Genomic DNA, 225513 nt, shown 5'->3' with positions numbered 1-225513 from the left:
ACATTTGAAGCCGCTGCTGATGACTCGATACGCTTCAACGCCGCAAGCTGATGACAAGGTTGCTCGCATTTTGGACAGCTTCAACGCTTGGGTCAAAGAAGCTCATCCTTATCGACATGGCACGGCTGCTGGCGAAGAAGTGCACGAAGCTCCACTCGATATGGCTATCCTTTCCGCAAACACCGGCATGGGCTTTATACGGTTCTTGGCAGGGCTCTAAAATCCTGTTGTAGCCTATGACATTTCTGTAGCAGTGGGTATGACATTTCGCTTGACGACAACGTGAAATTACGTAATAAAAACAATGACTAAATTCACCCAGTGGCTCCCACCTCTTCCGCCATTTCAATTCCAATCTGGGCACCCCGATTCCCGCCGATTTCCCTCCGGAAACGGCGGTGAGCGTGCGGAGCAGCTCTCCCTTCGATCCCATGATGTGAACTTCGGCCTCCGCGACCTCGACCCGCTGGCCGAAGGCGCGCAGGTGCTCCTGCCGATAACCACCCCCGTCGAGCTTGATGCGCTGGCGCGCCACATCGGCGAACCGGCGCACGGTGGCCAGCGTCATCGCCCGGTTGCCGGTGCTTTCGAGCATGGCCTGCGCGCGCTCGGCATCGACCTGCGCCTGGTCGCGGAGCGACTTCAACCCGGCGATGCGGTGTTTGAGCGCGGGGTCTGAGATATCGGCCACGCCTGATTAGATCGCGTTGTAAAGGCGTTTGAGCCGAAGGTCGGTCTCGGCCGCCCCGCGGTTCAAGTCGCCGATATGCTCCTGCCTGAGTTCGGCCCGTTCATGCCGGCGGTCGAGGACCGAGGCCAGCACCGGCTCCTGACGGTCGGGCTGGAGTTGCCGATCCTCAATATGGCTGGCGACGATGGTATCGAGCTTCTCCATCGGGATCGAGCGGCCCGAATAACCGGCCTCGCCCTGGCGCTTCTGGTCGGAGATGGACACGTCATACTCGGCCTTGCGCGGTCAAGACACGAAGATAGAGGGCGGCGCGGGTAGCGATGCCCGGTGTTTCAGCGCTGTGGTGGAAGAGGCTTCCCGCGCGCAGGCGACAAGCATTTGCTGCACTCGATCCTGCCCATGCAATTGGCGTGATTTGTCTCATATTCGTCCGATCGAGGGATTTTTTTGCGAACTAGTTGAGCGTAAACTGTATCGAGATTGATTGTAGGAGATACATAAAATGTCCGCAGACACCGCTCTTCTCGTCATTGACGTACAGGAATCCTTTCGGCACAGACCCTATTTTCGCGACCAGGACGTGAAGGCCTATATCGAACGCCAGCAAGCGCTGATCGACGGCGCGAAAGCCGCTGGAATTCCGGTCGTCCAAATCCTTCACGTCGAAGAAACCGGCGTCTTCGCCGAAGCATCGGGGTTCGTCGTTCCGCTCGCGCCGCTTCGCATCGAGCCGGACGCGGTGTTTCGCAAGGGTCGCCACAGCGCACTTGTCGGCACTGGTCTCGACGTATGGCTGACGAAAAACGGCGTCCGCCGCATCATCGTCTCCGGCATCCGCACCGAACAATGCTGCGAGACGACGACGCGCCACGCTTCGGATCTCGGCTATGCGGTTGATTATGTTGGCGAGGCGACGCTGACCTTTCCGATGACGGATGCGACCGGCCTGGAATGGAGCGCGGCGGACATCCGCGCCCGGACCGAACTCGTGCTGGCCGGTCGCTTCGCGCGCATCGTTACCGTCGAAGAAGCATTGAAAGGCGCCTCGGAGAAGATCGCCGCATGACAGAACGCGAGCGGCAAAAGGTGATTTCGGTTTTTACGATCGTGCCTCCGCGCGCTCTGCTGCTCGACATCGCCGGTCCGATGGAGGTCTTGCGCAAGGCCAACCTCCAGCAGACCGACGTCAGCTTCACAGTCGATTATATCGGACCGTCTGCCGGCATTCATACGTCGGTCGGAATTGCTCTCGCGGGCATCGCACCCCTACCGCCAAGTATCCCAGACGATGCGCTGGTGGTCATCTCCGGTTCAGCGGACGAGCCGCTGGGTGGCATCTACGACGATCGCAGCGATGATGCGACGTTCGAGGAAGAGATCGTCGAATGGCTGCGGCGAACCATCCGTCCGGACACCCGGCTCGTGACGATCTGCTCGGGAGCGCTGCTCGCCGCCCGTGCCGGATTGCTCGACGGCTATGAATGCACCACCCATCACGCGACGATCGAAGCGCTTCGTAGGTCGGCGCCACGGGCGCGTGTGCTCGAGAACCGATTGTACGTGGAAGACCGTTACCGGCTGACCAGTGCGGGCATCACCGCCGGGATTGACCTGATGCTTGCCATCGTGGCGCGGGAGGTCGGCCATCCGACAGCGCTCGCGATCGCTCGATATCTCGTCGTGTACATGCGGCGCGGCCCGGCCGATCCACAGCTCTCGCCCTGGCTCGAAGGGCGGAACCATATCCATCCGTCCGTTCATCGGGCGCAGGACGCCATCGCGGCCGATCCCTCCCGGTCCTGGTCCGTGGAGATGCTCGCAACGGTCGCCGCGACGAGTCCGCGTAACCTCTCGCGGCTTTTCAACGAGCAGACGGGCATGAGCGTGATCGACTATGTGAACCGTATGCGCATCGCGCTCGCGAAGGAAATGGTCGTCGGATCGCGTCTCGATATGGAGAGCATCGCCGAACGGTCGGGATTTGCCTCGACCCGTCAGTTCCGCAGGGCCTGGGGCCGGCTGCATGACGCTCCGCCGGCGCGCATGCGCGCGGTTTCCGGTTCTGGAGGCGGCCAGCAAAGAAGTGGCCACCGCGCGGATGAATTGGGCATGGCGACGCCGGAACCCTAACTGTTTCCGCGCATCGAGTCGATGTCTCGCGAGAGTTCTCGCAGGAACCGCGATCGCCTCCTCGCAATCAATCAAGACGATTGCGGGATTAGAGCGCTATAGCGTAGACGTAGTGCTCATCATCGTCAGGCGCAGCCCGCCATGAACGCCGCTTATATATTTGATTTCATATCACAATCATTGCTGGATGACCGGCGCATCCACCCTTCCCCAAGCCGTCTTTCGCGACATAAAGCCTGCGAAAGGCAGCAACACCTCTATTCCGGATGTTCACAACAACCAGCGTGGCAAGAACCCGTCACCGGATCAGATGACGGGTTCTCGATGCCGTGCAAATGCAGATCGTTAAAAAAATCCCCAATACGTAGACCCAATAGGCAGAATTGAAAACGGCTTCGAAAATATGCTGTTCCGGTCTTCGCCAAGGTAACAGCCCAATTAAATTAGCTTTGCCTAATTTAATTGTCCATTCACCATTGTGCTAGGGATGAAAACTGCCGTGATGACGGAGCATGGCGGCCGGATCGTAAAACCGAAGTGGTCACTACGCTCCGCTTAAACCGCCCTCGTCCAAAGGCCGTATCCCGCGCGCCTTATGTCGGAATTGTCTCGTTTGGCGCCGGCGGCTACAAAAAAGCGTTGGCCTTGAACGCCATAGGGGCATGGCATTTTTGTTTATAGTGTCGTGCCATGCCCCGCCCAAGCCATGCTGACACTTAAGCTACCCTCTTCAACGTCCAAACTCTTGGTCCAACCTCTTAAGGAAACATAGCTGGCAATACCGTGCGGATTTTCTATGCCTATATTGCGATCTGCGCTGTTTTGAGTGGCCTTGCTCTCTGGACCCTCTTTTTGCTCGTCTCGCCGCCACAGCAGGCCGTGCGGCCGACCCCCGGATTTTCCAACGCGGATACAACCGGCAAGCCCTACAAGGGCGCACGAAGATCCTGCGCGATCGGCGGCATCTGTCCGTAAGGGTTTTGTACATTTTTCGCACACCGGCGCGTGTTTCGGCCTTATCAATGTGACAATAAAACCGCCTGATCCATCAGCGCTACGCGACGCGTCGAGCCGGCTTTGCTGCTCGATATTCGACCCTTCATCCGCTCAGACTGTTCAAGTGCGCGTGAAGTCGCCTGCTCAAACCAATTTTAACAATCTGTTCCAGACCGTTAGGCCCGCTTCGGACGCATCGGCGATAGTGCATGACCATCGGACTTAAATAGGCTTAGGCATATTTCACCACCTTCCGAAATATGCTATGTTGCCCTCCTACGCATTGAGTACCCACCCAGCAGTGAAACGCCCCCTGGCCAGCGTCTTTTGGCGTCTGTTCATCAGTTGAACTCAAGTGCTGCAAAGCGCGGTGAAGGAGAATGCCATGCATTACAGCGTGCAGTTTTTCACCTGGACCCCAAAACAGGGCGTCCATCAGGTCGGATCGACGATCGAAATCGATGCCATCAACCCCAAGCTCGCGGCCGTATCGCTGTTGGGACTAAGATTGGATGAGACCGGAACGGCCAAAAAACTCGCTGTGCGGGTCTGGACGGCACCGGATGATAGCAAAGCCGATTGCGCCTGTTTCTACTATCATTAACGGTGTACCGCTTGCATAAAAGCCAAAGGACAGAGTTATCAGCGATAGAGATTGCAAAGAATCCTGCTGAAAAATTGTCAGCTTAGGCGGCGATAAGGTGCCCGCACTGCTGACTGACTTTGGCTTCCCTTAAAAATGGTTTCAGCACATTCAGGGAAACGTCGAGTGGGCCGGCCGTCGATTGACTATCGAGCTGATGCGATTGCGACTCGTTCTGGCTTCATCGTAGGGATAAGCCCAAAAAACCCCGAAAAGCGAACAGACAAGCAGCCAACTGAAACCGCTCCGCCATTTTCTTGAAGCAATGACTGCAGTCACAAAGCCGCAAATGATCCAGATAATGATGCGTCCCATGAATACACCCTACCACACCCTATGAGAGCATATTGACACGATGTTCGCGTCGGCCAAGCCTATGAGGCAGGGTGTTTAAGCTGTTTGTGGAGAAGGGTAGCGAGATAATCCCGGCGCACATAAAGCAAATCGATTGCTAAGCAAGCTCACGAAATCCTCGTGCCGCTGACACCACGACGGTATTTTCAATCTGGGAAAATTTGGAGGCCTCGCCCGGAATTGAACCGGGGTGCAAGGATTTGCAGTCTTCAGTTTTGAGGTCTGGCTGTCTGATAATCCGATAGTAAGAGCGTCGTGGGAATTTCCCACTGCGTCCGGATTTGTGACGCAGTCAGCCCGCAGATTTGAAAAATGCATCTACCCAGATGCCGATCCCTGTGACGACAATGGTGAGCCCAACCGCAATCGCAGAGATCATCGTCCACCTTGCCGTCGAGACAGTGGCATCAGCAGCTTTCACAGTTGCACTTGCCGCCGCGATTTGCGCTTCAGCGGCTGTTTTCTCAAACTTGAAAACACGTCGCCGGATTTCGAGGTCGCGATCGTACGATCTTTGGGAGCCGGGTTGCTCCCCGCCGTGTTCAAACAACTGATCTTCAGAAACGGTAGACCAATCCATGTGATTTATCCCTCCTCGCGCGTCATTCCTCAGTTTTCATGGGTGTTCTGAACTTCCGAGAAGACCTATTCCGTCGTGCCGGCCAATCGGTGTTTTGATAGTCTGCAAAGCCCCTACCCCACGTAGAGAAATCATAATCTCCGTGCGGGACAGTCCCGAACCAGAATGCGTGCTCGGAAGCCTCCTGCGCCCAAGTCAGGATGGTGGCCACATCAATCTCAAGTGCGCTACGCTTGCCACGGCGATGCATTTGGACAACGAGCGAGCGATCTCCCACCATAATCGGGTTATGTAAGAGACGGTTGCGGACTTCGATGCTGTCCTGCACAAGCGGTATACGTTGCAAGAGCTTTTCCCGCCATTCGTCAGCCACCGACGTTTCGGGAAGTTGTAGCAGAAGACTTAGAATTTGAAGGTCTCTGCCGATGCTGCTCTCATATAAAATAGCAAGACCCATTTCCGATGTGAGCGGTAGAATCCGAATAATCGCATCCTGAATGGAATGCTCGAGGTGAGCACTGGCCTGGGCAAAACGACCTAGTGCAGAAGCCAAAGCGGGATTGGTGTCAGTGGCTGAAAAAACTTTCATTCGCTGCCTCCGCCTGGCACTCGCGCTTTCGCATCATTCCTCATGAGCTTACGCTGAAGATGCACTCCGCAATACGTGTTGTACCCTTTATCCCCTTGAATCCCGATGACCTTCGATTCGCATGTTGCATGGAGGCGCGGTCATCAGATTGAAACCCTTGAAAATTACGGGAAGTGCCTTGCAACATGGAGCGACAAGAAAATAAAGGGTGCCGTTGTCGGCACCCTGTATCATATTGAAATATGGAAAATTTGGAGGCCTCGCCCGGAATTGAACCGGGGTGCAAGGATTTGCAGTCCTCTGCGTCACCACTCCGCCACGAGGCCTCGTCAGCTCAAATCATCGAACTGTGGCGGCGGTTTAGAATGATCCCAAACAAATCGCAAGAGGATATTTCTGAAAAACGTCCGTGTTAATTTGCCAACGGACGTTCCCGAGCCAGTCTTCCACAGTCTGAAGCTGCGCACGTCCCTGCCCCATATCCTGGATCAGACCGTTGCGCACCTGCCATTTATGATCGGGCAATGCCAGCCGTTGGGATTGCCGCGTTTCCATCAAAAAACGATCGACGATGCAATCAATGATACCGGCGGATCAATCCGACCAGTTTCCCCTGAATCTTGACCCGGTCCGGCCCGAAGATGCGCGTCTCATACGCAGGATTGGCGGCTTCCAGCGCAATCGAAGCGCCCTTCCGGCGAAACCGCTTCAGCGTCGCTTCCTCGTCATCGACAAGCGCAACGATGATCTCGCCTGGGCTGGCGCTATTGGTATTGCGGATGATGACCGTGTCGCCATCCAGAATGCCGGCCTCGATCATCGAATCGCCGCGCACTTCAAGCGCATAGTGCTCGCCGGCACCGACCATTTCGAGAGGCACGGAAATATCATGAGTGTTATTCTGGATCGCGGAGATCGGCACGCCGGCCGCGATCCTGCCCATGACGGGAATGGAGACGGTGTCACTATTGGCTGCGGTCTTGACGGGTGCCGGAGGCGGCGCCGGCTGTGCGCCCAGGCTTCCCTGGATGACGCTGGGCGAAAAGCCGCGCTTGGGCTGCAGGCTGGTGGAATAGGCTTCCGGCAGCTTGATCACCTCAAGCGCTCTTGCCCGGTTGGGCAGGCGCCGGATGAAGCCGCGCTCTTCAAGTGCTGTAATCAACCGGTGGATGCCGGATTTCGACGCAAGGTCCAGTGCATCCTTCATTTCGTCAAAGGACGGCGGTACCCCCGATTCCTTCATTCTTTCGTGAATGAACAGAAGCAGTTCCTGTTGCTTGCGGGTCAGCATGAACGATCACTCCAGAATCGAGAAACAAATCAAGAACGAACACTATCTGTTCCATATGTGTTCCGCAAGTGCTTAAAATTCATTGAACGATTTCAAGGATGGAAGGCGATTTCGCAGGCCGGCTGTGGTGTGTCATGAGGCCGACTCGGTAAAATTGCGATCACGCGCATGCGTTTCGCGGATTGAGCGATTTTTTTGCGCGTGAGGTGCGCAACTGCAAATAGGAGTTGCCTGTCAAAAACGGTGCACTGACCGACGGAGGTCTCTCGCATCAAGCCGGTGCGCTTTGATCGTCAGCGCCTCGTCCTAGTTGGACGGCTGCCATTTGCGCGCCCACCAGACCGAAAGCTTACGCCGCCGGCGCCGCACGAAGGCGAGATCGTGGGACAGCACCAGCAAACCTAGAGGCACCATCCAGAACCCAAGGATAGGAAGGAATCCCAAAATGCCGCCAAAGATCAGAGCGACGCCGATGGTGATGCGCAACAAACGCGATTGCGGCAGCCGCATCCGCCATGAGCCGATAATCAGTTCATGGGTCCGGGCATCGATGCCGAATTTTTTCGTTTTTTGCGAGCCTGCCATTCATTTCACCTGTCTCAGAGTCAATTGCGCGCCCATCATAGCGCAATCCATTAGCGTCAAGGGGTTGGCTTGCGCACCATCTGGAAAGCGGTGCTCCCTTCAGATGGGAAGTTCTCCACAGTCTGACAAGATTGTGCGTTTTTTTTGAAAAACCGCTTGGCAAATCGGAAAAGCATTTGTATTAGCAGCCTCACTTCTGCAGCACACACCGCCGCAGATGATCCCTGGTAGCTCAGCGGTAGAGCATTCGACTGTTAATCGACAGGTCGCCGGTTCGAATCCGGCCCGGGGAGCCAAATTCATAAAGCCTTCGCAGCGATGCGAAGGCTTTTCGATTCAAGGCCAATCAGAAAGAGGTTTTGCCGCGTGGCGTGTCGGTTCAGGTTGGTCGGCGTACGGACGCCTCCCTGTCAGCAGCTATCGTCATTCCGCAGCCAAGCCCGACTGGTAGATCGACAGGTTGGCGAAGGCAGCGCTCAGAAGCGGCGTCGCAATCTGCGCCTCGCGGGCGCGCCGCACGAGATCGCCGACGATCTGCTCGGCTTCGATCCGCTTTGCCTGCTTCAGGTCGCGGTACATGGACGATGTCTGCGTCGATCCCTGCCGCGTGAGCTGGTCCCTGGCCGCAGCCACAAACGCATCGCTTGGCGCGGTCCCAACTGCGCGAACGGTCGCGACGGCCTCGTCGAGCAGGCTTGCGGCAAACTCAGCACCTCCGGGTGCTGCGGCGATATCACCGACAGCCCCGCGCATCAGGCAATTGATCGCCCCAAGCGAAGCCAGAAGAATCCACTTCTCCCACATTTCCCGTTCGATCGAGGACGACAGGCGCGCGTCGAAGCCCGCCCCTTTCATGAACGCGTCAATGGCCGCCATCCGGTCCGTTAGCGCCCCATCGCGCTCGCCATAAAACAGGTCATGGAACGGCGCCAGGTGAGCGATACGTCCCTCCTGGTCCAGCACCGTCGCAATCTTGCAGACGCATCCCGCCAGACGTTCCGCGCCAAACCGCGCGGAAAGCACATCCATGTGCTTCATGCCGTTCAAAACCGGCAAAATCAACGTGTTCGGTCCCACCGCCGGCGCAAAGTCCTCCACTGTCGCCGCCAGCGAGAACGCCTTGACCGCGAGCAGAACGATATCAAACGGTGCCGAAATCTCCCCTGCCGTGAGCAGCTGAGGCTTGATCGAGAGGTCCCCGGCCGGGCTGACGATCTGAAGGCCGGTCCTTCGCAACTGTTCGGCACGAGCAGGCCGGACGAGGAAGGTCACATCCTTGCCGGCCGCAGCCAACCTGCCCCCGAAATATCCGCCGGTCGAACCGGCTCCCACCACGAGCATGCGCATTGGCTCTGTCCTTATCGCCAGGGGTTGTGTTTACGGTTTCATGATACAACCTCTGTATCTTTATCCACAGGGTTTAAAAATACAACCGTGAACGCACGGTGATTTTCGAAAGGCGGATGCGAGATGCGGAGAAAGAGTTTTGGACATGCGCGTTGCCCCGTCGCCCGGTCTCTGGATACGGTCGGCGATTGGTGGACGCTGCTGCTCGTTCGCGATGCATTACGGGGCGCTTGCCGCTTCAGCGATTTTCAACAGAGCCTCGGCCTGGCGAAGAACGTCCTGAGCACACGGCTTCGAAAGCTGGTCGACGACGGCATCATGCGGCTGGAGCCATCGCGTTTGCGGCCCGACCGCAATGAATACCACCTGACAGACAAGGGCCGCCGGCTGCTGGTCGTGATCCTGGCGCTGCGTCAATGGGGACAAGAGCAGCTCTTTCAGGATGGCGAGGAGATGTCCGAGATGATCGACACGGTCACCGGTGCTCCGCCACAGCCCCTTCGTGTCCTCGCTGAGGACGGCCGCGCGCTCGTTCCCGAAGATATGTCCCTGCGAGTTGCCATAAGGTGAGCGCCAAACTCTCCGGGGAGACAGTTTACAAAGACCTTGCTAAGCGGCGAGGCCTGGGCTCGGCAGCGCTGCTTGCCAGACGCGACTTTTTGAAAATCCTGTTGTATAGGGTGCAAACCTAACCAGGAGCAGACAATGCCGCCGATCGAGTTGCTGATTGCCTTCATCGCGACCACCGCAGTCTTTGCCTATATTCCGGGGCCGGCGATGCTCTACGCTGCGGCACAAACCATTGCGCGCGGCCGCTGGTCGGGACTGATGGCGGCGCTCGGTATCCATATTGGCGGCTATGCCCATGTTCTTGCCGCAGCAGCGGGTCTTTCCATCCTGTTTCACGCCGTGCCGGCGCTGTATCTCATCGTGAAACTGGCCGGTGCTGCCTATCTTGTCTGGCTCGGTATCTCGCTGTTTTGCGCCAAGGTGGAGGGCGACGACGCCCTGCCCGGCATCGAGCCGAAATCGGGCCGCCGGGCATTTTTCGAGAGCGTCACGGTCGAGGTTCTCAATCCGAAAACCGCGATTTTCTTCGTGGCCTTCCTGCCGCAATTCGTCGATCCCTCCGCTGTCTTTCCGGTCTGGTTGCAGCTCGCAATCCTCGGAGCGATCGTCAACCTGATCTTTTCATCCGCCGATCTCGTCTGCGTCTTCCTTGCGGGGGCGGTGATGACACGGCTGCGGCGCTCGAGCGGCGCCCAGCGTCTGCTGCAGCGCGCCGGCGGTACCATGCTTATTGGCCTAGGCACGCATCTGGCACTCCAGAAGAGCTGATGCGGCAGAAGTTTGTTTTGAGGCGAGTGCGAGCAGCCTTTATCACGCTTCATTGGTGATCGCGTGCTGCGGCAGCGATGCCGGCATTTCCCGCAAAACAATGAAATAAATAGCTTTCTTCGCGAAACCTTTGATCCGCCGCATCCGTATCTGCGTAAGTAAAGACGTTGGATACGAAGCGCGGATAGTGATGAAAAACAACGGTAATTCCTCAGGCACTCCGATTATCGTCTGGTTTCGCAAGGACCTGCGGCTCGGCGATAACCATGCCTTGCATGCCGCTGCGCAGACCGGTCGCGATATCATTCCCGTTTATATCCGCGAACCGGCAGACAGTGAAAATGGGCCACTGGGTGCCGCGCAGGGCTGGTGGCTGCATCATTCTCTGAAAAGCCTTGAGGCGGATCTGGATAGCATCGGCAGCCGGCTCGTTCTGCGCAGCGGCAAACCTGATACGGCGCTCGCTGACCTGATTAATGAGACTGGTGCTTCGGACATCTATTGGAACCGCCGCTACGATCCGAAGGGGATCGCGGTCGATACGCCCCTGAAAGACCAGCTGTCTGATCAGGGCGTTACGGTGAAAAGCTTCGCCGGACAGCTTCTGCACGAGCCGCTGCGATTGAAGACGGGATCGGGAACGCCATACAAAGTCTACACCCCGTTCTGGCGGGCGCTCGAGGCAGCGGGAGAGCCGGACCATCCTCTCGACCGGCCGGAAAAGCTGGCAGCACCGGATCGGTGGCCCGCAAGCAATGATCTCGCCAGCTGGAAACTTCTGCCGCAAAAGCCGGATTGGGCAAAGAGTTTTTCCGAAGTCTGGACCCCTGGGGAAGCGGCAGCGCTGGAACGGCTGGAGGCCTTCGTCGATGATGGGATGTCCGGCTACAAGACCCGGCGCGACCTGCCGTCGGTCGATGGTACGTCCGGCCTCTCGCCCTATCTCGCCATGGGGGAAATTTCCCCTGCCCGCATCTGGCATGCGACGCGCAACCTGCACAATGTTCCCGCTGACGACGTGATCACCTTTCGCAAGGAACTCGCCTGGCGCGATTTTTCCTATCATCTGCTCTTTCATAACCCCGATCTGCCGCGCGAAAATCTCAACCGGAAATATGATGCCTTCGCCTGGTCGGGAACGTCGGATGCCTTTGATCGATGGACAAAGGGCGAGACCGGTTATCCCGTCGTCGATGCCGGGATGCGGCAGCTCTGGCGGCACGGCACGATGCACAATCGCGTCCGGATGATTGCGGCGTCCTTCCTGATCAAGGATCTTTTGATCGACTGGCGGCGCGGCGAAGCCTGGTTTCGCGACACGCTGGTGGATGCGGACCCGGCCTCCAATGCGGCAAGCTGGCAGTGGGTCGCGGGAAGCGGTGCCGATGCCTCGCCGTTTTTCCGGGTCTTCAATCCGATCCTGCAGGGCGAAAAGTTCGATCCCGACGGCATCTACGTCAAAACCTTCGTGCCGGAACTGCAGGACCTGCCTGCAAAATTCGTACACCGTCCGTTCGAGGCGCCCGAAGCGGTTTTGAAGACCGCCGGTGTGACGCTTGGACAAACCTATCCCCAGCCTCTCGTGGACCACGCAAAGGCGCGCGATCGCGCTCTTGCTGCCTATAACAAGATCAAGGACGCAGCATGAACGCCCCCTTTTCCCATGGTCCCCACCATTCTCCCGGCCGCCGTCTGTCGATCGCCGTGATCGGCTCCGGCGTTTCCGGCAGCTCCGCCGCATGGGCGCTCAATCCCGTCCATGATGTCACGCTTTACGAGAAGGACGAGCGGGCGGGCGGGCACACGGCCACGGTTGATATCGACTATGACGGTACGCCGCTGTCGGTCGATACCGGCTTCATCGTCTATAACGAGGCCAATTATCCCAATCTCACGGCCTTGTTTGCCGAGCTGGACGTGACGACGCACAAGAGCGACATGAGCTTTTCCGTCTCGCTGGATCATGGCCGGCTGGAATGGAGCGGCGACAATCTGGCAACCGTGTTTGCCCAGAAGCGCAATCTTGTCCGCCCGTCCTTTCTAATGATGCTGCGCGAAATCCTGCGCTTCAACCGCATTTGCCTGGAAGACCGCAGTGCCGGCCTGCTTCAGGCGATGTCGATCGGCGATTATCTCAACTGGCGCGGTTTTTCACCCGGTTTCACCAACAATTATCTTGCGCCGATGGCGGCGGCGATCTGGTCGTCGCCGACAGCGAAGATGCTGGAATTTCCGGCCGAAAATTTCATCCAGTTCTTCGACAACCATCGCCTGATCTATTCCAAGCCGCATCCTTGGCGCACGGTAACCGGCGGCAGCCGCAACTATCTGCACAAGCTTCTGCAGCCGCTGGGTGACCGCGTCCATCTCGGCTGCGGCGTGCGCTCGCTGCGGCGGGAAGACGGCCGGGTCATCATCACCGACACGCAGGGTGCAACGAAAGTCTTCGACAAGGTGATCATCGCCGCCCACAGCAACCAGGCGCTGGCGATGCTATCGGATCCGACACCAGCAGAGCGCGCGCTTCTGTCGGCAGTGCCCTATCATGCCAATCGCGTCATTCTCCACCGGGACACGGCATTGATGCCGAAACGCCCGAAGGTCTGGGCATCGTGGAACTATCTGCGCTCGACCAAACCCTGCGGATCGCAGGGTGTTGCCGTCAGCTACTGGATGAACCGCCTTCAGGGGATCGCGCCGCAGCACCCGCTGTTCGTCACCCTCAATCCGGAGCGTGAGCCGGCTGCGGACAAGGTCTTTGCCGAATTCTCCTATGATCATCCGCAGTTCGACGCCCGCTCGATGGCTGCCCAGCGCGATCTGAAATCCATTCAAGGCGACAACAACACCTTCTTTGCCGGTGCCTGGACAGGGTACGGTTTCCATGAGGACGGCCTGTCATCCGGCCTTGCCGCAGCCGAAGCCCTTGGCGGCATCATTCCATGGCGTGAGCAGGTTTCCTCAATCTTCAAGGAGGCGGCGGAGTAAATGCGTCCCGGCTCGCACATGGCAAAGAACGGAGCGCCACCCGCGCAAGCGGCGGTGCTCTTTTCCGGCCAGGTCATGCACCAGCGGATGAAGCCTGTCGGTCACAGGTTCAGCTATGACGTGTTTTCGCTGATGGTCGATCTCGACCGGCTGGACGAAGCGGACCGCTTGAGCGCAGTCTTTTCGGTCAACCGCCGCAATCTTCTCTCGTTCCATGAAAAGGACCATACCCGCAAGGATGGCCTTTCGCTGCGCAGCTATATCGACGATCTCCTGGCGCAGAATGGCCTGGCGGTGCGGCCGGCGCGTGTGCTTCTGGTGTGCTACCCGCGCATCCTCGGCCTCGTCTTCAATCCTCTCTCTGTCTACTATGCCTATGCGGACGATGGCACGCTGAGTGCCATGGTCTATGAGGTCCGCAACACGTTCGGCGAGCGCCATACCTATGTCTGCCCGATCGGACCCGGCGACGTTTCGGATGCCGGCATCCGCCAGCAATGCGACAAGCTGTTTCATGTCTCGCCGTTCATTCCGATGGCCATGCGCTATCAGTTTCGCATGCTCCCGCCCGGAGAGGAGATCCGCTGGCGTATTCTGGAAACCGACACCGAAGGGCCCTTGCTGGCGGCCACCTTTTCGGGTGTGCAGGTGCCGTTGAAAACAGGCAAGATTTTGCGTCTTGTTGCACGCATCCCGCATCTTACACTCAAGATCGTTGCAGGGATTCACTGGGAGGCGTTGAAGCTCTGGATCAAAGGCGTCCGCTATATCCCGCGGCCGCAAGCGCCCGAACCGACGAGCGCCTGGAAGCAGGGCCGAAGGACAAGCCATGGTTTTTCTCATGAATCCCAGGTTGGCGGTCCGGCGGAATGAGGTTATTTTGTGTCAAGAGCAATGATTGCGGAGGATCTGTCGAATGAGCCCAGCAGGCACCGGTTATTGTGACCCGAAGGACGGCGAGCGTCTTTCAGCTGAGAATTTATCACGCATTGTCAAAGGATTACCCGCAAAAGCTCAGATGGTGCTGCGCGGACTTGTGCATATGCAGGCGGGATGTCTGAAGCTGACATTGCCGGATAGCCGCACGGTGGTGATCAAAGGCAAGGCGCAGGGTCCCGTCGCGTCCATTACCTTGCACAACTGGAATTTACCACAGCGCGCGCTGACCGGCGGCACGATCGCCGTTGCTGAAAGCTATATGGACGGCGACTGGGATAGCCCGGATGTCGGGGCGTTTCTCGAACTCTTTCTCGTCAATACAGATGTCGGCCGTAATTTTTCCAATGGCGCGCGCGGCGTGCTGCGGCTTGTCGAAAAATTCCGCCACTGGATGAATGCCAACACGAAATCCGGATCGAAAAAGAACATTTCCGCCCATTACGATCTCGGCAACGCCTTCTACAAGGAATGGCTCGATCCGACGATGACCTATTCCTCCGCGCTCTATTCCACGGGTGCCAACGACCTGCAATCGGCCCAGCGCGCCAAATATAAGGCGCTGGCCGATGCCGCCGGCATCAAGGCCGGCCATCATGTGCTGGAGATCGGCTGCGGCTGGGGTGGGTTTGCCGAATATGCGGCCAGCGAAATCGGCTGCAAGGTGACGGGGCTGACGATCAGCCGCGAACAGCTGGCCTTCGCCAACGAGCGCATGAAAAACGCTGGTCTTTCCGATAAGGTCGATATCAAATTCCAGGATTATCGCGACGAGACGGGCGTATATGACCGGATCGTCTCCATCGAAATGTTCGAGGCCGTCGGCGAAAAATACTGGCCTGCTTATTTTTCGCAGTTGCAACGCTGCCTGAAGCCGGGTGGCAAGGCTGCCTTGCAGATCATCACCATCAAGCCGGAAGCTTACGAGGAATACCGCGCAAATCCCGATTTCATCCAGAAATACGTCTTTCCCGGCGGCATGCTGCCGACCCGCGAACATCTGATCGAACTCGGACGCAAGGTGGGTTTGAAGATCAGCGGCGATTTCGGCTTCGGGCTCGATTATGCCCGCACACTTGCCGAATGGCGCGAACGCTTCTGGAGCGTCTGGGACAAAGTCGAACCGCTCGGCTTCGATATCCGCTTCAAGCGGCTCTGGGAGTTCTACCTGTTCTATTGCGAAGCCGGTTTCAGGGCAAAGAACATCGACGTCCGACAGATCGTGTATGAATAATCCCGCAACCGGCGGCGGCGCCGGAACGCCGGTCAGCCGCCGGATGCTGTTTGCCTATGCCCTGCCCGCAGCGCCGCTCGCAGCGCTGGGCCTTCCGCTTTATTCTCTCGTTCCAACCTATTATAGCGAAACGCTGGGCCTGCCGATTGCCTCGGTCGGCTGGGCGCTTTTGCTGGTGCGCCTGTTCGATGCGATAACCGATCCATTGGCGGGCTATGCGGCCGACCGGATCAATCCGAGCTTCGGCCGCCGCCGGCTGCTTTTCCTGATATCCTTGCCTGTTGCCGCGCTCTCGGCGCTCATGCTCTATTGGCCTGCGGACGGCGCAGGAATTGCGTGGCTGACGGTGTGGGGCATGCTGACATCGCTGGGTTTCACGCTCGCCGTCGTGCCCTATTCCGCCTGGGGCGCCGAACTCGTCTCCGATTATCATGGCCGCACGCGGCTGACCTCGGCGCGGGAAGGCTTGACGCTCGCTGGCACTCTCATTGCGATCGTGCTTCCCTTCGCCATCGGGTTTAAACAGCGCGGATTTTCCGGCCTCGCGGTCCTTGGCATCACGGTCGCGGTGACGCTTCTCGCTTTCGGCGGTCTGACCATATGGATCGTTCCGGAACCCGCCAACCTGACGCGAAAGCCCCTGCCGCTGCGGCAGGCGCTTTCCTATCTCGGCCGCAACCGGCCGTTCCTGCGGCTGATTGCTGCCTTCTTTCTGAACGGTCTTGCTAACGGCATTCCGGCGACTTTGTTTCTCTATTTTGTCTCGGCACGGCTGCAACTGCCGGATATGCGCGGACCGCTGCTGTTTCTCTATTTCCTGAGCGCCGTCGCGGGCATCCCGCTTGCCGCGCTGATGGCGCGAAGGCTCGGCAAGCACCGGGCATGGGCAATCGCCATGATCGCCGCCTGCGTGATCTTTTCTGCCGCACCGCTGCTACCAGCGGGCGCACTTGTGTCCTTCGCGCTAATCTGTGCCCTCACCGGGCTACTGCTCGGTCTCGATCTGACACTCCCGGCATCGATCCAGGCTGACGTCATTGACGCCGATACCGCAGAGTCAGGCGATCAGCGCAGTGGCTTTTATTTCGCGGCCTGGGGACTTGCGACAAAGCTGTCGCTGGCGGTAGGCGTCGGCATCGTCTTTCCGCTGCTCAGCGTTTTCGGCTTTGATCCGGCTCCTGCGGCACAGAATACCGAAACCGCGCTGTTTGCGTTGGCCGCGATCTATGCCTGGGTTCCCATTGCGCTCAAACTCGCAGCGATCGCCCTGATGTGGAATTTTCCGCTGGACGAGGCGGCGCAGAAGACCCTGCAATCACGCATCCGCCAATGAGTGCGGCTGCGACCATCACACCGCCTGCGGATCCCGCTCCAGGATCTCGACGGGAGGAGCGCCTGTGACCAGCGGCCGCGTCCTCCATCCCGTGGCCCGGTTGACCAGCCAGAAATACAGGCCGTAGGGCAAGAGGTTGATGAGTTTCATCACATAGGTGAAACGCTTGGGAAAGGTAATCTCGAAGCCGCTGGATTTCAGGCCGTCCGCAATCCGGTCGGCAGCCACTTCGGCGCTGACAAGGGCCGGCATCGGGAACTCGTTCTTTGCCGTCGCGTCCGTTTCGACAAAGCCGGGATTGATGATCTGCAGGCGGACGCCGACCTTATCGAGATCGAACTTCAGGCTTTCCGCCATGTTGATCAACGCCGCCTTGGTCGCACCATAGGCCGCACTGGTCGGCAGGCCACCATAGCCGGTCACGGAAGAGACGATGGCGATCTGGCCATGCCCCCTCGCCTTCATATGCCGCACGGCCGGCAGCAGACAGTTGACGGTTCCATGCAGATTGACGGCGAACGTCTTTTCAAAATCCTCCCGATGCAGGTCCTCGCCGTGAACAGCCACATAGACGCCGGCATTCAAGACGGCGAGCGCCATAGGCCCGTGCTCATACTCGATCGCAGCCAGAATCCGTTCCATGTCCCGCGGATCGGTGACATCGCCATCAAGCACGATGATCTTGCCGGGACCAGGAGATTCATGCTGCAGCTTGACCAATTTTTCATGATCGCGCGCGGTAACGACCACATTGAAACCGTCCTTGACCAGCCGCAGCGCCAGGGCGCGGCCGATGCCGGAACTTGCTCCCGTGACCCAGGCCAGACCCATCTCGGGGTGTGCGACAAAATCGGTCATGGGATTTCCTTTCGCTGCTTCATTGCGGAGCCCGAAACTTTGGGATCACCAAACAATACGCATTGAAATTGAGTTTGTTCCCGCATTCGGGCCATTGTTCGGCAGAATGATCAACCGATCATGTCGCCCAGCAACTGCCGCCATGAACCGGTCAGTTTCAGCGGCGCCTGGGAGACGGCAAAACCGATGCAAGGGCATTCGGCCTCCGCCACGGGACGATGGTCGATGCTCTCGTCCGCCACCGAAATGTCACCCTTGACGAAGCGTCCGCGCGTATCGTTGAAGGCGCCGTCGAGAACCAGCGACAGCTCGTAGCCCTCATGCGTATGGGCTGGAACGGTTCGTCCGGGCTTCAGCCAGAAGAAGCTGACATCGCAACCGTCGATTTTTCCAAGACTGTATTCCTTGAACCCCGGAAGCTTTCTCTTCCAGGGAATGTCTGCTGCATCGAACCCGGCAAAATCGCGGATTGCCTTGGGGAAAAATGCGGTGACGGGCTGCTGCGGTGACGCATCCGCCAGGCGTAGAGGGGCAGCGGAAAATATGGCTCTCAGCGCCTCGTCCCGCGACGTCAGAGACACCGGCTCCATCTGCTCCAGAATATCACCGGCAACCGTTTCAAACTCGGCGACCTTGGGCCTGTTGGCGGCTTGCATTTCGAGATGTGCCTCGACGAGAACGCGTGCCGGTTCCGGCAGAATGCCGGCTGCATAGCGTGCCATCAGGGCGTCCACTGTATCCAGCTGAAAATCAGCCATAGATTGTCTTCACCTGTTTTGCCGTAACGGAAACGATTGCCCCATTACGCCAAGGGGCAACAAATGGATCACCGTGTCAACGAAACGCCCCTGGCTATTTTGGGTCAATTTTGCCCGCGACAGCGCCGGGTTGAAACGCTATTTCTTGCTTCAACGCGTGTGTAGGGCGAAAAGACGCTAGCATTACGGCATGTTGCGCTGCCCGCATTTATGTGGCTTAGGCAGTTCCTGCATGTCCCGTTAAAATTGTCACCGGCGCCAGGGTTCCCCTGCGCAACCATTCGCAGCCAAGAGGTTTTATCATGCCCGTTCTGCCTTCCGTTCTCGATGCCATCGGCAACACGCCGCTGATCCACCTCAAGGGCGCATCTGAGGCAACCGGATGCACCATTCTCGGCAAGGCGGAGTTTCTCAATCCGGGCCAGTCGATCAAGGATCGCGCAGCACTCTCGATCATCCGCCATGCCGAAAAGTCCGGAGCGTTGCGGCCGGGCGGCGTGATCGTCGAAGGCACGGCCGGCAATACCGGTATTGGTCTGGCGCTTGTCGCCCAGGCGCTCGGCTATCGCACGGTGATCGTCATCCCCGAGACACAGAGCGAGGAAAAGAAGGATGCGCTGCGGCTTCTCGGCGCCGAACTCATCGAGGTTCCCGCTGTCGCCTACAAGAACCCCAACAATTACGTGAAACTGTCCGGCCGTCTTGCCGCGGAGTTGGCTAAGACCGAGCCGAATGGCGCGATCTGGGCCAACCAGTTCGACAATGTCGCCAACCGCGATGCCCATGTGGAAACCACGGCGGCGGAAATCTGGCGCGATACCGATGGCAAGGTCGATGGCTTCATCTGCGCGGTCGGTTCCGGCGGCACGCTGGCGGGCGTCGCGCTCGGCCTGAAACAGAAGAACCCGGACATCAAGATCGGTATCGCCGATCCGGAAGGGGCAGCACTCTACAATTTCTACGCCCATGGCGAACTGAAGTCGGAGGGCTCGTCGATCACCGAGGGCATCGGACAGGGCCGCATCACCGCAAATCTGGAGGGGTTCACGCCGGATTTCGCCTATCAGATTCCGGATGCCGAAGCCGTTCAGCTGGTCTTCGATCTCGTTGAAAAAGAAGGTCTCTGCCTCGGCGGCTCGACGGGTATCAACATTGCCGGCGCCATTCGGCTGGCAAAAGATCTGGGACCGGGACATACCATCGTGACGATCCTCTGCGACTATGGTAACCGCTATCAGTCGAAACTGTTCAATCCGGCATTTCTGAAGTCCAAAGGCCTTCCCGTACCGGCCTGGCTGACGCGCAATTCCGGAATAACAGTCCCATACGAACCCGCCGGATAAGCATCTCATGACAACGACTGCCCTTTTTCGCGACGATTTCTACCTTTCAACCACGGAGGCGATCGTCACGGGAATTCGGGAAGACGGCGGCATCACACTCGATCAGACCTGTTTTTACGCAACGTCGGGCGGACAGCCCGGCGATAGCGGCTTTTTCGAGCGCGCCGACGGCAGCCGCATCGAAGTCGCCACCACCCGTCATGGCGATACCAAGGACATCATCATCCATGTTCCGGCAGCCGAACAACCGCCCGTGCTGGTTGGCGAAAAGCTGGTGCTGCATATCGACTGGCCGCGCCGCTACAAGCTGATGCGCATGCATACGGCCTGCCACCTGCTCTCCGTCGTCTGCCAGTTTCCGATCACCGGTGCGGCCGTTGGCGAGGACGAGAGCCGCGTCGATTTCGACATGAGCGAAACCATCGACAAGGACGCGGTGACTGCAGCGATGATGGCGCTTGTCGATGGCAACCACCCGATCTATCTGCAATGGATCACCGACGCGGAATTGGCTGCCAATCCCGATATCGTCAAATCGAAGAATGTCCGCCCGCCGATCGGTCTTGGCCGGGTCAGCTTGGTCTGCATCGGTGACAACGCGTCTGTTGACAGCCAGCCCTGCGGCGGCACGCATGTCTCCGAGACCCAGGAGGTCGGCGCTGTCTACATCGCCAAGATCGAAAAGAAGGGCAAGGAAAACCGGCGTTTCCGCATCCGATTCGGCACGCCGGACGCCACATCCACCGGAGAGTAAATCGATGACCGAACAGAAAAGCGCTTTCGTCGTTTCCGCCGACTGGCTTGAGCAGCGGCTCGCCGATTCGTCCGTCAAGATCCTCGATGCCGCCTGGTACCTGCCGGCACAGAAGCGGGATCCGAAAGCTGAATACGCTGCTGGCCATATTCCCGGCGCCGTCTTCTACGACCAGGACGCCATTGCCGACCTGACCAGCGGCCTGCCCCACACCATCCCCTCGCCCGAATCGTTTGCCGCGTCCGTCGGCGAACTTGGCATCAGCGAGACCGACACGATTGTGGTCTACGACGGCCCCGGCATCTTCACCGCACCGCGCGTCTGGTGGCTGCTGCGCACGATGGGCGCAAAGTCTGTCTTCGTGCTGGACGGCGGTTTCGACGGCTGGAAGGCCGAGGGCCGTCCTGTCACCACCGAGGTCCCGGTGCCTGCGCCGGCAACATTGCATCCGCAGTTCGATGCGGACGCCGTCACCTCGTTTGCGCAGATGCGCGACATCGTCGAATCTGGTTCCCGCCAGATTGCCGATGCCCGCGGTGCCGCGCGTTTTACCGGCGAGGAGGCCGAACCGAGAGCCGGCATGCGGTCCGGCCATATGCCCGGCGCCAAAAGCCTGCCTTCCGGTGTCTTCTCGACCGGCGGCAAGCTGAAACCGCTCGACGAATTGCGCGCAACGATCGAAGCTGCGGGTATCGATCTCGACAAGCCGGTCGTGACCTCCTGCGGTTCCGGCGTCACGGCTGCGATCATCATGCTGGCGCTGCAATCGCTGGGCCATACCGAAAATACGCTCTATGACGGCTCCTGGTCCGAATGGGGCAGCCGGGCAGACACGCCGGTCGCGACCGGGAAAGAATGATCAGCATGGCCGAGAACACAACAGTCGAACCGCTCGCCGTTCGCGTCACCGAACTGGAAATGACCGCGCCGCCCAAGCAAAGCCTTCCGGTCCCGGTCAATATCCAGACCGCGATCATGCGCGTGCCGGAAATTCCCTTGCCCTTCTATCGTTTCCTTTATCTGCAGGTGGGCAAGCGCTGGAACTGGGTCGACCGGTTGCGGATGAGCGATGCCGATCTGGCCGGCGTCCTGCATGACAAGCGCAATACCGTAACAGTCCTCTACGTCAACGGAGCGCCCGCCGGCTTTTTCGAACTGCTGCAGGTGGACGAGGACAATGTTGAGCTGTCGCATTTCGGCATGTTCGAACACGCGCTCGGGCTCGGGCTCGGCAAATGGTTCCTGCTGCAAACTTTGTACGCCGCCTGGAATTCCAATCCGACCACGGTGCGCGTCGCGACCAACACGCTCGATCATCCGCGAGCGCTGCAACTTTACCAGCGTTTCGGCTTTTCCCCGGTCTCCACGCATGACGCGTCGGTTCAACCGTTGAGTGATGACGAACTCCTGAAATTCGCTCTCAGCCTCTGATTGGAGCGCGGCAAGAATCGGGTGTCTGCGGTTTTGGGTGAGTGTTAGTTTCTCCTCGATCGAAACAAGGAGAAACCGATGATCAAGCTCAGATACAAGCCGATGCCGAGCGATCTTGCTGCACGCTACCGCCGCCGCGAGCCGGACGCCTATGGGCTCAGACCCGAACTGCATGTCTCCGACGGCCAGGGCATGCCGTGCCGCCATTGCCTTGCCAATATTGCCGAAGGCGATCCCTATCTGATCATTGCCTATCGTCCCTTCCCCGATCTCCAGCCCTATGCCGAGACCGGGCCTGTCTTTCTGCACGCGCAAGACTGCGAGGCTTATAACGGGGAAACTTCCGTGCCTGCGATCCTCACCACCAGCAAGGATTATCTCCTGCGTGGCTACAGTGCCGACGACCGCATTGTTTATGGTACCGGCGCCGTAACTCCGGTTGACGCCATCGATGCAAGAGCAGCCGAGCTGCTGGAGAGATCGGACATCGCCTATGTCCATGTCCGCTCGGCCCGCAACAATTGTTACCAGTGCCGGATCGAGCGTGCATGAAAATGGGGCCGGAATTCACCGGCCCCATGAAAGACAGCTTGTTCCGGTCAGGCGATCATCAGCACGGCCTCCGGGGTGTGGCTCTCATAGCCAAGCGCCTCGGCCACCGCCCTGTTGGTGACCCGGCCTCTATGAACATTAAGCCCGGCGCGCAGATGCCGGTCTTCGGCAATCGCCTTCAGGCCACGGTCGGCCAATTGCAGACCGTAATAGAGCGTCGCATTGTTCAATGCATGCGCAGACGTGATCGGAACCGCACCCGGCATATTGGCGACGCAATAATGCACGATGCCATCGACCTCATAGGTCGGATCGGAATGCGTCGTTGCATGCGAGGTCTCGAAGCAGCCACCCTGGTCGATGGCGACATCGACGATGACAGCGCCCCTCTTCATGCCCGACAGCATTTCCCGTGTTACCAGCTTTGGCGCGGCAGCACCGGGGATCAGCACGGCGCCAATCACCAGATCGGCAGCAAAGACTTCCTCCTCCAGCGCATCAATGGTCGAGAACCGGGTGTGGACGCGCCCGGCAAAGAGATCGTCGAGCTGGCGCAGCCGTGGAATGGAGCGGTCGAGAATGCTGACATCGGCGCCGAGACCGGCCGCCATGCGCGCCGCATGCAGACCGACGACGCCGCCGCCGATGACCGCGACCTTGGCGGGCAAGACGCCGGGAACGCCGCCGAGCAGGATGCCGCGGCCGCCATTCGCCTTTTGCAGCGAGGTAGCACCTGCCTGTATGGCCAAGCGCCCGGCAACTTCCGACATCGGCGCCAGAAGCGGCAGGCCGCCGCGATCGTCGGTGACCGTTTCATAGGCGATCGCCGTGACGCCGGAGCCAAGGAGGCCCTTGGTCTGCTCCGGATCGGGCGCAAGATGCAGATAGGTGTAGAGGATCTGACCGTCGCGAAGCTGCGCCCATTCGGAGGGCTGCGGCTCCTTAACCTTGACGATCATGTCGGATTTTTCAAAGACATCCCTGGCGGTGGCGACGATTTTTGCGCCGGCCGCCCGGTAGCTGTCGTCTTCGGCGCCAATGCCTGCGCCCGCCTTCGTTTCGATGATCACCTCGTGGCCATGCGCCACATATTCCCTCACCGAGCCGGGCGTCAGACCGACACGATATTCATGGTTTTTGATTTCCTTCGGGCAACCGACACGCATCTTCGCGTTCCTCTCATTTGCGGCTTTCGCCATCGTTATTTGACCCGCGTAGCGAAACAGAAAGATCGCCGCATGTCCTTGCGAAATGACGGGGAATTATCGTAATCTTCCGAAGATTATTGCGTTATGACAGAAAAATTCGAAGGATATTCGATTGTCGGCAATGGATACAATTGATGCTGCAATTCTGCGGATTCTGCAGCAGAACGGCCGGATCGCCAATGCGGAGCTTGCCGAAAAGATCGGCCTGTCAGCCTCCGCCTGCTCGCGGCGGGTCGATATTCTGGAAAAAACCGGCGTCATCAGCGGCTATCACGCCCGCCTGTCGCACAAGGCGCTTGATTACCGCATCATGGTGATCGTCCACATCTCGCTGTCAGGCCAGTTTGCGAAGACGCTGACCGAGTTCGAGGCGGCGGTAAAACTCTGTCCGAATGTGCTCGTCTGCTATCTGATGTCGGGAGAATACGACTATATCCTACGGGTCGCCGCCAAGGACCTTGAGGATTATGAGCGCATCCACCGGGATTGGCTGTCTGCCCTGCCCCATGTGGTCAAGATCAATTCCAGCTTTTCGCTGCGGGAAATCATCGACCGGCCGAATGTCGGTGTCTGACCGAATTCTCAGGCGTTTCCAACCACGCAATTGCGGCCCCGGCGCTTGGCCTCATAGAGCCGCAGGTCCGCTTTCGACAGCAGATCGCGCGTCGTCGTTCCGTCAACGGGCGTGGAGGCAACGCCGATGCTGACGGTGACGGCGGATTGGTCGGACGCTGTCACATCGCTGAACACACGCAGCCGCAATTGTTCGGCGCGGGACAAGGCGTTGCCGTGATCCAGGCCGTCGCAAAGCACAACGAATTCTTCCCCACCGTAGCGGAAAAGGTGATCGTTCGGGCGCAGGCCCGCCTGGATGGCGTCGGTAATGGATTTCAGCACCCGGTCGCCCTCGAGATGGCCAAAGCGGTCGTTGATGCTCTTGAAATGATCGGCATCGATCATGATCAGACTGATGACGCCGCCAGACGCCACCGCATGGCGGACCAGCCTTGGCGCCTCGAACTCGAAACGGCTGCGATCGAGCACGCCGGTCAGCATGTCGCGTCCCGACTTCGACAGCAGGTCCTCGTAGCGCTCCCGGAATGTCAGCGTGTTGAAGATGTCGCCGATCGGCTGGCGCAGGACGGAGAGTACCGAATGACTGGAAAAATGCAGGTAGGCACCGAGAATCAGCGAATAGACAACCGCCGCCCCCATTTTGGCAATCCAGCCGCCCCAGAACACCTCGGCCGGAGCATCGTTGAGCGCATGCAGCGCCAGATAGAAACCGGCCTGGTCGAAAGTCAGCACCACGACGCCGCAGATAAGAAAACGCAGCGTGAGAAACCCGCGCATCCAGCGGCCGATCCGCTCGTAAAGCAGGATGATCAGCAACGAATCGAGATAGAGCAGCAATGTCCCCCACAGCATCAGCCAGCCCATCTCGTCGATGAAGGCAAGGTCGGCGCTGCGATTGGGCACGGCTGAAACGGTCTGGTGCATCTGCAGGAGCAGGCCAAGCGCCACGGTGAGAAAATTGCCGGCCAGAAGGCCGTAGATCGGCTGGCGAACCGTTGCCGCATCCTCCTTCACGTAAAGGAGCAGGATCATCATCAACTTGCCGGCAAACAGCACGGCAGAGCCCGGCGAAATCACCCCGAACGGCAATTGCACGTAAAAAACAGCGGCCAGATAGGTTTCGATGAAATGCAGTACGCCAAGGGCTGCGATGAAGACACCAAGGCCCAGACGATGGCGCAGATGCAGCAATGTGACCATGACTGCGACGTAGACAAGGCCTTCGCAGAGAAACAGCATTACATTGGTCATCGCCGGATATTCACTCGAATTTCACTGTGCGAATCTATAGGCGGCAAATTTAAAGAAACGTTTAGGGTTTTGCTGCCGCTTTTCAGGAGGCAAGCTCAGGGCAAGCACCGCAAAGGTTGAATACTTGCCGATTTAGACGTCGCGGCACCATAGCCTGTCCCGATGACAGTCCGTGTAGCACCATCCCCGGATGAAGAGAATCAGACTTGGCGCGAAGCAACGTCGTCGGCAAACAGCGATGGGCCGTGCTGATCGATGATCTGGCGCGCCTTGCGCAAGGTCGCATCGATGACGTCCTGTTCCGATGTGAAAACGTCGGCGCGGATGAACGTGCGGACACGAACGCCGCCCTCGATTTCCTTTTCCACCGAACCGGCCAGCCGGAACTGGGAACCCTCGCGCATCGGCGTGGCGCGGATCAGGCAGTCGCCATAGGTCTCCGTCTTGCCGGAAGACGCAGCGGGTTCGGTGCCGGAGGCTTTGGAAAGACCAAACAGTTTTGACAGGAATGAAGCCATGCGAAAGACTTACCCATGGCAAACCGGGCTGTCAAAGACTAAAGTTCGCCGATCCGGAAACCACATGCGCGTTGGCGGAAAAATGAAATGATAGGGGCACTGTGGCCAGCATGACGCCGGATCTACCGGTCACCGGATCAACCGCGCCCGGATCGGCCGACGAGGTCGATGCCTATCTGACCGCGAGAGAATCGGCCTATCCCGATATCCGGCCGGGATTGGCGAAAGAGGTCGTCTGGGCCGATCCCGCTACAAGGCAGAAAACGCCGCTTGCCATCGTTTATATCCATGGATTTTCCGCATCCAAAGGCGAGGTTCGGCCCCTGCCCGATCTGGTGGCCAGGGCGCTCGGTGCCAACCTGTTCTACACGCGCTTGAATGGTCACGGCCGCAGCGGCGATACGATGGCGCAAGCCTCTGTGGCTCTATGGCAGGACGACATGCGCGAAGCACTGGATATCGCCGGCCTGATCGGCTCCAGCACGCTGATCATCGCAACCTCGACCGGCGCGACGCTGGCCACTCTCGCCCTGTCGCAACCGCATCTGGCCGCCCGCGTCAAAGCTGCCGTTTTCCTCGCTCCGAATTTCCGGATCAAGGGCCGTGCCGCGTTCCTGTTGACTGCCCCATTTGCCGGTCTCAGCGCCCGCCTCATCCTTGGCCGCCACCGGTCCTTCCTGCCCATGAACGCCCTTCACGCTGCCTATTGGACAACGGACTATCCGGTCTCATCGCTACTGCCGGTCGCGTCATTGGTGAAGCAAGCCCGCGCACTTCGCTTTGAAACGATAACAACACCGGCGCTGTTCATCCAATCACCCGTTGATAAGGTGGTCGATGCGCGGCATACGTCCACCATCGCCGCCCGCTGGGGCGGCCCCGCCACCATGCTGGACCCCGGCGCGATCGGCGATCCCCATGGTCACGTGGTTGCAGGCGACGCCCTGTCGCCGGAGACGACGGACAGGCTCGCAGCAGATATCATTGATTGGTTTAATAAAACCGATCAATGATATGATTTAAATCATAAAATCAGATCACCAGATTGGCCAGGATCTCATTATCGGTGATATCCTGATAGTGCAGCCCGGCGCGGTCGAATGCCGCTTTTAGCCGTGGAAAATTCTCCGGATGCTTGGTTTCGATGCCGATCAGGATCGAGCCGAAATTGCGCGCCGATTTCTTCAGATATTCGAAGCGGGCGATATCGTCCTCTTCACCGAGCAGACCGAGAAAATCCTTCAGCGCGCCGGGACGTTGCGGCATCCGCAGGATGAAGTACTTTTTCAGGCCCGCATGCCGCATCGCCCGTTCCTTGACATCCGGCAGGCGTTCGAAATCGAAATTGCCGCCCGAAACCACGGCAACGACGGTCTTGCCCTCCAGCGCCTCGCGGCCAAGCGTCTCCAGCGCGGTGATCGACAAAGCACCCGCCGGTTCCAGCACGACGCCTTCGACATTGAGCATGTCGGTGATCGTCACGCAGATTGCGTTTTCCGCCAGAAGCAGGACCTGACCGGTGGAGAAATGCTTGAGGGCTGCAAAATTCAGGTCACCAATGCGCCCGACGGCGGCGCCATCGACGAAATTATCGACCTGATCGAGCGTCACCACTTTGCCTGTCTCCAGGCTGCGGCGCAGGCTCGGCGCGCCCTCCGGCTCGCAGAAAATAAAGGCCTCCGGCCGGATACGGTCTTTAAGATAGCCGGTCATCCCGGCTGAGAGCCCACCGCCGCCGACGGGCATGATCACCAGGTCCGGGATCACGCCGTCCGGCAATTGTTCGATCATCTCGGCTGCCACCGTCGCCTGGCCTTCGATAATATCGGCGTGGTCGAAGGGCGGCACCATGACACCGTCGATCCGCTCCACATGATCGCGCGCCGCCTGATAGCATTGGTCGAAGAAATCGCCGACCAGCTTGATGGTGATAAACTCGCCGCCGAATATCCGGGTCTTGTCGATCTTCTGCTGCGGTGTCGTCACCGGCATGAAGACCACGCCGGGGACGCCGAAATGGCGGCAGACGAAGGCAAACCCTTGGGCGTGATTGCCGGCGGAAGCGCAGACAAAGGTCTTTCCGGTTCCACCGGCCTCGATGACCTTGCGGAAAAAGTTGAACGCGCCCCTGATCTTGTAGGACCGCACCGGTGACAGGTCTTCGCGCTTCAGATAGATCGCAGCCCCGTAACGGGCACTCAGGTGATCGTTGAGCTGCAGCGGCGTTGCCGGGAACAACGCACGCAAAGCCTCAACGGCATTATCAACATCCTGCTTCATGGACTGCGGTCTTTCGCTTTGGGTTCGTTTCGCCCTGCCTATGCCACAAGGCCGCCGGGGAAACTACATCTATTCATTGGTAAGTGGAGTGATGTAATCATCTTTTGGCGCAGATGCCCCGCTTGACTCCGGACGGCAAATACCGAACATCCGCACACGGGGTGTATTAGGGAGAGATCATGCGTACCGGCAATCGAAAAGGTGGTTTGACGGGCGTGATCAAAGCGCTCCCGCTCATGGTGCTGATGGCAGGTCCGGCAGGTGCCGGACCGCTGGCAGAGGCAGCCTCGAAAGCCGAGACGCTGGCAACCTCCGGCGACACAACCGGTGCCCATGACGCCCTGCGCGCGGCCGTCGGTACCTTTTCAGCGACATTGCCCTTCTCCATCGGCAAAGCGGTCTTCGTCGCCTCCGCGCCGGTTGGCTATGCCATGTATGAGCCCAAGCCGCAGCCGGTCTTCAAGCCGGGCGAGGCTCTCGTGTCCTATGTCGAGCCCATCGGCCTGACCTGGAAGCCGGCGGCGGCTGCGGGAAAGCTGGAGACCCATTTCACGGTCGATCTGGACATTCTCAGCGCTTCCGGCGAAGTGCTGGCCAACCAGAAGGCATTCGGCAATTTCACCTTCACGAGTTTCCTGCGCAACCAGGAAATCTATGCGACGCTGACCACGGATGTCAGCGGTGCTGCCGCCGGCGATTATGTCCTGCGCTTTCACTTCAACGATTTGAACAGCGGCAAGTCGGCAAGCGTCGATCAGAAATTTACCATCGCCGCAGCTTCCCCCGCGCCGTAATCACTCCGGTTTGTTCTTCGAGGCTGCGATCGCCTCGATCATCGCCTTCACATCGGCCTCTGCCGCATCGAGCAAAGCCTCGTCGCGGGCGCGGATGACAAGGTCGGTCGAAAACGACGTGCCGTCGAATTTCGGATAGGAGCCGATGCTGGTGAAGGGATGCGCCTTCTGCACGTCGCCGAGCGGCCCGCCAATATCGCCTTCGCCGAAGGGAGAACGGACCGTGCGCGACTTGACGACCGTACCGCTCTTTAGATTTGGCAGGAGCGCATCCAGCATGGCCTGGAAAACCTGCGGCACGCCGGCCATCACATGGACATTGCCGATGATGAAGCCGGGGGCTGTCGAAACGGCGTTCGGTATATGACGCGCGCCGTTCGGCATGCGGGCCATGCGCCGCCGCGCCTCGGTAAACTCCAGGCCGCGCCGCTCGTACATGGCGCCAAGCAATGTCATGGCTTCCGGATCATGGATGCATTCGACACCGAACGCTCGCGACACCGCATCGGCGGTGATGTCATCATGGGTTGGACCGATACCGCCGGAGGTGAAGACGTAATCGTATTCGCCCCGCAATCCGTTGAGCGCAGCCACGATCGCCGGTTCGTCGTCGGCGACGATGCGGACTTCCTTGAGATCGATGCCGGCGAGCGTCAGCACATCTGCCAGATGGCCGATATTCTTGTCCTTGGTCCGGCCGGAGAGCAGTTCGTCGCCAATGGCGAGCATGGCGGCGGTGACGATTTTTTCGCTGGTCATCGGAAAGTCCCGTGTAAACTGAGATCGTTCAGTCAAAAAACCGACTGTTTCTTATTCTCGAACAGTCTGTCGTCCGCTTCGTTTCGGACAACGGACAGCTAAACTGATAGATCCTATGTCCAGCGGCAATCAAGCGGAATTGCCAGTTCAAAGGAGAATACGATGGCTAAGGTATTGGTGCTCTACTATTCGGCATACGGACATATCGAAACCATGGCCTATGCCGTCGCCGAAGGCGCAAAGTCCGCCGGTGCCGACGTCACCGTCAAGCGCGTGCCGGAACTGGTGCCTGCCGATGTTGCCAAGGCCTCCCATTTCAAGGTCGATCAGGCTGCGGAAATTGCGACCCCGGACGAACTGGCCGATTACGACGCCATCATTTTTGGCGCAGGTACACGGTTTGGGACGGTCGCATCGCAGATGCGCAATTTCGTCGATCAGACCGGCGGTCTCTGGATGAAGGGCGCGCTGGTCGGCAAGGTCGGCTCGGTCTTCACCTCGTCCGCAACCCAGCATGGCGGCCAGGAATCCACCATTCTCGGCTTCATCCCCACCCTGATGCACCAGGGCATGGTCGTCGTCGGCCTGCCCTATGCCTTCCAGGGCCAGATGGGCCTGGAAGAAATCAAGGGCGGCTCGCCCTATGGCGCTTCGACGATCACCGGTGGCGACGGCGCGCGCCAGCCGTCGGAAATCGAACTGGAAGCCGCCCGCTACCAGGGCGCCCATGTCGCCAAGATCGCTGCCAAATTGTCTGCCTGAGATACAAACGGGTCCCTATGACGAACCTCAAGGGCGATCGAAAGGTCGCCCTTTTCGCGTCCGCGCGTTGTGAAGAATGCAGATGGACGATAACCGCAGGCCCGGGCTTTCCGGGAGTTAAGCGGAAAAGTGGAAAATTGACGGTCTTTTGTGTTAGTTTGCACCGCCGGAATGCAATGCGATCATCCGCACTGCAAGGTTAGGCAGCGGGAACGATTGCCAGCCTTTGGCCGTTCCTGTCCGGTCACGCCGATGCCATGCGATATGGAAGAGGCGCACTCCAGGGAGTACGAAATGACCAAAGTGGTTTACGCAATTGTCGAGCATGACGGCGGATGGGCCTATAAGCTTTCCGGCGTGTTTTCCGAAGCCTTCCCGACGCGCGAGACGGCTGTCGCAGCGGCAAAGGCCGCAGCGGCCGAACAGCAGGTCGGCGGCGAGGATGAGGAAATCAGCTTTCAGGACCAGAGCGGTGAATGGCATTATGAACATGCCGACGGCGGCGACCGGCCGGAGGCCGTGGTCGAGGACAAGTAAGGCGGGCCTGGCCAACATCTTGCACACTGACCGATAAGACCCAGATGCCCCTCTCCGGCGCCGAAGAGGGGCCTATGGTTTTGGTGCTGAAAATGCCGAGCTCCCTCCCTCGGCAGCACCGGTTAAAGCCTGTCTGATGCGGGGCATCAACCGTAACCTCTGATTAACCTTCACAGGTAGGGTTAATTTCGCCAGCCCCGGCCACCGGGTTCAGGCTGCCTGCACGTTTTTTGTTTTCGGGCTTTGCTGCGCTTCCAGGAGGGCCATGCAGATCAAATAGCTCAAAATCGTATTCTGATCGGCATCGGCTAGAAGTTTAGCGGCATAGAGAAGATCCGTGACATGCGTTTTATCTGGCATCGGAGACCTCATAGTTAGTGACGGGCACCGCAGCCATAATAATATTAGTTAATTATAATGCAATTATGAGTTCTTGCTATTGATCATTTCTGTTGATTTCAAACGGAATGCATGCCGGTACCGGAAAGCGGGAACTATGACGCGGCCTTGTTGAGCAGCCCTGCCACCCGGAACCACTCTTCTATACTGGCCTGAACTGCAGCTTTTGCCTCGTCGAGGGTTTCAGCCGACTGGAAATCGTACCGTATCGTGCCATTGCAGCCGGACACCATCCATTTCCAACTGGTCTGCCCGTCATGCTGCAGCACATAGGCCAATTCCTGCTGGCCGAGCATGCCGGCAAACGAGCGGTTGCGGATCGGTTTCCACGTCAATGGGATTTCTTCCAACATATCAAGCTCGCCCCAGCTTTTGATCACAAAGCAAATATAAGGCCTGACGATCTTCAACAAAACCCTGTGGTTTGAGGGGTTTTTGAGATTCCTCGATCCTTGCTTAACCGCAGTCAAATGGTGCGCGCACGCGTGTTTAAGAAAACAGCCTATTGACCTTAAAGCCGGAGTGTTTGAAAGGAAAAGCAGGCGGACGTGGCGAAACTGGTAGACGCAAGGGACTTAAAATCCCTCGGAGAAATCTGTACGGGTTCGACCCCCGTCGTCCGCACCAATCCCGAAACCGGATGCCTCGATCAACTGGAGCTTGAGCATGTCCCTTCCCGAAAAAGCATTTCCCGTTTCCTGGGACCAGTTCCACCGTGATGCGCGTGCGCTTGCCTGGCGTCTTGCCGACAATGGCGGTGAGTGGAAGGCGATCGTCTGTATTACCCGTGGCGGGCTTGTTCCGGCGGCCATCGTTTGCCGCGAGCTGAACATCCGGCTGATCGAGACCGTCTGCGTCGCCTCCTATCATGACTATGATGCCCAGGGGCAGATGTATGTGCTCAAGGGCATTTCGGAGGAATTGAAGGCGGATGGCGGCGAAGGCGTTCTGATCATCGACGACCTCACCGATACCGGCAAGACCGCAGCCGTGGTTCGCGCCATGCTGCCAAAGGCGCATTTCGCCGCCGTCTATGCCAAGCCCAAGGGCCGGCCGCAGGTCGATACATTCGTCACCGAGGTCAGCCAGGATACGTGGATCTACTTCCCCTGGGATATGGGCTTCACCTATCAGGAGCCGATCGCCAAGGGATCGCGCGGCTGAAGGATGGTTTTCCGGCAGGCTGCTCTGCCGCCGGCCACGTGAGGCATGCGGAATAGTTTTTGTTTAACAACACGCTGGCTTGTTCGATTGAACCAGCATGCGCAGATGCCAGAAGGCCCATATCAACGGGCCGCATAAGGCGACACGATCATCATGGGCAAGATCCTCTTTGCGAGTGCGCTTAGTGCAGCGCTCTTTCTGATACAGGCTGCGCCCTCAAGCGCCAGCGACGTTCACGTCGCCCCGGTGACAGCCTATGTCGAAGCCAATATCCGCGAGTGGGTCGAAGACCCATTGATCATCGACGCCTTGAAAAGCCAGAACCTGCGCCATTCCAACCTCAGCCAAACGGCGATCGATGCTCTCGATGCAACATGGCGTACCGAATTTGCAAGCGATGCCCGCCCGCTGATCGGCTCGGTCACCGGTAATCAATTGTCTCGCTTTCTCAAAGACAAGCAGATTGCCTCAGGCGGCGTCATCACCGAGATTCTGGTGATTGATGCCAAGGGGTTGTCCGCCGGCGAGAGCGAGGTGAGTTCAGATTATTGGCAAGGCGATGAACTGAAATGGCAAAAAACGTATCTTGCCGGGTCCCCTGTCCTTTTCGTCGATGCGGCGGAAAAAGACGAATCGACCCAGATGCTGCAATCGCAGGCGAGCCTGACCATTTCTGATCCCCAGACGGGAAAACCGCTCGGCGCCATTACCATCGGTATCAATCTCGACGCGCTTTAGTCCCGACGGCATAACGCCGCGAATCAATCCTGTCTTGGCGCCATATTTTGCCCCTCCTGGCTAGGACCGGAGGGTATCAGGGTAAATATACTATTGTTTCTTACCCATAAAATTTCGTGGAATTGCCTGCCGCTGCGAACGGCGCTGGAGCGAACCCGGCGAAGCGCCTGATTTTGCTGGATATGCCTGCTGTCCCCGTTTTCCACAGGCCACACACACAACATCTGGTGTTCGCAATTACGACACAAACCAGCCCTTGACGGACTCGGGTCGAATGCCGTTAATGGTTTCTACGTTGCGGCGGCGGCGGGACCGGAAAGTAACGAGGCCGGTTCATTTCAGAGGAAATCGTCTGTGTTTTCAAAACTGTCCGGTGGATGATCCACGGGGCGTGACGGTTATTTTTTGTGATCTCCCCAAGCGCCAAACACGTCACAAATCGCTGGCGTAAGTAAGTTGTTGATACTATATTTAGTGTTTGCAGCCACAATCAGCACAAGATACAGGGTTTCCCCGACACGGGTTTCCCATCACTGCGGAAAACGGAAACTGGCTGCGCAATCATCGTTGCGGCCGGATGCGGACAATTGCGCCCTGAGCCTAAGCGGTTCGGGCCTGCGGCAAACAAAGGACAGGGACAGATGCAGATCGAACGTCGTTTCACCAAGCCGGGCCAATCGGCCTATGCTGAAATTGAGTTCCGCAAGGCCGTCAGCGAGATCAAGAATCCCGATGGCTCGATCGTGTTCCGCCTGGCCGATATCGATGTGCCCGCGCAGTTCAGCCAGGTCGCAGCCGATATCCTGGCGCAGAAATATTTCCGCAAGGCCGGTGTGCCTGCGCGCCTGAAGAAGGTCGAGGAAAACGCTGTTCCCTCCTGGCTGTGGCGCTCCGAGGCGGACCTTGCCGCCATGAAGGATCTGCCGAAGGACGAGCAGTACGGTTCCGAAACTGACGCACGCCAGGTTTTCGATCGCCTGGCCGGCACCTGGACCTATTGGGGCTGGAAGGGCAATTACTTCGCATCGGAAGAATCGGCGCTCGCCTTCCGCGACGAGCTTGCCTACATGCTCGCCACCCAGCGCGTCGCTCCCAACAGCCCGCAATGGTTCAACACCGGCCTGCACTGGGCCTATGGCATCGACGGCCCGGGCCAGGGCCATTTCTATGTCGATCCCTTCACCAACAAGCTGGTGAAATCCAAGTCGTCCTACGAGCATCCGCAGCCGCATGCCTGCTTCATCCAGTCCGTCGGTGACGATCTCGTCAACGAAGGCGGCATCATGGATCTGTGGGTGCGCGAAGCCCGTCTGTTCAAATATGGCTCCGGCACCGGTTCGAACTTCTCCTACCTGCGCGGCGAAGGCGAAAAGCTCTCGGGCGGCGGCAAGTCGTCGGGCCTGATGTCGTTCCTGAAAATCGGCGACCGCGCCGCCGGCGCCATCAAGTCGGGCGGCACGACGCGCCGTGCGGCCAAGATGGTCGTCGTCGATATCGATCATCCCGATATCGAGGATTACATCAACTGGAAGGTCAAGGAAGAGCAGAAGGTCGCAGCCCTCGTCACCGGGTCCAAGATCGTCGCCAAGCACCTGAAGGCGATCATGAAGGCCTGCATCAATTGCTCGGCCGAAAACGACGCCTGCTACGACCCGAAGGAAAACCCGGCCCTCAAGCGCGAAATCAAGGCTGCCAAGCAGAGCCAGGTTCCGGAAAACTACGTCAAGCGCGTTATCCAGTTCGCCAAGCAGGGCTACAAGGATATCGAGTTCAAGACCTATGACACCGACTGGGATTCGGAAGCCTATCTGACGGTCTCCGGCCAGAATTCCAACAACTCCGTCTCCCTGAAGGACGACTTCCTGCGCGCTGTAGAAGCTGACGGAAACTGGAACCTTACCGCCCGCAAGGACGGCAAGGTAATGAAGACGCTGAAGGCCCGCGACCTTTGGGAACAGATTTCCCACGCCGCCTGGGCATCGGCCGATCCCGGCCTGCATTTCAACACGACCATGAACGACTGGCACACCTCGCCGGCCGCAGGTCCGATCCGTGCATCCAATCCCTGCTCGGAATATATGTTCCTTGACGACACCGCTTGCAACCTTGCCTCGCTGAACCTGCTTCAGTTCAAGGATGCCGCCACCAAGAATATCGACATCGCCGATTACGAACATGCCGTCCGGCTCTGGACGCTGGTTCTCGAAATCTCGGTCATGATGGCGCAGTTCCCGTCCAAGGAAATCGCCGAGCGCTCCTACGAGTACCGCACGCTGGGTCTCGGCTACGCCAATATCGGCGGCCTGCTGATGTCCTCCGGCATCCCCTATGATTCCACCGAAGGCCGCGCCATCGCCGGCAGCCTGACTGCCATCATGACCGGCGTTTCCTACGCCACATCGGCCGAAATCGCCGCCAAGCTCGGCCCGTTCCCGGGCTTCAAGCCGAACCGCGAATCGATGCTGCGTGTCATCCGCAACCATCGCCGCGCCGCCCATGGCGAAACGCAGGGCTATGAAGGCCTGTCGGTCGATCCGGTGGCGCTGATCCATTCCGAAAACCCGGACCAGAATCTGGTGGCCCATGCCAAGGCTGCCTGGGACAAGGCGCTGGAACTCGGCCAGACGCACGGCTACCGCAATGCCCAGGTCTCCGTCATCGCGCCGACAGGCACGATCGGCCTGGTGATGGATTGCGACACGACCGGCATCGAGCCCGATTTCGCCCTGGTGAAATTCAAGAAGCTCGCCGGCGGCGGCTACTTCAAGATTATCAACCGCGCCGTTCCGGAAGCCCTGCGCACGCTGGGCTATAGCGAAAGCCAGATCGCCGAGATCGAGGCCTACGCGGTCGGCCATGGCAATATCAACCAGGCACCGGCGGTCAATCCCGGCTCGCTGAAAGCCAAGGGCTTTACCGACGAGAAGATCGAAGCGATCAACGGCGCCACCAAGGCTGCCTTCGACATCAAGTTCGTCTTCAACCAGTGGACGCTCGGCCTCGACTTCCTGAAGGACACGCTGAAGGTCAGCGACGAACAGCTCGCCGACATGAGCTTCAACCTGCTGGAGCATATCGGTTTTTCCAAGAAGGAGATCGAAGCGGCCAACGTGCATGTCTGCGGTGCGATGACGCTGGAAGGCGCGCCGTTCCTGAAGGCCGAGCACCTGCCCGTCTTCGATTGCGCCAATCCCTGCGGCAAGATCGGCAAGCGGTATCTGTCGGTCGAAAGCCATATCCGCATGATGGCGGCGGCCCAGCCGTTCATCTCCGGCGCGATCTCCAAGACCATCAACATGCCGAACGAGGCGACGGTCGAAGATTGCAAGGCCGCCTACATGCTGTCCTGGAAGCTGGCGCTGAAGGCCAACGCGCTCTACCGCGATGGTTCGAAACTCTCCCAGCCGCTCAACGCCTCGCTGATCGAGGACGATGAGGACGAGGATGCGATGGAGGATTTCCTGGCTGCACCCGCTGCCGCCCAGGCCGTCACCGTCACCGAGAAGATCATCGAACGCGTCATCGAGCGGGTCACCCGCGAGCGCGAAAAGCTGCCGAACCGCCGCCAGGGCTATACCCAGAAGGCAATCGTCGGCGGCCACAAGGTCTATCTGCGCACCGGCGAATTCGGTGATGGCCGCATCGGCGAGATCTTCATCGACATGCACAAGGAAGGCGCTGCCTTCCGGGCGATGATGAACAATTTCGCCATCGCCATCTCGCTGGGTCTGCAATACGGCGTGCCGCTGGAAGAATATGTGGAGGCCTTCACCTTCACCAAGTTCGAACCGGCCGGCATGGTGCAGGGCAATGACGCGATCAAGAACGCCACGTCGATCCTCGACTATGTGTTCCGCGAACTCGCCGTCTCCTACCTGAATCGCCACGACCTTGCCCATGTCGATACGTCCGACTTCGGCAATACCGCACTCGGCAAGGGCATCCAGGAAGGCAAGACCAACCTGCTCTCCACCGGCTGGACCCGCGGCCACAAGCCGACGCTCGTCTCCGGCGGCCAGGTCGACCGCACGTCCGGCGAGCCGAAGGGCGCAGCAACCGCCGCTCCCGCCAAGGCATCGTCGGGCGGCACGGTCACTGCGTTCTCCGGCAGCGCTGCCCGCAAACTCGAAACGGTTGCCGCCGTTTCGATCTCCACCTCCGAAATCGTCGCCTTCAAGCGCGATTACGAGGAGCGCGCCGCCGAACAGCCCGAAGAGACTGCCGGCGAAACCGGCACCGAACCGGACGTCACCGCCCTCTTCTCCGACAAGGCAGCCGCCGAAGCCGCCGCCGCCAAGTCGGACGCCAAGAAACTGGAAGCCGAGCGCCGCATCCGCTCGATCGCACAGGGCTATACGGGCAACATGTGCAGCGAGTGCCAGAATTTCACGATGGTGCGCAATGGCACATGCGAGAAGTGCGACACATGTGGTGCGACGAGTGGGTGCAGCTGATCGCGTGTTGACAATTGACTGACTGACTATGGCCCGGGATATCCCCGGGCCATATTTTTTTGACTTTTCTCCCCCTCGGCGGGGGAGAAAGCAATTTCAACATCTTAGCTTCAGCTAAGTGTTAGAAATTGCAAGAGAGGGGGTAGGTTCGGGAAAGGAATTTGATCCCATTCAACAAAATCAACACCGCAGCTAAGATATTGTTTTGACCTCATATCCCGCAAATGAATATGCAAAAATCTTAAAATCATCTTAAAGTTGTATCTAATTGGTGGAGGCCCTTCCCCGAATCCCATACCTCTCGATTCGCACTTGAATTGGAGGAAAGAAATGGCGAGTTGCAAAGATAGAAATGGCGACACCTGGGAAATCTATCAGGGAGGCGACGGTTGGCGTTGGCGGCGCACGGCTGCAAACGGCCGCATCGTCGGCTCATCGACACAGGGCTACTCGAACCGCAGTGACTGTATCGACAATGCCAAGCGAAATGGCATGACCTGCACCCCGGCCTGACGCGAGGTCCGATATGTCGATAGACTTTTCTCCCCCATAGCGGGGAGAAAGCAATTTCAACATCTTAGCTTCAGCGAAGTGTTGGAAATTGCGAGAGAGTAGGCATGGGCGCAGGAAACAGACCCCCTCACCAACAAAATCTAACACTTAGCTGAAGCTAAGATGTTGATTTTGTGTCCTCTCCCGCAAGGGGAGAGGTAGGGCTCTCATTCGCCGGTGTTTTTCAGTTCGGCCAGGATTGCCAGGCAAACGGCGTCGAGGTTTTGTACGACCTCGTCGTTCCAGAAGCGCAGGATCCGAAATCCCTGGCCGCGAAAGAAAGCATTCCGCACAAGGTCGCGCGTGTTGTCCGCATGCTGAGATCCATCGACCTCGACGATCACCCGCGCTTCGAAGCAGACGAAATCGAGGATATAGCCGTCGAGCGGCACCTGCCGTTTGAATTTGAAACCTTCCAGCTGGCGGTTGCGGACCGCTTGCCACAAAAGGTTTTCCGCCACAGTCGCATCCGCGCGCATGGTTCTGGCGAAATGACGATGCGGATCGGGGACCTTGCGATGCATGCAGGTTTTCCGGAGGCGTGTGGAGGTGCAGCAAAGCTACCTCTCCCCTTGCGGGAGAGGAAGAAAAATCAGCATCTTAGCTTTAGCTAAGTGCTAGATTTTTCAGGTGAGAGGTTAGGCATGGGGGCACAAACAGAGCCCCTCACCAACAAAATCTAACACTTAGCTGAAGCTAAGATGTTGATTTTGTATCCTCTCCCGCAAGGGGAGAGGTACGTCCTTACCAATGTTTCTGCCATTTCGGCCCGGATGGCTGTGGCGAAACGACGGCATCTGGAACCTTGCGATACATGCAAGTTTTCCGGAGGCGTGTGGAGGTGCGGCAAGCATATCTCCCCCTCGGCGGGGGAGAAAGCAATTTCAACATCTTAGCTTTAGCTAAGTGTTAGAAATTGCAAGAGAGGGGGGAGGCATGGGCGCACAAACACCCCCTCACCTGAAAAATCTAGCACTTAGCTGAAGCTAAGATGCTGATTTTTCTTTCTCTCCCGCAAGGGGAGAGGCAACGCTCACTCCGCAACCGCCTGCGTGTGATCGTTGATCTCGATCCAATACCCATCCGGGTCCTGCAGATACGCCTGCCGGAACCCGTCGCGCCGCACGCCGATCTTCCCCAAATTCCCCGGCCAGTCATAAAACGTCACGCCTTTGGCGGCGATATCCGTAACGAAGGCGTCGAGATCATCGATGCGGAGTGCAAAATGCGTGTCCTTGGTGAGGTGCGTCGCGCCAAAATCGCCCTCGATCAGGTGGATCGTGTCGAGGCCGCCGATGGTCAGCCAGGCGACGTTGGCGCTGCCGGAGCGCTCGATCGGGGTAAAGCCGAGAATATCGGTGTAAAAGGCGACGCTGCGCTCAAGGTCACGAACCAAAAGTGCGAAATGATCGAGGCTGTAGATATGCCGCATTGAAAACTCCTCCCGTCATGCCGGATGAGGCGTGACGTCATAGTGCCGAGCAGTTAGCGCATGCCCTCAAGCTTCCTCACCACACTGCGGGCAACATCACCGTCCTGTTCGCGGACCGCATCGGTCAGCGCGTGCAGTTTAGAGCGCAGGCCGTGAACCTGATCGACCAGTGCCATGATGACGTCGATGCCGTCCTGATTGACGCCCATGCTCTGCGACAGATCAAGGATCAACAGGCCGCGCGCCAGATCGGCGTCGTGGAACGCCTCGTTCTGCCCGGTCAATTCCTGCCCGGTCAATTCCGGCCCGGTCACTTCCGGAATGATCCATTGCCGGTCGATCCATATTGTCAGCGTGGAGGAAACGATGCTGAGGCGCTCGCAAAACTCCAGATGGTCCATGTCTCAATCTCCCCAGGCTTTGCGAGGATTGTGGGCCTGCCCTGCCGTCCAGGTGGTGGCGAACGCGGTCAGGTCCGGATCGGCGGTCTCCGGCAGCATGATCTTCAGCGTGATATATTGATCGCCATTGCCGCCGCCGCGCTTGGCGGCGCCCTTGCCCTTGAGCCGCAGCGTCTTGCCGGTGTTGGAATGGGGCGGCAGGGTCAGCATGACGCTGCCGGATATGGTGGGAACATTGACCTTGCCGCCGAGGATCGCTTCGCGCAGCGAAATCGGCATGTCGATGCGGATATCGTCGCCGTCGCGGGTGAAGATGGGATGCGGCCGGACATGGATCTCGATCAGCGCATCGCCGGCCGGGCCGCCGCCTGCGCCAGGGTCACCCTTGCCGCGCAGCCGCAGCGTCTGGCCTTCCTGCGTGCCCGGCGGCACCTGCAGATCGAGCACGGCTCCATCCGGCAGCGTGATCTTTTCCTTCGAGCCGTTGACCGCATCGAGGAAATTCACCTCCATGGAGAATTGCAGATCCCTGCCCTTGGCGCGCATTGGCCCTCGCCGTGAAAAGAAGCTGGTTAAGATATCGTCGGTATCGGTGAAATCGGAAAATCCGCTGCTGTTCTGGTAACGCGCGTCGCCGCCGGGGGCGCCGGCATATTCGCGGTAATAGTTCCGCGGCGCCTGCTCGGTTCCCGCGCCATCGATTTCGCCCTTGTCGAAACGGGCCCGCTTGTCCTCGTCGCCGAGGATGGAATAGGCCTCGGAGACCGTCTTGAAACGATCCTCGGCACTCTTGTCACCGGGGTTAAGGTCGGGATGCAGCTTTTTGGCAAGCTTGCGATAGGCGCTCTGAATTTCTTTTTGCGTTGCGGTCTTCGCCACGCCGAGTGTCTTGTAGGGGTCGTTGGCCATGGGGCTCCCGCCGAAGCGTTGTCGTGACTGTGAAGATAGGCCATCTGCGTGCGAGAGCAAGCATTTGCAATGGACCTGATGGCAATGAAAAATGGAATAGCAGACGCTGGCGGCAGGCCGAAACAAAACAGCGCGAAAACGCGCGCGCCTGCCTTTATATCGCTTAAAAGTTTTATCGCCCGTCAAAAGGGTCCGCAAGCGCCGCTTCCGGGCGGCTGATCGGGTATTTGGTGCCCGAAATGCTGGCGGCCAGTTTTTTCGGACCCTGCGCCTTCAGGAGCGCACGAAAACTCGGATGCATGCCGCCGTCGGAATAGGCGCTAAGCGTCGAGCTTGCCGGAATGGAGCTTGTCACCGCCGTGTCGAGCTTGCGCTCTTCCGCCTGGATTTTTGCCATCGCCTGCGGCTCGAGCTGGTTGACGGCGGGTGGGCATGCCGCGAGCGGATCGGCTGGTTCGCCGCCCTCGAATTCCTTGTTGAAGACGTAACGGCGTTCGCAGACCGAAACCTTCGGCTGGCGGCGCGTCACCTCGAAGGCGTCGTAACCTTCCTTCATCGTGCGCCAGAACGGCATGTTCGGATCGCCGCGATGGCTGGTCATGTTCTGCGCCGTCATGCGGAACGGATAGGCCTGAACCTGGAATTTCTCCTGGCCGCCCGACAGCGCCTTCTGCACGATCGCATAGATTTCGCCCACACCCTGGTCGGTCATCGCATAGCAGCCCGACGATGAGCAGGCGCCATGCACCATCAGCGCCTCGCCGGTATAGCCAAGCGCCGATTCCAGCCGGTTGGGGTAGCCGAGGTTGAAGGAGACGTAGAATTGCGAGTTGGGGTTCAGCATACCGGCCGAGACATGATAAAAGCCTTCGGGCGCATGCCGGTCGCCCACTTTGGTCTTCGGCCCGAGTTCGCCCGACCAGCGGCAGATCGGATAGGTCTTCAAAAGCGCGTAAGCGCCGGATTTGTTGACCTTCCAGACTTCCAGCTCGCTTTCCTGCTTGAAGATCCGCACCAGGACCGGGCTTTCCGGTTTCATGCCCTTCTTCGACATCTCGGCGATCATCTTGCCCGAGAGTTTCGGCGGCGCCTCGGAGAGATCGTCGAGCGCCATGCAGCCTGACAGCGCAACGCCAAGCGCAAGCGCTGCCAATGTCCGCGACACGAATGTGCGGGCAGAGCGGATGCGCTTGGAGGCGCGATGAAGGGCAAGCCGAGAATTCATGAAAGCGTCTATCGCTGCAAATCGTGCCAAAGTTTTGTCGGACGTGTCAAATCAGGACGATCACTGATTTAATTATCGCAGAATCCGATATTGCGGTTAGCGTCCGGTTAATATCGGCGCTCCCGTTTCAGGAGGCAGGTGCGGTTGCACCCGCCTCCCAAGGGCTTACTGGTAGACGACGATCTTGGCTTTTGCAGGAACGCGCTGATAGAGGTCGATCACGTCCTGGTTCATCAGCCGCACGCAGCCCGACGATACCGCCTTGCCGATCGATTTCCATTCCGGATTGCCGTGCAGCCGGTAGAGCGTGTCTTCGCCGTTCTGGAAGATATAAAGCGCCCGGGCACCGAGCGGATTTTTCAGCCCCGGCTCCATGCCGCCATTGGCGATCGAATATTTGGCAAGGCTCGGCTGGCGCGCCACCATTTCGTTCGGCGGCTTCCAGCGCGGCCAGGCCTGGCGCCAGTGGATGATACCGTCACCCTGCCAGGCAAAGCCGTCACGGCCGATACCAACGCCGTAGCGCATGGCGGTGCCACCGGGCTCGATCACATAAAGCAGCCGCGACGGCGTATCGACGACGACGGTGCCGGGTGCTTCGCCTGTGCGGTCGGCCACGCGCTGGCGGTAGAATTGCGGATCGATCTGCTGATAGGGAATGGCCGGGATCAGATAGCCGCCGTCTTCGACCGGGCCGTACATGACCTGAAGTTCGGCATCGGACGGTGGCCCGATCGGGCGGGTGATCCGCGCAGGCATTGGCGCAGAGCCGCCCGGCATTGTTGTGGAACAGCCGGCAAGCGTGCCTGCCGCAAGAACGCCGAGAAAACCGCGGCGGGAAAAACTGTGATCGGTCGTCATGAGCCCCATCATTCGCTATTTCAGCAATATCGTCCGGCCCATCTGGAGGACGCAGACCGCAGAGGCACCAGACAAGCAGTGCGCCACGCGTCTTCATCGCTGAGGAATCGGATCAAATTCCTTATGCAACCAATCCTCTGCCTTTCCAACGGGACATGCCGCTTCCAGCACCAAGTTTGCCGTCTGGTCACCACATAGTGATCCGCCGTTGCGGGAAAGACGCAGCTTGGACGATCCGCCGTTCCTTCGTTCCCCTATGAAACCTTTATCTCTTGGCCCCTGTCCTGGGATGGATTTCCAATGCGGCAAGCCCCTAGTCTTCAGGCATCCGAAACAGGTCACTGCCACGATGCTTATGCCTCACCTTCATCCCACCCATCTTTCAGCGCTCAAAATCGGGCGGTCCAGCCGATCGCGGCCTGACGCTTCATCACCCTCCCGCAGGCAGCGCCGCGCCCGTCTGACGGCCTTCTTGAACGCGGCAGCGATCTTTCTCTCGCTTGCCGGTATTGGCGTCCTTCTGGTCATTGCCTGAGACATGGCCACGCTATCGGGACAGCCTGCCGCAACCACAGGTCTTTTCGAAGGAATGGCCGCGCAGGCAGCACTCGCGAGCCTGATGGACCGCGTTGGCGCAGCGCGGGTTCTGCGCGAACACCATGTCTGGGAAGCCGTGCGCATTCTACCTGAAACGGCTGGCCTGCCCGAGGATATCAAGCAATCGCCGGAGTTGCGCCGTCTGATGGAGAAGGAAGCCTTTACCGCCGCCCTTCGCCTTCTCGCACATGCCTGTACTCCCGCCCGCGACCTCAGCGATCTCGAGCCGCATGGCGATTGCTGGACGGCCACCGTGTCCGCCTACGGTGGCCTTGACCGCGCACGCCGGTGCAGGTTCACGCAAGCCGGCCATCGCGATCCCCCGGCCGCCGTCCTCATCGCGCTTTTGGGCAGCGCCATCCGCACATCCTCACGGTTTGTGCGCCAAAAGTGGAGCAAAGCCGCTGTGCAACAGGAACTTGGAAAATGAGTGGAAACGCGCGGCCCATGCCGCAAGGCGCAATCTGTGATCTCATCACACCCTTTCAGGGCGACCAGATCGACGAAGCCGCCTTCGCCGACCTCGCCGAATGGCAGATCAACAGCGGCATCTCCGGTCTTCTCGTCGCCGGACCCACCGGTGAACCCTGGGCTCTAAACGATGACGAGCGGACGCGGCTAATCAGGTTTGCCGTTGCCGTTGCCGACAACCGCGTCCCGGTTTTTGCCGGCACGGGCACCAACTGCACGGAAACGACGGTCGCGCGTACGGCAGAGGCGAAGAATATGGGAGCGGCGGCGGCCTATGTGGTGACGCCCTATTACAGCAAGCCGTCTCAGGAAGGCCTGTTTCGCCATTATCAGGCGATCGCCGATCGGGTCGACCTGCCGCTGATCATCGGCGTCGCACCGCAGCGCACGGCCATCGATCTGTCTTCCCGGACACTGGAGCGCCTGGCAGGCCTCGAACAGATCATCGGTATCGCCGATGAAACAGGAGATATTGCAAGGCTTGTACCTATGCCCGCCGCCCTGCGGCAGCGTTTCGCGCTCTATTCCGGCCATGATCTGACCGCCATGCCCTTCACGCTCATGGGTGGCCGTGGGGTGATTTCGTCCGCCGCCAATCTGGTGCCACGATTGACCGTTGCGCTGCATCAGGCGCTCGCCACCAGAAACCAGCGATCGGCACAGAGCCTGCAGGAGCGCCTCGCCCCGCTGTTTCAGGCGCTGGAACGTGAACCCGGAGCAGCGGGCATCAAATACGGTCTCAGCCTGCTCAGAGGCATCAGCGACGATGTCCGGTTGCCGCTGACGCCGGTGGTTGCGGAAACCACCGCAGCGATCCGCATGGCGCTCGCGCCTGTCCTGAGCAAACCCGCGCCCGCACAAAGGCAATTCCTATGAGATTTTAAGAACAAACCTGCCGGCCACGCATGGAACGGCAATGGCAAGGCACATATTTTATCATGGCAATCAAGAGCTTAACGAACCAACAGGAAGAACAGGTCATGCAGCCGCTGGGCGTTCGAAGTTCATCAGACACGCAGGCACCGCCAGATCGCAGTACGCTGTCAGGCGCCCTCGTCCGTCTGGTTGCCGTCTTTGCCTGTGCCGGCATCATTCAGCTTCTGGCCAGCGGGTTTCTGCCCTGAGGCGCAGAAAGCCAACAGCAACACCCGTTCAACAACACGAAGGTCAACAAGGATCATGGGCAGTCGATATCCCCTCACCAACACACAGTCTGCAACGCCGCGTTTCACCGTCGGCTGCGATCATCACGGCTGGTGGGTCGTGCACGACCGGCTGGGCCGGGTCGGCGGACTGTTTGCCAGCGAAGCCGCAGCCCTGCATTTTGCCGATGAGGAAAGCAATCACGACGTCTGCGCGGTGTGCCGCGCACCGGCCGGCAAATGCGTCGAACTCGACGGCATAACCGCCGTAGCGGTGCGCACTACGTCTTTGCGGCGTTACGCCTGAACCTTTGGGGCGCGCGCTTTCCCCGGCGGTCTGCGCCCCCTTTTTCCCTCAGCTAATCCATAGGATTTGCCTTAAATGCGGCCGCGCGATTTCACCGGGGTGAAACGCGGGCCGGGTTAAAACCGACGATCGATTGTCTATTCGAGGGAGCGCCCGCCAAGGGCAGATCGTTCATGACCCTGGTCGTCACCATGTCAGCCAACACGGCGGCTTATGCGGCGCAAGCGCTCAAGCCGTCCGCACGCGTGAGCGGCGATGGCCCGACCGACGAGGCGATCACCCTGCTTTCGGCCCGGCCGAAGGAGGATGCGGCCAATACCCACGCCGCCATCGCCGCCCTTCGCAGCCCGACATCGCTCTCCCTGATGCTGATGAGTTCCCACAGCCGCCTGCCCCAGGGCACGCGCGGCGAAGTGGTCCGCCGCTATATGGAATTCGGCCCGGACGAGCCGGAAACCGGGGAAAGCGACGAGACATTGGCCGCAGACGGCGAAACGGACGGCACTGAACAGGATTTCATCGCCAAACGGTAACGGCGCGGTGTCCCGCGCCGTCATTGGTCCGCTCGAAATCCCCTGGGTCTTACTGGGTCTTACTTGTGCTTGCGGGCACCACCGGCTTTGCCGGCTTGGAGCACGTAATCGACCTTGCCAGCCTTCTCGAAGGTCAGCGTCACGGGAATGTTGTCACCTTCGGCAAACGGCGTCTTCACCTCCATGAACATCAGGTGCAGGCCACCCGATTGAAGCGTCACGGTTTCGCCGGCCGGAATGGCAATGCCCTCTTCCAGCTTGCGCATCTTCATCACGTCGTTCTGCATGGTCATTTCATGCAGTTCGACGCGGCCCGCCGCCGGGCTTTCGACGGAAAGCAAGGTATCGTCTTCGCTGCCATCATTCTTGATGATGAAACCACCGCCGCCGACCTTGGCGCCCGGCAGCATCGCCTTGACCGCACCGCCGGAAATCTCCAGCGAACCGGCTTTGACCGGCACGCCATACGCGGTGGCCATGCCAGCCATCGCAGCCATGTCATCGTGATCGTGGCCCCCGGCCTTTGCGGGCGTAACAGTCACCGTTGGTGCCGGATGTTCCAGCGAATGGGCGCTCTGCCCTTCGGCGGGGATTTCATCCCAGACGACTTTACCTGACGTGCCGCAGAGCTGCGTCACCGGAAAAGCGAGCTGGGTTTCCTGCTCAAAGCCGGAAATCTTGCCGCTGATGACGAAGGTGTCGTAATAGTCGTCCGAGAGATTGCCGTTCTTCCAGCGGATTTCCAGCGGACCCGACGTCACCGCCGTGCCGTGATTGTCATAGCTCTTCTGGTAATCGCCTTTGATGATCTCCAGCTCCCAGCCGGCTTTTGGCTGCGGCTTGGCAAAAACGAAGCCTTCCGGAAGCTTGACCTGTACTTCGGTGGTCGCCTCGCCGTCGCATCCGTGCGGGATCTGCAGCACGGCCTTGAAGCTGCTTTCAGATGCCGCCTCATCGGTTTCGAAGGAAGCATGCGCCTGCGCTGAGGCCGCAGCACCGAGCGAAAAAGCAAGGGCAAGCAGGGTTGTTCTGGTCTGTCTCATCGATCTGTCTCCGGACCTGAGCCTGCCAATCCCGGCAGGACGGTCAATGCCGCAACGGCGGCTGAATGCTCTGGATACTATGGAATTTTTGGAAAGACGTCAGAGCAAGACCGGCGGTGCGCGCGATTGCGGCAGGAGGCGCGGGTTCGGCACGAAAACTGCCGCATACTCCACTGGGATCGAGACGTGAAAGGCCGTGCGGATAACGAGATAGCCCTCGCCCGCTGGTGCCGGCAAAAGGACCGAGGCAGACAGCCGGCAATAGTCGCAGACCGGTGCCAGTCCCTGATGCGAGGAACCGTGGTCCTTGCCATTGACACCATCCAGACTGAAGCAGATATCGCCGGTCGTTCCATCCGGCAGCATATACTGCGCCGCGATCGATGGCGTAATCTGACGGGCAAACGCCGGCTGGTGGGCAAAGGACAGGAACAGGAGCGCCAGTGCCGAAAGCACCCGCACCGCCACCCGTATCTGCCGCCCGGCTCTCGCCATTGATGATCTCCGTCTCCGCAAATTGCGTTATCCCCTGTCCGTAAAAAAAGCAAAGGCTGATTTTTCGCGCAGGTTCCTGCCAGTAAAACAGCCACGACAAAAATCTGTTCGGGCGCGACATTTTACACTTGCCAAGCCGCCGGCATCGCCGTTATCTGAACCCGATCTTGTTGGGAGAATCCGGTTTGCGCCGGTGCCGAAGGAGCAACCGCCCCGGAAACTCTCAGGCCAAAGGACCAGCAAGGTGCCGGTAGGACTCTGGAGAGAAGCATTTCCGCTCGCCGAAGGGATAACAATCTCAGGCAAAGGGACAGAGGGGGCTCGAGGATACGTCGCAGAAACATGCGCCGTGGAGATGAGCCGGCGCGTGGCGCCAGACCTGGAGGCCGGACTTGAACGAACATTCCCCTTTGAAACAGACACCCCTGCATGCGCTGCACGTGTCGCTGGGTGCCCGCATGGTGCCGTTTGCCGGCTACGACATGCCGGTGCAATATCCCGCCGGCGTCATGAAGGAGCATCTGCATACCCGCGCTGCCGCCGGACTTTTCGACGTTTCGCATATGGGACAGGTGATCCTGCGGCCAGAATCCGGCCGGATCGAGGACGCAGCACTGGCGCTGGAAAAGCTGGTGCCGGTCGATATTCTCGGTCTTGCGGAAGGGCGCCAGCGCTATGCGCTGTTGACCGGTGAGGACGGCACTATCCTCGACGACCTGATGGTCGCCAATCGCGGCGACCATCTGTTTCTCGTCGTCAACGCCTCCTGCAAAGAGGCCGATTTTTCCCATCTGCAAAAGCATCTCGGCGACACGTGCGAGCTCACCCTGCTTGACGACCGCGCGCTGATTGCGCTGCAGGGACCACGCGCCGAATGCGTGCTTGCCGAACTCTGGGCCGATATCGCCACCATGCGCTTCATGGATGTCGTTGAAGCAGATCTGCACGACGTGCCCTGCATCATTTCGCGCTCGGGCTATACCGGCGAGGACGGTTTTGAGATCTCGATCCCGGCCGCATCGGCAGAGGACGTGACCCGCCGCATCCTCGAACATCCCGATGTCATGCCGATCGGCCTTGGCGCCCGCGATTCGCTGCGTCTCGAGGCAGGCCTGTGTCTCTATGGCAATGATATCGACACCACGACGACGCCGGTCGAGGCTGGCCTCGAATGGGCGATGCAGAAGGCGCGCCGCACTGGCGGCGCCCGCGCGGGCGGCTTTCCGGGCGCCGGTGTCATCTTGCGCCAGTTTGCCGATGGCGCCACCCGCCGCCGCGTTGGCCTGAAGCCGGAGGGCAAGGCCCCGGTTCGCGGCGGCGCGCCACTCTTTGCCGACGCGGACGGCAAGACACCCATCGGCGCCGTCACATCCGGCGGCTTTGGCCCCAGCGCCGATCATCCCGTCGCCATGGGCTATGTCGATAGCGCCCATACCGCCAACGGCACCCAGGTTTTCGCGGAGGTGCGCGGCAAATACCTGCCTATCACCGTCGCCGCCCTTCCTTTCGTCACCCCGACCTACAAACGCTGATCAGGAGCTGAACCCATGCTGAAATTTACCGATGAACACGAATGGCTGAAAATCGAGGGTGATATCGCAACCGTCGGCATCACAGCGCATGCCGCCGAACAGCTCGGCGACCTCGTCTTCGTGGAACTGCCGGAAGCCGGCACCGCGCTCGACAAGGGTGCGACCGCCGCGACCGTCGAATCCGTCAAGGCAGCCTCCGATGTCTATTGTCCGCTTGATGGCGAGATCGTCGAGAGCAACCAGGCGATCGTCGACGACCCGGCGCTGGTCAACAGCGACCCGCAGGGTGCCGGATGGTTCTTCAAGCTGAAACTGTCCGATCCGTCTGCCGTGAACGCCCTGTTGGACGAAGCGGCCTATAAGGAGCTGATCGCCTGATGAGCATGCCGAAGGATTTCACCTTTACCGATTACAAGCCGTATGACTTTGCCAACCGGCGCCATATCGGCCCCTCGCCCGATGAAATGACCGAGATGCTCAAGGTCATCGGCTATCAGAGCCTCGATGCCATGATCGACGACACCGTTCCGCCGTCGATCCGTCAGAAAGCCCCGCTCGCCTGGGGGGCTGCCATGACCGAGCGCGAGGCGCTCGACAAGATGCGCGAAACGGCCAACCGCAACAGGAAACTGGTCTCCCTGATCGGTCAGGGATATTACGGCACGATCACGCCGCCGGTCATCCAGCGCAACATCCTGGAAAACCCGGCCTGGTACACGGCCTATACGCCCTACCAGCCCGAGATCAGCCAGGGCCGTCTCGAGGCGTTGCTAAATTATCAGACGATGGTCTGTGACCTCACCGGTCTCGACGTCGCCAATGCCTCGCTGCTCGATGAGGCAACCGCCGCGGCCGAAGCCATGGCCATGGCCGAGCGCGTGGCAAAGTCCAAGGCCAAATCCTTCTTTGTCGATGAGGGCTGCCATCCGCAGACCATCGCGCTTTTGAAAACGCGCGCCGAGCCGCTCGGCTGGTCGATCGTCATCGGTAACCCCTTCACCGATCTCGATCCGGTCGATGTTTTCGGCGCGGTCTTCCAATATCCCGGTACCTACGGCCATGTGCATGATTTCACCGGCCTGATCGCACGGCTGCACCAGACGGGTGCAATCGCAACCGTCGCCGCCGATCCGCTGGCGCTGGCGCTCCTGAAGTCGCCGGGCGAAATGGGCGCCGATATCGCGATCGGCTGCACGCAGCGCTTCGGCGTTCCCGTCGGCTATGGTGGTCCGCACGCCGCCTATATGGCCGTCAAGGACGCCTACAAGCGCTCGATGCCCGGCCGTCTCGTCGGCGTATCGGTCGATGCGCGCGGCAACCGTGCCTACCGCCTGTCGCTGCAGACCCGCGAACAGCATATCCGCCGCGAAAAGGCGACGTCAAACATCTGCACCGCACAGGTTCTCCTTGCCGTGATGGCCTCGATGTATGCCGTCTTCCATGGCCCCAAGGGCATCAAGGCGATCGCCCAGAGTGTCCACCAGAAGGCCGTGCTTCTGGCGCTTGGGCTTGAAAAGCTCGGCTATGCCGTCGAGCCCGACGTGTTCTTCGATACGGTTACGGTCGATGTCGGCAAGCTTCAGGGCATCATCCTGAAAACGGCTGTGACGGAAGAAGTCAACCTTCGCCGAATCGGTACCACCAAGATCGGCATCAGCCTGGACGAGCGCTCACGCCCGGTCACGCTGGAAGCCGTCTGGCGGGCGTTCGGCGGCGATTTCAAGGTCGAGGATTTCGAGGCCGGTTACCGCCTTCCCGAAACGCTGTTGCGCACCAGCGAATACCTGACCCATCCGATCTTCCATATGAACCGTGCGGAAAGCGAGATGACCCGCTACATCCGCCGGCTGTCGGACCGGGATCTGGCGCTCGACCGCTCGATGATCCCGCTCGGCTCCTGCACGATGAAGCTGAACGCCACAGCCGAAATGCTGCCCATCACCTGGCCGGAATTCGCCGAAATCCACCCCTTCGTGCCGGCAGATCAGGCCGAAGGCTACCGCCACATGATCACCGATCTCAGCCAGAAGCTCTGCGAGATCACCGGTTATGATGCGGTCTCCATGCAGCCCAATTCGGGCGCGCAAGGCGAATATGCCGGACTTTTGACGATCCGCGCCTATCATCTTGCCAATGGCGATGGCCACCGCGACGTCTGCCTGATCCCGACCTCCGCGCATGGCACCAATCCGGCGTCCGCGCAGATGGCCGGCATGAAGGTCGTCGTCGTCAAGGTCAGCGATAACGGCGATATCGACATGGATGATTTCCGTGCAAAAGCAGAGCAGTATGGGAAAAACCTCTCGTGCTGCATGATCACCTATCCATCGACGCACGGCGTGTTTGAGGAAAATGTCCGCGAAGTCTGCGACATCGTCCATACGCATGGCGGTCAGGTCTATCTCGATGGCGCCAACATGAACGCCATGGTCGGCCTTGCCCGGCCCGGCGACATCGGCTCCGATGTCAGCCATCTCAACCTGCACAAGACCTTCTGCATTCCCCATGGCGGCGGCGGTCCTGGCATGGGGCCGATCGGTGTCAAGGCGCATCTTGCCCCTTACCTGCCCGGCCATCCCGAAACCGATGGCGGTGAAGGTGCGGTATCGGCAGCGCCGTTCGGTTCGGCCTCCATTCTGCCGATCTCCTGGAGCTACTGCCTGATGATGGGCGGCGAAGGGCTGACGCAGGCAACCAAGGTGGCGATCCTCAACGCCAACTATATCGCGGCACGGCTGAAGGGCGCCTATGATGTGCTCTACAAGTCGGCCAAGGGGCGCGTGGCGCATGAGTGCATCGTCGATACCCGTCCGCTGGTCGAAAGCGCCGGGGTGACCGTCGATGATGTGGCCAAACGCCTGATCGACTGCGGCTTCCACGCGCCGACCATGAGCTGGCCGGTTGCCGGCACGCTGATGATCGAGCCGACGGAATCGGAAACGAAGGCCGAACTCGACCGCTTCTGCGATGCCATGCTCGCCATCCGCGCCGAGGCGCAGGCGATCGAGGATGGCAAGATGGACCGGGTGAACAACCCGCTGAAGAATGCACCGCACACGGTCGAAGACCTGGTCGGCGAGTGGGATCGCCCCTATTCGCGCGAACAGGCCTGCTATCCGCCGGGCGCCTTCCGTGTCGACAAATACTGGTCCCCGGTCAACCGCGTCGACAACGTGTTCGGCGACCGCAACCTGGTCTGCACCTGCCCGCCCCTGGAGGACTATGCCGAGGCGGCAGAGTAAGGATTGAACGGAGGGGTGCCCAGGCGCCCCTTCTTCAACGGTGCACCCCTCCGTTTGCTCACAGACGCTGAATACGATTATCTGGTGGGAGCGATACCCCATTCTCCGTCATCCTCGCCCTTGTGGCGGGGATCCAGCAACCCGACGTCCGTCGGGTTAAAAAACTATTTAATTTCAATAATTTGAGCTGAATTTATGTCTGTGCGAGCATAGGAACGACGGGGGATTGGGGTTCGCGTAGTGTCCCAAATGACCTACAAAAAGCCGGCAACTGATTTTGTCAGTCTCCTGATGGACGCTCGACGCGCCCCAATCGGGCATGTGCCGTTCAAACGCCCTCAGACTGGTCCGGAAGCAGCAGAACGAAGCGCGCCCCTTGCGTGAATGACGTGTCGAGCGCGATGGAGCCGCCGTGGCTCTCGGCGATCCGTTTGGCCAGCGCCAGTCCGATGCCTGTGCCCGGATAGACACTTTCATCCCGGTGGAGGCGCTGGAAGACGTCGAAAATTTTCTTAGCGAAGCGTGGATCGACGCCGATGCCATTGTCCTCGAAGATCACCCGGATCGTGCCTCCGTCCGTTTCCGCGTAAATCCGGATCACCGGTTTCACATCCTTGCGGCGGTACTTGATGGCATTGCCGATCAGGTTCTGGCAAAGACGCTTCAGCAGTTCCGTATCGCCTTTCAGCTGCGGCAATGCCTGAACATCGATCGTGGCGTCGGCCTCGCGAATGAAACTGTCGAGATTGAGGATGGTCTCTGAGATCACCTCGGTCATCGAGACCACCTGCCAGCTGCCGATTTCATCGGCGATCTGGGCGTAGTCGAGCAGGCTGTCGATCAGCTGGTACATCCGCCGCGCACCCTGGCGCAGATGGCCGGCATAGACCGGGATCTCCTCTAGATTGCCGCTGGCCACATCCTCGCTGATCATCTCGGAAAACATCGACATATGCCGCAGCGGCGCCTTCAGGTCGTGCGACACCGTACCGGTGAAATGGTTGAGAGCCGCGTTCTTGCGCTCCAGTTCGGCGCTCTGCCGGGCGATGCGCTGCTGCTGCAATTTCAACTCGGTGATATCGCGGCCGACAGTGACATATTCGATCAGCTCACCGCGTTCGTACAGCGCGATATTCGACCAGAACAGCCAGAGATCGGACCCATCGGGCAATTTCCGGTGCTGTTCGCGTGTGGACAGCGGCTCGTCTATCGAAAGGTTTTTGAGCAGCGCGGCCAGGTTTGCCCGGTCCTCTCCCGGAACAAAATCGAGCAGCTGCCGTCCGATCAGCGCATCGGCGGCCATGCCGGCGAGCTTCGCATAGCGGTCGTTGACAAACGTATAGGTAAGATCGGGAGCGACACGGCTGATGACATCGGGAATATTCTGCACCAGCGAATAATATTCGAGCCTTTGCCGCTCCAGTGCGATTTCAGCCCGTTTCAGATCGGTGACGTCGATGCGAAGCGCAACGGTGTAGCCGTCTTCCGTCTTGAAGTCCTCCACCCGCAGCCAGCGGCCGTCGCCATAGGGAAAGATCTGGTGATCGCCGCCCGGGTTGCGAAAAGCCCGCATCCGGTTCTCAAGCCAGGCTTTTGCCTTTGGCGACCCGACGGGCGCGCTGGGATAATATCCCACCTCGTAGACGGCGAGCACGATCTCTTCGGCCGTCATGCCGATTTTGAGCCTTGGTCCCGCTGCGCCGCAAATCTGTCGATAGGCATCGTTATAGATGATGATCCGCTCATCCCGGTCGAAGATCGCAAACCCCTCCGGAATAGCCTGCAGCGCGGTCTCGAGAATATCGCCGGCAGTGCGGTGCGCGCGGTGAGGTTCCAGATTGGCTGGGAGATCGCGGATGTCGTGGATAATAGCGGCAGACCCACGCCTGACGCCATCCGCATCGACGATGGGCGCGACACGCAGCCGGGCTTCGAACACCGTGCCGTCGCGGCGGCTGAAACGATGGACCGCTTCGGAAAACCGCGCCTTGTGAAGACCCTCCACGCTCTGGCAAAGGCAGGCTTCAACCTCATGTCCGCTCGCAAAGAGACGATGCGCCGGACCACCGGTCAGCGCCTCGGCGGCATAACCGAACTGCTCGATCGCCGCCGCATTCACCGACAGGATGGTGCTGCCGGCATCAACAAGGATGACGGGGGACGGAAAGATATCATAGATCGCTTGCAGGAAATCTGTCTGCGCCGCCGTCATCGGGTTACGCTCCGCCCAACACTGGGAGAAGCATAAAACAGAAAAAGAGACTGGCGCAAACCAGTCTCTTCCTGAATTCGAATCAAGCGCCGCAGGAGCGCAGCGATAGCCTCAGCTGGCGCGAACCACCGCGTCACCCTTGGCCGCCAGCGCAGCAAGATCGGCGGGCTTCAGTTCGACGGATTCACCGCAGCCGCAGGCCGATGTCTGGTTCGGGTTGTTGAAGGTGAAGCCGGAGCGCAGCGTCGTGACTTCGAAGTCCATCCGCGTTCCGAGCAGGTAAAGCACGGCTTCGGGAGCAACCCAGACCTTGGCGCCCTGATGTTCGACCAGATCGTCCTTCGGGTTCGCCGAGGTCACCATGTCGATGGCATATTCCATGCCGGCGCAGCCGCCCTTCTTGATCCCGACGCGAATACCCTGGGCATCACCGCCGGCATTTTCGACGATTGCCTTGACGCGGCCTGCCGCCGCATCGGTCAAACTCATGATTGCAAAGCCCATCGGCCGTTCTCCTTGTAGCCACCAGGTTCAAGGCCTGATGCTTTCCGAGTCCAGAATGTAATGCGCACCGGTTAAGGGATCAATACGCGATCAGTACCAGCCGACCGCAACTTGCGCCTCTTCCGACATGCGGTCCGGCGTCCACGGCGGATCGAAGGTCATCGACACTTCGACGCCCGATACGCCTTCGACGGAACTGACGGCATTTTCCACCCATCCCGGCATTTCGCCGGCAACGGGGCAGCCGGGGGCGGTCAACGTCATGGCGATCTTGACCATGCGGTCATCTTCGATATCGATCTTGTAGATCAGCCCCAGTTCGAAAATATCTGCGGGGATTTCCGGGTCATAGACCGTCTTCAGCGCAGAAATCACATCATCGCTCAGGCGCGCCAGTTCGTCTGCGGGAATAGCGGAGTGAACGAGGCCTTCACGGACATCGATCTTGTCTTCGGTCGTATCAAGGCTCATCGGCTTCATGTCCTTACGCAAAGAATTTGCGGGCTTGATCCAGCGCATCCACCAGAATGTCGACTTCGGCCCGCGTATTGTAGAGGCCAAAGGATGCACGGCATGTGGAGGTCACGCCGAAGCGTTTCAAGAGCGGCTGGGCACAATGCGTTCCCGCCCTCACCGCGACGCCGGCGCGATCGATCACCATCGACACGTCATGGGCGTGGATGCCTTCGAGTTCGAAGGAGAAGATACCACCTTTGCCCGGCGCCGTCCCGATCACCCGCAGCGAATTGACCGACGACAGGCGCTGATGCGCATAGGCGGCAAGATCGGCTTCGTGGGCCGCGATCGCCGCCCGCCCGATCGTATCCATATAATCCAGCGCATAGCCAAGGCCGATCGCCTGGACGATTGGCGGCGTACCAGCCTCGAACCGGTGCGGTGGCTCGTTGTATGTGACCGCGTCTTCGGTCACCTCGACGATCATCTCGCCGCCACCCATGAAGGGACGCATTTCCTTCAGCCGGTCCATCTTGCCGTAGAGCACGCCTATGCCCGAGGGACCGTAGAGCTTGTGCCCGGTCATCACGTACCAGTCGCAATCGATATCCTGCACATCCACCGGCATATGAACGGCGGCCTGGCTGCCGTCCACCAGCACCGGAATGCCGCGCTCGCGCGCGATCCGGCAGATTTCCTTGACGGGAACGACGGTGCCGAGCGCGTTCGACATATGGGTGATGGCAATCAGTTTGGTCTTGTCGGTCAGGCATTTGACGAAATCGTCGATATGAAACGCGCCCTGATCATCGACCGGCGCCCAGACCAGCTTGGCGCCCTGGCGTTCCCGGATGAAATGCCAGGGAACGATGTTGGAATGATGCTCCATGATCGAGATGACGATCTCGTCACCATCACCGATCTTCGGCATGCCGTAACCATAAGCGACCGTGTTGATCGCCTCGGTGGAGGATTTGGTGAAGATGATGTTATCGACTGACGGCGCGTTCAGAAAGCGGCGCACTTTTTCGCGCGCACCCTCATAGGCGTCGGTTGCCGCGTTCGACAGAAAATGCAGGCCGCGATGGACATTGGCATATTCATTGGAATAGGCATGGGAGATGGCGTCGATGACCACCTGCGGCTTCTGTGCCGAGGCGCCATTGTCGAGATAGACAAGCGGCTTGCCGTAAACGGTCCGCGAGAGGATCGGAAAATCCCTGCGGATCGCTTCGACGTCATAGGCCGGCACCGGCACCGAGTGTTCCATGTCCATGATCCAATCAGGCGTGCTTTTCGAGCCAGGCGGCGATGATCGTTTCCAGTGTCTCGATCAGTCCCTCGTCCTCAAGTTCCTCGACGATCTCATCGACAAACGCGTTGACCAGCATGGCGCGGGCCTTGTTTTCCGGAATGCCGCGCGCGCGCAGGTAATAGAGATGCGTCGGGTTGATATCGATGACGGTGGCGCCATGGCCGCATTGCACGTCGTCGGCAAAGATTTCCAGCTCCGGCTTGGCCGAGAAATCAGCGTCGTCGGACAGGAGCAGCGTGTTGCACGCCATCTTCGCGTCGGTCTTCTGCGCATCCGGAGCGACCCGGATCTGGCCCTGGAACACGCCCTTGGCACGATCAAACAGCACGTTGCGCAGGATTTCCGTCGATGTCGTGTTCGGCACGTCATGGCCGAGCGTGAACGTCACATCGGTATGGGTGTCGCCGCCGAGCAGGTTGATGCCGCGCAGCTTGAAATCGGCGCCTTCGCCCGTGGTGACGCCATGCACTTCCTGGCGAACCAGCTTGCCGCCGGCATTGATGATGAACAGGCGCAGTTTGGCATTGGTGCCGAGATCGAAGTTCACCTGAGCCAGATGGCTGTCGTTGGCGCCCTGCTGCTGCAGGATGATCCAGGTGATCTCGGCGCCCTCATCGAGGATCAGGTCGCTGACAACGGTCACCAGGCTTGCAGCATCATTGACCGAAAGATGGCGCTCGATGATCGTGGCCTTGGAATTGGCGCCAAACGTCACCGGAAAGCGGGAATGGCTCTGGCCGGCACTTTGTACCAGCTGGAACTCGATCGGCTGTTCAAGCTCGGTACCCTCAGGCACCTCGATCTCGAACCCGTCGCGCACGAAGCTGCCATTGATCCGCCCAACGGCGTCGTCCTCATCGCGTTCCACCAGATCGGCGGCGGCAACGCCATCGATCAGGCTTTCGGCATAGGAGCGCACGTTGATGCCGGCAGGCAGGTTCTTGGTATCCGCCTTGCCGTTCAAAACGGCAAGCACCGAAGAACCGGGAACCAGCGGATCGACCCTTTGCGCGAACGCGGTGGGATCGTAGGCCGGAACGGCGCGCAAGAGCGCGCGCAGGTCCGTATAATGCCAGGATTCGACCCGGCGCGTCGGCAGGCCCTGCTGGCGCAGGTTTGCCAGCAGCGTATCGCGCGCAGACAGCACGGCACCTTCGCCGGGCAGTTCACCGATCTGGGCAGTATAGGCATCGACGAGGGCCGTTTCGGCGGCTGTCATCGTGATGGCCGTTTGCATGTTCATGCCGTTACTCCTCAAGCCGCCGCATCGATGATGTCGGCATACCCATTGGCTTCGAGATCAAGCGCCAGCGACTTGTCGCCCGACTTGATGATCTGGCCCTTGTAGAGAACATGGACGCTATCGGGCACGATATATTCCAGGAGGCGCTGGTAATGGGTGATGACGATGACAGCGCGGTCCGGCGAACGCAGCGCGTTGACGCCGTCCGAAACGATCTTCAGCGCGTCGATGTCGAGGCCGCTGTCGGTTTCGTCGAGCACGCAAAGCTTCGGCTCCAGCAGCGCCATCTGCAGGATTTCCGCACGCTTCTTCTCGCCGCCGGAGAAACCGACATTGAGCGGGCGCTTCAGCATATCCGGGTTGATCTGCAGCTTGGCGGCGGCCTCCTTGACGCGGCGGATGAAATCCGGCGTCGAAAGCTCGTCTTCGCCGCGATACTTGCGCTGCTCGTTGAGCGCGACCTTGAGGAACTGCATGGTCGCGACACCCGGGATCTCGACCGGATACTGGAAGGCAAGGAAGATGCCCTTGGCGGCGCGCTCGGACGGATCGAGCTCAAGAATGCTCTCGCCATTATAGAGGATATCGCCTTCGGTCACTTCATAATCGCTGCGGCCCGACAGGATATAGGACAGCGTCGACTTGCCGGAGCCGTTCGGCCCCATGATGGCAGCAACTTCACCGGCCTTCACGGTCAGGTTCAGACCACGGATGATCTCGGTACCGTCTTCGGCGATGCGGGCATGGAGGTTTCTGATTTCAAGCATTTCAATCTTCCTAGAGTGGCCGGCTTGCATTGATCCATGCAAACCCATGTCCTAAGCGCTTCACTCAGACCGCCGTCATCCTCGGGCTTGTCCCGAGGATCTGACAGTCTATCAATTGTAATCGCTCCACATTTTAGTGCTCGGATGTGGGCGATAGGCATTGTCGATTTCTTCAATACGTTCGAACAGGTCCAACCACGTGGGGTTGAGCCCTTCGATCAATTCGATTTTCCAGTCCCGTCTATACCTCTTCAAAGATTTCTCACGCTGTATCGCAAGAACGATGGTCGGATGACGTTCGAACCAAACCAACTTCTCGACGCGATATTTTGCAGTAAATCCTTCATGGATGTGATTGCGGTGTTCCCAAATTCGCCCCGTGAGGTCTGAGGTCACGCCGATGTAGATAACGCCTCTTGGCTTGTCAGACATCATATAGACGAAACCGGTCAATCACGTCTCCAAGATCGGCTCCATCAGATCCTCGGGACAAGCCCGAGGATGACGGTGAGATTTCTAGCCCACGCTACCTTCCAGCGAAATCCCGATCAGCTTCTGCGCTTCAACCGCAAATTCCATCGGCAGTTCCTGGATGACTTCCTTGACGAAGCCGTTGACGATCAGCGCGATCGCCGCTTCCGTGGGAATGCCGCGCTGCAGGCAGTAGAACAGCTGGTCTTCGGAAATCTTCGAGGTCGTCGCCTCATGCTCGAACTGCGCCGAGGAATTGCGGGCCTCGATATAGGGCACCGTATGGGCGCCGCACTTGTCGCCGATCAGCAGGCTGTCGCACTGGGTGAAGTTGCGTGCGTTTTCCGCCTTGCGGTGGGTCGAGACCTGGCCGCGATAGGTGTTCTGGCTGACGCCTGCGGCAATGCCCTTGGAGACGATGCGGCTCGACGTGTTCTTGCCGAGATGGATCATCTTGGTGCCTGAATCGATCTGCTGGTGACCGTTGGAAACGGCGATCGAGTAGAACTCGCCGCGCGAGCCATCGCCACGCAGGATGCAGGACGGGTATTTCCAGGTGATCGCCGAGCCGGTTTCGACCTGCGTCCACGAAATCTTGGAGTTCTTGCCACGGCAATCGCCGCGCTTGGTGACGAAATTGTAGATGCCGCCCTTGCCGTCCTTGTCGCCCGGATACCAGTTCTGGACGGTGGAATACTTGATTTCGGCATCGTCGAGCGCAACCAGCTCGACAACAGCCGCATGCAGCTGGTTTTCGTCGCGCTGGGGTGCGGTGCAGCCCTCCAGATAGGAAACGTAGGCGCCCTCTTCCGCAATGATCAGCGTGCGCTCGAACTGGCCGGTGCCCTTCTCGTTGATGCGGAAATAGGTCGACAGTTCCATCGGGCAGCGAACGCCCTTGGGGACATAGACGAAGGATCCATCCGTGAACACGGCGCAGTTCAGCGTCGCATAATAATTGTCGGTCGTCGGAACGACGGTGCCGAGATATTTCTTCACCAGATCCGGATGTTCGCGGATGGCTTCCGAGATCGACATGAAGATCACGCCGGCCTTCTTCAGTTCTTCCTTGAACGTGGTCACGACCGAAACGGAATCGAACACGGCATCGACGGCGATGCGCGGCGTTTTCACGCCCGCCAGGATTTCCTGTTCGCGAAGCGGAATGCCGAGCTTTTCATAGACCCGCAAAAGCTCCGGATCGACGTCGTCGATCGAGGTCGGGCCGGGCGTGCTCTTCGGCGCTGCGTAGAAATAGATGTCGCTGAAATCGATCTTCGGATAGTTGACGCGCGCCCATGTCGGCTCTTCCAGCGTCAGCCAGCGCTGATACGCCTCCAGACGCCATTCGAGCATCCAGTCCGGTTCGTTCTTCTTTGCCGAAATGAAGCGGATGATGTCTTCGGACAGGCCCTTGGGCGCCTTGTCCATTTCGATCGTCGTCTCAAACCCGTATTTGTACTGGTCCACATCGATCAGGGCGACCTGATCGATTGTTTCCTGCACAGCAGCCATGTCGTTCTCCAATCTCGCCGGGTACAAGGTCCGGCAGCTTGTCAGTACGATACAATGTTCGTGTATCGCCTATGTAGTGGGCTTAAGGGGCATTTTCACCCCGTTTGCCAAGCGGAAAATTCAATTTCCGCAATTTAATTCAGAGTCAAGCTGCAGCCCCCGCGAGCCTGCGGCGCGCCGCAACTTTGGCAAAGACCGCAGCGCATCTGTCGATCTCATCCTCTGTCGTCGCCGGCCCGATCGAAATCCGCAGCGCACCATGCCGAGGATCATGGCCCATGGCCGACAGAACATAGCTCTGGCCGACCTTGCCGGACGAGCAGGCGGAACCCGCCGAAAGCGCGACACCCTCAAGATCGAAGGCGATCTGGCCGGTTTCCGATTTAAGCCCCGGCAGCGTGAAAAAGCATGTATTGCCAACGCGCGCGCCACCAAGGCCATGAATGATGACATCCGGTGCAGCCTCGATCATCGCAGCCTCCAGCCGGTCGCGCAGTGCAGACACGCCGCGCATGCGCCCGTCCAGGTCCGCAGCCGCACACCGCGCGGCCGCGCCAAATCCGGCAATAGCCGCCGGATTTTCAGTTCCGGAGCGATGCCCCTTCTCCTGGCCGCCGCCACGGATCAGCGCCGAAGGCATCAGGATCTCGCCACGCGAGACGAGCGCGCCAACACCTTTGGGGCCGCCGATCTTGTGCGAGGAGATGATCACGAAATCCGCTCCCAGCGCCTCGATCGAAACAGGCAGCCGTCCGGCAGCCTGAACCGCATCGACAACCAGAATGCCGCCCACCGCCTTGACCAGGCAGGACACGTCCTCGATGGGCTGGACGATGCCTGTCTCGTTGTTGACCAGCATCACCGCAACCATCGGCAGGCCGGATTGCCGGTCGTGTGCTGCAAGCGCGGCTTCCAGTGCTGCAAGATCGATCGTGCCATCAGGCGTCACGGCGATTTCCCTGATCGCATTGGCCCCAAACCGCCCGCCTTCGCGGACAGCCGGATGCTCGATGGCAGAAATATAGAGATGGCCGATGGTGAGCGGTGTCTTGCCCATGCGGAAATCGGGTGTCAGCACCCAATTGGCCGCCTCCGTCGCGCCGCTGGTAAAAGTCACATTGGCGGAGGCCGCATCGCAAAGGGCTGCGACCTCACGGCGGGCATTTTCGATCAGGGTGCGGATTTTGCGGCCCTCGCCATGCACCGAGGATGGGTTGCCGTTAAGATCAAGCGCGCAATGGCATGCCTCGCGCGCAGCCGGCAAGAGCGGCGCGGTGGCATTCCAGTCCATGTAGATGCGCTCTTGTCCCATATTCCCTTGCCAAAGATGGACCGGCTGCCATGTAAAGGCATGCGGCCGGTGCATTTTCCTTGAATTTTTTGCTTCGCTTGCCGTAAGAGACAGCACTCGCCACGGAAAGTCCGTGTCAAAGTTTTGAATGGTTCTAAACTGGTTTTAGAAAAGCTGACTGCTTTCGTCAAGACTGCATCGGCGCTGAAACGGTTTTTAGTCCCAGAATCAAGCCCGGAGAGCCAATGCCCGAAATCATCTTCAACGGACCGGCCGGTCGCCTCGAAGGCCGTTACCAGCCGTCCAAGCAGAAGAATGCCCCGATCGCCATCGTTTTGCACCCGCATCCGCAGTTTGGCGGCACGATGAACAACCAGATCGTCTACCAGCTGTTCTACATGTTCCAGAAGCGCGGCTTTACCACGCTCCGGTTCAATTTCCGCTCGATCGGCCGCAGCCAGGGCGAATTCGACCACGGCGCCGGCGAACTGTCGGATGCCGCCTCCGCGCTCGACTGGGTGCAGAGCATGCATCCTGATTCGAAGAGCTGCTGGGTCGCCGGCTATTCCTTCGGCGCCTGGATCGGCATGCAGCTCCTGATGCGCCGTCCGGAAATCGAAGGCTTCATGTCGATCGCGCCGCAGCCGAATACCTACGACTTCTCGTTCCTGGCGCCCTGCCCGTCCTCCGGCCTGATCATCAACGGCGATCTCGACAAGGTTGCCCCTGAAAAGGACGTCAACAATCTCGTCGACAAGCTGAAGGCCCAGAAGGGCATCCTGATCACCCACAAGACCGTGCCGGGAGCCAACCACTTCTTCAATGGCCAGGTCGATACGCTAATGGCCGAATGCGAGGACTATCTCGACCGGCGGCTGAACGGCGAACTGACGCCGGAACCGGCAGCAAAACGCATCCGCTGACGATTGGGGCGGTCGTCCGCCCCGTCATCACGACACGGGCACTCCGGGCATTGCCTGGCTTTCCATAGGTCCAAATGGCACTCCGCGCCTCAATCGTCGCCGGGTGCCATTTTTTGTTGAGACCTGATCACTTGTCCCAGCAGCCGGGTGATTTAGGAGTTGAAACGTGGATTTCAGGCCTGCGCCTGCCAGCCGTCCGGCTTTGCGGGTATCGTCTGACCTGCGCGGTTGACCCGGTTGCGGCCGCTCTTCTTGGCATCATAGAGTGCTGCATCGGCACCCTTGATCGTGTCGGAGATCTTGTCGCCGGGTGCCGCCAGCGCGCACACGCCAAAACTGGCCGACAGGCGCACCGTGTCCGGCAGACCGGCGATGGTGAGTGACGAAAAGCTGTTTCGCAGTCCCTGCGCGAAGAGATAGCCGGTTGTTTCGCCGGTCGATGGCAGGAAAATCGCAAATTCCTCGCCGCCAAACCGCGCGCAGATTGCGTCAGGCGGCGCATGTCCGGCAATCATGCGGCCAAAGGCCAGGATCACCTGGTCGCCCGCAGCATGGCCATAGGTATCGTTCACGACCTTGAAATGATCGAGATCGCACACGATCACGCAGTGCGGATAGGCAGACAAAGGGCGGGACAGGATCTGGCTTACTCGGGCGTCAAAACCGCGCCGGTTGAAAAGCCCCGACAAGGGATCGATTTCCGAGTTTGCCTTCGCATCGTCCATGATCTCCACAACGATCACCGCCAGAAGCGTGAGCCCCGTGGAGACCACCAGCACCGCGCTGAGGCTCTGGGAGACCAGCGCATAGGTGCTGCCGAGATAGGATTGCGCGGTACCGCCACTGCCGAATTTCACGGCGAAATAGACCTTGCCGGCAAAATTCGCAGCCGTGACCAAAAACAGCGCCATGAGGAGGCGGTCGGCGATCTCGCGCCGTCCCGAGCGATAGATCGCCAGCGCGCAGAGCAGCTCCGCGATCGCAAACGGCGTCTGATAGCCGAAGGAATGGGCAAATGTGCTGCGCGGCAGATCATAGATCATCAGGTTGAGCGGCAGGGCCGCTGCCAGAAGCGCCGTGATGGTCCAGATATTGGCAGGCACCGAATAAAGCCTGCCGATCCCGACGCGGATCATCAAAAGCGCAGTCAATACGGCGGTGAACGCACCAAAGCTCGCAAGCCTATCGAAATCGCCGTAGCGGATCGCGACTTCGAAAACCGCTGACAGGGACGCGACCGCAAAGGCAGCGGCGAACCAGCGTCCGGCAGAGGGAATGCGGCTGCGCCTGGAGATCACAAGGAAGAAGACGCAAAAAAGCTGCGCTATCAGGAAGTTGACCGTCAAAAGAAAAAGCGCGCCGTTCATCTCAGTGTCCGTTTCGAGAACCCACACGCCGTGTGCTCTCCTGCGCCCATGCCAAAGGCCAGCGCAGATTCGCGGGAATGGTAACGATGTCCGGCAAAAGAAACGTTAATCTGCGAACGGTGATTGCGCGGGAAGTACCGGATTGAAGACGCCGCCGGTGACCGGTTTCGTGACGCCCGTGGTGCCCGGAAAAGTCAGCGGCAATCCTTCCATCGACCGGACGGCGAGATAAGCCCACGCCTCCGCCTCCATGGCATCGCCATCAAGACCCGCCTCTTCCGCCACGATGACTGCGATATCCTCCTTTGCCCCTAGCCTGCGAAGGTCGTCCATGATGACCGGATTGAGCCGCCCGCCCCCGCATATGACCAGGGTCTGCGGCCGCTCGGGCAGATGCCTCGCCGATTTGAGAATGGCGGCAGCGGTCACATAGGCAAGCGTGCGCGCCCCATCCGCCAAGGCGGCATCGGCAACGGCTGGCGGTGAGAAGTCGTTGCGGTCAAGCGAGCGGCGCAGGTTGGATGAGAAAAACGCGTGATCGAGATACCTTTCCGCAAGCGAGGGAATGATGCGGCCAGCGCTGGCGATCGCGCCATCCTTATCGAATGTGCCGCCCGTATGGGTCTCCACCCATTGGTCGATCAGGGTATTTCCCGGCCCGCTGTCATAGGCGACGATATCGCCTTCGGTGCCGATAAACGTCAGATTGGAAATGCCGCCGATATTGACGAATACCAGCGGGGCTGTTTGGCCGGCGCTTTGGGCAAGCGCGGCATGATAGACCGGAATGAGCGGCGCGCCCTGCCCGCCAAATGTCATGTCATGAGCACGCATATCATGCACGACGGCAATGCCGGTCGATTGCGCCAGAAGCGCGCCATCGCCCAGTTGCACGGTCAGCGCCGCATCGGGGCAGTGAAGAATGGTCTGCCCGTGAAATCCGATCACGTCTATGTCTGTTGGCGACAGCCCGTTGCTGGCTAGAAAATCGTTGACCGCAACGGCATGCCGTAAGGTGAGGTTTCGCTCGATCGCCGAAAGGTCCCCCGGGCGCTGCGTTCTGTCCGTCAGCGCGCGCGCCTCATTCAATGCCGATTTCAGCCTGTTCCGGAAAGCCGGCTCATAGCCGACGCCCATGGACGGACCACGCTCGACACGGTCGCGGCCATCGGTTCGAATGAGCGCGATGTCGATGCCATCCATGCTGGTCCCGCTCATCAGCCCGATCGCCGTCTTCATCTGCGCCATTGAGCATTCACCCCCAAACAAACATTTGCGATGCAAACAGGTGCACTTTCTACCAAACAGTGCTAAACGCCGCGCAAATATCCAGCAAGCGTCCATTCCTTTAAAACAGCCTCCCGAAAGAGACAGGTCATGTCCGAATTCAAGTCCGATTTCCTTCACACCCTCCACGAACGCGGCTTCATCCACCAGACATCCGACAATGCCGGACTGGATGCGCTGTTCAACAAGGAAACCGTGACGGCCTATATCGGCTTTGATCCGACCGCGCCGAGCCTGCATGCCGGCGGCCTGATCCAGATCATGATGCTGCATTGGATGCAGGCGACCGGTCACCGGCCGATCTCGCTGATGGGCGGCGGCACCGGCATGGTCGGAGACCCGTCCTTCAAGGATGAGGCGCGCCAGTTGATGACGCCGGACACGATCGCGTCCAACATCGCCAGCATCAAATCGGTCTTTTCCAACTACCTGACCTATGGCGAGGGGCCGAAAGACGCCTTGATGATCAACAATGCCGATTGGCTGCTCGGCATCAACTACCTTGAATTCCTGCGCGATGTCGGCCGCCACTTCTCGGTCAATCGCATGCTGGCCTTCGACAGCGTCAAGACGCGGCTCGACCGCGAGCAGTCGCTGTCATTCCTCGAATTCAACTACATGATCCTGCAGGCCTACGATTTCGTCGAACTCTACAAGCGCACCGGCTGCCGTTTGCAGATGGGCGGCTCCGATCAATGGGGCAACATCATCAACGGCATCGATCTCGGTCACCGCATGGGAACGCCGCAGCTCTACGCGCTGACCTCTCCGCTCCTGACCACATCTTCGGGCGCAAAGATGGGCAAGTCCGTCAATGGTGCGATCTGGCTCAACCCCGACATGATGTCGGCCTACGATTTCTGGCAATATTGGCGCAACACGGAAGACGCCGACGTGTCGCGCTTCCTCAAGCTCTACACGACGCTGCCAATGGGCGAGATCGCCCGCCTCTCGCAGCTTGCCGGCACCGAGATCAACGAGGTCAAGAAGATCCTGGGGACCGAGATCACGGCAACCCTGCATGGCCGCGCCGCAGCCGAGGAAGCGGCCGAAACCGCCCGCAAGACCTTTGAAGAGGGAGCACTTGCTGCCAACCTGCCGTCCATCGACGTGCCCACGGCAGAGCTTGAGGCCGGCGTCGGTGTTCTCGCGCTGTTCGTGCGCGCCGGTCTGGCCGAATCGAACGGCAAAGTACGGCAGTTTCTCAAAGATGGTGCCGTGCGCCTCAACGATGCCGTGGTCAGCGACGATCGTCAGCTGATCGGCACCGGTGACGTCACGGCCGACGGCGTGATCAAGCTGTCGCTCGGCAAGAAGAAGCACATTCTCGTCCGCCCGTCCTGAGCGCTCGAGTCCATGGAATGACATGAAACCGGCGGCGATCCCGCCGGTTTTTTATTGGAATTCGAAGATGCTGCGGAACACGCCGGGCGCGATGATCGACAGGGGGTTGATCGTCAGGTTCGGCTTGGTGAATGGCCCGACCAGCTTGAAGGTGATGCCGAGCAGGCCGCGGTCGCGGCCATTGCCGAGAATGGCGCCGATGATCGGCAGTTCGCCGAACAGCCGGTTGAGCCCATAGGCCGGCATGAAGGTTCCGGTCATGTCCATATTGCCATTCTGGTCACGCACCGTTCCCTGGAACGTCGCGCCGATATCGACGCCGCGCACCACGCCGCCGTCAATGGCGATCGATCCATTGTCCAACGCCACATTGGCCGATCCGCGCTCGAAACGGGCCGAGCTGACATCGATATCCTTCTTCACGGCCTGGTTCAGGCTTCGGCCGTCAGCACCTGTCGGGGTCGAGACGATCGATTGCAGCCGTGTCTCGTTGACCAGCGAAAACTTGCGGATATCGATATTGCCGCGCCACGAACTGCCGCCGCGATCACGCAGCTTGAGGTTCAAAAGACCACCGCGCATGTTGTTGTAGATATTGGCAAACCGGACCAGCGAACCGGCATCGCCGGTGGTCAGTTCCAAAAAATTGTCGGCGCCGTTTTTCGTCAGCTTGGCGACAACGGCCTGACCGCTGTCCGTCACCGCCGACAGATCGACGGCATCGATCTGCTTGCCTCTGGCGGCATAGTCCAGATTGACGTTGGAAAGGGTTTCGGAATGGAACCCGGTGACCTGCTGGAGATTGGCATTGATGGCGATGCGTTTGCCATCACCACCGTCATCGCCGCTGGAAGGGCTGCGCAGGCTTTCGATGATCGGGCGTATATCGGCCGAACTGCCATTGACGCTCACCCCGAAACCGCTCTTTTGACGCTTGATGCTGACGGCGTAATTGTCGCCCCGCGACAGCTGGACCGACGAAAACGCGCCCGAACTCAGGCCTGCCTTGTCGAGCACCAGTGCGCCGCTCGCGCCAAAACCGTCACCGGTGAGCTTCAGGTCGTCGATATGCGTCATGTCATCGACGTTGGAGACCGAAAACGCGGCCTTGGCGCCAATCCCGGCTCCTTTCGACCAGCCGATCCATGGAAGCGAGATCGCCGCCCGGCCGAGATCGGCCGAGACGGTCTGCCGGTCGGTATCGTCGATCAGGATATCCAGTGCCACCGGCCCATTGACGATACCGGCAAGGCCCGGAGCAAGCTTGGCAAGTGCCTTGTCATCCAGCGTTCCGGACACCTCACGCTTTCTCTTGACGGTGCTGTTGGCCCCGACCGGTTCGACAAGCGAGATATCCATCGGTCCGCCGTCGATATCGGCTTTCGCGTCAAGCACCGCCTGCTGCGGATCGATCCGAAGGCTTCCCTTGATGTCGGAAATCGCGCGTCCGGCAATCGGTTTGTTGAGCGTCACGCCGTTGAGCAGCATTTCGGCCTGCCATTGCGGTGGCGGCGGTTGCTGGGCAACGACCAGACCAAAACGGGCGCCGACGCGTGCCGTCATGTCGCCGGAAAAATCCTCCGGCTTGAAAGGGGTCCGCTGCAGGGCGAGAATGGGCCGGTAGGTGACAAGCTCGGCAATCGCGTCCGCCTGCCCGGCCACATCGAGCTTCATTTCGGCAATCAAAGGCTTTTGGTAAGTGCTCGGAATGATAAAGTTGCCGCCGGTCAACGTGGCGGAGCGCCCCGACGGGAAATACGCGGTTCCGCGCTCGATCTCCACATCCATGCGCTCGCCCTTCAGCGTGAACGCGCCGGCAGCATCCCGCAGCGGCGGGATATCGCCGGCCAGATTGATCCGTGCGTCGGTGATGTTGAACTGAACGTTCAATTCCTCGGCATTCAGGTCGATCGGCCCGACGGTGCGGGTAATACGTCCCATCGGCAGGAAGACCTCGATCTTGCCATCCGTGACCGTGCCGCCGAAAATGTTGTTGACCACCCAGCGGCGTGCGTTCTTGCCGACCCACCAGGGCCAGAGCTGTTTGACGGCGGCCGACTGCAACCTGCTGGTCAAGAGCGCGAAGCTGATCTGCGGCGAGGTTTCCCCAAACGTCATCGACAGCGAACCGGCAGCTGTGCCAAGGCCGCTGGCAACCGTCAGTTCGTCAAAGACCAGCTGGTGACTTTCCGACAGATAGCGGCCTTGCGCCTTGGCGTCGAAGATCAGCGGCGCCTCGGAAACATCGATAGGCGAGGAGCTGGCAGCCTGCAGCAGAAGATCGATCGAAAAGCCCTTCTGTCCGGCAAACGCCGCCGGATCGAGATCGGCAATCGCACCGGTAAACGGAAAGGTTGAGCGGCCAACACGCGCCATCGACGGCAGGATTTCGATCCGGTTGCGCGCAAAATCATAGCTGACATTAAGTTCGGAAGGTTTGAGTTCCGATGTGAACCCGCCAGCATCGAAAGCACCGTCATTGGAACGCCCGTTCAATTGCAGCGCCGGAGGCGCGTTTTCTGACGCCCGAGTCGCCTTGATCGTCAGATCCGCGCTGCTTGTCACCCCGAAAGCGAGCTCCGTCGGGGTTTCGTTGCGATGCAGGAAGGCGGACAGCGGTAACCCCACGGCTGAGCCGTTGAGCGTCGTGATACGGCCGCTCTCACGATCGGCGCGCAGATGCAGTTGCGAGGATTGACCATCGATAGAAAACACACCGTCGATCTGCATGGAACCGTCAGCCGTGCGCTGGAAATCCAGCGTCTCCACCACGACGGGAACGATGCGCTGGCGCAGACCGGAAAACGACAGGCGCAGGTCGGCAATGCGCACCGTCTGCGTATTGCTGCGGCCAATCAGTTGCGAGAGACGGTCGATCTGGTTGAAGACGACCTCCAGACCCGCGCCGACATCGGCGATTCGGATCGTCGTCAGATCGATCGGTTTTCCCTGTGGAAGCAGCGCCGGATCCAGCGTCGCTCCCTCGGCCTCAAGCCGCGAAACGGCGATCCGCCCGGTCATCAGGGCCAAGGGGTTGAGTTCGATGAACACGCTGTTGGTCCCGACAAGCCGCTTGTTGGAGACGTTCTCCACCAGCGTCACGTTCTGGGCCTTCAGCGCCAGCGCCCCGTCAGACGTGACCCGCAGCACCGTGCTGCCCACTTCGGCATGATAGCCGCTGCCAAGCGCCGTGTTCAGGGCCGCCTGTGCCCTTGCATTGAGCGGCCCGTCAAGCACCCCGCCTTCAATGGCCGCAATCAGTGCTGCGCCCAGCAAAAGCACGATCGAGGCAACGACAACCGTTGTGGTAAAGATCAGACGGGTGATGCCGCGCTTGTTCGGCGCGTGAACGATGCAGGGGTCATGGGCCTGCGCGGACGGCAGGGAATGCAGAGCGACAATGTCTTCCTTGCGAAACGATACTTTTTCACCGCGGATTTCATTCATCAGCGCCGGCAGCCTCCGGATGTGTGAAAAAGAATCATGCGGTCATTTCCAATCTGCTGCGATGCCAATCGCGGCATCAACGGCTGCGTTCCGCAATGCCGAATCACGGATTACGTGGTTGATTCAAATCATTTTATCGCCCTGGCATATCAACGGCACACACACGCACCGCCTGACATTCGCATGCGTGACACAGTAGTTAAAGAACGACCCCGGAGCAAACGATGTCTGCCCTACAGCCCGTCTTCCTGTGCGCGAAAAAACCTCCACCATGACCGGCGGCGCTGGACGGGCCGGGTCACGATTGGATATGCCTGATGCGACAAACGTTTGGCGCACATGCCCCAAAATAAAGGAATAACCATGGCGAACCTGACCGAAGGCGCAATTGCACCGGATTTTACCCTGCCCCGCGAAGGCGGCGGAACCGTTTCCCTCGGTGATTTCAACGGAAAATCGGTCGTTCTCTTCTTCTACCCCAAGGATGACACCAGCGGCTGCACCACCGAATCAATCGCGTTCAGCGGACTTCTGAGCGAATTTTCGCAAGCCGGCACTGTGGTCATCGGCATGTCGCCCGATTCGGTGAAGAAGCACGACAAGTTCGCCAAGAAGTATGATCTGTCGGTGATTCTTGCTTCGGACGAGGATTTGTCCGTCCTCAACAGCTATGGCGTCTGGGTGGAAAAGAGCATGTATGGCCGCAAATATATGGGTGTTGAGCGTACGACCCTGCTGATCGGTCCCGATGGCGTCATCCGGCGCATCTGGCCGAAGGTGAAGGTCGCCGGTCATGCCGAAGAGGTGCTGGCAGCTGCCAAAAGCCTTGCCGGGGGAACGATCTGACAATGACGGACCTGCCGGAAATCCGCAGCCTTCGCGATGGCGCGGTCCGCGCCATCCGCGCTGATGATCTCGATATCAAGACGCTGCTGACCCAGGAGACAGCCCGCCGCTGGAACGAGCGCACCCTGTCGCTGCGCTCGCCGCTCGATATGGCCGTGCCTGAACGTCCCGGAAGGCCGCAAAAGCCCGAATTGATACCGCCGCGGCAGATGCCGAAGCGGGCGCTCACGACCGACAAAGGCCGGATCGCCCTTTTACATGCCATCGCCCATATCGAACTGAATGCCGTCGATCTGGCGCTCGATATCGTCGCCCGGTTCGCAACGGAGCCGGTGCCGAACTCGTTCTTCGACGGTTGGATGAAGGTGGCCTTCGAGGAGGCCAAGCATTTCCGCATGGTGCGCGATCGCCTGCGTGAGCTGGGTGCCGATTATGGCGACCTGCCGGCCCATGACGGACTGTGGCAGGCAGCGCATGACACGCGCAACGACCTGACGGCGCGGCTGGCGGTGGTACCGCTGATCCTTGAGGCGCGCGGCCTCGACGTGACGCCTGCGCTGCAGGCAAAGATGCGCGAAGCCGGCGATCTGGAAAGTGCTGCGGTGCTCGACGTGATCTACGAGGACGAAAAGGGCCATGTGGCGGTTGGTGCCAAATGGTTCCGGTTTCTCTGCGCGCGCCAGAAGAAGGACCCGGCCGCCGCATTTCAGGCCCTGGTCCGGGCCAATTTTCGCGGTCCGCTCAAGGCCCCGTTCAACGATATCGCCCGCGCCGAAGCCGGCCTGACCCCGTCGTTCTACCGCTCGATGACGGCCTCGGTAAACACCTGACAAATCGTCCGAAACGCTTGAGATCAAGGCTTTATTAACCTTAACAGTGTCTAATCAATCCCATCATGACGGGCAGGTAAGCACGCATTGGGGGTGAGTTGGTGTCTACGGAAAGCCAGGTTTTCGGCAAGCGCGCACAAAAGCACATCATCATTCTGGCCAGCGGCGACAAGGTTCGCCACATGACCATCCGCCCCTGGATGGCCGCAGTTTCCGTCTGTTTCGTCTCCGTATTTTCGATCGGCTACCTCGCCGCCACCTCCTATCTCGTACTGCGCGACGACCTGATCGGCGGCACGATGGCCCGCCAGGCGCGCATGCAGCATGAATATGAAGACCGGATCGCCGCCTTGCGCGCGCAGGTCGATCGCGTCACCAGCCGTCAGCTCCTCGATCAGCAGGTGTTGGAAGACAAGGTCGAAAAACTGCTGCAGCAGCAGATGGCGCTCTCCTCCCGCCACGGCCGTCTTGGCACATTGCTCGACCGCGCAGAAGAATCAGGCATTGCCGAAAAGGATATTCAGCCAGAGGCAGCGCCGGTCGAAAGCCAGAAGCGCGCCGATGCCGGCGGTGGCCTGAAGGCGATCGAGCGGTTGATGGGCATGGGCGGCAACACGCCGCAGCAGAAGATGGCGCTGGCCTATGCGCCCCAAGCCACGTCAAACGGCCAGGAAGCGATGTCGGACCGCGCCGACCGGCTGTTTTCGAAAGTGACGTTGTCGCTGAAGGATATTGAACAGCAGCAGAAAACCCGTATCGACAACCTGACGGCCGGCGCCTCGGAAGCCACCGATGCCATCATGACCATCCTTGCCCGCACCGGCGTCAAGCTTGATGCAGACGAGGTGGCCGTCACACCAGCCGTGACCGCAGACGACGACGCCATCGGCGGGCCGTTCGTGGAGCCAGAAACGACCGAGGCCTTCGATAACTCGCTGATCGGGCTCGATACAGCGCTTGGCCGCCTGGAGAGCGTCCGCAGCCAGGCGAAAAAGCTGCCGTTCAACAATCCATCGCCGGCCAGCGACATCACATCCACCTTCGGCAACCGGCTCGACCCGTTTCTGGGACGGCTGGCGCTGCATGCCGGCATCGATTTCCGGGCGCCGACGGGAACGCGGATCCTTGCGACCGCACCCGGCACGGTGATCACCGCCGGCAAGAATGGCGGTTACGGCAACATGGTCGAAATCGACCATGGCAATGGGATCACCACCCGCTACGCGCATCTCTCGACGATCCTGGTGAATGCCGGCGACAAGATCAGAACCGGCGAACCCATTGCCCGATCCGGCAGCACCGGCCGCTCCACGGGCCCGCACCTGCATTATGAAGTCCGTTTGAATGGCGAAGCGGTCGATCCTATGCGGTTCCTGACTGCTGGCATCAAGCTTAGCCACTACATCAACTGAGCTTGACGGCCTTGGCGCCGCTCTTGACGTAACAGCAGGCGTTTTTCAGCTATGTTGTTGTTGGCAGTCCATTCTTGGTTCTTTTCCCGATCAAACCACCGGTTTTCTTGACTTTGCTTGGCTATGGGACTAAGAGCCCCAGCGACGGCAGTTTACGCATGCGCCGATTGACCAGAGTTCGACCGAACCGGAACGGAAACAGATTTCCCTTTGACCACTTTTTCAGACCTTGGCCTGAGCCAAAAAGTTCTTACCGCAGTCACAGACGCGGGCTACACCATCCCCACACCGATCCAGGCAGGCGCCATTCCGCCAGCCCTGCAGCGGCGTGATATTCTGGGCATCGCCCAGACGGGCACGGGTAAGACGGCATCCTTCGTGCTGCCGATGCTGACGCTTCTGGAAAAGGGCCGTGCCCGCGCCCGTATGCCGCGCACGCTCATTCTTGAGCCGACGCGCGAACTGGCGGCCCAGGTTGCTGAAAACTTTGAGAAATACGGCAAGAACCACAAGCTCAATGTCGCCCTTCTGATCGGCGGCGTGTCCTTCGATGAGCAGGACCGCAAGCTCGAACGTGGCGCCGACGTGCTGATCTGCACGCCAGGCCGCCTGCTTGACCATTGCGAACGCGGCAAGCTCTTGATGACCGGCGTCGAAATCCTCGTCATCGACGAGGCCGACCGCATGCTCGACATGGGCTTCATTCCCGATATCGAGCGAATCGCCAAGCTGATCCCGTTCACGCGCCAGACCCTGTTCTTCTCGGCCACGATGCCGCCGGAAATCCAGAAGCTGGCCGACCGGTTCCTGCAGAACCCGGAACGTGTCGAAGTGTCCACGCGGTCTTCGACGGCCACCACGGTGACGCAGCGTCTGGTCGCGTCCCACGGCAAGGATTATGAAAAACGCGCGGTTCTGCGCGATCTGATCCAGAAGCAGGAAGAACTGAAGAACGCTATCATCTTCTGCAATCGCAAGCTCGATGTTGCCGAACTCTACCGCTCGCTGTCGCGTCACGGTTTCTCGGTCGGCGCGCTGCATGGCGACATGGATCAGAGCTCGCGCACGAAAATGCTGGCGGGCTTCAAGGACAACGCGATTACATTGCTGGTCGCATCCGACGTCGCCGCGCGCGGCCTCGACATTCCGGATGTCAGCCATGTCTTCAATTTTGACGTGCCGATCCATGCAGAAGACTATGTCCACCGCATCGGACGCACCGGCCGTGCCGGCCGTTCGGGTGCTGCGTTCACGCTGGTATCCAAGCGCGACACGAAATTCGTCGATGCCATCGAAAAGCTGATCGACAAGAAGATCGAATGGCTGAACGGCGATCTCTCTGCCCTGCCCGCTCCGATGGAAAGCCATGAGAGCAGCAAGCCCGAGCGCGGCGGCCGTGACGGCAAGCGCGGTGGCCGGCGCAACGACCGGGATCGCGAACACGCGCCCCGGCCCATCGCCAGTCACAAATCGGACATCAAATCAGACGATAGTCCGGCAGTCATAGCAGCCCCTCTCGAACCGGTAGTAACAAAGGCAGAACCTGTGAGATCAGAACGCAAGGCAGAAACGAAACCGCAGAATGCCGGCCGTAACAGCAACCGTCCTGCTCCCCAGCCGTATCCTGCCAATGACGACAATCGTGATCGCCGCAACCGCTACCGCCGCGACCATGATGACGGCCCGACACCGGTCGGCTTCGGCGACGATATCCCGGCATTCATGCTGATTGCCGGCAAAGCCTGAGCCTTACCGTTTGCATGGCAGTTCCAGGCATCGATTTTCCCGGCGTGGGATCAGGGCTTGCCGTCTTAAATGACGGCAAGCTTTTGCTTTGCAGGCGTTTGAAAGCACCAGAAGCCGGCCATTGGAGCATCGTCGGCGGCAAGGTCGATCATATGGAAGCGGTTGCTGACGCCGCGCGCCGCGAGGCCGAAGAAGAGAGCGGTCTGACGATCCATTCCGCCCGTTTTCTCTGCCTCAGCGAGCAGCGGATCGAGGCCGACCGGCAGCACTGGATTTCGCTGATCTACATGACCGATGATTTCTCCGGCGCGCCACAGCTGATGGAACCCGACAAACTCTCCGATATCGGCTGGTATGCGCTCGACGCCCTGCCGCAGCCGCTTTCCGTTTTCGCGCAGGATGCGGTGAAGGCATTGCGGGAACAGGCTATTTCTTAGCCCGCAACGCTGCCTCATAGGCAAGCCGCACCCAGCGCGCCATGTCGTCGGGATCATCGAAGGCCTCTTCCGGAACGGACCAGTAGGGCATCTTCACAAGCTTGCCCTTGCCGTCGTAGGTCCATTGCGAACTGCCGGCATCTTCGAACGCCCCGGTACTCTCGGCATCTGCCTTCAACAGGATATCGCCGCCGACTTCCAGCGCCAGGATCCGGCCCTCGAAATAGATCCCCTTGCCGCCAAACATGCGTTTGACCGTCACCGGGCCGAGCGCCGAAAACATCTCTTCGATTGCCACATTGTCCATGTCCCTCACCCTTTCAATGGGATGCCACCGCGACGCCGCATTCGGGCGTGTCAAAACCAAATGTCAGATAGCCGTCGCCGAGACATTGCGCGTCCGGAGCGAAAGGATGATATCGGCGAGAATGGAAACGGCGATTTCAGCGGGATTGGCCGCGCGGATATCAAGGCCGATCGGGCCATGAATGCGCGCAATCGCGGCATCGTCTACGCCAAGCCCGGCCAGCCGCTCGATCCGCTTGGCATGGCTCTTCTTGCCGCCGAGCGCGCCGACATAGAAACATTGCGCCGCAAGCGCCTTCGTCAAAGGCAGGTCATCGATCGACGGATCATGCGCGACCGCAGCCAGCGCCGTGAAAGCATCAAGAGGCCGCCGCTGGAACACGTCTTCGGGCTGTTCTGCAAAAAGTGCAGCCGTGCCGAATGTTGCGGGTGAGATCATGGAGCCGCGCGGATCGATGATCACCATGTCGAAACCCGCAATCGCGGCCATCCCGGCCAAAGCCTGCGCGATATGACCTGCGCCTATGGCAACAATACGCGGCGGCGGCTGGTGGACATTGATGAAGACGGACCGGCCGCCAATCCCAGCAAGACCTGCTTTTCCCGTGCGCAACGCCGATTCGACTGCCGACGCAGAGACGGGATCGGACAACTCCTCCGCGCGCAACAACCGGGTTTCCCCGGTGTCGAGGTCGGACACCACAACCATTGCCCGCCGTGCATCGCGCGCCGCATTGATCTCGTGCAAATGCGCTGGCAACATCGGCGCTATCTCAGTTTTTCGATAAGGACGCGAATACGCCCGCCACAGAACAGGCCGGCATTTTGGGCGGTATCGTCGGTAACAGCGAATTCTGCAATCCGCGCTTTGCCGGAAGCGATCACATCAGACGCCTCAGCAACCAGAGCCTCCTCGATACAGCCGCCGGACACAGAACCTTGAAAGTTACCCTGCGCATCGATCACCAAATGGCTTCCCGCCGGTCGCGGCGCGGAACTCCAAGTCTCGATCACCGTTGCGATCGCGACATCACGTCCGTCGGCATGCCACTCTGCGGCAAACGTCAGCGGATCGGTATCTGGCATTGCCTATCTCCTGTTGCGAAACGGCGGCAGGACCGATGCAGCACAATCTATAAGGTGCGGTAGTCCCGGTCGAGATAAACCAGCGCCGGCTTCTGCTGGCCGAGGGTGACAGCGACAACCTCGCCGAACAGAACGATATGCGTGGCAACCGTCTTGATATCGATCAACCGGCAATCGAAGGCCGCAACCGCCTCTTCCAGGATTGGCGCGCCGGTTTTCAAAGCATTCCAGGTTCCGTGGGAAAAGCGCTCCGAGGGATCGACGGGGTTCTTGCCGGAAAACACATGGGCAAGATCCATCTGGTCGGCGCCCAAAAGATTGAGGGCAAAACTGCCGCTCTCTGTAAAGATGTCGTTGCGCGGGTTGGCGCCGTTGAGGCAGACGAGCAGCGTCGCCGGATCGTCCGAGACCGAGCAGGCAGCCGTGATCGTCACGCCGCGCCGCACACCCGCATGCGCCGCCGTCACGATATGCACGTGACCGGCCAGCCGGCTCATGGCATCACGGTAGGTCAGCGGATCCAGTTGGGTCTTGTCCAACACGGCAGTCTCCAGATCGAGGTACGTTTTTAACACATAGAGATTGCAACGGAATATGAAACCCATGGTCTGGCTTTTCTTCGTCATTTGCGGCAATTGCCGCTCCCGCCGCGCATGTTCCGATCTTTTCCTTTGACCCGTGCTGCCACATCTTTAAAACATGGGCGTTCTCAACTGGATAAGCGCATGTTTCGTTGGATTTTTGCCAGCCTCGTGATTGCCGGATCGGTGCAGGCCGTCCCCGCGTTGGCCGCCGGGCTGAAGATCGCTGTCGTTGCGCCGGCCGAGGGGCCTTTTGCGTTGCTTGGCCAGCAGATGCTCGACGGCGCCCGCTTCCAGGCCGAGGATCGCGGCTCAGAAATCATCGCAATTCCCGAAACCTGCGAAGCCAATGATGCGGAAGCCCTGAAAAAGGCGCTGATCGCCAGCGGCGCCGAAGCGGCGATCGGTTTTCTGTGTACCGAAAGCCTGGAAGCCGCGCTCCCGGCGCTTGCCGAGGCCGGTATTCCCGCCCTGACGCTTAGCGTCCGTTCCGATATCCTGATGGAAGACGCGCTGAAAAAGAAATGGCCGTTCTTCCGGCTGGTGCCGAGCGCCAAGGCCGAAGCTGCCAAGGTGACGGAGATCATTCTGTCGCGCTGGAAGAACGAACCGCTGGGACTGATCGAGGACGGCACGATCCACGGACGCGAACTGGTGGAAACGGTGCGCAGCGCTTTGGCTGACATCGGCCTCACCCCGACATTCTCCGACACCTACCGCCCCGCCCAGGAACAGCAGGTCAGCCTTGTACGCCGCCTGGCAAAGAGCGGCGTGACGCACGTGTTCACCAGCGGCGACCGGGCCGATACCGCGATCATCGCGCGCGATGCGGCCTCCGAAAAACTTGCCCTGACGCTGATGGGCGGCGAGACGCTCGATGCGGCCAACGTTCCGGTTCCGCTGGCAAACGGGGTGCTGGCCGTGTCCCTGCCCGACTACGCCACGCTGCCCGGCGCCAAGGGCGCGGTCGATGCCATGACGGCGGCAAAACTGCTCCCCGAAGGCTATGTGCTTCCGGCCTTTGCAGCTGTCACGCTGTTGGAACAGGCCAAGGATCAGGCCGGCAAGGATGGCGGCCCGCTGCTGGATGCGCTTGCCAAAGGCCCCTACCCGACCGTCCTCGGCCCCATCCGCTTCAACGCCAGCCACGAGCTGGCAGACAACCCCTACCGCCTGCTGCAATGGCAAAACAACCGGTTCATCGCCGCACCAACGGTTCCGGGAAGCCCGTGATGCGGACCGGGCCGCGCAATACGATCACCGATGTCGGCGGCCTGAAAGTCGGCAATGCGCAGGACAATCGGTTAAAGTCCGGCGTCTCGGTGGTTGTCTGCGACCAGCCTGCGATTGCCGCCGTGCAGGTGCTGGGCGGCGCCCCCGGTACGCGGGAAACCGATCTCTTGGAACCGCACAATACGGTCCAGACGGTCGATGCCATCGTTTTATCCGGCGGTTCGGCCTTCGGGCTCGATGCAGCGTCGGGCGCGCAGGCCGCCCTACGGCAGATGGGACGCGGCTTTCCCGTCGGCAATCTGCATATCCCCATCGTCCCCGCCGCCATCCTGTTCGACCTCATCAATGGCGGCGACAAGGACTGGGGCCTCTATCCGCCCTATCGCGAACTTGGATATGCGGCCGTGCAGGCGGCAGCGCTGGAATTTGCGACGGGCACGTCAGGTGCCGGCACCGGGGCTTTGACCGCCACCTTCAAGGGCGGCCTTGGCACGGCCTCGACGGTGCTCGGCAACGGCATCACCATCGGCGCGCTGGTGGCGGTCAATGCGCTGGGATCGGCCACCATCGGTGATACCAGACATTTCTGGTCGGCACCTTTTGAAGAGAATGCAGAGTTCGGCGGTCTTGGCATGCTCCATCCTTTTCCAAAAGATGCCGGTGATCTGCGCATCAAGTTCCGCAGTCAGCAGAGCGAAACGAAAAACACCACGATCGCCGTCATCGCCACCGATGCGGTGTTGACAAAAGCCGAGGCGAAACGGCTGGCCATCGCAGCCCATGACGGATTTTCGCGCGCGTTGTGGCCCTCCCATACACCGCTCGACGGTGACCTCGTGTTTGCGCTGGCGACCGGAACGAGCGGTAAAACCATCGACCTGCAGAATTTCATCGATCTGAGCGCGGCTGCAGCGTCCACCATGGCCCGCGCCATAGCGCGCGGCGTTCATGATGCGGTGCCTGCCGAAAATGACATGCTTGTGGCCTGGAGCCAGCAGCCTTAGCCGGTGGAATGCGTGTGAAGCCGTAACATCGGTTGTTTGCGGTCAAAAGCGATGCTATTGCCCGCAAAACAGTTGGAGCCCCCGATCATGCCCCTGCCTATCCGCATCGCCCCCTCCATTCTCGCCGCCGACTATGCCAAACTCGGTCAGGAAGTGCGCGACGTCGTTGCCGCCGGTGCCGACTGGATCCATCTCGACATCATGGACGGCCATTTCGTCCCGAATATTTCCTTCGGTCCCGATGTGATCAAGGCGCTGAGGCCGCACACGCAAGCCTATTTCGACTGCCACCTGATGATCGCCCCGGCCGACCCCTATCTGGAGGCCTTTGCCAAGGCCGGCTGCGACAGCATCACCGTGCATGCCGAGGCAGGCCCGCATCTCGATCGTTCGGTCCAGGCCATCAAGGCGCTCGGCAAGAAGGCCGGCGTCTCGATCAATCCGGCAACGCCGGAGAGCGTTCTCGACTACCTGCTCGACAAGATCGACCTCGTTCTGGTGATGACCGTCAATCCCGGTTTCGGCGGCCAGAAATTCATTCCCGCCATGGAAGAGAAGATCCGCCGCGTCAAGGCGATGATCGGCGACCGGCCGATCGACATCCAGGTGGACGGCGGTATCGCGCTCGATACGATCGCGCTGCCCGCATCGGCCGGCGCAAACGTTTTCGTCGCAGGCTCGGCCATCTTCAGCGGCGGCCATGTTGACGCCTACCGGAAAACCATCGACACTCTGCGCGGCAATGCCGAGGGAGGCCGCGGGTGACATTAACGGGCGGGATCGCTGCCGCATTGCTGTCACTGGCGCTCACCACAACGGCTGCACGTGCCGGCGATTTCGCCTCGTTTCAGCCGATCGGCTTCTCGGCAGATGGTAGCGTCTTCGCATTCGAGGAATATGGCGTCCAGGACGGCTCCGGTTTTCCCTATTCGAACATCTTCGTGCTCGATACCCGCAAGGACACGTTCCTGCCGGGAACGCCGATCCGCCTGCGCATCGACAAGGAAAACACCAGCCTTGCCGAGGTCCGTGCGCAAACTGCTGCAAAAGCAGCACCCCTCGCCCGGAAATTCGATCTCGCCGCCAATCCCGGCCTGCTCGCGGCCTTCAATCCGATCACGGAAACCACAAGCGATCCCCATCGCCTGACATACCGGCAATATGCCGTCGATCCGCCGGTGGGTGGGGACTTCACACTGACGCTTGACGAAATACCGTTGTCCCCCTCTGCCCTCTGCAAGAATGTCACGCCGCAATCGGCCGGCTTTCGTCTTGCCTTCGAAACCGAGGACGGAAAGTCATCGGAACGCGTTGTCCACACCGACACAGCCGTTCCCGACAGCCGAAAATGCCCGACGGGTTACCGTATCGGCGGTGTCGTGACGTTTAACCCCATCGAGGGCGACCCCGTCCACATTGTCCTTGTTCAGGTCTTGAGCGTCGGTTTTGAGGGAAGCGACGGCCGCTGGATCGCCGTTCCCGCATCGATGAAGCCATGAGCGCATCCGGACAGGCCATTGCCACTGCTCCACGCAGCCTGACACACAAAGCGGCGCAGCGCCTGCGCCTGGCCCTGCCGGGCCTGTGGGAGCTCGTGCTCGGTGCGCCTTTATGGGGCCTGATGATGGCGGTGTCTGCACTGGCGGCCCTGTACCTGCGCAATGGCGCCGAGACGTTCCATCTGAAGAGCATTCTCATCCTGTTCTTCTGCGGTGGCGCCGTTTCCTGGCCGTTCGCGCTGCTGCTTGGCCGTTTCGCAGCGATCGGCAGGGGCCGGGAGACCCGCTTTGCGGCATTCTTCCTCTGCCTGACGCTCTGCACCATCGCCGTCACCGCCATTTTGTTTGCGCTCGACTACCGGAGTTTCTATACCCGCTGGCACGCGCCGTTCGGCACCGGCACCTGGGCCTATCAATTCACCTTCACCTCGGCCAGCGCCATTTACCAGTTCATCGTCATGGGCATCCGGCTCTATCTGCCGCTCGGATTTGCGGCACTTGCGCTGACCAGCCTGTGGCTCACCTGCCGGATGCCGAAACAGCAGCGTTGAGATTGCCGTCTATCTTTGCTAGAGGCACAGCCAACTCCCATCGTCACGAAAGCTGAAACCCATGATCCCCCGTTACTCCCGGCCGGAAATGGTGGCCATCTGGTCGCCGGAAACCAAATTTCGCATCTGGTTCGAAATCGAAGCCTATGCCTGCGACGCGCTGGCCGATCTCGGCGTCATCCCGAAGGACGCTGCCAGAACGATCTGGGAAAAGGGCGGCGCCGCCACGTTCGACGTCGCGCGCATCGACGAGATCGAAGCCGTCACCAAGCATGACGTCATCGCCTTCCTAACGCATCTGGCCGAATTCATCGGCCCCGACAGCCGTTTCGTCCACCAGGGCATGACCTCGTCCGACGTGCTCGACACGACGTTCAACATCCAGCTGGTGCGCGCCGCCGATCTGCTGCTGGCCGATCTCGATCGCGTACTGACAGCGCTGAAGACCCGTGCCTTCGAGCACAAAGACACGGTCCGCATCGGCCGCAGCCATGGCATCCATGCCGAGCCGACCACGATGGGCCTGACCTTTGCGCGGTTCTACGCCGAGATGGACCGCAACCGCGCCCGGCTGGTTGCTGCCCGCGCCGAAATCGCCACCGGCGCCATTTCCGGTGCTGTCGGCACTTTTGCCAATATCGATCCGCATGTGGAGGAATATGTCTGCGAAAAGCTTGGGCTGACCGCAGAACCGATCTCCACCCAGGTCATCCCGCGCGACCGGCATGCGATGTTCTTTGCGACGCTCGGTGTCATCGCTTCCTCGATCGAAAACGTCGCCACCGAAATCCGCCACATGCAGCGCACCGAGGTTCTGGAAGCGGAAGAATTCTTCTCGCCCGGCCAGAAGGGCTCGTCGGCCATGCCGCACAAGCGCAATCCGGTACTGACCGAAAACCTGACCGGCCTTGCCCGCCTCGTGCGCATGTCGGTGGTTCCGGCCATGGAAAATGTGGCGCTCTGGCATGAGCGCGATATCAGCCATTCCAGCGTCGAACGCGCCATCGGCCCGGATACCACGATCACCCTCGACTTCGCCCTCAACCGTCTGGCCGGCGTCGTCGAAAAGCTGGTGATCTATCCGGAAAACATGCTGAAAAACATGAACAAGTTCCGCGGCCTGGTCATGAGCCAGCGCGTCCTTCTGGCCCTCACCCAGGCTGGCGTGTCGCGCGAGGACAGCTACCGCCTTGTGCAGCGCAACGCCATGAAGGTCTGGGAAAAGGGCGCAGACTTCCTCGAAGAACTGCTGGGCGACGCGGAAGTGCGCGCGGCCCTGCCGGAAGCGGAAATCCGCGAAAAGTTCGACCTTGGCTACCACACCAAGCATGTCGATACGATCTTCCGCCGCGTCTTCGGCTGATCGATGCCTGCGGAGGGCATCACCGCTCTCCGCAGCCCATTTCTGTGCGATTTCGACCCAGTTCGTTCGATTGCAAGCGAATTTTTCAAGCCTTTCGTCAGTCTTGTATGGGAGACTGGCGCGGACATTGAGACGCAGATTTTGGGTGGATCATGCCGTATCAGCAGACAATCGAACGCAAGGCCGTACGCACGACGACGAAATTCACCGGCGAAGTGACCTGCAAGGGCGGATCAAGCCGGGGCATTGTCAAGGACCTGTCGCCCGCCGGCATTTGCTTCCAGCTTTATTTCGACATTAACGCCACCACGGGCCAGGAGGTCTCGATCCAGAGTGACGAGTTCGGTCATCTGACCGGCATCGTGCAATGGTACCGCGGCGACAGGATCGGTATCCGCCTTGATGCGTCCTCCAACACATCAGCGCAAATCTCGTCCTATTACAAATATTTCCGCTGAATGAGCAAATCCCAGCCGTGCTACCGTCCCGGCTGCACGGCTGAGATTATTGCGCTACTTTGCCTGCGGCGCCGCAACCATCTTGCGGTAGAGATGCCATGTCGCATGCCCAAGGATCGGCATCACGACGGCAAGCCCGACAAAAACCGGGATCGAGCCGATGACAAGGCCGGCCGCCACGATCAAACCCCAGACGGCCACGGGAACCGGATTGGCAAGCGTTGCCCGCACTGACGTCTCGATGGCAGCGATAGCGCCGACATCCCGCTCCAACAGCAATGGAAACGACACGACCACGGTCGAAAGCACAATCACGGCAAAGACGAAACCCACCGCATTGCCGACGAGAATCAGGGTCCAGCCCTGATCGGTGCCGGTGACCTGCTGATAGAGCGCCGGAAGCGATGCCGCCGGGATCTCGCCGAACAGCTGGGCGTAGAGCGATTGCGCCACCAGCAGCCAGACGACGAACAGAACCAGAAGCATGAAGGCAAGCCCCAGGATCGACGCCAATGCCGGCGACCGCCGGACGTCAAAGGCATGCCGCCATGACGTGTCCATGCCGAGTTCGCGCCGTCTGCTGATCTCATAAAGACCGATCGCGGCAACCGGGCCCAAGAGAGCAAAACCTGACGCCAGCGGATAGAGCAGCGGCAGCATGTTCACGCCTGAACTCCAGGTGGCGAGCACGACGCCGGCGATCGGATAGATCAGGCACAGAAAAACATAGTGGGACGGCTTTGCATTGAAATCCTGCCAACCCAAGCGCAGCGCGTCGAAGACGTCGGCAACACTGATCCTGCGAATATCCGGATGCGCGAGCCCGGCGCCGGATCCTGCCATTACGTGAAAGGCTGTCATGACCAATTCTCCTCCTGAAATACGCGGCGTCACGTCATTCGAGAACAATCAGCAGTGCAGATAGGAAAGGCAGTCCGGTGAGATAGACCGAAATGCGATGCTCCCGGTATTGGCGTCATTTTCCGCCACGGAGCGTCGTGACCAACCGCGCCGTGCAACGAGCATATACCAGATCTGCCGATCTGACACTTGACTTCCACTCTCCTCGACCTCAAATCGGCGTTATCATGAAAGCATCCGAAGCAGATATCCTGATCGTACCCGGTTACACCAATTCCGGACCGGACCATTGGCAGAGCCGGTGGCAGAGCAAACTTGCCTCGGCGCGGCGCGTCGAACAGGCCGAATGGGCAAAGCCGGTCCGCGAGGACTGGGTCAAGCGTCTGATCGACGACGTCAATGCCGCGACCAAGCCCGTGGTCATCGTTGCCCACTCGCTGGGCGTCGCAACCGCTTTGCATGCCCTGCCCCATGTCGAAAAGAAGATCGCCGGCGCCTTTCTGGTGGCGCCGCCGGAAGTGACCAATCCGAAGATCCGTCCCAAGCACCTGATGACGTTCGGCCCCTATCCGCGCGAACCGCTGCCGTTTCCAAGCCTGGTCGTGGCCAGCCGCAATGATCCGTTCGGCACTTATGAGCATGCCGGAGACGTGGCCAACGCCTGGGGATCGCTCCTCGTGGATGCCGGCGAATCCGGCCATATCAACGCCGAATCCGGGCATGGTCCCTGGCCGGAAGGCACGATGGTCTTTGCCCAGTTCCTCAACCGGCTTCAGCCCTGATCGCGCAGCAGCACAGAGGACGTGGTCGCGGGTCCCGCCATTAATGGGACTTTCATGGTCGTCGGTCATGATGCCGGAAATCATTCGGGAATGACCGGCACGTGACAAACGCCAGTGACAGCAGAAATCCGCAGCCAAAGCCGGCAGCGACCGGCGCCATGCCGGACGCTGCTGCCGTTCTTGATTGCGCGCCGCTCGGCTATTGCCTCCTGGAACCGCATGGCAGCATCCGCCACGTCAATGCGGCCTTCGCGAATGCGATCGGTTTGCCCCCCGCTGCGATCCTCGGCCAGCCTATCCTGCGCTTCGTTCATGATGGTGACGCAGGTCCGCTCGGCACCATCATCGCAGAACTGGCGGTAGACGCAGCCCTTCCACGCCAATGTGAACTTCGCCTTGTCCAGCCGGACGGCTCGGCGGGATGGGTGATGGCGGCGCTGTCGAAGATGCCGGGGGTTTCGCCGTGGATCATCCTGCAGACACAATCGATCGACGATCTCAAACAGGCTGCCGCCAGCCTGCAAAAGAGCGAGACCCGCTGGAAATATGCGCTGGAAAGCGCCCATCAAGGCGTCTGGGATCATGATTTCCGCACCAACGACCTGTTCTACTCCATCCCCTGGAAACGCCTTCGCGGCATGGCAGCGGACGCACCTGTCGATGGCTCGCTGGACGTGTGGATCGAAAGCGTGCATCCGGCAGACAGGGCGCATGTGCTGGAATGTATCCGCCGCCAGGATGAGGGCGACGTCGAGTTCAATACTTTCCAATATCGCGAACGCCATGCCGACGGTCACTGGATCTGGATCGAAAGCCGCGGCGCATCGATCGAGTGGACACCGGAGGGCAAGCCGAGCCGTATCATCGGCACGGATACCGATATATCCGAGCGCAAGAAGGCCGAGGCTCAACTTGAGGAAATATCGCGCCGGCTGAGACTTGCTCTCGACGTTTCGAAGGTCGGCGTCTTTGAAGCCAATCTCGATACGGGCAGCATCATCCGCGATCCGCAATTGCTGTCCATCTATGGCCTGGATCAGCACGACCCCGGCGTTCCAGCCTTCGAGGAACGGCTGCATCCGCAAGACCGGGACGCGGCGCTGGCAAGGGTCGCAGCCGGGATCGCGTCGAATATTCCCTTCATGAACGCCTTTCGCATCATCCGTCCGGACGGTGAAATTCGCCATATCCGCTCGACGTCGGTAACCTTCACCGATAGCGAAGGCGCACATAAGCTGATCGGCGCCAATTGGGACGTAACCGAAGACGTCACCTTGCGCGAGGATCTGGAAAGAGCCCGGCAACTGGCCGAGACACGCAATATCGAACTGGAGGCTGCACGCTCGCGGATCGAATATAACGCGCTGCACGATCATCTGACCGGCCTGCCAAACCGCCGGTTCCTCGACCAGCGCCTCGATGAATGGATCGCCGACAAGGTCGATTATTGCGCCATCCTGCATATCGATCTCGACCGGTTCAAGCAGATCAACGACACGCTCGGCCATCAGGCGGGTGATGCCATGCTCGTCCATACGGCCAAGGTGCTTTCGGCGATCATAAAAGAGCACGATTTCGTGGCGCGAATCGGTGGCGATGAATTCCTGGTACTGTGCGATGCACGCCAGTCGCAGGCCGACGTCATCTCGCTCACCGACCGGATCATCGAGGCCCTGCGCCAGCCGGTGCCCTATGAAGCGCATCTGTGCCGTTTCGGGGCCAGCGTCGGTATTGCCTGGACCGCCGATGGCACGGCGGACGCCAAACAATCGCTGATGAACGCCGACATCGCCCTCTACCGGGCCAAGGGTCTTGGCCGCAACCGCTACGAATTCTTCACCCAGCAACTGCAGACCCAGATCCACCATGCCAAGCGGACCGCCGATGAAATCATCAAAGGGCTGGAAGACGGTGAATTCGTCCCCTTCTATCAGCCGCAGTTTGACGCCCGCACGCTCGATATTACCGGCGTCGAGACGCTGGCGCGCTGGAGACACCCCAAGCACGGACTGTTGGCGCCGGATTATTTCCTGAAGATCGCCGAGGATATCAACGCGCTGACGCCAATAGACCGCTGCATCGCCGAGCAGGCATTGCACGATTTCAGCCGCTGGGAGACGCAGGATCTCGGCGTGCCGCGCATTTCCGTCAACGTCTCCTCGCCAAGGCTGCGCGAGCCCGGCCTGATCGAAAGTCTGCGCCAGCTGAACATACCGCGCGGAAGACTGTCGTTCGAACTGCTGGAATCGATCTTTCTTGACGATCTCGACGCGGATTCATCGCAAATCCTGAAAGACATCGGTGCCCTCGGCATCGATATCGAGATCGACGATTTCGGCACGGGCCATGCGTCGATCGTCGGCCTGATGAAGCTCAATCCAAGCCGGCTTAAGATCGATCGCGCTCTCGTCAAACCGATCATCGAGGCGGCCGAGCAGCGAAAGCTGGTCGGTTCGATCATCGATATCGGCCATTCGCTCAATATCGAGGTTGTCGCCGAAGGCGTGGAAACGATCGATCACGCCCATATTCTGCGTGATCTCGGCTGCGATACGTTGCAGGGCTATGCCTTTGCCAGACCAATGGCCAGAGCCGACCTTGAGGCCTTCATCCACTCCGGCAGCTGGCGGCCGCCGGAAGCGACTGTTGAGCCGGCACGCCGCACGGTACTGTCAGACCTGAAGGCATAAAAAAACCGCCCGGACAGCCGGACGGTTCAAACGTGGCGGCTATGCCGGTATCAGTTATTCTGGATCTGCGTGACGGCTTCGGAAAGAAGCTCGAGCATCTTCAGGCGAATCTCGTCGTCGGTAAGGGTGATGCCGGCGGCATCGAAATCAGTGCGGATCTTGCGCACGACATCCTCATGGCCAACCTCTTCGAAATCGGCGGCAACGACTTCCTTTGCGTAGGCAGCCGCGTCGCTCTTTCCCAGAAGCTCGGCAGCCCAAAGACCGAGAAGCTTGTTGCGGCGCGCTTCAGCCTTGAACTTCAACTCTTCATCGAGAGCAAATTTCGATTCGAACGCCTTTTCGCGATCCTGCATGTTGGTCATCTCTAGTCTCCCAAAAAACCGTTTTGCGTTGAGCTTTTCGCCCATAAACCAAAAGGCCGCCGAAAGTGCAATGCGAAGTTTTCCGGCACGATGACTTTCGTGTTACCCTGGATGGCAGCCGGGCGAGCTAATTCAGGGGATCGGATCAGTCGCCGATTGTGAAATGGTTTCATTTCAGTTATGGACCGCCTTAGAAAATACCGAGTGCGCAGCCCAAGAGCGCCTTTAAAGATAGAGACATCATTCATGAACCGTCGCCGCCGTATCTACGAGGGCAAGGCCAAGATCCTTTACGAAGGTCCTGAGCCGGGCACTCTGATCCAGTTCTTCAAAGATGATGCCACGGCCTTCAACGCCAAGAAGCACGAGATCATCGACGGCAAGGGCGTGCTCAACAACCGGATTTCGGAATATATCTTTACCCATCTGAACCGGATCGGCATCCCCACGCATTTCATCCGCCGCCTCAACATGCGCGAGCAGCTGATCAAGGAAGTGGAAATCATTCCGCTTGAGATCGTCGTGCGCAACGTGGCGGCCGGTTCGCTGGCAAAGCGCCTTGGCATCGAGGAAGGCGTCGTCCTGCCCCGCTCGATCATCGAGTTCTATTACAAGGCCGATGCGCTTGACGATCCGATGGTCTCTGAAGAGCACATCACCGCGTTCGGCTGGGCAAGCCCGCAGGAACTCGACGACATCATGGCGCTCGCCATCCGCATCAACGACTTCCTCACCGGCCTCTTCCTCGGCGTCGGCATTCAGCTGGTCGATTTCAAGATCGAATGCGGCCGCCTGTTCGAAGGCGACATGATGCGCATCATCCTGGCCGACGAAATTTCGCCGGACAGCTGCCGTCTGTGGGATGTCGAAACCAAGGAAAAGATGGACAAGGACCGGTTCCGCCGCGATATGGGAGGCCTTGTCGAGGCTTACCAGGAAGTCGCCCGCCGCCTTGGCATCATGAACGAGAACGAACCGCCCCGCGGCTCCGGCCCGGTATTGGTAAAATAAGCAGGAATAGACGACAGTGATCAACGCACGCGTAACAGTGACGCTGAAAAACGGCGTTCTCGACCCCCAGGGCAAGGCAATCGAGGGCGCGCTCGGCGCTCTCGGCTTCGGCGGCATTGGCCAGATCCGCCAGGGCAAGGTCTTCGATCTGCAGATCGACACCGCCGACAAGGCAAAGGCTGAAACCGATGTCAAAGCCATGTGTGAAAAACTTCTCGCCAACACGGTGATTGAGAATTACACTATCTCATTCCCGTAAAGGTTGAATGAGGTCGGGCAGTGAACGATGTATCCAGTGAGTTGATGTATGAATTGCTGAAGCGCATCCAAAACGATCTTTCCAGCCTGAAAGACGGCCAGAAGGATATGCGGCAGGACATGCTGAGCTTGAGAAATCAGTTCCATCTGCTCCAGGGTGACGTCAACACCATGCGTGGTTCGATCGTCCACATTGACGACCGCCTCGAACGTATCGAAAACCGCCTCGAATTGCGCGAGCTTGCCGAGGCCCAATCCAGGTTTGAACCGCACCCATGAAATCCGCCGTCGTTCAGCTTCCAGGCCTCAACCGTGACCGCGACATGATCGCAGCCCTGACCAAGATATCCGGCAAGGCGCCGGTGACCATCTGGCAGACCGAAACGGACATTCCGGATGTCGATCTGATCGTCATTCCCGGTGGCTTTTCCTATGGCGACTATCTGCGCTGCGGTGCGATTGCCGCGCGCATGCCGGTAATGCAGGCGATCAAGGCCAAGGCCGAGGCCGGCGTCAAGGTGCTGGGCGTTTGCAACGGCTTCCAGATCCTGGTCGAGGCAGGCCTCCTGCCCGGCGCCCTGATGCGCAACGCTTCGCTGAAATTCGTCTGCCGGGAAATCAAGCTCGAAGTCGTCAACGCCAATACCGATTTCAGCCGCGCCTATGAACAGGGCCAGATCATCCGCTGCCCGGTTGCCCATCACGACGGCAATTATTTTGCAGATTCTGAAACGCTTGAGACCATCGAGGATAACGGACAGGTGGTGTTCCGGTATGCCGCAGGCACCAATCCCAATGGCTCGGTCAACGATATCGCCGGGATCGTCAATGCCGGAGGCAATGTTCTCGGCATGATGCCGCATCCGGAAAACCTGATCGAGGCCGCCCATGGCGGTTCGGACGGACGCGGACTGTTCGCTTCTGCTCTCGACGTAATCGCTGCTTAACATTCGAGCTGATAGAAGGCACCCTAGAGACCGAATCAGAAGGGGCCTTCATGCGCGCTGCAGCTTTCATCCGTTCCGTGGCCATTGCCGGCTCTATCGCCGTTCTCGGGCTTGTTGCCGGCTGCCAGACAAAGGCGCCGCCAGCGCCGGCCCGCGATACCGCCGCCTTGGCGACCATGGAGCGGGTGGCGCTTGGCGCCAACGCCTGCTGGTTCAAGTCGGGTGATGCCGCCTTCAAATCCTATCGTCTTGCGCCGGAACTGAATTCCTTTTCCGGGCGCCCCCGCATCCTGATCGTCAAGCGAAACTCCCCGGAATCACGGCCTCTGGCGGTGGTTCAGGCGGAGGGACACCCTGCCCGCCTGCAGGCCTTCGGCCCGCTGTTCAGCGAGAGCGTGGGAACGCGGATGACCACGGATATCAAGCGCTGGGCCGCCGGCGGTGAAGGCTGCCGCTAAGCGGTTGCCTTCGCTGTTGCGAGGTTGGACCATCAGAACCTTGCACAGCAGGATGAATTCTCCAGCGCCGCGATTGTATCGCCGACGGGTTTGCGCCGGTAGCAGCAGCCAGCCGCTGCATCTCCATGTCCCAGCAATATCCTGTCAGTTCCAGAACGGCCGCGTGGCCTCCCGGCGCGCCTCAGCAGGCGTGACGCCGATATCGGCGAGCTGATCATCGGTCAGCTCTGAGAGAGCAATACGGCTGAGCCGCTTGTCTTCCCTGTCGACAATCCAGGCGATCACCACGAAACACAGATCCTTCAATCGCGAGACGAAGCCGCGCGACTGAATTGTACCCTTTAGCTGAGCACGCTCATCGCCAATATCCGCACAAATTGTACCCATTGTCATCATTCCTATCGATTGCAACGGTTTTATTCCGGTATTGCATTGTCATAATTGACAGGAAAACCGATGCAATGTAGAAATTGTCACCATGACAACATGGATGCCAGACCCAACCCAAGGCCAAGGGCCGCTTTACGCGCGCATTGCCGATCAGATCGAGCAGGCCATTGCGGGCGGCGTCCTCGCTGTGGGCACAAAATTACCACCGCAGCGCAACCTCGCCTTTGATATCGGCGTCACAATCGGCACAATTGGCCGCGCCTATCATCTGGTGCGCGAACGCGGGCTTGTCAGCGGCGAAGTGGGACGCGGCACCTATGTGCTCGATAATGCCGAATTGCGCCCGGCCGAACAGCCTGACCCAATGAGCGTGGCGCTGGCCGGCACGCGAGCGCAAAAAGCTCCACCGGAAAAACTCCGGTTTGACAGCACGGCCGCTCCCGATATCGGTCAGGGCACCTCGCTGGAAAAGGTGCTGGGCGAGATCAGCCGCGTCCATCACGCCGATATTGCCAGCTATGCCCGCGATTTCCCGGCACATTGGTTTACCGCGGGAAGCCTGTGGCTTGCCAAGGGCGCGTTTCGTCCGCAGCCCGATCGCATCGTTCCGACACTCGGCGCCCATGCCGGCGCTGTCGCCGTGATTGCCGCCGTCACGGCACCGGGCGACAAGATCGCCTTTGAGAACATCACCTACTCCCAGATCAGCCGCAGCGCCGGCCTGATCGGCCGCCGGACGATCCTCCTGCGCACCGATGATTACGGCCTCGATCCCGATGATTTCGAGCGGGTCTGCGCCCAGCAGCATCCCAAGCTTGCCTTCCTCATGCCGACGGCGCAAAACCCGACCGTGGTCACTCTGTCGCTGGAGCGGCGCCAGGCGATCGCCGACATCGCCCGCCGCTATGGCGTCTGGCTGCTCGAAGACGATCTCTATGGCGCCATGACCGGCGACGTGATGCCGCTTCTGGCGGAGCTGGCGCCGGAGCGGACGTTCCTGGTCGGCGGTCTGTCGAAATCGGTGGCGGCGGGCGTGCGCGGCGGCTGGGTCGCCTGCCCTCCGCATTTCAGCCAGCGCATCCGCATCGCCCATAAGATGGTGAGCGGCGGCATGCCGTTTCTGTTGGCGGAACTCTGCGCCCGGCTGGTCATGAGTGGCGAGGCCGCAAGCCTGCGGACGCGCTGCATCGACGAAATCCGGGCCCGCGAACAGATGGCGCGCGAAATCTTTGCGGGCATCGATTTCAACTCGCACCCGCATGTGCCGTTCCTGTGGCTGAAACTGTCCGAACCCTGGTTTTCCGGCACGTTCAAGCATGCGGCCTATGAGGAGGGCGTACTGATCGATGACGAGGACGAATTCAAGGCCGGCCGCACGGACAGCGTCTTCCACCGGGTGCGGATCGGCTTTTCCTCGCCCGCCGACCGAAGCGAAGTCCGCCGCGGCTTCCTGACCCTGCGCCGGCTTCTGGACAGCGGCCGCACCGGCTATGACAGCTTTGCCTGAGCGATCCCTGGCATAATTCTCAAAAAGCGCGCGATCACCTGTGCTTTTCGGGCATTTTCCTATCGCATCCCGTGGGCGCTTCGGTTAAAGAAACCCCGACGTGATCTCTTTGTTTTGACGCATCCTAAACAGGCTGACGAACCGTCGCCGTGCAGGATGCTCCAACGGACCGAATGGACCCCGATGACCATTTCCAATACCCGCCCCATCACTCCCGAGTTGATTGCCTCGCACGGCCTGAAGCCGGATGAGTATCAGCGCATCCTGGGTCTGATCGGCCGCGAGCCGACCTTCACCGAGCTTGGCATCTTCTCGGCGATGTGGAACGAGCACTGCTCCTACAAGTCCTCCAAGAAATGGCTGCGCACCCTGCCGACCACCGGCCCGCGCGTCATCCAGGGCCCGGGCGAAAATGCCGGCGTGGTCGATATCGATGATGGCGATTGCGTCGTCTTCAAGATGGAGAGCCATAATCATCCGTCCTATATCGAGCCCTATCAGGGCGCTGCCACCGGCGTCGGCGGCATCCTGCGCGACGTTTTCACCATGGGTGCGCGGCCGATCGCGGCCATGAACGCGCTTCGTTTCGGCGCGCCGGATCATCCAAAGACCCGTCATCTCGTCTCCGGCGTCGTTGCCGGTGTCGGCGGTTACGGCAATTCCTTCGGCGTGCCGACGGTCGGCGGCGAGGTCGAGTTCGACGCTCGTTACAACGGCAATATCCTTGTCAACGCTTTCGCTGCAGGACTTGCCAAGTCTGACGCGATTTTCCTGTCGGAAGCCAAGGGTGTTGGCCTGCCGGTCGTCTATCTCGGCGCAAAGACCGGCCGTGACGGCGTCGGCGGCGCAACGATGGCATCGGCCGAATTCGACGAATCGATCGAGGAAAAGCGTCCGACCGTGCAGGTTGGCGACCCCTTCACCGAAAAATGCCTGCTTGAAGCCTGCCTTGAGCTGATGAAGACCGGTGCTGTCATCGCCATCCAGGACATGGGTGCTGCCGGCCTCACCTGCTCGGCCGTCGAAATGGGCGCTAAGGGCGACCTCGGCATCGAGCTGGAACTGGACAAGGTGCCGGTGCGCGAAGAGCGCATGACGGCCTATGAGATGATGCTGTCGGAAAGCCAGGAGCGCATGCTCATGGTTCTGGAGCCCGCCAAGGAAGAGGTCGCCAAGGCGATCTTCGTCAAATGGGGTCTCGATTTCGCCATCGTCGGCAAGACCACCGATGACCTGCGGTTCCGCGTTCTTCACCAGGGCGAGGAAGTCGCCAACCTGCCGATCAAGGAACTGGGCGACGAAGCCCCGGAATATGACCGTCCCTGGACCCCGGCCAAGGTAGCAGCACCGCTTGCAGCCGGCGATGTTCCGCAGGCCGACATTGCCGATGCCGTGCTGTCGCTGGTGGGCTCAGCCAACAATTCCTCGCGCCGCTGGGTCTACGAGCAATATGACACGCTGATCCAGGGCAATTCGCTGCAGCTGCCCGGCGGCGACGCCGGTGTCGTGCGCGTCGAAGGTCATCCAACCAAGGCGCTGGCCTTTTCCTCCGACGTGACACCGCGTTATGTCGAGGCCGATGCTTTCGAAGGCGGCAAGCAGGCGGTGGCCGAATGCTGGCGCAACATCACGGCAACCGGCGCCCTGCCGCTGGCTGCGACCGACAATCTCAACTTCGGCAATCCGGAGCGTCCGGAAATCATGAGCCAGCTCGTCCATGCCATCAAGGGCATCGGCGAAGCCTGCCGTGCACTCGATTTTCCGATCGTCTCCGGCAATGTCTCGCTCTACAACGAGACCAACGGCCAGGGCATTTTGCCCACCCCGACCATTGGCGGCGTCGGCCTGCTGGGTGACTGGTCGCAGATGGCCCGGATCCGCTTTGCTGCCGAAGGCGAAACCATCCTCCTCGTCGGCGCGCCCGAAGGGCTTGGAACGCATCTCGGCCAGTCGGTCTATCTGCGCGATATCCATGGCCGTACGGACGGCCCTGCCCCGCATGTCGATCTCGCCCATGAGCGCAAGACCGGTGATTTCGTCCGCAGCCTGATCACCGATGGCTTGACGACGGCAGTGCATGACTGCTCGTCCGGCGGCTTGGCGCTCGCCGTTGCCGAAATGGCGATGGCATCTGGCATCGGCGCCAAGGTTTCGACCGTTTCCGGCCACGACCCGGTCGCCGTGTTCTTCGGTGAAGACCAGGGACGTTATGCCGTGACCGTCAAGCAGGAACATGCAGCCGTGGTTGCAGAGCGCGCAAAGGCTGCCGGCGTGGCAGCACCGGTCATCGGCAGCACCGGCGGCACGGAAGTTGTGCTGGGTTCGGCCAGGCCGCTTGCAATTCTGCAATTGCGTTCGGTGCATGAATCATGGTTCCCTGACTTCATGGACGGCGAAACACTGATAGCCGCCGAGTAATTCAGGGAGTACAGACTATGCCGATGGCACCTGGCGATATTGAAGACATGATCAAGTCGGGCATTCCCGGCGCAAAGGTGACAATTCGGGACCTCGCCGGCGATGGCGACCATTATGCAGCCGAAGTTGTCGCGGAAGCCTTCCGCGGCAAGAGCCGGGTGCAACAGCACCAGATGGTCTACAATGCGCTGAAGGGCAATATGGGTGGCGTGTTGCACGCCTTGGCGCTCCAGACATCCGCGCCGGAGTAACATTATCCGATGGCCAATCTTATGAAAGAGCTGGTCAGCGGCGTGGTCGAGAGCGTTCTGAAGGAAATCCTGAAGAAGGCCGGCGGCACCACGGCAACGAAACGGCAAAAGCGGCAGACGCGTTCGGCCACCACCGGCCGGTTCAAGAAGGCGCCGGCTGCCAAGGCCAAACCGGCGAAGAAACAGGTCAGCCGCCGCAAAACGGCGGCATCGCGCAGCAAGACCAGCTGAAACACGCGGGTCACCTGTTGCCGTCGTGCAAGCCATCAATTTTTGTTGTATTGGGGTGATGAAAATCACCGGCATGCATGTTATCTAACAGACATCGACACCCGGCCCTTGAAGCGGGATGAGGAAGGATTACGACATGAGCGGTATCAACGATTTCATCGCCAACGAAGTGAAGAGCAACGATGTCGTTCTTTTCATGAAGGGCACCCCGCAGTTCCCGCAATGTGGGTTCTCCGGTCAGGTTGTTCAGATGCTTGATTATATCGGCGTCGATTACAAGGGCATCAATGTGCTCGCCGACGCTGATCTTCGTCAGGGCATCAAGGACTATTCCAGCTGGCCGACCATTCCGCAGCTCTACATCAAGGGCGAATTCATCGGCGGTTGCGACATCGTGCGCGAAATGTTCCAGGCTGGCGAACTCCAGTCGCATTTCGAAGAACAGGGTATCGCGGTCAAGGGCGCAGCCTGACACCGGCTTGAAGCCACAGTGACACCTGAAAAAGGCGGGTCACCGCCTTTTTTGATTCTAGGTAGCCGTGACGACACTCTAATGTTGCGCGTACTTTTTTAGCCGAACCAAACATGGCCCGCTGTCACAAGCCGGTCGCGATCCTTGGTATAAGCACGCCCGGTGCAGATATCTGCGCTGTCGAACGAGGCCAGATCTGACCTCCCCGCCTGTCTTCGTGATTCGCCGGCTCGCTTTGCCGGCTTTGCCTCAACGCCGGTGATCCGGTTGCCGTTTTGAAAGCGCTTCGGAGCCGCGCTTTTGGTTCGATCTTTTCCGCTGGCTCCAGCATTTTCATCTGCGCCGGAAACATGTCCGTTTCCGTTCAGGCGCCCGGCACCATCGCCAGGAATATCCCATGACCACACCATCCGAAGCGCCGGGCCTGCCGGCTCTGTCCAAACCACAATTCATTGCCCTGATGGCCATGCTGATGGCGATCAACGCGATCTCGATCGACATCATGCTGCCGGGTCTTCAGGAAATCGGCGCTAGCCTTGGCGTCGCCGATGAAAACACCCGCCAATATGTCATTACCGCCTATCTGCTGGGTATGGGCTGTGCGCAGCTCGTCTTCGGCCCGCTGTCGGACCGGTTTGGCCGCAAGCTGCCGCTTCTCGGCGGCCTTGGCCTCTATGCGCTCTGCGCGCTCGCCATCGTCTTCATTCCGTCCTTTACCGGGCTTTTGGCATTGCGCTTCATTCAGGGCATCGGGGCCGCCGCCACCCGCGTCATCACGATTTCCATCGTCCGCGACGTCTATGGCGGCCGGATGATGGCCGAAGTCATGTCGCTGGTGCTGATGGTCTTCATGATCGTCCCGGTGATCGCACCCAGCGTCGGCCAGCTGATCATGATCTTTGCCGAATGGCACATGATCTTCGTCGTCATCTGCCTGTTTGCGCTTCTCGTGGCCTCGCTGGTCATGCTGCGGCTTCCCGAAACGCTGTCTCCCGAACACCGCCGGCCGTTCACGGTCACCTCCATCCTGGCCGGTTTCCGCATCGTGCTGACCAACCGCGTCTCGCTCTGTTATTCGCTGGCAGCGTCCTTTCTCTTCGGCTCGCTGTTCGGCTTCATCAATTCGGCGCAACAGATCCTGGTCGGCATCTACGGGCTTGGACACTGGTTCCCGCTGGTCTTTGCCGGCTTTGCCAGCATGATGGCGCTTGCCTCCTTCACCAATTCGCGGCTGGTCAAGCGCTATGGCATGCGCCGCCTGTCGCATGGAGCGCTGATCGGCTTCGTGATCTCCAGCCTGATCTGGGTCGTGGCCTCGGTCTCCGGCGTGCTGCCCTTCTGGCTGTTCGCCGTCCTCTATGCCTGCGCCATGTTCCAGTTCGGCCTGATCGGCTCGAACTTCAACGCCATGGCGATGGAGCCGCTCGGCCATGTCGCCGGAACGGCGTCGTCGGTTCTCGGCTTCACCCAGACGATCGGCGGCGCCACCATCGGAGCGCTGATCGGCCAGGAGTTCAACGGCACGGTGACGCCGCTGGCCATCGGCTTCCTGTCGGTCTCCGTCATCGGCCTTGGTTTTGTTCTGACCGCCGAAAAAGGCAAGCTTTTCAGCCCCCACAATCCCGCAGTTTAAACGTCCTGTCTCTTTCAAAAGACATTCATAGGTTTCCCCATGTCCGCCACCACCACCACTGAACATGTCGAAAATATCGGCTCGTCCCGGATTGGCCTCGGCTTCTTCGAATTCGTTATCACCATCGCCCTCATGACGGCAAGCGTGGCCATGGCGATCGACATCATGCTGCCGGCGCTGCCCAATATCGGCCAGTCGCTCGGCGTTGAGAATGCCAATGATAGCCAGTGGGTGATCGGCGTCTTCATGCTGGGCTTCGGCTGCTCGCAGATCATCTTCGGCAGTCTGTCGGATGCGTTCGGCCGCCGCCGGGTGCTGCTGTGCGGCCTCGCCTTCTATGCCATCTGCATGTTTGCGGCTGCGCTCTCCGGCAGCTTCGAGATGCTGCTCGTCATGCGCTTCATTCAAGGCATCGGCGCTGCCGCCGTGCGCATCACCACGATGGCGATCGTGCGCGACTGCTTCGGCGGCCGCGAAATGGCGCGCGTCATGTCCTATGTCATGATCGTCTTCATGATCATCCCGATCGTCGCGCCGTCCGTCGGCCAGGCAATCATCATCTATGCCAACTGGCATTGGATCTTCATCCTGCTCGGCATCGCCGGAGCGGTACTGTTCGTCTGGGCCTTGGCCCGCATGCGCGAATCGCTGCCGGTCGCAGAGCGCCTGCCGCTGTCGGTATCGGCCGTTCTCTCCGGCTTTGGCACGGTGCTGACCAACCGCATTACCTGCGGCTACATGATCGGCATGACGCTGTTTACCGCCGTCATCTGCGCCTACATCATGAGCGTGCAGCAGATGTTCGGCGAGGTCTATGGCCTCGGCGACTGGCTGCCGCTGGCCTTTGCCGCCACAGCCGGCGGCATCGCCGTCGCCAATTTCGCCAACGGCTTCTTCGTACGCCGCTTCGGCATGCGGCGGATCTCGCATACCTCGATGATCCTGTTCACGCTGCTATCGCTTGCTGGTCTTGCCGTCGCACTGGCAGGCACGCCGAGCTTTCTGTTCAGCTATGTGCTCTTTTCGGTGCTCCTGATGTTCTTCGCTGTCATCGCCACCAACTTCACCGCCATCAGCCTGGAGCCGATGGGGCACCTTGCCGGCACTGCAACCGCCATTACCGGCTTCGTCTCGACAACCGGCGGCGCGCTGCTCGGCGGCCTCGTCGGCCAGATGTTCAATGGCACCGTGCAGCCGCTCTTTGCCGGCTTCGCCGTCTTTGGCGCGCTGACGATCGCCGCCACGTTCTGGGCGGAAAACGGCAAGCTCTTCACCCATCCGGGCGACGATCACACGACGCTGGAAGGTGCTGGCGGGCATATGTAAACCGCTGAGCAAAAACAAAAAAAGGCCCGCCCGGACAACGCCCGGCGGGCCTTTTTCATATTGAACTGTGTTGCCTCAGACCGTGAACACTTCACGCCGCAGCATCTCCCAGCAATCCTTGTCGGACGCCAGAAGCAGGCCGCCATCGACATGATGCGGCAGATAGGGCGACCCATCGAACCGGGCGGCATAGGCACCGGCTTCCTGCGCAATCAAGGTCCCGGCAAGATGATCCCAGGGCATCAGCTTCTGGTACATCAGGAAATGGAAGTGACCGCCGGCAAAACCGCGATATTCATGGGCCGCACAGCGATAGCTGGTGGCGATACGGACCTTGGCCATATTGCCCATGACGATGCGCCGGTTTTCCGGTGCGTAGAAACCGGTCGAGGCGCAGCCGACCAGGCTTTCCAGCGGCACGGCCGGAACCGTCGATAGCTGCTCCTGCGAACCGTCAGCCTTGCACAGCCAGGCACCCGACCCCTTTTCGGCGATCACCCAGTCATTGCCCATTGGATCATAGATCAGACCGGCGACCGTCTCGCCCTTGGAGACGACGGCGGCCATGACGCCGAACAACGGCAAACCCGCCGCATAGTTGAACGTGCCGTCGATGGGATCGACGACAACGGCGAGATCGGCCCCCGCCAGGCTTTCCAAGAGCGCCGGGTTGGCCGCGACCGATTCCTCGCCGATGAACAGGGCGTCCGGCGCGATCTCCACCATCCGTGCCTTGATCAAGCGCTCAGCCGCCTCATCCGCCTCGGTCACCAGGTCGATCGCCTCCGACTTCATGCGAACGTCGCCAGCGCCGAGATTGCGGAATTTTGGCAGGATTTCCTTGAAGGCCGCTTCCTGCAGGATGTTGGCGATGGCAGCGATATCGATGGCAGACGTCATGCTTTGGGCTCCGCAAAGAGAGATTGGAAATCGAACAGTTTGGGATCGAGCAAGTGTGACGGGTTCACATGGCCGAGTGCGCGCAGCATCGTGTCCTTGCGGCCGGGCATGCGCCGCTCGATATCCGACAGCATCGCCTTCATGGCGTTGCGCTCCAGACCGTCCTGCGAGCCGCAGAGATCGCAAGGGATGATCGGAAATTCCATGGCTGCGGCAAATTTGGCGAGATCATCCTCGGCCGCATAGGCCAGCGGACGCATGACCATCAGGTCGCCATCGTCGTTCAACAGCTTGGCCGGCATCGTCGCCAGCCTGCCGCCATGAAAGAAGTTCATGAAGAACGTCTCGAGAATATCCTCGCGGTGATGGCCGAGCACCAGCGCATCGCAACCTTCCTCGCGCGCGATCCGGTAAAGATTGCCACGGCGCAGGCGCGAACAGAGCGCGCAATAGGTGCCGCCAGCCGGGACCTTTTCCTTCACGATCGAATAGGTATCGCGATATTCGATCCGGTGCTTGACGCCGATCGACGACAGATAGTCCGGCAGGATATGTTTTGGAAAATTCGGCTGGCCCTGGTCGAGATTGCAGGCGACGAGTTCGACCGGCAAAAGGCCGCGCCACTGCAGGTCCATCAGCAGCGCCAAGAGGCTGTAGCTGTCCTTGCCGCCGGAGACGCCGATCAGCCAGCGCTTCTGGCCGTTCAGCATGCCGAAATCGTCGATCGCCTGGCGCACTTGGCGCAGCAAGCGCTTGCGCAGCTTGTTGAACGACACTGAATCCGGCATCTTTGCAAAGATCGGATGCATCGCCTCGCTGCCGGAATGATCCGGGCTGGACGAAAAATCCTCAAGGTCGACGGCCGGCGGCTGAACGGCAATATCCATGACAAAGTCCCGGATGAAAGGGCGCGCAAACAAAAAAACGGCGCGCGAAAACGATGTCCTGCACTTGCCCGTCTAAAGCAGCAAGATCAAGGAAAATGCACAAAAAACGATATGAAACTTCCGTAACGGTGGCTTAGGCGCCGAAAACAGACCATCCGGTGCGGCTTGCCAGCATTTCCAGCGCCAGCGACCCCAGCAGCGAATTGCCATTGTGATTGAGCCCCGGCGACCAGACGGCGACGGACGCCTTGCCCGGCGCGACGCAGAGAATGCCGCCGCCGACGCCGCTCTTGCCCGGCAAACCGACGCGATAGGCAAAATCGCCAGAACCATCATAGTGGCCGCAGGTCAGCATCAGCGCATTGATCCGCCGCGCCCGCTGTTTGGAAACAACGGAATGCTTGGTCAGCGGATTGGTGCCGGAGGCTGCGAGAAACAAACCGGCTTTGGCCAGCTGCACGCAGCTCATCGCCAGCGCGCATTGATGGAAATAGACGCCGAGCACATGATCGACGGGGTGATCGAGCTTGCCGAAGGAGCGCATGAAATTGGCGAGCGCAAAATTGCGGTAGCCGGTCGCAGCCTCCGAGCGGGCAACCTCGGGATCGATGACGATATCGTCCTCGTCGGCGAGATAGCGCACGAACCGGACGACCTCGCCGATCGCTTCCTTCGGCGTATGACCGGCAAGCACCAGGTCTGTGATCGCGATCGCACCGGCATTGATGAACGGATTGCGTGGGATGCCATGCTCTTGCTCGAGCTGGACGATCGAATTGAAGGCCGAACCGGAGGGTTCGCGGCCGACGCGCTTCCAGATGTTTTCACCGTGTTTGCCAAGTGCCAAAGTCAGCGTGAAAACCTTGGAAATACTCTGGATGGAGAATGGCAGCTCCGCATCCCCGGCTTTGTGCACGTCCCCATCGACGGTGACGATTGCCATGCCGAAACGCTTGGGATCGACGCGGGCGAGCTGCGGGATATAGTCGGCCACCTTGCCTTCGCCGAGCCGTGGGGTGAGCTCCCGGTGGATATCATCGACGATCGACTGCAGGTCCAACGGGCCGGGCATCCATCATTCTCCGCAATGAGATCGGTTAAAAAATCGGGCAACAAAAAAGCCACCCATCTCTGAGTGGCTTTTCTGAATTTCACAAGGCCGGGGCCGTAAGAAATTATCGCGAATAGAATTCGACGACGAGGTTCGGTTCCATGATGACCGGGTACGGAACATCGGTCAGGGCAGGAACGCGGGCGAAAGTCGCAACCATCTTGTTGTGATCGACTTCGATGTAATCCGGAACGTCGCGTTCAGCGAGCGAAACGGCTTCGAGAACCGAAACGAGCTGCTTGGACTTTTCGCGAACTTCGATCACGTCGCCAGCCTTGCAGCGGTACGAGCCGATGTTGACGCGGATGCCGTTGACCTTGACGTGGCCATGGTTGACGAACTGACGGGCAGCAAAGACCGTCGGAACGAACTTGGCGCGGTACACGATCGCGTCGAGGCGCGATTCGAGCAGGCCGATCAGGTTTTCAGAGGTGTCACCCTTGCGGCGGTCAGCTTCGGCGAAGATCGCACGGAACTGCTTTTCGCGGATGTCGCCGTAATAGCCCTTGAGCTTCTGCTTGGCACGCAGCTGCACGCCGAAGTCGGAAAGCTTGGACTTGCGGCGCTGGCCGTGCTGGCCAGGACCGTATTCGCGGCGGTTTACCGGGGACTTCGGACGGCCCCAGATATTTTCGCCCATACGGCGGTCAATTTTGTACTTGGACGATTCGCGCTTGCTCATCGTATTTCCCTTCAAAAGGTTACACCGGTCTGTTTCCAAACCGGATCAAGGAAACACGCCCTCCTCTGAACTTCTTTTGAAAGCTCTGACAGGTTTCTCACGATCACGCTGACGGAGAATCCACGGGACATGTCGTTTCGCGCATTTCCCTTTCCGGCGAACCGGAAAGATGAGGCTTATGCGCACTAAAAGTAACACCGGGCATTTCGGCCCGGCGCTGAGCGGGTCTTTAGGGGCAAGCAGCGGAAATGTCAACAAGCAGTTGAGGCGCGGTTCACGAGACGGTATAAACGACAGGAAAGGATACACGATGCAAACAACGTTGAAGATCGATGATGACGTGCTGCTTGCTGCGCAGCAGCTTGCCGATCGCAATGGTCTTGCAATCGATCAGATCATTTCGGATATGGCGCGCCGCGGCATGGGGATGTCTGCTTACATCTCGCAACGCAACGGTATTCCCGTCTTGATTCGTCCTGGGGCTCAAATCGTCACGGTGGAAATGGTCGATGCTCTGCGTGATGAAGATTATGACTATTTCTCAAGCGACGCTGGCGACAAATGACGTTTCTGCTGGACGTCAACGTGCTCATCGCTTTGGCAGACAGTAGCCACAGTCATTATTCCGTTGCCACAAGCTGGTTTGAAAAAATCGGCCAAAAGGATTGGGCCACCTGCCCGATAACCGAAAATGGTATGATCCGTATCCTTTCGGATCCTCGTTATGGCAGCCCCGTGCCAGATGCCGCAATGGCGACCGAACTTCTCCAGCTATTCCGGCTTACCGGCAAACATTCGTTCTGGCATGACGACATCAGTCTCACCGACCCCGGCATTTTTATCCGGGATAAAGTCACCTCGAAACATACCACAGATATCTATCTGCTTGGACTTGCGAAAGCGCACGGCGGACGGCTTGCCACCTTCGACCGCCGCCTCGCCACACAGGCTGTCATCGGTGGCTCAGACATCCTTTGCCTGCTCGCCTAGCTTATTCCGCAGCGTTCCGGCTTCCCGCCTCATCGTAAACAGCATCGGCGGCCCCCGGCGCTGTCTCCACCTGCAAATCCGGAAAGGCCACGATCCGTTTGCCGGAAAGATCGCTGTGAACCACGATCAGCCCCTGCTCTTCAAAATAGCCGAGCAGACGGCGGGCGCGGCGGGCTGAGTGGGTGCCATAGGCCCGCGCGATCATCGCGTCAGACGGACATGGCAGATTGCGGACGGCCGATTGTGCCACCAGCAGGAAGACGCCCTGCAGATCGTCGGTGACATTGCGCGACAGAGTGAGCGCCGAAGCCCAGATTTCGCCTGCAGCCGTCTCTGCATCGACACCGGAGCGGGCAACCGCCATCTTGCGCCGGAAAGCGCTGAGCGACAAAGGAGCGCCCGGCACGCGGCGGATACGGCAGCGCACGAGGAAGTCCTGGAACAGCTCGGCATCGGCGCGAAACGCCGCATCGGGATTTTCGAGAATTTCGGACAGCAATCCGTCCAGCAGCGCCTCGCGCTCCAGAACCGGCATTTCCGGTACCGGCGCCTTGGGCTCTGCAAGACCGGCCGGTTCCGGGCGCGGCCGGGACAGTTCGGCGAGAATATCCGTGGCGGGCCGAGGCTGGGCGCTTGCACGGCGCACGATCGGCCGGATCAGTTCATCCGGGTCCGGCGTGAAGATCAGGTCTTCGACATCGGGAACCGCTTGCGGCAAAGGCGTCAGTTTCGGGCTGGTGGAGCGGGCCGACGTCTCGACATTGCCGATCGTCACCGGCAGCGGACGCCGCGACAGAGCCGGGCCGAGCGCCACGAACGAGCCGCGCTTCAGATCGCGGAACATCTCGGCGGTGCGGCGGTCCATGCCGAGCAGATCGGCGGCGCGCGCCATGTCGATATCGAGAAAGGTGCGGCCCATCAGGAAATTCGAGGCTTCAGCGGCAACGTTCTTGGCAAGCTTGGCCAGACGCTGCGTGGCGATGACGCCAGCCAGGCCGCGTTTACGGCCCCGGCACATCAAGTTGGTCATGGCACCCAGCGAAATCTTGCGCGCCTCTTCCGAAACGTCGCCGGCAACCGATGGCGCAAACATCTGGGCTTCATCGACAACGACGAGCACCGGATACCAGTAATCGCGATCGGCATCGAACATGGCGTTGAGGAAGATGCCGGCGCTGCGCATCTGCTGCTCGATATCCAGCCCCTCCAGCGACAGGACGCAGGATACCCGGTGCTGACGGATACGGCTGGCAATGCCGATCAGCTCGGCCTCCGTGCGCTCGCCCTCGATGACCACATGGCCGAACTTGTCGGCCAGTGTCACGAAATCGCCTTCCGGATCGATGATGCATTGTTGCACCCAGGGCGCGGACTGTTCCAGCAAACGGCGCAGCAGATGCGACTTTCCAGAACCGGAATTGCCCTGCACCAGAAGACGCGTCGCCAGAAGCTCCTCGATATCGAGCGGAACGGATGCGCCATTAGACGCCGTCCCCATATCGATGCCGACTTTCATATCCACCTCGTTCAAACTGCCATGCCGGATGCGCCGCCACGAACCCGCAAGCCAAAGGGCTTAGCACCATCTCCGCTGTTTTGCGCGCCAGCGCAACAGAAACCCACAGCTAAGACGGATGTCGTGCCGTCTCGCTGCCCGGCGTAAGGCAAAAGCGCTCATTGTATCGTTCAATCCCCGGCGTAACAGACAGCCTGCAGCTTGTTTCCATCGGGGTCGCGGATATACGCCGCATAATAGTTGGGTCCATAAGACATGCGCGGCCCAGGGGCGCCTTCGTTTATGCCTCCCAATGTCAGCGCCAACGCGTGAAACGCATGAACCTGTGCTCTGGTCTCGGCAACAAATGCAACATGCGTCCCGTTTCCCCATGTCGCGGGACGGCCGTCTTCCGGGGTGTAGATGTAGATAATCGGCATCTGACCATTTTTCTCATAGGCCAATGGTTTTTCCGCAGGCTTGGGCAACCGAGAAAAGCCTATTGCACCTAGAACTGCATCATAGAATTTTGCGGACCGCGCCTTATCGTTCGTTCCAAACGTGATGTGGCTGATTGCTGACATATAGACTTTCCACTCGCCGATAAACACGAAAAGACCATACCAGAAGTTGCACGGCGAAAAGAGAGATAGTGGCAAATTTCTATGTTCAAGACCGTGGAAATCTTCGATTTCAAAATAAGCGATCGAAAGATTCTCAGGGGCTTTGCACAGTCAGCCCAAACCCCTGCAGCAACCGGCGCGTGGTAAAATCCGGACGCCCGGATGTGAAGATCGCCGGATCGATGCCGTTCAGCGGCTCAAATCCATCCGGCAGCGGTACGAGGCTGCGGGCGCGCCGGGCAATCGCCTCGGCCGGGTCGAGCCAGTCCACCGGCCAGGGTGCCAGGCGGCGAAAGACATTGGCCATGAATGGATAATGCGTGCAGGCCAAAACGACGATATCGGTCTTGCGGCCATCCTTTTCGACGAAACATTGCGCGATCTCGGAAAGCACCGCCGCATCGTCGATCGCTTCGCCGCGAATATAGGCTTCCGCCATGCGCGCCAGATTTTCCGAGCCGACGAGGCGGACATGGCATTGGGTGGCGAAGGACTGGATGAGATCGCGCGTGTAGGCCCGCTTGACGGTGCCGGGTGTTGCCAGAACCGAAACGAGACCCGAGCGCGTGCGCTCCGCCGCCGGCTTGATCGCTGGCACTGTGCCGACGAAACGCATGTCCGGGAAAGCGGCGCGCAGATCGGCACCAACCAGCGTGAAGGCAGTGTTGCAGGCGATGATGCAGATTTCCGGATCATGCCGGGTCAGCAAAGTCGCAAACAGCGAGATGACGCGCGCCTTCAGCGCCTCCTCTTCCCAGCCGCCATAGGGAAACCCGGCATCATCGGCGACATAGATGAAATGCCGCTCCGGCATCAGCACGCGCGCTTCGCGCAGCACGGTCAGCCCGCCGATGCCGCTGTCGAAAACGAGGATGGGCTTCAGCTCAGCTGTCGTCACCGGTATCGTCAACCTTGTTTGCGCGCGAGTTTTCCGGCGCTCCGGCACCCCGCGGCGCCTCGCGGGTGAAACGATCGAGCGATGAGACGATGCCGCGCACCAGCCGGATTTCGGATTCGGTAAAGCCGGGGCGGGTCAGGACTGCGCGCAAATTGTCGATCAATTTCGGCTTTTTGGCGACCGGCCGGAAGTAGCCACGCGCATCCAGCGCCTCCTCCACATGGTCGAACAGGCCCTGCAGCTGGTCCTTGGTCGCCGGGTTCTGCGGCAAGGCCTGGAAGGAGGTTTGCTCGCGTGATTCCATCGATGTCTTCAGCCATTCATAGGACATCAACAGCACCGCCTGCGCCAGATTCAGCGAGGCAAAAGCCGGGTTGACCGGAAAGGTGACGATCTCGTCGGCCAGCGCCACCTCTTCGTTGGTCAGCCCCGTGCGCTCGCGCCCGAACAGGATGCCGGTCGCCTCCCCCAACGTGAAGCGCTGGCGCAACGTTTCGGCGGCCACCAGCGGCGAACGCACCGGCTTGTAGCCATAGCGGTCACGCGCCGTCGTCGCATAGACGAAGTTGAGGTCGGCAATCGCTTCCGGCACCGTCTCGTAGACCTTGACGGCATCGATGACGTGATCGGCGCGGCTTGCGGCAGAGCGGGCCTTTTCGCTCGGCCAGCCATCGCGCGGGCTGACCAGCCGCAGCTCGGACAGGCCGAAATTGGCCATGGCCCGCGCCACCATGCCGATATTCTCGCCAAGCTGCGGATGCACCAGAATGATCGCCGGGCCTTCGGTGAGAAGCACGCGCTCGCTATTGGTTCCTGCCATGCCGGTACTTTCGTCTCTGTTCTCTATGTCTCGGTTTCGCCGCTTCCTCGCACAGATGCGCTTATTTTGAAAGCCGCAGACCGCAATGCACTATTGTGGATCGCTGGCACCCTGGCTGGCAATCGCCTGCAACTCGCTTTTGAGCGAGCCCGCATCCCCCGCGCGCACGATATCGTCGATGACAGGCTTGCCGCCTTCCTCGATCACGATGAAATGCAGTTCGCTCGGTTTCCAGTCCGCAGGGCGCTCGCCAAAACAATGGGTATTGTCGAAGGTGACGGTCACATCGCTCTTGCCGTCGGCGGGCGCACCTGGTGTCACGGATAGATCCTTGATCGAGCAGCTGTCCTGACCGCTGACGATCACATCATAATCGAAGGGCGAACCGCCTTCCTCATAGGCTGGAAATTTGGCCGCCTCGCGGTAGGCCTTGGCGAAATCCTCGCTGTAAATGCGGCCAAGCCGTGCAGGCGAAAAATAGTCTTCGCCCGCCTGCGCCTCCTCCGCCCAGCCCTTCACCGCCTCCTGCATGATCTCGTTGACGGGGGCTGACGGATCGGCGGCCTGCGCGGTCGAAAAAGCCGCACAGGCAAGAACAACAAGCATGAACCGTTTCATCGACCATCCCCGGTTTCAAAGGCGCGGCCGGTCAGCCACCGCCAAACAATGCGGCTGCTCATAACCATTTTCAATGCGTGAAGCGAGGCCGGATCGCGTTTGTGTGTAAGGACAAACGCTCAGCATAGGCATCTGCGGCGGATTTCCCGCGCGTTGTGCGGGGTCATTGAACGCCGGTTCTGCAATCAGCAGGAAACACCTGCCAAATCGCGCGTGTATACCTTTGCCTGTGGTGAACTGGATGCTATAGGGGCGCAAACCCTTCTCCATCCACCCCCCAAGCAGAGGTTTGCAACATGACAAAGATCAAGGTCGCCAATCCGGTCGTCGAGCTCGACGGCGATGAGATGACCCGCATCATCTGGCAGTTCATCAAGGAAAAGCTGATCCATCCCTATCTGGATATCGATCTGGAATATTATGACCTTGGCATGGAAAACCGCGATGCGACCAACGATCAGGTGACGATCGATAGCGCCAACGCGATCAAGAAGCACGGCGTCGGCGTCAAATGCGCCACCATCACGCCAGACGAGCAGCGCGTCGAGGAATTCGGCCTGAAGAAGATGTGGAAATCGCCGAACGGCACGATCCGCAACATCCTGGGCGGCGTCATCTTCCGCGAGCCGATCATCTGCAAGAACGTGCCGCGCCTCGTTCCCGGCTGGACCAAGCCGATCATCGTCGGCCGTCATGCCTTCGGCGACCAGTACCGCGCCACCGATTTCAAGTTCCCCGGCAAGGGCAAGCTGTCGATGAAGTTCGTCGGCGAGGATGGCACCGAAATCGAGCATGAAGTCTATGACGCACCGGCCGCCGGCGTTGCCATGGGCATGTACAATCTCGACGAATCCATCACCGATTTCGCCCGCGCCTCGCTGAACTACGGCCTGCAGCGCGGCGTTCCCGTCTATCTGTCGACCAAGAACACCATCCTCAAGATCTATGACGGCCGCTTCAAGGATATCTTCCAGCAGGTCTTCGACGCCGAATTTGCCGACAAGTTCAAGGAAGCCAAGATCTGGTACGAACACCGCCTGATCGACGACATGGTCGCCTCGGCGCTGAAATGGTCGGGCGGTTATGTCTGGGCCTGCAAGAACTATGACGGCGACGTCCAGTCCGATATCGTCGCGCAAGGGTTTGGGTCGCTTGGCCTGATGACCTCCGTCCTTATGACGCCGGATGGCCAGACGGTCGAAGCCGAAGCCGCCCACGGCACGGTGACGCGTCACTACCGCCAGCACCAGAAGGGCGAGGAAACCTCGACCAACTCGATCGCCTCGATCTTCGCCTGGACCCGTGGCCTTGCCCACCGCGCCAAGCTCGACAGCAATGCCGAGCTGGCACGCTTTGCCGACACGCTGGAAAAGGTCTGCGTCGATACCGTCGAGGCCGGCTTCATGACCAAGGACCTGGCGCTGCTGATCGGCCCCGACCAGCCCTGGCTCTCCACCACCGGCTTCCTCGACAAGATCGACGAGAACCTGAAGAAGGCAATGGCTGCTTAATTCAGCCTTTGTGACTGATATGAAGACCCGGCCACAGCGCCGGGTCTTTTTTTATGGCTGCCCGGGACGGGCTGTGACGGCAGGCTGAGCCCGCAGCGCCCATTCGGCGATCATCTCGATGAGTGTGTCCGGCGGGATATCCAATTCGGCCGCGTTCAGGCAAACACCTTGAAAACCCAGCCCGCGATTGCTCTCGCGCGTAAACCGCACCGTTTTGGTAAACGGCAGTGTTTGCTCGGCCAGCGGCGACAGCATCAGTTCGATAACGGGTCGCTGGCGATAGGTGAGCAGCCGCGCCGCTTCGATATCCTCCCAGCGGATCGGAGTGGCGGAGATATCGCGGGCAAGAAGACCTTCGTTTAAAAACTCTAGCGCCGGCCGCTTGTCGAGAAGTTTGACCAGCCCGGCAATGGCGAACACACCGAAGAACAGCATGGTGAAAAGGCCGATGAAGACGCGGAAAGCGCCGGCGCCCTGTTCGTCATAAATGACTTTCGTAATGAGAGCGCCCAGCGCAACGAATACCAGCGCGCCGAGAAACAGGCGGATCATTTTTGACTTCGATCGGTGAACCACGATTGCAGTCTGCGTCATCGCATTCTCCCTTAAATACATGTCAGGCCCTTCACCTAAACCCGCAATTGAATTTCCAAAGGATGAAGGCCTATCTCGTCCGGATTTTCAAGTGTGGAACACGGCGCAAAACACAATCCTGGGCAGAATTATTGGAACCTTTCCGGCGCCCGACCGTTCGCGAAGTGAACCCTTTCGCATGCTGCACTGCACGCACCCTCCTTCCAAAAGAATTGTGATCGCATGACCAGTTCCCCCGATAAGAGCCACCTTCCCCGCATCGCGCTGGTGTCGACGCATGGATATGTTGCGGCCGAACCACCGCTCGGTGCCGCCGATACCGGTGGCCAGGTCGTTTACGTCATCGAACTTGCCCGCAAGCTCGCCCTTCTCGGCCATCAGGTCGATATCTATACACGGCGGTTCGAGGATCAGCCGGAGTTCGACGAAGTCGATGACCGCGTCCGCGTCATCCGCATCCCCTGTGGCGGCGATGACTTCATTCCCAAGGAATATCTCTACAAGCATCTGATGGAATGGTGCGAAAACGCTGTGCGCTTCATCCGCAAGAACAATTTCACCTATACGCTGATCAACAGCCACTACTGGGATGCCGGTATTGCCGGACAGCGCCTGTCGGAAGCCCTGGCCGTCACCCATATCCACACGCCGCATTCGCTGGGCATGTGGAAGAAGAGCCAGATGGAAACGGATTATCCGGACAAGGCCGCCGAATTCGACAAGGAGTTCAACTTTTCCGAACGCATCAAGCATGAACTGATCATCTACCGCTCCTGCAGCATGGTCATTGCCACGACGCCGATCCAGGTGGAAATGCTCGTCAACGACTACAATCTGCCGCGCGACCGGGTGCACATGATCCCGCCCGGCTATGACGACAACCGCTTCTTCCCGGTATCGCGGGCAACGCGCGAAATGGCCCGCCAGCGCTTCGGTTTCGAGGGCAAGGTGGTGATGGCGATGGGCCGGCTTGCCACCAACAAGGGCTATGATCTGCTGATCGACGGTTTTTCGGTTCTGGCCGAGCGCGAGCCGGAGGCGCGGCTGCATCTGGCAGTCGGCGGCGAAAACATGGACCCGCAGGAAGCGGGCATTCTCGATGAGCTGAAACAGCGCGTTGAGGCCCTCGGGCTGAACGGCAAGGTGATATTTTCCGGCTTCGTGGCCGACGACGATCTGCCCGACTTCTACCGCGCCGCCGATATTTTCGTACTGTCCAGCCGCTATGAGCCGTTCGGCATGACCGCTATTGAGGCCATGGCCAGCGGCACCCCAACCATCATCACGGTTCATGGCGGCCTTTTCCGTGCCGTCAGCTATGGCCGCCACGCGCTGTTTGCCGATCCCTTCGACAAATATGATCTCGGCATCACCATGATGAAGCCGCTGAAACACGAGCGGCTCTATGGCCGCCTGTCGCGCATGGGCGCGCACAAGGCGCGCAGCCTTTTCACCTGGACCGGCATCGCGCAGCAACTCATCGGCGTTGTTGAAGGACGGCCGATGCCGCAGGCGATGGATGACAACGAATGGGCCGAACCATGGACGGACGGAGATTGAGGCGCGTCCGGCTGTTCTGCAGCGATATCGATGGCACGCTGGCAGGACACAGAGACGCGGAGGCGCGGTTTAGCGCGGCTTGGCAAAGCCTACGCCCGGACGTACGCCCACTTCTGGTCCTCAACAGCGGCCGCCTGATCGAGGACCAGAAGGCCTTTATCGCGACCACGGCTCTCCCGAGACCAGATATCTATATCGGCGGCGTCGGCACCATGCTCGACAATGAAAAAGAACCCTCCCACGGCGCCGCCTATTCCAGCTCCATCGGCGCCGGTTTCGACCGCAGTAGAATTGCCAAGGCCCTGGCCGGCATTCCCGGCCTCGCCGTCCAACCGGACGTCTACCAGCATGCGCAGAAATCCAGCTGGTATCTGCGCGATGCCGACACGGTCACCCTGGCCGGGATAGAGGAACGGCTGGCAAGCGCGGGTATTGCCGCACGCCTTGTCTATTCCAGCAACCGCGATCTCGACATCCTCCCAGACGGTGTCGACAAGGGGGCAGCCCTGACATGGCTCTGCCGCCAGCTCGGCCTGTCCCATGACGATGTCGTGGTGGCTGGCGATACCAACAATGATCGCAGCATGTTCGAACTGCCGGGCGTGCGCGGCATTGTTGTTGCCAATGCTCTTCCCGAATTGAAGGCGATTGCCGAGGACCGGCCGGACATCTACGGCGCTCAAGGCCTGATCGCCGATGGTGTGTTGGAGGGGCTGGTGTATTGGGGCGTGCTGGAAAACTAGTCTCGGCGCCGCGTCCGTTAAAACTTCCTTAGCCAGCTCATAACAACAACGAACCCGGCGTCGCGATTGCACTGCGGGGTCCGTTCAGCCGCTATTTCAACGGCAGATAAATGTCCGTCAACAGCTCTGTCGGCGCGGCCTCGCGCGGGTTATTGATATATTCCTCGAACATCACGCTATCGCGCACGTCCCGGCCCGACTTCGGCAGCCATTCGCCATAGAGCCATTGATAGGCTTTGTGCATATCGGCGTAAGGCCCCTTGTGACGCAGGACCGCATATTCTCCGCCATCCAGATGCTGATGGACCAGCGGCGCGTCTGCCGACACATGCTGGCCCTCCGTCACACAGGCGAACGACCGCAGCTTGTCCTCCGGCACCAGATCCGGATCATCCAGATAGAGGCCGACCATCCTCATCTCTGGCCTATAGAGCCCGCGCGCCTGCAGCGTGCCGCCAAGCGTTTCGAAAGCCAGGCCTATGCCCATATAGGAGCCGGTATGGCTGACCCCGGCCAGCGCGCGCGGGGCAATCGTTTTCGTCGTAACAGAATACATGGCGTCAAATCCTTTGCCATTTGGCGATTGAAAGACCGTATGGCTCCCCTCTCTCCGGTAACGGGCCGGCGGCATGCCGAACACCGATTTGAAAATCCTGGTAAAGGATTGGAGATTGGGATAACCGGCCCGCCTTGCGATTACATCGACAGAAAGAGTGGTGCGCACCAGATCACCCGCCGCCCGGTGCAGCCGCAACCGCTTGACGGTCGCCGCCAGCGTCTCGCCGTGCACGGCCCGGTAAATCCGGTGCCAGTGATGCGGCGACAGACAGGCAATGTCCGCAAGCCGGTCAAGATCGAGCTCTTCATCCAGATGATCGTAGATATAGGCCGATACGCGCTGCAGACGCTGCTCATACGCGGCCCAGATGCTTGCCTCCTTCATGCCGTACCTCTCGCAATCCGAACAACCAGACAGAACCACATCCGGATTTGACAAATCCTGCGGACTTGGCCGCGCCGATTTCAACACGGGAAAAAGCTATCGAACACAAAAAAACCGGACATTTCAGCCCGGTTTTCAAAGATCACATTGCGATGCCAGCCGGAATCAACCGGCCAGTGCTGCACCGACGGCTTCGATGGCTTGCGCGGCCTTTGCGCCATCCGGACCGCCGGCCTGCGCCATGTCGGCACGGCCGCCGCCGCCCTTGCCGCCGAGAGCGGCTGACGCAATGCGCACCAGATCGACAGCGCTGAACCGCGCGGTCAGGTCGTCGGTCACCGCAACCACGGCGCTCGCCTTGCCGTCTTCGGAAACGCCGACGAAGGTGACGACGCCGGAGCCGAGGCTGGTCTTGCCGTCATCAGCCAAACTCTTCAAGTCCTTCGGCTCGACGCCGGTGACCACCTTGCCGAGGAATTTCACGCCGCCGATTTCCTGGACCTGATCGGCCGCACCACCGGCATCGCCGCCACCGAGCGCCAGCTTTTTCTTGGCCTCATTCAACTCGCGCTCCAGCTTGCGGCGCTCGTCCACAAGCGCCTCGACACGGGTCAAAACCTCGGCCGGCTGAACCTTCAAGGTCGTGGCCAGCGTCTTGACCCGCTCGTCCTGCTCGTTGAGATAGGCAAGCGCCGAAACGCCGGTCAGCGCTTCCAAACGGCGGACGCCGGCACCAACGGCACTTTCGCCGACAATGCGCACGAGGCCGATCTCGCCGGTTGCGCCGACATGGGTGCCGCCGCACAGCTCGACCGAATAGGGCCGGTTGGCCTTGGCGCCATGGATGCCCTGCCCCATCGACACGACGCGCACCTCATCGCCATATTTCTCGCCGAACAGCGCCATCGCGCCCTCGGCAATCGCGTCATCGACGCTCATCAGCCGCGTCGTCACCGGGCTGTTCTGAACGATGATCTCATTGGCCATGTCCTCGACGATCTTCAACTCCTCAGCCGACATGGGCTTGGGATGCGACACGTCGAACCGCAGGCGCTCGGGCGCAACCAGCGAACCCTTCTGGGCCACATGGGTTCCGAGCACCTCACGCAGCGCCTCATGCAGCAGATGGGTGGCGGAATGGTTGGCGCGCAGGCGCGAGCGGCGGGCGTGATCGACGGTGAGTGCGGCCGTATCGCCGAGCTTGACCGTGCCATCGTCAACGATGCAGGAATGCACGAACAACCCCTCGCCGCGCTTTTGCACGTCGGTCACCGTCAGCTTGGCATGATCGGTGGAGATGACGCCGGTATCGCCCATCTGGCCGCCGGATTCGCCGTAAAACGGCGTCTGGTTCAGCACCAGCTGCACGGTCTCGCCCTTCGATGCGCTTTCCAGCGCCTTGCCGTCGCGCACGATCGCCTGCACGACGCCTTCGGCGGTCTCCGTGTCGTAGCCGAGGAATTCGGTGGCACCGAGCTTGTCCTTGAGCTCGTACCAGATGGTTTCCGTCGCCTTGTCGCCGGAACCGGACCAGGACGCGCGGGCTTCCGCCTTCTGGCGCTGCATGGCGGCCGAAAACGCGTCGGTATCGACGCCGATGCCGCGGGCACGCAACGCGTCCTGCGTTAGGTCGAGCGGAAAACCAAACGTATCATAGAGCTTGAACGCGGTGTCGCCGTTCAGCTGATCGCCCTCGACGAGATCGGTCGTTGCGTCCGACAGGAGGCCGAGGCCACGTTCCAGCGTCTTGCGGAAACGGGTTTCTTCCAGCTTCAGGGTTTCCGAAATCAGCGATTCCGCCCGGATGAGTTCCGGATAGGCGCGGCCCATCTGGCCAATCAGGGCCGGCAACAGCCGCCACATCAGCGGATCGCGAGCGCCGAGCAGCTGCGCGTGGCGCATGGCACGGCGCATGATGCGGCGCAGCACATAGCCGCGGCCTTCGTTCGACGGCAGGACGCCATCAGCGATTAGAAAGGCGGATGCGCGCAGATGGTCGGCAATGACGCGGTGGCTGGCGCGGCGGTCGCCTTCGGCCTTGACGCCGGTTGCCTCTTCCGAGGCTGCGATTAGGGCGCGAAACAGGTCGATATCATAATTGTCATGCTTGCCCTGCAGCAGAGCCGCGACGCGCTCGAGGCCCATGCCGGTATCGATCGAAGGACGCGGCAGGTCGACGCGTTCTTCCTTGGTGATCTGCTCATACTGCATGAAGACGAGGTTCCAGATCTCGATGAACCGGTCACCGTCTTCGTCCTTGGAGCCGGGAGGTCCGCCCCAGATGTGATCGCCGTGATCGTAGAAGATTTCCGAGCAAGGACCGCACGGGCCGGTATCGCCCATCGCCCAGAAATTGTCAGAGGTCGGGATGCGGATGATCCGGTCGTCAGACAGGCCGGCGATCTTCTTCCACAGGCCAAAGGCCTCGTCATCGGTGTGATAGACGGTGACCAGCAGGCGCTTGGCATCGATGCCGAAATCCTTGGTGATCAGGTTCCAGGCAAGCTCGATCGCCCGCTCCTTGAAATAGTCGCCAAAGGAGAAATTGCCGAGCATTTCGAAGAAGGTATGATGGCGCGCGGTGTAACCGACATTATCGAGGTCATTGTGCTTGCCGCCGGCGCGCACACATTTCTGCGCGGTCGCAGCCGTCGAATAAGGCCGCTGCTCAAGGCCTGTAAAAACATTCTTGAACTGCACCATGCCGGCATTGGTGAACATCAGGGTCGGGTCGTTGCGCGGAACCAGCGGGCTCGACGACACAACCTCATGGCCGTTCTTCTTGAAGTAGTCGAGGAACGTCGACCGGATTTCATTCACGCCGCTCATATTGCGCCCTTATCTCTTGCATCGGACCGTCCGCAGCCTGCTTGGCTAAACCGCGAACCGGAAAACTTTTGAAAATCGCGGACCACCGGACATCCGCCGATCCTTCGCCGCCCCATTGGAACACAGGCTTTTATCGTCCGGGCCAATCCCTGTCCAGACGGCAAAAGAAAACCGGCCGCTCTGGTGGGAGCGGCCGGCAGACATCAGGTCGAAAATCAGAGGATCTTACGCCAAAGCGGCATCGTCTTCGTCATCCTGGGCTTCCGGGCCGCCGTTTTCCAGGAACTTTTCAGCAATCAGGCCGGCATTCTGGCGCAGCGACAGTTCGATTTCCTTGGCCGTATCGGGATTATCGCGCAGGAATGACTTGGCATTCTCGCGGCCCTGGCCAAGGCGCTGGCTGTTATAGGAGAACCAGGCGCCCGACTTCTCGACAATCCCGGCCTTGACGCCGAGATCGACCAGTTCGCCGGTCTTGGAGACGCCCTCGCCATACATGATGTCGAACTCGACCTGCTTGAAGGGCGGTGCCATCTTGTTCTTGACGACCTTGACGCGCGTCTGGTTGCCAATGACCTCTTCGCGTTCCTTGACGGCACCGATGCGGCGGATGTCGAGGCGGACGGAGGCGTAGAATTTCAGGGCGTTGCCGCCTGTCGTCGTTTCCGGCGAACCGAACATGACGCCGATCTTCATGCGGATCTGGTTGATGAAGATGACCATGCAGTTCGACTTGGAGATCGACGCGGTCAGCTTGCGCAGCGCCTGGCTCATCAGGCGGGCCTGGAGGCCGGGAAGGCTGTCGCCCATTTCGCCCTCGATTTCAGCGCGTGGCACCAGGGCTGCGACCGAATCGATGACGAGAACGTCGATGGCGCCGGAGCGCACCAGCGTATCGGTGATTTCCAGAGCCTGCTCGCCGGTGTCCGGCTGCGAGATCAGGAGATTTTCAAGATCGACGCCGAGCTTGCGGGCATAGACCGGATCCAGCGCATGTTCCGCATCGACGAAGGCGCAGATGCCACCCTTCTTCTGGGCTTCGGCAATGGTCTGCAACGCCAGCGTCGTCTTGCCGGAGCTTTCCGGTCCATAGATTTCGATCACGCGCCCCTTGGGCAATCCACCGATTCCCAGCGCGATATCGAGGCTGAGCGATCCCGTCGAAACGGTTTCGATTTCGACAATGCTGTCTTTTCCACCGAGCTTCATGATCGATCCCTTGCCGAACGAGCGTTCGATCTGGGAGAGTGCCGCTTCAAGTGCCTTGCTTTTATCCACCGATTTGTCCTCTACAAGCCGCAAAGAGTTTTGTGCCATGTGATCCACCTTTAGGTTATGGAGCCTGCCGAGGCAATGAAGCTGCCGTTGAAAGCTATGTACACTTTTTGTTCTCATTTCGCAAGACCTATCTATCGACTTGAATCATCAACAGAAACGGAGGCGTGTTCCTTTCTTGTTCCACGGTTTTTGTGATGGTGGAAATGACTGAAACAAAAAGCATATCAGCATCAGGGCGGTGCGAATCGCCCTCGACTGGCACATGGACCGGCACACAGGAAAACGCATGACAGGCAGACAGGTTTCCATTTTCGGCGGCGCGCATATCGACCGCCGGGCCAGAATCTTCGGCACCACCGTTCCCGGATCGAGCAATCCCGGCAGCTGGTTCGAAGAGGCCGGCGGCGGCGGGTTTAATGCAGCCCGCAACCTGGCGCGGCTTAGCCTCAACGTTCGCATGATCAGCCCGCGCGGCGGCGATGCCGCAGGCGAAACGGTCGCACTTGCCGCGATCGAGGCCGGCGTGATCGATTGCCCCTTCATTTTCCTTGATCGCAAGACGCCGAGCTACACGGCCATTCTGGAAAACGACGGCAATCTGGTCATCGCGCTCGCCGATATGGAGCTTTACCGGCTGTTTTCCCCAAGACGATTGCAACAAAGGGCCATGCGCGAGATCATTTCCGCAAGCGACCTGATCGTCACGGACGCCAACTTGCCGGAAGAGACGCTGGCGGCGCTGGTCAGCCGCGCTGCCGACGAATCAAAACCGGTCGCGGCCATCGCCATTTCGCCGGCAAAAGTCGGACGGCTGGTGAAAAGCCTCTCCGGCCTCACCTTTCTGTTCATGAACGAAGCGGAAGCGCGCGCATTGACGGGCCGCGACAGCGCGGACGCTGTTGAATGGCCTGCCCTTTTACAGGATGTGGGCCTTTCCGGCGGCGTCATCACCCGTGGCGGCCAGCCGGCGATTGCCTTTCACAACGGTAAAATCGTCACGGTGGCGCCGCCGCAACTGGATGCCCTCAGCGACGTCACCGGTGCAGGCGATTCGCTTGCGGCGGGGTTTCTGGCGGCGTTTGTGGCGGGCGAATCGCTTGATCTCTGCCTCCGCTCCGGCGTCGCGGCTGCCGGGATCACCGTGCGTTCACCGCTCGCCGTCTCGGAAAAAATGTCGCGGGCCGCGCTCGACGAAGCAATTCGACTTGTGCCACCAGCCGAAATCCTGTCATGAACGCGCCTTAAAAAGCCAAAAAGGATCCGCGATGACCAAGCCCTTCTCCCCCCTTCTGCCGATGGAATATTCCAGCGAAGTCGCGGCCGCCAAGGCCCGCGGCGCGGCAGTCGTCGCGCTGGAATCGACCATCATCACCCATGGCATGCCCTTCCCCGGCAATCTCAACATGGCGCGTAGCGTCGAGGCGATCATCCGCGAGGAAGGTGCTGTCCCGGCCACCATCGCCGTCATCGACGGCGTCCTGCATATCGGTCTTGAAGATGCCCAGCTGGAAGCGCTGGCGCAAACGCAAGGCGCCATGAAGCTGTCGCGTGCCGATCTCGCCTTTGCCATCGCCGAGCGCCGCACCGGCGCCACCACGGTTGCCGCGACCATGATCGCCGCCTCCCGCGCCGGTATCCGCGTGTTTGCCACCGGCGGTATCGGCGGTGTGCACCGCAAGGCCGAGGAGAGCTTTGATATCTCCGCCGATCTCGACGAACTGGCACGCACCGGCGTCATCGTCGTCTGCGCCGGCGCAAAGGCCATCCTCGACATTCCCAAGACTTTGGAAGTGCTGGAAACACGTGGCGTCCCGGTCGTCACCTATGACAGCGACATCTTCCCGGCCTTCTGGTCGCGCGACAGCGGCCTGAAGAGCCCGCTTATGCTCAACAGCCCGGCGGCCATCGCCAATTTCCAGCGGATGCGCGATCTGCTGGGCGTCGATGGCGGCATGCTGATTGCCAATCCGGTCCCGCAGGCCAACGAAATCCCGCGCGACGAAATGGAAATCTACATCACCCGGGCGCTCGACAATGCCGAGCGCGACGAAATTTCCGGCAAGAAAGTCACGCCCTACCTGCTCGACAGCATTTTCGGCCTGACCGATGGCCGAAGCCTGGAGACCAATATCGCGCTGGTCGAAAACAATGCCCGGCTCGCCGCCGAGATTGCGGTTGCGCTGGTCTGAAGAACCGTCGCGACAACACGGGGGCTGACTTCCAGCCCCCGTCCGGTCAACCCTGCCGCTCGGCGCGCGCGAGCCCATGCGCGATCAGCCGATCGATGATATCGGCATAGGCAATGCCGCTGGCCGCAAGCGCTTTGGCATACATGCTGATATCGGTAAAACCGGGGATCGTGTTGACCTCGTTAATAACGGCGCTCATGTCAGGGCGCACAAAAAAATCGATGCGCGCCATGCCGTCACAGCCGAGAGCCCGGAACGCCTTTTGCGCCATGGTGCGCAGGTTTTCAGCGACCTCTTCAGGCAGTTGCGCGGGAATGCTGAGAACGGCGCCGTCCGGGTCGATATATTTGGCATCATAGCTGTAAAAGCCGTGGCTGCCGGCGGGTATGATCTCTCCGGGAAGCGAGGTGATCAGCGTACCGTCTGCCTCTTCCAGAATGCTGCACTCGATCTCCCGACCGTTGATGAATTCTTCGACAAGGATTTTCCGGTCGTGGCGGAAGCCTTCAGCGACTGCGGCATCAAACTCGCCTGCCGTCCGCGCCTTGCTGACGCCAACCGACGACCCCTGCCGGGCCGGCTTGACGAACACCGTTTTTCCTAGCGCCGCCACGGCATCGTCGAAGGATGAAGTGTCCCCCTGATGGAAGGTCAGCGAACGTGCCACCGGCAATCCGGCTTCGTTGAGCAGGCGTTTGGCAACATCCTTGTCGATGGCGGTGGCAGAACCCAGGATGCCGCAGCCGGCAAATGGCACCATCGCGGTTTCGGCAAGCCCCTGCACCGAGCCATCCTCGCCGTGCGGACCGTGCAAGACGGGAAACACGATATCGACCGGCGGCAATTCGCGGATCGTTGCGTCCTCGGGAATAGCCAGAAGGCGGCCACGCCCACCCGGCAACAGGCAAGCGGTCGTCTTCACCGTATTCAGCAGCTCCGGCAAGGCGCCATCCTGCAATTCCTGCAGCAGCCATGTGCCCTGGCGGTCGATTAGGATGGGTACGGCATCGTATTTTTCAGGGTCAAGCGCCTTGAAGACATTACGCGCCGACAGAACGGACACATCATGTTCGGCGGAACGGCCGCCAAAAAGAACTGCAACCCTTAGCTTTGACGTCATTCGTGCGCTCGCCTGGTTTGGAGATGGAGCGCTGCACCCAATCAAGAGAAACCTCCCAAACGGACAGACAGCGCTGACCTGCGCAAATGCAATCGCGAAACGGACCTTTTTACGACGGCTGGCATCCAGCGAAAACTATCGTTGCGAACGGTTAATGCGCGGGCCGCAACAGGTTAACGGACGCGCTTGGACCCGGCTGCGAACGGTGATTTCCGGTCAACTATCGAGCATTTCGCGAACGGCAACGGCCAGTTGCTTCAACGAGAACGGCTTGGGCAGGAAGCCGAACTTCGCGTCGGCCGGCAGGTTTCGCGCAAAAGCATCCTCGGCATAGCCGGAGACGAAGATGAATTTCAGGTCCGGATAGCTCTTGCGGATTTCCTTGAGCAGGGTCGGACCATCCATTTCCGGCATGACGACGTCGGACACGACGATATCGACGGCGCCGTTCAGTTCCTTCATGACCTCAAGGGCTTCGACGCCGGAACCGGCCTCGTGCACCGTGTAGCCACGGGTTTCCAGCATGCGCTTGCCGCCCCGGCGCACGGCCTCCTCGTCTTCCACCAGAAGAACCACGGCCGAATTTCCAGTCAGATCCGTCGGTTCCGGCTTGACCGGAACCTTTGCAGCGAGCGCCGCCGCAGCCTGCGCCTCGCCGGCCTCGCCCGGCAAAGGCGCCTCCTCGATATAGCGCGGCAGAAGGATGCGGAATGTCGTGCCCTTGCCGACTTCGGATTCGGGATAGATATAGCCGCCGGACTGCTTGATGATGCCATAGACCATCGACAGGCCAAGGCCGGTTCCCTTGCCGACTTCCTTGGTGGTGAAGAAAGGCTCGAAAATCTTGTCGAGAATTTCAGGCGGTATGCCCGTCCCCTGATCGGCGACCTCGACCACCACATAGTCTTCTTCGGGAAGCTCGCGCAGGTTAAAGGCTGCGACTTCGGCGGCCGGCAGATTGCGGGTGCGCAGCGTGATCACGCCGCCATTCGGCATGGCGTCGCGCGCATTGACGGCCAGATTGAGCACGACCTGCTCGAACTGGCCAAGATCCGTGCGCACCGGCCAGAGATCGCGGCCGTAATCGACCTCGAGCTTCACATTGGTTCCAGTCATCCGGTCGACCAGCATGCGCAGGTCTCCGACCACATCGGTCATCGACAGAACGGTCGGCCGCATCGTCTGCTTGCGCGAGAAAGCGAGAAGCTGGCGCACCAATACGGCTGCGCGATTGGCGTTGCGCTTGATTTCCATCAGGTCGGCAAAGCTCGCATCCGACGGACGTGCCGACAACAGCAGGTGGTCCGAGGAAAGCAGGATTGCCGTCAGCACATTGTTGAAGTCATGCGCGATGCCACCCGCGAGCGTGCCGACGGCATTCATCTTCTGCGTCTGCGCCATCTGGGTTTCGAGCGCCTTTTGCTCGGTAATTTCAACGGCATAGACGATCGCGGCCTCTTCCGGTGCTTGGTCGCTCTGGTCGATGACCGCATTCACGTAGAAGCGGAAATGCCGGGCCTCGTCGGTCGGGTGCAGCGAATCGATCGGGGCAATATCACCCTGCCGGTCCTTGGCCGCATCGAGAGCCGCGCGCAGCCGCGCCTGGTCGGTCGCGTGCACGAAGGCTTCCAGCAATGCGCCATGTTCCATGTCATCCTGCGAGACGACGGCGGAAAAGAGCTTGAGAAACGGTGCGTTGGTGCGCAAGATCCGGCCATCGCCATCGACGGAGGCAATCGCCATCGGCGTATTGTTGAAGAAGCGGGTAAAGCGCATAGCAGCGATCGATGCCGACTGGTCGCTTTCATCGTCGTTGGAGCGGGCAAGGACAATCGTGCGGCTTTCGCCAGGCGCGCCATCGCGGGCGGAAGATACCCGATGCACCATGCGCACGGCAAAACTCTGGCCATTGGCCTTGCGCAGGTCGAGATCGAGCGTCTTGGTCTTTTTCAATCCCGGCTCGGCCTGCACCGACTGGACGAGCGCCAGCCCCTCGCCGGCCACCAGATCGGCGATCGTCATCGATCCCGGCTGGAACTTGGTGAGATCCAGCCCCAGCCAGTCGGCCAATGTGGCGTTGACATAGAAAATCTCGCCCTTCTTTCCGGCCGAAAAGAAGCCGGCCGGGGCGTGGTCGAGATAGTCGATAGCGTTCTGCAATTCCTTGAAAAAGCGCTCCTGGTCGTCACGCTCCGAGGTGATGTCGGAAATCTGCCAGATATAATAGGGATTGCGTTCGCCATCCTCGAGCGGCAGCACGCGCGCCTTCAGACGAAACCAGTGCGCGCCGGACCCGGCCGAGCCGCCGCCCGAGCGCAGCGGCTTCAAAAGCCTGAATTCCTCATGACCGGCCTTGCCTTCGTGCAGACCGTTTGTCAGCCGGTAGATCGCTTCCGTGGCTTCGCGGTTGCGCGACAGGATGGTTTCGAGCGACTGGATTTCCGTCGCCTTGGTGGCGCCGGTCAGCGCACCATAGGCAGCATTGGCGTAGATGATCCGGCCCTTGCGATCGGTGACCAGCGTGCCGTCCTGATGGCCGTCGAGGAAGGCGCGCGCCAGCTCGTCCGGACGCGATTGCGGCATGACCTCGATGAAGCCGATGACCGAGGACACCAGAAAGAAAATCCCGACCATGGCCAGCACGCCGAGAATGCCCAGCACGATCTGGTTTCCCAGCTGGTTCTTGAAAATGACGAAGGCGACGGCTGACGCAGTTAAAACGAGCGCGAGCAGAATGATCCGCAGCACCGTTCCGGGCCGCGTTCCACGGTCTACAATCGGCATGTGATAGTCACCTGCCTGCCGCAATTTCGTCATAAGGCCCTCGTTTTTCGACCCTGCCATGCGCGTCCGGCCTGCCATGCGCGCCCGGAATGAACGCGCGGGTTGGGTCTTCATGCTCAGCTCAGCGGCACCCGGCGGCGAATCTTGCGCCCGCGCCGGCGGACCGCGAAACACCAAGCAAGAATCATCTTTAACAGCCGCAGGGAAGAGCAGAAAGCATCTGTTTGAGCGCCATTGCCCTGAATTCACAGAGAATGTCCCGCAAGGTCTCGCCGATGGTGGAAACCGCACTAGATTGGCGATAGGACAAACACAATTGGACAAAACCGTCACGATACTCATCACAGCTTGTATCAGTCTGAAAAAAGCCGTCAAATGAGCACAGGACACGCGTTCACGAAGGAGTATCGCATATGATCGAAGATATCGTTGGCAACAACGGTAGCCGTTTCATCATTGCCGCAGGTGCCGTTGCCCTCGGCTTGCTGTGCCTTGTGGCCGTGTTCTGGTTCATCCGCAACCGTCCGTCCTCGCCCTTTATCCGCGGCGGCAAGAACCGCCAACCGCGGCTTGCCGTGCTGGATGCCGCCGCGATCGATACGCGCAGGCGGCTCGTCCTGGTGCGGCGCGACGATGTCGAACATCTGATCATGATCGGCGGACCGACAGATGTCGTCATCGAAAGCCGGATTGCCTCGGCTGCCCAGCCGCCGGTGCAGGCGATCGTTACCGAGCCCCGGTCCGATACCGCCCTTGCCGCACGCCCAAGCGCTGAGCGGTCCCTTCCGGAGCGACCGGCCGCAGACCGTCAACTCATCGAACGCCAGGCGGCAGACCGCCGTATCGCTCCACAGCCGGACGCCAGACAGCTTGATGTCAGACAGCCTGATTTCAGGCAGCCAGATGTCAGGCAGGCGCCCGTATCCGCGATGGGGCAGGTCTTCTATGGCGAAAGCACCGAGGCTTCCACGCCCCCGGCGCGGGCCGTCCAGCCGGTGCAGCAGCCTAGACTCGATACCGCCACACCGCGCCAGGCCGTCCCCGAGCGGATCATTCCGGCGCAGGCGCAGGTTCGCCCGCAACCGGCAGCGTTAAGCACGCCGCCAGCCGTGACTGTCGAAACAGCAAGATCGCCGGAGGATATTCTCGATGCTGCCCGCTCGCGGGTGCTGACAGGAAATCAGACCGTTGCCGCAGAGCGGCCCCTGCCCCAGATCCCCGCCGCTGCCGCCACCGTGGCAGCGCAGGTGCAGCCCGTTCAAAGCGAGCCGGTTCCACAGGCCCAGCCAACGCCTCCAGCCCAGAAGGACGCGAGCGCCCTTGAATTCGAGCGCATCCTGGATGCCCAGATCACCGGCGACCTCGGCAAGCTGAGCGCCGACCCCGTCCGTGTCGATGGCGAAACGCGCGCAGTCCAGGCCGTGCCCACGCCGGCGATCCGCCAGGAGCCCCGCCTCGGCCCCGCCCAGGGCGGCCGCACGGAACCGTCCCTGGAAGACGAAATGAACCGCATGCTGAACGAGATCAGCGCAAACCGGAAAAACTGAACCTGTTGCCGCCGTCAGTCTGGATGCGGCAACAACAGCACTCTGAACGCAAAAACGGCGCAATCATCTCGCGCCGTTTTTTTATGCGTGTGACTGACAAAGATTATTCGTCGCGGTAGACTTTTTCCCGGCGTTCGTGACGCTCCTGCGCCTCGATCGACAGGGTGGCGATCGGTCTTGCGTCGAGACGCTTGAGCCCGATCGGTTCACCGGTTTCTTCGCAGTATCCGTATGTGCCCTCGTCAATTCTCTGAAGGGCCGCATCGATCTTGGAGATCAGCTTGCGCTGCCGGTCCCTTGCCCGGAGCTCGATCGCCCGGTCGGTTTCCGACGATGCTCTGTCTGCAAGATCAGGGTGGTTTGCACTTTCCTCGGCCAGATGTCCGAGGGTTTCCCGGGCCTCGCGGAGGATGTCATTTTTCCAGGCGTTCAGCTTTGCTCTAAAATATGCACGCTGGTTGGTATTCATGAATTCCTCGGTCTCAGACAAGACAAAGGAACTAAGATCGATCTTCTCACTCAACGCGATTCTCCTGAAGAACATCTCATGTGCGGCGGTGTATAGACCCATGCACGCGCCGTTTCAAGTCTTTGAAAAACAGCCCACCGTTTTTTAAGCCTTGCTTACTTGGGAGGCTAACAGGCTAATATTTCATCAAAATTACAGATTTGGAATTTTTCTTGAAATTGTCTTGCTGCCATCCTTCGACATCCATCGTCAAACATGTGGGTCAACGACAGTAAAGTTCGGCTAACGCTTTTTTTCGCGTTCTGCGCCGCACAGCAAATAGGCAGAACTTTTTTCATGCTCTTTCGAACTGGCCACATGGCCAGTCCAACCGATGCTTCAATGCCGTCAATCTTCAGATAATCCCTGCGGCACATCCGTTTGAAAAGAGCCCCTCCCGGCTTGATCTTTCCCCGTTCCCGGCGGACAAAGCAGTACCCATATCGACGCCTCGTCTGGAACAGATAGCAAATCAGGCGGCAATGTCATTTCCAGGAAATCTCCCATGCCCGCAGTGTCCGCTCCGGTTTTTCGCCTTTATCTTCTCCGGCATGCCAAGGCCGCCTGGGCTCTGCCGGGCCAGAAGGATTTCGACCGGACGCTCGATGACACCGGCTATGCCGATGCCGAGATCGTCGCCGATATGGCGGCGGACAAGGGGTTGCGGCCCGATCTCGTCCTCTGCTCGACCGCCGTTCGCTGCCGCCAGACGGCCGATGCGTTGCGCCGGTCCATGACGGAGGAACTCGATATCCGCTATGTCGATGAACTCTATAGCGGCAGCGCCAATGTTTACCACGATATCATCGGCAGCCAGGACCCTGCCCTCTCAGCCATCATGGTGGTCGGCCATAATCCGGTGATCGAAGACATACTGCGCGACGTCATCGGCGAGGACGCGGCAAACAAGGTTGCCGCAGCAGGATATCCTCCAGGCGCGCTCGCCGCGATCGACTTTAAGACACGCCCCGGCGACGGCATCCTGCCACAGGGAATTCTGGCCGCATGGCTCGATCCGGACAGCCGCAGCCGTTGATCCCCACCAACAGCCGTGGGGTGCGTCACCTTTATTCGGCGGCGTGGCACACTATATGGCAAACGATACACATGGCCGCGAGGCCATGTTCCACGCATAGCTAGGGCCGCACCTCTTGCCACCATTCATGACACGCTTCACCGATGACGCACGCCTTGCGCTGGACACGCTGACCGACCGCGCATCGGGTTTCGTCAACCCGACCTTGCGCCTTGGCGTCACCGGGCTTTCCCGCGCCGGCAAGACCGTGTTCATCTCGTCGCTGGTCCACAATCTCCTGAATGGCGGCCGTCTGCCGGTGTTTGAGGCCGTGCGCTCCGGGCGGGTCTCGAAAATCCGGCTGGAACCGCAGCCCGATGACGCCGTGCCGCGCTTCCAGTATGAGGATCATATTGCCGCGCTGGTGCGCGACCGGCTCTGGCCGGATTCGACACGCGCGATCTCGCAATTGCGCATCACCCTCGACTATGAAAGCGCCAGCGGCTGGAACCGGATGTTTTCGCCCGGACGGCTGTCGATCGATATTGTCGATTATCCCGGCGAATGGCTGCTCGACCTGCCGCTTCTCACCCAGGATTTTCGCACCTTCAGCACTCGCACCGCAGATCGCGCCGAGACCGGTATTCGTGCGGAATTGTCGGCCGCCTGGCTGGCGCTGGCCGCATCACTGGATGTGACAGCGCCCGCGTCCGAGGCGGATGCCCGCGCGCTGGCCGAGGTCTTCACCGGCTATCTGCGTGCCTGCAAATCCGACGAGCGGTCGCTCTCGACGCTGCCGCCCGGCCGCTTCCTGATGCCGGGCGACCTTGAGGGTTCACCGGCTCTGACCTTTTCGCCATTGCCGGATCTGCCTGAAGGCCGGGCGCCAAAAGGCTCGCTCTGGGCAATGATGGAGCGGCGCTACGAAGCCTACAAGACCTATGTGGTCAAACCGTTTTTCCGCGAACACTTCGCCCGGCTCGACCGGCAGATCGTGCTGATCGACGCGCTGCAGGCCATCAACCGTGGGCCGGAATCACTGCTGGACCTGGAGAGCGCATTGGCCGACGTGTTGGCGAGCTTCCAGCCCGGCACCAATTCGTTCCTGTCCTCCTTTCTCACCAAGCGGATCGATAAGGTGTTGATCGCGGCCACCAAGGCCGACCATCTGCATCATGAGAGCCACGACCGGCTGGAGCGGATCACCGAGCGGCTGGTGCGGCGCGCCGTCGAACGCATCGGCATGAGTGGCGCCGGCCTCGAAGTCATGGCCATAGCCTCGGTCAGGGCCACCCGCGAGGCGACCGTCGAGCACGGCGGCCATACCTTGCCGGTGATCGTCGGAACGCCGATCGCAGGCGAAACCATCAATGGCGAGACCTTCGACGGCGAACGGAAAACAGCCATATTTACCGGTGACTTACCGAGGAATCCTGATGAGCTTTTTCAAGGCCTTGAGTCAAAGCCGGAAGAAAGCCTGGTGCCCGATCTGAGTTTCGTCCGCTTCCGGCCGCCGCCGATCGAGGAAACCGGCGGCGGCCTGAAATTGTCCGTCCCGCATATCCGGCTGGACCGGGCCATGCAATTCCTGTTCGGAGACCGGTTGGCATGAGCGACACGCCCAAGATTCCGCAGCGCAAACCCGCCGTGTTCACGATCGGCGATACCCCATCTGCGCCTGCCGAAAGGCCGGCGCCGGTCAAACGCCCACCGGCCAGTTTCGACGACAGGATCGTCATGACGGCGGATGCCGACGATCCCTTTGCGGCGACCACGACGGCTTTGCCCGACATGCCCGAGGCCGCGCCGCGCAAACGGCGCTTCTCCTTTGCCAAGCTTGCCGCCGGCGCGCTCAGCGTCCTGATATCCCTGGCTGCCGGCCTGTGGATCGATAGCCTCGTGCGCGATCTCTTCACGCGCGCGGACTGGCTCGGCTATCTCGCCATCGGCGCCGTCGCCATCGCCCTCATCGCCTTCCTGGTCATTATCGCCCGTGAACTGTCGGGGCTGATGCGATTGAATGCCGTGCAGGCCCTGAAGCAGGAGGCTGTCGATGCCAGCCTGTCGCAGACGGCAAAACCGGCGCGCAAGGTGATGGACCATCTCGTCCACCTTCTGGCCGCCAAGCCGCAGACGGCGCGCGGCCGCCTGCGGTTGAAGGAAACCGAGACGGAGATCATCGACGGCCCTCACCTGCTCGACCTCACCGAGCGCGAACTCCTGACGCCGCTCGACCGGGAAGCCAGAGGCCTGATCCTAAACGCATCCAAACGCGTGTCGATCGTCACGGCCGTCAGCCCGCGCGCGCTGGTCGATCTCGGTTATGTCATCTACGAATCGGCGCGGCTGATCCGGGCGATGGCCGACCTCTACGGCGGCCGGCCGGGCACGTTGGGACTGTTGCGCCTGATGCGCGACGTCATTGCCCATCTGGCGGTCACCGGCTCGATTGCCGCCGGCGACAGCCTGATCCAGCAGGTGCTGGGCCATGGCCTGGCCTCGAAACTGTCGGCACGGCTGGGCGAAGGCGTCATCAACGGCCTGATGACGGCGCGCATCGGCATTGCGGCGATGGACCTATGCCGGCCGATGCCGTTTCGGGCGCTGAAACGCCCCGGCATCGGCGATTTCATCGGCGACCTGACACCGGGATCCTCCAAGGCAAGAGCGCAGGAAGAAAACGGCTAGCGCGGCTTATCCTTGAAGGCTCGCCCTTAAATCCCGCCATACCAATCGTAGCCGAGATCCTCCCAGAAGCCGCCCTTGCCACCGCCAAAGGGGGCCAGCGACGAGACAAGCTCGATGCCCTTGATATATTTCGCCATCTTGTAGCCGAGCTGCCGCTCGACACGCACCCTCAGCGGTGCCCCGTTGGCGACCGCCAGCGGTTTGTCATTGTTGCCATAGGCAAGAATCGTCTGGGGATGGCGTGCATCGATGAGATCGATTGATTCGTAATAGGGCACGGCGCCCTGCAGCCCGAGATTCATCGTGTCGTAACATTGAAACACCACGAAACGGGCCTCTGGTTTTACCTTGGCCTCATCGAGAATCTGGCGCAGCGGCACGCCGGTCCATTTGGCGATGCAGCTCCAGCCCTCGACACAGTCATGGCGAGTAATCTGCGTGCGCGCCGGCATGTTGCGCAACTCGTCGAGACTGAAGCTGACCGGCTTCTCTACCAGCCCGCCAACCGTCAGCCAGTAATTGGCAAATGCCGCATCCTTCAGCGCAAGATAATCGGTATCGGTTGGATCGGTGGAGCCGTTCGGCCGCTGGCCCTGACGGATTTCGCTGGCGGCAAATTCCGGCACCAGCGTGTCGGCGCCGATCAGCGCGCGGTGCGCCCGGTATGTCAGGCCATTTGCCGAGGCGAGAAACTCGCGCACCCGGCTTTGTCCCGACAGCATGCTGTCAAAGGCATCGCAGCCGGAGAGCGGGATCGCAGAGGCCGCAACGCCTGCCATGGTCAGGAACTTTCGCCGATTGATGATAAACCGGGTCATGCCGAATGCTCCTCGTTCTTCTGCTTGTCGGTTCGATACCAGCCGGTGACAATCGAGCGCATTTCGTTGAGCGGCCCTGCAGCAAGAACCATGACGATGTGAATGACGAAGAATATCACCAACGCCGCCATGCAGAGAAAATGGATGGTGCGCGCCGTCTGCCGGCCGCCGAAAATATCAAGCAGCCACGGCCAGGCGGCGTTCATGCCCGGCGACATGGTGAGGCCGGTGGCGATGATCAGCGGAAAGATGACCAGCAGAACCCCCGCATAGGCGAGTTTCTGCAAACCGTTGTAACGGCCGTCATGGTGGAAGCGGAAGCGCAGGTGATCGGCGATGCTGCGCGGCAAAGTCTTGATATCGGCCATGGAGGGAAGGATATCGCGCCTCAAATGTCCGCTGATCAGGCTGCTGACAAACCAGATCAGGAAGGCCGCGGAAAAGAACCAGGCAAAGAAGAAATGCACGACGCGTCCCGTCGCCAGATCCTGGTAGGACGGCAATGTCGCCCAGGCCGGAAAGCCACGATAGGCGGGGTCGCCGGCCGGACCGCTCATCCCGAGCACGCCGGTCGTATCGAATGTATGGCCACGCACCGTCGTATAGCCACCAACCGTCCCGTCGGCCGCCTGCAGCGCGCGCATCGACAGCACGCTGTTGTCGAACTCGAAGCCGGATTGCTGGCCGATATAGAGTGTAGGATGGGCATTGAAGATCTGCAGCCCGCTCAACAGCAGAAAGAACAGCGCAATCGCCCAGGTCCAATGGGTGACGCGCGTCGCGATCCGGTGCCGATAGATGACGGCGCCGTCATCGTGCTTTGGTGGCGAGCGCGACTCGATATCATCAGTGATGGTCATCTCGTAACTCCCTTATATGCGCAACTACGTATCAAGCAGCATGACAGTTTCCAAAGCACATCCTGTCACCGCTTAACACGTCCTGGTGATGGACCCGTGAAAATGCTGGATTTCCAAGGGTTTCAACGCTTCGCACCCTCGTTAGTGAAACATTTCGTGAGCGTTCAGGACCACGATCAGGCGAGCCAGCGAAACGCTCCATTAACCATTTAAGTGCAAATGTAGCCTCACATTCCTGACATCGACCATCAAGGATCGTTCATGTTCTCGCGCCCTTCTTTGATCGCTCGCGGCGTCGCCGCAGCCTCGCTTACCGCCCTGACCTGCGCAGCATCGCCTGCTTTTTCGAGCGATGACAAGGCGTTTTTCGAACAGGTGTCCGGCCAGTGGAAAGGTCCGGGCGAAATCGTTGCGGGCAAGTACAAGGGCACGAAATTCACCTGCGACCTGACGGGCGAACCGGCTGACGGTGCCGCCGCAGGCATCAAGCTCGACGGCACCTGCCGCGTCGGCGTCTTCAAGCAGCCCATGTCGGCTTTGATCACGCAGAAGGGCAAGACCTATACCGGCAAGTTCCTGGATGGCGCCAACGGCAAGGGTCTCGACATCGTCTCGGGCAATGTCGCCAAGGACAAGGTCGTGGTCGGCATCAATCGCAAGAAACTGAACGGCGCCATGATCGCCCGCCTGCAGGATCCGTCCACGCTGAACATCACCATTTCGGTCAAGGTCGAAGACGCGATGGTGCCGGTGATCGGCGTCAGCTTGAGCCGCCAGGTCGACACCATGGCCGTCGGTTCGATCGAGTAAAACGCAGAGACATCGCTACTCGAAGAGCCGGCTTGTCCGGCTCTTTTGCGTTCAGGATGAAGATATCTGCGAAATCTGCCGCCACCAGTCGCTGCGCGCATCGGCTGTTTCGATGCCAGCCACATCGGCATCTTTAAGCCAGCTGGTAACTGTGCGGCCGGAAATGACAAGATCCGGCGCGAAATCCGCCAGCGGCTTCAAGACGAACCCACGCTCGGTCATCCGCGGATGCGGTATTTCCAGCGTCTGCGAATGCTGCGTGCGGTCGTCATAGGTCAAAACGTCGATATCGATCGTGCGCGGCCCCCAGCGTTCCAGCCGTTCCCGCTTCATTTGCCGTTCGATCGACAGGCAGGCCTCCAGCAGATCATCCGGAGCCAGCGTCGTGCGCACCGCAGCGCAGGCATTGAAGAACCAGGCCTGATCTAACTTCCCCCAGGGCGGCGTACGGTAGAGTTTCGAGACATGCTCCACCGCGCAATCCGGCCGGGTGTCGAGAAGAACGAGCGCGCGCGCCATCGAGGCGGTGGGATCGCCGATATTGCCGCCAAGGCCAAGCGTCGCCAGATGTCCGTCCATCTCAGGCAAAATGCTCGACTGTCACTTCCACATAATCGAGCACGCCGGGAACGGGCGCGTTCGGCTTGCGAATCGATATTTTCGCCCGGCGGATCTGCGGAAAAACCGAACAGAGCGTCGTTGCCACTTCCAGCGCCAGCGCCTCGATCAGGTAGCGACGGCGGCCGGTGATGATCTTCTCGATCTCGGTGAAGGCAATGCCGTAATGGACGGTATCATTGATCGAATCCTCAAGCAGCGCCGTGCCCTGCTCGACATCCAGTTCCGCATCGACGAAGAACCGCTGCCCCAAGAACTCCTCCTCGTCATGAACGCCGTGGCGCGCGAAAAAGGCGCAGTTCTTCAGGGTGATCGTGTAGATCGCTGTCATGGTCGATTTTCCTTCCCAGGCCGTTCCGGCATATTTCTTTTTGCGGCGAGCATAGCATCCGCCACCAGAAGCGCATCCCTGTTGATTGCGACATCATGTACCCGGAAAACCGCAGCACCCGCTATTCTGAGCAGCGCCGTCGTTGCAGCCGTGGCCGCATCCCGCTCCTGCGCCTCGCGGCCGGTCATGGCCCCCAGAAAGCGTTTTCGCGACGTGCCGGCCAGAAGCGGCAGCCCGAAACCCACAAGTTCCTCAAACCGCGCCATCAGCGCGATGTTTTCATCGGTATCCTTGGCAAAGCCGAAGCCGGGATCGAGCGCGATGCGGCGGCGCTCGACACCGGCAGCAGCGGCGATTTCCAGCGACCGTTCCAGGAACAGATATTGGTCGCGCACCACATCCGTCAGTTTTTCGCGGTCACGGCCGGTATGCATGATGCAAAGCCCTGCCCCGGTCGCAGCCGCGACAGCGGCCAGATCGGGCTCGCGTTGCAAGCCGTGCACGTCGTTGATGATGTGGGCACCGGCGGCAATGGCGAGGCGTGCGGTCCCGGCCCGGTAGGTATCCACAGAAATGATCGCATCGGTCCGGCTGGCAAGTGCCGATATCACCGGCAACACCCGGTCCTGTTCCTGCGCTGCCGTCACGGCGGCGGCTCCCGGGCGGGTCGATTCACCGCCGATATCGAGGATATCAGCGCCGTTTTCCAGGCAGCGCAAGGCCTGCGCTACTGCGGCTTGCGTATCGGTATAGCTGCCGCCATCGGAAAACGAATCCGGCGTGACGTTGATGATCGCCATCAACCGCCCGGCCGGGCCAAGCGTCAACGTCCGGCCATGCGCCAGGGCCCATTCGAAGGGGAGAAAAGGATCGATCATGATGGTTTCATTCCCTTTCTAGCACGGGACGGCCGGCTGGCCCTCACCTGCAGGCACACGCAAACCGGGTCGCAGCAAATATCCGAATTTCATTGGCTTTTCCGGATTGCCGGGGGCTGTTGCCTATTTGCTGTTGCGCTTGCGCTGGCTATGCCCCAAGCTCATGGGAAGTTCAACTGCCGAGACCTGTAAACATATGCCGACTGGCCGCATTTCCTTCGCCGCGCTTCTGATCGCCAGTATCGTGGCAAGCCCCTCCGCGATTGCCCATGCCGAAACTGTCGTGAACAAGAGCATCACCTATTTCTCGATCGGCGGGCGTACGGCAGAAGAGCTGGACAAGGCGCTGTCGGAAAACGGCCCGATGATGAAAAGCAGCGGCTCGCGCCATCCCGGCGCCACCAAGATCAAGTTCGGCGGCACGGTCACCTATGTGAGGCACGGCAGCCGCTGCGCCGTCGGCAGCGCCAAGGTCACGCTCAGCACCCGGCTGATCCTGCCGCGCTGGACAAACCGGCGCAAGGCAAGCCGCGACCTCGGCCTCGTCTGGGATACGCTGTCGAGCGATATCAAGCGTCACGAGGAACGCCATGCCGAAATTGCCCGCAACCATGCGCGCAAGCTGGAAAAGGACTTCCTGTCGCTGAGACCCGAGGCCGATTGCGAGCGGATGCAGGCCCGCGTTGCCCGGCTCAGCGAAACCGCCATTCAGGCCCATGACCGCGATCAGGCCCGCTTCGACAGGACCGAAGCCGCCAATTTCGACCGGCGGATGATCCGGCTCTTGCAGTACCGGCTGGACACGCTCACCAAGCGCTAGAGCCTCGCACAATCAAACGTCCGGTGGAGAATCACGTGGCTTGCGCAAAGCATGCGCGTCAACAGTATATCATTGGTGATTTCTAGCGATACAACAACGCTGCAGGATGATGTACAGTGCAAGCATAGAGTGAAGGACAGGAAACGATCCAGCTTCATTTCAGTCCGGACTACTGGATGCGCGCCCATAGAGCTGCGCCGAACCGGAACTATTGCTTCGTGCCTGACGGTCTCTCCGGATTGATGCTTAACCGGCCGGAGCGATCCTGCCGACTATGTTTTCGCAGATCGTGTTCTCCTGGCGTATCCTGATGCAGCAGATGTTCCCTCCCTCATCTGCATGCGATGCGCCCTCCTGGCCCTGCTCGCCGATCGCGGCAAGCGGGGCTTTTTTTGCATATCTCAGGGGAAATCAGGCTTGCGGAAAACTCAGGCCTGGCGCTCGGGAACATGAACAACCAGCCCATCCAAGGCGTCGCTCATCTTGATCTGACAGGACAGCCGCGAGGTCGGCTTCACGTCATAGGCAAAGTCGAGCATGTCCTCTTCCATCGCCTCAGGCGCGCCGACCCTCGCCGACCACTCCTCGTCCACATAGACATGACAGGTGGCACAGGCACAGGCACCGCCGCATTCGGCCTCGATGCCGGGCACCGAGTTGCGGACAGCGTTTTCCATGACGGTGGATCCAGCTTGAACGTCCAGTTCGTGACGCGTGCCGTCAAAGGCAATGATACTCAGTTTTGGCATTGTTTCTTCCGGATGCTTGGCGTTGTTTCGGCGTGCCGCAAGAACAAACACGCCGCCCCGAAACAGAGGCGGCGGCGGAACGCGGCGAATTCACCCGATTTCTTCCAACAAATCCCGTCACCAGTCAACTCAGCCGGTCAACTCGGCCATGTCGCGCCTATGGGATTTGGCACGGTCCGGCATCTCCACAACCCTTTGATGCCGAGAACTTCCCGTGACGGTTGCCGGCGTCATCACCGGCAACGTTCAGTTACCGGCAGAGTTTCAGGATAAACAATTCGGCTTCAAGCACGGCTGCACCGAGCGCCGCAAGGTTTCCGGCGTCCTGCGGCGCCGCTTCGACCGCGGCCGCCGTCTCTGCCACGTTAAAAGCGCCGATGGCGAGAGCCGCGCCCCGCAGGCGGTGGGCGGTAGCAAGGCGGGCATCCGAGCTGTCGGACGACAGTTCCTTCATCAGCTGCCGGGTCTGGCGGGCAAACATCTGCAGCACTTCGATTTCGAGAAGCTTGTCCCCCATCGTCTGCGTCGCCAGATGCACGAGATCGATGGGCCGCGCCGTGGAAGGGCAAGCGCCCCCAAAATTATCGGGTGCTTCGAATGCGATCTTGAGAGCCGCCATGTGCCAATGTCCTTGTTGTGTTTTTTTCTGACGCACCGGCTCGCAACCGGACGTCCCGTTTTAAAAATCCGGTCTTCACCGTCATGACGCTCCGGAATGCCCGGATGTGTCTGGAAGTGCCTGACCCGTCTACCTATTATAAGGCTTCAAGATGGCGGGGACCTTTTGGCGTCCTGCCCTGCAAAGCCGCTATTTGCATCAACTCTGGCGCTGATTAAGCCGGAGTGGCGCTGCTATCTGATTAAAACGCGGCACAAAGAGGGCAGCTTTCGCTTGGCATGGTTAACGGTCATTAAACCGCCTGATTACAAGGGTTTTTGGCCTAAACGCCTCCAATTTTCATTAAGAACTTGTTAGGATTTTAACGAATGCCCAAGGGGCTTAATTGTAAGAAACCGGTGAATGTGTCACTACGGTACGTTGAGGGATTTGTTCATATCTTCTGATAGGAACGGTCCTGGCGGAAAACTGTATTGAATGAAGCACCTAAGGGTCTCAATGCGTTATCCGCCGGTGCGTGGTTGAAATGGGTGCATGTCAGGGTTCTGCGTAGATGGTATGCGCGTATCCTCATGTCACCGTCCGAGTTTCGGAGGTGTTCCCAATGCAGGCGGTGTTGCGGCGGATCCTTCCGAAAGGACAGTTTAGTAACGAGGCGTATCCGCATGGCGACAAATAAAAGCAATGAGTCGATCGACGACAAGGCATTTCAGGCGTTGGAAGACGCTCTGAAAATCGATTTTGACGAGCTTAAGTCTGCCCTCAACGACAAGGCCTCCCCGGATCATCCGGAGGACACTGTGTCCGGCGCGGCCAAACAGGCTTCAGCGCCCAGTGCGGCGAAGAGCCAGAAGGCGCAGCAGGAGCAGGCCGCCAAGGCCGCCCGCGCCGCCGAAACCCAGAGAGCCCTGTCTCCGGAGCCCGCCCCCAAGGCCCCCTCCTTCGCGCCCGCAAACGACGACGGCCGCAAGACGCCTGCTGCGATCCTGCGATCGCTGGACGTCCGCTCCAGCCGCTCGGCCATGCGCATTGCCGCCGCCGTCTCAGCCCTTTGGATTGTCGGCGGCCTCGGTGTCGCCAATCTGCTCTACGGCCCGGAAATCTGGCAGATCCGTTCGCTGGCCGATCTTTCGGCCATGCCGGGCGCCATCGGCGTGGCGATCTTCATCGTCCTGCCGGTCATGCTGTTCTTCTCCTTTGCCATCATGATTTCGCGCGCACAGGAATTGCGCAGTGCCGCCCGCTCCATGGCCGAAGTTGCGCTGCGCCTTGCAGAGCCCGAAACGGCGGCCTCCGAACGCATCATGACGGTCGGCCAGGCCGTTCGCCGCGAAGTATCGGCGATGAACGAAGGCATCGAGCGCACGATCGCGCGCGCCACCGAGCTTGAGACGCTGGTTCATTCCGAAGTCAACGCGCTGGAGCGTAGCTACAGCGACAACGAACTGCGTGTCCGCACGCTTGTGCAGGAACTGGGTCTTGAGCGCGAGTCGATCGTCGGCCATGCCGAACGCATCCGCTCGTCGATCTCCGGTGCCCATACCCAGCTGAAGGACGAGCTGGCGATTGCCGGCGACGACATTTCAAACCGCATCGCCACCTCTGGCGAGGCCTTTGCCTCGATGATCGAAACCCGTGCCGCCGCCCTGATGGAGCGTTCCGATAACGCCACCCAGACGATCGGCGCCATGCTGTCGACCCGCACCGACGCCCTGCTTTCGGGCCTGACCACCGCCGGCGTCTCCCTCAGCAACGAATTCGATACACGGCTGGACAATCTCAGCCAAACGCTGGCAAAGCGCGGACAGCAGCTTCTCGGCCAGTTCGAGACCCGCGCCTCCTCGCTCGATGCCAATACGGAAAAGCTGAATGCCGCGCTCAATGAGCGCGCCCGCCAGCTCAACGAGACGCTGATTGCCCGTACGCGCGATCTCAACGAGAGCCTCAATATCGGCCAGCAGGCCATTACCGGCGGTCTCGACGATATCCTGAATACGTTGAATGCGACGCTGGACGAAAAGGGTGCGAATTTCCGCCAGAGCCTCAAGTCCAGTGCCGATGACATGATCATGGATATCGACCTGCGCACCGGTTTCTTTGATGAGAAACTGCAGACGACCGTCGGTCACCTGGCCACCGCCTTCGACAGCCGTTTCCATGAATTTGCCACCGCCTTCGACAAGCGCGCCAGCCTGCTCGATTCCAAGCTGATGGAAAGCCTTGCCCGGATCAACCAGTCGGTGACCGGCGGTGCCGATTCCATCGGCGGCATTCTGGACGGCGGCATCGACCGCTTCGAAACCGCCCTGCAGGATCAGTCGCTGACATTGGCGACGACGCTCGGCACCACGCAGGATTTCATCGAGCAGACCATCAGCGGCAAGACGGCCGAACTCAGCGACGCCATCGGCAACGCCCATGTCCGCATCGACGATGTTCTGTCGGAACGCTCCGGCAGCCTGATGGGCGCATTGACGGCGGCCCAGGACCGGCTTGAAAACGGCTTTGCGCAGCGCGCAATCTCGCTTGAAACGGCACTCACCGAGAGCCAGCAGCGGCTTGCCGACACGCTGGATGCCCGCGCCAGCGCGATCAATGCCAGCAACCAGCAGCTCGCTCAAAATCTGGACACGCACACAACCGGCTTTATCGACGGCCTGCAGGCCATCCACGGCCGCATCGAGGAAACGCTGACCAACCGCGCCGACGAGATCACCACGTCGATTGCCGCCAGCCAGCTGCGCCTCGACAATACATTGTCGGAACGAACCGTCGAACTCTCCAGCCTGCTCGCCGCAAGCTCGGAATCCATCGACAGCGCCTTTGAAGGTACGGCGGAACGGATCGATACGATCCTGGCACAGCGTACCGGCGCCCTATCCAACGTCCTGTCCTCTTCGACAGCCGCTATCGACGGCGCTTTTGATGGCACCGCCGAGCGGATCGACACGATCCTGGCGCAACGCACTGGCGCCCTTGCCGAGGTGCTGTCCACCTCGACGGCAACGATCGACGGCGCATTTGACGGCACGGCAGAGCGGATCGACACCATCTTGTCGCAGCGCACCGGCGCGCTTGCCGAGGTGCTGTCCACCTCGACCGCAGCGATCGATGGTGCATTCGACGGTACGGCCGAGCGGATCGACACGATCCTGGCACAACGCACTGGCGCTCTCGCCAATGTCCTGTCCACATCGACGGCCGCGATCGACGGTGCATTCGACGGTACGGCCGAGCGGATCGACACGATCCTCTCGCAGCGCACCGGCGCCCTTGCCAATGTCCTGTCCACGTCGACCGCCGCCATCGACGGCGCGTTTGACGGCACGGCAGAGCGGATCGACACCATCCTGTCGGAACGCACCGGCGCGCTCGCCAATGTCCTCTCCTCATCGACCGCAGCCATTGATGGCGCGTTCGATGGCACGGCCGAACGTCTCGACACCATCCTGTCGCACCGCACGGGCGCACTGGCCAACGTCTTGACCTCCTCGGCCGGTGCTATCGAACAGGCCATCGGCGGCACTGCCGATCGCCTGGAGAGCGTCATGACCGAACGCAGCCGCGCGCTTGGCGACACGCTCTTGACCCAGACCACCACGCTCGACATGCTTTTGTCGGAACGCTCCGCCGAAATCTCCGGCACCATGGCTGCCCGCGCCACCGAAATGACGGAAACGCTCAGCACCCAGACCGAGGAAATTGCCGACAGCCTGTCCTACCGCGCCAGCGCCATTGCCGAAACAATGGCCGACCGCGTCAGCGACATCGAAAAGGAACTCTCCGGCCGCGTTGCTGCGATTGCCGACGATCTCTCGGGCCGCGTCAGCGATATTGCCGGCACGATGACCAGCACCTCGGCGGAAATTGCCAGCGCCCTGTCCGGTCATGCCTCCGAGCTGGCTCTCGCCATGACCGGCCGCGCAGCCGATATCGAGCAGACCCTTGCCGGCCGCGCCGACCAGCTATCGACATCGCTGTCTTCCACCCACGACCAGATCCGCGCAACGCTCGACGACCGGATCAACGCGATCAATGTCGCCGTGGTGCAAGGCACCGGCCAGCTGTCCGATGTTCTGGCCGAACAGTCCATGTCGATCGCCACGACGCTTGCCACCTCCGCCAGCATGCTGGAAATGTCGCTGGACGAACGCCAGGCCGAACTGGGAAGCACGATCGACAGAAGCGCGCTTGCGCTTGAGCAGCGCATGCTCGCCAGCACCAGCCACGTGGCCACCCAGCTTGGCGAAACGGCTGACCAGATCAGCCGCGCTGCCGACACGCTGACGCACCGTATGGATACGTCGCTCACCGCGATCAACAGCAGCGTCGATGAGACCGGCGCCCGCATCGAAACCAGCCTTGGCGCCCTTGAGGGCCGCATCCGCGAAAGTGTCGGTGGTGTCAGCGAATTCGTTGATAATGCCGGTCAGCGGATCGCCGATACGCTCTCTGCCAAAGTCTCCGAACTGGATGAAGTCAGCGACCGCGCCGCTGCGCGCATTGCCGGCAGCCTGTCCGGCCACACCGGCGAGATCGACCGCATCGGCAGCGTTGCCGCCGCGCGGATTGCCGATGCGCTCTCCAGCCATACGGCCGAATTCGACCAGATCAGCACGGCAGCTGCCGCCATGATCACCGACAGCCTGGCTGGCCGGACCGAAGAGATCGACCGTGTCGGTAATGCTGCCGCAGCGCGCATCGCCTCGACCCTGTCCGACCACACGGCCGAACTTGACCGCGCCGGCACGCTCGCCGCCGACCGGATCGCGGTCAGCCTTTCCGGCCGCGCCGACGAGATCGGCCGCATCAGCGGCGAAGCCGCGACCCGTATCACCGAGACGCTCACCACCCATACCGCCGAACTCGACCGCGTCACGGCCGCTGCCGCAACCCGCATCGAAGCCAGCATCGAAGGCGGCACGGGCCGTATCGAAGAACGCCTCGGCACCATGGACCGCGCGCTGTCGATTGGCCTCGACAATGTCAGCCGCACGATCGAAGGCAAGGCCGCCGGCCTTGTCACCAACCTGCGCGGCGCCGTCGGCGAAGCGGCCCAGGGCATCGACGCCGAAGCCCAGCGCTCGGCCGAACTGCTCGCCAAGGCCGGCGACGATTTCGCCCAGGCGATGGCGGCACGCCAGGCCGACTTCCAGTCGGCGGTGGAGCAGACGGCAGCGACCGCCGCGATGCGCAGCGCCGAGCTTGCCCGTTCCGTCGGCGAAGCATCCGATGGCGCTGCCGCCCGGATCGCCCAGACCCAGTCGCGCGTTGCCGAACAGGCATCCTCGCTCAACCAGAGCCTCAGCGACGTTGAGAAGGCGCTGGAGACCCGTGGTAACTCGATCCGCACCACGCTTGACGACAGCACCCGCGAACTCAACTCGATGCTCGCTGGCCGTTCCGCCGAGCTGACACGTATCATCGACGAGCAGGCCCGCCCGATCATCGACCAGTATGCCGCCACCGGCAAGGAAGCGGCCGACCGGATCAGCGAAGTGGCACAGCAGAGTGCGCAGCGTCTGCGCGCCGAAAATGCCAGCCTACTCGACAGCCTGACCGAGCGCACCGGCGAGACGCTGAATGCGATCTCCAGCCGTGCCGAAGAAACGGCCAAGGCCATGAAGATGGTCGAAAACCGTCTGCAATCGACGGCCATGGGCCTGATCGACCAGCTGGCTGCCAGCAACAGCTCGATCGCCGGCGTCATCGAACAGGCCAGCACCAATCTCGGCGCCATGGACGAGCAGCTGGAATCCACCACCGCGCGCTTCTCCGAATCCGCCACCCGCGCCTCCGACATGCTGTCCACCTCGACCCGCCTTCTCGAAGGCAAGGTCGACAAGCTGGCCGATATTTCCGGCTCCACCCTGTCGCAGATCGGCGGCATTGTCGGCCGCTTTGAAGACCATTCCAAGGTTCTCAGCCAAGCGTCCGATCTGCTTGCCGCCGCCCAATCCAATCTGGTCAGCACGCTCGAAGAGCGCCAGGATGCGCTGCGGACCTTGTCCGTCGGTCTCGTCAGCCGGTCCGAAGAGATCGAAAAGACCATGCATGCGCTTGAAGGCTTCGTCGATGGCGCCTTCCAGCGCGCGGAAGACCGCTCGGCCCAGGTCGCAGGAAACCTGCGCTCCGGCATCCAATCGTCCTTTAGCGATGTCGGCCGCATTCTGAGCGAAGCCGAACAGCGCGCCGCTTCGGCCGCCGAGGCCATGCGCAATGCGGTGGTCAAGGCCGGCGACGAAGCCAGCCTATCGGTCGAATCGGTCTTCGTGCGGGCAGAGGAACGCTCCAACGAGATCGCCAGCAACCTGCGTGCCGGTGTCCAGTCGTCCTTCGCCAATGTCAGCAAGACGCTTTCGGAAGCCGAAGCCCGCGCCGCATCCGCCAGCGAAGCCATGCGCGCCGCCGTCACCAAGGCCGGCGAAGATGCAAGCCTCTCGGTCGAAGGCGCCTTCGTGCGTGCCGAGGAACGGTCAAAGGAAGTTGCCTCCCGTCTGCGCGGCAGCGTTGGTGCATCGCTCTCGGACATCGATCGCCTGATGACCGAAACCAGCAAGAAATCCGATGGCACAGCCGAGCATATGGGCACGGCCATCCGCCAGGCCGTCGAAGAGGCGGTCAGCCGCTTCAGCGGCGCCACCGACGAAATCCGCCGCTCGGCCCACGAGATCCGCAAGGAACTCGACATGACCCGCGAGGAGCTGAAGCGCGGCGCCTTTGACCTGCCGGAAGAAGCCAAGGAAAATGCCTCGGTCATGCGCCGTGCGGTCGCCGAACAGATCAAGGCGCTGCAGGAACTGTCCGACATCATCGGCAAATCCTCCGGCCAGCTCGAGATCGCCCAGCCGTCCGTTCGCCAGCAGACTGCGGCACAGCAGGCCATCCAGCAGGCCGTAGCGCCCGCCCCGGTCCGCGCCGTAACCCAGCAGCCCGCGCCTGAGCAACGCCGCCCTGAGCCCGCCCTTCGCGGCAGCCTCGGTATCGAGCAGCCGCGTCCTGCAACGCCGCAGCCCGTTGCCCAGCAGCCGGCCGTCCAGCAGCCTGCTCTTCAACAGCCCGTTGCCCGTCAGCCGGAGCCACAGGCAGCAGGCAGCCAGCGGACGGAAGAAGGAAGCGGCTGGATGCGCGATCTCCTGCGCGGCGCCTCGCGTGACGAAGACGCCGCAACCACCGCAGCACCGGTCCAGCGCACTGCGGAACCCCAGCCGGCGGCGCCTGCGGCCCGCTCCGGCGATACCCGCAACCCGCGCCATGTGATGGAATCTCTGAACTCGCTGTCGGTCGATATCGCCCGCGCCATCGATCATGATGCGTCGGTCGATCTCTGGCGCCGCTACCAGCGCGGCGAACGCGACGTGTTCACGCGCCGCCTCTATACGCTCAAGGGCCAGCAGACCTTCGACGAGATCAAGCGCAAGTATGACCGCGAACCGGAATTCCGCACCGCCGTCGATCGCTATATCGCCGACTTCGAAAAACTGCTCGGCGACGTTGCCCGCAACGACCGCGACAAGGTGATGACGCAGACCTACCTGACGTCGGACACGGGCAAGGTCTACACCATGCTCGCCCATGCCGCCGGACGGTTCAGCTGAAAGCGTTGAGCGCAGTCTGAGACATCAAGGCCCCGGAGGAAACTCCGGGGCTTTTTTATTATCGACAAGGCCTCCCAGGATGCCCTCTTTGACCGCAGGATGGAGATGTTGACAGGGGTCGATGTTCGGCTACCATACCCCGCCTAGACCCCTCCGGCGCAAGCGAGCCAGCATGGTTCCCCAGGTGAAAATTTCCGATATCGCCATTTGGATCAAGCATGTCGAAAACCCACAACTCCGTGCGCGGTTGAAGGCTTTGCCGGACGAGGAATTCATTAATCTGGAAACGGATGGAGTTATCGGCCGGTGGGTGCGCATGAAAAGCGGAAAAGACGGCCGTCCGACAGAAGGCATCTGGCCAGACGGGAATATGAAAAAAGTCTGGAATGATTGGTATAAAACCAGAAGAGGCGAACTCGTCTCGATCCGCGAGGTGCAGTTCGCAGACGATTATCTGGTCAATGTTTCCAAGCTATTTGTCGAATGGGACAGCCCGGAGGATGAGGAAGCATTTCGTGATCTGTGAAAGATACGAAACCATTGTCGTCCCCTTTCCCTTCTCAGACATTCCCATTTTAAAGCGGCGCCCGGCAGTGGTCCTTTCAGGAGCAGCATTTAATGATGCCAACCAATCGACCGTAGTCGCGATGATCACTACGGCGAAGGCGACATCGTGGCCAAGCGACGTCGTGCTTAAAGACCTGTTGTTCGCAAATCTCCCGCAGCCTTGCCTCGTCCGGTGGCGACTGGCCACGATCCCCAACGCTCTTATTCTCAGAAGCTCGGCGCATTGGCTGTTATTGATCGGCTGGCGTGTGAGCGCGAGTTCGCCAACATTTTGATTTAGAGCCTCGGACGGCCCCAAATAATGGGCACAAAAAAAGGCGGCCACACGGACCGCCTCTTGTCGTTCGAAGCCTTGAAAAGCCTCAATGTTCCTTGTTGGCGTAAACCGACTTCTTCGTCAGGTAGATCAGGCCCGTAAAGATCAACAGGAAGATCATGACCATGAAGCCGGTGCGCTTGCGCGCTTCCAGATGCGGCTCTGCAGCCCACATCAGGAAGGCGGAGACGTCGCGCGAATATTGCTCGACTGTCTGCGGCGAACCATCGTCATACGTGACCTGATCGTCGGAGATCGGCTTTGCCATCGCAAGTGCCGCCGCATTGGCGAAATACGGGTTGTAATGGGTGCCCGGCGAAATCTCGACACCTTCCGGCGCGTCCTGGTAGCCGGTCAGCAGCGCGTGGATATAGTCCGGGCCGCCTTCCTGATACTGGGTGAACATGTCGAAGATGAAGGTCGGGAAGCCGCGCTCGATACCGCGCGCCTTGGCGATCAGCGAGAAGTCCGGCGGTGCTGCACCATTGTTGGCAGCAGCGGCGGCCTCGGCATTCGGGAATGGCGAGGGGAAATGATCCGAAGCCACGGCCTTGCGGGTATACATTTCGCCGTCGGCGTTCGGGCCGTCCTGGACTTCGTAATTGGCCGCAAAGGTCTTTACCTGGGCCGGCGAGTAGCCAAGGCCTTCCAGCGTGCGGAAGGACACAAGGTTCATCGAGTGGCAGGCGGAACAGACCTCGGTGTAGATCTTCAGGCCGCGCTGCAGCTGGCCCTTGTCATAGTGGCCGAACGGTCCGGCAAAGGACCATTCTTCCTGCTCCGGCTTGTGGATCGGGTAATGCGGCGTGCCGCCACCATGCTCTTCCTCAGCGGCAGCACCGGCAGGCTTGGCTTCACCGGTCTCAGCGGCGAACACCATGCCTGCACCAAGTCCGGCGACGACTGCGAGCGAAAGAATGCCTGTAACAAGCTTTTTCATTGTTTTGGGTTCCTTGATCTTCGCAGACATCACGCAGCAACTGGCTTTTTCTTCGCAGCCTGTTTTTCCAGAACCGCTTCGGTAATGGAATTCGGGATGCGCTTCGGCGTCTCGACCAGGCCGAGAACCGGCATGATGACGAGGAAGAAACCGAAGTAATAGAGAGTGCCAAGCTGCGACATCACGACGTAGAGGCCTTCAGCAGGACGCGAGCCCAGCCAGCCGAGCAGGATGGCGTTGATCACGAAGAGCCAGAAGAACAGCTTGTACCAGGGGCGGTAGACGGCGGAGCGAACCTTCGACGTATCGAGCCATGGCAGGAAGAACAGGATGATGATCGCACCGAACATCACCAGAACGCCACCGAGCTTGGAATCGATCGGGCCGACATTGAAGGTGATGGCGCGCAGCATCGCGTAGAACGGCAGGTAGTACCATTCCGGAACGATGTGGGCCGGTGTCTTCAGCGCATTGGCCGGGATGTAGTTGTCGGGATGGCCAAGGAAGTTCGGCATGTAGAAGACGAACCATGCGTAGAACAACAGGAAGACCGATACGCCGAGCGCGTCCTTGAGGGTCGCGTAAGGGGTGAAGGCAACCGTGTCCGTCTTGGTCTTGACCTCGACGCCGGTCGGGTTGGTCTGGCCGACCACATGCAGGGCCCAGATGTGAAGGACGACGACGCCGGCGATCATGAAGGGCAAAAGGTAATGCAGCGCGAAGAAGCGGTTGAGCGTCGGATTGTCAACGGCAAAGCCACCGAGCAGGAACTGCTGGATCCATTCGCCGACCAGCGGGAAGGCCGAGAAGAAGCCGGTGATAACCGTGGCGCCCCAGAACGACATCTGACCCCAGGGCAGAACGTAGCCCATGAAGCCGGCAGCCATCATCAGAAGGTAGATGACAACGCCGAGGATCCAGAGGATTTCGCGCGGCGCCTTGTACGAGCCGTAGTAGAGCCCGCGGCCGATATGCAGGTAGACGGCGATGAAGAAGAACGACGCACCGTTGGCATGCATGTAGCGCAGCAGCCAGCCCTGGTTGACGTCGCGCATGATCTTTTCGACGGAATTGAACGCAACCGTCGTTTCGGCGGCGTAATGCATGGCCAGAACGACACCGGTCAGGATCTGGATGATCAGCATCACCGAGAGCATGGCGCCAAATGTGTAGGCGTAGTTCAGATTGCGCGGAACCGGATAGGAAACGAAGCTGTCATGCACGAGCCGCGGCAGCGGCAGGCGCGAATCCACCCATTTCTCGATACCGGACGTCGGCGTATAGGTTGAATGATCACCACTCATAATCAGTATTCCCCTCAACCGATCTTGATGACTGTGTCGGTAGCGAACGCAAATGTCGGTACGGCGAGGTTCTGCGGTGCCGGGCCCTTACGGATACGGCCGGCCGTATCGTAGTGAGAGCCGTGGCACGGACAGAACCAGCCGCCAAAATCGCCGGCCTGGCCAAGCGGTACGCACCCCAGATGCGTGCAGGAGCCGACCATGACGATCCAGTTTTCTTTTTCCTTGCCGGCGGAGCGGTCAAGGTCCGTCGCCGTCGCATCAGCTGGCAGGTTGGCGTTGCGCGCAACCGGGTCCTTCAGGTCGGCCAGCGCAACGGCATTGGCTTCCTCGACTTCCTTGTCTGTCCGGTTGCGGATGAAGATCGGCTTGCCGCGCCATTTCACCGTCAGCGACATGCCCGGCTGCAGGCTTGCAACATCGACCTCGATCGAGGCCAGCGCCAGCGTCGAGGCGTCGGGCCGCATCTGGTCGATGAACGGCCATGCAACGGCGGCGGCACCAACCGCACCGGCCATGCCGGTGGTCAAATACAGGAAATCGCGGCGAGTGGGCTCGCCCGAGGTTTCGCTTGATATCTCGTGTTCGCTCACGGCTAAACCATCCTCTCACGCAATGTTTTGCGGAAACCGCACTGTCCCCGGCGTCGATCCGCGCCCCGTGCTGACACTTGAGCGAAAGAACAGCGCCAAATCAATAAGCCTCTATGCACGATTCGAAGAAAACTTTCGCCTTCTCCGCTCATGCACCAAAACCGGGCAAACCTCGCCCATCAAAAAAACGGCAGATTCCCCCGGCATTCCGGCGCGTTCTATGCTTGATCGCTGGGGATGTCTAGCCTTGGGTGCAAGGGGTGAGCCACATTGTCGCGGGAAAACCGAAGCCGATGTTCGCAAACCGCTTTTTGCCGCCCGGTGCGATCGAAACGCGGCATTGCAGGGCCGCTTGACGCCACTCCGGTGCGTTATTCGGCCGCAGCCTCGCGGGCCAGAAAACCGCCGGACTGGCGCAGCCACAGATCGGCGTAGAGACCGCCGGCTGCGATCAGCTGGTCATGGGTCCCATCTTCGACGATCCGGCCCTGATCCATGACGATCAGACGGTCGAGCGCTGCGATGGTGGACAGGCGATGCGCAATGGCAAGCACGGTCTTTCCATGCATCAGCCGGTCGAGATTGGACTGGATGGCGGCCTCGACTTCCGAATCAAGCGCCGAAGTCGCCTCGTCGAGCACGAGGATCGGCGCGTCCTTCAGCATCACGCGTGCTATCGCCACCCGCTGGCGCTGCCCGCCGGAGAGCTTCACTCCGCGCTCGCCCACATGCGCGTCAAATCCCCTGCGGCCCCTTTGGTCCTGCAGATTCTCGATAAACTCCAGAGCCTCTGCCTTTTCGGCGGCCTCGCGCAGGCCGTTTTCGTCGGCATCGGGACGGCCAAACAGGATATTGTCGCGGATCGAGCGGTGCAGCAGCGAGGTATCCTGGCTGACGACGCCGATCTGCATGCGCAGCGATTCCTGCCGCACTGTGGAAATGTCCTGTCCGTCGATCAGGATGCGGCCGGATTCCAGATCGTAAAAGCGCAGCAGCAGATTGACGAGCGTGGTCTTGCCAGCGCCTGAGCGGCCGACAATGCCGATTTTCTCACCCGGCCGGACCACGAGAGACAGGTTATCGATAACGCCCTGCCCCTTGCCGTAATGGAAATGAATATTCTCGAAACGGATCGCGGGGCTTTTGACGACAAGGGCCGGCGCATCCGGCTGATCGACCAGCTGAACAGGCTGCGAAATCATTTCGGCGGCGTTCTGGATCGTGCCGATATTGCGCATGATGCCGTTAAATTGAACCATCATCCGGCTAAGGAGAAAATTCAGCCGCAGGATCAGCGCCATGGTAAATGCCACGGCGCCTGAGCTGATTGCCCCGGACAGCCAGAGATCGACGCTCAAGCCTGCCATGGTGACGATCATGATCCCCGACAGAAACGCCATGGAGGCGCGCACGCCGGTGATGAACCGGGTGAAGCGCAGGATCGTATCCTGGTAGATATCGAAGCCCTTCCGCATGTAGCGGTCGTTTTCCTCGTCGCGCGCAAACAGTTTCAGCGTCTGCATGTTGCTGTAGGCATCGACCATGCGGCCGCTCAGCATGGACGACGCTTCGGCTGTTTCCTTGGAATGTTTGCGGATGCGCGGCACGAAATAGCGCGCCAGGAAGGCAAAGCCGATCAGCCAGAGCAGAACGACGACGGCAAGCGACAGATCGAGCTGTCCGACCAGCACCAGCGTCGAGACCGAATAGATGCCGACGAACCAGACGCTTTCCATCAGCGACGTCACGACATCGCCGACCGCCTGCCCGCCCGACCAGACCTTGGTGACGATGCGGCCGGAAAAATCGTTCTGGAAGAATGACAGGGATTGCCGCGAGACATGCAGGTAGGATTGCCAGCGCACCAGATTGTAGAACCCGGGCGTGATCACCTGCTGATCGACCAGCGCCATCACCAGCGACACCACGAAACGGACGATGCCGATCAGGACGAGCATGCCGAACAGCTCGGCGCCGTGCGCGGCCAGGAGCCCGCTCCAGCCGTCGGCCGGCTTGACCGTTGCGAGGATATCGACGACGCGGCCGACAAACCAGAACAGCGTCGCCTCGATCGCCGCCGTCAATCCGCCGAGAATAAGCATGGCGATGAATGGCGCCTTGGCCTGGCGGATGTAGAACCAGATATAGGGGATCAGCCGTTCCGGCGGCTGCAAGCCGTCGCGAACAGCGAAAGGCTGTATCCAGTTCTCGAAATAGGCAAACAGGGCGCGCAGCAGCATCTCTCCGATATAGGCAGATTCGCGCGCGCGGCAATCCGGAATCGGCCGCAACCGCCGATGATCTCGATTACAAATCCGTCATGTTCAAAAGCGGTGCTTTCAGCCCCAATTTTTCAGTCGTCATCATGGCCGGCGAACGGATAGACGCAAAACTCGAGTTCATAGCCGAGCGCCGAAACCAGAGCCATGGTCGAGGGCTTGAGGCCAAGGCTGAAACCCGCCGTCGTCGCGCTATCGAAATAGACGGCAATGCGAATGCAATGGCCATGCCCAAGATTTCTAAGCGACGACAGCTGCGCCGCATAGGCATCGAGATGCAGCGCCACGAAACGGCTGGCATCCGTTTCATCCAGGGTCAGCTGAGGCGGCTCACTGAGGAAGCCGCCATTCTTTCCGTAGCGGCAGGTCCAGTCCGGATTTCCAGCGGTGAAGACATCGAATGCCGCCGTGCGCTCACCCTTTATCAGGACGTCGAATTCAAAACCGATATCGTTCACGCCGATCGCCCTAGAAGTTGACATGCAAGGCTTGGAGGCGGCCTATTCGGCCGCCTCCTCCTTTTGTTTGTCCGTGCCATCGCCATCATCGGCGATGAACCCGCCGGATTGCCGCGACCAGAGATCGGAATAGAGACCGCTGCGGCTGATCAGCTCGGCATGGCTACCGGTCTCGACGATCTTGCCGGCTTCGAGAATGACCAGCCGGTCCATCTCCGTCAGCGTCGACAGGCGGTGGGCGATCGCGATCACCGTCTTGCCCTTCATCAGCGCAAACAGGTTTTCCTGAATGGCCGCTTCCACTTCCGAATCGAGCGCCGAGGTTGCCTCGTCAAGGATCAGGATCGGTGCATCCTTCAGAAAGACCCGGGCAATGGCGATCCGCTGGCGCTGGCCGCCGGACAGCTTGACGCCGCGTTCGCCGACCTGGGCATCCAGTCCCCTGCGACCCTGGTTATCCTCGAGCTGTTCGATGAAATCCCAGGCATTGGCCCGCTTGGCGGCGGCGATAATGTCGGCATCACCGGCTTCCGGGTGACCATAGGCGATGTTGTCTCGGATCGAGCGGTGCAACAGCGACGTATCCTGCGTTACCACGCCAATCTGGGCGCGCAGGCTGTCCTGCGTCGCCGCAGCGATATCCTGCCCGTCGATCCGGATCGTACCCGATTCCAGATCGTAGAAGCGCAGCAACACGTTCATAAGCGTCGTCTTGCCAGCGCCCGAGCGTCCGACCAGGCCGATCTTCTCGCCCGGCTTGATCGCGAGCGAGAGGTTTTCGATCACGCCCTTGTTCTTGCCGTAGTGGAAGCCGATATTTTCGAACGCGATGGCCCCCTGCGGTGCCTTCAGCACCTTGGCATTGTCGTTATCGACAATGTCATGCGCCTTGGTCATCATGCTCATGCCGTCATAGACCGTGCCGATATTCTCAAACAGCGCCGAGACTTCCCACATGATCCACTGCGACATGCCGTTGATGCGCATGGCGAGCGATACGGCAATGGCGATCGAACCGACCGACATGCCGCTGGTCATCCAGAAATAGATGCCGAGCGCCGAGATCGCAAACAGCGCGATGCAGTTGTTGGTGTAGACGAGCACATGGAACAGCGTCACCTTGCGCATCTGCCGGTGCACGGTCTGCAGAAACGCATCCATGCTTTCCTTAGCGTAGAACTCCTCGCGGCCGGCATGCGAAAACAGCTTGACGGTGGCGATATTGGTATAGCTGTCCACCACGCGGCCGGTCATCATCGAGCGTGCATCAGCCTGATCCTTGGAGATTTTGCGGAGCCGCGGCACGAAATGCGTCACGATGCAGATATAGATGATGATCCAGACGATCAGCGGCGCCAGAAGCCGCCAGTCGGCGGCGGCCACCACGACGAGCATCGAGATGAAATAGGCAACGACATAGACGAAGACGTCGAGGATCTTCATCACCGTTTCGCGCACGGCAAGCGAGGTCTGCATCACCTTGGTGGCGACGCGGCCGGCAAACTCGTTGGCGAAAAAGGTCATGCCCTGGCGCAGCAGATACCGGTGCATCTGCCAGCGCGCGATCATCGGATAATTGCCAAGAAGCACCTGATGCATGATGATCGAATCGATCGCGACGACCGTTGGCAGGCCGATCAGGATGAGCGCGCCCATCCAGATCAATTTGGTGCCTTCGCTTTGCAGGAACGTGTCCTGCTTGGCGGACGACAGCCAATCCACGACATTGCCGAGAAACTGGAACAGCGCCACCTCGCCGATCGCGATCAGCATGGTGCAGACCGACATGGTCAACAGCCAGGGGGCCGCCGGCTTGGTATAGTGCCAGCAGAACGCGAACAGACCCTGCGGCGGAACCGTGGGCTCCTCGACGGGATAGGGATTGAGGCGGGATTCAAACCAGCCGAACATGCTAAGCTCCTTCAGGAAGCCAATGAAGGAAGGCGGGACATCCCGCATTCATCGATCAGAAACATAAAAACCCGGAAAACAGCTCAATCGTGAACGCGAGACGTGTTCGTCCGGAATGCGGGCGGTCGAGCGCAAGGATGCCGTAAAAGGAAAAGCGCGAAACCGGTCAGCCGAAAAGGACTGGAGGCACAGCCTGGAGGCTGGTGGTCATTCGAATATCCATGCATGCCTCCTATGGTTCGCGTTGAAGATGAAGCATGACTAGAATGATTTGCGCCGGTACGCCAGATTGTCCATGGCGTTTTTTTCATCATTTTTGTCTCTGTCAGGATTCTGTTGCCATTACGGCACAGATTGATTACGGCCATTGATGAAGCCCATAAGACTTGTTGATATGTCGCCACATTTACTGCGCATCGCCCTCTACCAGCCCGATATTCCCGGCAATACCGGCACGATCTTGCGCCTTGCCGCGTGTCTGGGTCTTGCCGTCGATATTATCGATCCCGCCGGGTTCGATTTGTCCGACAAGAACCTGAAGCGCGCCGGCATGGATTACATCGCCTCTGTCACGCTGACCCGCCACGTCAACTGGGAGTGCTTCGAGGCGGTGCGCCGGCATGAGGGCCGCCGCCTGGTGCTGGCCTCCACCAAGGCGGCAGAGCCCTATACGCGGTTCTCCTTCCAGCCCAACGACACGCTGCTCTTTGGCCGCGAGAGCGCCGGGGTTCCCGATCACGTCCATGACAGGGCAGACAGCCGCATCATCGTCCCGATGGTCGAGGGCCAGCGATCGCTGAACGTGGCCATGTCGGTGGCGATGATCGCGGGCGAAGCGCTCCGGCAGGTCGCCGGCTGAGAGCGACGCTTCCGCGTCACGCCGCAACGCCCGCATAGGCGTTTTCTGCCCGGGCCGCTTTCAGGGCGCTGGCCCACCATTTCAGGCGCCGCAGCATCACCATCAGCCCGGCCTTGGCTTCCGCCGCCTTGAACGGATTGCCGGCGGCATCGAACTGGCCCCAGACATTGGAAAAGCTGACGGTGTCGCGGATGGTGACGGTGTGCAGTTCGGCAAAGACCTGGCGCAACTGCTCGACGGCCCGCAAGCCGCCCGAAATGCCGCCATAGGAGATGAAACCGACCGGCTTTGCGTGCCAAGGCTCGTAGCAGCTGTCGATCAGTTCCTTCAGGCAGGCCGGATAACCATGGTTATATTCCGGCGTCACGATGATGAAGGCGTCGGCGGCAGCGATCTTGTCTTCAAGCGCCTCACCGTCAAGAACCCCGTCCCCGGCGCCACCCTTCAGCTCCAGAGGATCGATCAGCGTGATGCGGAAACCGCATTCGGCCCACAGCTCCGTCAAGGCCCAGTTGACGACGGTGTCGCAGAAGCGCCCTTGGCGTGCGCTGCCATAGACGACGGCGATGGTCATTTTCTCGTTCATGTCTGCAAAAGCTCCGTTGCCGATAGAATGGAGCTCATGGTATAAAACCTCAACTAAAGTTGAGGTCAATAGAGATGCCGGAAAAAAACCAGGGCCAACTGCCACGCCGCGAACTGACTGTCGGAGAAGTCGCTGCCCGTAGCGGCGTCGCGGTCTCGACGCTGCACTTCTACGAGACCAAAGGCCTGATCCGGAGCATGCGCAGCCGTGGCAACCAGCGCCGCTATCCCCGCAGCGTCCTGCGCCGCATCGCCGTCATCAAGATTGCCCAGCGCACGGGCATTCCGCTCGCCGATATTCAAAAGGAGCTTTCCGCCCTGCCGAACGACCGGCAATTGCTGGTCAGCGACTGGGAGCGTCTGTCGGAACACTGGAAGGCCGATCTGAACGAACGGATCGCCAAGCTCACCGCGCTGCGCGACCAACTGACGTCCTGCATCGGCTGCGGCTGCCTCTCCATGCGCGATTGTCCGCTGCGCAACCCGGATGACACATTGTCGGAAAAGGGCGCCGGCGCCTATCTGATCGAACATGCAGGCGAAGAACAGGGTTGATGCTGGGAATGGAGAATGTTATCGGCCGTCAATCGGCGCTGGGCAAACGCCGCATGGTGAATTCGATCTGGTCACCGTCCAACAGCCGCCAGCTTTCCACCTCGGTCCAATAGGCGGCTTTTGGCCAGGCATCGAACCATTCCTGCGCTTTTTGCCGCGCATCGCTCCGCTCGAGCCGGAACGTCTCGCGCACGAACAATCCGTCATTGCGCTGCGGATTGTCCTTGCGGTGCCGGTCGATCTGACGTTTCAACCCGTCGAGCGGCGGTGCTGCCGGAAGTCTTGCCATGAGCTCCTCCCTTTCGCCAGTCGAACTCGTCTGTTGAAGATAGGGAAATATTCAGGGTTTTGCGAGTCCGAATCAAAGGGGCGGCCCCTGCGGCACACTGACCGGTTCGCGCCCTGCGCCGTTGCCAGCTGTGGCAAAAATATGAACTGTCGGCCAAGATGCGAATCGGCGCGCTTTGTTGCCGCTTCAGGCCACGCCAAACAGGATTACTTTCATGGAACGACCCAACCTGCCGCAGGGATTGCCTGCGGATATCGAAGACAAGAAGGCGAGAGCAACGGCCTGGTTCCAGTCCCTGCGCGACAGCATCTGCGCCGCGTTCGAGACCATCGAGGACGAACTGGCAGGCCCTTTGTCCGACCGCGAGCCGGGGCGCTTCATCGGCAAGGACTGGCTGCGTGACAACGGGGCCGGTGGCGGTGGCCGCATGTCGATGATGGACGGCCGGGTTTTTGAAAAGGTCGGCGTTCACACATCCACCGTCCACGGCGAATTCTCGCCGGAATTCCGCAGCCAGATCCCCGGCGCCGAGGAAGACCCGACCTTCTGGGCGTCCGGCATTTCGCTGATTGCCCATCCGGTCAATCCGAACGTGCCCGCCGTGCACATGAACACCCGCATGGTCGTCACCACCAGCCACTGGTTTGGCGGCGGCGCCGATCTCACGCCGGTTCTCGACAGCCGCCGCACGCAGACCGATCCGGATACGATGCTGTTTCATCGCGGCATGGAGATCGCCTGCCGGCGCCACGCCGTTGCCGATTACCCGCGCTTCAAGGATTGGTGCGACGAGTATTTCTTCCTGAAACACCGCAACGAATCCCGCGGCATCGGCGGCATCTTTTTCGACTGGCTGCATTCCGGCGAGGAAAAAGGCGGCTGGGAGGCCGACTTCGCCTTCACCCAGGATGTCGGCAAGGCCTTCAGCCTGATCTATCCCAAGATCGTGCGCGCCAATTTCAACAGACCCTGGACCGAGGAAGATCGCGACGAGCAGCTGGTGCGCCGTGGCCGCTATGTCGAATTCAACCTGCTCTACGATCGCGGCACGATCTTCGGCCTGAAAACCGGCGGCAATGTCGATTCGATCCTGTCCTCGCTGCCGCCCGTGGTTCGCTGGCCCTGAGAGGAATGCCTGGAATGCCAAAATCCGGCCGCTGTCAACGGCCGGATTTTTGTTGCCTGAAGAGTGCGTGTCAGTCGCAGATCTTGATGCGGCGGATATGCAGGTTACCCCAGCGGTCCCAGCGCTTCACTTTTTTGGTGTAGCAGGACGGCTCATAATAGCCGCCGCCATAATAGCCATCGCCATAATAGCCCGTGTTGTAGAAGCCGATGGAGAATCCGCCATGGTGACGGCCGTGATGGTGATGTCCGCCGGCCTGCGACGGTGCGGCAAACGAGACGGCGGCAATGACTGCGACGGCGGCGGAAAGAATGAACTTGCGCATGCTGAAATCTCCTCTGTTGGTTCCTGATGAGTTCGTCTCATCCAGTGATCCAACAGTCTCACGCGCCGCTTATCTGTGCTGTTTCGAATGGAACAGGGCTGAACAAAAGGCTCAATGCCGCGTTATCCGCGCATAACCGCATCGGAGCACAAAGCCATGGTTTTCAAAGAGCGCACATTCTACGGCAAAACGCCCGAAGAGTTGATCGAGGGCGATGAGGCGGATCTCGAAACGCGGGTCGCCAATTGCCTGGCCACCGTAGACGGACTGGACGCATCGGATATTTCGGTGATCTCGAAGGGAAACACGATCGTGCTCAGCGGCACGGTAGCGACCATCGAAGAGGTGGAGCGGGCAGAAGAAGCCGCAAACTCAGTCGAAGGCGTTGCGGAAACCGTCAACCGGATCGTGGTGGCCTGATCCCGGTTGCCTGATCGGGATCTTGCCCGATCAGATCGCTTTCAGCGTCCAGCGGACGATCTCGCCGGCCACCTGTGCAAATGCAACGTCAAGACCCGCGACGAATGCCGGCGCTCCGCTTCCGCGCACCGGAACGGTGGCGCGAAATGCCTTTTGTGCCCCGACAGTGCCGGTGCGATCATTGAGGATCTTGGCGAAAATTTCCACGACGGCGGTATCGGAGCCAGCCGTCGATATTTCGAACGAGCGGATTTCGGTGATCACCTGATAGTCGATGGCGAGCCCCTCGCCCGGCTTGCCGACGCCACCGATCTTGCCGGTATTCTCAAAGGCCTGCACCAGCTTTGCCTGCACCATTTTCGGCAGGCGGTCGCTCCACTGCGATTTGGCCAGATACTGGATTTCCGAACCCGACAGCCGGATCACCACCTGATCGCTATCCAGTGCCTTCAGCGCCGTCGGCTCGGGAACGAGGATCTGCTTTTTGCTCGACGACGGCCCCTCGACGACGGGCGAAGCGGACAGGCTATAGGTATCGTTATTGGCCTTGCCGGCACAGGCGGAAAGCGTGGCGGCAAGAAGGAGTGCAGAACAGGCCCGGATCAAACCTGCCTTACGACCAAACGACATACCGGGAAAATTCATTGCAAACACTATCCTTCGCCAATCAGCAGCAACGTAGAGGCTGATCCGGTCAAAACAAGCCAAAAAAGCAGTTAAACCGCTGCGGATAGGTTAAAAAACCGCCAAGGCGTGCAGCCTTGCCACGCAAACGTCACGTCGATGGAAGCAAAGCGCTGTTCGCTGGTGGTCTCAGCGCCAATTCCCGTCCCGATGATTGCCGTTATGCTCGAATCAGCGGCGCGTGCGTCCGTCATATTGCTTGACCGTTTCGCCTCCGAACAGCAGCCGCTGCGGATTCTTGTCGAAGGTCGAAATCGTCGTATCGAGCGAATTGACGGTCCGGCGGGTATCGCTGACCAGTGCTTCGATATCGCGCAGGCCAGACCCCGAGAAACGCTTGAGGTTTTCCGCGATCGGACCGATCTGCGCATTCAGATTGTCGGCAACCTTGCGGAAGGACTGAAGCGTGGCGCGGGCGTCCGCAGACAGCGACGGCGCATCCGCATCGCCCAGGAAACCGTCGAGCTTGACCAGGATGCCATCGACGCGGCTCGACGCGGCATTCAGCTTGTTGGCCATTTGCGTGACGTCGGTGATCGTCTGGTCGATATCATTCTGGCGGCCCTTGATGCTCTCGGCAAAATCCGCAACCGACGCAACCGCCTTGCGGGCATCGGCGCTGGCCGCCGAGACGTCGTTGACGACGCCGGAGACCTTCTGCGTGTCGATGGAGGCAATCAGCAGATCGACACGATCGAGCGATGCCGTCGCCTTTTCGCCAAACCGTTCATAGGTATCGGCCGTCTTCTTGAACGAGGCGATGGTATCGGCCACGCCGGAGGACGCAGCGCTCAGGTCGTTGCTCATCTTCTCAACATTGGCGACGATATTGTCGATCTTCCTTGGATCAACCGATTTGACCAGCGTATCGGCGGCAGACAGGGTGGAATCGAGCTTGCTCGCCGCTGACGTGATCGAGGTCGACAGCGCGCTGACGCTTTCCAGGAATTTGTCGATGCCTTCCGAATTGTCGGCCAGCGACCGGGTGAAACGGTCGGCATTGGAGATCGTATTGGTCAACGGCCCGCGCACATCCTTGACGAAGCCCTGGATGTCGCCGATCGCGTCATTGGCGCGGTCGAGAATCTTGTCGGCGGTGGCCAGAAGGCTGGTGACGCTGGACTGGTCGGCGGTCAGCTGTGCGGATGTGCCGGTATCCAGCGCCTTGCGCAGGATATTCTCGTCACCCTTGTTGCCGCCGCTGAGCTCGATATAGGCAGCCCCCGTCAGACCCTGGATTTCCAGGGTTGCCGTGGTCGATTTCAGCACCGGCGCATCGGCCGACACCTCGGTCACGGCAACGGAATAGCGCGGATCGTTGGAATTGATGGCAAGGCTGCGCACCGAACCGACGGGGATACCGTTGAAGCGCACAGGCGATCCGACGCTCAAGCCGTTGGCCGAGCCAGGGATGCTGATGACAAGCTCAGCCATTTCGCCGCTTCTGCCATATTGGGACATCCAGTAGACAAAGCCGAAGGCCGCGAAGATGACCGCGACGGTGAAAAATCCGACGATGGCGTAATTGGCTTTTGTTTCCATTGCTACCGGTACCCTTGGGGGACGCCGCCAACGCGGCTCCTTGCTTCAATTAATCAGTCGGCTTCAATTCGTCGTTCCTGTCATGCAGCGCTGTCAGGAGGCTTTCGTGTCATCGTCGCGCACGATCGAACGCGCGCGCTTGCCCTGGAAGTAGGAGGTCACCCACTCGTCGTCGCAGGCCAGCATGTCCTCGATCGTGCCTTCGACCAGAACCTTCTTCTTGCCGAGCACCGCAATCCGGTCGCAGACCGAAAACAGGCTGTCGAGGTCGTGAGTCACCATATACACGGTCAATCCCAGGGTGTCGCGCAGTTTGGCGATCAGATTATCGAACTCCGCCGCCCCGATCGGGTCAAGCCCGGAGGTCGGTTCATCGAGGAAGACAAGGTCGGGATCGAGCGCCAAAGCGCGTGCCAGAGCCGCGCGCTTGATCATGCCGCCGGAGAGTTCGGACGGAAACTTGTCGGCCGCTTCCGGCGCGAGACCCACCATATCGATCTTCAACCGGGCCAGCTCGTCCATCAGCTCCTGCGGCAGGTTGAGATATTCCCGCATCGGCACCTGAATGTTCTCCTTGACCGTCAGGGAGGAAAACAGCGCGCCGTGCTGGAATAGCACGCCCAGGCGCATGTCGAGCTCCATGCGTTCCTCTTCGCTGACGGCATCATATTCGACGCCGAGAATCTTGATCGAGCCGGAGCGGCGCGGCAAAAGCCGCAGAACCGTGCGCATCAGCACCGATTTGCCGGTGCCCGACGCCCCGACGAAACCGAGAATTTCGCCGCGATAGATGTCCAGGTTCAGCTTGTCGAGAACGATATTGGAGCCGAAACCGACGGTCAGGTCCTTTACCGACAGGATGACTTCCGTGCCGTCTTCACCCGGCTGTTTCACCGCGTCGTCTGTCATCTCGTCCTCTACATCCACCGGCAAAACCTCTCCCATCAGAAATTGATCGCCGCATAGAAGATCGCAAACAGGCCATCGACGAGAATGACCACGAAGATCGACTTCACCACCGACTGGGTCACGTGCTTGCCAAGCGATTCGGCGCTGCCGCCGACCTTCAAGCCTTCAACGGCGGCAACCACACCGATGATCAGCGCCATGAAGGGCGCCTTGATCATGCCGGCCAGGACAGAGGAAAAATCGACTGCTTCCTGAAGGCGCGCCAAAAAGGTGGAGAATGTGATGCCGGAATAGCTCCAGGTCACCACGGCAGCACCCGTGAGCGCAGAAAAATTGGCGATGATCGTCAACAGCGGCAGCGCCACGGTCAGCGCCACCAGCCTTGGAAATACCAGGACGCCGATCGGGCTCAGTCCCATGACTTTCAGCGCATCGATTTCCTCGCGCATCTTCATAGAGCCGATTTCGGCCGTGATCGCGCTGCCGGAACGGCCGGCGATCATGATGGCGGTGAGCAAAACGCCGATTTCACGCAGTTGCAGGATGCCGACGAGATCGACGACGAAGAGTTCGGCGCCGAAATAGCGCAGCTGGAACGCTCCCTGCTGGGCAATGATCGCGCCGATCAGAAACGACATCAACAGGATGATCGGCACCGCCTGGACACCCATGCGATCGATCTGGTTGATAATGGCCGCCGGCGACACACCGCTCTGGCGGCCAAGCTTCAATTGCGCACCGCGCACCGCCGACCCGAGAATGAACATCGCGGCAACGGTGTCTTCCCAGGCGGAGACGACCGAATTGCCAACCGGGGTAAAGATGCGGACAAACAGCGATCTGGCGCTCTTGCCGTCTTCGGCCGGCTCGGGCAGCGCCTCCGGCAAGGCGCTCAGGAGTTCAATATAGCGCGGCTTGTCGCTGGTCAGCTTCACGTCGCCGATCTGCGTCATGAAACGGCGGATGACCCAGGCGCCGGCCGTGTCCATCGCAGTGACGCCGCTCAGATCCACCTCGCCTGCCTCGCCGCCCTTGGCCGCAAACGCATCCAGCTTCGGCGTTGCCAGGTGAATGGAGACGCTGCGCCAATCGCCGCTAAACCGATAGGCCCGGGTGCTGCCATCGTCAGCTTCTGCGAGCTCGACGTCGGTATCGGTTTTCAGTTGGGAACGCGTCACGTGTGTTAGGTCTTCCGGAGATGGCTGCATTTGATAAAACGTCAGCGACTCATAGCCGCTAGAACCCGGTCTGTCACCGATTGAAACGTTTCCGTACCAAACGGTTGCCAGCTGCGCCATGGAAGACACAGGAGAACGCCATGACCCGCCAGATGAAAACCATTGCCGAACACTTTCCGATCTCAGGCAGTTTCACGATTTCGCGCGGCAGCAAGACCACCGCCTCCGTGGTGACCTGCCATGTTTCCGAAGGCGGATTTTCTGGCATCGGCGAATGCGTGCCCTATGGGCGCTACGGTGAAACCATCGACAGCGTTCTGGCGGCAATCGAAACGATGCGCCCGCAGATCGAGGCTGGCATCGGCCGCGAGGAGTTGCGGCAGACCATGCAAGGCGGCGCGGCGCGCAATGCTGTCGATTGCGCGCTTTGGGATCTGGAAGCGAAAAAAGCCGGCATTCCCGCCTTCACGCTGGCCGGTCTTGCTGAGCCCCGCCCGCTGACCACCGCCTATACGATTTCGCTCGGTGAGCCCGAGGCCATGGCGGCGCAAACCGCACGTTATGCGCACCGGGCGCTTTTGAAGGTCAAGGTCGGAACGGCCGACGATGCCTCGCGGATCCGCGCCGTGCGGGCGGCGGCCCCAGATAGCGCCATTATTCTCGATGCCAATGAAGGCTGGACGGAAAACAACCTCGCCTATCATTTCGCCGTCTGCGCCGAATCGGGAGTATCCTTGATCGAGCAGCCGCTTCCCGCAGGACACGATGCGCCGCTCGCCTCCATCAGCCGCCCCGTTCCGGTCTGCGCCGATGAAAGCGTCCACAAGACCGAGGACCTGCCGAAACTTGCGGGGCTTTATGACGCCGTCAATATCAAGCTCGACAAGACCGGCGGCCTGACAGAGGCGCTGCGCATGCGCGATGCGGCGCGGGCACTCAACCTGAAAATCATGGTCGGCTGCATGGTCGGCACGTCGCTCGGCATGGCGCCGGCGGTGCTTTTGGCTGAGGGCGCCGAGTTCGTCGATCTTGACGGACCGCTGCTTCTCGCCCGTGACCGCGAGCCCGGCCTGCACTACGAGGGATCGCTGGTCTACCCGCCTCGTCCCGCCCTTTGGGGCTGAAGAACCCAGGCGGCAAAGGCAGAACAGCAGCCGATAAAGGCAACGACCGACATCGAGTAGAAGCCGTGCACACCAAACCAGGTATAGAAATAGCCGGAAGTGAACGTGAAGATCGCCGTGAAGATGCCGGTATAAAAGAAGTACAGCCCCTGCGCCGAGGATTCCTGTTCCTCCGGAACGCGCTGCACCAGGATATTCTGCATCCCCGTATGCATGATCGCATAGGTGAAGGCGTGGAAGCACTGAAGGGCGAAATAGCCCCAGAAGCCGAGATCCATCGGAAAGATGATCCAGCGTACGACGGCAAGGAGGCAGCCTGAAAAGATCATCGTCCACAGGCTGAACCGCCGGATGATCATTCTCGCGCAGAAAAACATCGCGACTTCAGCGGCAACCCCCGCACTCCAGAGAAGACCGATCTCGGTGCCGGTAAAGCCGATATGCTGCCAATAGATCGCCGAAAAGGCAAACAGCATCGCATGGCTGCCGTTGACCAGCGTCACGCCGATCAAAAGCAGCTGCAGATCCAGTTTGCGCAGCGCCTTGGGTGGCGGCTCCGTGAGCGTCGTCAGGGTGGACGGACGGCGCGGCTTGCCGACGCGTGGCGCAATGAAGGTCAGCGCAATCATCAGCAGAAAACCGCCGGCCATGGCAGGCAGCACCATCGCGCCGCCGTAGAGCCCGATCATCACCCCGCCCAGCATGGTCGCGCCGATGAAGGCGACGGAGCCCCAGACGCGCATCGTCGCATAATCGAAACCCCAGCGCCGCACGCCGGTCAGCGCAATCGCCTCGACGATCGGCACATAGGGCGCATACACGCCGCCCTGGACGGCATAGATGATCAGCACGAACCAGAAACTATGGGAGACGAAGAGCGCGAGCGCCGTCAGCAGGGACAGCACGGCCGACCAGATCAGCACTTGCGCCCGCTCGCCGATTTTGTCGGCCAGAAGCCCGACCAGCGGCGCCGTGACGACGCGCACGAACATCGGCACGGCAAGGATGATGCCGATCTCGAAATCGCTCAGCGACAACGTGCTCAGCCAAACCGGAAAATACGGCATGGCAAAACCATTGACGACCAGCGGCGCGCAAAAGAGCAAGGCGATCCGCACCACGAAAAAACGCGGCGCTTCCTCGCGAACGGGAGGCGGAGACAAGGGAATCATGGAAGGACCTGACAGTAACGTGCAGGATTTATCACGCGAGCTGAGAACAGCGCCAGCCGCTAGTTTTCCCTACAGCGCCTGCCAGCCGCAGTTTTAGGCCGCCTGTTGCGAAAGAGCCCGCGCCATCATGATTTCGACCTCGGTCGTGTCTTCGCGCGTAACCGGCACGCTGCTCAGCTCCCGCCAGGTAATCAGCTCCATGGTTCCGTCCTGGTGCTCGGCGATCGCCGTGCAGCTCTCCACCCAGTCGCCGGTATTGATATAGCGGATGCCGCCAATGTCTTCCATCACGGCATGATGGATATGGCCGCAGATGACGCCATCGGCATTTTCGCGGCGGGCCTCGTCGGCCACCACGCGCTGGAATTCGCCGATGAAGTTGACGGCATGCTTGACCTGCAGCTTCGCCCAGGCGGAAAACGACCAGTAGGGCATTCCAAGACGGCGGCGGATGGCAGCCAGGCCGATATTGATGACGATCGCCGTGTCATAGGCCCAGTCGCCGAGATAGGCGAGCAGGCGGGCATTGCGCACGACCACATCGAATTCGTCCCCGTGCAGCACCAGATATTTGCGGCCGTCGGCAGCCTCGTGCATGTGGCGCTGGGCCACCTCGATGCCGCCGAAATGCACGCCTGGAAAATCGCGCATAAACTCGTCGTGATTGCCGGGAATGTAGACGATGCGGGTGCCCTTGCGCGCCTTGCGCAGCAGTTTCTGGACGACGTCGTTGCACGATTGCGGCCAGTACCAGCTCCGCTTCAGCCGCCATCCATCGACAATATCGCCGACAAGGATGATCGTCTCGGCCTCGGTCACACGCAGGAAATCGAGGAGATAATCGGTCTTGGCGGCCTTTGAACCCAGATGAACGTCGGAAATGAACAGGGTCCTGAAACGCTGGGGTTCTTGCTCTTTCTCGGTCATGCTGCCTCGCAACGGTCTGTCGTGCCTCTCTTGTAAGCCTTCAAAAACAGACTCTTGTTTCAGGATAATGACAGCCTGTGGAACCAGCGGCATGCCCGGAGAAACACCTGTTCCTTAAAACCGGGGATAAACGCCCGTTTCGAAACTGTACGGAGCCGATTTTTCATGCAAAAAGAGCCGCGACGAATAGGTAGGGAATGACGATATGAGCACCGGCGACAAGGCCAAGACCCCAGCGGCCCCAGCAAGCGGCGACCTCGACGAGCAGGCGCTGTTTTTCCACCGCTATCCGCGCCCAGGAAAGCTCGAGATCCAGCCGACCAAGCCGCTCGGCAACCAGCGCGACCTAGCGCTTGCCTATTCCCCCGGCGTTGCAGCCCCCTGCCTTGCCATCCGCGACGATCCGGCAACCGCTGCCGACTATACCGCGCGCGCCAATCTGGTCGCCGTCGTCTCGAACGGCACGGCGGTCCTCGGCCTTGGCAATATCGGCCCGCTCGCCTCCAAGCCGGTCATGGAGGGCAAGGCCGTCCTGTTCAAGAAATTCGCCGGTATCGATGTCTTCGATATCGAGATCGATGCGCCTGAAATCGACCAGATGGTCAATGTCATCTCGGCCCTGGAGCCGACCTTCGGCGGCATCAACCTGGAAGACATCAAGGCGCCGGAATGTTTCGAGGTCGAACGCCGCCTGCGCGAAAAGATGGATATTCCGGTTTTCCACGACGACCAGCACGGAACCGCAATCATCGTTGCCGCCGCCATCCTCAACGGCCTGGAGCTGGCCGGCAAGGACATCGCCAAGGCCAAGATCGTCACCTCCGGCGCCGGTGCCGCAGCCCTCGCCTGCCTCAATCTTCTGGTCACACTCGGCGCAGAGCGTCAAAATATCTGGGTCCATGATCTCGAAGGCCTCGTCTATACCGGCCGCGAAGTGCTGATGGACGAGTGGAAGTCGATCTACGCGCAGGACAGCGACAACCGTGTGCTGGCCGACAGCATTGCCGGTGCCGACGTCTTTCTCGGCCTCTCTGCCGCAGGCGTTCTGAAGCCGGAACTTCTGGTCCAGATGGCGGAAAAGCCGCTGATCATGGCGCTCGCCAACCCCAATCCCGAAATCATGCCGGAGGTTGCGCGGGCAGCCCGCCCCGACGCCATGATCTGCACCGGCCGCTCGGACTTTCCCAACCAGGTCAACAACGTCCTCTGCTTCCCCTATATCTTCCGCGGCGCGCTCGATTGCGGTGCCCGCACGATCAACGAGGAAATGAAGATGGCGGCGGTGCGCGCCATCGCAGCCCTTGCCCGCGAAGAGCCCTCCGATGTCGCCGCCCGCGCCTATTCCGGCGAAACCCCGGTCTTCGGCCCGGATTATCTGATCCCCTCGCCGTTCGACCAGCGCCTGATCCTGCGCATTGCGCCGGCTGTCGCCAGGGCCGCTGCCGATAGCGGCGTCGCCAACCGGCCGATTACCGATTTCGACGCCTATCTCGATCAGCTCAACCGTTTCGTCTTCCGCTCCGGCTTCATCATGAAGCCGATCTTTGCCGCCGCCAAGAATGCTCAGAAGAACCGGGTGATCTTTTCGGAAGGCGAAGATGAGCGCGTGCTGCGCGCCGCCCAGGTGCTGTTGGAAGACGGCACGGCCCGCCCGATCCTGATCGGCCGCCCGCAGATCATCGAAACCCGCCTGAAACGCTATGGCCTGCGCATCCGCCCGGACGTGGATTTCGAAGTGGTCAATCCGGAAGGCGATCCCCGGTTCCGCGACTATGTCGATGACTATTTCGCGCTGGTCGGCCGCCTCGGCGTCATTCCGGAAGCAGCCCGCACCATCGTTCGAACCAACCAGACCGTCATCGGCGCGCTCGCTGTACGGCGCGGCGAAGCCGATGCCCTCATCTGCGGCGTCGAAGGACGCTACAGCGCCCATCTGCGCGCCGTCTCGCAGATCATCGGCAAGCGTGAGGGCGTGCTGGACTATTCGGCGCTCAGCCTGCTGATCTCGCAGCGCGGCGCCACGTTCCTCACCGATACCTATGTGACCTTCAATCCGACGGCCGAGGAAATCGCCCAGAAGACGGTCATGGCTGCCCAGGAAATCCGCCGCTTCGGCATCACCCCGCGCGCAGCCCTGGTCTCCCATTCGAATTTCGGGTCGCGGGATTCGGAAAGCGCCTTCAAGATGCGCAAGGCCATGCAGATCGTGCGGGAACTGGCGCCCGATCTTGAAGCCGACGGTGAGATGCACGGCGATTCCGCCATTTCGGAAGCCCTGCGCCGCCGCGTCATGCCCAACAGCACGCTGGCCGGAGAAGCCAATCTGCTGGTCTTCCCCAATCTCGACGCAGCCAATATCACGCTCGGCGTCGTCAAGACCATGACCGATAGCCTGCATGTCGGACCGATCCTTCTGGGTACGGCCCTGCCCGCGCATATCCTCTCGCCATCGGTCACATCGCGCGGCGTCGTCAACATGGCCGCACTGGCGGTGGTGGAAGCCTCCTACCCCGCCTAGTAAAAAACGGATCAAACCGGCGTAAAAACCGGTTTGATCAAAATATATCCACAGTCTAAACTGCAATTTATAGTTTAGTGTATCAAAAATACACAGTTAACCAAAGATTGCACTGGACAAAGACTGAAACGGTTATCATGCTGAAACCCACAAAATAACAGGGTATCGTAGCATGGCTGACCAACAGGCATTCTTTGACCTGCTGGACATTATGGAAAACGAGGAACTCGTTGAGCCGACACGGTTTTTCGACCTGATGTGCAGCACTTTCAGCATTGCAAACCTGCTTTACCTCGACGTCGGCATTCTGACGGCCGGTGTGGTTATCCACAGGCTGCACCATACGTTCAGCGCCCGCAGCCTCTCAACCTATATCGACAAGCAGTACCAGCGTATCGATCCGATCCTGCGCATGACCATGGGTGGGTTGCGGCCTGTGGATTGGGCAACGGCGCGCAAGCTTCATCCCGAAAGCGAGCCTCTTTTCTCCTCGGCCACGCAGCTCGGCCATGGGCTCGACGGCGTCACGCTGCCGCTTGCCACACCGCCGCGACGGCTGGCCTTCCTGGCAATCCAGGCCGATGTCCCCGCCGACGAATGGCCGGCCTACCGGCGTCTGCACCTGCGCGATTTCCAATTGCTGGCCAATCTTTTCCACGCAGCCCTGCTGGAAAGCGACGAGGAGTGTCAGCCGGCCGAAGAATGCGCCAAGGCGTTAACCCACCGGGAAACCGAAGTGCTCGGTTGGGCCGCCGCCGGCAAGAGCTACTGGGAAATCGCCACCATCCTTGGCATTTCGGAGCGCACCGTCCGCTTCTTCATGACCAATGCCCGGCGAAAGCTGAACGTCGTCTCCAACAGCCAGGCCGTCGCCCAGGCCGTCCGGCGCGATCTCATCCCCACTTTCTGACATCGTCTGCAAGGGTTCGTCGTTCGCCCGAAGCCCTTTCATCCCCCTGTTGTCCTTGTTCTCCTGATCGGAGGTCCTTTCGGACCTCCGATCAGGAGAAACGCATTGGCGTGCATTGGAAACCTGTCACTACCGACAGTTATGCCAACCCATAAAATTTGACAGCATTTGCTCCTGAACCATCAACACAGGAGCAAAAAATGATCAGGATTTTCAACCGCAACACCGGCAAGCAGAATCCCGGCGATCTCGACGCCATGTTCCGGCTGCGCAAGCGCGTCTTTCACGACCTGCTGAAATGGGACGTTTCGCTGCGTGGCGATTGGGAAATCGATCACTACGACGACGCCAATCCGCTCTATGTCATGTCCTATTCCGACCAGACGGGCCGTCTGCGCGGCGCGTTGCGGCTGCTGCCGACGCTCGGGCCGAACATGCTGGATGATACGTTTCCGATCCTGCTCGGCGACAATCCGCAGGTGCGCAGCGCCTCCATCTGGGAATCCAGCCGCTTCTGCATCGATCCGGCCATCTCGCAGGATCGCGGCTCTAACCAGGTGACGATCGCAGCGGCGGAACTGATGTGCGGCGTCGGAGAGCTCGGCCTGTCCTCCGGCCTCAGCCATATCGTCACCGTCACCGATGTCTTCCTGGAGCGCATGTTCCGGCGCATGGGCTGCCCCGGCGAGCGCATCGGCGAACCGCAGCGGATCGGCTCTGTATTTGCCGTTGCCGTTGCCTGGGAGGTCACAACCGGCCTTCTGGAGCAGATGAAAACTGTCGCCGAAATCGGCGGTTCGGTGCTGGAGCGGCCGATGTCGCTTGAAACCGCCCGGGCGGCATGACCAGATATCCGGGAGAGCCGCCGATTGTGGCTCTCCCGCCTCGCCCCGCATTTATCTCCCGCTTCCCGTTAACGCTGGCAACGAGACTGCGTTGCAGCAGCGCCGATTGACGCTATGATGGGCAAAAAGTCAGAGTGCGAGGATGTTCCTTCGCACCCGGCAGGGAGCCGGTATGCTCAGGCGAGAGAAACACGTGATTTTCCGTTCGATATCCACTGCGGCGCTGATCGCTCCGCTTCTTCTGGTCATGACGGCAAGCGCCAGCGCCTCGGCGGTCTGCGAACGGCTGAATGCCCGTCTTGCCAGCCTGCCGAGGATCGCCGCCTCCAATGCCAATGTGCGCGACTATACCGGCGCAATCTCCCGCCAGAATCTCGACCTGCGTCAGGCGCGCAGCGATCTCAGGCGGATGGGCTGCAGTTCGGGCAGCGTCATCATTGTCGGCGGTCCGAATGAAGACGCCTGCGATAGCCTGAGCGCTGAAATCTCGCAGATGGAAATGGATCTTCAAACGCTGAAGGCCCGCCGTCAAAGCCTGGTGACGGGAAGCGACAGCGATGTCATCCGCCGCCGCATCGAGGCCGCCCTTGCCGTCAATCGCTGCTTTGACGATCAGGACGATGTTCTGGAAGCCGCCATTGAAGAGCCGGAAGCCCACCGCAATATCCTAAACGGCCTGCCGCCGATCAGCGACGGTTACGATGACATGCGCGGCAGCGATACCGATTTCACCACGCCGCATGACAACTTCGGCCCCGGCGCCACCGGCAGCTTTAGGACGCTCTGCGTGCGCACCTGCGACGGCTCGTTCTTCCCGATTTCGTCCGATGCCTCACCCGCCGATTTCCAGCGCGATGCGGAAACCTGCCGGCAGCGGTGCCCGGGCGCAGAGACGGCGCTGTATTATCACGCGCTGACGACCGAAGAGACCGACCAGATGGTGTCGGCCGCCACCGGCGAGCCCTATGCCGACCTGCCCTCGGCATTTGCCTACAAGACCCGCGACCGCAGCCAGAACGGCCAGTGCGGCTGCCGTCCGCTGGGTCAAACCGCCATCCAGCAGAGCACGCCCGACAACGGCAAGGGCGTCGTCGATCTGCGCGCCACCAAGAAGACGCAGGACACTGAGGCAACGCAGGTGAAAAACACCGTTGCGGATCGGCCCTACAATCCGCAGGACAACAAGGTCCGCGTCGTCGGCCCCAGCTTCCTGCCATCGCAGGAAACCTCGATCGACCTCAGGCATCCCGCCGGCCCCGGCTACCAGCAGCAGCAGACCAACTGATCAGGTGCTGCGTGTGACGCCCCAGGCGTCCTGAAACACCAGATCCTCGAGCGGCAACCGCTGGCGCCAGCCTTTGACGGCCAGTTCCGGCTCGGCGTAAAGCGTATCGACATAGCCGAGGCACAGCCAGGCGATGATCTCGATGGAATCGGGAATGCCGAGCACGTCCTTGATATCGCGCTCGTGGAAGATGCTGACCCAGCCGACCCCAACACCTTCCGCCCGCGCAGCCAGCCATAGGTTCTGGACGGCGCAGACGGTCGAAAACGCATCCATGCGCGGATTGTGCGTGCGCCCCAGAACCACCTTTCCTGCCCGGGATGGATCACAGGTCACGCAGATGCTGACCGGCGCCTTGCGGATGCCTTCGAGCTTCAACGACCGGTATGTGTCACGCGCCGCACCCTCAAACATCAGCGCCGCTTCCTCGTTGGCCCGCTGGAAAGCGTCGAACACCCGTTCGCGGCGGCCCTCGTCGCGCACCACGATGAAGTTCCAGGGCTGCATGAAGCCGACGGATGGTGCGCTATGGGCAGCGGCCAGCAGCCGCGCGATCACCTCATCCGGCAAAGGCTGCGGCAGGAACTGGTCGCGCACGTCGCGGCGGGTTTCGATGGCGCGGTAGACGGCGGCGCGCTCGTCCTGTGAAAAAGCATCCGCCTTCACAAGGCGGTCTTGCGGTTCAGTTTCCATCGTTTGATCCCCAACAATGCGAAACCTCCCGCCGTCCGCGCGGGGCTGGTCTATCTCGTCAGGCCGGTCTTCTGACTGCGGATCAACCGGCTTTGCAACCTTCCCGGATCGCTTGAAGATCCAGTGGCAGAACGCTGAAATGATTCAGACATTCATGAAATACAAAACCGTCCCCATCACAGCGTTGGGCACGTCCCGGATTTTCACCGGCTTCCCGATTCTCCCGCTTGCGCGGGCACCTGAGCAAGACCGATATGGGCATGGCGGGCCGCCAAATGCAAGACGGCCCACCCTGATCCCGTCAGATGGCGGCAACCGGATGCGGCGAGCCGTCATAGGCACCCCAGATCGACTGGTCAAAGCAGATCACCGAGCCGGTCATCAGGCCGGATTCACCAGATGACAGATAGGCGCAGGCCCGCGCCACCTCGGCCGGATCGACCAGACGGCCAAACGGCTGGCTTGCCGCAGCCTTGTCCAGCCAGTCGCTGGCCGCGCCATGATATTCCCGCTGGATGCGATCCTCGCCTTCAGAGGCCATCCAGCCGATATTGAGGCCATTGACGCGGATCCGGTTGCGCAACACGGCATAGGCGGTGTTCTTGGTCAGCGTTTCCAAGGCGCCCTTGGAGGCGCAATAGGCTGCGATGAACGGCTGGCCGGCCTTGGCCGACATCGAGCCGATATTGACGATGGTGCCCTCGATCTTTTCCCGGCGCATCACGTTGATCGCCTCCTGCATCAGGAAGAACGGCGCGCGCACATTGACAGCAAACATCCGGTCGAACAGGTCCGGGCTTGTATCGAGGATCGTGCCGCGATCGGTGATCGCCGCCGCATTGACCAGCGCATCGACGCGGCCAAACGCACTGTCGCAGGCAGCCACAACCTTGCGCGCATCCTCCACCTGTTCGAGATCGGCCTGCACGTAGACGACCTTGGTACCGGTCGCCTTGCCGATCTCTTCGGCCTTGGCCTCGCCCTTCACGGCATTGCGGCCGCAGATGACGATGCCAGCCGCACCGCGCTCGGCAAACAGCGTCGCGATCGTCGCCCCCAGCCCTTGCGTCCCCCCGGTCACGATCGCGATCTTGCCGTCCAGACGGCCATGGTCATTGCTCATCCTATTTCCTCCGTTTCGATGTCGCTGATGTCAAAAAACTCCCGCCCGGCATCCGGGCAGGAGTTCAAATTGCAAGATGTGGTGGCGCTAACTGAGCTTCTTCTCCGACTGCGCCGCAAGTGCGGCCGTAAACTGAGCCTCCTCCCAGTTGCTTGACAGCGCCTCATGCATCAACTGCGCCTGCGTCTTCGGCGCAAGCCCGCCGACCGGCGGATCGCGGTCGAGATTGGTCGGGAAGGAATAGCCCTCGGCGCAGGAGGCAATGGCGCACGCCGCTTGCGCTGCGGACAGCCGGCCGTCCGCAAGCATTGCCTTCAAGGCAGGATAAAGAACGCCGCTCATGCGCTCCCGGTTGACCGTCTCCATCGCCCGGCCAAAGGCGGAGGAAACCTGCAGGAGGTTCGCCACCCGCTTGATGCCCTCGGAGCGGTTGGTGCCTGCGGCGTGAAACAGCGCCGGATTGAAGAATACCAGATCACCCTTTTCCAAGGGCAGTTGAACATGGTGCTCATCGAAATACGCGCGGAACTCCGGACGTTTCAGCGCCAGATAGCCGGGCACATAGGTCTGGCTGAACGGCAGGAACAAGGTTGGTCCGCTTTCCAGCGGCATGTCGCAATGGGCAACGGCGCCCTGCAGCGTCAGGACTGGCGACAGCCGGTGGACATGTGCCGGAAACTGCTCGATCACTGCGGAGGACTGAAAACCGAGATGGTAATCCCGGTGCGCCGATTGCGCCGCACCGCCCGGATTGACCCGGTTGACCTGCGCGGTCATTTGGTAGCTCGGCCCAAGCCAGGCCTCGCTGACCAAGGCGATCAGCGCATTGCCGTAGTAGGCGGCAAAATTCTCTGGCGCACGCAGGCAATGCTTTTCCAGCGAATTCCAAATGCGGTCATTGGCCCCCGGCTTGGCAAAATGATCGCCGCCACCGCTATTGGTGCGGTGCTGTTCGTTGATAATATCGTCGAAAATGCCGCTGGCCGCATCGATCACGTCCGTGTCCTCGAAAGCTTGCTTCAAGACGATGACGCCCGGCCCGGTCGCGAAGGCCTCGCAGATCTCAGCCAGCACTGCCCGGCGCCCGTCGGGGGTGGCGGCCGCCTTCAGCACGCTGGCGCCATTGTAGATCAGAACGTTCTTCTCGGCGCGCTCGGCATGCGGATAGTCGGCAAGCGACACCGTCCGCTCCACCTCGGTCCGGAAATCCTCCAGATCGCAGCTGGCCTCCGTCAGCCAGACGCGGTCGGCGCGCTGCTTGATATTATTGTCGGTCTTCATCCCGTTTTCCTCCCACCGGATCTCTGTCGTTGCCAGCACTATACGCGGGGACAAAAGCTGATATAGAGCAGAAACCCATCAAAAAACCATCAGAACGGAGCCGCGATGGCGCACGAGTTTCTGGTCAAGGACATCGCGTTTCAGGCCGGATTGAGCGCTGCCACGGTCGATCGCGTCCTCAACGAACGTCCGGGCGTACGGAAACAGACGGAACTGCGCGTGCGCGCCGCCATCCGCGAGCTGGAAAAACAGCAGGCGGGCGTCGAAATCCAGGGACGCAAGTTTGGCATTGATATCGTCATGGAAGCCCCCGACCGGTTCACCGACACGGTGCGCGATGCGTTCGAGAGCGAAAGCCTGACATTCCTGCCGACGATGTTCCGCTCCCGCTTCCATTTCGCCGAAATGATGCGGCCGGGCGACATTGTCCAGTTGCTCGACCGGATACGCCTGCGCGGCACCGATGGTGTGGTGCTGAAAGCGCCGGATGTGCCCGAGATCAGCGCCGCCGTCGCGCGGCTCGAACAATCCGGTATCCCCGTGGTCACACTGGTCACCGATCTGCCCAACGCGCCGCGCACCGCCTATGCAGGCGCGGACAACAGGGCAGCGGGCGAAACCGCCGCCTATCTGATCGGCGAACGTTTCTCCGGCCAGCCGGCGACGGTGCTGGCAACCCTGTCGAGCAGCCGGTTCCGGGGCGAAGAAGAACGCGAAATCGGCTTTCGCCGCACCTTGCGCGACCGCTATCCGTCGATCGGCATCGTCGAAATCAGCGAGGGTCTCGGGCGCGACGATGCGACGGGCGCTCTGGTAACGGCAGCGCTTTCAGCCCATCCCGGCATCAACGCCGTCTATTCGATCGGCGGCGGCAATCGCGCAGTGCTTTCTGCCTTTGCGCAAGCGAACCGGACATGCGCCGTGTTCGTGGCCCATGATCTCGACAGCGGAAATCTCGACCTGCTGCGCAGTGGAAAAATCCATTTCGTCCTGCATCACGACCTGAAAGCCGACGTGCGCACCGTCTTCCGGGCCATCATCGGCCGCCGCAGCGCGGTTACGGCACCCGGCGTCGCCCGTCTCTCCGCCGTCGAGGTCATCACGCCCTACAATATTCCGCTATCGCTGCGGTGATGCCGTGAATGCGTCCAAAAGCACGCGCGCCAAAACCTCATTGGAACAAACGGGCCTGAGGACCGCTATTGGTTCGCAGCCGGCTCGTAGCGCACGAAAGCGAACGCAGTGCCATCGGGCGACCAGTTGGGAACGTTGATCGTGCCCTGCCCGCCAAACAGGCTGAACAGCACGCGCGCATTGCCGCCATCCGGATCCATCAGCCGCAGCCGCACGTCGAGATCGCGCGGGTGATCAAACACGTCGCCGTCATAGGAGAGGACCAGCAGGTGTTTGCCGTCGGGAGACGGATGCGGGAACCAGTCGCCATATTCGCTGTCGGTCACGCGCGTCACATCCGAGCCATCGGCGCGCACCCGCCAGATCTGCATCCGGCCGCTGCGGCTGGAGTTGAAATAGATCCACGCACCGTCATGACCGTAGTCGGGACCGTCATTGCGCCCCTCGCCGAAGGTCAGCCGGGTCTCCTCGCCGCCCTCGACGGGAATGGTGTAGATATCGAAGACCTGATCGCGAATGCCGCAATAGGCCAGCGTCTTGCCGTCAGGCGACCAGCCATGCCAGTAGGACGGCCGGTTTAGCGTCACCTGCTGCGGCACACCGCCTCCGGCCGGCAACGTATAAATCGTCGATGCGCCGAATTCCGTCTTGTCGCTGATAACGATCGTCGTTCCATCCGGCGAAATGCCGTGATCGTTGTTGCAGGTGCGGGCAAAGCCGGTATCGATCAGCTGCGGTTCGCCACCTGTAACGGCCAGGCGATAGAGCAATCCATCGCCGTTGATGACAAGCGACTGCCCGTCCGGCGACCAGTTCGGAGCCTCGACCAGCTGCTGGGTCTTCCAGACGATGCGGGTTTCGCCCGTGGCAATCGTGTAGATTTCGACCGAACTGCGCATCGCCTCGTCTCCAGGTCTACCGGTCGCGAAACCGGTTGGTGATCGGATAGCGCCGGTCGCGGCCAAAGTTCTTCTTGGTGATCTTCACGCCCGGTGCCGACTGGCGGCGCTTGTATTCAGCGATATAAAGCAGATGCTCGATCCGGTGCACGGTCGCCTCGTCATGGCCGCGCGCGACGATCTCTTCCGTGCCCATTTCCTTTTCGACCAGGCATTCGAGGATATCGTCGAGCACCGGATAAGGCGGCAGCGAATCCTGGTCCGTCTGGTTGGGACGAAGCTCGGCCGAGGGCGCCTTGTCGATGATGTTCTTCGGGATCACCTCGCCCGATGGCCCGAGCGCGCCTGGCGGCACGGTCGTGTTGCGCCAGCGCGACAGGCCATAGACCTGCATCTTATAGAGGTCCTTGATCGGATTGAAGCCGCCATTCATGTCGCCATAAAGCGTCGCGTAGCCGACCGACATTTCCGACTTGTTGCCGGTGGTCACCACCATCGAGCCAAACTTGTTGGACAGCGCCATCAGGATGGTGCCGCGCGTACGGCTCTGCAGGTTTTCCTCGGTAATGCCCGATTCTGTTCCCTCGAACATTTCCGACAAAGCGCTCAAAAAGCCCTTTACCGGCTCTTCGATCGGAACGATATCGTATCGGCAGCCGAGCGCCTTGGCGCAGTCCTCGGCATCCTTGAAGGAATCAGCTGAGGTATAGCGGTAGGGCAGCATCACCGTGCGCACGCGCTCCTCGCCCAGCGCATCGACGGCAAGGGCCGCACAGATCGCCGAATCGATGCCGCCGGACAGGCCAAGCACGACATTCTTGAAGCCGTTCTTGTTGACGTAATCGCGAAAGCCCAGCATGCAGGCGCGGTAGTCGGCCTCCTCCTGCTGCGACAGCCTCGACATCATGCCGCGCTGGCAGACCCAGCCATCGCCGTTTCTGTGCCATTCGGAAATGGAAATGCTCTCTTCGAACTGGCTCATCTGGAATGCGAGCTGCCGGTCGGCATTGAAGGCAAAGCTTGCGCCGTCAAACACGAGTTCATCCTGGCCACATACCTGATTGGCATAGATAATCGGCAGACCCGTCTCGATCACCTGGCGAAGCACCACCTGATAGCGCACGTCGATCTTGCCGCGATAATAGGGCGAGCCGTTCGGCACCAGCAGGATTTCAGCACCGCTCTCCGCCAGCGTCTCGCAGACGCCCAAATCGTTCCAGATTTCCTCGCAGATTGGAACGCCGAGCCGTACGCCGCGAAAATTGACCGGTCCCGGCATTGCGCCTTCTGTAAAGACACGCTTTTCGTCGAACTCGCCGTAATTGGGCAGATCGAGCTTGTCGCGAACGACGAGCACCTCACCACCGTCGAGAACCGCAACGGAATTGTGGCGCCCCGCTTCCCCCTGCCGTGGATAGCCGACGATGACACCCGGGCCACCATCCGCCGTGTCGGCTGCCAGCGCATCGACGGCCTTCTGGCAGGCTTTGAGAAACGCCGGCTTCAGCACCAGATCTTCCGGCGGATAGCCGGAGATAAACAATTCGGTCAGCAGAAGCAGGTCGGCGCCGCTGCGCGCCGCATCAGCGCGGGCTTCGCGCGCCTTGGCGAGATTGCCGGCGACATCGCCAACCGTTGGGTTGAGCTGGGCAACAGCGATGCGGAACGTCGTGGAAATGGTCTTTTGCGCGGTCATGAACAGGCCTGTGCTTGATCTTGCTATCGCGGATACCGGGGCATCCAGAAAGCTGTTTATCGCATTCCACAGCAAAATACCGCGTGCTTGCCATGAAGTCAGAAAAAAATCCGCTCTTCGTTGCCGATGACCGCCTCTGTGCGGCGCAGACCCCGCGTTCCCGCAAATGTCCGATGCCATCACGCGCCGAAAAAGCAGTGGAGAACGCCACTTGAATTATTCATCCTCCGTTCAAGATGACAACTGTATGACATTAGAACGACAGTTTTATGAAATTGGAGACGGCCTTGGCCAGTTTTGAATCGGCAGCAATCGCTGCCACTGCTTCCAGGGCATATGGTCCGCACATCAGTTTTGGCGCCCGCCATGCCAAGACGCTGTCGATTGCACGGCATCTCTCGCTGTCTCTGCTTTTGTCTATCGCGTTGATTTTCTGTGTGGAATGGATCGCCCGCAATTCCGCAATGGAGGCGGTGCGGTTTTTCCTCGACCCGGCGCGCCCGGCCTGGACGACAATCGGCGTATTCTTTCTGCTCTTTCTCGCCGTCGATGCCATTTTCGCGCGCGAAAATTTTGGCGTCATTCTGCTTTCGCCGCTGGCGCTCGTCCCGGCACTTGTGAGCCGCCAGAAGCAGATCTTTCTGTCTGACCCGCTCTACCCCACGGATTTCCTGTTCGGCCGCCAGATCATGGAGTTGATGCCGGTTCTGGTGCGCGACCGTCCGTGGACGGCTGTCGGTATCGTTGTCGGCCTCGTGGTCGCGCTGGTTGCCCTTGCCTGGCTCATCCGTTTTGCCTGGCGCCGTTTTCCGAATCTGTCCCGGCGCCAGCGCCTGGCGCGCTTTGCCGTGGCCTTGCCTCTGCTTGGCGCATTCTATCATCTGATGGACTACAACACGTTCTCCTGGGTGCGCGATCGCCTGCAGGTCATTCCGATCATGTGGGACCAGACCGAAAACTATCGCCACAACGGCTTCACCATGGCCTTTGCACTGAACCTGCCGATGGCCAACGTCACCGCACCGCAGGGCTACATGGCGGATGCGATCGACAAGATCCTGACCAAGCCGATGCCGGCCGGCACGTCGCATCGCGGCAAGCCAGACGTGATCGTGCTGATGAGCGAATCCTTCTGGGATCCGACCCGCCTGCCGAACGTCAAACTGTCGCCCGATCCGATGCCGACGATCCGCGAGATGCAGTCGGGCAATGTCTTTTCGCCGGAATTCGGAGGGATGACCGCCAATGTCGAGTTCGAGGCGCTGACCGGTTTTTCGAATGCCTTCCTTCCCTATGGCAGCATTCCCTATCAGCAATATATCCGCAACCCGATCCCGTCGCTCGCCACCTTCTTCCGGGGCGAAGGCTATGTGGCGCGCGCCGTGCATCCGTTCCAGAAATGGTTCTGGAACCGCAGTGCCGTCTACAAGGCGTTCGGGTTTGATCAGTTCAAGTCGGAAGAGAATATGCCGGTCATGCAGAAGCGCGGCATTTTCGCATCGGACGAATCGCTGACCAAGGAAATCATCCGCCAGGCCGATCAGCTGCGTGACCCGTTCTTCTTCTTCACGGTCACCCTGCAGGGCCATGGCCCGTATGAGGCCAACCGCTATGCCAAGAACACCATCAAGGTCGAAGGCAACCTTCCCGCTGCCGACAAGCAGGTGCTCGAAACCTATGCGCAGGGCATCAAGGAAGCCGATGACAGCCTGAAGATGCTGATGGACTGGGCGAACGAGCGCGACCGCGAAACCATCATCGTGCTGTTTGGCGATCACCTGCCGCCGCTCAACACGGTCTATCCGAACAGCGGCTTCATGAACGACGTCACCGCATCGCGCAAAGGCTCGCTCGAACAGATGAAGGCGCAGCACGAAACGCCGCTCGTGGTCTGGTCGAACAAGACAGGCCCGGTCAAGGATATCGGCTCGATCAGCCCGGCCTTCCTGTCCTACCAGATCCTCAAGCAGGGCGGCTTCGAGCATCCCTACTATACCGGCTTTCTCGGCAATATCTTTGAAAAGTACCCCATCATCGACCGCTACATGCTTGTCGATGCCGCAGGCAAGGAGACCGCAGGTTGGGGCCGCAAGAAGACCATCCCGCCGCTCATCCGCGACTATCGCTTCCTGCAGCATGACATGATGTTTGGCCAGCGCTATGCGACAGACCGGTTCTTCCAGTCGCACGCCGATCTGTTTGCAAACGCGCTGTAAAAAAGAAGCGGGGACGCCAACTTCCGGCGTTTCCGCAATTCAACGGCATAGGCTAAAACAGGGCAACGTTTTCTCAACGGAGCACGCCCATGCCGCATCTTGACGAAATCTCCCGCACTCTCTTCGGCAAAGCCAGCAGCGAACTCGGAGCCATCGAGCGCCGCGTTCTGCACCACGCCAAAGAACGCAAGATCGTCTCCGAGGACACCAATGCCAGCTTCATTGCCGGACAAGGGTTTGGCGACCGGATGGCCGACAGCATTGCCCGGATCGGCGGTTCCTGGGGTTTCATCATCGCCTTCCTGATTTTCCTGGTTGTCTGGGCATTCGCCAACACGGTCTTGCTGACGCGCGATGCTTTCGACCCCTACCCCTTCATCTTCCTCAATCTGCTCTTGTCGATGATCGCCGCCATCCAGGCGCCGATCATCATGATGTCGCAAAACCGCCAGGCGATGAAGGATCGCTTCGATGCCTCCAAGGATTACGAGGTTAACTTAAAGTCTGAAGTGGAGCTGATTTCGCTGCACAACAAGATCGATACGGTGCTGCTGCGCGAGATATCCGAACTTCGCGCAGATGTCGCCCGGTTGCAAATTCAACTCGCGCAGTACAGGGACAAGGACAACCTGTAGGTGTGAATAGGGTTGCACAATTTACATGCACTTGATGCATCCGTCATCACACTCAACCAAAAATGTCGCAACTTAAAATCGAAATTCAGTAATTTTTTGGGGTCTAAACCTAAAAACCGATCTTTAGAGCGGGGAAAAAATTAAGGAATACAGCACACGATATAGGTGTAGAGGCCCTGGCATAACGGCTTCCTACAAACCTGGGAGTGTGTTTGATGTCTCTGATATCGCGGATGCGCGGCGATACCAAAGGTGCGGCGGCGCTGGAATTTGCCCTGGTCGCCCCTCTGTTCTTCCTGACGATTTTCAGCATGATCGGCTATGGCATTTATCTGAGTGCCGCGCATGCCGTGCAGCAGATCGCCGCTGATGCGGCCCGTACCGCAGTCGCCGGCCTGTCATTGACGGAGCGAAAAAGTCTCGCGCAAAGCTTCATCCAGTCATCGACGCTGAAGTACCCCTTCATCACCCCGGCAAAGCTGAAGGTTGATGTCGCAGATGACGCAAAGAACCTCAACCAATTCACCGTGACCATCGTCTACGACGCGAGCGACCTGCCGATCTGGAAGCTGTTTTCCTTCGCGCTGCCCGACGAAAACATCAGACGTTACGCAACCGTAAGGCTGGGAGGCATTTGATATGATCCGCGATACGCTGAAACGCTCCAATATTCTGACCAACACATCCGGCAATATCGGAATGTCCGCAGCCCTCGTTCTGCCCCTCGTCGTTCTGTCCCTCGGGCTTGGCGTCGATTTCGGCTATCTGACGCTGCAAAAGCAGGAACTGCAGGGCGTCGCGGACCTCACCGCCATCGTCGCTGCCTCCGATCTCCCCAATCTGGAAACTGCGGCGCGCAATCACTTCAAGACCAACGGCCTTTCCATGGCGATCGCAACCAAGAACGGGCTGATCAACCCGGACGGCAAGGTCATCCCGAAGGATCAGTTCGCAGCGAAAAACGGCATCGCCACGATCGTCACGGGGCGCTACGTGCCCGACCCGTCGCTGCCAACCGGACAGCGCTTCATCGCCAATGCCACGCCGGCGGATGCAGCCCAGGTCACGATCGAGAAGGAAGGCACGATCCACCTCGCGGCCATGTTCAGCAAACCGCCGACGATGAGCGCGACCGGCACGGCAGCCAGCACCAAGCTTGCCTCCTTCTCCGTCGGCTCAAGGCTCGCCAGCCTCAATGACGGCATTCTCAACCAACTCCTTGGCCAGATGCTCGGCACCACCATTTCCCTGAAGCTGATGGACTATCAGGCTCTGGTGAATGCGGATATCAACATCCAGCCCTTCCTCAAAAACGTCTCCACTCGTCTGAATCTGACGGCGGCGAGCTATGACGATGTGCTGAAGGCCAATATCACCATGCCACAGCTGCTTGCCTCCATGCAGGCGGTGCAAGGGGTCTCCGCTGCCGCGAACTCCGCGCTCAAGGCGCTGGAAACCGCGACAAAACTCAACAAGAAGACCTTTACTCTTTCGCAGATCCTCAACATCGATCCCAAGAAGGCGATCAGCGTCAATGCCGGCTCGAACTGGGCCATGAAGGTCAGCGCGCTCGATATCGTTTCAACGGCCGCAGCCCTTGCCAATGGCAACAAGCAGATATCGCTCGCCGCCATCGCCGGCCTGCCCGGCATTGCCTCCGCCAGCGTCAATCTTGCCATCGGCGAACCGCCGGTTACCACGCCCAGTCACAGGCTCGGCGCACCGGGTTCGGCCGTGCGCACTGCACAGACGCGGCTGATGATAGAGGTCAATATCGACGGTCTGGCGCTGCTGGCCGGTTTAAAGATCAAGCTGCCGATCTATGTTGAAGTGGCTTATGCCGAGGCCAAGCTTGCCGATATCCGCTGCTATGGCGGATCGGCCACCAATGCCAGCGTTTCGATCGATGCCGTTCCCGGCGTCGCCGAGATCGCGATCGGCACGGTCAATCCAACCGTATTGTCAAACTTCAGCAGCGACGCAAGGGTGGAAAAAGCGCGCATCCTCGATTCCCTGCTGGTGAGGATCGACGGCATTGCCCATGTCGAGGCCACGAACCTGAAGCCCCAGAGACTGACCTTCAGCCCGTCCGAAGTTGCGGCCAACTCTCTCAAGACGGTTTCGACCAAGGATATCCTGACCTCGGCGACGCAGACGCTGCTCAACAATCTCGATGTCGATATCCAGGTGCTGTTCCTGACGCTTGGCAGCCCCAAGCTCGTTCAGGCAGCGCTCGCCCAGACCTTGGGCGCCGTGACCCCGGCGATCGACACGCTGATCTACAATCTGCTGCTGGCGGTCGGTGTCCGGGTCGGCGAGGCCGATGTGCGCGTCACCGGCGTCAACTGCCTGCAGCCGGTTCTGGTTCAATAAACGTAGAAACGCGCTTTTCTCCTCTGACCGGATGGCAATATCGCTATCCGGTCTTTTTATTTGAATAGATCGCCCCTTGAAACCGTCTCTTATTTACACGCTTTGGTGAAACAATTGATGGACTTAAACCGTTTTGCAAGAGACATACCTTCACAATAGGATCTCAGCCGATTCCCGGCGCGACGCAGCACCCGTAGGAACTTTCGCCAACATCATGACCGGCAAGCCGTCATCCGCGATCGATACTGACGAAACCGGCCTCGCCTCAGAGGTTGATCTGTTTGCGGCCAATCCTGCCCTGTTCCCCATCCTGCAGCAGGGTGCGCGGCACATGATCGAGCTTTACGATCACTTTCCGCGGGTCGCCCGCCTGGTCGCCGCCCAGCAGAAATGGCTGCTGACGCAAGCTGCGTATTCCTTGCATCTCGAGCGCGATCCCTCAGATCCCCTTTCCGGCATCACGGCAGCACGATTGCTCGACCTCATCGCCCAGACCAGCCTTGCCAGCCGCAACACGGCGACTGCGTTTCTCGCCGAATTGCGGGCCTATAAGCTGGTGCGTGACGTTCCCGGATCGCCCAGCAAACGTAGCCGCCCGCTGGAACCAACGGAGATCAGCCATGAGGCGATGAGTTTGTGGTTTCGGGCCCAGATGCGCAGCCTCGACCTGATCGACCAGGGCGGCCGCGTGGCGCGGCTGGAGGCGGATCCTGATGTCTTCCGTTATGCCCAGCCGATCGCCGCCAAACGGCTGATCGCCGATCCCGCATGGCGCGAACCGCCGCTCAGCATCTCCTGCTTCGTCTGGACGGAATATGGCGGCTTGATTCTCGATGATTTCATCACCCGCATTGCCAATGCCGAAGCGGAGGACGGGCGCCACTGGGTCGAGGACCTGCGCTTTTCCGAGCTTTCCAGCCATTATTCGCTCTCACGCACGCATGTGCGCCGTCTCTTTGCGCGCGCGGAAGCGCAGGGCTGGATCGGCTGGCTGGATCGGAACGGCAACCGCAACCGGATCTGGGTGACAGCCGATTTCGTGGAGGACTACAAACGCTGGCAGTCGATCAAATTCTGCGCGCTGGACCGGGCTTACAAGGAAGCCGTGCGCCTGGTCGACGCCGGCGCGCGCTAGAACGCCCACCTCCCCCTTGAGGGGGGAGGTCGCAGCAACGCTGCGGGTGGGGGTGACGGTCAGGGGGACGCACAAGTCACCCCACCCCGGCACTGCGTGCCGACCCTCCCCCTCAAGGGGAGGGTAAAGATCAGGCATCCGACTGCGCAAATTTGGGCAGGTCATCATCAATTTCGTAGAAATCACCCTTATCGGCACAGAAGATGTGGATGCCGAATGCCAGGCCGGTCGGGGTGTCGAAGGCTCCGGCCATGATCGATGAATAATCGTCGCCGTCCCGCTTCCAGATGAGCGCCGAGCCGCATGTCCGGCAGAACCCCCGCCTGGCTTGCGGGCTGGAGCGATACCAGGTGATGTTCTCCGCGCCATCAATCTCCAGGTGGCTGTCCGCAACATTGGTGGCGGCGTAGTAAAGCCCGGTCTGCTTGCGGCACTGGGAACAATGGCAGGCGGTCACGGCGCGCAGTGGCCCATGTGTGCGCAGCCGCACCGCGCCGCAATTGCAAGATCCCGTATGGACATCCGTCATGCTCATCCCTCTCGACAGTCTGCGCCCCGCAACCGGGCATGAAAAAACCGGGCCAGCTTCGCCAGCCAGCCCAGTTCTGTCAAATTCAATACGCAAAAAGCTGTTATCAGCCGCGCTGATCAGCCGTTGACGACCATCCGCTTTTCGTCGCGGCCGCCCTTCATGCGCTCGGCAAGAAGGAAGGCCAGTTCCAGCGCCTGGTCGGCATTGAGGCGCGGATCGCAATGGGTGTGGTAGCGATCGGCGAGATCGGCACCCGACAGCGCGCGCGCGCCACCGGTGCATTCCGTGACGTCATTGCCAGTCATCTCGATATGGATGCCGCCCGGATGCGTGCCCTCTGCGCGGTGGATCTGGAAGAAGCTTTCGACTTCCGACAAAATCCGCTCGAACGGACGCGTCTTGTAGTTGTTGAGCGTGATCGTGTTGCCATGCATCGGATCGCAGGACCAGACAACCTTGCGGCCTTCCTTCTCGACCGCACGAATGAGGCGCGGCAGGTTTTCGGCAACCTTGTCATGGCCAAAACGGCAGATCAGCGTCAGACGGCCGGCTTCGTTCTGCGGGTTGAGCAGGTCGATCAGCTCGATCAGGCCATCGGCCGTCAGCGACGGACCGCATTTGAGGCCAAGCGGGTTCTTGATACCACGGCAATATTCGATATGCGCGTGATCGGCCTGGCGCGTCCGGTCGCCGATCCAGATCATGTGGCCGGATGTGGCATACCAGTCGCCCGAGGTCGAATCGACACGGGTCAGCGCCTGCTCGTAGCCAAGCAGCAGCGCCTCATGGCTGGTGAAGAAATCGGTCTCGCGCAGGTTCGGATTGGTTTCCGGCGTAATGCCAATCGCCTTCATGAAATCCATGGTTTCGGAAATGCGGTCAGCGAGCTTGCGGTAGCGCTCGGCCTGCGGGCTTTCCTTGACGAAACCGAGCATCCACTGGTGCACGTTGTCGAGATTGGCATAGCCGCCCATCGCGAAGGCGCGCAGAAGGTTGAGCGTCGCCGCCGACTGGCGGTAAGCCATGATCTGGCGCTCGGGGTCCGGAATTCGGGCCTTTTCGGTGAATTCGATACCGTTGATGATGTCACCACGATAGCTCGGCAGCTCGATATCGCCCTGCTTCTCGATATTGGAGGAGCGCGGCTTGGCGAACTGGCCGGCAATGCGGCCGACCTTGACCACAGGCTGCTGCGCGCCGAAGGTCAGCACGACAGCCATCTGCAGGAAAGCGCGGAAGAAGTCGCGGATCGTGTCCGCGCCATGCTCGGCAAAGCTCTCGGCGCAATCGCCGCCCTGCAGGAGAAAACCCTTGCCTTCCGAAACATTGGCGAGCTGGCTCTTGAGGCGGCGTGCCTCACCGGCAAAAACCAGCGGCGGATAGGTCGCGAGCTGCGCTTCTGCGGCTGCAAGCGCTGCCATATCCGGAAAATCCGGCACCTGCTGGATGGGCTTCTGCCGCCAGCTGTTCGGGGTCCAATTCTGTACCATGTCGATCACCTGTTCTCTTGCGCAAGGTCCGCCGCAGCAGCAGTCGCATCACCGGATCCCCTCCGGGCAATGCCGCCTGAAACCGGTTTTGAACCGCGTATCAACGGCACAATTCCTGAACCGCAGCCTTTCCTTTCCGGAAAGCGGCGATTTTGCGGATGCGGGCTTATAAACGTTAACATGGGGATTGCAAAGCCATTGTGCCAGCAAAGTGCGCCGAGCCTCCAACGCACACTGCCCCCTATAGTGCCATGCGTATGGCGGAAGAGGCCGCCGCCCTAGCCGATCCGCTCGCCGTTCTTGATCCGGTAGCTCGGATTGTACATGGTTACAAGCTCTTCCGACGCCGTCGGGTGCACCGCCATGGTCCGGTCGAAATCGTCCTTTGTGCAACCGGCTTTCAGCGTAATTCCAAGCAATTGCGCCATTTCGCCGGCCTCGTGGCCCAGAATATGCGCACCCAGAACCTTACGGTCTGCAGCGTTGACGATCAGCTTCATGATGGTTTTTTCGCCGCGTCCCGAAAGGGTCGCCTTCATCGGCCGGAATTCGGCGCGGTACACTTCGAGGTCCTCGAATTTCTTTGAGGCATCCTCTTCCGACAGGCCCACCGTGCCGATTTCCGGCTGCGAGAAGACGGCGGTGGCGATCAGATCATGATCGGGAGACGTCGGGTTGCCCTTGTACTCGGTCTCGATGAAGCACATCGCCTCGTGGATCGCCACCGGCGTCAGCTGCACGCGGTCGGTCACGTCACCCAGCGCATAGATGCCGGGCGCGCTGGTGCGCGAAAATGCGTCGATGACGATTGCGCCGCGTTCGTTGACGGTCACACCGGCCGCCTCAAGGCCAAGCCCCGTGGTGTTCGGCACGCGCCCAAGCGCCAGCATCACCTGGTCTGCGGTCAAGGCACCATGTTTCATCGTCTCGGCCACCAGCCTGCCCTCGGCATTTTTGGTGACGGACTGAATCAGGTCCTCGCAAAGGATGCGGATACCCTTCTGTTCCATTGCCACATGCAGGCCGCGCCGCATGTCCTGGTCGAAGCGCGACAGGATTTCCTTGCCGCGATAGATCAGCGTCGTCTCGACGCCGAGGCCATGGAAGATATTGGCGAATTCGACGGCGATATAACCGCCGCCGGCAATCACGATCGATTTCGGCAGTTCCGGCAGATCGAAAGCTTCGTTGGAGCTGATGCAAAGCTCATGGCCCGGCAGCGCCTCATGTGGTGTCGGATGACCGCCAACGGCAATGACGATACGCTCGGCCGTGACGGTTTTGCCGCTGTCGAGCAGCTTGATCGTGTTCGGTCCGGTCAGTTCTGCCCTGGTGTGCAGGATTTCAGCGCCGGCATTGGCCAGCCCCTTCTGGTAGAGACCCTCCAGCCGGGTGATTTCCTTGTCTTTCGCCGCAACCAGTTTCTTCCAGTCGAACGTGCTTTCACCGACGGTCCAGCCAAACCCTGCGGCATCCTCGAAATGCTCGGCAAATTGCGAGGCGTAGACATAGAGCTTCTTCGGCACGCAGCCGCGGATCACGCAGGTGCCGCCATAGCGGAACTCTTCGGCGATCGCCACCTTCTTGCCCATGGACGCGGCAAGCCGGCCGCTGCGCACACCGCCGGAACCGCCGCCAATAACGAAGAGGTCATAATCGAAAGAAGCCATGATGAGATACTCCCGGCCGGGTCATATGCGAAGGAAGGCGGAGCGCGGGGCAAGACCGGCGATTCCACCGTGTGATGTGTGAAGGTGATATAGGGTGGCAGCCACCAAAATGAAAAGCCCGGAATGACCCGGGCTTCAGCAAATCGTCGTGACAATCACTGCCGGGAACCGGCGGCGGCGTCTTATTGGGCAGGCGTCGCCGGCGCTGCGCCATCGGCCGGCTGCTGGCCGGCGCCGAGCGTCGCGCTCAGTTCCTTGGTTGCAGCCGCGTTCAGATCGCGGGAAATGCCGGCCCCCCAGATATTGGCGGCCTTGACCAGTTCGCGCGAGGCGATCGGGCCGTCGTTCAGAAGCTTCTTGCCGGCATCGGACGTGTAGAATGCGGTGATTGCGTTCAACTGTTCGACGGAAAAGGTCTTGGCGTAGATGGTCGCCGCTTCGCGCTCCAGATCGCCACGCCGGGCAGCCAGTTCGAGCGCCTTGGCATCAACCGTCTTGGAGATCAGGTCCTCATAGTTCGGCGAGGACTGGATGAGCGTCGTCTTCAGGCGTTCGGCGAGACCCGGCAGGATATTGTCGAAACCGCTGGTGGCGTTGATGGCGGCGATAGCGGCGCGTGCGGCCTTGATCTGGTCGTCCGTCACGTCCTGCGCCCGCAGCGTGGGGACCATAACGGCGGAAAGGATAATGGCCGTTGCAGCCACTGTACGGCCGAGACCTGCGAAATTCATCATGTCTGTAACGCTCCTGTCAGTTGATGCCGGGTTGCGCCCGCCTTGTATCTGCGAACCCTTGCATAATTCAAATTTAAAGCGGCCGCCACTGCACCGGACAAGTCCGGCCGGCGGCCCGCTGCAACAATCCTGCACGGCCACGGCCGCAAGTCTCACGCGGCCACAGCCACAAGCCTCACGCGGCCCGGCCGCAGCTGGTCAAACCGTCATCACCCTCGCCCCCGCCGGACCGGCGATGATGGCCAGAGATGCGATGCCGATGAAAAGTCCGTGTTCGACAACGCCGGGAATGGCGTTCAATTCGCGTGCCAGCGCATCTGCATCAGGAATGCGGCCAAAAGATGCGTCCAGAATGAGATGTCCGCCGTCGGTCATGAACGGCCCGTCGCCGGACGCGCGCACGCTGATCTCGCCGGAAAGTCCGTGCCGCGCGGCCAGCTTTTCAACGGCGATACGCGTGGCGCCCAGGCCGAACGAGTTGACCTCGATCGGCAGCTTGAACGCGCCGAGTGTTTCGACCACCTTCGTTTCATCGGCGATGACGATCATCCGCGCCGACGCGCAGGCGACAATCTTTTCCCGCAAAAGCGCACCGCCGCCGCCCTTGATCAGACGCAGCTGCGGATCCACTTCGTCGGCGCCGTCGATCGTCAGGTCAAGTTCGGGAAGGTCCTCGAGCGATTTCAGCGGCACGCCCAGTTCCAGGCAAAGCCGAGCCGTGCGCTCCGATGTCGGCACACCCTCGACCCTGAAGCCGGACGCCACCTTTTCGGCGAGCAGACGGACGAATTCTTCCGCCGTCGAGCCGGTGCCGATCCCAAGCCGCATGCCGTCTTCGACATAGTCGAGCGCTGCCGCAGCAGCCTTGATCTTCATTTCACGGGCGTCCATGCGCCGCAATCTCCCCAAAAACGCACCGGTGGGCGACGGTAAAACCTGCCGCCGCTTCGTTCCGTTGAGACGTTTACACGGCTGCAACACCAAACAAAAGCCCCCATGGCGGCCAGAATGCAAAAGCAAACCGGCGCCACCGCAGAAAGTTGCGATTGCTTTTCCCGCCCGCTTCGCCTACCCGGATGGCAAGATTTTTCCCCAATTTCAAGAGGTTCCAGTGTCCGCATCCGTTGTCGTCTTTGATCTTGATGGAACCCTCGTCGATACAGCACCCGATCTGGTCGCAAGCCTCAACCATGCCGTCACGCAAGCCGGGCTCGCGCCAGTGACCTATGACGACCTCACCCATCTCGTCGGCCACGGCGCCAAGGCGATGATCGAGCGCACGTTCACATTGCGCGGCCAGACACTCTCCAGCACGGATCTGGACTGGCAGATGAAAGAATTCATCGATTTCTATCATGGTTCGATGCCGGGCGATTCGTTCCCCTATCCGGGCGTCGTGACCGCCATGGACCGTCTCACCGACGCGGGCTATACGCTCGCCGTCTGCACCAACAAGCTGGAAATGCTGGCAAAAAGCCTGCTCGAGGGCCTGGGCCTGGCGTCCCGCTTCGCCGCCATCACCGGCGGCGATACCTTTCCGGTTCGCAAGCCCGATGCCGAACATCTGCTATCGACCATCCGCCTTGCCGGTGGATCACCGGAAAAGTCCGTCATGATCGGCGATAGCCTCAACGATATTCTCGTCGCCAGGAACGCCTCCATCCGCTCGATCGGCGTTCCCTTCGGCTATTCCGACGTGCCCATCGAAAGTCTTCAGCCCGATATCATTATCCGCCATTTCGACGAACTGACCCCGGCTTTGATCGAACGCCTGATCGCACGGACGTGATGTTGATCTGAAGCCGGCTCAACACCGGCTTCAGGAACGGATCAAACGTCTCACCCCTCGGCGCGGCGGGCCAGGCGAGTGGCCTCAAGGGCGCGGTCCATATACATGTCGCGATCATAGACATCGTGGAAATATTCGACCGTACCGTCCTTGTTCGGCCATGCGGTAAAATAGGCCACGTAGACAGGGATTTTCTCCGGAACCGACACGCCCTTGTTGCGGCCACCGGCAATCTGCTTGCCGACATCCTCGACCGTCGTTCCAAGCACGGCTGCCGCCATCTTGCGCGGATCGGCCAGACGTACGCAGCCATGGCTCAGCGCCCGGTCGTCCTTCTTGAAGAAGCTCTTTGACGGTGTGTCGTGCATGTAGATGGCATGCGCATTCGGGAACAGGATCTTCAACTCGCCCAGCGCATTGTCGCTGCTTGGCGGCTGGCGCACGGCGACACCGGCGGTCGAGCCGTTCCAGTTGACGTCGTAGGATGAAACCGGCCGTCCCTTCACTTCCACCTGGTAGCCGAGGCGGTCGAGATAACCGGGATCGTTGCGCAGCTTGGGTAGCATCTCATTGATGATGATCGACTGCGGTACGCCCCAATAGGGATTGAATTCGACGGTCTGGATCTCGTCCTGGAAGAAGAATGTCTGGTGCGCCTTGGAGCCGACGACCACGCGCATGGCAAACTGCTCGGCACCCTGATCGTGGTAATAGACCATGAAGGCGGGCTGATTGATGAACACATAGCGGCTACCGAGATCGCCCGGAAGCCAGCGGGCCTGCTCCATGGCGATCCGCACCTTGGCGGCCTTGCTTTCCGTCGTGTCGCCACCCGTGAGCAGGCGGATCGACGCCTTGCCGACGACACCGTCAGGCGTCAGGCCATGTTCCTTCTGAAAACCTTCGACCAGCGCCACCAGGTCCGGCGTATAGTCCGGGGTGCCCTGATAGGCCGACAGCGTCAGCGCGTGTTCGACCTTCAGCGCATCCGAGCCCTTGGCGCGGATGGCAGCGACCACATTGGCCAGTTCCGGATTGCTGATCCCTGGCTTCAACAAGGTGCCCGGCGCAATCGCAATCCGAGGTGCATCGCCGCTCTCGGCCTGAAGGGCCGCCAGTTCGCGCTTCAGCGCCTGAAATTCGACACCGGTCGGCGTCTGCGAATTCAGATAGGCGGCCACATCATGGCTTCTGGCGATATTCTCCATCTTGCCGGTGAGGTTGACGTCCTTGCGCTTGAAATCGTGATAGCCGGAAATCTTGTTCGGATCGATGCGGCCCCGCACCGTGTCGGCAATATAGGTGAGCGTTGCGGCAGACAGCTGGATTTCGAACTCGACCAGCGCCTTTTCGCGCGCGGGCATGTCGTTGCGGTCGAACATATCGGATGGAACCGTGACGGCATAGTCCTGCGGATCAAGACCGACGCTTGCCGCCTGCCCCAAAACAGTCAGCGCCGCTTTGGCGGCTGCATTCGGCGCTTCGCCGTCGATCCAGACGAAGCCGTCGCGGCCCGTGTAAAAAGCCTCGACCGCCTTGGCGATATCGGCCGGAGCATAAGCGGTGACGTCTGGAAGAAACTGGCGCGCACCGGCTGGCGCGTCCACCGGCGCCGTTGCCGAAACGTCGGTACTGACGGAACCGGTCACTACGGGATCGACGAGCTTTGCCGTGGCGATCCGGCGCAGCGGCTCGGCCTTATAGGTATAATATTGCGGCGACGTCACCTTGGGCAGCGGCCGTGCCGCCTGTTTCTGCACGGGCTGTGCCTGCTCGACACCCGGCAATGGCTGGTATTCCTCGGCAACCGGCCTCTTCTTGCGGAAAAGATCCATGAGGGTCAGCGCTTCGGCATTGTGCACACCGAGAGAGGCAAACGCGCACCCGGTCATCAGTGTCACGATCGCAGCAGTCTTCATCAACTTCATTGGCTCACTCGTCCCCGTATCGCATTGCCGCCACCAGCGGTTCGCGCCTGATGCTCCGTCATGTCACCAGGCTTTCGTACTTATAAGAAAGGATGGTGAATGAAAAGGAAACGGCCAGCTGGCAAGACCCGCGCAGACCGTCACAAATCTGTGAGAGCGCCTGCATGAAGAAGACGGACGAGGACATCCAAAAATTTGAAATCCTTGCATTATTTTTCAACAATGCGAGAAAATCGGCTTGCCGCATAAAAACTGCTGAGAATGCCCGGAAAACTATCCCGGCACTTGTGTCTGAAAAGGCACAGGCAGGCGTGCGGGAGGTGCGGCGAATAGCCATCTCCACGCGCAGCCACCCGAAAGACCGGCGGGATGATATTTTAAACGATTGTAGCATGGCGCCCGCCCTCACAACCTCTTTACAAGCACCGGGCACCTGGGCCAGAGAGAACCGCATCACAGCTTTAGACCGCCGCACCCGGCGGCAAAATCCACCTTCCGGTGTCAACCGCCCGGCCTTGAAACCGCCCCGGTCCTCCACCGCATGACGAAAGCAGGGATTTCAGATGACTTCAACGCGCACGGAAACAGATACGTTCGGCCCGATCGACGTTGCCAGCGACCGCTATTGGGGCGCACAGGCACAGCGCTCGCTCGGCAATTTCAAGATCGGCTGGGAAAAGCAGCCGCTGTCGATCGTGCGCGCCTTGGGGATCGTCAAGCAGGCCGCCGCCCGCGCCAACATGGAACTGCAGGGCCTTGACCCGGCCGTCGGCAACGCGATCATCGCGGCCGCCCAGGAAGTCATCGACGGCAAGCTGAACGATCACTTCCCGCTCGTCGTCTGGCAGACGGGCTCCGGCACGCAGTCGAACATGAACGCCAATGAAGTCATCTCCAACCGGGCCATCGAAATGCTCGGCGGCGTCATGGGCTCAAAGAAGCCCGTCCATCCGAACGACCACGTCAACATGAGCCAGTCGTCGAACGACACCTATCCGACGGCCATGCACATCGCCTGCGCCGAACGTGTCGTCCATGACCTCCTGCCGGCCCTGAAGCACCTGCATGCCGCGCTCGTCGCGAAGGTGAAGGCCTTCGACCATATCATCAAGATCGGCCGCACCCACACGCAGGATGCCACGCCGCTGACACTCGGCCAGGAATTCTCCGGCTATGCCGCCCAGGTCGCCTCCTCGATCAAGCGCATCGAAATGACCCTGCCCGGCCTTTGCGAACTGGCACAAGGCGGCACGGCGGTCGGAACCGGCCTCAACGCCCCGATCGGCTTTGCCGAAAAGGTCGCCGAGGAGATCGCCGCGATTACCGGCATCGCCTTCGTCACCGCCCCCAACAAGTTCGAAGCGCTCGCCGCCCACGATTCGATGGTGTTCAGCCACGGCGCCATCAATTCGGGCGCAGCCGCCCTTTTCAAGATCGCCAACGATATCCGCTTCCTCGGCTCCGGCCCGCGCTCCGGCCTTGGCGAACTGTCGCTGCCGGAAAACGAGCCGGGCTCGTCGATCATGCCGGGCAAGGTCAACCCCACCCAGTGCGAAGCGCTGACGCAGGTCTGCGTCCAGGTCTTTGGCAACAATGCCGCCCTCACCTTCGCCGGCAGCCAGGGCCATTTCGAGCTCAATGTCTACAACCCGCTGATGGCCTATAACTTCCTGCAGTCGGTCCAGCTGCTCTCCGATGCCGTGGTCTCCTTCACCGACAATTGCGTCGTCGGCATCGAGGCGCGCGAAGACAATATCAAGGCGGCCCTCGACCGCTCGCTGATGCTCGTCACGGCGCTTGCCCCGAAGATCGGCTATGACAATGCTGCCAAGATCGCCAAGACTGCCCATAAGAACGGCACGACGCTGCGCGAAGAAGCCGTCGGCGGCGGTTACGTCACCGATGCCGAGTTCGACGCGGCGGTGCGCCCCGAAACGATGATCAGCCCTTCCTGAGACGGCAAGCACGCAATCTCCGGTAGATCATTCGGGCAGTCCTCAGGGCTGCCCGTTTTCGTCTGCCAAGGTGTGAAAGCATTTTTTCATAGCCGGATTTGCCAAACGTTAAGCCTTCCAAAATCTTTAACCCCTAAAACTAGCGGCTGGAGACAACAAAACAGGAGCTTGCCATGCAAGCGACTTCTAATAAGGCGCAAATTCCGGATATCGCAGCGCAGGTAACCTACGCGATGCGGATCATGGGCATCTCACCGCTGCCACGCAACTATGAGCTTTATTACGAAGCCTATATCGGCTCCAACCCGAAATTGACCAAGGAACTGGCAGCACTCGGCAGCCGCGCAACCCAGGAAGAGCTGGACGAGATCGGTGCACGCTATTTCAGCCATGTCCATCATGCCGCCGGCATCGACCGCGCCCATAACCATCTGACCACCGAACTTGCCGAACTGCTCAAGCTGTTGCGCGACGAGCAGTTTGCGCTCGAGAACTACAACAAGCTTCTCGACGAGACCTATCAGAACATCACCGGCAAGAGCAGTTCCAGTGCCGAAATCCTGCGCCAATGCGTCAGCCTTCTGACCGAGGCGACGGCGGACACGATGAGCCAGGGCAAGGAGCGGGCCGAAAATGTCTCGCTGAAATCCTTCGAAATGGAGATCATCCGCCAGGAACTCGACGAATATAAGCGCATCGCCAACACCGATTCCCTGACCCGCCTTGCCAACCGCCGGGCTTTCGATGAAAAACTGGCCTCGATCTACAATTCCGACCAGCAGCGCAGCTTCACCGGCTTGCTGATTGCCGATATCGACCATTTCAAGAAGGTCAATGACAGTTACGGCCATCCGGTCGGCGACAAGATCTTGGCGACGGTCGGCACGGTCATCCGCGCCAATCTGCGCCGCGACGCCTTTGTGGCGCGCACCGGCGGCGAGGAATTCGCCATCATTCTGAGCGATAGCAGCCTGGAGGAAAGCCTGCAGGTGGCCGAGCGCATCCGCAACGCACTGGCGACCACGCCCTTCAAGAACTCCAAGACAGGCGTCAATTACGGCCCGATCACGCTCTCCGTCGGCGTCTGCCAGGCATCGCATGCCGATGACCCGACCGACCTTTACAACAAGTCCGATATCGCGCTCTACTGCGCCAAGAATGCCGGCCGCAACAGAACGATCCTGTTCGAAGAGGGCATGAAGAAGGATACCGGCAAGAACTGGCTGATCTACCGCAAGTAGACGGCGATGCGATTCCCAGCTGCTTAAGCGCTACCGGCAGGCCGCAACGCCCGCTGCCTTCCCAATGGCGATCAGTTCGGGCCGGTATTCGAAATGCATGGTGTCGTAGTGATACCAGCGCCCGCCCCAGATGAAGCCGTGCCGCTCAAAGACATCGACGATCTCCATCGGATATTGGTTGCGGTATTGCGCCACCCGTCCCGGCTTGCCGCCGGCCCAGATCCAGTAGTCGGCATATTGGGTATTGAGATCGATCGCCGCACCGAAACTATGGACTGACATGTTCGAGGCGCCAGCCACCCTGCGCCAGTTGAAGGTTCCGGCCGATGGCGTGAGAAACGCCTTCAGTTCCGGCATCGTCTTCAATGCGTCGCGCACCTTCTCAAGCGCTACGGCAGCCCCTTGACGTTTGGTCACGCGCAGCACCGTGCCGAACCAGTCGACGGGGACGAGAGACGCCTTCACCTCATTGGCCGATTGTCCATAAAGCTGCATCATCAGGGCATCGCTGCGAATGCGGCCCGGATCGAAATTCACGTCCGGCTTGATCGCGCAGGGACCGGCGGGATAGAGCTGGGCCAGGCTGTCCTCGATATCGCCCTTGGCCAGTTTTTCCGCATGATCCTTGACCTTGCCGTCATCGACCGGCATCGATCCGCCCGAGCGCAAGGCAACAGAGCCGCCTTCGGCTTTGGAAAGCGTTGCGGGATAGGCCGCGATCAGCAAATCCACTTTCTGTTCAAGCGTCAGCTCCGAGGCCTGGACTGGCAAGGCGGCAGCCAACATCGCTGCAACCACTAGCCCGGCAAGCGCCCGCCTAATCGACAGAGACGTTGATATAGTCGCCATCGGCACCCCTTAAAATCTGCACATTGATGACGGACCCGCCCCGCAGCAGCGCGCGGGCGGCGCGGTAATCGATCGTGCCATACTCGATCATGCGCTCGGCCTTTTCACGGTTTTTGGGCGAGGCAAAGAAACTGTCGCCTTCATCGCCGGGCTGGCGGACGCCGTAGCGGTGATAGTTCGCCCGGTCCTGCCGGATCACCTGCCAGGGCTCAGTCAACGCCTCGCCATTGGAGTTATAGAGATCCTCCTCGCCGATATAGGCACTATATTCCTCCACGAGCCTGTCGGCTTGTGCGGCGCCCGCTGAAAAGCCAAATGCGGCGATCATTGCCAGAAATGCGGTCCTGTATGTCATATCTTCTCCCCAACAAACGGCAACTGTTGCATCATCAAACGAACACCATGCCTGTTGCTGGAAAAACGATTTGCGACCCGGTTTTATTCGCCAGCGACCGCGTTTTTTACCACATGGTCTTTGCGGCGCGCTCCGGCCATTCGCGGTCATAGCTGTCCTTGTCGAAATCAGCTTTGGCGGCCTTCAACAGCGTGCCCGGTGTGGGCAGCGACTGCGGATCGACGAAGCGCTTGGGATCCCAGATCCGGGAGCGGATGAGCGCGCGGGCACATTGGAAATAGACCTCGCCGATGGTGACGACGATGACGCTGCGCGGATGTTTGCCATCGACCTCGAACGATTGGGTGAGGTCCGGATCGACGCTGACCACGGCGGTGCCGTTGATCCGCATCGTCGTCGTCGAGCCCGGTACCAGGAACATCAGCGCCACACGCGGGTCGCGCACGATATTGGCCAGCGAATCCACCCGGTTATTGCCGCGCCAGTCCGGCATCAGCACGGTCCTGTCGTCGGCGATCCGCACCACGCAGGCGTCGTCGCCGCGCGGAGAACAGTCGAGCCCTTCCGGTCCCACCGTCGCAAGTGCTGCAAAAGGTGACGCCTCGATCATCCGGGCATAGTCAGGCGTCAGCCGGCTGGTCACCTTGACCATCGAAGCCTCGCTCGTGGCGCCATACAGCGCCGTCAGTTCCTCGACCGTGCGAATGATCGTCATGCCGCTCTCCATATCGAACCTGCCTTCGTCAGGGCCGTAAGCCCTGCGATCCTTTCGACCGATAGCATGACGTCATTATGACAGCACGCGCGAATCGGTCAGGCAGCCCTGCGCTGCCCGGCCGCGCTCGCATGAAGGAAGGCATTGATGCGCGCGATCACGGCTGGAGCAGAGACGATCCGGCGGTGACCGAGGCCGTTGGCCCATTCGAGATCGATATTGCCACCCGCCGCCGCATAACGGCGCGCATGATCGGCACTGACTTCCTTGTCGTCCTCGGCATGGATCACCAGCACCGGCGTGCTGAGCATTCCAACGATCCGTGCTGCATCGAACTCCTCGAGCGTGCGGCCGGAGAGACGCATCACCATGTCCTCAAGCGCCGCCTGGGCCTTGGCGGATAGCCGGAGATACCTGCCAAAGCCTTTGAAAAGCCAGGTCATCTCGCTGGGTGCGCCGATCAGCACCATTTTCCCGGCAACGTGGGAGGGCACATCGTCCACCACACCGCCCGCCGCACAGGCAAGGCTCGCACCGCCGAAAGAATGCCCAACGGCGGCATCGAAGCCGCCGAACTGCCGCCAGGCCGCATCGATCGCCCGCACGGCCGCCGGCATGGTCAAGGTGCGTCCCGGCGAAGCGCCGTGTCCCGGCCAGTCGAGAGCAACCACCTCGGCGCCACCGGCCGTCAGTCCGTCGATCATGGCCGCCAGATAATTGCTGCGCGATCCCCAGCCGTGAACCAGGAGGATGCGGCTTTTCGCGCCGTCTGCCGGTTGCGCGTCAAAATGCTTTGCCGTGATCCAGCCGCCGGCAAAGGACAGCGTCACCGGCGTTGCCTTTGCCATGACGGGTTCTGCAGCCGCAAGTGCTGCTTTTTCCTTGGGACTCCTGGGCTTGCGCGATGGCGTGATGCTGAACAGGCGGAAGGCCAGCTGCCCCGCCATCTCCGGCGATACCGCCGACACGCATTTCAGCGCAAGGCGGGTGACCTTGACCGCAAAGGATGCCATAGTGGGATTCCCTTTAAATGTTCAATGATGAACATTATTGTACAACGATGAACAAAAAGCAAGCGACGATCGAACATCCTCATTTTCCCTGGGATCATCCGCGTTTCCGCAGCTGGATCGCCGTTGCCCGCGCCTGCCAGCTGATGCAGCAAACGCTGACGCGCAGGCTCGCCGAACTCGATATCAAGCCGCCGCACCTGGATATCCTGATCAATCTTTATCGCTTCGACGGCATCTCGCAGCAGGAGCTGGCGCGAAAACTGCTGGTCGGCCGCTCCAATATGAGCATGCTGCTGCCGCAGCTGGAAAAGCGCGGCCTGATCGAGCGGCGCGGCGACGACAAGGACAAGCGCGTGCTGCGCCTGTCGCTGACGGCCGACGGCCGTCTGCTCACCGAACAGGCGATGGAAATCCAGACCGCCGTGATCGACAAATCGCTGGAGAGCGAGCCGATCGAGGAATGCCTGATGGTCGCGCAATCGATGGAACGGCTGATCCAGCGGCTGCTGAAAGACGAAGCCGACCTCGGCTGATGGCGAAGCGCACCGTCAGCGCGGCTTTTCAGCCTTGTCGCGCGTCATGCCCTTGCCGGCGAGATCCTGCTCGTAGGCCGCAAACAGCGTTTCTCCGGTTGCCCCCAGCTCGCGCAGATAAGTCCAGGTGAAGATGCCGGTATCATGGCCGTCGTCAAAGCCGATGCGAACCGCATAGTTTCCGGTCGGGGTCATCGAGATGATCGCGACATTGCGCTTGCCGGGCACGGTCAGTCCCTGCCCCGGTCCATGGCCCTGGACCTCAGCCGACGGCGATAGGACGCGCAGCATTTCGGCCGAAAAGTCAAAGGACGTGCCATCGTTGAAGGCAACCGTCAGCCGGTGGCGGTCCTTGGATACGCGCAGTTCGGTCGGCCAGATATCGCTCATGCCATGTCGTCTCCATTGCTGTGAGAGCACTAGCGCAGTTTCGAACCGGAGGGAATTGCCCGCGCGCCGCGATCGCAAAGCCGCACTTCCCTCTCATCGGAATAAACTGTTTCTCGCCTGTTTCTCAAGCATTTGACCGCTTGCGCCTTGACGCCGCCTGTTTTGGTCACGACATTGAAGGAACAGGAGAATTGTGTTGAACACCGTCACCATCGACAGGACCGGCGCCCAGAGGCTGGCCGATGCCAAAACACCGATGATCGACCCCTTCGGGCGGGCCGTGACCTATCTGAGGGTTTCGGTGACGGATCGCTGCGACTTCCGCTGCACCTATTGCATGGCCGAAAACATGACCTTCCTGCCAAAGAAGGACCTGTTGACGCTGGAAGAGCTGAACCGCCTCTGTTCCGCCTTCATCGCCAAGGGCGTGCGCAAGCTGCGGCTGACTGGCGGCGAACCGCTGGTGCGCAAGAACGTCATGTTCCTGGTGCGCGAACTGGGCAAGCATGTGCATGCCGGCGATCTCGACGAATTGACGCTGACCACCAATGGCTCGCAACTGTCGAAATTTGCCACAGAGCTCGCCGATTGCGGCGTGCGCCGCATCAACGTCTCGCTCGACACGCTCGATCCGCAAAAATTCAAGCAGATCACCCGCTGGGGCGAATTGGCGAAAGTCATGGAAGGAATCGATGCCGCGCAGGCAGCTGGCATTCATGTCAAGATCAACGCCGTCGCGCTCAAGGGCTTCAACGATTTGGAAATCCCCGCCATGATGCGCTGGGCGCATGGGCGCGGCATGGACCTGACGCTGATCGAAACCATGCCGATGGGCGAAATCGACGAGGACCGCACGGACCACTACATGCCGCTGTCCGAACTGCGCGATACACTTGCCGAAAAATTCACCTTCTCCGACATTCCCTACAAGACCGGCGGCCCGGCACGCTATCTTCAGGTCGCCGAGACCGGTGGCCGCCTTGGCCTGATCACGCCGATGACCCATAATTTCTGCGAGAGCTGCAACCGCGTCCGCCTTACCTGCACTGGCACACTGTACATGTGCCTCGGCCAGAACGACGCCGCCGACCTGCGCACGGCGCTACGAGCCTCCGAAGACGACGCCTACCTCTCCACCGTCATCGACGAAGCCATCACCCGCAAACCGAAAGGCCACGACTTCATCATCGACCGCACCCGCAACAAGCCGGCGGTTGCAAGACATATGAGCGTTACGGGCGGCTGATTCGTCGCCCACAGGACGCAAAAAAGGCCGCCTGGATGATATCAGGCGGCCTTTTTCGTTGGGAACGCTGGTTACGCAGCGTAACTCCGGCCATATCCCTGCACCCGGCCGCCCGAGACCGAGCGGCTGGTGCCCGTCTTGAAGCGTTCGATCTTCTCGTTGAGAATATCAACCTGATGGCGAAGGCCGTGGATTTCGGCGGTGTTTTCCTCGACCATGGCCGCGTTCTGCTGGGTGATCAGCTCGACTTCGCGCACCGCCTGATTGACCTCGTTGAGGCCGCGATACTGATCGGCGGCGGCCGATTCGATGTTGCTGACCAGCTGGTGGATGGTCGAGATATGCTGGTTGATGACGGTGAGCGCATTGCCGGTTTCCTGCACCAGTTCCACGCCGCCGCGCACCTGCACGGAGCTTTCCGAGATCAGCCCCTTGATCTCGCGGGCAGCACCTGCGCAGCGCTGCGCAAGCTCGCGGACTTCCTGGGCAACGACGGCAAAGCCGCGGCCCGCCTCGCCGGCCCGCGCCGCCTCGACCCCGGCATTCAGCGCCAGAAGGTTGGTCTGGAACGCAATTTCGTCGATGACGCCGATGATCGTCGAGATCTTGTCGGACGACTTGTTGATCGCCGCCATCGCATCGATCGCCTTGGCGACGACTTCGCCGGAATGCTTGGCATAGCTGTGGGTCTGATCGACCGAGACGGTGGTCTTGCGCGCGCTTTCCGCCGTCGAGCGGACGATCTCCGTCAGCTGGCCAAGGGCGCGCGAGCTTTCCTCCAGCGCTGCGGCCTGCTGCTCGGTGCGGCGCGCGAGGTCATCAGCCGAGGTCGCAAGGTTGCCCGTACCGCTGGTGATTTCGTCGGTCACCGTGCGGACGTCGATCAGCGTCGCGCGCAGCGCGTCCACCGCATTGTTATAGGTGCGGGCCATGACGATGTAATCTTCGGAAAGATCTTCCGCCATGCCCTCTTCCAGATTGCCGTCGGCAAGCTTGGCCAGCACGTCCGACAGCGCGGTGAGCGCTTCCATCTGATCGGCCTCGATGCGGGCGCGCTCCTTGCGGCGGCGGCCTTCCTCTTCGGCCGAGAGCGTGCGGGCGGCTTCCGCCTCCTGCCCCAGCCGGACATTTTCGACCGCATTGTCACGGAAGACGGCAACCGAGCGCACCATGTCGCCGATTTCGTCGCCGCGGTTGCGGCCTTCGATGGCAACCTCAAGATCGCCATTGGCAAGCCGCGTCATCGTTTCGGTCACGCGCTTCAACGGGCCGCGCAGCGTTTCGATCAGCATCAGGCCGCCGACGATGGCAAGCAGCGTTCCGGCAACCATGGCGATGATCGAGACATCGGCGGAACGCTGGCTGTCCTTCTTGCCGGCCTCCTGGGCGCTGCTGACGAAATTCTCGAGGGTCTGGCTGGCATCGGCCACCAGCGCTGCGGCGTCAGCTTTTGCCGCCTGCCAGCGGGCGCCGACATCGATCAGCTGGGCTGTCCCGGTATCGATCTGCGTCAGGGATGGCGCAAGCTTGCCGGCGAGATCGCGCAGCGCCGCATTCTTGGCGCCGAGGTCCGACAGTTTCGCCACGCTTTCGCGCACGGATGCGATATCGGTCATGACACTGGCGCGGCTTTCCGTATCCAGCTTGCGGTGCAGTTCGCTGATATGCAGGCGCGTGTCGTCGAGGCCCTTGAAGGTCTCGTTCATCAGGCCGATCAGCGTTTTCAAGGTAGAGATTTCGCTGTCCATGCCGACGAAGCGCTTGGCGGCCGTATCCGAATTGGTCACGGCTTCCTTGGCAAAGTCGGATTCATATTTGGAAAACTTGATCAGCGCCGAACTCAGCTGCGTCTTCTTGACGTCGTTGGCGTCGCTGCTGGCCAGAATATCCTGAATGACCTTCGTATCCGCCTTCACCTCGGCGATCCTCAACAAAACCTTGTCGGAGGCGATCTTCTCGGCCTCGGTAATCTGCTTCAAAAGATGCGGCATCAGCGTGGTTGCCTGCTGCACCTTGGCATCCGGGGCGATCGCCATGGTGACCGGCAAGCGGAATTTCTTGATGCGTTCGGCAAGGCCCTGGTATGCGGCGGCGTCAAACAGCAGCGCCTTGGCAAAGGATTCCTTTTCGCCGGATTCCTTGCGCAAAATATCGATCTGCTTGAAGGCGGTGTTGCCCTGCGCCGTCATATCGGCCAGCGCCGCATCAAGCGATGCCGTGACCGCGTCGCGCTCGGTTTTGATCGACCAGAGCTTGTCTAGTTGACCGCGCATGGCCTCACCCAGCGACACGACCGGGTGAACCTTCGCCTTGTCTTCGCCCGCCGTCAGCAGTCCGTCGAGCGTGCGGATGCCGCTTTCCTGCTCGTCGATCCGGTTTGCCAGCGTCGCGCGTGTCTCTTCGGTCGGATTGTCTGAGAAATTCTGCAGCCCGCTGCGCAGCGACTGGAAGTCGGAGAGATTGTTGATCGTTTCGCGCGTCACGGTCATATGGCCGTTGAGCGTGCTTGCGGTAAAATATCCGACAAGGCCGATACCGGCAATCAGCGCCACCAGCGGCACCACGAACAGCAAAACCTTGGTGACAATGCGCAGACGCTGCAAAGAGCGATCGATCAGGGACATTCCGAACTCCAGATGTTGAGCAAATCGGACATTTCCGCCAGATTGCTCTCTGGTTGAGAACGAACGAACCGGGGCGCAGCCATGGCGCTGATCGGAATGTCATCCGGTTGAGGCGAGCGGACATAGGTGTCCGTTACGTCAACCTTATTCGCATCATGCGAAGGGCAGCGGAATTTGATCACGATAGGCAGCGAAACTTAATATTTCGCCAAAAATCCCAGGGTTTAAAAGCGCGCTCAAAATTTCGGCAGGGCCATATTTCACGGTTCTACAAAGAGAATGGAATTGGCTATTCTTGCAGTGCTGCCATCAATTTAAACAGAACCGGGATAGCAGTTGCATAAAACAAACGCCGATGCTTTAGAGATAGGCAACGACCAGCAGCGCAGACTTGAAGCCCGCCGCATCGCTGTTTCAAGAAACCGGGCAGCGATGAGAACGGACCTGTAAAAAGAATGCAACCTACCGCAAATTTCCGCGGCGCCATCTTCATGTGCCTGGCCATGGCAGGCTTCACCTGCAACGACGCGCTGATCAAGTCCGTCACCGGCGTGATGAATGCCGGCCAGATCATGCTGGTGCGCGGCTTCTTCACATCGGTGCTGGTTCTGCTCTTGGCGCGCCATTTCGGCGCGTTGCGTTCGTTCCGGCTGATCCGCTCGCCGGTCATTGCGCTGCGGATCGCCGCCGAGGTCGGCGCCTCCATCTCCTATATCTATGCACTCGGGCAGATCCCGCTCGCCAATGCCTCGGCGATCCTACAGGCGCTGCCGCTGGCGGTCACTTTGGGGGCGGCGCTGTTTCTCGGTGAACCCGTGGGCTGGCGGCGCTGGCTGGCGATCCTCATCGGCTTTGTTGGCGTGCTCATCATTCTCAGGCCCGGCCCGGAAGGCTTCACAGTCGCGGCTTTAAGCGTCGTCGTCTCCGTCGTCTTCGCAGCGATCCGCGATCTGTGCACCCGCCGGATCGATCCTGCGATCCCCTCCCTGTTCATTTCCGTGATTACCGCCACCGTGATCACCGTAACCGGTGCTATTCTCATCGTGCCGCTCGGCGGCTGGCAACCGATGACGATGACCTCGATCGGCATTCTGGCCGGGGCCAGCCTGCTGTTGTTAGTCGGCTATCAATGTATCGTTCTGGCCATGCGCAACGGCGAAATCGCCATCGTAGCGCCGTTCCGCTATACCAGCCTGATCTGGTCGATCAGCATCGGCATCCTGTTCTTTGCCGAGGAGCCGGATGTATGGATGGTCACCGGCGTTGCGATCATCATCGGTTCGGGGCTTTATACATTCGCCCGCGAAAACAAGCGCCGGATCGCGCTTGCGCAGCAATCGCAACCGGGATCGCCGAAATGAACCTATCAAAAGGCAGGACAGTGTCATGAGCCTACCGGCAAGCCCGCCATCTCATCTCCCACGTGGCGTCGTGCTCGCCGGCGGCCTGTCGTCGCGCATGGGTGAGGACAAGGCCGCAGTGATGCTGGGGGATAAGCCGCTTGTGCACCATGTCATCGAACGTCTCGCGCCCCAGACGGACGGCCTCAGCGTCAACAGCAATAAAGGTGGCTTGAACCTTGCGCCCGGCATCACCGTGTTTGCCGATACGGTTCCGGGCCATGTCGGGCCGATGGCAGGGGTGCTGTCGGGAATGCGGCATGCGGCGCGGCATTTGCCGATTGCCAGCCACATCGCTACCGTTCCGACCGACACGCCATTCTTTCCGCGTGATCTCGTTGCCCGGCTTCAACAGGCGCTGACCCGCCCCGGCCAGATCGCCGTTGCCACTTCGGCCGGCATCATGCATCCGGTCTTTGCGCTTTGGCCGGTTGCCCTGGCCGATGCGCTCGAACATTGGCTCCTGACCGACGAAAAGCGCCGGGTGCGTGGTTTCATCGAAAGCCACCCGTTTGAAAAGGCCGAATTCCCGGTGATCGAAACCGTGGACGGCCCGATCGACCCGTTCTTCAATATCAACACAAAGGCAGACCTTGAAATGGCGCAGCGCTGGTTGCCGCTGATCGAGGGGCTTGAGCAATGACAGAGCTGGAAACCATGGGTCCAAAAGTCTTCGGCATCGCCGGCTGGAAGAATTCCGGCAAGACCGGTCTTGCCGTGCGCCTTGTCACCGAACTGACGCGCCGCGGCTACCGCGTCTCGACGGTCAAGCATGCCCACCATGATTTCGACATCGACAAGGTCGGCGCCGACAGCTTTCGCCATCGCGAGGCCGGTGCCCATGAGGTGACCATCGTCTCGGGCACGCGCTATGCCATCATGCACGAGTTGCGCGGTGCGCCCGAGCCGACATTCCCGGAAATTCTTGCGCGCTTGGCGCCCTGCGATCTCGTGCTGATCGAAGGCTACAAGCGCGAGCCGATCCCGAAGATCGAGGCCCGGCGGCTGGACTCCAGGAACCGCGAACCGCTCGCTCCCACAGATCCGCACATTGTCGCGATTGCCGCCGATCACCCGGTCGAAGACAGCGGCCTCACGGTCTTCGATCTGAACGACACGCTGGCGATCGCCGATTTCATCGAGCAGACCACGGGACTGGCAAAACAGCCGGAATGATTTTCGGCGATCAGTTCGTCGTGTCGTCGCTGCCGTCCTCGGTCGCTTCTTCGAGACGCACGAACGTGTAGCCCTTGGTTTTCAGGTCGAGGATGCCCTTGACGACGCCGTCGCCGGCCGCATGCGCCGGCTGGTTGATATGGGCAATGATCACGTCGCCGTCCTTGGCAGAGGCAAACCGCTTTTGTGCAGCGCCTGCCGCAAGCAGCGAACCGCCATCGCCATTCACCGAATAGCCGGCGACGCGAAATCCCATCTGCCGGATCTGCCCGATCGACGACAGGGTATATTTCGCCGTTGCGCCCCGGAACCAGTGCGGCTGCAGGCCTTCGGCCTCGATCGCGCCCGCACCGCCGGCAACTTCCGCCGCAACCGCCTGCGCACTGCCGGCCGCCGCAATGCCATAGATCGAGACCGGACGATCGACCGCCGGAACATGCATCGCCCCGTGATTCTCGATCTCGAACAGATCCGGATGCGCCTTGAAGATGGCCATGGTTGCGGCGTTGCGTTTCAGCCAGCGCGCCGTCACGAAGATCGTCGCAGGGATGCGGTTCTCGATCAGGGTCGACAGGATGCGCGCGTCGGTCTTGCCGCTGCACGCATCGAATGTCAGGGCAACGCGCGGTGCGGCCCCCTTCGCCTGGCTTTCAAGCCGCAGCTTCGGCTCCACCAGCCGGGTTGCAGCCAGACAGGCGTGACCGGCGGACATGCTGATCAAAAGAGCGGCAAGAACAGTTTTCATCGGAAACTCGCGAATGCAATCCGGCAGGAGTGCCGGGATGGGGAACAACACCACGCAAAACGGCCCGGCGCTTGCGCACCGGGCCGTCGCTCAGGGCATCTCTAGCAGAGAGACCGGACTATGGCTATTTCTGGGCCACCGGACGGACCAGCGGCGTCACGCGGCGGATTGTCACGCGACGGTTCTCCTGCTCTGGCCCTTGCGTGCGCACCTTCAGGAAACGCTCGCCATAGCCCTGTGTGACCAGGTTTTCGGCCGGGATGTCATAGACTTCACTCAGCAGCGAAGCGACCGATTCGGCGCGCTCGTCCGAGAGCACCAGGTTCGGCTCGTCGCCACCGACGGCATCCGTATGGCCTTCGATGAAGAAGGTTTCGCCCGGATCCTTCTCGATCACTTCCAGCATCGCATCGGCCACCTTGCGCAGGGTTTTTGCCTGCGACAACGGAACTTCGGCGCTGCCGGTCGCAAAGGTGATCGTATCAAGATCGATACGGCGCACCTTGTCGCGGATACGGGCAGAGTTCTTCACCTCGTCGATCGTATAGGTACGCTCGACCTGCTCCACCGGCGGTTCGGCGAGGAAGTCATAGTAATCGCGGTCAGGCTCGCTCGACGTATCGATGATGTAATCGCGAACCGGCACGCGCAGGCGCATCGGCGGCAGATCCTCACCGACGTCATAGGCCGGCGGGCGCGGACCCTCATCGGCTTCCGGCGCATAGATCATCAGATATTCGCGGCCGTCCTGGTCGATCCGCGAGCGCTGCATGATATCGCCGTAGCGATTGTAGACCGTCACGATCCGCACGCCGTTCGGCCGCTCGATCGTCTCGCGGGACCGGCCGCGCGACAATTCTTCATAGTAGGTTTCCTGCGCGTTGCGGCGCAGACGCGGGCGGTCGTCGCTTCGAACGATGATCTGGTCGCCGAAATCGATAACCGTGCGGTTGTCGCGGCTCTCATCGATGCGCGGACGCCGTCCGCCATTGCCGGTAAAGGCATCGATCAGGTCGTTGACGCCGAATTCCGGCTCCCGGTCGACACGGCGGCCTTCTTCCTTCAGATTGGCGCCCAGTTCCTCGCGGGTCGGACGGCGGTCGTTGCGCCGCGACTGCGCTTCGGCATCGCTCTTCGGAACCTCGACATTATCGTCCTCTGCACGGGCACGCTCACGCTGCTTGCGGCGGTTTTCGCGCGCATTGCCGTCGGCATTGTCGGCATCCTTGTCGCTGTCGAGAACGGCTGCGCCATTGTCGACCGGAAGCACGACGGTTTCGTCGCTCTTGGATGGATCGCGGGCGATCTCCTGCTTTTCCTCCTGGCTGCGGGTATCGACAACCTCCGGGATCGGCTTGCGGCGATCGGGACGCTTGGCGGGCTCCGCATCACCGTCGATGGCCGGACGCAAAGCGCCCCCGGCTGCCGGCTCCTGGCCATCCTGCTGACCTTCCTCCTGCTGCTCGGCCTGTTCGCGCGCCTTTCTTTCAGCGCGGATACGCGCTTTCTCCTCGGCGGCTTTCTGTAGTTCCGCGTCGTCGCGCGAAGGAGCAGTCCGCTGCTCTTCCTCCAACTTCTTCTTGCGCTCGGCACGATCCCTGGCTTTTTCCTGCCGGGAAGCCTTGCTGTTGTCATCATCGGAAGGCTCAGCCTGTTCTTCCTGCTGCTGCTCGGCCTGCTGTTTTTTGCGTTCAGCGCGGGCCTTGGCCTTCTCTTCGGCAGCCGTTGCCGCCCCATCGTCCCCAGAGGGCTGCGCCTGTTCGGATTGCTGCTCCTGCTGTTGCTGCTCAGCCTTCTGCTTGCGGCGCTCGGCACGGGTCTTGGCCTTTTCCTCGGCAGCCGCTGCAGCGCCGTCGTCACCGGAGGGCTGCTCCTGCTGCTGTTCGGCCTGCTGTTTCTTGCGCTCGGCACGCGCCCTGGCCTTTTCTTCGGCAGCCGCTGCGGCGCCATCGTCGCCGGACGGCTGGGCCTGTTCCTCTTGCTGCTGCTGTTCAGCCCGCTGCTTGCGGCGTTCGGCGCGGCTTGGCTGTTCTTCCTGCGCCGGCTGGGCTTCCTGTTCGGGCTGAGCCTGCTCCTGCTGCTGTTCGGCGCGCTGCTTGCGGCGCTCGGCGCGGCTCGGCTCCTGTTCCTGGTTTTCCGCCGGCTGTTCTTCGGACTGTTCGGCGCGCGGGCGGCGCTTCTTGATCACGTCTTCCGGCGCCTGTTCGCCGCCATCGGCTTGCGCTGCGCCATCTTCCTGCGCGACTTCGAACGGCTTCATCAGACTGTCGGCCAAAGCCGGCTGGATGGCGACCGAAATCGACAGCATGGGAAACGCCACGGTGGCGAAAAGTTTGGATCGGATGCTCATAAATGTCTCCTCCTTCAGAGGTCCCGTTTTCGTTGCGTTGAACCGGAGGGGCATCCCCACCGTCCGTCCCTCACCGCTCTTTGGACAGGCCAGGCGGTGAAAAAAAGGCGAACCGGCTCAAATCAGACATGGTTGATTAGCGAAACCTGCATTAACTCAGCATGAATGTTACGTTCATCTTCGCCAGACATAGGCCTGCATCCCGGCGCAACCAGTGCGACGGCATGAAGATGTGCAGACTTTTCATCAAGGCAGCACTGCTTTACTGTTGATTTTTCCATTTAAAGCGTAGGAATATCGCGCCAGCCCGACCGCAAAGACGGTTGGCTTACCGGCGGCCGTTAAGAACAAGAAACCGGCTGTCCGCCAACAGAGAGGATCACAATGCGTATTTCCAGACGTCTCGCCATGGCCGCTTCCGCTGCCGTTTTCGCGCTGATGGCAGGCTCCGCCATGGCCGATGGCGAAAAAATCGTCATCGGTACGGAAGGCGCCTACCCGCCCTTCAACAATCTGGAAGCCGACGGCACCCTGACCGGCTTCGATGTCGATATCGCCAAGGCGCTCTGCGTCGAGATGAAGGCCGAATGCACCTTCGTCACCCAGGATTGGGACGGCATCATTCCGGCTCTGCTCGCCAAGAAGTTCGATGCCATCATCGCTTCGATGTCGATCACGCCGGAGCGGATGGAAAAGGTCGATTTCACCAACAAATACTACAATACCGGCCCGGCCATCGTCGTTCCGAAGGATTCGCCGATCACCGAAGCGACCGAAGCTGGCCTCGCCGGCAAGTCGCTGGGCGCACAGTCCTCGACGACGCACTCCAACTATGCCGAAGCCTTCTTCAAGGAATCGGAGCTGAAGCTCTATCCGACCCCCGACGAGTACAAGCTTGACGTCGCCAATGGCCGCGTCGATGCGGTCATCGATGACGTCGTCGTCCTGACATCGTGGCTGAAGACGGCCGATGGCGCTTGCTGCAAGCTCCTGAAGGCCCTGAAGCCCGATCCGGAAATCAACGGCATCGGTGCCGGCATTGCCGTGCGCAAGGGCGATACCGCGTTGAAGGACAAGTTCAACACGGCGATTGCAGCCATCCGCGCCAATGGCAAGTATAAGGAAGTCGCTGACAAATATTTCGACTTCGACGTTTACGGCGATTAATCTTGAGCTGTTGCTGAAATATGATGGCGGAAGGCCTGCCCTTCCGCCATTCTAGATTCTCGTGAGTTTAGTGCGGCGCATTCTGGTGCCGCATTGATCTGACGAGTATCCGGTTTGACAACGCAGAATAACAATAAGCGCGCAAAAGACGCGATACAGGGGAAATCAGACTGATGCAGGCTGCTTTTGCTGCCCTCTCTTCCATTGTCTCGTGGTTCGCCAGCATCATCGATCCGATGTGCGGCCCGATCGGCATCTTCCGGCTATTCGCGCAAGAGACGCTGTTGGCCTGCGGCGATACCGGTTGGGGCGACGAGATCGCCTATGGTTTCATGATCACCGCGAGCCTGGCGATCTGCACCTTGCCGATCGGGCTTTTCCTCGGCTTCTTCATCGCGCTGGCAAAACAATCGGAAGAAAAATCTCTACGGCTGGCGACCAATATTTACACCACGATCTTTCGCGGCCTGCCGGAGCTTCTGACGCTGTTCATCGTCTACTATGGGCTGCAGATCGTCGCCCAGCAGGCGATGGCGGCCATGGGCTATGAAGGGCCGGTCGAGATCAATGCCTTCATCGCCGGCATGATTGCGCTCGGCGTCGTCTTCTCCGCCTATTGCTCGGAAGTGCTCCTGTCCGCCTTCAAGGCCATTCCGCGCGGCCAGTACGAGGCCGGCGATGCGCTCGGCCTACATCGCGGCAAGACCATGCGGCTCATCGTCCTGCCGCAGCTGGTGCGCATCGCGCTGCCGGGACTTGGCAATCTCTGGATGGCGCTCTTGAAGGACACGGCCCTCGTCTCCGTCATCGGCCTGCCGGATATCCTGCGCCAGACCGGTGTCGCTGCCCGCGTCACCAAGAATGCCTTCGAATTCTTCTCGATCGCCTGCCTCCTCTTCCTCATCCTGGCGATGGTATCGTCGTTCGTCTTCTCGGCGCTCGAACGCTGGACCAAACGTGCGGAGGTTGCCCGATGAGCCATGCCGAAACCATGCTGCCTGCCCTGCCGCCACCGCCGGAAGCGGTAAGGCGTTACACGTTCAGCCGCCTGCTTGGCCGCGCCCTGCTCGGCGTTTGGCTGGCTGTCTCCGTCGGCATCTTCCTGTTCGTCGTCGATTCCTGGAGCCCTGAAAAATTCGCCAAATACGGCCCGAGCTTCCTGTCCGGCTTGCGCGTCACGCTGACGCTGGTCAGCATTTCGATCGTGCTGGGCGCAATCCTTTCGCTGCCGATCGCCTATGGCCGGATGACCAAAAACAAGGTTCTGTCCTGGATCGCCTATGGCTATGTCTATTTTTTCCGTGGCACGCCGCTGATCACCCAGCTCTTCCTCGTCTATTACGGCCTGGGCAGTTTCCGGCCCTATCTGGAGGCCGTCGGGCTCTGGTCGCTGTTCAAGGATGCCTGGTTCTGCGCACTCTTCACCTTCACGCTGAACACCGCCGCCTACCAGGCCGAAATCCTGCGCGGCGCCATCGAAAGCGTGCCGCGCGGCCAGCATGAAGGCGCCGCCGCCCTTGGCCTGCCCAAAGGCGTTGCCTTCTTCAAGATCATCCTGCCGCAAGCGATGATCGTCGCCCTTCGGCCCTATGGCAACGAGATCATCCTGATGATCAAGGGCTCGGCCATCGTCGCGATCGTCACCGTCTTCGACCTGATGGGCGAAACCCGCCGCGCCTTTTCCCGCACCTATGATTTCCAGATGTACCTCTGGGCCGCCGTCCTCTACCTGATCATGGTGGAACTGCTGCGCAATCTCTGGGCCTGGATCGAAACCCGCCTGACACGGCATTTGAAGCGGTGAGACCAACGAACCGTTTGGCAGCACTCTCCAACCCATGCTGCCAAACACTTGATTTTGAACGTTATTTTGTTTTCCCGTGATGCATTGTTAATATCCAGCTAACCATTTCCATGCTTCAATCGTAGGGACCATCATTGAACAAAATGAGGTCCGGCATGACGAACGAAATGGAACTGCAGCTCAAGGGTTATGGCCTGACGACGGCCCAGATTCTATACCGGATGCCCGATCATCCGGCTTTCCTGCAAACCTATATCTGGCAGCACTACGACCTGGCGCCGGAGTTTCCGGAAATGAAGAGCTTTCTCAAATTCTGGCAGGAAAAGCTGGAAGGGCCGCTGCACTCGGTGCGCTATGTCCACCGCAGGCTGATTTCGGCCACCGACTGGCGGGCGCTCAAGGGCGAGTTCATCATCAATTGATGCCCCCGCCCCGCGCCCTGAGTACAACCCGCGCTCTGAGTACAATCAGACCGACCGGGTGATGCCGCCGTCGATGCGGATGTTCTGGCCGGTAATGTAGCCGCCGCGGTCGGTCGCCAGAAGCGCCACCAGCTCGGCCACTTCTTCCGATGTGCCGTAACGGCCCATGGGAATGCGCAGGCGCCGCTCTTCAGTCGCAGGCAGGCTGTCGATGAAGCCCGGCAGGACGTTGTTCATTCGAATATTGTCGCCGGCATATTTGTCGGAAAACAGCTTGGTGAACGCCGTAAGCCCGGCGCGAAAAACGCCGGATGTGGGAAACAGCGGGTCGGGCTCGAACGTGGCATAGGTGGAGATATTGACGATGCTGCCGGATTTCTGCTCCAGCATGATCGGCGTCACCAGCCGGGTGGGCCGCACGACATTGAGGAAATAGACCTCCATGCCCTTGTGCCAGTCGTCGTCGCTCAGATCGAGCACGGGGGCACGCGGGCCGTGGCCGGCGGAATTGACCAGAGCATCCACCCTGCCCCATTTGTCATGGGCCGCATCCACCAGACGCTTCAGATCGTCATTCGACTGGTTCGAGCCGGTCACACCGATGCCGCCGAGTTCCTGCGCCAGGGCTTCACCCTTGCCGGACGAGGAGAGGATGGCGACATGATACCCTTCCGCCGCCAGCCGGCGCGCCGAAACGGCACCCATGCCCGATCCGCCTGCCGTGATGATTGCAACCTTTTGATCCGTCATTGTCGTCTCCTCATGTCCATGGAGGCGCGATAAGACCAGCAGCCAGCAAAGATCACAATCAAGAAATCCTGCACATGCCATCAGCGCACGTGTTTTGAGCGCCAGAATGCCCTGCTTTGCGGGTTTTTCATTGCCAAACGCCGATCTGCGCCGTAAACACGCCGCCATGCAGAAGATCGATGAAGAAGCCCTCGCCGAAGCCTATAACCGCGCGCTCGCCTTGGAAAAGTCCGGCGACGTCGAGGCGGCTGTCAAAGCCTATGAAGAAGTGCTGGCGATCGACCCCGACGATCACGGCGGCGCTGCCGTCCGGATTGCCTCGATGGGGCGCGGCGAGACGCCCGACAAGGCACCCGACGCCTATGTCGCCACGCTCTTTGATCAGCATGCCGATGTGTTCGAGGATGTTCTGGTCGAACAGCTCGACTACCACGTGCCGATGCTGGTGCGGCAAAGGTTGCAGGCGCTCAACCTCGGCCCGTTTGCACGCGTGCTCGATCTCGGTTGCGGCACGGGCCTCACCGGCAGCGCCCTGCGCGACATGGCCGAGGATATTACCGGCATCGACCTGTCGGAAAACATGGTCGAGATTGCCCATGAAAAGGACGTCTACGAGACGCTCTATGTGGCCGAGGTCGTCGATTTTCTCGAGGACAATGACGATGAGCCCTTCGATCTCGTTACAGCGACTGACGTGCTGCCCTATCTCGGCGCGCTCGAAGCCCTGTTTTTCGGCGCCGCCGAGAATATGAATGCCGGTGGCCTGTTCATCTTCTCAAGCGAAACCCTGCCTGCGGACACCTTTGCCGGCCGCAGCTTCATGGTCGGTCCGAACCAGCGTTTCGCCCATGCCGAAACCTATGTGCGCGAAAGGCTCGATGCGATCGGCTTCGATATCGTCGAGCTCACGGATATCACCGTGCGCAAGGAAGAAGGCGCGCCGATCGCAGGTCATCTGGTGATCGCAAGACTGCGCTGAGGACGGCGCTCAGGCGCCGTGAACCTCCGGCAGCTCGTACCAGTCGCCCTTGAACTCCGTCAGGATGTTCTTGACGATCTTCTTGCCCGTATCGCCATCGATGACGCCGGCCGAGACCATCAGGAGGTCGGTGCCGATATTGTCCTTCAAAAGCCGGCTGCCGCAGGTCGAGCAGAACCCGCGCCTGGCCTTGTCGGAATAGCCGTACCATTGCAGGGTGCCGTCGGCCTCGAACTGGACATCGTCACGCGGCGCACCGATCACCGCCATGTAATTGCCATGCGCCTTGCGGCAATCGCCGCAATGACAGCAGAACACTCCGGCGGATTCCACCGGAATTGAAAATTTGACACCGCCGCAGCGGCACGAAGCGTTCAGACGATCGGCCATGGAATTGTCCTTCCGAAGATCAACAGGAATACGGCAGCCGCGATACGTCTGCCCCGGGAGGACATACGGCGCAAACACCCGTCTTCAAGCACCGGTTAGAAGCAATCTCCAGGGATCGTCGTCATTTTGGACGCATCTGCTATGACCAAGTCAAGCCAAGCCGTTGTATCAAAAGATTTTTTCGACCCGGCGCAGGCCGGGTTGCTGCATCAGCACTATCAATCCCGGCATTAAACCCGAGGCAGGGATGCCGGAGCGTGGCTGACGGCCGCGCGCCGTCTCAGCTTGCCCGGCCCTTCCAGATGATATCGCTGACCGTCAGCTGTTTCGGAATGATCTGCAGCTGGAAGAACTCGTCGGCCAGCGCCTGCTGGTAGGCGGCCGCATCCGGGCCGAGCGTGGACACATCCGCAAGACTGAAATCCTTGCGCGTCAGCACCACGCGCTGGATCTCCTCCGGCACGCCGGTGATCTTCGAAAGCGCCGCAACCGTCCCGTCAAGATCGTTCTGCGCGGCCGCCCCGACCTTTGCCAGTTCGTCGAGAATGTCGCCCAGCACGTCGCCATGGGCGGCGGCAAAGTCGCCATTGCTGAGGAAGTAGCTCCAGGATTCGACGATCCCCTCGGCCGTGGTCAGCACCCGCGTGTTCGGGTCCTTTTCCGCCACAGCAAAATACGGATCCCAGATCGACCATGCGTCGATCTGCCGGCTGGCAAAGGCTGCGGCCGCATCCGAGGGCGAGAGATCGGCAGCCTCGATGTCGGTAATGCCAAGACCAGATTTGCGCAGCGCCTTGACGGTAAAATTATGGGCGCTCGAGCCCCGCTTGAAGGCGACGCGCTTGCCCTTGAGATCGGCGACCGTCTGAAATGGCGAATCCTTGTGCACGAGAATAGCCGAACCGGCCGATGACCCCTTATAGGTGCCGGCATAGAGCAGGTTGCCGCCTGCCGCCTGGGCAAAGAGCGGCGGCACGTCGCCGGTCGGGCCAAAATCGATCGCGCCAGCGCCAAGCGCCTCCAGCAGCGGCGGGCCCGAAGAGAATTCAGCCCAGGTCACGGTGATGCCGCGATCGGCAAAGCGCTTCTCCAGCGCACCAGTGCCCTTGGCGAGCGCCAGGACGCCATTCTTCTGCCAGCCGAAGCGCAGTTCCTTAAGTGGCTCGGCAGCCGAGACGCTGCGGGTCGAGGGCAGGACTGCGACCGCTGCGGCCGCGCTCAAAAGTGACAATGTCTGTCTGCGGGTAAACATCAACGTGACCTCTCCTGTCGTGCCTGCCCGGCTGTCCAGCAGGGCCTTTGAAACCAAGGATGGATCAAACGATAAATTCTATCGACATTATAAATATTCAGAATGAGCGGATTTCGGCAAAATTTGACGTGGCGGATTTGATTTTGCCGCAAAACCGTTTCGAAACCGCTTTTGACTGGCCGCGATCACAACGGCCCTTCCCCGCCTGATCCGCATCGGTTAAGTCTCGGAGAAATGGAATTTCGGGAGTGTTCGAATGGCAAATGTCGCGTTCATTGGTCTTGGCGTCATGGGATATCCGATGGCCGGTCACCTCAAGGTCAAGGGCGGTCACGCGCTGACGGTCTATAACCGCACGGCCGCGAAGTCCGAAAAATGGGCGGCGCAATTTGGCGGACGCGCGGTTGCGACACCGGCCGAAGCGGCTGAAGGCGCCGATTTCGTGTTCTGCTGTGTCGGCAATGACGATGACCTGCGCTCGGTGACGACGGGCAAGGGCGGCGCCTTCGAAACGCTGAAGGCCGGCGCCATTTTTATCGACAATACCACGGCCTCCGCCGAGGTTGCCCGCGAACTCGATGCGGCCGCCACCGCCCGCAGCGCCCATTTCGTCGACGCGCCCGTCTCCGGCGGCCAGGCGGGTGCTGAAAACGGCGTGCTGACGGTGATGTGCGGCGGCGATCCCGCCGTGTTCGAGCGCGCCAAACCCATCATCGACGCCTATGCCCGCATGGTCGGCCTGATGGGACCGGCCGGCTCCGGCCAGCTGACCAAGATGGTCAACCAAATCTGCATCGCCGGCCTCGTCCAGGGTCTTGCCGAAGGCATCCATTTCGGCAAACGGGCCGGTCTGGACATCGAGAAGGTTATCGAGGTGATTTCCAAGGGCGCCGCCGGCTCCTGGCAGATGGAAAACCGGCACAAGACGATGAACGCAGGCCAATATGATTTCGGCTTCGCCGTCGATTGGATGCGCAAGGACCTCGGCATCGTCCTGACCGAAGCCCGCAGCAACGGCGCAAAACTGCCGGTTACGGCACTCGTCGATCAGTTCTACGCCGATGTGCAGGACATGGGCGGCAAGCGCTGGGATACGTCGTCGCTTCTGGCGCGGCTGGAAAGCAAATAGGGACCGTTCAGCGGAGCGTCATTCGACGCTGTCTGGCGTGATATTCCGGCGGCCATGAAGGACCCTCAGGATCGTCACAGCCTCCCCGTCGTAACGGTAAAGAATGAGGTGATTTCCAAGCGTCAAATGCCGTAGCCCTGGTGATATGTCATCACGGCGCTGGCCGGACTCAGGATAGATAAGCAGCCGCTCGAAACCTTTTTGAAATGTGTCGAGGAGTTGGTCAGCCGCTGCCAGGTTTCTCGGAGCAAGATAGATCCATACATCAATCAGATCAGTGTCGGCTGCTCCGGTGCGCACGAGGATACGCATCTATCAGCGCTTCATCTCTGCGTGGACAAATAAAGGCGGCGTGCCTCGGCTTTCAGCTCATCCATTGTCGCAAATGGGCTGGAGCCGCTGCCCTCGGCTTCGCTGACTAAGATGTTAAGCTCTTTAGGGGAATATCCCAGGAGATCGCGCCGTTCCTTCCATTCCTGGACGGCTTCACCAACAATATCGCTTGGTGAAGCATAGGAACCGTTTTCCACCTCGGACCGGAGGAACTCGGCAGTTTCCTGCGGCAACGACACCGTCACTTTCTCCACAATGCCCATCGCAACCTCCGTTCAACGCATTGAACATAAGCGCCCGGCAAAGTCCCCGCAAGCACGCCTCATGCCAAAGACGCCCGGGCTCAGTCCTCGCTGGACTTCGCCTGGTCGATCACCATGTAGTCCAGCGGCAGCTGCGTGGTATATTTGATCTGCTCCATCGCAAAGACCGATGAGACGTCGCGGATTTCGATCTTGGTGATCAGCCTCTTGTAGAAGGCGTCATAGGCGGCAATGTCGGGCACGACGACGCGCAGGAGATAATCGACATCGCCGCTCATGCGGTAGAATTCGACCACTTCCGGAAACTCGCCGACCACTTCGGAAAAGCGCTTCAACCATTCGATCGAATGGGTGTTGGTGCGGATCGACACGAAGACCGTGACTTTCGTATTGACCTTCGCCGGATCGAGAAGCGCCACACGGCCCCGGATCACGCCATCCTCTTCCATCTTCTGGATGCGGCGCCAGCAGGGCGTGGTGGACAGGCCGACCTTTTTAGCCAGGTCGGCAACGGCGAGCGTGGAATCCTCCTGCAACAGGCGCAGGATTTTGCGGTCAAGACGATCCATTAAGACACCCCTTCGAATATTATTCTCTCTATAGCGTCAAATTCAGCAAATGAAAGAAAATTGTTTCAGATTATCAATTTTTCCACTCGCTCGCGCAGCACCGGCAGGACATCCTCGGCAAACCAAGGATTTTTCTTCAGCCAGCCGGTATTGCGCCAGCTTGGATGCGGCAGCGCGAGGACCGGCGGCCCGGTATTGGACCCAAGATGCGCGCGCCAGTTGCGCACGGTTTCGGTCATGGTGCGGGCCTGCCGCTCACCCAGATGCCAGCCCTGCGCATATTGGCCGATGGCGAGCACGAGCTCGATCTGCGGCATGGCATCCACGACCTCGCGGCGCCAGCGCGGCGCGCATTCCCGGCGCGGCGGCAAGTCGCTGCCATGCGCGTCATACCCCGGAAAACAGAAACCCATCGGCACGATGGCAAAGAGGTTGCGATCATAGAACGTAGCGCGGTCAACACCGAGCCACTGCCGCAGCCGGTCGCCCGACGCGTCGTTGAACGGCAGACCGCTTTCGTGGACGCGCAGTCCGGGCGCCTGGCCGGAGATCAGGATGCGGGCTGCCGATGAGATCACGGCGACCGGGCGTGGTTCGTGCGGCAGGCGGTCGTCAGGCCCCCGTGCCGGCGCATCGCGGCAGATCCGGCAGGCTGCAATCGCCGCCCGCAGGCCTTCCAGCCCATCCGCCTGCCCGTCACGTCCATCCTCCCGGCCGTCACTCATGCCATACCTTTGACATTACAGTCCCGATCGCCTCGCCGATCCGTGACACAAGCTTGCCCAGCCATCCCTCCGGAATATGGGGCATCTCGTCCATTCCACCATGCGTCTGGCGCCATGTGCGTGGCGCGTCGAACGTGCCGTCCCAAATTCCGAGCCGCTTTTGCCGGGCAACGGCTTCCTGGCTTTCGTAGTCCCCGAATGCCACGGCATAACCGCCATCGACCATCGCCGCGTTGAGGCTGCGGTTTGCAACCCGGCAAACGGCAAGAAGCCGCTGATATCGATCGCTGCCCTCGGCATCGCAGGTCGCCTGGGCATTGCCGATCAGGTTTGTAAGATAGGTCCTGGCCGCGCCGCCGCAGGGCCATTCCTGCTGGTTACGCCGGCAGACCTGCCGCAATTCCGGCGCATCGATACCCACCAGCCGGATACGCTGGCCGTCAAGCACCAGCGTATCGCCATCGACAACCCGCACGCGGCCGGACAAGGCCTCCTGCGGCGCCTCGAGCCGCACCGCCACAAGCCCCACGAACAAAAGGATCAGCGCGGTCAGGAGCAGGTCGCGGATGATCAGGAATACGCACTTCATGACAGTTCTTATGACCTACCCTTGCGACATTGCCAATTCGATTCATACCGGGACATATCCGATGAAAAACCAGGACATCGCAGCAACTTCTTAAGGATTCCCCCTTACAGTTCAACGGATTCCGTTAACGCGTATGAGATCATGAGTAAGGGCGTCAGCACATCGGCCGACAAGAATATCGTCGATAAATCGCGCAGCCACCGCAACACTGCGGTGTCCAAAGCCGTGCGCACGACCCGCGAACGCCTGCAGGCCGGCCCCTCCAATGCCTCCGGCTTCGACAAGGAGATGCTCGGTCTTCACGTCGATACCATGCTGCACGGCGCAGCCGCCATGCCGCTTTTCATCATCGTGGTCACCGGCATCGGCATCTACCTGTCGCAACAGCTCGATATTCTCCCCTGGGGGATTGCGGCCTTATGCGTGAATGCCATCGGCATTCTGATCGCGCGCCGGGCAAAGGCGGTGGAAATCGCAGCAGACAAGGTGTCCTACTGGCGCAGCCGTTTCCTGTTTGCCCAGATCGTCATCGGCTTCTGCTGGGCGGCATTCGTCTTTCAGGATTGCGATAGCTGCGGCGAAACCAATTTCGGCATCTACAAAGCCGCCGTGCTGCTGATTGCGCTCGCGGCCACGGCCATGGGCACGTTTCTGCTGCGCAATGCCCTGCTCTTCACCTATGTGCCGGTCATTGCCGCGCTGAGCGGCCTGACCTTTAAAACCGGCAATTCCGGTTATTTCTCGCTGACCGTCGTGCTCCTGACATTGCTGCTCTTCCTCGTCTTCATGACCAACCGCATGCATCGCGGCAATGTGCATATCCTCTCTGTCCAGTCGGAAAAGGACGATCTGATCGCCGAACTCGAAGTTGCCAAGTCGATGTCGGATGAGGCGCGCCGCCGCGCCGAGGAAGCCAATATGGCAAAGTCGCGCTTCCTCGCCTCCATGTCGCATGAATTGCGCACGCCCTTGAATGCCATTCTCGGCTTCTCCGAGGTGATGTCGACGGAAGTGCTCGGGCCGCTCAACAATCCGATCTACAAGGAATATACCGGCGATATCCATCGCTCAGGCCAGCACCTGCTCGATCTCATCAACGAAATCCTCGACCTCTCGCGCATCGAGGCCGGCAAATACGATCTCAACGAGGAGGCCATCCATCTGGTCGAGATCACCGAGGATTGCATCGGCATGGTGCAGCTGCGCGCCCGCACCAAGAATATCAGCATCACCGAACAGTTCGAGTATGGCATGCCGTCGGTCTGGGTTGACGAAAAGGCGATGCGCCAGGTGGTGCTGAACCTGTTGTCGAATGCGGTGAAATTCACGCCATCGGGCGGCGAGATTTCGGTGAAGGTCGGCTGGACGGCTGGCGGTGGCCAGTATCTGTCCATCAAGGACAACGGCCCCGGCATTCCCGAAGACGAAATCCCCGTCGTGCTGTCGGCCTTTGGCCAGGGCTCGATTGCCATCAAGAGCGCCGAACAGGGAACGGGGCTTGGCCTGCCGATCGTTCAGGCGATCCTTGCCAAGCACAATGGCGACTTCCTTCTGCGCTCGAAACTGCGCGAAGGCACCGAGGCGATCGCCATTCTGCCGTCAAAGCGCGTTCTTCAGAGCATCCCGGCCATCGAGGATGCCCCGGCTGTCGAGCGCCGCCGCAAAAGCTTCGCTTAGAAAATGTCAGTCCGGCAGAACATGCGCCATGCCCTGCACGCTGATCCCGACGAGATCGCCGGGCTCGGGAATGTCGGCGCCGACGCATTTGATCGACAGGAAGTCGGGCATGGCCCGATCACTGCGATCGATGCGCACGAGAACCATGCAGTTGCCGCCGCCGAACTCGACGTCATCGACGCGCCCGAACGGGCCCTCTATCTTGGTTCCAGTGGCGGCGGTCTTCAGCCGGATCTGCTCGGGCCGCAGCATCACGGTCGCCTTGCCTGATTTCAGCCCCGCTTCGACCGCCAGAGATCCCAGAGCGCATTGCGCCCGCCCGGAGGCAATGCTCGCATCCAGCAGGATGGCCTCGCCGAGAAAGGTCGCCGTTTCCCGGTCTTTCGGCTTGCCGTAAAGGGCGCGGGGCGAGCCGAACTGCACGAGCCTGCCCTGCCGCAACACGGCCACCTGATCGGCAAAGGACAAAGCCTCGGCCTGGTCATGCGTCACCAGGATCGCCGTCGTTCCCGCCGCCCTCAGCACGCGCGCCACCGCCCGCCGCAATGTATCGCGAAGCCCGGTATCCAGCGCCGAAAACGGTTCGTCGAGCAGCATCAGCCGGGGTTTCAGCGCCAGCGCCCTGGCGAGCGCCACCCGCTGCTGCTGTCCGCCGGAGAGCTGATGCGGCCGCCGCGAGGCCATCACGCCGTCAAGCTCCACCATCTCCATCAGCTCGGTGACCCGCTGGCTGCGCCCCGGCGCATTCTTCGGCAATCCGAAGCCGATATTGTCGGCAACTGTCAGATGCGGAAACAGCGCGCCATCCTGGGACACGATGCCGATGCCGCGCCGGTGCGCAGGAACCAATGTGCCGGGACCGGCAAGCATCTTGCCGTCGAGCACCAGCGAGCCGCTATCGGGCGTCTCGAAACCGGCGATGATGCGCAACAGCGTCGTCTTGCCGGATCCGGACGGCCCGACGATCGCCGTTCGCCCGCCCGCAGCAATGTTCATGCCGATGGCGTCGAGCGCCACCGTCGGGCCGTAGGATTTGCTGATGGCATCGAGTGTCAGAAACGTCATTGTCCGGTTGCCCGTCTGGATTGCACGTAAAGGAGGAAGGTGAGCGGCAGGGACAGAAGCACCATCATCACCGCATAGGGTGCCGCCGCCACATAGTCGATCTCGCTGGTCAGCGACCAGAATTTCGTCGCCAGCGTCTCGACGCCGGTGGGCGACAGCATCAGCGTTGCCGTCAGCTCGTTGGTAATGCCGAGCGCCACCAGCGCGGTGCTGGCGGCAATGCCGGGCGCTGCCAGCCGCATCGTCGTCTGGCGCACCGCCTGAAACGGCGTGCGGCCAAGCGCCATGGCGGCCCGCTCGAGCTCGACCGGCGCCTGCGCGATGCTGGTGCGCAACCCGACCATGGCACGCGGCAGAAACAGCATGATATAGGCAAGAAACAGCGTCGCGAATGTCTGGTAGAGCGGCAGCACCAGCCGCACCGTGATCGTCACCAGCGCCAGCGCCACCACGACGCCGGGCAGCGAGCCGACATAATAGTGGCACGCTTCCAGCACCCGCTGCAGCCGCCCCGGCGCGCGCACCGACAGCCATGCCATGGGGGCCGCCGCGATCGTCGCGAGCATGCCGCCGGCAATGGCCAAAAGCACCGTCTGCCCGAACGCGCCGCCGACAAGATCGATCCGCCAGATGTCGCCGCCGCCGATATAGAGCCAGCGCGTCAGCGTCACGAACGGCACGCCGATCGCAAGGGCAGCCGTTGCCGCATTGAGCGCGAGGGCCGGGACAAGCATGCGCCCGAGCCGGCGTTTGTCGGCCGGCCGAGCCGCGCCGGACCCCACCCGCGCATACCGCTCGCCGCCGCGCGCCACCGCCTCGATGACCAGAAGCAGCAGGCAGCACGATACCAGCACGCCGGCCAGCATATTCGCCGCCGGGCCGTTGAAGGCCGACTGGAACTGATCGACGATCGCGGTGGAAAACGTGTCGAACCGGATCATCACATAGAGCCCGTATTCGGCCAGAAGATGCAGGCCCACCAGAAGCGAGCCGCCACAGATCGCCAGCCGCAGCTGCGGCAGCACGGCGCGGAAAAACACCTGCCACGGGTTGAGGCCAAGCGACGCCGCCGCATCCTCGATCGCCGGGTCGAGACGGCGCAACTGTGCCGCCACCGGCAGATAGAGAAACGGGAAATAGGCGAGAACTGATACCAGCACGCCGCCGGTCAGGCCATGCAGGCCCGGCACCAGGCTGATCCAGGCATAGCTGTGTACGAAGGCCGGCACGGCAAGCGGCGCCACGGCCAGCATCGACCAGAGCCTCGCACCGGGCAGGTCGGTGCGCTCGGTCAGCCAGGCAAGCGCGACGGACATCGCGATGGTGATCGGCAATGTGCACAGTTCCAGCAGCGCCGTATTGACCAGCAACTCACCGACACGGCCGCGAAAAATCAGTTTCGTGGCGGTTTCCCAGCCGGTCTGCACCGAAATCCAGGCAATGAAGCCCAGCGGCACGAGGCTGACCAGCGACACGAAGGCGGCAACGATCGTGACGACGAGATAGGGAACCCTGGACCGTCCCTTGGCGGCGATGATCAGCCGGCGCAAGGCGGAGGCGGGCTCGGCAGGAAACGCGGTGGCGCTCAAAATTTCTGCTTTCAAACCAAAACGACATTCGCAGCCGCCCGGATCGAGCGGCTGCGAATGTCACCGGTAGTCCGGAATGACGATACCTAACCGGAGCGTTCCGATCAGGTTTAGCCTCTGCCTATCACAGCAGACCGGCGTCCGTCATCAGGTCTGTGACTTTTGCGCTGTTGAGCGTGGCCGGATCGACCTTCGGGTACTGCAGCTCGGAGAGAGCCGGCAGGGCCTTGTTGGAGGCTTCGCCATTGCCGACGGCATATTCGAACGAGGTACCATCGCGCAGGATGCCCTGCCCGCCCTTGCCGGTGATCCAGGCGAGGAATTTCTGGGCATTCTCCTTGTGCTGGCTGGACGCGAGCACGCCGCCGCCGGAAATGCTGACGAAGGCACCGGGATCTTCGTTCTTGAAGAAATGCAGCGCGACATTCCTGCTGTTTTCGCCGGTCTTCGCCTGATCGCCGAAATAGTAGTAGTGATAGATCACCGCCCCTTCGACTTCCCCGGCATTGACGGCCTTCATCGCCGTCGAATTTCCCTTGTAGGCGGTAAAGTTTTCCTTCATCGCCTTCAGCCAGGAGGCCGTCGCCTCTTCACCCTTCAGCGACAGAAGCGCGCTGACGATCGCCTGGAAGTCGGCGCCGGACGGCGAAGCGGCCCAGCGGCCCTTCCAGCTCGGATCGGCCAGATCCAGCATCGACTTCGGCAGCTTGTCTTCGGTCAGCTTGGTCTTGTCATAGGCAAACACAGTGGAGCGGGCGGCAACGCCGGTCCAATGGCCGTTCGACGGGCGGAAATTCTCGGGCACCTGCGCCAGCGTATCGGCGGCGACCGGCTCGAACAGCCCGGCGCCATCCACAAGCGACATGGCCGGCGAATTTTCCGTCAGGAACACGTCGGCCGGCGATGCGGCCCCTTCCTGGACGATCTGGTTGGCGAATTCCATATCGCTGCCCTTGCGCAGCGTCACCTTGATACCGGTTTCCTTGGTAAAGGCTTCGGCCCAGGCGACGCCGAGGCTTTCGTGCTGCGCATTATAGACGACGATGCCGATATCGTCCTGAGCGAGCGCAACGGTCGCGCCCGTGCCGGCGAAAAGGGCCGCGAGCGCCATCGCGCCTGCTGAACCTAAGAAGGAAATTGTCATGGAAACCACTCCGAGTTTTCTGCGGACCATCTTGTCCGGCGGCCCCGGTATATAATCCTGATATTTCCGTCAACTTTGATGAGCGTCAGGAAAGAAAGAAATCACTCAATTAAATTTGACTGTTGAAGAGGGAATAAAAGCAGCACAGGCCATTTTCAAATACCGAAGAGATGGGAGAGAACCACGACATAGGCGACATAGCCCGCATTGGCGAGGATCATGCACAGGCAGGCGAGCGAGCCCAGATCCTTGGCATTTTTGCCCATTTCTGAAATTTCCGGCGAAACGCGATCGACGATTTCCTCGATCGCCGTATTCAGCGCCTCGAATGCGATCATCAGCAGGAACAACACGAAGGCCGCGACATACTGGAACAGGGTTGCACCCGTCACGGCAAATGCGACCATCGCGATGGCAAAGGCGCCGAGCTCATGGCGAAACGCCGCTTCGCCGAGCAGCCGCTTGGCACCGCCGAAGGAATAGGTGGCAGCCGCAAAGAAATGCCGGATTCCCGTCTGCTTTTTTACCGGCTTCTCACTGGCCATTCCACGATAGTCCTCGTTCAGATACATGCTCGCTCCTTGCTCTCTACACCGCCGCAAGGAACACGCGATACTGACATCAGCCTGAATGCACCGTGAATACGGACAGGACGGGCCACCATCATTCGAATGGATCGCCGCTCCCGAATAGGTGAGAAGCCCTGGCCTATCAAGCCCCGGCGTGACCCACCATCGCAGGCAACTTTTGAAAGATCAGCTCTTGTTGCTGACGCCGGCCTGCGCAAAGGTCGCCATGCCGGAATGGCAGGCAGCCGCCGCCTTGACGATGCCGGCAGCCAGCGCTGCGCCCGTGCCCTCGCCCAGCCGCATGCCGAGCGCCAGAAGCGGCGTCTTGCCGAGCATTTCGATCGCCTTCATATGGCCGGGCTCTGCCGAGACATGGCCGATCAGGCAATGATCGAGCGCTGCCGGATTGGCAGCCTTCAGGATCGCCGCCGCCGTGGTTGCGACATAGCCGTCGATGATGACAGGAATTTTCTGCATGCGCGCGGCAAGGATGGCACCGGCCATCGCGGCAATCTCGCGGCCGCCGAGGCGCCGAAGCACCTCGAACGGATCGGAAAGATGGTCGCCATGCAGCGTCACTGCCTTTTCGACGGCAGCGATCTTGCGGGCGAGAACCTCGCCCTGCGATCCGGTGCCGGGACCTACCCATTCCTCGGCGGTACCGCCGTAAAGCGCCAGATTGATCGCGGCCGCGATCGTCGTATTGCCGATGCCCATTTCGCCGATGCATAGAAGATCGGTGCCACCGGCAACCGCCTCCATGCCAAACGCCATGGTTGCCGCGCAATCGCGCTCCGAAAGCGCTGCTTCCTCGGTAATATCGCCGGTCGGATATTCCAGCGCCAGATCGAACACCTTCAGGCCCAGATCATGGCTGACGCAGATCTGGTTGATGGCAGCGCCGCCGGCTGCGAAATTCTCCACCATCTGCGCCGTCACAGAGGACGGAAACGGCGTGACGCCCTGGCGGGTGACGCCGTGATTGCCGGCAAAGATCGCCACCAGCGGCCGGTTGACGGCCGGCGCCCTGCCGGTCCAGGCCGCCAGCCAGAACGCGATTTCCTCAAGCCGTCCCAGCGCGCCCGGCGGCTTGGTGAGCTGCGCATCGCGCTCGC

General features: G+C 60.4%; 222 protein-coding genes, 3 tRNA genes, 1 pseudogene and 2 riboswitches (2 of these 228 only partly in view). Of the genes and pseudogenes, 110 read left to right on the top strand and 116 right to left on the bottom strand.

Annotated elements, in window-relative coordinates:
- Together PYR65_RS12940 and PYR65_RS12935 are read left to right on the top strand one after the other, a co-directional pair.
- A protein-coding gene (locus PYR65_RS12940) for a hypothetical protein (protein WP_276118274.1) crosses the window boundary here: on the top strand, positions 1-220 show its end. The gene continues 590 nt to the left of window position 1, outside the view; only the last 220 of its 810 coding nucleotides appear in the window; the start codon falls outside the window, past its left edge; the stop codon is at positions 218-220.
- A 216-nt stretch (positions 221-436) separates the two neighbouring features.
- A complete protein-coding gene (locus PYR65_RS12935) occupies positions 437-679 on the top strand; it encodes a hypothetical protein (RefSeq protein WP_276118273.1) in 243 nt (80 codons plus the stop codon).
- 18 nt (positions 680-697) lie between these two features.
- Here the strand turns inward: PYR65_RS12935 and PYR65_RS12930 are convergent, their stop codons facing one another.
- Positions 698-955, bottom strand: coding sequence for a hypothetical protein (locus PYR65_RS12930; RefSeq protein WP_276118272.1), 258 nt, complete (start codon positions 953-955; stop codon positions 698-700).
- Positions 956-1193: 238 nt separating this feature from the next.
- On the opposite strand from PYR65_RS12930, the gene PYR65_RS12925 reads away from it, so the two are divergent.
- The 3 genes from PYR65_RS12925 to PYR65_RS12915 all read left to right on the top strand — a co-directional run bounded on the left by PYR65_RS12925 (position 1194) and on the right by PYR65_RS12915 (position 4421).
- A complete protein-coding gene (locus tag PYR65_RS12925; RefSeq protein ID WP_276118271.1) occupies positions 1194-1757 on the top strand; it encodes an isochorismatase family protein in 564 nt (187 codons plus the stop codon).
- On the top strand, positions 1754-2821 hold the full coding sequence (locus tag PYR65_RS12920) for a GlxA family transcriptional regulator (protein WP_276118270.1): 1068 nt from the start codon (positions 1754-1756) through the stop codon (positions 2819-2821). Before PYR65_RS12925 ends, PYR65_RS12920 begins: the two co-directional genes overlap by 4 nt.
- A gap of 1381 nt (positions 2822-4202) precedes the next feature.
- The gene (locus PYR65_RS12915) at positions 4203-4421 is read left to right on the top strand and encodes a hypothetical protein (protein WP_060640952.1); all 219 of its coding nucleotides are present in this window, start codon (positions 4203-4205) and stop codon (positions 4419-4421) included.
- 685 nt (positions 4422-5106) lie between these two features.
- Here PYR65_RS12915 and PYR65_RS12910 read toward each other — a convergent pair.
- The 5 genes from PYR65_RS12910 to PYR65_RS12890 all read right to left on the bottom strand — a co-directional run bounded on the left by PYR65_RS12910 (position 5107) and on the right by PYR65_RS12890 (position 7859).
- The gene (locus tag PYR65_RS12910; RefSeq protein WP_276118269.1) at positions 5107-5394 is read right to left on the bottom strand and encodes a hypothetical protein; all 288 of its coding nucleotides are present in this window, start codon (positions 5392-5394) and stop codon (positions 5107-5109) included.
- A 22-nt stretch (positions 5395-5416) separates the two neighbouring features.
- Positions 5417-5983 (bottom strand): hypothetical protein, encoded by a 567-nt coding sequence (locus tag PYR65_RS12905; RefSeq protein ID WP_276118268.1) that lies wholly within the window; start codon positions 5981-5983, stop codon positions 5417-5419.
- Between the two features lie 252 nt (positions 5984-6235).
- Positions 6236-6309 (bottom strand) — tRNA-Cys (locus tag PYR65_RS12900).
- 251 nt (positions 6310-6560) lie between these two features.
- Complete coding sequence (gene lexA, locus PYR65_RS12895) at positions 6561-7274, bottom strand: transcriptional repressor LexA (RefSeq protein WP_276118267.1); 714 nt, start codon at positions 7272-7274, stop codon at positions 6561-6563.
- A gap of 306 nt (positions 7275-7580) precedes the next feature.
- Positions 7581-7859, bottom strand: coding sequence for a hypothetical protein (locus PYR65_RS12890; protein ID WP_060640950.1), 279 nt, complete (start codon positions 7857-7859; stop codon positions 7581-7583).
- 221 nt (positions 7860-8080) lie between these two features.
- Between PYR65_RS12890 and PYR65_RS12885 the strand changes: the two genes are divergently transcribed.
- Positions 8081-8155 (top strand) — tRNA-Asn (locus PYR65_RS12885).
- Between the two features lie 127 nt (positions 8156-8282).
- On the opposite strand, the gene panE is transcribed toward PYR65_RS12885, so the two are convergent.
- Positions 8283-9206 carry a 2-dehydropantoate 2-reductase gene (gene panE / locus PYR65_RS12880; RefSeq protein WP_276118266.1) on the bottom strand — a complete coding sequence of 308 codons (924 nt, stop codon included), beginning with the start codon at positions 9204-9206 and terminating at the stop codon, positions 8283-8285.
- A gap of 123 nt (positions 9207-9329) precedes the next feature.
- On the opposite strand from panE, the gene PYR65_RS12875 reads away from it, so the two are divergent.
- Positions 9330-9776 carry a winged helix-turn-helix transcriptional regulator gene (locus PYR65_RS12875; protein WP_276118265.1) on the top strand — a complete coding sequence of 149 codons (447 nt, stop codon included), beginning with the start codon at positions 9330-9332 and terminating at the stop codon, positions 9774-9776.
- A gap of 135 nt (positions 9777-9911) precedes the next feature.
- Complete coding sequence (locus PYR65_RS12870; protein ID WP_276118264.1) at positions 9912-10544, top strand: LysE family translocator; 633 nt, start codon at positions 9912-9914, stop codon at positions 10542-10544.
- A gap of 42 nt (positions 10545-10586) precedes the next feature.
- Here PYR65_RS12870 and PYR65_RS12865 read toward each other — a convergent pair whose 3' ends face one another.
- A complete protein-coding gene (locus tag PYR65_RS12865) occupies positions 10587-10745 on the bottom strand; it encodes a hypothetical protein (protein WP_276118263.1) in 159 nt (52 codons plus the stop codon).
- Here PYR65_RS12865 and PYR65_RS12860 point away from each other — a divergent pair.
- From PYR65_RS12860 to PYR65_RS12840, 5 genes are read left to right on the top strand one after another with little or no spacing between them, the layout of a single operon-like run.
- Entirely contained in the window at positions 10735-12192 is a 1458-nt protein-coding gene (locus tag PYR65_RS12860) for a cryptochrome/photolyase family protein (RefSeq protein WP_276118262.1), read from the top strand. The two genes, PYR65_RS12865 and PYR65_RS12860, sit on opposite strands and share 11 nt — an antisense overlap.
- Positions 12189-13532, top strand: coding sequence for an NAD(P)/FAD-dependent oxidoreductase (locus PYR65_RS12855; RefSeq protein WP_276118261.1), 1344 nt, complete (start codon positions 12189-12191; stop codon positions 13530-13532). Before PYR65_RS12860 ends, PYR65_RS12855 begins: the two co-directional genes overlap by 4 nt.
- A gap of 18 nt (positions 13533-13550) precedes the next feature.
- Entirely contained in the window at positions 13551-14405 is an 855-nt protein-coding gene (locus PYR65_RS12850) for a DUF1365 domain-containing protein (RefSeq protein WP_276118260.1), read from the top strand.
- Positions 14406-14448: 43 nt separating this feature from the next.
- Positions 14449-15702 carry an SAM-dependent methyltransferase gene (locus PYR65_RS12845; RefSeq protein ID WP_060640943.1) on the top strand — a complete coding sequence of 418 codons (1254 nt, stop codon included), beginning with the start codon at positions 14449-14451 and terminating at the stop codon, positions 15700-15702.
- Positions 15695-17035, top strand: a complete 1341-nt coding sequence (locus PYR65_RS12840) for an MFS transporter (protein WP_276118259.1) — start codon at positions 15695-15697, stop codon at positions 17033-17035. Before PYR65_RS12845 ends, PYR65_RS12840 begins: the two co-directional genes overlap by 8 nt.
- Positions 17036-17050: 15 nt before the next feature.
- On the opposite strand, the gene PYR65_RS12835 is transcribed toward PYR65_RS12840, so the two are convergent.
- Both PYR65_RS12835 and PYR65_RS12830 read right to left on the bottom strand, forming a co-directional pair.
- Positions 17051-17893, bottom strand: a complete 843-nt coding sequence (locus PYR65_RS12835; RefSeq protein WP_276118258.1) for an SDR family NAD(P)-dependent oxidoreductase — start codon at positions 17891-17893, stop codon at positions 17051-17053.
- A gap of 110 nt (positions 17894-18003) precedes the next feature.
- Complete coding sequence (locus PYR65_RS12830; RefSeq protein ID WP_276118257.1) at positions 18004-18651, bottom strand: ChrR family anti-sigma-E factor; 648 nt, start codon at positions 18649-18651, stop codon at positions 18004-18006.
- A gap of 302 nt (positions 18652-18953) precedes the next feature.
- On the opposite strand from PYR65_RS12830, the gene PYR65_RS12825 reads away from it, so the two are divergent.
- From PYR65_RS12825 to PYR65_RS12805, 5 genes are all read left to right on the top strand, one after another.
- The gene (locus PYR65_RS12825) at positions 18954-19994 is read left to right on the top strand and encodes a cysteine synthase A (RefSeq protein ID WP_276118256.1); all 1041 of its coding nucleotides are present in this window, start codon (positions 18954-18956) and stop codon (positions 19992-19994) included.
- A 7-nt stretch (positions 19995-20001) separates the two neighbouring features.
- Entirely contained in the window at positions 20002-20748 is a 747-nt protein-coding gene (locus tag PYR65_RS12820) for an alanyl-tRNA editing protein (protein WP_276118255.1), read from the top strand.
- A gap of 4 nt (positions 20749-20752) precedes the next feature.
- Positions 20753-21607 (top strand): 3-mercaptopyruvate sulfurtransferase, encoded by an 855-nt coding sequence (gene sseA, locus PYR65_RS12815; protein ID WP_276118254.1) that lies wholly within the window; start codon positions 20753-20755, stop codon positions 21605-21607.
- 5 nt (positions 21608-21612) lie between these two features.
- On the top strand, positions 21613-22179 hold the full coding sequence (locus PYR65_RS12810; RefSeq protein ID WP_407951235.1) for a GNAT family N-acetyltransferase: 567 nt from the start codon (positions 21613-21615) through the stop codon (positions 22177-22179).
- A gap of 81 nt (positions 22180-22260) precedes the next feature.
- Positions 22261-22731 (top strand): DUF1203 domain-containing protein, encoded by a 471-nt coding sequence (locus PYR65_RS12805; RefSeq protein WP_276121055.1) that lies wholly within the window; start codon positions 22261-22263, stop codon positions 22729-22731.
- A gap of 47 nt (positions 22732-22778) precedes the next feature.
- Here the strand turns inward: PYR65_RS12805 and ald are convergent, their stop codons facing one another.
- On the bottom strand, positions 22779-23897 hold the full coding sequence (gene ald / locus PYR65_RS12800) for an alanine dehydrogenase (RefSeq protein ID WP_276118252.1): 1119 nt from the start codon (positions 23895-23897) through the stop codon (positions 22779-22781).
- Positions 23898-24060: 163 nt separating this feature from the next.
- Here ald and PYR65_RS12795 point away from each other — a divergent pair, with 163 nt between their 5' ends.
- Positions 24061-24513: an Lrp/AsnC family transcriptional regulator gene (locus PYR65_RS12795; RefSeq protein WP_407951234.1), complete on the top strand. Its 453-nt coding sequence runs from the start codon at positions 24061-24063 to the stop codon at positions 24511-24513.
- 8 nt (positions 24514-24521) lie between these two features.
- On the opposite strand, the gene PYR65_RS12790 is transcribed toward PYR65_RS12795, so the two are convergent.
- Entirely contained in the window at positions 24522-25766 is a 1245-nt protein-coding gene (locus tag PYR65_RS12790) for a GGDEF domain-containing protein (RefSeq protein ID WP_276118250.1), read from the bottom strand.
- 200 nt (positions 25767-25966) lie between these two features.
- Positions 25967-26284, bottom strand: coding sequence for an HlyU family transcriptional regulator (locus PYR65_RS12785; RefSeq protein WP_276118249.1), 318 nt, complete (start codon positions 26282-26284; stop codon positions 25967-25969).
- 110 nt (positions 26285-26394) lie between these two features.
- On the opposite strand from PYR65_RS12785, the gene PYR65_RS12780 reads away from it, so the two are divergent.
- Positions 26395-27297, top strand: coding sequence for an alpha/beta hydrolase (locus tag PYR65_RS12780; RefSeq protein WP_276118248.1), 903 nt, complete (start codon positions 26395-26397; stop codon positions 27295-27297).
- Positions 27298-27316: 19 nt separating this feature from the next.
- Here the strand turns inward: PYR65_RS12780 and ilvA are convergent, their stop codons facing one another.
- A complete protein-coding gene (gene ilvA / locus PYR65_RS12775; protein WP_060640933.1) occupies positions 27317-28564 on the bottom strand; it encodes a threonine ammonia-lyase in 1248 nt (415 codons plus the stop codon).
- Between the two features lie 236 nt (positions 28565-28800).
- Here ilvA and PYR65_RS12770 point away from each other — a divergent pair, with 236 nt between their 5' ends.
- Positions 28801-29358: a hypothetical protein gene (locus PYR65_RS12770; RefSeq protein WP_276121054.1), complete on the top strand. Its 558-nt coding sequence runs from the start codon at positions 28801-28803 to the stop codon at positions 29356-29358.
- Here PYR65_RS12770 and PYR65_RS12765 read toward each other — a convergent pair whose 3' ends face one another.
- The gene (locus PYR65_RS12765) at positions 29359-30117 is read right to left on the bottom strand and encodes a competence/damage-inducible protein A (RefSeq protein ID WP_060640931.1); all 759 of its coding nucleotides are present in this window, start codon (positions 30115-30117) and stop codon (positions 29359-29361) included.
- 162 nt (positions 30118-30279) lie between these two features.
- On the opposite strand from PYR65_RS12765, the gene wrbA reads away from it, so the two are divergent.
- Positions 30280-30879 carry an NAD(P)H:quinone oxidoreductase gene (wrbA, locus tag PYR65_RS12760; RefSeq protein WP_060640930.1) on the top strand — a complete coding sequence of 200 codons (600 nt, stop codon included), beginning with the start codon at positions 30280-30282 and terminating at the stop codon, positions 30877-30879.
- A gap of 294 nt (positions 30880-31173) precedes the next feature.
- A complete protein-coding gene (locus PYR65_RS12755; protein WP_060640929.1) occupies positions 31174-31416 on the top strand; it encodes a DUF2188 domain-containing protein in 243 nt (80 codons plus the stop codon).
- A gap of 210 nt (positions 31417-31626) precedes the next feature.
- On the opposite strand, the gene PYR65_RS12750 is transcribed toward PYR65_RS12755, so the two are convergent.
- A complete protein-coding gene (locus PYR65_RS12750) occupies positions 31627-31776 on the bottom strand; it encodes a hypothetical protein (RefSeq protein WP_156383364.1) in 150 nt (49 codons plus the stop codon).
- A gap of 134 nt (positions 31777-31910) precedes the next feature.
- Positions 31911-32150: a hypothetical protein gene (locus PYR65_RS12745; protein ID WP_276118247.1), complete on the bottom strand. Its 240-nt coding sequence runs from the start codon at positions 32148-32150 to the stop codon at positions 31911-31913.
- 207 nt (positions 32151-32357) lie between these two features.
- On the opposite strand from PYR65_RS12745, the gene PYR65_RS12740 reads away from it, so the two are divergent.
- From PYR65_RS12740 to PYR65_RS12720, 5 genes are all read left to right on the top strand, one after another.
- Positions 32358-32442: transfer RNA gene (locus PYR65_RS12740), tRNA-Leu, on the top strand.
- 39 nt (positions 32443-32481) lie between these two features.
- Positions 32482-32979: a xanthine phosphoribosyltransferase gene (gpt, locus tag PYR65_RS12735; protein WP_037095505.1), complete on the top strand. Its 498-nt coding sequence runs from the start codon at positions 32482-32484 to the stop codon at positions 32977-32979.
- A 294-nt stretch (positions 32980-33273) separates the two neighbouring features.
- Positions 33274-33717 (top strand): hypothetical protein, encoded by a 444-nt coding sequence (locus tag PYR65_RS12730; protein WP_276118246.1) that lies wholly within the window; start codon positions 33274-33276, stop codon positions 33715-33717.
- Positions 33718-34358: 641 nt separating this feature from the next.
- Positions 34359-38171 carry a vitamin B12-dependent ribonucleotide reductase gene (locus PYR65_RS12725; protein WP_276118245.1) on the top strand — a complete coding sequence of 1271 codons (3813 nt, stop codon included), beginning with the start codon at positions 34359-34361 and terminating at the stop codon, positions 38169-38171.
- A 330-nt stretch (positions 38172-38501) separates the two neighbouring features.
- Positions 38502-38684, top strand: a complete 183-nt coding sequence (locus PYR65_RS12720) for a YegP family protein (protein ID WP_060640926.1) — start codon at positions 38502-38504, stop codon at positions 38682-38684.
- Positions 38685-38890: 206 nt separating this feature from the next.
- Here PYR65_RS12720 and PYR65_RS12715 read toward each other — a convergent pair whose 3' ends face one another.
- The 6 genes from PYR65_RS12715 to PYR65_RS12690 form a co-directional block, all read right to left on the bottom strand.
- Positions 38891-39247, bottom strand: coding sequence for an endonuclease domain-containing protein (locus PYR65_RS12715; RefSeq protein ID WP_276118244.1), 357 nt, complete (start codon positions 39245-39247; stop codon positions 38891-38893).
- Between the two features lie 509 nt (positions 39248-39756).
- Positions 39757-40155 carry a VOC family protein gene (locus tag PYR65_RS12710; RefSeq protein WP_276118243.1) on the bottom strand — a complete coding sequence of 133 codons (399 nt, stop codon included), beginning with the start codon at positions 40153-40155 and terminating at the stop codon, positions 39757-39759.
- 53 nt (positions 40156-40208) lie between these two features.
- Positions 40209-40556, bottom strand: coding sequence for a chaperone modulator CbpM (locus PYR65_RS12705; RefSeq protein ID WP_276118242.1), 348 nt, complete (start codon positions 40554-40556; stop codon positions 40209-40211).
- A gap of 3 nt (positions 40557-40559) precedes the next feature.
- Positions 40560-41465, bottom strand: a complete 906-nt coding sequence (locus PYR65_RS12700) for a J domain-containing protein (protein WP_276118241.1) — start codon at positions 41463-41465, stop codon at positions 40560-40562.
- A 172-nt stretch (positions 41466-41637) separates the two neighbouring features.
- Positions 41638-42690 (bottom strand): L,D-transpeptidase family protein, encoded by a 1053-nt coding sequence (locus PYR65_RS12695; RefSeq protein ID WP_276118240.1) that lies wholly within the window; start codon positions 42688-42690, stop codon positions 41638-41640.
- 165 nt (positions 42691-42855) lie between these two features.
- Positions 42856-43551 carry a L,D-transpeptidase gene (locus PYR65_RS12690; RefSeq protein ID WP_276118239.1) on the bottom strand — a complete coding sequence of 232 codons (696 nt, stop codon included), beginning with the start codon at positions 43549-43551 and terminating at the stop codon, positions 42856-42858.
- Positions 43552-44089: 538 nt separating this feature from the next.
- Here PYR65_RS12690 and PYR65_RS12685 point away from each other — a divergent pair.
- Together PYR65_RS12685 and dapA are read left to right on the top strand one after the other, a co-directional pair.
- Positions 44090-44578 carry a hypothetical protein gene (locus PYR65_RS12685; RefSeq protein WP_276118238.1) on the top strand — a complete coding sequence of 163 codons (489 nt, stop codon included), beginning with the start codon at positions 44090-44092 and terminating at the stop codon, positions 44576-44578.
- Positions 44575-45495, top strand: coding sequence for a 4-hydroxy-tetrahydrodipicolinate synthase (gene dapA / locus PYR65_RS12680; protein WP_276118237.1), 921 nt, complete (start codon positions 44575-44577; stop codon positions 45493-45495). Before PYR65_RS12685 ends, dapA begins: the two co-directional genes overlap by 4 nt.
- 167 nt (positions 45496-45662) lie before the next feature.
- Here the strand turns inward: dapA and PYR65_RS12675 are convergent, their stop codons facing one another.
- On the bottom strand, positions 45663-45800 hold the full coding sequence (locus PYR65_RS12675; RefSeq protein ID WP_276118236.1) for a hypothetical protein: 138 nt from the start codon (positions 45798-45800) through the stop codon (positions 45663-45665).
- Here PYR65_RS12675 and PYR65_RS12670 point away from each other — a divergent pair.
- Positions 45799-46068, top strand: coding sequence for a hypothetical protein (locus tag PYR65_RS12670; protein WP_276118235.1), 270 nt, complete (start codon positions 45799-45801; stop codon positions 46066-46068). The genes PYR65_RS12675 and PYR65_RS12670 overlap by 2 nt on opposite strands.
- A gap of 173 nt (positions 46069-46241) precedes the next feature.
- Entirely contained in the window at positions 46242-46601 is a 360-nt protein-coding gene (locus tag PYR65_RS12665) for a hypothetical protein (protein WP_276118234.1), read from the top strand.
- Between the two features lie 59 nt (positions 46602-46660).
- On the opposite strand, the gene PYR65_RS12660 is transcribed toward PYR65_RS12665, so the two are convergent.
- The gene (locus tag PYR65_RS12660; protein ID WP_276118233.1) at positions 46661-47644 is read right to left on the bottom strand and encodes a DUF1775 domain-containing protein; all 984 of its coding nucleotides are present in this window, start codon (positions 47642-47644) and stop codon (positions 46661-46663) included.
- Between the two features lie 99 nt (positions 47645-47743).
- Positions 47744-48139 (bottom strand): DUF2946 family protein, encoded by a 396-nt coding sequence (locus PYR65_RS12655; RefSeq protein WP_276118232.1) that lies wholly within the window; start codon positions 48137-48139, stop codon positions 47744-47746.
- A 161-nt stretch (positions 48140-48300) separates the two neighbouring features.
- Positions 48301-48388, top strand: a riboswitch (glycine riboswitch).
- Between the two features lie 143 nt (positions 48389-48531).
- Here PYR65_RS12655 and gcvT point away from each other — a divergent pair.
- Genes gcvT through gcvP form a run of 3 tightly spaced genes read left to right on the top strand, consistent with a single transcriptional unit; the run spans position 48532 to position 52913 of the window.
- Positions 48532-49671 carry a glycine cleavage system aminomethyltransferase GcvT gene (gene gcvT, locus PYR65_RS12650; RefSeq protein ID WP_276118231.1) on the top strand — a complete coding sequence of 380 codons (1140 nt, stop codon included), beginning with the start codon at positions 48532-48534 and terminating at the stop codon, positions 49669-49671.
- Positions 49672-49686: 15 nt separating this feature from the next.
- Positions 49687-50049 (top strand): glycine cleavage system protein GcvH, encoded by a 363-nt coding sequence (gene gcvH, locus PYR65_RS12645; protein ID WP_060640913.1) that lies wholly within the window; start codon positions 49687-49689, stop codon positions 50047-50049.
- Entirely contained in the window at positions 50049-52913 is a 2865-nt protein-coding gene (gene gcvP, locus PYR65_RS12640) for an aminomethyl-transferring glycine dehydrogenase (RefSeq protein ID WP_276118230.1), read from the top strand. The genes gcvH and gcvP overlap by 1 nt, the downstream gene beginning before the upstream one ends.
- Before the next feature lie 328 nt (positions 52914-53241).
- Here gcvP and PYR65_RS12635 read toward each other — a convergent pair whose 3' ends face one another.
- The 9 genes from PYR65_RS12635 to PYR65_RS12595 form a co-directional block, all read right to left on the bottom strand.
- A complete protein-coding gene (locus PYR65_RS12635; protein ID WP_276118229.1) occupies positions 53242-55125 on the bottom strand; it encodes a PAS domain S-box protein in 1884 nt (627 codons plus the stop codon).
- 111 nt (positions 55126-55236) lie between these two features.
- Complete coding sequence (sufA, locus tag PYR65_RS12630) at positions 55237-55629, bottom strand: Fe-S cluster assembly scaffold SufA (RefSeq protein ID WP_060640910.1); 393 nt, start codon at positions 55627-55629, stop codon at positions 55237-55239.
- Positions 55630-55719: 90 nt separating this feature from the next.
- Positions 55720-56100, bottom strand: coding sequence for an SUF system Fe-S cluster assembly protein (locus PYR65_RS12625; RefSeq protein WP_060641017.1), 381 nt, complete (start codon positions 56098-56100; stop codon positions 55720-55722).
- A gap of 13 nt (positions 56101-56113) precedes the next feature.
- Positions 56114-57355, bottom strand: a complete 1242-nt coding sequence (locus PYR65_RS12620; RefSeq protein WP_276121053.1) for a cysteine desulfurase — start codon at positions 57353-57355, stop codon at positions 56114-56116.
- A gap of 13 nt (positions 57356-57368) precedes the next feature.
- Positions 57369-58643: a Fe-S cluster assembly protein SufD gene (gene sufD, locus PYR65_RS12615; RefSeq protein ID WP_276118228.1), complete on the bottom strand. Its 1275-nt coding sequence runs from the start codon at positions 58641-58643 to the stop codon at positions 57369-57371.
- A gap of 11 nt (positions 58644-58654) precedes the next feature.
- Entirely contained in the window at positions 58655-59410 is a 756-nt protein-coding gene (sufC, locus tag PYR65_RS12610) for a Fe-S cluster assembly ATPase SufC (protein WP_060640908.1), read from the bottom strand.
- A gap of 111 nt (positions 59411-59521) precedes the next feature.
- Entirely contained in the window at positions 59522-59863 is a 342-nt protein-coding gene (locus tag PYR65_RS12605) for a GIY-YIG nuclease family protein (protein ID WP_276118227.1), read from the bottom strand.
- 63 nt (positions 59864-59926) lie between these two features.
- Positions 59927-61396, bottom strand: coding sequence for a Fe-S cluster assembly protein SufB (sufB, locus tag PYR65_RS12600; protein WP_060640906.1), 1470 nt, complete (start codon positions 61394-61396; stop codon positions 59927-59929).
- 145 nt (positions 61397-61541) lie between these two features.
- Positions 61542-62708 (bottom strand): cysteine desulfurase family protein, encoded by a 1167-nt coding sequence (locus PYR65_RS12595; RefSeq protein ID WP_276118226.1) that lies wholly within the window; start codon positions 62706-62708, stop codon positions 61542-61544.
- A 224-nt stretch (positions 62709-62932) separates the two neighbouring features.
- On the opposite strand from PYR65_RS12595, the gene PYR65_RS12590 reads away from it, so the two are divergent.
- On the top strand, positions 62933-63610 hold the full coding sequence (locus PYR65_RS12590; RefSeq protein ID WP_037130387.1) for an alpha/beta hydrolase: 678 nt from the start codon (positions 62933-62935) through the stop codon (positions 63608-63610).
- Between the two features lie 173 nt (positions 63611-63783).
- Here PYR65_RS12590 and PYR65_RS12585 read toward each other — a convergent pair whose 3' ends face one another.
- Together PYR65_RS12585 and PYR65_RS12580 are read right to left on the bottom strand one after the other, a co-directional pair.
- Positions 63784-64977 carry a GGDEF domain-containing protein gene (locus PYR65_RS12585; protein WP_276118225.1) on the bottom strand — a complete coding sequence of 398 codons (1194 nt, stop codon included), beginning with the start codon at positions 64975-64977 and terminating at the stop codon, positions 63784-63786.
- A gap of 105 nt (positions 64978-65082) precedes the next feature.
- The gene (locus PYR65_RS12580; protein WP_276118224.1) at positions 65083-66225 is read right to left on the bottom strand and encodes an anhydro-N-acetylmuramic acid kinase; all 1143 of its coding nucleotides are present in this window, start codon (positions 66223-66225) and stop codon (positions 65083-65085) included.
- A gap of 129 nt (positions 66226-66354) precedes the next feature.
- Between PYR65_RS12580 and tyrS the strand changes: the two genes are divergently transcribed.
- Positions 66355-67608, top strand: coding sequence for a tyrosine--tRNA ligase (gene tyrS, locus PYR65_RS12575; protein ID WP_276118223.1), 1254 nt, complete (start codon positions 66355-66357; stop codon positions 67606-67608).
- Between the two features lie 51 nt (positions 67609-67659).
- Here tyrS and PYR65_RS12570 read toward each other — a convergent pair whose 3' ends face one another.
- On the bottom strand, positions 67660-71055 hold the full coding sequence (locus tag PYR65_RS12570) for a YhdP family protein (protein ID WP_276118222.1): 3396 nt from the start codon (positions 71053-71055) through the stop codon (positions 67660-67662).
- Positions 71056-71418: 363 nt separating this feature from the next.
- On the opposite strand from PYR65_RS12570, the gene PYR65_RS12565 reads away from it, so the two are divergent.
- The 5 genes from PYR65_RS12565 (at position 71419) to PYR65_RS12545 (ending at position 76326) form a co-directional block, all read left to right on the top strand.
- On the top strand, positions 71419-71901 hold the full coding sequence (locus tag PYR65_RS12565; protein WP_276118221.1) for a peroxiredoxin: 483 nt from the start codon (positions 71419-71421) through the stop codon (positions 71899-71901).
- A gap of 2 nt (positions 71902-71903) precedes the next feature.
- Complete coding sequence (locus tag PYR65_RS12560; RefSeq protein ID WP_276118220.1) at positions 71904-72731, top strand: ferritin-like domain-containing protein; 828 nt, start codon at positions 71904-71906, stop codon at positions 72729-72731.
- Positions 72732-72829: 98 nt separating this feature from the next.
- Positions 72830-74143 carry a M23 family metallopeptidase gene (locus PYR65_RS12555; protein WP_276118219.1) on the top strand — a complete coding sequence of 438 codons (1314 nt, stop codon included), beginning with the start codon at positions 72830-72832 and terminating at the stop codon, positions 74141-74143.
- Between the two features lie 210 nt (positions 74144-74353).
- Positions 74354-75889, top strand: a complete 1536-nt coding sequence (locus PYR65_RS12550) for a DEAD/DEAH box helicase (protein WP_276118218.1) — start codon at positions 74354-74356, stop codon at positions 75887-75889.
- Between the two features lie 14 nt (positions 75890-75903).
- The gene (locus PYR65_RS12545) at positions 75904-76326 is read left to right on the top strand and encodes an NUDIX hydrolase (protein WP_276118217.1); all 423 of its coding nucleotides are present in this window, start codon (positions 75904-75906) and stop codon (positions 76324-76326) included.
- On the opposite strand, the gene PYR65_RS12540 is transcribed toward PYR65_RS12545, so the two are convergent.
- The 4 genes from PYR65_RS12540 to PYR65_RS12525 all read right to left on the bottom strand — a co-directional run bounded on the left by PYR65_RS12540 (position 76316) and on the right by PYR65_RS12525 (position 78323).
- Entirely contained in the window at positions 76316-76633 is a 318-nt protein-coding gene (locus tag PYR65_RS12540) for a TfoX/Sxy family protein (RefSeq protein ID WP_276118216.1), read from the bottom strand. The two genes, PYR65_RS12545 and PYR65_RS12540, sit on opposite strands and share 11 nt — an antisense overlap.
- A 63-nt stretch (positions 76634-76696) precedes the next feature.
- Entirely contained in the window at positions 76697-77395 is a 699-nt protein-coding gene (locus PYR65_RS12535) for an XdhC family protein (RefSeq protein WP_276118215.1), read from the bottom strand.
- Between the two features lie 5 nt (positions 77396-77400).
- Positions 77401-77718, bottom strand: coding sequence for an XdhC family protein (locus PYR65_RS12530; RefSeq protein ID WP_276118214.1), 318 nt, complete (start codon positions 77716-77718; stop codon positions 77401-77403).
- A gap of 47 nt (positions 77719-77765) precedes the next feature.
- Positions 77766-78323, bottom strand: a complete 558-nt coding sequence (locus PYR65_RS12525; RefSeq protein ID WP_407951233.1) for a flavin reductase — start codon at positions 78321-78323, stop codon at positions 77766-77768.
- Between the two features lie 120 nt (positions 78324-78443).
- Here PYR65_RS12525 and PYR65_RS12520 point away from each other — a divergent pair, with 120 nt between their 5' ends.
- The 7 genes from PYR65_RS12520 to PYR65_RS12490 all read left to right on the top strand — a co-directional run bounded on the left by PYR65_RS12520 (position 78444) and on the right by PYR65_RS12490 (position 84407).
- Positions 78444-79532 carry a branched-chain amino acid ABC transporter substrate-binding protein gene (locus PYR65_RS12520; RefSeq protein WP_276118213.1) on the top strand — a complete coding sequence of 363 codons (1089 nt, stop codon included), beginning with the start codon at positions 78444-78446 and terminating at the stop codon, positions 79530-79532.
- Complete coding sequence (locus PYR65_RS12515) at positions 79529-80536, top strand: P1 family peptidase (RefSeq protein WP_276118212.1); 1008 nt, start codon at positions 79529-79531, stop codon at positions 80534-80536. Before PYR65_RS12520 ends, PYR65_RS12515 begins: the two co-directional genes overlap by 4 nt.
- Before the next feature lie 87 nt (positions 80537-80623).
- Positions 80624-81301 (top strand): ribulose-phosphate 3-epimerase, encoded by a 678-nt coding sequence (gene rpe / locus PYR65_RS12510; protein WP_060640891.1) that lies wholly within the window; start codon positions 80624-80626, stop codon positions 81299-81301.
- Positions 81298-82035, top strand: a complete 738-nt coding sequence (locus PYR65_RS12505) for a DUF2259 domain-containing protein (RefSeq protein WP_276118211.1) — start codon at positions 81298-81300, stop codon at positions 82033-82035. The genes rpe and PYR65_RS12505 overlap by 4 nt, the downstream gene beginning before the upstream one ends.
- On the top strand, positions 82032-82586 hold the full coding sequence (locus PYR65_RS12500; RefSeq protein WP_276118210.1) for a hypothetical protein: 555 nt from the start codon (positions 82032-82034) through the stop codon (positions 82584-82586). The genes PYR65_RS12505 and PYR65_RS12500 overlap by 4 nt, the downstream gene beginning before the upstream one ends.
- A 61-nt stretch (positions 82587-82647) precedes the next feature.
- Positions 82648-83949: an adenylosuccinate lyase gene (purB, locus tag PYR65_RS12495; RefSeq protein ID WP_276118209.1), complete on the top strand. Its 1302-nt coding sequence runs from the start codon at positions 82648-82650 to the stop codon at positions 83947-83949.
- Positions 83950-84101: 152 nt separating this feature from the next.
- Positions 84102-84407 (top strand): PilZ domain-containing protein, encoded by a 306-nt coding sequence (locus tag PYR65_RS12490; RefSeq protein WP_276118208.1) that lies wholly within the window; start codon positions 84102-84104, stop codon positions 84405-84407.
- A 54-nt stretch (positions 84408-84461) separates the two neighbouring features.
- Here the strand turns inward: PYR65_RS12490 and PYR65_RS12485 are convergent, their stop codons facing one another.
- Positions 84462-85268, bottom strand: a complete 807-nt coding sequence (locus PYR65_RS12485) for a DUF2189 domain-containing protein (protein WP_276118207.1) — start codon at positions 85266-85268, stop codon at positions 84462-84464.
- Positions 85269-85495: 227 nt separating this feature from the next.
- On the opposite strand from PYR65_RS12485, the gene PYR65_RS12480 reads away from it, so the two are divergent.
- Positions 85496-86050 (top strand): RBBP9/YdeN family alpha/beta hydrolase, encoded by a 555-nt coding sequence (locus PYR65_RS12480; protein ID WP_276118206.1) that lies wholly within the window; start codon positions 85496-85498, stop codon positions 86048-86050.
- Between the two features lie 101 nt (positions 86051-86151).
- Entirely contained in the window at positions 86152-88740 is a 2589-nt protein-coding gene (locus PYR65_RS12475; protein WP_276118205.1) for a sensor domain-containing protein, read from the top strand.
- Positions 88741-88790: 50 nt separating this feature from the next.
- Here PYR65_RS12475 and PYR65_RS12470 read toward each other — a convergent pair whose 3' ends face one another.
- A complete protein-coding gene (locus PYR65_RS12470) occupies positions 88791-89105 on the bottom strand; it encodes a DUF1476 domain-containing protein (protein WP_060641012.1) in 315 nt (104 codons plus the stop codon).
- Between the two features lie 246 nt (positions 89106-89351).
- Here PYR65_RS12470 and purC point away from each other — a divergent pair, with 246 nt between their 5' ends.
- Genes purC through PYR65_RS12445 form a run of 5 tightly spaced genes read left to right on the top strand, consistent with a single transcriptional unit; the run spans position 89352 to position 91779 of the window.
- Complete coding sequence (purC, locus tag PYR65_RS12465) at positions 89352-90116, top strand: phosphoribosylaminoimidazolesuccinocarboxamide synthase (RefSeq protein WP_060640884.1); 765 nt, start codon at positions 89352-89354, stop codon at positions 90114-90116.
- A gap of 16 nt (positions 90117-90132) precedes the next feature.
- Entirely contained in the window at positions 90133-90375 is a 243-nt protein-coding gene (gene purS / locus PYR65_RS12460) for a phosphoribosylformylglycinamidine synthase subunit PurS (RefSeq protein WP_276118204.1), read from the top strand.
- 20 nt (positions 90376-90395) lie between these two features.
- A complete protein-coding gene (locus PYR65_RS12455) occupies positions 90396-90653 on the top strand; it encodes a hypothetical protein (protein ID WP_276118203.1) in 258 nt (85 codons plus the stop codon).
- The gene (gene purQ, locus PYR65_RS12450) at positions 90650-91321 is read left to right on the top strand and encodes a phosphoribosylformylglycinamidine synthase subunit PurQ (protein WP_276118202.1); all 672 of its coding nucleotides are present in this window, start codon (positions 90650-90652) and stop codon (positions 91319-91321) included. Before PYR65_RS12455 ends, purQ begins: the two co-directional genes overlap by 4 nt.
- Positions 91322-91371: 50 nt before the next feature.
- Entirely contained in the window at positions 91372-91779 is a 408-nt protein-coding gene (locus tag PYR65_RS12445) for a hypothetical protein (protein WP_060640880.1), read from the top strand.
- 144 nt (positions 91780-91923) lie between these two features.
- Here PYR65_RS12445 and PYR65_RS12440 read toward each other — a convergent pair whose 3' ends face one another.
- Positions 91924-92166: a DUF1127 domain-containing protein gene (locus PYR65_RS12440; protein ID WP_276118201.1), complete on the bottom strand. Its 243-nt coding sequence runs from the start codon at positions 92164-92166 to the stop codon at positions 91924-91926.
- A 91-nt stretch (positions 92167-92257) separates the two neighbouring features.
- On the opposite strand from PYR65_RS12440, the gene PYR65_RS12435 reads away from it, so the two are divergent.
- From PYR65_RS12435 to grxD, 5 genes are all read left to right on the top strand, one after another.
- On the top strand, positions 92258-93676 hold the full coding sequence (locus PYR65_RS12435; RefSeq protein ID WP_276118200.1) for an aminotransferase-like domain-containing protein: 1419 nt from the start codon (positions 92258-92260) through the stop codon (positions 93674-93676).
- 183 nt (positions 93677-93859) lie between these two features.
- The gene (purL, locus tag PYR65_RS12430; RefSeq protein ID WP_276118199.1) at positions 93860-96094 is read left to right on the top strand and encodes a phosphoribosylformylglycinamidine synthase subunit PurL; all 2235 of its coding nucleotides are present in this window, start codon (positions 93860-93862) and stop codon (positions 96092-96094) included.
- A 17-nt stretch (positions 96095-96111) separates the two neighbouring features.
- Positions 96112-96345: a BolA/IbaG family iron-sulfur metabolism protein gene (locus PYR65_RS12425; protein WP_037095612.1), complete on the top strand. Its 234-nt coding sequence runs from the start codon at positions 96112-96114 to the stop codon at positions 96343-96345.
- A gap of 9 nt (positions 96346-96354) precedes the next feature.
- Positions 96355-96576, top strand: coding sequence for a hypothetical protein (locus tag PYR65_RS12420; RefSeq protein ID WP_060640876.1), 222 nt, complete (start codon positions 96355-96357; stop codon positions 96574-96576).
- 136 nt (positions 96577-96712) lie between these two features.
- Positions 96713-97048 carry a Grx4 family monothiol glutaredoxin gene (gene grxD / locus PYR65_RS12415; protein WP_060640875.1) on the top strand — a complete coding sequence of 112 codons (336 nt, stop codon included), beginning with the start codon at positions 96713-96715 and terminating at the stop codon, positions 97046-97048.
- A 98-nt stretch (positions 97049-97146) separates the two neighbouring features.
- On the opposite strand, the gene PYR65_RS12410 is transcribed toward grxD, so the two are convergent.
- Positions 97147-97458, bottom strand: coding sequence for a hypothetical protein (locus tag PYR65_RS12410; RefSeq protein WP_276118198.1), 312 nt, complete (start codon positions 97456-97458; stop codon positions 97147-97149).
- Here PYR65_RS12410 and PYR65_RS12405 point away from each other — a divergent pair.
- Together PYR65_RS12405 and PYR65_RS12400 are read left to right on the top strand one after the other, a co-directional pair.
- Positions 97446-98681, top strand: a complete 1236-nt coding sequence (locus PYR65_RS12405; RefSeq protein WP_276118197.1) for a multidrug effflux MFS transporter — start codon at positions 97446-97448, stop codon at positions 98679-98681. The genes PYR65_RS12410 and PYR65_RS12405 overlap by 13 nt on opposite strands.
- A gap of 39 nt (positions 98682-98720) precedes the next feature.
- The gene (locus PYR65_RS12400) at positions 98721-100007 is read left to right on the top strand and encodes a multidrug effflux MFS transporter (protein WP_276118196.1); all 1287 of its coding nucleotides are present in this window, start codon (positions 98721-98723) and stop codon (positions 100005-100007) included.
- Between the two features lie 75 nt (positions 100008-100082).
- Here PYR65_RS12400 and PYR65_RS12395 read toward each other — a convergent pair whose 3' ends face one another.
- The 4 genes from PYR65_RS12395 to rpsD all read right to left on the bottom strand — a co-directional run bounded on the left by PYR65_RS12395 (position 100083) and on the right by rpsD (position 103587).
- Positions 100083-100907: an inositol monophosphatase gene (locus PYR65_RS12395; RefSeq protein ID WP_276118195.1), complete on the bottom strand. Its 825-nt coding sequence runs from the start codon at positions 100905-100907 to the stop codon at positions 100083-100085.
- Positions 100904-101716: a tRNA 2-thiocytidine(32) synthetase TtcA gene (ttcA, locus tag PYR65_RS12390; RefSeq protein ID WP_244490285.1), complete on the bottom strand. Its 813-nt coding sequence runs from the start codon at positions 101714-101716 to the stop codon at positions 100904-100906. The genes PYR65_RS12395 and ttcA overlap by 4 nt, the downstream gene beginning before the upstream one ends.
- Positions 101717-101927: 211 nt before the next feature.
- A complete protein-coding gene (locus PYR65_RS12385) occupies positions 101928-102866 on the bottom strand; it encodes a glutaminase (protein ID WP_060640872.1) in 939 nt (312 codons plus the stop codon).
- Between the two features lie 103 nt (positions 102867-102969).
- Positions 102970-103587 carry a 30S ribosomal protein S4 gene (gene rpsD, locus PYR65_RS12380; protein ID WP_060640871.1) on the bottom strand — a complete coding sequence of 206 codons (618 nt, stop codon included), beginning with the start codon at positions 103585-103587 and terminating at the stop codon, positions 102970-102972.
- A 310-nt stretch (positions 103588-103897) separates the two neighbouring features.
- On the opposite strand from rpsD, the gene PYR65_RS12375 reads away from it, so the two are divergent.
- On the top strand, positions 103898-104152 hold the full coding sequence (locus PYR65_RS12375) for a CopG family transcriptional regulator (protein ID WP_276118194.1): 255 nt from the start codon (positions 103898-103900) through the stop codon (positions 104150-104152).
- Positions 104149-104577: a TA system VapC family ribonuclease toxin gene (locus PYR65_RS12370; RefSeq protein WP_276118193.1), complete on the top strand. Its 429-nt coding sequence runs from the start codon at positions 104149-104151 to the stop codon at positions 104575-104577. The genes PYR65_RS12375 and PYR65_RS12370 overlap by 4 nt, the downstream gene beginning before the upstream one ends.
- A gap of 1 nt (position 104578) precedes the next feature.
- On the opposite strand, the gene PYR65_RS12365 is transcribed toward PYR65_RS12370, so the two are convergent.
- The 5 genes from PYR65_RS12365 to PYR65_RS12345 all read right to left on the bottom strand — a co-directional run bounded on the left by PYR65_RS12365 (position 104579) and on the right by PYR65_RS12345 (position 109019).
- The gene (locus PYR65_RS12365) at positions 104579-106093 is read right to left on the bottom strand and encodes an ATP-binding protein (RefSeq protein WP_276118192.1); all 1515 of its coding nucleotides are present in this window, start codon (positions 106091-106093) and stop codon (positions 104579-104581) included.
- Positions 106094-106263: 170 nt separating this feature from the next.
- Positions 106264-106656 (bottom strand): VOC family protein, encoded by a 393-nt coding sequence (locus PYR65_RS12360; RefSeq protein ID WP_276118191.1) that lies wholly within the window; start codon positions 106654-106656, stop codon positions 106264-106266.
- A gap of 133 nt (positions 106657-106789) precedes the next feature.
- Positions 106790-107593 (bottom strand): glutamate racemase, encoded by an 804-nt coding sequence (murI, locus tag PYR65_RS12355; RefSeq protein ID WP_276118190.1) that lies wholly within the window; start codon positions 107591-107593, stop codon positions 106790-106792.
- On the bottom strand, positions 107580-108413 hold the full coding sequence (locus PYR65_RS12350; protein ID WP_276118189.1) for an RNA methyltransferase: 834 nt from the start codon (positions 108411-108413) through the stop codon (positions 107580-107582). Before PYR65_RS12350 ends, murI begins: the two co-directional genes overlap by 14 nt.
- A gap of 90 nt (positions 108414-108503) precedes the next feature.
- Positions 108504-109019 carry a hypothetical protein gene (locus PYR65_RS12345; RefSeq protein ID WP_276118188.1) on the bottom strand — a complete coding sequence of 172 codons (516 nt, stop codon included), beginning with the start codon at positions 109017-109019 and terminating at the stop codon, positions 108504-108506.
- Positions 109020-109327: 308 nt separating this feature from the next.
- On the opposite strand from PYR65_RS12345, the gene PYR65_RS12340 reads away from it, so the two are divergent.
- Complete coding sequence (locus PYR65_RS12340) at positions 109328-110542, top strand: NADP-dependent isocitrate dehydrogenase (RefSeq protein WP_276118187.1); 1215 nt, start codon at positions 109328-109330, stop codon at positions 110540-110542.
- Between the two features lie 51 nt (positions 110543-110593).
- Here PYR65_RS12340 and PYR65_RS12335 read toward each other — a convergent pair whose 3' ends face one another.
- Positions 110594-111136, bottom strand: a complete 543-nt coding sequence (locus PYR65_RS12335; RefSeq protein WP_276118186.1) for an STM3941 family protein — start codon at positions 111134-111136, stop codon at positions 110594-110596.
- A 222-nt stretch (positions 111137-111358) separates the two neighbouring features.
- On the opposite strand from PYR65_RS12335, the gene PYR65_RS12330 reads away from it, so the two are divergent.
- On the top strand, positions 111359-112696 hold the full coding sequence (locus PYR65_RS12330; protein ID WP_276118185.1) for a glycosyltransferase family 4 protein: 1338 nt from the start codon (positions 111359-111361) through the stop codon (positions 112694-112696).
- Positions 112678-113439, top strand: coding sequence for an HAD-IIB family hydrolase (locus tag PYR65_RS12325; RefSeq protein WP_276118184.1), 762 nt, complete (start codon positions 112678-112680; stop codon positions 113437-113439). Before PYR65_RS12330 ends, PYR65_RS12325 begins: the two co-directional genes overlap by 19 nt.
- Positions 113440-113530: 91 nt before the next feature.
- Here the strand turns inward: PYR65_RS12325 and PYR65_RS12320 are convergent, their stop codons facing one another.
- From PYR65_RS12320 to recA, 3 genes are all read right to left on the bottom strand, one after another.
- Entirely contained in the window at positions 113531-114382 is an 852-nt protein-coding gene (locus PYR65_RS12320; protein ID WP_276118183.1) for an AraC family transcriptional regulator, read from the bottom strand.
- A 165-nt stretch (positions 114383-114547) separates the two neighbouring features.
- Positions 114548-117211 (bottom strand): alanine--tRNA ligase, encoded by a 2664-nt coding sequence (gene alaS / locus PYR65_RS12315; protein ID WP_276118182.1) that lies wholly within the window; start codon positions 117209-117211, stop codon positions 114548-114550.
- Between the two features lie 225 nt (positions 117212-117436).
- Entirely contained in the window at positions 117437-118528 is a 1092-nt protein-coding gene (gene recA / locus PYR65_RS12310; RefSeq protein WP_060640859.1) for a recombinase RecA, read from the bottom strand.
- Between the two features lie 247 nt (positions 118529-118775).
- Between recA and PYR65_RS12305 the strand changes: the two genes are divergently transcribed.
- Together PYR65_RS12305 and PYR65_RS12300 are read left to right on the top strand one after the other, a co-directional pair.
- Positions 118776-119723 carry a carbohydrate kinase family protein gene (locus PYR65_RS12305; RefSeq protein WP_276118181.1) on the top strand — a complete coding sequence of 316 codons (948 nt, stop codon included), beginning with the start codon at positions 118776-118778 and terminating at the stop codon, positions 119721-119723.
- 31 nt (positions 119724-119754) lie between these two features.
- Complete coding sequence (locus tag PYR65_RS12300) at positions 119755-120678, top strand: pseudouridine-5'-phosphate glycosidase (RefSeq protein WP_060640857.1); 924 nt, start codon at positions 119755-119757, stop codon at positions 120676-120678.
- A gap of 46 nt (positions 120679-120724) precedes the next feature.
- Here the strand turns inward: PYR65_RS12300 and PYR65_RS12295 are convergent, their stop codons facing one another.
- The gene (locus PYR65_RS12295) at positions 120725-121798 is read right to left on the bottom strand and encodes a D-alanine--D-alanine ligase family protein (RefSeq protein ID WP_276118180.1); all 1074 of its coding nucleotides are present in this window, start codon (positions 121796-121798) and stop codon (positions 120725-120727) included.
- 216 nt (positions 121799-122014) lie between these two features.
- Positions 122015-124615, bottom strand: coding sequence for a cell cycle histidine kinase CckA (gene cckA, locus PYR65_RS12290; protein WP_276121051.1), 2601 nt, complete (start codon positions 124613-124615; stop codon positions 122015-122017).
- A gap of 380 nt (positions 124616-124995) precedes the next feature.
- Here cckA and PYR65_RS12285 point away from each other — a divergent pair, with 380 nt between their 5' ends.
- Positions 124996-126129: a flagellar biosynthetic protein FliO gene (locus PYR65_RS12285; RefSeq protein ID WP_276118179.1), complete on the top strand. Its 1134-nt coding sequence runs from the start codon at positions 124996-124998 to the stop codon at positions 126127-126129.
- Between the two features lie 103 nt (positions 126130-126232).
- Here the strand turns inward: PYR65_RS12285 and dksA are convergent, their stop codons facing one another.
- A complete protein-coding gene (gene dksA / locus PYR65_RS12280) occupies positions 126233-126652 on the bottom strand; it encodes an RNA polymerase-binding protein DksA (protein WP_037096519.1) in 420 nt (139 codons plus the stop codon).
- Between the two features lie 490 nt (positions 126653-127142).
- On the opposite strand from dksA, the gene PYR65_RS12275 reads away from it, so the two are divergent.
- The 3 genes from PYR65_RS12275 (at position 127143) to PYR65_RS12265 (ending at position 130340) form a co-directional block, all read left to right on the top strand.
- The gene (locus PYR65_RS12275; protein ID WP_276118178.1) at positions 127143-127673 is read left to right on the top strand and encodes a SixA phosphatase family protein; all 531 of its coding nucleotides are present in this window, start codon (positions 127143-127145) and stop codon (positions 127671-127673) included.
- Positions 127674-127788: 115 nt separating this feature from the next.
- Complete coding sequence (locus tag PYR65_RS12270; protein WP_276118177.1) at positions 127789-129264, top strand: YcjX family GTP-binding protein; 1476 nt, start codon at positions 127789-127791, stop codon at positions 129262-129264.
- Positions 129261-130340 (top strand): YcjF family protein, encoded by a 1080-nt coding sequence (locus PYR65_RS12265; RefSeq protein WP_276118176.1) that lies wholly within the window; start codon positions 129261-129263, stop codon positions 130338-130340. Before PYR65_RS12270 ends, PYR65_RS12265 begins: the two co-directional genes overlap by 4 nt.
- Before the next feature lie 26 nt (positions 130341-130366).
- On the opposite strand, the gene PYR65_RS12260 is transcribed toward PYR65_RS12265, so the two are convergent.
- Both PYR65_RS12260 and PYR65_RS12255 read right to left on the bottom strand, forming a co-directional pair.
- Entirely contained in the window at positions 130367-131158 is a 792-nt protein-coding gene (locus PYR65_RS12260; RefSeq protein ID WP_276118175.1) for a molybdopterin-binding protein, read from the bottom strand.
- Complete coding sequence (locus PYR65_RS12255; RefSeq protein WP_276118174.1) at positions 131155-132018, bottom strand: cytochrome b/b6 domain-containing protein; 864 nt, start codon at positions 132016-132018, stop codon at positions 131155-131157. Before PYR65_RS12255 ends, PYR65_RS12260 begins: the two co-directional genes overlap by 4 nt.
- A 261-nt stretch (positions 132019-132279) precedes the next feature.
- On the opposite strand from PYR65_RS12255, the gene PYR65_RS12250 reads away from it, so the two are divergent.
- Positions 132280-132828, top strand: a complete 549-nt coding sequence (locus PYR65_RS12250; RefSeq protein WP_060640849.1) for a hypothetical protein — start codon at positions 132280-132282, stop codon at positions 132826-132828.
- Between the two features lie 51 nt (positions 132829-132879).
- Here the strand turns inward: PYR65_RS12250 and folK are convergent, their stop codons facing one another.
- Genes folK through folP form a run of 3 tightly spaced genes read right to left on the bottom strand, consistent with a single transcriptional unit; the run spans position 132880 to position 134655 of the window.
- Positions 132880-133407: a 2-amino-4-hydroxy-6-hydroxymethyldihydropteridine diphosphokinase gene (gene folK / locus PYR65_RS12245; protein WP_276118173.1), complete on the bottom strand. Its 528-nt coding sequence runs from the start codon at positions 133405-133407 to the stop codon at positions 132880-132882.
- A 1-nt stretch (position 133408) separates the two neighbouring features.
- Positions 133409-133777, bottom strand: coding sequence for a dihydroneopterin aldolase (gene folB, locus PYR65_RS12240; protein ID WP_060640847.1), 369 nt, complete (start codon positions 133775-133777; stop codon positions 133409-133411).
- Positions 133774-134655, bottom strand: coding sequence for a dihydropteroate synthase (gene folP / locus PYR65_RS12235; protein WP_456238687.1), 882 nt, complete (start codon positions 134653-134655; stop codon positions 133774-133776). Before folP ends, folB begins: the two co-directional genes overlap by 4 nt.
- 196 nt (positions 134656-134851) lie before the next feature.
- On the opposite strand from folP, the gene PYR65_RS12230 reads away from it, so the two are divergent.
- Positions 134852-135475 carry a DUF922 domain-containing Zn-dependent protease gene (locus tag PYR65_RS12230; protein ID WP_060640845.1) on the top strand — a complete coding sequence of 208 codons (624 nt, stop codon included), beginning with the start codon at positions 134852-134854 and terminating at the stop codon, positions 135473-135475.
- 428 nt (positions 135476-135903) lie between these two features.
- Here the strand turns inward: PYR65_RS12230 and PYR65_RS12225 are convergent, their stop codons facing one another.
- Both PYR65_RS12225 and PYR65_RS12220 read right to left on the bottom strand, forming a co-directional pair.
- The gene (locus PYR65_RS12225; RefSeq protein WP_060640843.1) at positions 135904-136224 is read right to left on the bottom strand and encodes a 2Fe-2S iron-sulfur cluster-binding protein; all 321 of its coding nucleotides are present in this window, start codon (positions 136222-136224) and stop codon (positions 135904-135906) included.
- A 250-nt stretch (positions 136225-136474) separates the two neighbouring features.
- Complete coding sequence (locus PYR65_RS12220; RefSeq protein WP_276118172.1) at positions 136475-136843, bottom strand: Hpt domain-containing protein; 369 nt, start codon at positions 136841-136843, stop codon at positions 136475-136477.
- 665 nt (positions 136844-137508) lie between these two features.
- Here PYR65_RS12220 and PYR65_RS12215 point away from each other — a divergent pair.
- The 3 genes from PYR65_RS12215 to PYR65_RS30595 all read left to right on the top strand — a co-directional run bounded on the left by PYR65_RS12215 (position 137509) and on the right by PYR65_RS30595 (position 145283).
- Positions 137509-144441: an apolipoprotein A-IV repeat region-like domain-containing protein gene (locus PYR65_RS12215; protein ID WP_276118171.1), complete on the top strand. Its 6933-nt coding sequence runs from the start codon at positions 137509-137511 to the stop codon at positions 144439-144441.
- Between the two features lie 172 nt (positions 144442-144613).
- A complete protein-coding gene (locus PYR65_RS12210) occupies positions 144614-144967 on the top strand; it encodes a hypothetical protein (protein ID WP_276118170.1) in 354 nt (117 codons plus the stop codon).
- Positions 144903-145283 carry a type II toxin-antitoxin system PemK/MazF family toxin gene (locus PYR65_RS30595; protein ID WP_407951232.1) on the top strand — a complete coding sequence of 127 codons (381 nt, stop codon included), beginning with the start codon at positions 144903-144905 and terminating at the stop codon, positions 145281-145283. Before PYR65_RS12210 ends, PYR65_RS30595 begins: the two co-directional genes overlap by 65 nt.
- Before the next feature lie 87 nt (positions 145284-145370).
- On the opposite strand, the gene PYR65_RS12205 is transcribed toward PYR65_RS30595, so the two are convergent.
- The 6 genes from PYR65_RS12205 to PYR65_RS12180 form a co-directional block, all read right to left on the bottom strand.
- Positions 145371-146264, bottom strand: coding sequence for a cytochrome c1 (locus PYR65_RS12205; protein WP_060641008.1), 894 nt, complete (start codon positions 146262-146264; stop codon positions 145371-145373).
- Between the two features lie 29 nt (positions 146265-146293).
- A complete protein-coding gene (locus PYR65_RS12200; protein ID WP_060640838.1) occupies positions 146294-147568 on the bottom strand; it encodes a cytochrome b in 1275 nt (424 codons plus the stop codon).
- 14 nt (positions 147569-147582) lie between these two features.
- A complete protein-coding gene (gene petA, locus PYR65_RS12195) occupies positions 147583-148161 on the bottom strand; it encodes a ubiquinol-cytochrome c reductase iron-sulfur subunit (RefSeq protein WP_060640837.1) in 579 nt (192 codons plus the stop codon).
- 371 nt (positions 148162-148532) lie between these two features.
- Positions 148533-150401 carry an ABC transporter ATP-binding protein gene (locus PYR65_RS12190; RefSeq protein WP_276121049.1) on the bottom strand — a complete coding sequence of 623 codons (1869 nt, stop codon included), beginning with the start codon at positions 150399-150401 and terminating at the stop codon, positions 148533-148535.
- Between the two features lie 113 nt (positions 150402-150514).
- On the bottom strand, positions 150515-150898 hold the full coding sequence (locus PYR65_RS12185; RefSeq protein ID WP_276118169.1) for a hypothetical protein: 384 nt from the start codon (positions 150896-150898) through the stop codon (positions 150515-150517).
- A gap of 42 nt (positions 150899-150940) precedes the next feature.
- On the bottom strand, positions 150941-152809 hold the full coding sequence (locus PYR65_RS12180; RefSeq protein WP_276118168.1) for an ABC transporter ATP-binding protein: 1869 nt from the start codon (positions 152807-152809) through the stop codon (positions 150941-150943).
- Positions 152810-153203: 394 nt separating this feature from the next.
- Between PYR65_RS12180 and PYR65_RS12175 the strand changes: the two genes are divergently transcribed.
- Positions 153204-153668, top strand: a complete 465-nt coding sequence (locus PYR65_RS12175; protein ID WP_276118167.1) for a tRNA (cytidine(34)-2'-O)-methyltransferase — start codon at positions 153204-153206, stop codon at positions 153666-153668.
- Between the two features lie 16 nt (positions 153669-153684).
- On the opposite strand, the gene PYR65_RS12170 is transcribed toward PYR65_RS12175, so the two are convergent.
- Positions 153685-154254 carry an NADPH-dependent FMN reductase gene (locus PYR65_RS12170; protein WP_060640834.1) on the bottom strand — a complete coding sequence of 190 codons (570 nt, stop codon included), beginning with the start codon at positions 154252-154254 and terminating at the stop codon, positions 153685-153687.
- A 74-nt stretch (positions 154255-154328) separates the two neighbouring features.
- On the opposite strand from PYR65_RS12170, the gene soxR reads away from it, so the two are divergent.
- Positions 154329-154808 (top strand): redox-sensitive transcriptional activator SoxR, encoded by a 480-nt coding sequence (gene soxR, locus PYR65_RS12165; RefSeq protein ID WP_276118166.1) that lies wholly within the window; start codon positions 154329-154331, stop codon positions 154806-154808.
- 28 nt (positions 154809-154836) lie between these two features.
- Here soxR and PYR65_RS12160 read toward each other — a convergent pair whose 3' ends face one another.
- Positions 154837-155097: a hypothetical protein gene (locus PYR65_RS12160; protein WP_060640832.1), complete on the bottom strand. Its 261-nt coding sequence runs from the start codon at positions 155095-155097 to the stop codon at positions 154837-154839.
- A 214-nt stretch (positions 155098-155311) separates the two neighbouring features.
- Here PYR65_RS12160 and hemF point away from each other — a divergent pair, with 214 nt between their 5' ends.
- Positions 155312-156223: an oxygen-dependent coproporphyrinogen oxidase gene (gene hemF / locus PYR65_RS12155; RefSeq protein ID WP_276118165.1), complete on the top strand. Its 912-nt coding sequence runs from the start codon at positions 155312-155314 to the stop codon at positions 156221-156223.
- A gap of 70 nt (positions 156224-156293) precedes the next feature.
- On the opposite strand, the gene PYR65_RS12150 is transcribed toward hemF, so the two are convergent.
- Entirely contained in the window at positions 156294-156548 is a 255-nt protein-coding gene (locus tag PYR65_RS12150) for a hypothetical protein (protein WP_276118164.1), read from the bottom strand.
- A gap of 156 nt (positions 156549-156704) precedes the next feature.
- On the opposite strand from PYR65_RS12150, the gene PYR65_RS12145 reads away from it, so the two are divergent.
- Positions 156705-156968 carry a BON domain-containing protein gene (locus PYR65_RS12145; protein ID WP_276118163.1) on the top strand — a complete coding sequence of 88 codons (264 nt, stop codon included), beginning with the start codon at positions 156705-156707 and terminating at the stop codon, positions 156966-156968.
- A gap of 30 nt (positions 156969-156998) precedes the next feature.
- Here PYR65_RS12145 and PYR65_RS12140 read toward each other — a convergent pair whose 3' ends face one another.
- The 4 genes from PYR65_RS12140 to PYR65_RS12125 form a co-directional block, all read right to left on the bottom strand.
- On the bottom strand, positions 156999-157613 hold the full coding sequence (locus PYR65_RS12140) for an ABC-type transport auxiliary lipoprotein family protein (RefSeq protein WP_276118162.1): 615 nt from the start codon (positions 157611-157613) through the stop codon (positions 156999-157001).
- A gap of 210 nt (positions 157614-157823) precedes the next feature.
- The gene (locus tag PYR65_RS12135) at positions 157824-159194 is read right to left on the bottom strand and encodes an MlaD family protein (RefSeq protein ID WP_060640828.1); all 1371 of its coding nucleotides are present in this window, start codon (positions 159192-159194) and stop codon (positions 157824-157826) included.
- Positions 159195-159287: 93 nt separating this feature from the next.
- Positions 159288-160103, bottom strand: a complete 816-nt coding sequence (locus tag PYR65_RS12130) for an ABC transporter ATP-binding protein (protein ID WP_060640827.1) — start codon at positions 160101-160103, stop codon at positions 159288-159290.
- 35 nt (positions 160104-160138) lie between these two features.
- Positions 160139-161281, bottom strand: a complete 1143-nt coding sequence (locus PYR65_RS12125; protein WP_060640826.1) for an MlaE family ABC transporter permease — start codon at positions 161279-161281, stop codon at positions 160139-160141.
- 140 nt (positions 161282-161421) lie between these two features.
- Here PYR65_RS12125 and dgcA point away from each other — a divergent pair, with 140 nt between their 5' ends.
- The gene (gene dgcA, locus PYR65_RS12120; RefSeq protein WP_276118161.1) at positions 161422-162405 is read left to right on the top strand and encodes an N-acetyl-D-Glu racemase DgcA; all 984 of its coding nucleotides are present in this window, start codon (positions 161422-161424) and stop codon (positions 162403-162405) included.
- Here the strand turns inward: dgcA and PYR65_RS12115 are convergent.
- The gene (locus PYR65_RS12115) at positions 162375-163577 is read right to left on the bottom strand and encodes an MFS transporter (RefSeq protein ID WP_276118160.1); all 1203 of its coding nucleotides are present in this window, start codon (positions 163575-163577) and stop codon (positions 162375-162377) included. The genes dgcA and PYR65_RS12115 overlap by 31 nt on opposite strands.
- A 93-nt stretch (positions 163578-163670) precedes the next feature.
- Positions 163671-164504 carry a UDP-2,3-diacylglucosamine diphosphatase gene (locus PYR65_RS12110; RefSeq protein WP_276118159.1) on the bottom strand — a complete coding sequence of 278 codons (834 nt, stop codon included), beginning with the start codon at positions 164502-164504 and terminating at the stop codon, positions 163671-163673.
- 205 nt (positions 164505-164709) lie between these two features.
- Between PYR65_RS12110 and PYR65_RS12105 the strand changes: the two genes are divergently transcribed.
- The 4 genes from PYR65_RS12105 to PYR65_RS12090 all read left to right on the top strand — a co-directional run bounded on the left by PYR65_RS12105 (position 164710) and on the right by PYR65_RS12090 (position 170062).
- A complete protein-coding gene (locus PYR65_RS12105; protein WP_276118158.1) occupies positions 164710-167022 on the top strand; it encodes an NADP-dependent malic enzyme in 2313 nt (770 codons plus the stop codon).
- A gap of 172 nt (positions 167023-167194) precedes the next feature.
- The gene (locus PYR65_RS12100) at positions 167195-167932 is read left to right on the top strand and encodes a LuxR C-terminal-related transcriptional regulator (RefSeq protein ID WP_276118157.1); all 738 of its coding nucleotides are present in this window, start codon (positions 167195-167197) and stop codon (positions 167930-167932) included.
- Between the two features lie 200 nt (positions 167933-168132).
- A complete protein-coding gene (locus PYR65_RS12095) occupies positions 168133-168777 on the top strand; it encodes an acyl-homoserine-lactone synthase (protein WP_060640820.1) in 645 nt (214 codons plus the stop codon).
- A gap of 247 nt (positions 168778-169024) precedes the next feature.
- Positions 169025-170062: a DUF2865 domain-containing protein gene (locus PYR65_RS12090; RefSeq protein WP_276121048.1), complete on the top strand. Its 1038-nt coding sequence runs from the start codon at positions 169025-169027 to the stop codon at positions 170060-170062.
- Here the strand turns inward: PYR65_RS12090 and bluB are convergent, their stop codons facing one another.
- The 3 genes from bluB to PYR65_RS12075 form a co-directional block, all read right to left on the bottom strand.
- Entirely contained in the window at positions 170063-170755 is a 693-nt protein-coding gene (gene bluB, locus PYR65_RS12085; protein ID WP_276118156.1) for a 5,6-dimethylbenzimidazole synthase, read from the bottom strand.
- Positions 170756-170799: 44 nt separating this feature from the next.
- Positions 170800-171012: riboswitch (cobalamin riboswitch) on the bottom strand.
- Positions 171013-171056: 44 nt separating this feature from the next.
- The gene (locus tag PYR65_RS12080) at positions 171057-171878 is read right to left on the bottom strand and encodes an SDR family oxidoreductase (protein ID WP_276118155.1); all 822 of its coding nucleotides are present in this window, start codon (positions 171876-171878) and stop codon (positions 171057-171059) included.
- A gap of 87 nt (positions 171879-171965) precedes the next feature.
- Positions 171966-173159 (bottom strand): phytanoyl-CoA dioxygenase family protein, encoded by a 1194-nt coding sequence (locus tag PYR65_RS12075; protein ID WP_276118154.1) that lies wholly within the window; start codon positions 173157-173159, stop codon positions 171966-171968.
- A 105-nt stretch (positions 173160-173264) separates the two neighbouring features.
- Between PYR65_RS12075 and PYR65_RS12070 the strand changes: the two genes are divergently transcribed.
- On the top strand, positions 173265-174293 hold the full coding sequence (locus PYR65_RS12070) for a LacI family DNA-binding transcriptional regulator (RefSeq protein ID WP_276118153.1): 1029 nt from the start codon (positions 173265-173267) through the stop codon (positions 174291-174293).
- Between the two features lie 65 nt (positions 174294-174358).
- On the opposite strand, the gene PYR65_RS12065 is transcribed toward PYR65_RS12070, so the two are convergent.
- Both PYR65_RS12065 and PYR65_RS12060 read right to left on the bottom strand, forming a co-directional pair.
- A complete protein-coding gene (locus PYR65_RS12065; protein WP_276118152.1) occupies positions 174359-175192 on the bottom strand; it encodes a TolB family protein in 834 nt (277 codons plus the stop codon).
- A gap of 16 nt (positions 175193-175208) precedes the next feature.
- Positions 175209-176888, bottom strand: a complete 1680-nt coding sequence (locus PYR65_RS12060; protein ID WP_276118151.1) for an NAD+ synthase — start codon at positions 176886-176888, stop codon at positions 175209-175211.
- Positions 176889-177157: 269 nt separating this feature from the next.
- On the opposite strand from PYR65_RS12060, the gene PYR65_RS12055 reads away from it, so the two are divergent.
- The 5 genes from PYR65_RS12055 (at position 177158) to PYR65_RS12035 (ending at position 183247) form a co-directional block, all read left to right on the top strand.
- Entirely contained in the window at positions 177158-179104 is a 1947-nt protein-coding gene (locus PYR65_RS12055; protein WP_276118150.1) for an LTA synthase family protein, read from the top strand.
- Positions 179105-179193: 89 nt separating this feature from the next.
- Positions 179194-179739 carry a DUF1003 domain-containing protein gene (locus PYR65_RS12050; RefSeq protein WP_060640812.1) on the top strand — a complete coding sequence of 182 codons (546 nt, stop codon included), beginning with the start codon at positions 179194-179196 and terminating at the stop codon, positions 179737-179739.
- 215 nt (positions 179740-179954) lie between these two features.
- A complete protein-coding gene (locus PYR65_RS12045) occupies positions 179955-180377 on the top strand; it encodes a TadE/TadG family type IV pilus assembly protein (RefSeq protein WP_060640811.1) in 423 nt (140 codons plus the stop codon).
- A 1-nt stretch (position 180378) separates the two neighbouring features.
- On the top strand, positions 180379-182112 hold the full coding sequence (locus PYR65_RS12040) for a TadG family pilus assembly protein (protein WP_060640810.1): 1734 nt from the start codon (positions 180379-180381) through the stop codon (positions 182110-182112).
- Positions 182113-182326: 214 nt separating this feature from the next.
- The gene (locus PYR65_RS12035) at positions 182327-183247 is read left to right on the top strand and encodes a hypothetical protein (protein ID WP_276118149.1); all 921 of its coding nucleotides are present in this window, start codon (positions 182327-182329) and stop codon (positions 183245-183247) included.
- A gap of 130 nt (positions 183248-183377) precedes the next feature.
- Here the strand turns inward: PYR65_RS12035 and PYR65_RS12030 are convergent, their stop codons facing one another.
- The 5 genes from PYR65_RS12030 to rpiA all read right to left on the bottom strand — a co-directional run bounded on the left by PYR65_RS12030 (position 183378) and on the right by rpiA (position 188564).
- Positions 183378-183776, bottom strand: a complete 399-nt coding sequence (locus PYR65_RS12030) for a GFA family protein (protein ID WP_276118148.1) — start codon at positions 183774-183776, stop codon at positions 183378-183380.
- Between the two features lie 119 nt (positions 183777-183895).
- Entirely contained in the window at positions 183896-185269 is a 1374-nt protein-coding gene (locus PYR65_RS12025; protein WP_060641002.1) for a class II 3-deoxy-7-phosphoheptulonate synthase, read from the bottom strand.
- Positions 185270-185547: 278 nt separating this feature from the next.
- Entirely contained in the window at positions 185548-186939 is a 1392-nt protein-coding gene (gor, locus tag PYR65_RS12020) for a glutathione-disulfide reductase (protein WP_276118147.1), read from the bottom strand.
- Between the two features lie 182 nt (positions 186940-187121).
- Positions 187122-187673, bottom strand: coding sequence for a DUF2059 domain-containing protein (locus PYR65_RS12015; protein ID WP_060640807.1), 552 nt, complete (start codon positions 187671-187673; stop codon positions 187122-187124).
- Positions 187674-187871: 198 nt separating this feature from the next.
- Entirely contained in the window at positions 187872-188564 is a 693-nt protein-coding gene (rpiA, locus tag PYR65_RS12010) for a ribose-5-phosphate isomerase RpiA (protein ID WP_276118146.1), read from the bottom strand.
- Between the two features lie 220 nt (positions 188565-188784).
- Here rpiA and PYR65_RS12005 point away from each other — a divergent pair, with 220 nt between their 5' ends.
- A complete protein-coding gene (locus PYR65_RS12005) occupies positions 188785-189462 on the top strand; it encodes an HAD family hydrolase (RefSeq protein WP_276118145.1) in 678 nt (225 codons plus the stop codon).
- A gap of 50 nt (positions 189463-189512) precedes the next feature.
- On the opposite strand, the gene PYR65_RS12000 is transcribed toward PYR65_RS12005, so the two are convergent.
- Positions 189513-191390 carry a L,D-transpeptidase family protein gene (locus PYR65_RS12000; protein ID WP_276118144.1) on the bottom strand — a complete coding sequence of 626 codons (1878 nt, stop codon included), beginning with the start codon at positions 191388-191390 and terminating at the stop codon, positions 189513-189515.
- 164 nt (positions 191391-191554) lie between these two features.
- Between PYR65_RS12000 and PYR65_RS11995 the strand changes: the two genes are divergently transcribed.
- The 3 genes and pseudogenes from PYR65_RS11995 (at position 191555) to PYR65_RS11985 (ending at position 194586) form a co-directional block, all read left to right on the top strand.
- Entirely contained in the window at positions 191555-191935 is a 381-nt protein-coding gene (locus PYR65_RS11995; protein ID WP_276118143.1) for a hypothetical protein, read from the top strand.
- Positions 191932-193345 (top strand): annotated as a pseudogene (fumC, locus tag PYR65_RS11990) (class II fumarate hydratase). Before PYR65_RS11995 ends, fumC begins: the two are co-directional and overlap by 4 nt.
- 173 nt (positions 193346-193518) lie before the next feature.
- Positions 193519-194586 carry a GGDEF domain-containing protein gene (locus tag PYR65_RS11985; protein ID WP_060640801.1) on the top strand — a complete coding sequence of 356 codons (1068 nt, stop codon included), beginning with the start codon at positions 193519-193521 and terminating at the stop codon, positions 194584-194586.
- Positions 194587-194616: 30 nt separating this feature from the next.
- On the opposite strand, the gene PYR65_RS11980 is transcribed toward PYR65_RS11985, so the two are convergent.
- The 4 genes from PYR65_RS11980 to PYR65_RS11965 all read right to left on the bottom strand — a co-directional run bounded on the left by PYR65_RS11980 (position 194617) and on the right by PYR65_RS11965 (position 197518).
- Positions 194617-195435: a M15 family metallopeptidase gene (locus tag PYR65_RS11980; RefSeq protein ID WP_276118141.1), complete on the bottom strand. Its 819-nt coding sequence runs from the start codon at positions 195433-195435 to the stop codon at positions 194617-194619.
- Complete coding sequence (locus tag PYR65_RS11975) at positions 195404-195790, bottom strand: hypothetical protein (protein ID WP_276118140.1); 387 nt, start codon at positions 195788-195790, stop codon at positions 195404-195406. Before PYR65_RS11975 ends, PYR65_RS11980 begins: the two co-directional genes overlap by 32 nt.
- A 106-nt stretch (positions 195791-195896) precedes the next feature.
- Entirely contained in the window at positions 195897-196505 is a 609-nt protein-coding gene (locus PYR65_RS11970) for a pyridoxamine 5'-phosphate oxidase family protein (protein WP_276118139.1), read from the bottom strand.
- Between the two features lie 98 nt (positions 196506-196603).
- On the bottom strand, positions 196604-197518 hold the full coding sequence (locus PYR65_RS11965; RefSeq protein ID WP_276118138.1) for an alpha/beta hydrolase: 915 nt from the start codon (positions 197516-197518) through the stop codon (positions 196604-196606).
- A gap of 47 nt (positions 197519-197565) precedes the next feature.
- Here PYR65_RS11965 and PYR65_RS11960 point away from each other — a divergent pair, with 47 nt between their 5' ends.
- Positions 197566-198051 carry a MarR family winged helix-turn-helix transcriptional regulator gene (locus tag PYR65_RS11960; RefSeq protein ID WP_276118137.1) on the top strand — a complete coding sequence of 162 codons (486 nt, stop codon included), beginning with the start codon at positions 197566-197568 and terminating at the stop codon, positions 198049-198051.
- A gap of 15 nt (positions 198052-198066) precedes the next feature.
- Here PYR65_RS11960 and PYR65_RS11955 read toward each other — a convergent pair whose 3' ends face one another.
- Positions 198067-198441 (bottom strand): DUF971 domain-containing protein, encoded by a 375-nt coding sequence (locus PYR65_RS11955; RefSeq protein ID WP_276118136.1) that lies wholly within the window; start codon positions 198439-198441, stop codon positions 198067-198069.
- A gap of 196 nt (positions 198442-198637) precedes the next feature.
- On the opposite strand from PYR65_RS11955, the gene moaA reads away from it, so the two are divergent.
- Positions 198638-199687, top strand: a complete 1050-nt coding sequence (moaA, locus tag PYR65_RS11950) for a GTP 3',8-cyclase MoaA (protein ID WP_276118135.1) — start codon at positions 198638-198640, stop codon at positions 199685-199687.
- A gap of 71 nt (positions 199688-199758) precedes the next feature.
- Here the strand turns inward: moaA and PYR65_RS11945 are convergent, their stop codons facing one another.
- The gene (locus tag PYR65_RS11945) at positions 199759-202311 is read right to left on the bottom strand and encodes a methyl-accepting chemotaxis protein (protein WP_276118134.1); all 2553 of its coding nucleotides are present in this window, start codon (positions 202309-202311) and stop codon (positions 199759-199761) included.
- A 455-nt stretch (positions 202312-202766) separates the two neighbouring features.
- On the opposite strand from PYR65_RS11945, the gene PYR65_RS11940 reads away from it, so the two are divergent.
- From PYR65_RS11940 to mobB, 3 genes are read left to right on the top strand one after another with little or no spacing between them, the layout of a single operon-like run.
- Positions 202767-203672 carry a DMT family transporter gene (locus PYR65_RS11940; protein ID WP_276118133.1) on the top strand — a complete coding sequence of 302 codons (906 nt, stop codon included), beginning with the start codon at positions 202767-202769 and terminating at the stop codon, positions 203670-203672.
- A 25-nt stretch (positions 203673-203697) separates the two neighbouring features.
- Positions 203698-204354, top strand: coding sequence for a molybdenum cofactor guanylyltransferase MobA (mobA, locus tag PYR65_RS11935; protein ID WP_276118132.1), 657 nt, complete (start codon positions 203698-203700; stop codon positions 204352-204354).
- Positions 204351-204887 carry a molybdopterin-guanine dinucleotide biosynthesis protein B gene (mobB, locus tag PYR65_RS11930; RefSeq protein ID WP_276118131.1) on the top strand — a complete coding sequence of 179 codons (537 nt, stop codon included), beginning with the start codon at positions 204351-204353 and terminating at the stop codon, positions 204885-204887. Before mobA ends, mobB begins: the two co-directional genes overlap by 4 nt.
- Before the next feature lie 10 nt (positions 204888-204897).
- Here the strand turns inward: mobB and PYR65_RS11925 are convergent, their stop codons facing one another.
- Both PYR65_RS11925 and PYR65_RS11920 read right to left on the bottom strand, forming a co-directional pair.
- Positions 204898-205632 carry a polysaccharide deacetylase family protein gene (locus PYR65_RS11925; RefSeq protein ID WP_407951231.1) on the bottom strand — a complete coding sequence of 245 codons (735 nt, stop codon included), beginning with the start codon at positions 205630-205632 and terminating at the stop codon, positions 204898-204900.
- Between the two features lie 124 nt (positions 205633-205756).
- Positions 205757-207982, bottom strand: coding sequence for an OmpA family protein (locus PYR65_RS11920; RefSeq protein WP_276118130.1), 2226 nt, complete (start codon positions 207980-207982; stop codon positions 205757-205759).
- Positions 207983-208366: 384 nt separating this feature from the next.
- Here PYR65_RS11920 and PYR65_RS11915 point away from each other — a divergent pair, with 384 nt between their 5' ends.
- The 4 genes from PYR65_RS11915 (at position 208367) to PYR65_RS11900 (ending at position 211375) form a co-directional block, all read left to right on the top strand.
- Positions 208367-209149, top strand: coding sequence for an ABC transporter substrate-binding protein (locus PYR65_RS11915; RefSeq protein ID WP_060640789.1), 783 nt, complete (start codon positions 208367-208369; stop codon positions 209147-209149).
- A 173-nt stretch (positions 209150-209322) separates the two neighbouring features.
- Positions 209323-210126, top strand: a complete 804-nt coding sequence (locus PYR65_RS11910) for an ABC transporter permease (protein WP_060640788.1) — start codon at positions 209323-209325, stop codon at positions 210124-210126.
- Complete coding sequence (locus tag PYR65_RS11905) at positions 210123-210953, top strand: ABC transporter permease (protein ID WP_060640787.1); 831 nt, start codon at positions 210123-210125, stop codon at positions 210951-210953. Before PYR65_RS11910 ends, PYR65_RS11905 begins: the two co-directional genes overlap by 4 nt.
- 155 nt (positions 210954-211108) lie before the next feature.
- Positions 211109-211375 (top strand): usg protein, encoded by a 267-nt coding sequence (locus tag PYR65_RS11900; protein ID WP_060640997.1) that lies wholly within the window; start codon positions 211109-211111, stop codon positions 211373-211375.
- 45 nt (positions 211376-211420) lie between these two features.
- On the opposite strand, the gene PYR65_RS11895 is transcribed toward PYR65_RS11900, so the two are convergent.
- On the bottom strand, positions 211421-212125 hold the full coding sequence (locus tag PYR65_RS11895) for an SDR family oxidoreductase (protein WP_060640786.1): 705 nt from the start codon (positions 212123-212125) through the stop codon (positions 211421-211423).
- Positions 212126-212291: 166 nt separating this feature from the next.
- Here PYR65_RS11895 and PYR65_RS11890 point away from each other — a divergent pair, with 166 nt between their 5' ends.
- On the top strand, positions 212292-213104 hold the full coding sequence (locus PYR65_RS11890; protein WP_276118129.1) for a class I SAM-dependent DNA methyltransferase: 813 nt from the start codon (positions 212292-212294) through the stop codon (positions 213102-213104).
- 9 nt (positions 213105-213113) lie between these two features.
- Here PYR65_RS11890 and PYR65_RS11885 read toward each other — a convergent pair whose 3' ends face one another.
- Complete coding sequence (locus tag PYR65_RS11885; RefSeq protein WP_276118128.1) at positions 213114-213494, bottom strand: GFA family protein; 381 nt, start codon at positions 213492-213494, stop codon at positions 213114-213116.
- 280 nt (positions 213495-213774) lie between these two features.
- Entirely contained in the window at positions 213775-214746 is a 972-nt protein-coding gene (locus PYR65_RS11880; RefSeq protein ID WP_276118127.1) for an aliphatic sulfonate ABC transporter substrate-binding protein, read from the bottom strand.
- A 256-nt stretch (positions 214747-215002) separates the two neighbouring features.
- On the opposite strand from PYR65_RS11880, the gene PYR65_RS11875 reads away from it, so the two are divergent.
- On the top strand, positions 215003-215875 hold the full coding sequence (locus PYR65_RS11875; protein ID WP_276118126.1) for an NAD(P)-dependent oxidoreductase: 873 nt from the start codon (positions 215003-215005) through the stop codon (positions 215873-215875).
- Positions 215876-215893: 18 nt separating this feature from the next.
- Here PYR65_RS11875 and PYR65_RS11870 read toward each other — a convergent pair whose 3' ends face one another.
- From PYR65_RS11870 to PYR65_RS11850, 5 genes are all read right to left on the bottom strand, one after another.
- Positions 215894-216187 carry a type II toxin-antitoxin system RelE/ParE family toxin gene (locus PYR65_RS11870; protein WP_276118125.1) on the bottom strand — a complete coding sequence of 98 codons (294 nt, stop codon included), beginning with the start codon at positions 216185-216187 and terminating at the stop codon, positions 215894-215896.
- An 11-nt stretch (positions 216188-216198) separates the two neighbouring features.
- Positions 216199-216471 carry a ribbon-helix-helix domain-containing protein gene (locus PYR65_RS11865; RefSeq protein ID WP_276118124.1) on the bottom strand — a complete coding sequence of 91 codons (273 nt, stop codon included), beginning with the start codon at positions 216469-216471 and terminating at the stop codon, positions 216199-216201.
- 80 nt (positions 216472-216551) lie between these two features.
- The gene (locus tag PYR65_RS11860) at positions 216552-217040 is read right to left on the bottom strand and encodes an Lrp/AsnC family transcriptional regulator (RefSeq protein ID WP_037095833.1); all 489 of its coding nucleotides are present in this window, start codon (positions 217038-217040) and stop codon (positions 216552-216554) included.
- A gap of 65 nt (positions 217041-217105) precedes the next feature.
- Positions 217106-217765, bottom strand: coding sequence for a uracil-DNA glycosylase family protein (locus tag PYR65_RS11855; RefSeq protein ID WP_276118123.1), 660 nt, complete (start codon positions 217763-217765; stop codon positions 217106-217108).
- A complete protein-coding gene (locus PYR65_RS11850) occupies positions 217758-218354 on the bottom strand; it encodes a thermonuclease family protein (protein WP_276118122.1) in 597 nt (198 codons plus the stop codon). The genes PYR65_RS11855 and PYR65_RS11850 overlap by 8 nt, the downstream gene beginning before the upstream one ends.
- A gap of 141 nt (positions 218355-218495) precedes the next feature.
- Here PYR65_RS11850 and PYR65_RS11845 point away from each other — a divergent pair, with 141 nt between their 5' ends.
- A complete protein-coding gene (locus tag PYR65_RS11845; protein WP_276118121.1) occupies positions 218496-220031 on the top strand; it encodes a sensor histidine kinase in 1536 nt (511 codons plus the stop codon).
- Between the two features lie 6 nt (positions 220032-220037).
- Here PYR65_RS11845 and PYR65_RS11840 read toward each other — a convergent pair whose 3' ends face one another.
- The 5 genes from PYR65_RS11840 to cobT all read right to left on the bottom strand — a co-directional run.
- The gene (locus PYR65_RS11840) at positions 220038-221096 is read right to left on the bottom strand and encodes an ABC transporter ATP-binding protein (protein WP_276118120.1); all 1059 of its coding nucleotides are present in this window, start codon (positions 221094-221096) and stop codon (positions 220038-220040) included.
- Positions 221093-222634 carry an ABC transporter permease gene (locus tag PYR65_RS11835; protein ID WP_407951326.1) on the bottom strand — a complete coding sequence of 514 codons (1542 nt, stop codon included), beginning with the start codon at positions 222632-222634 and terminating at the stop codon, positions 221093-221095. Before PYR65_RS11835 ends, PYR65_RS11840 begins: the two co-directional genes overlap by 4 nt.
- Positions 222635-222809: 175 nt before the next feature.
- On the bottom strand, positions 222810-223796 hold the full coding sequence (locus tag PYR65_RS11830) for an iron ABC transporter substrate-binding protein (RefSeq protein ID WP_407951325.1): 987 nt from the start codon (positions 223794-223796) through the stop codon (positions 222810-222812).
- A 188-nt stretch (positions 223797-223984) separates the two neighbouring features.
- Positions 223985-224401, bottom strand: coding sequence for a diacylglycerol kinase (locus PYR65_RS11825; RefSeq protein WP_082546934.1), 417 nt, complete (start codon positions 224399-224401; stop codon positions 223985-223987).
- Positions 224402-224584: 183 nt separating this feature from the next.
- Positions 224585-225513: the 3' portion of a nicotinate-nucleotide--dimethylbenzimidazole phosphoribosyltransferase gene (gene cobT, locus PYR65_RS11820; RefSeq protein WP_276118118.1), read on the bottom strand. Its footprint extends 88 nt past the window's final position; only the last 929 of its 1017 coding nucleotides appear in the window; its start codon lies beyond the right edge, outside the window; the stop codon is at positions 224585-224587.

It is taken from the genome of Pararhizobium qamdonense, assembly GCF_029277445.1.
Lineage (GTDB): Bacteria > Pseudomonadota > Alphaproteobacteria > Rhizobiales > Rhizobiaceae > Pararhizobium > Pararhizobium qamdonense.
This window is presented reverse-complemented; position numbering and strand designations above follow the sequence as displayed.

Bases quoted from the DNA above. Each gene is read 5' to 3' on its own strand.
- PYR65_RS12695 (WP_276118240.1), bottom strand. From the start codon at position 42,690: ATGAATTCTCGGCTTGCCCTTCATCGCGCCTCCAAGCGCATCCGCTCT.
- PYR65_RS12840 (WP_276118259.1), top strand. From the start codon at position 15,695: ATGAATAATCCCGCAACCGGCGGCGGCGCCGGAACGCCGGTCAGCCGC.
- PYR65_RS11980 (WP_276118141.1), bottom strand. From the start codon at position 195,435: ATGGCGACTATATCAACGTCTCTGTCGATTAGGCGGGCGCTTGCCGGG.
- gpt (WP_037095505.1), top strand. From the start codon at position 32,482: ATGTCCCTTCCCGAAAAAGCATTTCCCGTTTCCTGGGACCAGTTCCAC.
- PYR65_RS12790 (WP_276118250.1), bottom strand. From the start codon at position 25,766: ATGACCAATGTAATGCTGTTTCTCTGCGAAGGCCTTGTCTACGTCGCA.
- PYR65_RS12030 (WP_276118148.1), bottom strand. From the start codon at position 183,776: ATGACGGATGTCCATACGGGATCTTGCAATTGCGGCGCGGTGCGGCTG.
- PYR65_RS12105 (WP_276118158.1), top strand. From the start codon at position 164,710: ATGAGCACCGGCGACAAGGCCAAGACCCCAGCGGCCCCAGCAAGCGGC.
- PYR65_RS12830 (WP_276118257.1), bottom strand. From the start codon at position 18,651: ATGGCTGATTTTCAGCTGGATACAGTGGACGCCCTGATGGCACGCTAT.
- PYR65_RS12150 (WP_276118164.1), bottom strand. From the start codon at position 156,548: ATGCGCAAGTTCATTCTTTCCGCCGCCGTCGCAGTCATTGCCGCCGTC.
- PYR65_RS12670 (WP_276118235.1), top strand. From the start codon at position 45,799: ATGGGCAGTCGATATCCCCTCACCAACACACAGTCTGCAACGCCGCGT.
- PYR65_RS12845 (WP_060640943.1), top strand. From the start codon at position 14,449: ATGAGCCCAGCAGGCACCGGTTATTGTGACCCGAAGGACGGCGAGCGT.
- PYR65_RS12205 (WP_060641008.1), bottom strand. From the start codon at position 146,264: ATGAAAAAGCTTGTTACAGGCATTCTTTCGCTCGCAGTCGTCGCCGGA.
- PYR65_RS12190 (WP_276121049.1), bottom strand. From the start codon at position 150,401: ATGCTGCTGCGCGCCCTGTTTGCCTATTTCGAGAACTGGATACAGCCT.
- PYR65_RS12040 (WP_060640810.1), top strand. From the start codon at position 180,379: ATGATCCGCGATACGCTGAAACGCTCCAATATTCTGACCAACACATCC.
- PYR65_RS12625 (WP_060641017.1), bottom strand. From the start codon at position 56,100: ATGAGCCTTGATACGACCGAAGACAAGATCGATGTCCGTGAAGGCCTC.
- PYR65_RS11920 (WP_276118130.1), bottom strand. From the start codon at position 207,982: ATGAGCATCCGATCCAAACTTTTCGCCACCGTGGCGTTTCCCATGCTG.
- PYR65_RS12910 (WP_276118269.1), bottom strand. From the start codon at position 5,394: ATGGATTGGTCTACCGTTTCTGAAGATCAGTTGTTTGAACACGGCGGG.
- gcvH (WP_060640913.1), top strand. From the start codon at position 49,687: ATGCTGAAATTTACCGATGAACACGAATGGCTGAAAATCGAGGGTGAT.
- PYR65_RS12920 (WP_276118270.1), top strand. From the start codon at position 1,754: ATGACAGAACGCGAGCGGCAAAAGGTGATTTCGGTTTTTACGATCGTG.
- PYR65_RS12145 (WP_276118163.1), top strand. From the start codon at position 156,705: ATGGTTTTCAAAGAGCGCACATTCTACGGCAAAACGCCCGAAGAGTTG.
- PYR65_RS12140 (WP_276118162.1), bottom strand. From the start codon at position 157,613: ATGAATTTTCCCGGTATGTCGTTTGGTCGTAAGGCAGGTTTGATCCGG.
- PYR65_RS12425 (WP_037095612.1), top strand. From the start codon at position 96,112: ATGCCGATGGCACCTGGCGATATTGAAGACATGATCAAGTCGGGCATT.
- wrbA (WP_060640930.1), top strand. From the start codon at position 30,280: ATGGCTAAGGTATTGGTGCTCTACTATTCGGCATACGGACATATCGAA.
- lexA (WP_276118267.1), bottom strand. From the start codon at position 7,274: ATGCTGACCCGCAAGCAACAGGAACTGCTTCTGTTCATTCACGAAAGA.
- PYR65_RS12810 (WP_407951235.1), top strand. From the start codon at position 21,613: ATGGCCGAGAACACAACAGTCGAACCGCTCGCCGTTCGCGTCACCGAA.
- PYR65_RS12220 (WP_276118172.1), bottom strand. From the start codon at position 136,843: ATGGCGGCTCTCAAGATCGCATTCGAAGCACCCGATAATTTTGGGGGC.
- sufD (WP_276118228.1), bottom strand. From the start codon at position 58,643: ATGAACATGCAAACGGCCATCACGATGACAGCCGCCGAAACGGCCCTC.
- PYR65_RS12035 (WP_276118149.1), top strand. From the start codon at position 182,327: ATGACCGGCAAGCCGTCATCCGCGATCGATACTGACGAAACCGGCCTC.
- PYR65_RS12215 (WP_276118171.1), top strand. From the start codon at position 137,509: ATGGCGACAAATAAAAGCAATGAGTCGATCGACGACAAGGCATTTCAG.
- PYR65_RS11850 (WP_276118122.1), bottom strand. From the start codon at position 218,354: ATGAAGTGCGTATTCCTGATCATCCGCGACCTGCTCCTGACCGCGCTG.
- PYR65_RS12660 (WP_276118233.1), bottom strand. From the start codon at position 47,644: ATGAGACAGACCAGAACAACCCTGCTTGCCCTTGCTTTTTCGCTCGGT.
- PYR65_RS11910 (WP_060640788.1), top strand. From the start codon at position 209,323: ATGCAGGCTGCTTTTGCTGCCCTCTCTTCCATTGTCTCGTGGTTCGCC.
- PYR65_RS12490 (WP_276118208.1), top strand. From the start codon at position 84,102: ATGCCGTATCAGCAGACAATCGAACGCAAGGCCGTACGCACGACGACG.
- PYR65_RS12095 (WP_060640820.1), top strand. From the start codon at position 168,133: ATGATCAGGATTTTCAACCGCAACACCGGCAAGCAGAATCCCGGCGAT.
- PYR65_RS11905 (WP_060640787.1), top strand. From the start codon at position 210,123: ATGAGCCATGCCGAAACCATGCTGCCTGCCCTGCCGCCACCGCCGGAA.
- PYR65_RS12690 (WP_276118239.1), bottom strand. From the start codon at position 43,551: ATGACGACCGATCACAGTTTTTCCCGCCGCGGTTTTCTCGGCGTTCTT.
- PYR65_RS12825 (WP_276118256.1), top strand. From the start codon at position 18,954: ATGCCCGTTCTGCCTTCCGTTCTCGATGCCATCGGCAACACGCCGCTG.
- PYR65_RS11955 (WP_276118136.1), bottom strand. From the start codon at position 198,441: ATGAGCGATATCTGGCCGACCGAACTGCGCGTATCCAAGGACCGCCAC.
- PYR65_RS12590 (WP_037130387.1), top strand. From the start codon at position 62,933: ATGCCCGAAATCATCTTCAACGGACCGGCCGGTCGCCTCGAAGGCCGT.
- PYR65_RS12000 (WP_276118144.1), bottom strand. From the start codon at position 191,390: ATGAAGTTGATGAAGACTGCTGCGATCGTGACACTGATGACCGGGTGC.
- PYR65_RS12780 (WP_276118248.1), top strand. From the start codon at position 26,395: ATGACGCCGGATCTACCGGTCACCGGATCAACCGCGCCCGGATCGGCC.
- PYR65_RS12065 (WP_276118152.1), bottom strand. From the start codon at position 175,192: ATGCGCAGTTCGGTCGAAATCTACACGATTGCCACGGGCGAAACCCGC.
- PYR65_RS11940 (WP_276118133.1), top strand. From the start codon at position 202,767: ATGCAACCTACCGCAAATTTCCGCGGCGCCATCTTCATGTGCCTGGCC.
- PYR65_RS12130 (WP_060640827.1), bottom strand. From the start codon at position 160,103: ATGACAGACGACGCGGTGAAACAGCCGGGTGAAGACGGCACGGAAGTC.
- PYR65_RS12295 (WP_276118180.1), bottom strand. From the start codon at position 121,798: ATGACGTCAAAGCTAAGGGTTGCAGTTCTTTTTGGCGGCCGTTCCGCC.
- PYR65_RS12320 (WP_276118183.1), bottom strand. From the start codon at position 114,382: ATGAAGGAGGCAAGCATCTGGGCCGCGTATGAGCAGCGTCTGCAGCGC.
- PYR65_RS12440 (WP_276118201.1), bottom strand. From the start codon at position 92,166: ATGGGTACAATTTGTGCGGATATTGGCGATGAGCGTGCTCAGCTAAAG.
- PYR65_RS12620 (WP_276121053.1), bottom strand. From the start codon at position 57,355: ATGGAACACTCGGTGCCGGTGCCGGCCTATGACGTCGAAGCGATCCGC.
- PYR65_RS12225 (WP_060640843.1), bottom strand. From the start codon at position 136,224: ATGCCAAAACTGAGTATCATTGCCTTTGACGGCACGCGTCACGAACTG.
- PYR65_RS12725 (WP_276118245.1), top strand. From the start codon at position 34,359: ATGCAGATCGAACGTCGTTTCACCAAGCCGGGCCAATCGGCCTATGCT.
- PYR65_RS12075 (WP_276118154.1), bottom strand. From the start codon at position 173,159: ATGAAGACCGACAATAATATCAAGCAGCGCGCCGACCGCGTCTGGCTG.
- gcvP (WP_276118230.1), top strand. From the start codon at position 50,049: ATGAGCATGCCGAAGGATTTCACCTTTACCGATTACAAGCCGTATGAC.
- PYR65_RS12500 (WP_276118210.1), top strand. From the start codon at position 82,032: ATGAGCGCATCCGGACAGGCCATTGCCACTGCTCCACGCAGCCTGACA.
- PYR65_RS12015 (WP_060640807.1), bottom strand. From the start codon at position 187,673: ATGATGAATTTCGCAGGTCTCGGCCGTACAGTGGCTGCAACGGCCATT.
- PYR65_RS12070 (WP_276118153.1), top strand. From the start codon at position 173,265: ATGGCGCACGAGTTTCTGGTCAAGGACATCGCGTTTCAGGCCGGATTG.
- recA (WP_060640859.1), bottom strand. From the start codon at position 118,528: ATGGCACAAAACTCTTTGCGGCTTGTAGAGGACAAATCGGTGGATAAA.
- PYR65_RS12200 (WP_060640838.1), bottom strand. From the start codon at position 147,568: ATGAGTGGTGATCATTCAACCTATACGCCGACGTCCGGTATCGAGAAA.
- PYR65_RS11925 (WP_407951231.1), bottom strand. From the start codon at position 205,632: ATGAAAACTGTTCTTGCCGCTCTTTTGATCAGCATGTCCGCCGGTCAC.
- PYR65_RS12530 (WP_276118214.1), bottom strand. From the start codon at position 77,718: ATGCCAGATACCGATCCGCTGACGTTTGCCGCAGAGTGGCATGCCGAC.
- PYR65_RS11915 (WP_060640789.1), top strand. From the start codon at position 208,367: ATGCGTATTTCCAGACGTCTCGCCATGGCCGCTTCCGCTGCCGTTTTC.
- PYR65_RS12560 (WP_276118220.1), top strand. From the start codon at position 71,904: ATGACGGACCTGCCGGAAATCCGCAGCCTTCGCGATGGCGCGGTCCGC.
- PYR65_RS11860 (WP_037095833.1), bottom strand. From the start codon at position 217,040: ATGGATCGTCTTGACCGCAAAATCCTGCGCCTGTTGCAGGAGGATTCC.
- PYR65_RS11985 (WP_060640801.1), top strand. From the start codon at position 193,519: ATGCAAGCGACTTCTAATAAGGCGCAAATTCCGGATATCGCAGCGCAG.
- PYR65_RS12265 (WP_276118176.1), top strand. From the start codon at position 129,261: ATGAGCGACACGCCCAAGATTCCGCAGCGCAAACCCGCCGTGTTCACG.
- PYR65_RS12275 (WP_276118178.1), top strand. From the start codon at position 127,143: ATGCCCGCAGTGTCCGCTCCGGTTTTTCGCCTTTATCTTCTCCGGCAT.
- PYR65_RS12230 (WP_060640845.1), top strand. From the start codon at position 134,852: ATGCCGACTGGCCGCATTTCCTTCGCCGCGCTTCTGATCGCCAGTATC.
- PYR65_RS11885 (WP_276118128.1), bottom strand. From the start codon at position 213,494: ATGGCCGATCGTCTGAACGCTTCGTGCCGCTGCGGCGGTGTCAAATTT.
- PYR65_RS12110 (WP_276118159.1), bottom strand. From the start codon at position 164,504: ATGACCGAGAAAGAGCAAGAACCCCAGCGTTTCAGGACCCTGTTCATT.
- PYR65_RS11840 (WP_276118120.1), bottom strand. From the start codon at position 221,096: ATGACGTTTCTGACACTCGATGCCATCAGCAAATCCTACGGCCCGACG.
- cckA (WP_276121051.1), bottom strand. From the start codon at position 124,615: ATGACGAAATTGCGGCAGGCAGGTGACTATCACATGCCGATTGTAGAC.
- PYR65_RS12890 (WP_060640950.1), bottom strand. From the start codon at position 7,859: ATGGCAGGCTCGCAAAAAACGAAAAAATTCGGCATCGATGCCCGGACC.
- PYR65_RS12765 (WP_060640931.1), bottom strand. From the start codon at position 30,117: ATGACCAGCGAAAAAATCGTCACCGCCGCCATGCTCGCCATTGGCGAC.
- PYR65_RS12385 (WP_060640872.1), bottom strand. From the start codon at position 102,866: ATGCCCGGCCCGTTGGACCTGCAGTCGATCGTCGATGATATCCACCGG.
- mobB (WP_276118131.1), top strand. From the start codon at position 204,351: ATGACAGAGCTGGAAACCATGGGTCCAAAAGTCTTCGGCATCGCCGGC.
- PYR65_RS12860 (WP_276118262.1), top strand. From the start codon at position 10,735: ATGAAAAACAACGGTAATTCCTCAGGCACTCCGATTATCGTCTGGTTT.
- rpiA (WP_276118146.1), bottom strand. From the start codon at position 188,564: ATGGACGCCCGTGAAATGAAGATCAAGGCTGCTGCGGCAGCGCTCGAC.
- bluB (WP_276118156.1), bottom strand. From the start codon at position 170,755: ATGGAAACTGAACCGCAAGACCGCCTTGTGAAGGCGGATGCTTTTTCA.
- PYR65_RS12635 (WP_276118229.1), bottom strand. From the start codon at position 55,125: ATGACGGCGGCGCAGACAGATTTCCTGCAAGCGATCTATGATATCTTT.
- PYR65_RS12285 (WP_276118179.1), top strand. From the start codon at position 124,996: ATGATCGAAGATATCGTTGGCAACAACGGTAGCCGTTTCATCATTGCC.
- PYR65_RS12820 (WP_276118255.1), top strand. From the start codon at position 20,002: ATGACAACGACTGCCCTTTTTCGCGACGATTTCTACCTTTCAACCACG.
- PYR65_RS12090 (WP_276121048.1), top strand. From the start codon at position 169,025: ATGACGGCAAGCGCCAGCGCCTCGGCGGTCTGCGAACGGCTGAATGCC.
- PYR65_RS12360 (WP_276118191.1), bottom strand. From the start codon at position 106,656: ATGTCAGCAATCAGCCACATCACGTTTGGAACGAACGATAAGGCGCGG.
- purC (WP_060640884.1), top strand. From the start codon at position 89,352: ATGAACCGTCGCCGCCGTATCTACGAGGGCAAGGCCAAGATCCTTTAC.
- PYR65_RS11870 (WP_276118125.1), bottom strand. From the start codon at position 216,187: ATGCGTATCCTCGTGCGCACCGGAGCAGCCGACACTGATCTGATTGAT.
- folB (WP_060640847.1), bottom strand. From the start codon at position 133,777: ATGACAGCGATCTACACGATCACCCTGAAGAACTGCGCCTTTTTCGCG.
- folK (WP_276118173.1), bottom strand. From the start codon at position 133,407: ATGGACGGACATCTGGCGACGCTTGGCCTTGGCGGCAATATCGGCGAT.
- PYR65_RS11865 (WP_276118124.1), bottom strand. From the start codon at position 216,471: ATGGGCATTGTGGAGAAAGTGACGGTGTCGTTGCCGCAGGAAACTGCC.
- PYR65_RS12720 (WP_060640926.1), top strand. From the start codon at position 38,502: ATGGCGAGTTGCAAAGATAGAAATGGCGACACCTGGGAAATCTATCAG.
- sufA (WP_060640910.1), bottom strand. From the start codon at position 55,629: ATGGGCTTTGCAATCATGAGTTTGACCGATGCGGCGGCAGGCCGCGTC.
- PYR65_RS12180 (WP_276118168.1), bottom strand. From the start codon at position 152,809: ATGTTCGGCTGGTTTGAATCCCGCCTCAATCCCTATCCCGTCGAGGAG.
- PYR65_RS12770 (WP_276121054.1), top strand. From the start codon at position 28,801: ATGGTGCTGATGGCAGGTCCGGCAGGTGCCGGACCGCTGGCAGAGGCA.
- PYR65_RS12255 (WP_276118174.1), bottom strand. From the start codon at position 132,018: ATGACCATCACTGATGATATCGAGTCGCGCTCGCCACCAAAGCACGAT.
- PYR65_RS12260 (WP_276118175.1), bottom strand. From the start codon at position 131,158: ATGACCCGGTTTATCATCAATCGGCGAAAGTTCCTGACCATGGCAGGC.
- PYR65_RS12850 (WP_276118260.1), top strand. From the start codon at position 13,551: ATGGCAAAGAACGGAGCGCCACCCGCGCAAGCGGCGGTGCTCTTTTCC.
- PYR65_RS12335 (WP_276118186.1), bottom strand. From the start codon at position 111,136: ATGACGCAGACTGCAATCGTGGTTCACCGATCGAAGTCAAAAATGATC.
- mobA (WP_276118132.1), top strand. From the start codon at position 203,698: ATGAGCCTACCGGCAAGCCCGCCATCTCATCTCCCACGTGGCGTCGTG.
- sufC (WP_060640908.1), bottom strand. From the start codon at position 59,410: ATGCTTGAAATCAGAAACCTCCATGCCCGCATCGCCGAAGACGGTACC.
- PYR65_RS12050 (WP_060640812.1), top strand. From the start codon at position 179,194: ATGCCGCATCTTGACGAAATCTCCCGCACTCTCTTCGGCAAAGCCAGC.
- ttcA (WP_244490285.1), bottom strand. From the start codon at position 101,716: ATGCATCCGATCTTTGCAAAGATGCCGGATTCAGTGTCGTTCAACAAG.
- PYR65_RS12345 (WP_276118188.1), bottom strand. From the start codon at position 109,019: ATGCTTGTTGTTCTTGCCTGTGCGGCTTTTTCGACCGCGCAGGCCGCC.
- PYR65_RS12835 (WP_276118258.1), bottom strand. From the start codon at position 17,893: ATGACCGATTTTGTCGCACACCCCGAGATGGGTCTGGCCTGGGTCACG.
- PYR65_RS12520 (WP_276118213.1), top strand. From the start codon at position 78,444: ATGTTTCGTTGGATTTTTGCCAGCCTCGTGATTGCCGGATCGGTGCAG.
- PYR65_RS12915 (WP_060640952.1), top strand. From the start codon at position 4,203: ATGCATTACAGCGTGCAGTTTTTCACCTGGACCCCAAAACAGGGCGTC.
- PYR65_RS12750 (WP_156383364.1), bottom strand. From the start codon at position 31,776: ATGCCAGATAAAACGCATGTCACGGATCTTCTCTATGCCGCTAAACTT.
- tyrS (WP_276118223.1), top strand. From the start codon at position 66,355: ATGTCCGAATTCAAGTCCGATTTCCTTCACACCCTCCACGAACGCGGC.
- gor (WP_276118147.1), bottom strand. From the start codon at position 186,939: ATGGCTTCTTTCGATTATGACCTCTTCGTTATTGGCGGCGGTTCCGGC.
- PYR65_RS11880 (WP_276118127.1), bottom strand. From the start codon at position 214,746: ATGTTTACCCGCAGACAGACATTGTCACTTTTGAGCGCGGCCGCAGCG.
- PYR65_RS12785 (WP_276118249.1), bottom strand. From the start codon at position 26,284: ATGGCTTCATTCCTGTCAAAACTGTTTGGTCTTTCCAAAGCCTCCGGC.
- PYR65_RS11890 (WP_276118129.1), top strand. From the start codon at position 212,292: ATGCAGAAGATCGATGAAGAAGCCCTCGCCGAAGCCTATAACCGCGCG.
- PYR65_RS12370 (WP_276118193.1), top strand. From the start codon at position 104,149: ATGACGTTTCTGCTGGACGTCAACGTGCTCATCGCTTTGGCAGACAGT.
- PYR65_RS12375 (WP_276118194.1), top strand. From the start codon at position 103,898: ATGCAAACAACGTTGAAGATCGATGATGACGTGCTGCTTGCTGCGCAG.
- PYR65_RS11855 (WP_276118123.1), bottom strand. From the start codon at position 217,765: ATGAGTGACGGCCGGGAGGATGGACGTGACGGGCAGGCGGATGGGCTG.
- PYR65_RS12755 (WP_060640929.1), top strand. From the start codon at position 31,174: ATGACCAAAGTGGTTTACGCAATTGTCGAGCATGACGGCGGATGGGCC.
- folP (WP_456238687.1), bottom strand. From the start codon at position 134,655: ATGATCGATCCTTTTCTCCCCTTCGAATGGGCCCTGGCGCATGGCCGG.
- ald (WP_276118252.1), bottom strand. From the start codon at position 23,897: ATGCGTGTCGGTTGCCCGAAGGAAATCAAAAACCATGAATATCGTGTC.
- PYR65_RS11825 (WP_082546934.1), bottom strand. From the start codon at position 224,401: ATGTATCTGAACGAGGACTATCGTGGAATGGCCAGTGAGAAGCCGGTA.
- purB (WP_276118209.1), top strand. From the start codon at position 82,648: ATGATCCCCCGTTACTCCCGGCCGGAAATGGTGGCCATCTGGTCGCCG.
- purL (WP_276118199.1), top strand. From the start codon at position 93,860: ATGACCATTTCCAATACCCGCCCCATCACTCCCGAGTTGATTGCCTCG.
- panE (WP_276118266.1), bottom strand. From the start codon at position 9,206: ATGCGCATGCTCGTGGTGGGAGCCGGTTCGACCGGCGGATATTTCGGG.
- alaS (WP_276118182.1), bottom strand. From the start codon at position 117,211: ATGAGCGGCGTGAATGAAATCCGGTCGACGTTCCTCGACTACTTCAAG.
- PYR65_RS11845 (WP_276118121.1), top strand. From the start codon at position 218,496: ATGAGTAAGGGCGTCAGCACATCGGCCGACAAGAATATCGTCGATAAA.
- PYR65_RS12540 (WP_276118216.1), bottom strand. From the start codon at position 76,633: ATGGACAATGTGGCAATCGAAGAGATGTTTTCGGCGCTCGGCCCGGTG.
- PYR65_RS12925 (WP_276118271.1), top strand. From the start codon at position 1,194: ATGTCCGCAGACACCGCTCTTCTCGTCATTGACGTACAGGAATCCTTT.
- PYR65_RS12700 (WP_276118241.1), bottom strand. From the start codon at position 41,465: ATGGCCAACGACCCCTACAAGACACTCGGCGTGGCGAAGACCGCAACG.
- dapA (WP_276118237.1), top strand. From the start codon at position 44,575: ATGAGTGGAAACGCGCGGCCCATGCCGCAAGGCGCAATCTGTGATCTC.
- PYR65_RS12470 (WP_060641012.1), bottom strand. From the start codon at position 89,105: ATGACCAACATGCAGGATCGCGAAAAGGCGTTCGAATCGAAATTTGCT.
- PYR65_RS12045 (WP_060640811.1), top strand. From the start codon at position 179,955: ATGTCTCTGATATCGCGGATGCGCGGCGATACCAAAGGTGCGGCGGCG.
- PYR65_RS12300 (WP_060640857.1), top strand. From the start codon at position 119,755: ATGACCAAGCCCTTCTCCCCCCTTCTGCCGATGGAATATTCCAGCGAA.
- PYR65_RS11995 (WP_276118143.1), top strand. From the start codon at position 191,555: ATGAAGAAGACGGACGAGGACATCCAAAAATTTGAAATCCTTGCATTA.
- PYR65_RS12025 (WP_060641002.1), bottom strand. From the start codon at position 185,269: ATGGTACAGAATTGGACCCCGAACAGCTGGCGGCAGAAGCCCATCCAG.
- PYR65_RS12400 (WP_276118196.1), top strand. From the start codon at position 98,721: ATGTCCGCCACCACCACCACTGAACATGTCGAAAATATCGGCTCGTCC.
- PYR65_RS12525 (WP_407951233.1), bottom strand. From the start codon at position 78,323: ATGGGTTTCATATTCCGTTGCAATCTCTATGTGTTAAAAACGTACCTC.
- PYR65_RS12875 (WP_276118265.1), top strand. From the start codon at position 9,330: ATGCGGAGAAAGAGTTTTGGACATGCGCGTTGCCCCGTCGCCCGGTCT.
- PYR65_RS12685 (WP_276118238.1), top strand. From the start codon at position 44,090: ATGGCCACGCTATCGGGACAGCCTGCCGCAACCACAGGTCTTTTCGAA.
- PYR65_RS12160 (WP_060640832.1), bottom strand. From the start codon at position 155,097: ATGGCAAGACTTCCGGCAGCACCGCCGCTCGACGGGTTGAAACGTCAG.
- PYR65_RS12580 (WP_276118224.1), bottom strand. From the start codon at position 66,225: ATGGCGCAGATGAAGACGGCGATCGGGCTGATGAGCGGGACCAGCATG.
- dgcA (WP_276118161.1), top strand. From the start codon at position 161,422: ATGACCCGCCAGATGAAAACCATTGCCGAACACTTTCCGATCTCAGGC.
- PYR65_RS12855 (WP_276118261.1), top strand. From the start codon at position 12,189: ATGAACGCCCCCTTTTCCCATGGTCCCCACCATTCTCCCGGCCGCCGT.
- PYR65_RS12305 (WP_276118181.1), top strand. From the start codon at position 118,776: ATGACAGGCAGACAGGTTTCCATTTTCGGCGGCGCGCATATCGACCGC.
- PYR65_RS12060 (WP_276118151.1), bottom strand. From the start codon at position 176,888: ATGACCGCGCAAAAGACCATTTCCACGACGTTCCGCATCGCTGTTGCC.
- PYR65_RS11960 (WP_276118137.1), top strand. From the start codon at position 197,566: ATGAACAAAAAGCAAGCGACGATCGAACATCCTCATTTTCCCTGGGAT.
- PYR65_RS11965 (WP_276118138.1), bottom strand. From the start codon at position 197,518: ATGGCATCCTTTGCGGTCAAGGTCACCCGCCTTGCGCTGAAATGCGTG.
- sseA (WP_276118254.1), top strand. From the start codon at position 20,753: ATGACCGAACAGAAAAGCGCTTTCGTCGTTTCCGCCGACTGGCTTGAG.
- PYR65_RS12565 (WP_276118221.1), top strand. From the start codon at position 71,419: ATGGCGAACCTGACCGAAGGCGCAATTGCACCGGATTTTACCCTGCCC.
- rpsD (WP_060640871.1), bottom strand. From the start codon at position 103,587: ATGAGCAAGCGCGAATCGTCCAAGTACAAAATTGACCGCCGTATGGGC.
- grxD (WP_060640875.1), top strand. From the start codon at position 96,713: ATGAGCGGTATCAACGATTTCATCGCCAACGAAGTGAAGAGCAACGAT.
- PYR65_RS12100 (WP_276118157.1), top strand. From the start codon at position 167,195: ATGGCTGACCAACAGGCATTCTTTGACCTGCTGGACATTATGGAAAAC.
- PYR65_RS11970 (WP_276118139.1), bottom strand. From the start codon at position 196,505: ATGACGATCATTCGCACGGTCGAGGAACTGACGGCGCTGTATGGCGCC.
- PYR65_RS12350 (WP_276118189.1), bottom strand. From the start codon at position 108,413: ATGGCAGGAACCAATAGCGAGCGCGTGCTTCTCACCGAAGGCCCGGCG.
- rpe (WP_060640891.1), top strand. From the start codon at position 80,624: ATGCCCCTGCCTATCCGCATCGCCCCCTCCATTCTCGCCGCCGACTAT.
- PYR65_RS11895 (WP_060640786.1), bottom strand. From the start codon at position 212,125: ATGACGGATCAAAAGGTTGCAATCATCACGGCAGGCGGATCGGGCATG.
- PYR65_RS12905 (WP_276118268.1), bottom strand. From the start codon at position 5,983: ATGAAAGTTTTTTCAGCCACTGACACCAATCCCGCTTTGGCTTCTGCA.
- PYR65_RS12175 (WP_276118167.1), top strand. From the start codon at position 153,204: ATGTCGCCACATTTACTGCGCATCGCCCTCTACCAGCCCGATATTCCC.
- PYR65_RS12665 (WP_276118234.1), top strand. From the start codon at position 46,242: ATGACCCTGGTCGTCACCATGTCAGCCAACACGGCGGCTTATGCGGCG.
- PYR65_RS12330 (WP_276118185.1), top strand. From the start codon at position 111,359: ATGACCAGTTCCCCCGATAAGAGCCACCTTCCCCGCATCGCGCTGGTG.
- PYR65_RS12115 (WP_276118160.1), bottom strand. From the start codon at position 163,577: ATGATTCCCTTGTCTCCGCCTCCCGTTCGCGAGGAAGCGCCGCGTTTT.
- PYR65_RS12595 (WP_276118226.1), bottom strand. From the start codon at position 62,708: ATGGGACAAGAGCGCATCTACATGGACTGGAATGCCACCGCGCCGCTC.
- sufB (WP_060640906.1), bottom strand. From the start codon at position 61,396: ATGGCTGCTGTGCAGGAAACAATCGATCAGGTCGCCCTGATCGATGTG.
- PYR65_RS12445 (WP_060640880.1), top strand. From the start codon at position 91,372: ATGCGCGCTGCAGCTTTCATCCGTTCCGTGGCCATTGCCGGCTCTATC.
- PYR65_RS12340 (WP_276118187.1), top strand. From the start codon at position 109,328: ATGACAAAGATCAAGGTCGCCAATCCGGTCGTCGAGCTCGACGGCGAT.
- PYR65_RS12135 (WP_060640828.1), bottom strand. From the start codon at position 159,194: ATGGAAACAAAAGCCAATTACGCCATCGTCGGATTTTTCACCGTCGCG.
- PYR65_RS12170 (WP_060640834.1), bottom strand. From the start codon at position 154,254: ATGAACGAGAAAATGACCATCGCCGTCGTCTATGGCAGCGCACGCCAA.
- PYR65_RS12480 (WP_276118206.1), top strand. From the start codon at position 85,496: ATGAAAGCATCCGAAGCAGATATCCTGATCGTACCCGGTTACACCAAT.
- PYR65_RS11945 (WP_276118134.1), bottom strand. From the start codon at position 202,311: ATGTCCCTGATCGATCGCTCTTTGCAGCGTCTGCGCATTGTCACCAAG.
- PYR65_RS30595 (WP_407951232.1), top strand. From the start codon at position 144,903: ATGTTTCCAAGCTATTTGTCGAATGGGACAGCCCGGAGGATGAGGAAG.
- PYR65_RS12535 (WP_276118215.1), bottom strand. From the start codon at position 77,395: ATGTTGCCAGCGCATTTGCACGAGATCAATGCGGCGCGCGATGCACGG.
- hemF (WP_276118165.1), top strand. From the start codon at position 155,312: ATGGAACGACCCAACCTGCCGCAGGGATTGCCTGCGGATATCGAAGAC.
- PYR65_RS12250 (WP_060640849.1), top strand. From the start codon at position 132,280: ATGTTCTCGCGCCCTTCTTTGATCGCTCGCGGCGTCGCCGCAGCCTCG.
- PYR65_RS12080 (WP_276118155.1), bottom strand. From the start codon at position 171,878: ATGAGCAATGACCATGGCCGTCTGGACGGCAAGATCGCGATCGTGACC.
- PYR65_RS12710 (WP_276118243.1), bottom strand. From the start codon at position 40,155: ATGCGGCATATCTACAGCCTCGATCATTTCGCACTTTTGGTTCGTGAC.
- PYR65_RS12545 (WP_276118217.1), top strand. From the start codon at position 75,904: ATGGCAGTTCCAGGCATCGATTTTCCCGGCGTGGGATCAGGGCTTGCC.
- PYR65_RS12585 (WP_276118225.1), bottom strand. From the start codon at position 64,977: ATGAACGGCGCGCTTTTTCTTTTGACGGTCAACTTCCTGATAGCGCAG.
- PYR65_RS12420 (WP_060640876.1), top strand. From the start codon at position 96,355: ATGGCCAATCTTATGAAAGAGCTGGTCAGCGGCGTGGTCGAGAGCGTT.
- PYR65_RS12485 (WP_276118207.1), bottom strand. From the start codon at position 85,268: ATGACAGCCTTTCACGTAATGGCAGGATCCGGCGCCGGGCTCGCGCAT.
- PYR65_RS11900 (WP_060640997.1), top strand. From the start codon at position 211,109: ATGACGAACGAAATGGAACTGCAGCTCAAGGGTTATGGCCTGACGACG.
- purQ (WP_276118202.1), top strand. From the start codon at position 90,650: ATGAAATCCGCCGTCGTTCAGCTTCCAGGCCTCAACCGTGACCGCGAC.
- soxR (WP_276118166.1), top strand. From the start codon at position 154,329: ATGCCGGAAAAAAACCAGGGCCAACTGCCACGCCGCGAACTGACTGTC.
- PYR65_RS12325 (WP_276118184.1), top strand. From the start codon at position 112,678: ATGGACGGACGGAGATTGAGGCGCGTCCGGCTGTTCTGCAGCGATATC.
- PYR65_RS11875 (WP_276118126.1), top strand. From the start codon at position 215,003: ATGGCAAATGTCGCGTTCATTGGTCTTGGCGTCATGGGATATCCGATG.
- PYR65_RS12405 (WP_276118197.1), top strand. From the start codon at position 97,446: ATGACCACACCATCCGAAGCGCCGGGCCTGCCGGCTCTGTCCAAACCA.
- PYR65_RS12435 (WP_276118200.1), top strand. From the start codon at position 92,258: ATGACAACATGGATGCCAGACCCAACCCAAGGCCAAGGGCCGCTTTAC.
- PYR65_RS12715 (WP_276118244.1), bottom strand. From the start codon at position 39,247: ATGCATCGCAAGGTCCCCGATCCGCATCGTCATTTCGCCAGAACCATG.
- PYR65_RS12655 (WP_276118232.1), bottom strand. From the start codon at position 48,139: ATGGCGAGAGCCGGGCGGCAGATACGGGTGGCGGTGCGGGTGCTTTCG.
- PYR65_RS12395 (WP_276118195.1), bottom strand. From the start codon at position 100,907: ATGACGTCTGCCATCGATATCGCTGCCATCGCCAACATCCTGCAGGAA.
- ilvA (WP_060640933.1), bottom strand. From the start codon at position 28,564: ATGAAGCAGGATGTTGATAATGCCGTTGAGGCTTTGCGTGCGTTGTTC.
- PYR65_RS11975 (WP_276118140.1), bottom strand. From the start codon at position 195,790: ATGACATACAGGACCGCATTTCTGGCAATGATCGCCGCATTTGGCTTT.
- PYR65_RS12795 (WP_407951234.1), top strand. From the start codon at position 24,061: ATGGATACAATTGATGCTGCAATTCTGCGGATTCTGCAGCAGAACGGC.
- PYR65_RS12410 (WP_276118198.1), bottom strand. From the start codon at position 97,458: ATGGTGTGGTCATGGGATATTCCTGGCGATGGTGCCGGGCGCCTGAAC.
- PYR65_RS12365 (WP_276118192.1), bottom strand. From the start codon at position 106,093: ATGAAAGTCGGCATCGATATGGGGACGGCGTCTAATGGCGCATCCGTT.
- PYR65_RS12675 (WP_276118236.1), bottom strand. From the start codon at position 45,800: ATGATCCTTGTTGACCTTCGTGTTGTTGAACGGGTGTTGCTGTTGGCT.
- PYR65_RS12705 (WP_276118242.1), bottom strand. From the start codon at position 40,556: ATGGACCATCTGGAGTTTTGCGAGCGCCTCAGCATCGTTTCCTCCACG.
- PYR65_RS12055 (WP_276118150.1), top strand. From the start codon at position 177,158: ATGAAATTGGAGACGGCCTTGGCCAGTTTTGAATCGGCAGCAATCGCT.
- PYR65_RS11830 (WP_407951325.1), bottom strand. From the start codon at position 223,796: ATGGCGCTCGCGGCCCTTTTCGCCGGCACGGGCGCGACCGTTGCGCTC.
- PYR65_RS12570 (WP_276118222.1), bottom strand. From the start codon at position 71,055: ATGAATGAAATCCGCGGTGAAAAAGTATCGTTTCGCAAGGAAGACATT.
- PYR65_RS12210 (WP_276118170.1), top strand. From the start codon at position 144,614: ATGGTTCCCCAGGTGAAAATTTCCGATATCGCCATTTGGATCAAGCAT.
- PYR65_RS12870 (WP_276118264.1), top strand. From the start codon at position 9,912: ATGCCGCCGATCGAGTTGCTGATTGCCTTCATCGCGACCACCGCAGTC.